Here is a 189,063-nt window from a genome sequence, read left to right on the forward strand (position 1 = left end):
CACGTCGTAGGGCGTGATGCCGCAGACGTAGATCCGCGCCCGGTCCAGCAACGCCAGTCGCGAGCCGGCCAGCTCGATCCAGGCGCTCTCCGTCGTCACGGGCCGTGGCATCGTCCGCCTCCTCGCTCGACAACTCTTCGATACCTGCCCACCGGGTTATCGAACGTCCTGCGGGCCGACGCGGCAAGGGAGCAAAGTCCCGGTGACGCGGGAACATCGGCCGTGTCCACGTGCCCCGGCAGCACGCGCATCGTGGCGGACGCGAGCGAGAAGAGTGTGTCGACCGAGGCGCCGTTCCCGACCGGACGGCGCCCCCGCTCCGCGCTGCCGATCCGCATCCCGTTCAGTTCCGCCACGGCCTCCTCGGGCGGGTACGACACGCCGGCGTCCTGCGGCCACCCCCGCCGTCGCCCGGATTGGCAAGATCGTGCGCGACGACCAGCGCCCGCCCACTCCGCCAGCCGACGCGCCCTGTCCAACGACACCTGGGACAAGCCCCACTCCGGTGACCTGCCAGCCAAGTTCGGCCAGCCACACCGCGTCGAGGCCCTCACCGCGGCCCGGTCCAGCGCACGATCGGCAGCCACGCCAGCCACCTCGGCCGCGACGAACCGGTTGGGCTTGGCCGTCCACACCAGTTCCGAGACCCCGCACCGCCGGTCCCACCACGTGCTCGACATCATCGTCCCCAGCAGCCCCGGTGTGGCGGTAATCCCTGTGGTTTCGCGCAAGTCGAGCGAACCGGCCGTCAGGTGTAGATGATCTGGCCGCCCGCGGCCAACTCGTAGAACTCGCCGACCGTGATGATGCCGTCGACCTGGTCGATGAAGTCGTCCTTGGTCAGGCCGAACAGGTCGACCGAGGCCTGACAGGCGTAGAGGCCGGCACCGGTGTCGGCGATCATCTCCACGAACTCGGGGATCGGCGGGATGTCCAGCTTCTCCATCTTCCCGGCCAGGTAGTGGGTCATCAGGTTCGACACACCGGGCAGCCCGCCGGCCCAGGTGGCGAGGTGGAGGCCGGGGTTGCCGACGGTGGCGAGCTTGATGTGCTCGTGCCGTCCCTTGCGGATCGCGTCCAACCCGAAGAAGGTGAAGAACAGGTTCGCCTCGATGCCCTCGGCGCGCGCGCCGTTGGCCATGATCAGCGCCGGGTAGACGCCCTCCAGCGAACCCTTGGAGACAATGATCGAGACCTTCTCGATGGTGTCGGCCATGTCGGCACTCCCTTCCTAGATGCAGCCGCGGGGCTTGGGGATACCGGCGATACGCGCGGCGAGTTTGGCCGGGCCCTTTGGGAACAGCTGGTACAGCTCCTTGACACCCACCCCCGACGTCTTGCCCAGCACGCGGACCGTGGCCCCGGTGCCCTTCTCGGCGTACTCCCTGCGCATGAACGTGATGACCTGCCAGTGCCGGTCGGTCAGCTCGTCGATGCCCGACTCGCGGGCGATCTCGAGCGCCATCTCCTCGCGCCACTGCTCGGGGTCGGTGAAGAAGCCGTCGTCGCCGACGGTGACCTCGGTCCCCGCGTACGTCTTCGTCGTCATCTCGCGCCCTCCTCAGTGGCAGGTGGTAGGTGTTTGCCTGCGGTGGGCATGCTCCCCGGGATGCCGGGGATGTCACGGCCAGGCAGCAGGCTGTGCCAGTACAGCCACGAGAACATCAGCTTGCCCAGGTGGTTGAGCCGCGACTCCTTCAGCAGCGGCAACCCCACCGCGCCGGGGAAGTGGCCGGGCAGCGGTTCGGTGTCGTAGTTGAAGTCGATGAGCAGCGCCTTGCCGAAGCCGCTCTCGATGAAGCAGTTGGTGTGCCCGTCGAAACCCTCGTCCAGCTCGTCGCCGGCCAGGAACCGCACGACGTTGCGGGTCAGCACCTCGCCCTCGAAGTGCGTGACCGAGCCCGCCTTGGAGGTCGGGACCGCGGCCGCGTCACCGATCGCGAAGATGTTCGGCCGCACCGTCGACTGGAGCGTGCGCGGGTTCGTCGGCACGAACCCCAACGCGTTCCCCAACTCCGGTGAACGCTCCACATAGGACTCGCCACCGTGCACCGGCACGACCACCACGAGGTCGAACGGCACCTCGCGCTCGTCGTAGGACACCAGCCGGCCGCCGGTGCCGTCGACACTGCCGGTGTTGAACTCGGTCACCAACTCGATGCCCTTCTCCTCGAGCAGCCCCGAGAGCGTGGCGGCGGCCACCGGCTTGGTGAACGCCGCGTCCAGCGGAGTCACGTAGGTCAGCTCCACCTGGTCGCGGACACCCCGTTCGCGGAGGTGCCAGTCCGCCAGGAAACAGAACTCCAGCGGCGCGACCGGGCACTTGATCGGCAGGTCCACCACGTTCACCACCAGCCGGCCACTCGTGAAGCGCCGCAACGCACCGGCCAGCGCGGTCGCCCCGGGCAGGTCGTAGAAGGTGAACACCCGCTCGCCCCAGCCCGGCCCGGTCAGGCCCTCGGTCTCCTCCGGCAGCAGCCGCGCCCCGGTCGCGACCACCAGCACGTCGTAGTCCAGGACGCCACCACCGATCAGATGCACGCGGTGGGCGTCCACATCGACCCGGTCCACCGCGACATCGGTGAAACCGACCCCGGCCCGCAGCTGACGGGCCCTCGACCGCACGAGGTCCGCGGCATCCGCGGTCCCGAACGGCACGAACAACAGACCCGGCTGGTACACGTGATCGTCGTCCCTATCCACGACCGTGATCTCGACATCGTCGCCGAGCATCCGCCGCAGGCGGTTCGCCGCGATCGTGCCGCCGGTACCGCCGCCGAGTACCACCACATTCCTTGTCACATTCCCAGGCTGCCCAGCCAGCAGTCGACTGCCCCAGAGGCGTTCGTCCCTGTGGGACACCTCCGAAAGTCCAGCCATGTCTGGATTCACGTCCAGTCCCGCCGGGCGGTGCCGATGTGAACGCCGACCGGTCCGTGAGCCCTTCTTAGCCCGGCCGGACACGGTTTCCTCGGCGACAACCGTGTCCGGCCGCCACATGGTGGGTCGTGGTCTCACATCGTGTGTCGCCTGGCTCGCCACAGCACCGGTTGTCCGGTGCCGTCGCTCGCGATGGCGTCGCCGATGATGTCGCCGCGGTCGTCGACGGCATGTGCCGAGCTCGCGACGAACCCGGGCGGCACTCCGAGGTCGGTGAACACGCCGTGCGCGTCCCAGAAGGCCGCGTGCGAGGTGTCGGTCGCCGCGTCGTGGACGGTACCCACTGCCTCGTCCCGGTCGTTGATGTCCGACACGGTGCCGCTGTCGACGCTCGGCGGAGTCGCGAAGAGGGTCACGTGCCCGACGCGGTCCCAGCGCAGCGCGACCGGGTACGCGGTGTAGGTGGTGTTGCCGATGGCCGTGCCCCGGTTGTTGATCCCGATCGCGGTCGCGCTCTCACCCGAGGGTGTCTCACACGTGATGGCCACGGCCCGGGCGTCCCAGCGCACCGCCTGCTGTGGCGGACGCAGGCCGCTGCCGGTCCAGCCGACCACGTCGCCGTTGTCGTTCACCGCCTCGATCACGGCGACGCCCAGGTCGGTCAGTTCGCCGTGCCGTGACCAGCGGATGCCGTTCTGCGGACCGTCGCCGCTCATCGTGCTGCCGACGATCACCCCGTGGTCGCTGACCCGCCACGCCCCGCTGTTGTCCGTCCCGGGGAGGGTGCCGAGGTCGACGACACTGCCGCCCGGCGTCCACCGCACAGCGTGGCCGTGGATGCCGTCCGCGGCGGTGGACGAGCCCACGACCGTGCCGTCGTCGGCGATCCCGTTGGCGAGGGCCGTCCCACCACCGGTCAGGGTCGGCAGCACCGTGAGGTGGCCGCGGGCGTCCCAGCGCACCGGACGTTCCGTGCCGCTGACCGGATCGGTGAAGCCGGACACCTCACCCCTGCTGTTGAGGTCGGTAGGCCAGGCGAACCGCGTGCCAGGCGGGGTCGGGTCGAGCGCGACGACGTGACCGTCGAGACCCCAGCGCACCACCCGCAGCGTCTCGGCTGTCGTGTTCGTGCCGATGATCACCCCGCGGTCGTCGATGAACGACGCGACGTTGATCGCGTCGGGCGACCACTGCTCCAGCATGACCACGTCCCACCGCGCCGCGGCGGGCTCGGCCGCCGCGGGCACCCATGTGCCGGCCGCCATGCCGGTTGTCATCACCAGTGCCGCCGTCACCGCCGCGGCGCGGCGGATCACGTCTGACCGACGTCTCATCGTGTTCACCTTCCCGTGGAGCAGGAACAGTTCCGACACTCACGCTGTGCCGAGCCCGCACACGGGGACCAGGGACCCACGTCCCCGCACGCGGTTTCCTTAGTCACCTGTCCAGGAGGACATCGGCGACGGCGCTGCGAGGCGTGTGGGCAGCGGTGCGGCGGCGTTCGGCGCCCACCCCAGTCGGGCGACGAGCCGCGGCACCGCCGTGGACGCCGTCCCTGCTCGGACAGCGGGCACGTCGCCAGGCCCAGCTCGGTGGCGCCCAGGAGGACAGCGCTCATCCCCTCACCCGCCCGCCTTCGGGCGATAATCCGTCGTCGCCTGGAGTGGCGATCGTGAGGTACTCCTGCTGTTGGGAGTAACGCCTGCCCGTCGCCGTGGGGGTGGTCGCGTCCAGCAGTAGGTGTGCCAGCTCGCCGACCGCACGGGCGGCAGCCAGCTCGTCCCGACCTCGGGGATGCCGGTTCCGGTCGGCGTCGGCGGGGCGACCCCGAAGCCGACCAGTGTCGCGAAAGGCCAGAGGCCCTTCCCGGAGTTCCCGACGGACCGTGTCATGAGAAGAACCAGGCCGAACCTGACCTGGACTCAGCGAACGTCCAAACGGAGCCGGTTGAAGACAATGATCTCTGACACTGCTGGCGAGGTCGGGATCGCCGCACCACGGGATGGGAAAGCACGTTCGAACCGCAGGTCGTGAAGAGGCTGCACGCCAGCCCACGGATGTGGATGAGATCGTGCTGTCGTTGAGTGTTCTTGGCTTCAAAAGGGTGTCACCGCACAAGCGCGACAGCACGTTCTTTTCGGATCCTCGCAGCTGGCGCTGCGGCCAGCCACACTCGTTCAGTCACGCAGCCCGCGAGGTACCGCTACCTGATCAGCGGCTTCGGCGCCATGCCAAGCTTACTTACAGTCACACTCCCAGTGCCCACGACGTAACTCGTTCGGCGTGAAGATCACGATCCGGCAGACTTGGCAGATCTCGAGGATGTTGCGTACTCCTCCTGTGTCTACGACCGCCAGCAGCCCTCCGTGCCGAACGGCGAGCACATCTGGTCTCACCGGGAGTTGACTATTTACTGAAAGACGGCCCGTGCCACGTTGGATGGCGGACCTGTTCTGAAGCGAGATGGGCGCGTGCAGCAGTACACCTTGCTACCAAGGCCTGGGTGCCGTGCTGCGAGGAGTGCAACCGCGCCGCGTTCATCTACCCTTCGTGAGTGGTCGAGCAAGTGGAGAAATGGCACCGCGCGTTCGGTCAGGTCCTGCATCGCGCGCATCTGGCCTCGGCTGGTGACCTCGCGGACATCGTGAACAACGCCGCTGCCCCGGTGGGGGTGTCGGTGCAGGTGTACCTCGCGGACATGAGCCAGGGTCGCTTGTGTCCGGTTCAGTCCGGTCCGGCGTTGCTCGTGGACTCCACCACGGCCGGCGAGGCGTTCCAGCGAACCGAGATCGTCCCCGTCGACGCCGTCGGTTCGACACCGCCGTACCTGTGGATACCGCTGCTGAACGGCACCGAGCGACTCGGCGTGGCCAGAGTGGACCTACCGCCCGATGCCGACCCGCACGACACGTGGCTTCGCGAGCAGTGCTGGGCGCTGGTCGGCCTGACCGCGCACCTGGTGATGAGCAAACAGCACTACAGCGACCTGTTCCACACCGTTCGCAGATCCGAGCCGTTGTCGGTGGCGTCGGAACTGCTGCGGCAGCTGCTGCCGCCGCAGACCTTCGCCTGCGACCAGCTGGTGGTCTCGGCCTTGATGGAGCCCTCCAGCCGGGTCGCCGGCGACGGTTACGACTACGCGATCGACGCGGGCCGCGCCTACCTGGGGATCTTCGACGCGATGGGCCACGACATGAACGCCGGCCTCATCACCTCGGTCGCCCTCGCCGCGACCCGCAACGCCCGCCGCAACGGCTTCTCCGCGAGCAAGGGCGTCGAACTGGCCGACGAGGCGATCCGCGAGGTAGTCGCACCGAAAGGATTCGTGCCGTTCGCCACGGCCCTGATCGCCGAGCTCGACCTGGACACCGGCGTGTTGCGGTACCTCAACGCGGGACACCCGCCCGCGGTGCTGCTGCGTGCGGGGAAGGTGGTCGGGCACCTGGACCGCCGCTGCGGCATGCCCCTGGGGCTCGGTCACCTCGGACACCCCCGCGGAGGCCCGGTGACCGTGCGGCTCCAACCCGGCGACAAGGTGCTCTTCTACACAGACGGCGTCACCGAAGCCCGCAGCACCGACGGCGAGATGTTCGGACTCGACCAGCTCATCCACCTCATCGAACTGCATGAAAGAGCCGGTCTCCCGACCCCTGAAACGCTGCGCCGCATCACCCGCGCGGTCATGCACCACCAGAACGGGCACCTCTCGGACGACGCCACCCTCCTTCTCGTCGAATGGGACGCCTCCGCTCCCAACGCTCTGCTACCGGAACTGTGAACCACGCCGCCCGCACACTCCGGCCAGGATCGAACTGCATACGAATGGGCATGCCATGTGAAAAAGTTAAGCGATGGTGCTAGGTTGGCCTCACTCACGTAAGCATCTGGTCCCGTGGAGGGCTGCATGACTAGCGAGGTCGGACCGTCGCGGTGGGCTGTCGAGCAGTTTGGCGACCATGCTGCGGAGGTGAGGCGGCATGTGATCGTCGGGCTCGCGCGTGGCCAGCGCGGGGCGCGTCTGGTGCAGACCGTGGCCGAGAGCGCGGGAGCGAAGGATAAGTTGCCTTACGGCAGCATGTGAGCCACCCGCTACCGCTTGGTGGTCGAACAGTTCGAGTTGGCCGCTTTGCCTGGGTATGAAGCTCACAAGCCCAAGGGTGCCTCGTACAGTCTGGCCGTGATCAACGGACGGGTACTCATCCCCTTTCGACACGCCACCTCGCTGAATGTGCCGATCTCCCGCGCGAAGCTGGATAACAAGATCCCCTTCAAGGTGTCTCGTGCCCACGGTGTAGAACCGGCTCCGACGCTGTTCGACACCCCCGGTGGCAGCGAAACGGCGTCGGATCCTTCGGTGGCCGAGGCTGACGCGGCGGCTCAGAGGGAGAAGCTCAAGGTGGTGTACGTCGCCTACGTGGCCAACGCAGATAGTGACGATGTGTTGGCCGCCTGGTGGGGCACACCGGACACGTTGGAGGAGGACGGCACCATGCTGTGGTCGCCAGAGCGGCTAGACATGAGTCTCGCCACGGCGCAGTCGGCCGATTCACCTCAAGGTGGTCTCCACTCCGTGGGTGCGGGCGCGGCTTCGCCGGGCTTCGCCGAGGGCGAGGTACCACCGTTGAAGATGAACGTGCACACCGAGACGGTCCAGCGCCCTTCCGCTGAGCCTGAACCGGCCACTTCCGAAGCAGCAGAAGACGGCGATGAGTGAGGATAGTCAGCCCCAACTCTTTCCGTCATCTGGCAAGCGCGGCACCAACAACAGGAGCCGATCCCGGACAGAGCGACTCTCCCCGGCAGCGGTGCATGAGGTGTTCGACCCGACGCGGCTAACTCAGGCGCGCAATCTTCTCGGGAAAACCAAAAGGTGGTTGGCCGACGAACTCGGAGTCACCCCGGCGGCGATCAGCCAGTACGAGATGGGCACCAACCGTCCACGCCCAGACTTGTTGCCACGGCTGGCCGAGGTCCTCAAGGTGCCGCTTTCCTTTTTTCTGGCGGGACGCCCTCATGCACGACTGGACGGCTCAGCCGCGCACTTCCGCAGCCTCCGCAGCACTCGCGCCTACCAACGCGCCAAGGCCATCGCGTACACCGAGCAGGCCTGGGAGCTGACCTACGCGCTGGAGAAACGTGTCCAACTCCCGCTGGTCGACCTTCCTGGCTTCGCGGGCGGGGAGGTTCATCCCGGCACCGATCTGCCGAGTGACCCGGTCGCAGCGGCCAGGGCCCTCCGCGTTGCCTGGGGACTAGGTACCGGACCGATCACTCACCTGATCCGGCGACTGGAATCACACGGGATCGTCGTGCTCACCCCACAACGCGACGACGACCTGCAGACCGTCGACGCCTTCTCCACCTCCCGGCTGCCTCGCCCCGTCGTCGTGCTGACGCCGAACCGGACTGACGACGTGTACCGGCATCGCTTCAGCGCAGCACACGAATTGGCTCACCTGATCTTGCATGGCGAAGTAAGTCCTGGTGACATCGCCCAAGAACGTGAAGCCGACGCCTTCGCCGCAGAGTTCCTGACCCCTCGGGAAACGATCCTGCCCGAACTACCTACCCGAGCAGATCTGCACAAACTCTCCCAACTGCGCAACTCCTGGGGAGTGTCAGTGCACTCCTTGCTCTACCGCTGCCGCGAACTCGGCCTGTTGTCAGACTCCTCCGCTAGCCGCGCCTACCAGCGTCTACATGACCTACAAGGCCAACCCGGCTTTGCCCCGCAGGCGCTAGCCGGCTACCCCGGCGAACAGTCCGCACTCCTGGTCGAGGCATTCAACCTCGCTTGCGAGCACGGCCTGACCATCGCAGACCTCGCCCACGAACTGGCCTGGACCGTTCCCCAAGTTCGGCAGATGCTCGGCGCAGGAGAACAACGACCAGTTCTTCTCTTGGTCGGTAGCGAGCCTCTGCGGCCAACGGCGACAGAAAACCACCGCTAAGACCGTCTGTCTCACCTGGATCTATGATCTTGTGGTCGTGAACTTGAGCGTGGCTGATCGGTTGTCGGCACGGTTGGTTCCGGTGTTTCGGGCTCGGCCGCAGTGGGGCGGGACGGCGGGGTTGCCAGCGCGGGCGGTGTTCACCGCGATCGTGTCCATGTGGGCCAGAGGGTGCTCGTGACGGGATCTGACGCGTCGTCCGGGCTGGGAAACGACGGACGTTCAGAATAGTGCCCGGTCGAAGACGGTGATCTCGGATGCCGCCGGCGAGGTCAAGCATCGACGTCCCTTGGGCAATAGATTCCGAGGGCCCACATCTGTCGTCACCTTCCGACGCACATTAGCGGGGCGCGCTGTCAAGCACGAACCGAGCGACGCGAGTGGCCATTGCCGAGCGGTAGCCCGAGAGCGGTCGTCCCCATCAGCGTGCATCGACAGTATTTGTGCTCGACTGTCTCGTATGACACTACATAGCGTCGGTTGGCGGTAGGATTGGCCGGGATTGGCTAGAGTGACAGGTCGCTCGTCCCTTGTGGTGAGCGGTGTTGGATGCCCGGCGGGCGAATTGCCGCGCTTCCCCTTGGGGAGGCGTTCGCCCGCCGGGCCCACGCATGTCAGGCGGCCTGGTGTTCGTCGGAGGCGGTGTGGCTGGGGATCGCTGTCACGCCGCTTGCTTCGAGGCGTTCGAGAATCTTGTCTGCCACGGTGAGGATCCGTTCAGCCGACTTGCGGACGGTGTCGCGGTCGTCTGCCCAGCTGGCTACGTAGGGGACGCTGTAGTCCAGAGCGTTCAGGCCACAGGCGGCGGTAACGATGCACGCGACCGATTCCGCCTCGACCTCCAAGAGGTCACGTGTGGCGGTCTTCCACCGCGTGTCGTGGTTGCACAGTATGTGGGCGAGTTCGTGGGTGAGCGTCTTGGCGGCCTGGCTGTCCGCGAGATTCGGACGTATCACCACGCGGCGCTGGTCGAAGTTCGTCACGCCGTACGCGGGGCTGCAGTCGGCTCGTTCGATGCGGTAGCCGAGCGTCGTGATCTGTTCTGCGATGCCGTCCCACAGTCCGGCTGGCGCGTCGCCCGACAGCTCTACCGGTGTGGGTCGGACGCCGTCGCTCTCTGCGGGTACGCCCTGTAGCTGGGAGCTGTCCACCACCGGTACGAGCATGAACCCTGACAGTTCCGGTGCGTTCGTGCCGATCAGGTTTCCGTTCGCGTCGCGAATCTCGGGGCCGGGCCTGTTCGTGTCCTCCGAGTCTGACTTCCGGAAGACCGGCTTCCAAATCTTGATCTTGTGGGTGCCTTTGCGCATCAGTGGGTAGCCTGCTTCGCGCCATTCGGACATCGGACGCACGTCCGTCGCGTGGGGACACTGCTGCAGGATCATCAGTACGTTGTTGAAGCTGTAGCGGCGTAGCCAGGGTCGGGACGTGACCAGCAGCTTCCAGCCCTCCGAGGTCATGAGCGCGTCGACTCCGTCGAGCAGTTGTTGCCTCGCGGCCTCGAGTCGTTCGGCGCGTTCCTCGGGTGTGAGGCGTGGGCGCGGCTTGCTGCGGTTGGTGGTTCGGGTCTTCCGCGTTGCTGTGGGCATGACGAGTACTCCCCTTGGGGTGTGATGTGGTGTCGGTCCTGGGTGACGCCGTGGGGTTGCCGTCCCCACGGCGTCACTAGCGATGGTCAGTGGACGGTGAAGCCGACGCGTCCGGTCTCGCACTCAGGGCAGGCGATCGTGTCGGCGTGGAAGTCGTCTGCGTCGTCGTAGACCCAGGAGCCGACATCGCACCCGTCTGGGTGGAATGTCCAGTCGCCGGACTCGGCGCGCCACTGGCTGCCACATGAGCTACAGCCGGCCAGGCATGTCGAGGCGCCGAAGCCCTCCAGTTCGAACAACCAGGCGACGACGTCGTCCGGTAGCTCGTTCATGCCGACCGCGCACGCGATCGCTTTGGTGTCGAAGTGTTCGCGTACCTCTCCGAGCAGGTACCAACCTGCAGGTACGGCGTCGGACTGATCGGTGGCGGTCCACCGTTCCGAGCTCGAGAACCCGTAGTCGACTGTGACCACGGTGAACGGCTTTACGACGTTGATGATCGTGACCGATCGTCCCTCGGACAGGTACGTGTCGCCGGTGAGTTCGACGAGCACGTTCTGCGCGGTGAGGAAACCCGCAGACTCGAGCGTCTTCACGATGCTCCATGGGGCAGGACAGCTCATGCACGTCAGGTCAGGCGAGTCACCCGGTCCCGGCCGGATGTCCTCGGACGTGACCACACGGTCCGCTACCGTGGCGTAGGTGACCTTCGCGGTCAGTGCCATGGCCAGGGCGTCGCGGAGCCGGTCTCCTGACTCGTTCTCCGCTACATCGGACAGTGACTCGAAGGTTTGAGTTGCGTCCACGGTCAGCGAATAGCGTGAGGCGGACACTTCTAGGGCACTCATGACAGATCTCTCCCCTGCTCGGATCTCGCGGTGTTGGATTTCGTCAGATGCGGGGTTGCCGACCCTCATCACTCCGACATGACCGACAATACACAAAATCACGAGCGACGCAATCGCTCGCCAGAAATTCTTCTCCCACCTCACGTGAGCCCATCAACAGCCTGTAAGAGCCGCAGATTCCTGACCGCTCACAGCGAATGGAGTCAAACTCCTCCGACAGCTTCACCTCTTTTGCAGCGCATAAAATTCCGCAAGTAAGGAGAATTGCTGATTTCCTGCCCTTTGGGTTATTGACGGGTGACCCTCTCGTCGATGCGAGTCGGGCCCGCCCAACTGTTCACCTGCCTGCCGGCACCGAAGTCGCGCCTCCGACAGGAAAGCCCTACAGGGCCCCTGAGCTGGGAGTACGACGTTTGGCCGACTTCTCCTCTAATGGGTAGTCAACAAGGTAGACCGACAGGAAGGCAGATCGGCAGCAGGACCGGCCGTCCCACCACGAGGAGAGCGGGTACGTTCGAGATAATGTTATCGATCAGAGGAGAGATGTCGTCTCGCTGGATGGACTCTCCCCTATTTCAGCGAGGGCAACCTTCAACAACGCGATCGTCCGGGCAACCGATTCTTCACGTCCAAGTTCGCGTTGAATCCGGATAATGTCTTGGTAGACACCTTCATTGTATGGGTCTATGCGGCGCATGTCCTCAAGGGTTGTCAGCCTGGTTTCCAGCGTGATGTCGCTGTTCTTCGCGGCGTTTTCCAAGCTGTCGAGTACGTCTCGACGGATGGTTTCTCGAGGAGTGATGAGCCATTCTGCACCGAGTTCTTCCGCTAGCTCGCCGCGGTAGAGGTCGGTGACGGACACGGCATCGGCGGATGGGTCCCGGAGTAAGCGGTGGAGACGCCACAGGTCGACGTCGACGATGTGTGGGTCGAGGGCGTAGTGGCTGTCGTGGGTGGTGGTGAGGGTCTCGACGGCGCCGTCGGTCGCCGTGCGGAGCGCTCGTCGGAGTTGGGAGAGAGTGGCGTGGAAGCTGTTCTGTGGCCGGTGACCGGGTGCGTCTGGCCAGATGTCCGCGACGATGGCGTCTCGCCGCACGCCGTCCGGGTGCAGCGCCAGGTGAACGATGATTTCTCGCTGTTTGGGAGCTACCGCGTTGGTGATGTCGACTCCGTTGCGGAGGAGTCGGATCCGGCCGAGCACATGGAGGTCGACCTGCGCGGCGGTCGCCTTGGGGGGTGGTTTGGCCGGCTGCCGGTCTGGATCGGGTCGTCGTTCTTCGACCGCGACGTCCTGCGGCGTTGGGGCGTCAGTGACGTGGCAGAGAAGTTCGACCAGATCCGCCGTGTCGTCGTCGGACAGCGAGTACAGCCTGGTGCCGATCACGTCCAAGGTCGGATTGGCTGCCTCCACGACTCCGCGGTCGCCGACGTGCAGTGAGTTTCCTCGGGACCACGGTCCGAGTAGGACGGCGGCGAGACCGTGCTCGGCGCCCGCGTTGAGCACCGCGTGCAACCGGTCGTCAACCTGCTGAGTTGGTCGGATGAACAGCGCGAGCGGGCCGGGGTGTTCGCCAGTGCGTATCCGGGTGGTGAGTGCTGTTTCCATGTGGTCGAGCGCGGTCGACGCGGAGTCGGTGAGCACGAGGTTTGACGGCGTTCGTGTGGTCGCGCGATTCGGCAGGAGCAAGCCGAGATCGGGCGCAGGTATGAGGACAGTCGCGGTGCCGTCTGGCCGCGGGACTGCGAGAAGGTGAAGCAGGAGGGCTCGTGCGGCGAAGTGGCTACCAGGTCCTGTCAGTCCCACTCCCCTATGCGAAGCCAGGTCGATGGCTAGTTGCCGGCCGTCACGTTCGCCCAGAGGGGTCGCGGTGCTCTGCGGTTGCGCTGCACGCGGAGGGACGGGCACGAGGAGGGCACGTACTACGGGGCCGAGGGGTTGACGGAGATCCTCGCGGACTCCACTTCCGACGCGGTAACGGTGGCGACGCCGTAGCCGCGAGATGGTCACGGCGGTGGTCGCCGCGGCGGCTAGTGCGAGGCTGATGAAGGCGCCGGTGGTCAGGTCGACGCTCGGTTCGTTCGCGGGTTCGGGCTGCGCCGGCGGATCAGCCGGCCGCGGTGATGTCGGCGAGGGCTGATCCTGGCTCGGTCGCGTCTCTGGGGTGGGAGCCGGAGCCGGTATTTGTGCGATGAGTTGCCAGCCTGGTCGTACGAGGTCGGGGGTGGTGAGTGCGTGACCGTCTGCCTGGATGATGCCGCGGTTCTGTGCGAACAGTTCGGGCCAGCGGGTGCCGTCGCCCCAGACTCGTTCGGCTACGTGCCACAGGCTGTCGTGGACGCCGTTCTCCGGCGGGCGCACGACCTCAGTGACCGTTGTCGTCGCTGGGCTGGCGACGGGTGGTGCGGTTGCGGCGGGGATGGTTGGTGCGGCGTGTGCCGGTGGATGAGGTGCCGCCGTGGCGGTTCGGCTGCCGAGGACGGCAAGCAGGATGGTGGCAACGAGAGTTCCAGCTACCCGGCGTGCGGGTCCACCCGTGCGCAGTTGCGGTCCGCGTACGCCTTGTCGAACGACGGCGAGCCCACAGCGGCCGACGTCGACTACGAACATTGCCCATGCGAGCCAGCAGAGGCACGCCAGGAGGTCGAGCAGCATGCTCGGCGAGAGCGGAGCTACTAAAACGGACTTAAGCTCGGCGATGCTGGGCACGTGATCGGCAAGCGGCCAGCCGACGAACCGGCACAGTGCCCACGGCAGCCCTGCGGTCAGTGTCAGCAGCGCCGCCGCCGCGAGCAGACCGGCGACGAGTCGGGCTGCTGTCGCCGCCCACACGGAGCGGCGAGGCATCGTCATGTCGTTTCTGGGGTGTCACGTCCCGGGGCAGTCGCACCGCCCGGACGCGGCACAGGCGAGGTGTGTCGCATCGGCACAGGTCCTGCCGGAGGCTCGCGGTTCGAGCCGTCGATCACGTCGGCGTTTGTTCGTTTGCGTCGGGTGCGCGGTGTCTTCCTGCTGGTCGACCAGCGGGTGAGGTCGGCAACCGGCACGTCGGTGAACCTCGCGAGTTCGTCGATCTCGATGACTCCTCTGGCGGTCTCGAGGATGTCGCCGAGTTGGCGTTCGATGTCGGCCAGTTGTTCGGCGATGGCGTTTCGCCGCTGCGCGAGATCTCCGATCTGCTGGGCTGCGGCGGATCGTTTGGCACTGCGGACGGTGTCTGCCTCCTCGACGCGACGCAGAATCTCGTGTGTGGTGGCCATGAGTGCTCCTCTTTAGTCCTGTTGTGGGCGTGCGCTGCCGTCGCCGTGGACGGTCAGGCTGGTGATGCCGATCAGGCCGAGCAGTTGGGTGGGTTGGCTGGCCGTGATGGTGACGGTGACTGAGTCGCCGGCGACAGCGACGGTCCCCATCGCCCCTTGAGCAGCCAGGTGCGCCTGGGCGTTGTGTACCGCCTGATCGGGTACCAAGGTGATGGCGCCGGTGGCGCGGTAGGCGGTCAGGTCGAGTGCCTGGGCTCCGGCGCGGGCGGCGGCTTCTGCTTGGCCGTCGGCGCGGATCTTCGTCGCGAGTGCGAGGCCGCTATCGAGGACGAGGCCAGTGAGGACGATGAGCGCGAGGAGGAGTGTGGCGACGAACGCGGTGACGGTTCCGCGGTCGGCTGTCCGCCAATGGCGTGCGCTCATCTCGGTGCCTCCCGCCACGTGTCGATGGGTTCGATGGCGGTGGATGAGAGCCATGTCGTCGAGAGTGCGGGCAACACCGCATCGGTGAGGTCAACCAAACAGGCGACTGTCACCGTGATGGTGCTGGTCGCTATCAGGTCGTTGATGGTGCTACGGACACGACGCGACTCGCAGACCACACCAGACTGAGCGAGCGCGGTATCTGCCGCGGACTGTGCGGCAGCGTCCGCTGCGCCGGCAGTGCGTTCCATGCTCGCGGCTCGTGCGGCCTGGTGAGCGACCGTGTCTAGCCGCAACCTGGCGGACACGCCTCGATGAACGACGACCGCCACGACGACGAGCAGCAGTACTAGAAGCGGTGTCAGCACGGTCATCTCGGCGGTCACCGATCCGCGGTCGGAACGCCACGTCATCACTGAACTCCATCCACGAATCGCTCCACCGGGCCGGTGGCCAGTGCGTGGACCGGAAGCTCGAGGAACGGGATGACGGTGGAGGTCACGCCATCGAGGTCCACGGAGGCAGTGGCTGCGGTGCGGGTGGTGGTGACGTGTGTGTCTCGCAGTGGTCCCTGGCCGAGGCGCGTGAGGGTGTCCTCGGCGGCGCGGGTCCCCTTGGCTGCGGTGCCGTCGTTGATGCGTGCGGCGGCGAGGCCGTGTGCCGCGGCGGCCTGGGCTATGTGGGTCGCGTGAGACCAGAGTCCGAACTGGATGATGAGCAGTACGAGGAAGAGGATCGCCGGTGTCGCGATCACGAACTCCGCGCTCGCCGATCCTCGATCGCCGGTCAGGTGTTGGCGGATGTGGGGGCGTTTCATGTCACAGGCCCAGGTCGATGCTCTCGGCCTTGTTCGCGACCTTGGCCGCGATGACCGCGAAGGTGGCGATGGCGATGAGAACCAGTAGCGCGATGCCGACTACTGCCTCGGTGGTGTAGCCGGCTTCTGGCTGCTCCTTCAACGATTCGATGCGCACGCGGACCAGGGTCCACAGCAGCGACAGGTACGTCCTCATGGTTCTCTCCGATCTGGTCATAGTCCGTTGAGGACCTGGTGTGCGGCTGGGTAGGCGATGAAGATGAGGAAGCCGAGGAACAGCAGCACTATCGGTAGGCTCATCCGTTCGGTGGCGGACGCGGCGCGGCTCTCGGCGTCGTTGAGTTGTCGCGTCCGCAGTGAGGTGGCCTTGGCGCTGAGTGATTGCCGTACTCGCGCACCTTCGGTGCCTGCGAGGGACAGCGACGCGGCGACTTCGGGCAGTTCGGGGATGGTGAGTTCGTCGCCGAGCCGCCGTAGGGCGGTCCAGGGGGTGTCTCGTGTGAATCGGGCGGCTGCCAGGGCGCGTTGGAGTTGGGTGAACGCCCAGCCGTGGCCGACCGCGACGGAGTCGTTCAGGGCGCTGTCGACGCCGGCGCCGCCGGCCAGTGAGATGACGACGAGGTCGATGTACGCGGACAGGGCGTGACGGAAGTCGGCCCGGCGTTGCCGTGCTGCTTGGCGAACACGAACATCTGGTAGCAAGAAGCCACCTGTAGCGCAGGCCAGCGCCAGCGCGGCCGGCACGTGTAGCCCTACGGCGATGCCAAGTACAGCGGCTGCGGTGACAGCCAGAATCGGTGCCGCTAGGCCGACCATCGCCAGCGCCAGTTTCTTGGCCAGGTGGTCGTCGACGCCGCGGCCGAGCACGGTTAGATCGCGGGTCAGTTTCGGCGAGGGCAGGCCAGCGGAGCGCAGCACCGCGACCGCGGAACCGATGACTCGCCGTTTAGCCGGCGTGTCGGGGGTGGGCATCGTTGTGCCGCGTGCGATCGCCGTGCGGAGCGCGGGCCTCGGCGGCACCAGCCACACCGTCAGCGCCCACAGTCCGAGCCCAAGGCTGGCACCGATCCCCACGATGACGGTCATAGCGAAATGTCCTTGTTATCGACTCGAGCGAGTACGCGGCCCGGCTCGGTCAGTGCGGCGATCCGGACCAGCCACGCGAACGCGCAGGCGAACAGAGTGCCGGTCGCGAGGAGCACCAGTTGGCCGATGGCTGTGTCGTACGCGGCGAGGTACTCGCGGTTCAGCACGGTCAGCACTGCGGCGAAGGCGAGGGTGGTTCCGACGACGATGCGCACGGTGGTGCGTGTGCGCGATCGGCTGGCCTCGACCCGCATCCGCATCGCGGCCTGGTTCCGGGCGGTGATCGCGAGGGAGCCGAGTAGCTCGCCGAGTTGGCGGGCCTGTTGGGTGGCCGCGAGCAGCAGGGAGGACACGACCAGGTCGGCGGTGGGATCGGCCAGGTCGTCGGCGAGGTACCGCAGGCTCGGCGCCAGCGCCTCGCCTCCTTCGAGCCGGTTGGCGAGAGCGGTGACCTCGTGGCTGATCGCCGTGGGAGCGATCGGTGCGCTGGCCAGAATGGCCTGCTCGAGTCCCGCGGCGGCGAGAGTGTCGCGGAGCATCTCGGTCCAGGTCGCGATCGCTTCGATGCGCGCGACGCGCGTGGCGTGTGCTGTGTCTCGGCCGAGTAGCCGGGGCAGCGACCACACTCCCGCGGCGATGAGTGGCACGCTGGCGACCCAGCCGGTCAGTACCCCGCCGGCGACGCCTGCTCCCGCCGCGATGGTGCCACGGATGACCAGTGGTTCACTCGGCCGCCACCACGTCGGACGCGGTCGTCGGTGCGTTGCAGTCCGCCATCCGGTGATGACGAGCCAGAGCCCGATGCCTACACCGGCACCCACCGCGACGAACACGGATGTCGTGGTGGTCATCGGCTCTCGCCCCGTCGCCAGTTCGAGTTCTCGAGCATGAGTGGGTCGAATCCCACGTCGCTGAGCAGTTCGGCGGTGTCCCTGCGCAGGGCTCCGGGGACTGGGGTCGCGCGCCTGTCCGGGCCGGGGCGGTAGACCTCGTTGGAGATCACCTGGATGCCCTCGGCGCCGACGACTTCGCGGACGGACGAGACGACCCGGGTGACGCCATCGGTGGCACGGACGATGTGGACGACGAAGTGCACCGCGCTGACGATCATCAAGTTGGTCGCCTCGTGCGGCAGTCGTTCAGGGCCTTGGGCGGCGTAGGACGCGAGCCGGTTGAACGCGATCTGGGAGGACGAGGCGTGCAGGGTGGCCATGCTGCCGTCGTTGCCCTGGCTCATGGCGTTGCACATCGGCACGACCTCAGGCCCGCGGATCTCCCCGACGATGACCCGGTCCGGGGTCATCCGCAGCGCCCACCGGACGAGCTCGGACTGGGTGACCTCGCCCTCGCCCTCAATGTTGGCCTCGCGGGCCTGCAGAGCGACGACGTCGGGGTGTGCGATGGGGTCGTGGCCGAGGTGGAGTTCGTGGACGTCCTCGATCGTAACGATGCGTTCCGCGGGCTCGAACTCGCTCGCCAGCGCACGCAGCAAGGTGGTCTTGCCGACGCCGGTCCCGCCGGTGATGAGGATGTTGCGGCGTGCCCGCACCAGCGCGGTGAGGAACACGCGTAGTCCGATGTCGACGGTGCCGGTCTCGACCAGGTCGGCGAGTGTGGCAGCGCGGAACCGGTGTCGGCGGATCGACAACGCTGGCCGCCCGGCCGCGGTCAGGGCCATGACCGCGAACAGGCGCTCGCCGGCCGGAAGTTGCACATTCACGGCCGGGCTGCCGCGGTCGAACCGTCGTTCTTCTGTGGACGCTCGGGCGGCGAGTGTGCGGACGAGGTCGACGAGCTCGGCGTCAGAGGTGGCGACTGGTGCGAGTTGTGCTCGGCGTCCGTTGTCGTACTGGACGAACACGCGGTCGTGACCGTTGATATTGATCGTTTCAATTGTTGGGTCGTCGAGAAGTGGTTGCAGGCCCGCGAGTCCGAAGACTTCGTTGAGGACCTCGATCACCGTGTGAGCTTCGGTGTTCGGGGACAGGAGCGAACGGTTGGCTCGCAGTTCTTCCTCGTTGTGTGAGGTGATCGCGGCGTCGATGATGCCGCTGGCGAGTTCGCGCCGCATCGACGGAGTGAGCGGGGGGCCGTCGCCACGATGCTCGTCGACGCGTCGGGGCAGTTCGACGGCGAGGACGTCGCGCAGCCGTGAACGGAGCCGGGTGACGGCACTGTCTGTTGCCGAACCGAGTTGGTCCGGCAGTGTCGCGGAATTCATCATGGCTGTCTCCTCACAGCTCCTGCCCGTTGCCGGGCGTCGGGTTGGTTGTGGCGGGGGAGATGAGCGGCGCCAGTCCAGGAAGGTCAGTCGGTGAGACCCGCCGTTCGACGGGCGTGGGCTGGGTACGAGGTCGGTCGGCTGGCGGTGTGAGCAGCACGTTGGCGACGGTGAGTGCGGCACGGCCGATCCGGGATCGATGTGGGCTGCGGCGACTGCCTTGATGTGGGTCCGCGTAGCCGGCCAGTGCGCGTGCGCCAGCCGGATCGTGCGGGACGCTGCCGGCGACCGGTATCCCCAGTTCATGGGTGATCTCGGTCGGCGAGTGCCCAGCGCCCGCCAGGAGTAGTCGAGGACGCAGAGACCAGAGGTCGACCATGGTGAGCGCGGCGGCGAGTTGGCCGAGGTCGTCCGCGCGCGGACGGGTCAGCAGCAGGACGTGGTCGGCCTCGCGGGCGATCGCCATGGCGGGCGAGTCGGGGGTGAGTCGACCGCAGTCGGCGATGACCGCGGTGTTCGGGAGGGCGGCGGCGCGGAGCGCTGACGTGGGGTGGCTTGCCAGCAGGGCGGCGAGTGCGGCGTGGGTGAACTGGGCGCCCTCGGGTGCGCACACGACCGGGAGTCCGTTGGGCAGTTGCTGGACGTGCGACCACAGCAGGTGCGGATGGCCGTCGCGGCGGGTAGCGGCGGTGAGGCTGGCCAGTCCAGGGGTTTGGGCAAGGCGGAATCGTGCCGCGATGCTGCCGCCGGACGGGTCGCATTCGACGAGGACCGACCGCATGGGGTGGGGCCAGCGTGCGGCGAGTGCCAGCGACCAGGTGGTCACTCCGGGCGCGTTCTTCAGCGAGCCGATCGCGATCAGCATCATCGACCGCCTTCGGCGACGAGCACGAGCGACAGCCGCCCGACTGGGGAGGCCGCGACCCGACGAGCGTCGTCCTCGGCCAGCAGCACGGACACCACGAGCGCCCGCTCCGTGGCCGGACGGGAAACCCCTGTCACCACCGCCGGCCATCCCGACTCGAGCGCCACGTCATCCGATGAGCCGGACTCGGTGTTGGGATCGGCGGACAACACGACCACCACGTGGGTCCCCTGGGTCACCTCTGGCGGCACCTGCCCGGGCTCGAGGGCAAGAGCGGCGATCGCGTCTCCGGGTTTGGGGATCATGCTGGTGCCGAGCGCGGCGCGTGGCAGGAGCACGCCGGCGGGCAGTGATGCCGCGGCAAGTTGGCCAACGACTGAGGCAGCGTCCGTCGCCGGGATGGCGTCGACGGCTCCATCGAGCGCGACGCTGACCTCACGTAGGTCAGCGCTCGCGATCGGCTGCCCGACGGTCACTGACCTGGTCAACGCCAGGACAAGGCTGCGTTCCCCGGTCGTGATGGACCAGAGCACAGCGCCCGCGATGGACGCGGTGACCAGCAGGACACCGAGCACGAGATGCGGCACCGACCGACGCGCGGCCCACACGTGTGACCGCTTGGTCTGAGGTCGTTCGGGTGGAGCGTGACCGGGAACGGGCGTGGTTGTCGACATGCGTGTTCTCCAGAAGTGGCGATAGGTGAACGAGGCCGAAGTCAGCGGGTCGGCGGTGCGATGTTCAGCGCTTGAGACTCGCGCACCCGGAAGGCCGTGGTGCCGGTCGTGGTCAACTCGGGCAGCGCGCCGGCCTGCCCGCCACCGGTCCAGGTGACGGCCCAGTGGATGGTGACGATGACTGGGAACGTCGAGTGCCCTGAGGAGCGGCGGTAAGTGTGTCCGCAGGTCGGGGATTCCGACCGCGGGTCAGTGTCGCGGTCGTAGGTACTGCCCGGGCCGGCGCACTCGACGGTGGTGTCGTCACCCACTACCCAGGTGACCGAGGTCGGTGATGCCGTCGCGGTCACCGTCACTCCGGGAACAGACGCGGAGGCGGACACGGGCCGCCATGCGCTGGTCAGATAGAGCCAGGTGGGCAAATTGACGAGCTGGTCCCCCGCCGGGTTCGCGGCCGGTCTCGGACGCGGTGGCCGGAGTTGGTTGCGGGCAAGCCGGGCCACCTCACCGGGCGTGAGCGCGGCAATGGGGGTCGGTGTGATGATCGCGCCGGTGAGCTCGCACAAGCCCTCGTACCAGAACGACGGTGGCCACGAGTCGGCGTTCGGGTGGCCCTGGAACGGGCTGGGCTGGTACACGCAGGTGGGTTGCGCGCTGTCCTGGCCAGGGCTGCCTGCTGGCGCGTCGGCTGGGGTCGGCACCGAGTTCGGTCGGCTGGCTGAGCCGACTTCGACGTCGCATTGGGGTGAGGGGAGCTGGTCGCACTCGACAGTGCCCCACCCGTCGTCGGCGGCCGCGGCGACGGTGCTGGCACAAAGGACGAGAACCACGAGGATCGACATCCTCGCCGGTCGGGTCAGCATGAGCCGAGCTCCTGCACCGCGAAATCGGACACCATCCAGGCGCCGTTGTCCTGTTTGTCGACCACGGCGGTGATCGCCCGTCGGCCGCCAGGATCGTCATCGACCAACTGCCCGGTGGTCGCGTCGTATTTGAGCCAACTGGTCGAGTCGCCGCAGTCCGTGATCCGCACGCGGGTCGGCTTGTCGGTTGGCTCGACGCCGGCCACGGAAGGCGAGAGGGCCGGGCGGCCTCGGCTGACCCAGCCGTTCGTGTGGTCGAGGTAGATGCCGCGCGAGATCGTGGAGAGCGCGGTGCCGGTCGCGTGCTGGCTCAGACGCGGCGACCGCCAGTCCGCGGTCTCCGCGACGTCCGCCATGGTCATCCACATCGCCGTGTACGACTCGACCGCCGTGCGACTGGCGAGTTCGGCTGCCGACACTCCCATCGGCGCCTTGGGCCGGAGTGTCGAGAGCGGCGTCGTGCTGGACGGCGCGACGATGGCGGGGTCCGAGGTGCAGGCGGTGATCGTCACGAGCGCGACTGCGACACAGCCGACGTGCATCCGGCGGATTCGCGGCCACGCTTGAGTGAATCTGGCGGTCATGGTGTCCCCTGTCGATGTGAACGTCGATGGACGAGTTCGGGACGGCGTCCTGGTCCGACATCTACCCGACGGTCTTCGGGAAACCGCAAGGTTGCGAGTCGCCCTACCTCGCGGTATGTCGCCCTCAGCTGGGGATTCACGTCGAAATTTCTCTTGTGAAACCTCTACACGAGACAGTGAGCAAGCGCGGGCTCATGATGAGCCGACGTTCCAAGGGGGACGCCACTGGCAACTCGTTGCCGAAGCAGCGATGCACGGTAGGTGACCTACTTCAGCCACAGGTAGCACGATCGGGTGGATATCGTCCCGCAAGTCCACAACGGAATGTGACTCACCACTACCGCGCCCAGTACACCAAGGCATGAGTAATTTTGCTCGTATCTAAACTTGAGTAACGATCGAATCCGTTCCGGATGGCTACTATCCGTTCACAGGTACAGACTCGACACCGGGTCGAATCGGGCGGCGAACCACTGCGTCGGGGGATGCATGAACGACCGAGCGAGCTTCCGTGACGTTGTAAAGGTCCGGGAATTCAGAGCGCTGTGGCTGGCTGAGTTGATCTCGGTATGCGGTGACCAACTGGCGCGCGTGGCGCTGGCTGTACTGGTCTACCAACGGACGTCCTCGGCGGCGCTGACCGGGCTCACGTATGCGTTGACGTTCGCGCCCGCGTTGCTGGGCGGTGCCCTGCTAGCTGGGCTGGCCGACCGGCTCCCACGCCGCGCGGTGTTGATCGCGGCCGACCTGACACGGGCGGCGCTGGCTGGTGTCCTCGCACTGCCGGGTGTCCCCCTTCTGGTGTTGTGGGCAGCGGTGTTCGCCCTCGCGCTGGCCGGGGCGCCATTCAAGGCCGCTCAACTCGCGCTGCTACCGGATGTGCTCGAAGGCGAGCGGTATCCCGTCGGACTCGCCCTGCGCACCGCGTCGACGCAGACGGTCCAGTTGATCAGCTTCGCCGTCGGCGGCGCAGCACTTCTCCTGGTCAGCCCGTACGTGGTGCTCGGCGGAAACGCGCTGACCTTCGTGCTGTCCGCGGCGATCATCCAAGCCGGCGTGCGCAACCGCCCGGTGGCGTGGCTCCGAGAGGATCAAGCGAACGACCGGCGACGGGCTTCGGCGATCAGGCTGTTGATCCAGGACCGACGATCGATGGCGTTGGTCGGGTTCATCGTCCTCGCCGGACTGACCGTGGCACCCGAAGGCGTGGCCGCGCCCTACGCGGCCGAGCTGAACGCCTCTGCAATGGCCGTGGGTCTGCTGCTGGCCGCCGACCCGCTCGGCAGCGTGCTCGGCGCCTGGTGGATCGGACGCTGGCGTTCACCCGACGCGAGGACCAAGGCCATGATTCCGCTGGCGATCCTCGCCGGGCTCGCCCTCGTCCCCTGCCATCTCCACCCCAACCTGGTGTCCTCCCTGCTCCTGTGGGCGCTGTCGGGGGCTTTCACCACCATGGTTCTCATCCAGGCACAGGCCTTGCTGACGCGCTCGATCCCAAACGAGCGGCGAGCGGCGACGATCGGACTGGCCAGCGCTGGTCTGCAGACCTCGCAGGGCCTGGTGATCCTGGCAGCGGGGGCGATGGGCGACCAGATCGGCGTCTATCGCGCCATCGGTCTGATTGGCCTCGTCACCGCACTGCTGGCCAGCACTTGTGGCGCAATGTGGCGTCGCGCCCGCCCCCGGAACTCGCAGAGCCCCGACGGCGGACACGACGTTGGTCACGGAACACCTGAGGAAACGACTACAGATCACGGTTACGCACTCCCGGCACCTCCTCCCCGGGATCCGGCCGCGCCACGCGAGACGAGGTCACGATGAGGGACCGGGCCGCGCAACACCCCCTCCGCACCAGTGCTGGGCATAGCACTAAGGAACGCTCGACGCGTGTCCGCCGCCGCGCGATCGATGGCTGGGAGTTCTGGTCCCTTCGCCGTCCCCTCCTCGTCTACGTCCTCACGGTGCAGCTTGCAGCACTTATAGTCACCATTCTGCTCACCGGTAGTCAACGCGTCGCCCTGGCCGACCTCAGCATGCTCGCCGGCATCACCGCGCTCGGTGTCGTCAAGGAAGAGTTGACCCGGCACGTGGAACGTATCCGCCGGCGCTTCGCGGACACCCCGTACCAGAACATGACCTCGGTGTGGACCCTCGCGGCCGCGCTCGTGCTCCCACCCGGCCTGTCCGCGGCGGTCGTGGTCTTTCTGTACGCCCACCTGTGGTTCCGCACCTGGCGCCGCGTGCACACCGCTCGGCCATGGAAGGTGCTGGTCAGCGTCTCTGCCGTGGTCTTGTCCTGCCACACGGCCAGCGGCGTCGCCCACCTGATCGGCCGACCCGCGCTGGCTGATGCCGCGGCTCCGCGCACAGTCGCACTACTGGTGCTCGCGGTCGTGTTGTACTCGGTGGTCAACCTGGGCCTGGTCGCCGGCGCCTACGCGCTCATGACCAGCGAGCGAACCGCGCGTCGCCTGCTCGGCACCCTGACCGACGCGATGCTCGAGTACGCCACGCTGGCCATGGGCGTGCTGGCCGCGATCCTGCTGCTGCGTTCGCCGCTGGCGGTCGTCTTTCTCATCCCCGTGCTGGTGGTCCTACACAACAGCGTGCTGATCCGCCAACTCGAGGAGGCCAGCTCGACCGACGCCAAGACCGGCATGCTCAACACCGCCGCGTGGCTCGCGGTGGCCGGGCGCGAGTTCGACCGCGCCCAACGCGACGGCACGTCTCTGGGCCTACTGCGACTCGACCTCGACCACTTCACCCACGTCAACGCCACCTACGGCGAACAGTTCGGGGACACGGTGCTGCACGCCGTCGCCGACGTGATCCAGCACGAGGTCCGCGACGTGGACCTCGTCGGGCGCCACGACGAGGAGTTCGTAGTGCTCTGCGCCGAGGTGACACCGGTGGAGCTGCTGGCGGTCGGTGAGCGCGTCCGCGCGGCCGTGGCAGAGCTGGAGCTATCGGCCGCTGAGGCCAGTGACGGGCGTACAGGCGCGGACGTCGCGACGGTCACGGTATCGATCGGCCTGGCCCATTACCCCCTGTCGGCCACCAGCCTCGAGGATCTTCTGGGAGCCGCGGGCATCGCACTGTTCGCTGCGAAGGACAACGGCCGCAATCGAGTAGCGATGCGACTCGATCACCGACACCAACCAGCTCAGGACCGTTCAGCAAGCTCCTCGTCCTCGTAACGTGCCCGAGCCGCCTCGACCTCGGCGCGGTTGCCTTGGGCCCACTTCGCCACCGGACGTAACGACATCAACAGCGTCTGCCCCAGGGGTGTCAGCTCGTACCACACCGGGTTGAACGACGCCTTCTCCTCGGACCGCGTAACCAGCCCGTCGCGCCGCATCCGCCGCAACGTCGCGCTGAGCACCTTCTGACTCACCGGCCGAGCGTGCGAAGACCATCCACGCCGCTCTTCCGCCAGGTTGATCTCCTCGCGCAGCTCCATGTACTTCAACGGCCGCGTCGCAAGAGAGGCCAGCACGGCCACCACCCACTCACCGTTGAGCAGGGCCATGGCCTCGTAGATGCCCTCCCGGTACGACATCGCCGAACCGCCGACCCCTGTACCGGCCTCTCCGCTCACGATCGGGGCGGCCGAACTCGTCAGAGCCATCACTCTCCCTCCCCCGAAGATCACCACGTTCTGCTTCCAAACGGTACCTACTCTGCGCGATCACGCATGTCCAAATGAGTGAGATCCGGCCTGAATGTTCGCCCAACCCTGAAGTTGGACGAGCCCCAACCTTGCCGTCGGACACCCGCCGTCCGCTACATCTCGACTGGTCACGGCACTACCTGAGGGGAAGGAGGCCACGATCCAGCGTCGCGGAGAAGTGCTTACCCCCTCGCCTTCTCCGCGACGCGTCCAACCAGAGCACCCATCAACCCAGAAGGACCCATGTCACTCAACGCAACTTTGACCATCAGCACCTGGGCGGCGGTCGGCGCCACGACAGCTGTCACGATGCGGTCGATCACCGCCGCGCACCTGAGGGGACCGGCCGCGTTCCGCTCGCACCACTCGATCGAACAAGTGACGGTCGCCCAGGCGCCACGACCACCACCGGACGACGGCCTCGCCATCGGGCAGGCGGCCATCACGGCAGTTCTGTTCGGCATGCTCGCGTGGCGATTCGGCGTGCGGATCGAACTGCTCGCCTTCAGCTGCCTGGCGGCGCTCGGAGTCCCACTGGCCGTGATCGACGCGGTGACGATGCGCCTCCCCAGACAGCTCGTCCACCCTCTGTATCCGATATGCGTATCACCGCTCGCGCTGGCGGCAGTCATCGAGGACGACGGACCGCGATTCGCTCGGGCCGCCGCTGGCATGTTCGTCCTGCTCGTGGCCTACCTCGTCACCGCTGTGCTGTCCCACGGCGGCCTGGGAGCGGGAGACGTCCGAGCCGCCGGACCGATCGGTCTCACGCTCGCATGGGCCGGCTGGTCTGCTCTGCTGGCGGGGACATTGTTCAGCCTCGTGATCTTCAGCGCGATGGCAACCCTTGCGAAGTGCGGCGTCAATTCACGCCTTCGACAGGAGTGGCCTTTCGGCCCGGCGATGTTCGGCGGAGCCTTTCTCGCGATATTGACCCGGTAAACAGTAAATCTCTCTGAAAGTGAGTTCAGCAAATGTCATTTCGATCGATCACCGCTACCGCACTCATGGTGGGTGCCGCTGCCTGCGGTGGCGCAGCGCTGGCCGCACCCGCATGGGCGGCCGACACAACAGCGTCCGGAACGAGTGCCGCCGTGTGCCGGATCACCGCCAACCCACCGAAGTCCAATGGCGCGCCGACGAAGCTTCGTGGCGAGGGCTCCCGCAGCGGCTGCTCGAGCACGGTCACGTATCTATGGGTGCGGGTATACAAGGACATCACGCTATGGCCGGACTCAGAAAGAGCGGTCAACGGCCAAAACTACGTGCAGAACGGAACGTTCGCCGCGACAGGCACCTGCGACGGCAGCGGCTCGTACTACACCCATACGTCCACCGCGACTGGAGCGAGCGGCGACAGCGTGGAATCGGGTCGAGTCGACCTGTGCTGATCAAGCCATTGAGCAGCTTCCGTGCTCTGATGTCCGGCGAGTGGCCACGCATGTCATCATGGTCCCTCGCCAGGCCATCAGTGACCGCGTCTGCGGTCGCCATAGTCGCCGTCGTGGTGACGATGACGTGGCCGAGACTGGACTGGCCATACCCGGTCTGGGAACAGACCTCCGCCCAGTTCCACCAACAATTCATGTGGACAGGACCGATCGCCGCCACCGCCGCCTGCTGGTGCAGCATCGCCCGGCACTCGAAGGGGCCCATCCCGGCAGTGACTCGCGACCTGGCGCAGTTGGTCGGGTGGTTCGCCGGCGCCTACCTACTCGCGTTGTCACCGCTCGCGGTGTCCACAGTCATCAACAACGGAATCGGGACACCAGACCCGCTGGCGATGCTCTCGGGTGTGCTCGCCATGTGCGCGGCCACCGCACTCGGGTACGCAGTGGGCGCCGTCGCTCGATCAATGGCGGCGGCGCCCACCGTGGCGGCCGGGTTCTGCACACTGCTCGTGCTCGCGAACGCAACGAGAGGAGGCTACGTAACGGCGATACCCGTACTACCTCTCGAGCCGTTGTTCGGACAGCAGGAGTCGCTGCCCTTAGTCGTGTTCCGTATCGCCTTGTTCATCATGATCACCATCACGGCCGCCGGGTTGGCAGCAAGATCCCGAAGCCACCGAGACATCGAACCGGGAAGATCGCGACGCGCGATCCGCGACATCGCGACCTACGCCACAGCGCCTGTCGTCATGGTGACCCTCTCGATGATCCACCAACCGGTCATGTTCAACGTCGACCAAAAGCCGCCCATGTCATGTATGGAACGACGCGACATCCGGTACTGCGTACACGCCGACAACCAATCCCGTCTCATCGACCTCGTCCACGCGGTGGACCCAATCATCGTTCGCTACGGCACCAAGCCCGTCTCCCTCAACCAGATCTGGGACCAGGCCCTGACCTTCCACCCAATCGACGCCGGCCTCGCCCGCGGCCTCGAAGTCGCATGGCTCAACCCGGACGGCACCATCCACACACAGGTCCCAGAGAACCTGGCAGGCGTCAACGCCTGCGACAACAGCCAACGGCGCGGAGAAGAGCTCAAGAAAATGAGCAACGTTGCAGCGGACTTCAGCGACTACCTGCTGACCGGGAGACTGTCCGGCACGCTCTCCGCGATGTCCAGCACCACCGTGCGGCAGTGGATCACCCAACACTACAAACAACTCAATACCTGCACCCTCACACTTGATCAGCTCCCGTAGCAGTGCGTCATCACCACCTTGAGTCCTGTGTGGACTTCTGCCTTCGACAGCGGCTCGTTGGTCATGGACTGCGGGAGTGACGAGCACTTGTGCCGCCGCCATCCTCGACGACGCCTCCACCATCGAAGTCGAGATCGCCGGCCCGTCCAACATCGGCAACTACGTCGCCGGACTCAGCATCCCTGCTATCAACGAACGCAGGATTGGGTGCTGTCGATGCGCCAGCCGCGCGGGCCATTAACAGCACCACGGCCTCTACTCCGGTGGCGAGGTTCTTCCACCAATACCCGACGTTCCCTCGTGTCAGGCCGGTGATCCCGGCGGACCGCACACAGTTAGGTGACAAACATGATCACGTTGATAGCGGCCCATCATACGTCACCGGTCCAGCAGCCGGTGATGACGTGCCTAGACACTCTGCAACCCTGTCCTCCCGACACCGAACACGGCGGCTGGCACTGTGTCGAGCAGGCTGATCACGTGCTGGACGAGCTTCCCCACCGTGCTGCGGACGGCACGACATGGTGACTTCAACCCAGCCCGCCGTACTGACCGAGACCCTGGCGGGTCCGCTAGTCCGGACGGTCACCTACACCGTGACGCCGCAGGACTCGGTCCGCAATATTCCGCTGAGCAGCGAGTTCGCCCTCAAGCCCCCTGTGATGGCCAGCGCTCGGCTGCTCGCGGTGTGCGAATGGCCGTGCATGGACCTCCTGCGCGAGCGTATTGCCGCGCACGAGTGCTCCTTGGGTGCCAGCCAATGTCTGGAGCACCTCGCGCCGGCCCGGATCGGTACGCAATTGGTCATCACTGCCCGAGCGGTCACCGTTGACGGGCACCACAGCTCCTGGTACGTCGAGGTCCACGACCAGCTCAGGGTGGGCGTTCTGGTCGCGCGCGCAACCCTGTCGTTCGCCGTGGTTGACCAAGGCGCATTCGAGCACCGACTACACACCATGCCCATGCCAGCGCGGACGTGCCGTCGCCGGCAGTGATCGCGTCAAGGTCAGGGAGCATGCCGGATTGGGGGTCTGCCGGACGGTCGTCGCACGAGTGTGCCCTGACCGGCAGTTCAGCACGGCCAGCGGAGTTCACCCGCTGATTGCCTGTCATGGGCCCTCATGTCTTCATCCAGGGACCGGCACACGACGTGGACTGTTGGGACGATCCACGCGGGCTCTCTCCGAGGCGCGTCGTGGTCACCGCTCGCGAAGCCTCGGGACGCTGCCGGGACGACGCGTTGCCGTCGGGCTACCGGTCAACCGCTGGGAGCCGGACTGAACTAAACACACACTCCACGCGGAGTACCGACCCCGGGAAGTGACACCCCGCAGCCCGGGTCTGCCAACACGAGCTCGTCGAACAGTCCCGATCTTCGAACAGTCCCGCAGAAGTCAGGACCGGGTTATCACGGTGAGGAAGGACCGGAACACGTCGCCGGTCAGAACGATTCGTTGATCGCTGGGGGTGCCGAACTCGGTCTTCGAGTCGCGTAGTTCGACCCAGCCGCTGCGCTGAGCGATTCCCACGCAGTCCTGATTGGGGTTGCTGAAGCTTGACTTGCGGAAGTCATACTCAGCGAATCGCGGTCGACAGGTGTACATGCAGACTCCTAGTGTGCGATGGGGTTACCTAGCCGAAGTCGCGTGCCACTTGGCGTAGGAACCTTCGAGACTCCTCGAAGCTCAACGCGGCGGTAGACAGTCGGGTCCAGGCTGAGTCATAGGCGTCGAGCGCCTTCTTGTCGTCCAGGTATCGGAACTCGCCCTCGCCCTCTGTGTAGGCGAGCTCAAGCGGACCAGCGGCTCCTGGAGAAGGTATTCGCAGCAGCGAGAACCGGTTGCTGATTGGAGTGCGGCGACCGACCGGTGCGTCGAACGGCAACACCTGAACCATCATAAACTCCCGCTGCGACAGCTTGACGAGATAGTCCAGTTGCTCCCGCATGACGTCGGCGTCACCCCAGACCCGCCGCAAGCACGACTCGGAGAGCACGAAGTGCACGCTCGGCGGTGCGTCCTTGTCGTAGATGTCCTGCCGGGCCACCCGCGCCAGGACATGATCCTCGAGCGACAGACCGTTGACATCAGGGTCAGGCAGACCGCTGTAGAGAGCGCGGACGTAGGACTCGCATTGAACCAGGCCGGGCATGACCTCAACCTCGAACGACCTGATGCGGTCCGAGTTCTTCTCGACGTCGACACGCAACCGCATCTCCTCGCTGTAGGCGCGGCGGTAGCCGGTGCTCCAGAACCCACGCTTCTGGTTGTTGCGCCACAGCGCTCGAAGCGCCTCCAGATACCCCTCGTCGGTGAACTCGAGGTAGGTGGCGAGTCGTTCCAGGTCGCCGAGGGAGATGTTGTGATGGCCGGCCAGTAGCCCGGTGACCCGTGACGGGCTGGTCTCCATGAACTTGGCGATCTCGGTCTGATTCTTGCCCGCTGTCTTGATCATGTGCTCGATCTCCCGACCGAGCACCATCTTCCGCGCCGTACGAACGGTGGCCATGCCGTAGTGCGCCCTCTCTCCAGATGACGGGGTTCGTACCTGCGATGCCATCACGCCAGTTCTGCCGCTACCGAGCGTATCGCGCGGAACCACCCGAACGGATGGTGCTCGCAAGGTAGAAATTCTACCTTGCGACCTTCAAACTATGAATGTCCACCTTGATCATTCGTACCGATGCTACAGCTACCTAGCTGCAGCTCAGGAAGGGAGGAGCGCGATGTTCTGGGACCTCGCAGGGCCGTGGATGGGCGTTCTTCTGGTCGCGATGCTGCTAGCGACCCTGGTTTGGATGGCGGGCCGAAGCCTTCGGGACAGGCCATGAACGCCCGACCGTTGCTCCCACGCCAGGTTGTCGCCCTGGCGACTAGATCCACGTTCTCGCTCGGCCGCTCGCGCTGCGGTCGAGTTTCCGATGGATGGCCGTCCTGCGCTTGTCCCGCCAGGCGCGGGACCACCATCCGTCCAGCGGTGGGGCCGGGGTATCCCCCGACCTCGGCTCCACCGCTGCGCCGCTCACGGGCCGTCCGATGAACGCCGACGGGTCCTGCCCACGGTGCCAGGGCCTTCGGCTGCTGGCCGAGATGCCGGGACCTGAATGGCGCCTCCCGCTGCAGCGCAGGAACGAGCTGTGCCTGGTGCGGGCATACGAGACCTATGTGGAGACTGTCGTGCTGGAGGACGACGGACTGGTCGCCATCAACCGACGACCCATCGTCGGGCGCTCCTCTCGCACGATAGCGATTGAGGACTTCGCAGGATCACTTACGGAGGCCACGACGCTCCTACGACAACCACCGCGCTGGGACACCGAAAGGGAGGGACCGTCCAACTATCAAGTCGGGTGGCCTGCAACTGAGTATCAAGACCAGCCCCTCGGAGGTCCAAGTTGATCAGATGGGACTGGTTGTCGTCGCTCAGGCACACATCAAGGTCGAGATACCAAAACGACCAGGAGACCGAAATGTGGGGAACGAGCCTTATCGTCAGCTCGTACGTGATCATCAGAGAAGGTTGTCCTATCGCGATGACCATCGACAACGCGGAGCAGGCACAGATCACCTGCGGGCGACCTCCGACAGAGTCGTTCGAGTTCGTCATCCACCGCGAGGCCATACGAGCCCTCGCCGAACTCTGTGACGACGCGCTGCAACAGATGGACCACCTGAACAATGCCGAAGCCGACCGAACGACTTGACTGACCATGATCACAGATGAACATCGCACCGCCGCAACAGGATCAGCGGATGCCATCTCGCGGGCGGTCGGTGAGGAGCTGCGCCGCCTGCGCGAGGCCAAGGGCCTGTCACGAGCCCAGCTCGTCGCCCGCCTACCGTCCGGCATCGGCGACAGAACCCTGCTCTCCTACGAACACGGCACCCGCCACCTCACCATCCTGCGCTTCATCGAGCTGTGCCACACCCTCGACACCCCAGCACCCTCACTCCTCAACCAGGCACTCCAACGAGCACGAATCCACCTGCAGAACCTCGTCCTGCACGTCGACCTCCTGGCCATGCTCCACGACCGCAGCGACAAGTTCCGCCCCATGCACCAATGGGCCCGCAACAAACTCAACGACTTCCCCGACGGCATCGTCGAACTACCACCAACATCCGTCCGCGAACTCGCCACCTTCGTCGGCTGCTCCTACCTCGAGCTCGCCAACTACCTCGCCAGGTTCATCCCAGGGAAAAACGTGGCATGGCATGATCCAAAGTAGACTGTCACTCGTTTGCTACGGAAACCTCAGGGGAGGATCTCACCGGTTACGTTCGACCGACTCGCGGCGCTACACCACGTGATCCACTTCCCATTCTGATGACCGGCCGGGGTCGAGGCAGAGGCGCACTCTTCGCCTCTCCCTCCGGCTATCCCGGCAGGGGCCGGCGTCCCCAGCGTCGCGCCTGCCCACCGTCTGCCGACCCCGGTGGGCGCGGTTGACCGCCTTGTAGTCCGTGGCCTCCGAACGCCAGTGGCCTCGTATCGGACAAGGGTTGTGGATCCTGCCGCGTGTCCGCCGGCCTCAACCTCGGCGGACGCAAGGCGGCTCCTCGGTCTGTCCTGCGCCCGCCGCGCAAACGTCCTGTGTCGCATGGCCCGGGTCTACCTGCACAAGAAGGCCCCCAGAAGACGCGCTGAAGATGCCATCATCGCCACCGGTCGCGTCGGCGCATCGTAGATGGCGAGTTGTTCGCGGTGGAGCTGCTGGGTGCGCCTCCGGACGTCGGGGCTGTAAGGGGATCGGGGTCACGGTCCACTCCGTAGCACGTGGCCGCCGATACGTCGTGCCCGTCATAGTCCCGCACCGAGGGCATCCAGCGCGTCAGCGCGGCCGGCAGTACGCAGGTATGGCGGGCGTTGGGAATGTCGTCGAATGGGTCGGTGGTCCCAGATCCGTGGTTCGCCGTTCCGGTCAGCGCTGTGTTTGAGCGTCGGCTCGTGGTGGGCCGGGGTCAGGCTGCGGTGAGTTCGGTTCTGATGCGGTGGGCGAGGTGGGTGACGTCTGGTTCGTGTTTCCAGGGGTGGAGGCGGCGGAGGAGGTTGTTGGCGTAGTCGGTGGCGCGGGCGGAGGAGACGTGGGTGAGGACGTCGATGGCTTGGTTGCCTTGGGTGAGGGCGGTGTCGAGGTCGGGGTGGGGTCCGAGGAGGCGGGTGCTGGCGAGTACGACGAGCCGGAGACCGTAGGAGCGGGCGAAGGTGTCGGTGGGCATGGCGGCTTCGCTGTTCCAGCGCAGGGCGGGTGTGGGTAGTCCGAGGTCGCGGTGGATTTCGACGGCGTCGGCGGCGAGGCGGGCGTGGGTGTAGAAGTCGATCCAGGTGGGGTCGTCGCCGTGGTGGTTGCCGGCTCGGTTGAGCAGGGTGTCTGAGGCGGCGAGTGCGCGTCCGGCTGCTGGGGCGTCGCTGGCGCGGGCGTGGGCTCGGGCTTCGATGAGGCGGTAGAAGGCGAGTACGCGTGGGGTGGCGGTGTGTTTGGCGCGTTCGTAGGCGCCTTGGCACATGTCGATGGCGTCGTCGTGGAAGCCGCGTAGTGAGGCTTGGAGTGCGGCGCAGACCAGGACGTAGCCGCCGAAGGGAACGTCGCCGGCGGCGCGGGCGAGACGCAGGGCCTGGATGTAGTGACGCTGGGCCGCGGCCTGGTGGCCTGAGTCGAACGCGGACCATCCGGCCAGGCGGGAGAGTTGGGCGGTCGCGGCGAACAGTTGCCGACCGGTGTGGTCGTTGTAGCGGCCGTGCAGAAGGGGTGCGGCTTGTTCACGCAGGCAGGCCAGCACGGCTGATGACCGCCAGCTTCCGCCACCGTATCGGGAGTCCCACCCGCGGGCGTCTTCAGCGGCGGTGAGAAGGCCGGCGACATCCGCCGCACCGACGTGGCGCTGGCTCACGAGGTGGGTGGCGTCGGAGTCGGCGGGGGTGGTCAGCCAGCGCCGGACGGGCGTGGCCCAGCCGGTCATGGCCAGGCTCGCGGCGGTGAGGAAGTCTCGACGGTCCACCAGGCTCCAGTAGTCGGTCGCGGCGAGGATCGCGTTCGGCAGTGTTCGGGGGAACTCGAGACCCGCGGTAGCGGGGTCACGATCATCCACCTGCATCCCGATCTCGGCCACGGTCACGGGTCGGCCGAGTCGTTCGGCTAGTGCGAGCGCGATCAGGGGTCGGATCTCACGGTCGGGCATCATGCCACGGCGGGTCCAGTTGGCCACGCTGGTGTGCGTGTAGGCGGTGTGCTTACCGTCGACGGCGGCGAGTTCGTTGATTCTCAGTGCGAGACTCTTCCGGCTGGCGCCAGACGCCATGATCAGCGCGTTCAATCTCGTGTTGATAGCGCATATTGGCTGCGTTTGTTCGGCCACGACGCCCTGCTTCCAGTTAGCCAGCCCACACCGGCTCGCTACCTACGGTAGTAGGTCATGTTCTGTTCGTGAACCCGGTGTGTGATCTGTGAGCCCTCGTCGTGAGCCTCCCACAGGCCTCGCGTATCGGCTTTGCTGATCGTGTCCATCATGAACGCGCCCCATGGTCGGGAGATGTCGATGATTCTGACGGGAAGTCGTATTGCCACCGAGGTAGAGGGTGGAGCGATCACGATTCAGCCGTATTCTGTTGAAAACCTCGAGCCCAACAGCTATCGCGTGACTCTCGGACCGAGGTTCCTTGACTGCACGACTGAATCGCTGGATGCACGATCCGAACCATTGATGTCGGTCAGCGCTTTAGAAGACGAGGGGCGCGTTCTTGAGCCGGGCCGGTTCTACCTTGGGGAGACCAGCGAGGTCCTGGGCTCGACGCGGTTCGCTGCGACGTTGTATGCCACGCGATCTCTCGCGTCGATGGGGATGTGGATTCATTTCAGCGCCCCGCTCGGTCACACGGGCGCGGTGATTCGCTGGACGCTGGAGATCCGTGTCGCGCACCGGCTTGTCGTGTACCCAGGGATGACGATTGCGAAGATCGCGTTCTGGCGCACCTACGGCACGATCGTCCCGTACGACGGCCGGTACCAGTCCTCGGCCACGGTACGCCCGTCGGCGATGCGCGCGGATCGACACTTCACACTGGGACGGACAGGGTGATCCTCACCGGCAAGCAGATCCTGTCTGAGGTCGCTCTCCGGCGGATCACCATCGATCCCTTCCTGCCCGAGAACGTCAACCCAAACAGCTACAACTTCCGAATCGGCCCCTCACTGCGTGTCTACCGAGACCGTATCATCGACCCGCGGACACGCCCTGCTACCGATCTCGTGGCGATGCCGGAATCGGGATTCGTACTGGAGGCGCATCGCCTTTATCTGGCGTCCACGGTAGAAGTCATGGGCAGCGACTATTACGCGCCGACCTTCGCGGCCCGATCATCGGTCGCACGACTGGGATTGTTCATCAACCTGTCGGCATCACTAGGCGATATCGGCTACCTCGGGCAGTGGACGCTCCAGCTGTTCCCCGCAACCAATCTCCGTATCTATCCGGGAATGGAGATCGGCCAGATCATGTGGTGGAAACCACTTGGCGAAGTCGATCTCTATCACGGCAAGTACCAGGGCAGTTCAGGACCATGTGCGACAAGGATTCATCATGACTTCACCATCGGTTGAACCACTCATAGTTCCGCAGCTCGACGCGCGGACAACTCGCCCCGGGACCGAGGTTGGGGGCAAGGCGGCGTTCCTGCTCGACATCTGCCACAGAGTGCGAGTGCCCGAGTTCGTGGTGATTCCGTCGAGCTGGTTCACCATCGCGGCCGGGCCGCAGTTGGCTGACATCGCCGACCGCTGGTGCCGGTGGGACACCGCCCATCAGAAGAGCGTTCAGAGCACTCGGCGTCTGGCGGCCGTCCATCTCACCACGGCAATGCGTCACACGTTGAGTACTCAGCTCGACGAGTTCATCCCTGACGTCGAGGTGTTCGCCGTGCGCTCGTCAGCCGCCGGTGAAGACGGTCCGGACCGCAGCTTCGCCGGTCTCTACGATTCGGTGCTCGACGTGCCGCGAGCCGACATTGAGCAGGCGATCGTCGCGGTGTGGCGCTCGTGGTTCTCGGTATCCGCGATCACCCACCGAAGCGCCGACACGTGGCGACCACCTGTCATGGCGGTGGTGGTTCAGCGCATGATCGACGCTGAGGAGGCGGGGGTCGCGGCGGCCTATCGGGAGGCGGTCGAGGTCGAGTGGGTCGCCGGCAGGGGTGATCGGCTGGTCGACGGCAGCGTCGAACCGGCTCGGCGTCTGGTCACCGCGCCGATGCGGGATCCACGCGGGCGCGTCGAACACGCCGCTGCTGCGGCGTGGGCACTGCGTGGCCAGCTTGGTGTGGGAGATCTCGACGTCGAATGGGCCGCTGACCAGGACCGGGTCTGGATCGTCCAGGCCCGACCATTGACCGCGCCACTCCCCTCGTCGGCCGGTGTGAGCTGGGTCAGCTCGAGCGAGCACCCCGTACTGAGAACTGCCGAGTTGTATGCGGACACCGCTCCTCACGACGTGCTCCCCCTCGGGCCTGTGGCGGAAGTGATCGGTCACTACCGCACGAAGCGCCGGCCCCTCTACGCCATCGGGTCCGAACACGACTGCGATCTGGGAACAGCCCTCATCTTGCACTTCAACACGCTAGGACTACACGGCCCGCGATGGAGTGACCTGGTCGGCCAGCTCGGCCCGCACGCTGTACTCGACCTGTCCGAACGTGAGCGTCAAGTCATCGTCGCCACCAGCGACCTGCGACAAGTCCTCGCGGCCCATTGCGGCGATGATCCCCAGCGGCTGCGCAGCGTAGTGATCCGCGAGTTCATCACCGGCGACTGCGGAGCGGTCAGCGCCGTCGACGGCGACGACGTCCGCGTGGAGGTCAGCCGGGACGGCTTGTTGCACCTCAACCGAGGTACCGCATCCACGGACGAGTTCATCATTCCCCTCGAGGGCAGCCGCGACCATGGGCTCACCACCGTGCCGCCGGAATGGTCCGACTCGACACTGGCGGTCATCGACCGCGTCACACGACACCTCGCGGATCGCCACGGTGACGCCGTAGTGGAATGGGTGCTCCGCGCCGGCCGCCCGGTCCTCGTCGACTATTCGCTCGTCGACACCGTCCCGACAGCCATGCTCCCCGCTAGCCAAGCAAGCGTGATCAGTAGCGGTGCATGTCGAGGCCCGGCCCTGGTGATCCCCGCCTCGGCCACCGAGATGTTGACCCGGGACAGCGTGGCACCGGTGGTCTCCGTGGGCGCCCGCCTGCCACACCCCGCGGACACCGCCGTGAACGACCTGTACGAGACCATCACTCAACTCGCCGAGCCGCCCGTCGTGGTCGTCGACCGCCCGTACGCGGTGCTGGCCACGCTGATCCCCTACGTCGCCGGGTTCGTGTTCACCCAGCCTGCCGCGCGCCTATGTCACCTGGCGATCCTGCTGCGGGAGAACCACACTCCAGCGGTCTGCGTCCCCGCCGACCAGGCGCCCCAAGACGGCGAGGCCGTCGCTGTCGGCACCGACGGTCAACTACACCGGGGACATACCTCATGAGCGCCCCGCACCCCGTCCGTGTCGCGCTGGTGGGGTTCACCGGCACCGGCAAGAGCACGATCGCCGCCGGGCTGATCGAGGAACTGCGCCGCCGCGGCCAGCAGGCACGACTGATCAAGCTCGCCGCGCCGCTGTATCGACTACAACAGGTCTACTACCGCGAGGCCGGCGTCGCCCTGGCTCCCGAACGCCAGGACCAGGAGCTAATGGCGGAGATCGCCACCCGGCTCCGCAGCATCTCGCCCGCCGCCCTGCTGGACCACTTCCTCGCCACCCTCGCGACCACCCCACCCGACACCGCGGTCGTCAACGACGATCTCCGCGTCCTCGAACCAGACGCGACGGGCATGGTTACGGCTGGTTTCCGCCTGATCCGCCTGATATGCCCCGACGACATCCGACGCGCTCGCCTCGCCGGCCGCGACGACCGTTCCACCCTGGACGAACCCGCGCTCTTCGGGCCTCTGATGAGCCGGATTCCCACCGAGCTCACCCTCACCACCCACACCGCGACCCCCACCGAGACCGTCCACCGCGTCCTCGACCACCTCCGTGACCGGCACACGACAGCCAGCGAGGTGAGCGGCCGTGCTTGACCATGACGGCTCCCAGATCCTGATCATCGGCCCAGCCATCTGGCGATTTAGCGACGCATGGAGTCCAGCGCAACCGATCCTGGCTGTCACTCTGGCTGGCGGCAACACCGTCCTGGACAACACCGTCCACCTGACATGGACTGACCTGATCGGGGCGCGAGCACGCCTCCTCACCCCCGAGCATGACGTGCCGGTGGCCCTCACCACAGCCTTGTTCAACCGATTGGAACCCGGCAACGTCCTGGAGAACCTGGCTCGTCAGCACTGGTCGGGGCTCGCCGCCGCACCGCTGCTCCTGCTCGGCCGATCCGCCGCCACCATCACCGCACACACCCTGGTGCGGCTCGGTGAACACGACGGCCTGTTCATCCGTGTCGGCGAACTCACCCACAACGGCGGCCTCGTCGACGTCGTGAAGATCCTTCCGACGGTTTTGACGATCACCAGCGAAGACCGCGAGTTCTTCAACAACCATCAATGCTGCTACCAAAAATGGTGGCCCGACGTGGAGTTCGAACACAAGATCACCATGCTCGGCCCGGTCGACCTCCACGCCGTGACCGTCGGCCTACGCAACCTCGTCGGCACCGAGCACCTCCCCGGCACGATCTGGGACTACCGCGACGACTACCAACTGTGGGACTTCAACAACCACCTCTTCGAAGTCACCAGCCCATCGCCAGAGGCCGGGTACATCTCGTTCATCCCGGACTCCGCCGGCACCGTGATCGTCAAGAGGAAGTGGTTTACCCGTGATTCCCTCCGCCGGCGAGAGAGCCGCTGGCGAGGAGTGCGGATCCCGCGCACCGTCGATAGCTTCGAGGACTATGCCCGGTCGCACGTGGACGGTGACATCCGGTTCCTCGGCTCGTTCCGACGCACACGATTCGACAGCACGTGTGAGTTCACCAAGACCGGCAACGTCTACGGCTTCATGGTCGACTGGTGCCGCCCTCTCGACCGCCCTGACGCACCACATCTCTACCAGGTCGAGGTCGAATACCTCCACAGCCGCACACGCGACGAAACCGCACGACACACGGTCGAAACCGAGCTCCTGACCATCAGGAACGCCGCCGCGGCATATCTCGACCGGGCCGGGATCGCCCACCGTCCCGGCGAATCGAAACTCACCTACCTGCGATCACTGACCGTCGCGGAGGAACAGTGACCCCGGACGTGACCGCAGCCGTTCGGATCGAAACACATAATCGTAAGGGCCTGATGGTCGTCGCCGTACGCGCACTCCGACCAGGTGAGCGGGTCGTCATCGGCCGCGCCGTCCAGGTCGTGCCGCATCGAACAAGCCATTCCTTCCAGATCGCCTGGGACACCCACGTTGACCTCGATGAACCCGCCCGCTACATCAACCACTCCTGCGACCCGAACACCGGAATCCAGGACAACAACCACAACGGCTTCGACTTCGTAGCCCTCCGCGACATCGCCCCGACCGAAGAGATCACCTGGGACTACGAGACAAGCGAATACGTCAGCATCGCCGTCGCGCACTGTCTATGCGGCGCGGCGACCTGCCGAACAACCATCCACGGCTTCCAACACCGCCGCCACGACCCGCACTGGCGACCCACCCACCTCGCCAACTACCTCCGCGACGACACCGCCGTCAACACACCCAACACGACTCCCCGGATGACCAGCACCAGCGTCGCCAACGGACCCGTCACCGGCCGGTGCCACGGCGCCGCCGACCGCCAATAGAAACGGATGGCACCGCGATGGTGATGATAGATCGACCGCAACGGTCGGCGCCGCGATGACCGACCCCCGACATGCACCACCGTCGCACCCGGTTCGAACACCGTTCGCCACCCTACCTGCCGCAACCGGAAACACAGATCCATGTCCTCGACATACATGAAATAGCGCTCGTCGAAGCCACCGACCTGCTCCCACGCGGCCCGCGGCAACAGCATGCAACACCCAGACACCCAATCCACCTCGCCGGTGACGTCACCGGCGAGGTGACCAGCGTGATAGCGCCTCGTCGCCGGATTCCCCGGCCACACCCGCCCCAACAACCCATGCACCAGAGCCGTGAAGACCCCCGGAAACGCACGGGCACTCGGATACACAGTGCCCTCCACATCCGTTGTCCTCGGACCAACACACCCCACCCGACCACCACGGCTCGTGGCATCCATCAACGCGCGCACACCACCCGGTGCGAGACGAGCGTCCGGGTTGAGAATCAACACCCAGGGTGACGCCCCGCCGCGAAGACCCTGATTCACCGCGGCAGCGAACCCCCGGTTGCTCGTGTTCGCCAGCACCCGTGCGCCGTGGGCCTGAGCCACAGCCACGCTGTCGTCGCTGGAGCAGTTGTCGACGACCGTCACAACGACCTCAACACCGGTCTGGTCAGCCAACGAGCGGAGACACAACGGCAGGTCATCGGCACTGTTGTACGAAACGACAACGCAGTCCACCGCAACCGGAACAGTCACCCGACCAAGGGTACGGACCGTCACCAAACGTGCACCCGCGGGTGCACGCGCCCGGTACGGTGCCCGAATGCCGCAAACGATCACCCCAACCAGCACCTCACCCGACCCCACCACGGTCAACTCGAGGTTCGTACGGTGACCGCGACAACCACCCACTCCCGGACCGAGGACGAGCCCCTTGACCAGCAATGCCCGTTCTGCATCGTGGCCACCGGCGGCGAGACACCCCACAACACCCAACACGACATCGTGCGGACCAACCGCCACGCGATCGCACTCATCTCCCCACGCTGGTGGCCGAACAACAAAGGCCACGTACTCATCGTGTCCAAACACCACTACGAGAATCTGTACGAACTACCACGCGAACACGGACACGCCGTACAAGACCTACTCCGCGAAATCGCCATCGCCATCCGCCACACCTACGACTGCCACGGCATATCAACACGACAACACAACGAACCAGCGGGAGATCAAGATGTATGGCACTTCCATGCACATGCATTCCCGCGATTCGCCGGCGACAACCTCTACACATCGGAACCGATACCAGAATTCGTCTCATTCCAGGAGCGCCAAGTCTACGCTGCGAAACTGAGAACATTCTTTCTGAGCTTACCGGCTCTGTAGAAAGACGACCGCGCGCTTCCGTGTCAGTCCACGCCAGGTACGACCGCCATCATCCACGGTCGTGGTGACCCGACCAGGCGCGACTCGGTCGCGCCGCAACCACCGCTCCTGGCTGCGTACACACGCCCCACCACAACCGGTGCACACCAACTCGCGAGCCGCCCAATGAGCCGGCTCAACCCGGGAATCGTGCGCAGGCACCACCCAGAAAGCGAAGCGAACACCCTGGTCAGCCTCGGCTACACCGACGACCACACACCCAAGCTATCAACAATTGCCACCACGCCCTCACCCTGTGCCGCGTCCACGGCAACACTTACTACTCCGCCAGCACCCTCGACCAGCTCATCCGCCTCGTCGAGCTTCATGAAAGAGCCCGTCTGCCGACCCCTGAAACGCTGCGCCGCGGGACTGTTCCAAGATCGGCACCCCTCTGTGTCAAGTCGCTGGAGACAGAGAGGAAACCGAGTCTCGGGTCATGGTGCGGTAGACGGTGTCGGCAAGGCTGCGTTTGAGGCAGCGCAGTGCTTCCTTGTGACTCTTCCCGGCTGCGCTTTTGCGCTGGTAGTAGGAATTTCAGTGCTGCCGACCTGGACCTGCCGACTCGGCCCGAACGGGTGCTGATGTCGCTCAACCCCGAGTACTACGAGTTGATCTGGCAGGGCCTGAAACGGCACGAGTTCCGACGCCGTTACGTCGCTGGCCGGGCTACGACCTGGTACGTCTATCTGACCGCGCCGGCCTCGAAGCTAGCCGCGGTGATCGACCTGGACGCGGCCATCATGGACACTCCCCGCCGCATCGCCGACATTTGCTGAACACGCACGTGAGGGCAACGGCACTCGGTGCACGACTACCTCCAGGACCTCGAACGCGGCTTCGCGATCCCGATCAAACGAGTGCGCGAATACCCAGGACTCACCGCCGACGAGCTCGCGGGAACTCTCGGGAAGTTCCACCCGCCACAGGGCTACACACTCATCGACCGCCATCCCCAGCTCAGCAGCGTCTGCGACTCACTCACCGCCGCCACCATGATGCGTGAACTGGTGGCACAGCATCCCGCCTCCGTATCCTGACGCTCACGGGGAGTGAAGGGGGCGAGAATGGTGATCGCCGGGCGACGACGAGACTCGAAGGCACCCAGCAGAGAGCACGTGCTCTCACCGTTGCGCATGGCGAGAGCATCAATTCCCGCGACGCTTCAACAGGTCTGCGAAGACCTCGACAAACTCTCCGTCGACGGCTCATCCGGAGTCACCCCGGGCATGCTCTCCGGCTGGGAACTCGGTCGACACATCACCAGCATCAAGTACCGCCGTGTCCTCGCCGAGTACTACAGCCGGCCTCCCGAGGAGCTGTTCGCGCACCAGGACCAACAGCTCACCGCCACCTCGGAGACTCCACAACTGCTCATCGGCCACCACATTCGACTCCGGTGTCCTGTTCGAAACCAGAGTGGCGGAACGGCTCATCGACCACACACGCCAGTGCTACGCCGCAGCCCGCAAGGTAGAGACTGAACAAACCCTGCGAAACCTGCCAACGCTACGAAGCTAAACCCCCACCACTGGTCGAGACCCGCGCAGAGGAGGTGCCCGTCGTGAGCCACAGCATCCACGACGTACACGCCGCGGCCACACAAGATCACGAATCGGTGATCGAGTTGACCCGCGACCTCGTCACCATCCCCAGCCGAGGCGGCATCGACCCATACGAACCGATACTCGACAGCACCAGCGACTGGCTCGCACAACACCACCTACCCACAGCGGTACTCAAAGACGACACCGGCGCAGCCGTCGGACTCACCTGCGAGATCAAAGGCGCGCACCCAGGCCCGAGATGGGTACTCGACGCCTGCCTCGACACCGCCCCCTTCGGTGACGAACACGCCTGGACCCACTCCCCCACCTCAGCGGCCATCGACGACGGCTGGCTGCACGGACGCGGCAGCGCCGACTCCAAATCCGGCGCCGCGATCTTCTGCCACATCGCCACCCGCGTCGCCGACACCGCCGACAATCTCGCCGGCACCCTCGTGCTCCTCTTCGACGTCGACGAACACACCGGCGGATTCGGCGGCGCCCGCCGCTACTTCCAAGGCCCCGACGCCCCCACCGACGTCGCCGGCGTCATCATCGGCTACCCCGGCATGGACAAACTCGTCGTCGGCGGCCGCGGCGTCCACCGCGCCCAACTCCACGTCCACGGCACCTCATCCCACTCCGGCGGCAGGAAAGCCACACCCAGCGCCATAGAGAAAGCCGCTCACCTCATCCACATCCTGTCCACAACAGACCCACCACACGGCGCCACCGACGCGTTCCCAATCAGCGGCAAGGTCACCGTCACCGCCATCACCGGCGGACAGGGCTACTCAGTCACCCCAGACCTCTGCACGCTCAACGTCGACATCCGCACCACACCCACGTTCGACGACCAAGCCGCCGCTGGTTTCCTAGAACAACTCGTCACCCAGGTGGACGACGCCTGGCCCGACACCCGACCCACCCACATCAGAGCCGACACGCGCTGGCCCGCCTACGCACTCGACCCCACCTCACCGCTACGCGCCGCCATCCTCAACGCCGCAAGCACCATTGGCGTCGAGGTCGAGGCCAAAATCGCCGGCCCGTCCAACATCGGCAACTACCTCGCCGGACTCGGCATACCCGCCACCGCCGGCTTCGGCGTCACCTACACGGGCCTACACGCCACCGACGAACGCATCCGCCTCGACACCATCCCCACGGTCCAAGCCACCTACCACGCCGCCGCACTCAGCCTCCTGAGCACGGATCATCAGGGATGACGCGGCGATACGTCGAGAAGGTCGGTCTCCAACGCGACCGCCCGACGATCTGGAGTCGCGCGATCCGTCCTCACGACACAGTGAGTGCACGCACGCGCCGCTGGATCAGATCGATGGTGTCCACCGGAGACAACGCTTGAGCCGCTGCCTGGTCGAACGTCGTGGTGAAACGTCCAACGTCTTCCGCGTTGTCGACCCAGGCCCCGCCAGCGGGATACTCAAGATAGACACCAGGCGTTATGTCGGGTTCCGGATAGTCGACGATGATAAAAGAGCCGTTCATGGTGCCATAGCCGCCGGCAGCGTAGGGGATCACTTGCAGCGTGATGTTCGGCCGCTCGACGAGAGCGACCAAGTGCACGAGCTGCTCGCGCAGTCGGCCCAGAGGATCTCACTCACATCCGGGTGGTCCTGGTGGACGGATCGCCCGACCTGCTGGTCCGCATAACGCACCTTGATGTCGTCGCCCACGGCGAAGTGCGACCGGAGGTCCCATCATGCTTCCGCTCGACCCACACGTTCACCGGCTGGCACCGGCAGGTCCTGTCTCATGACGGCCGGCGTACAGATCGAGAAGTCGATCTGCGCAGTCCGGGTCGGACCGTCAAGCGAAGAAGGCGGCCGTACATGTATCTGGCGTCGCGAAACGGGGGTTCCCCGCCTCCGCCACCGGTATCGCTCGTGATGGCACCTCCCGGCCGGATCCCCAAAGGCAGGACGGCTGGGACGAGCGCTTCTGAGAACTCCGGCCGAGGCCATCTGAGGGCGCTCCTCAGTGGCCGCTGCGGCAGGGCCAAGGAGAACAAGAACACCGACGCGTGCGTCATCATTATACAGGCGTTCGGCGTAGGCTGCCGTAGTTATGAATCTGGTGGAACAGGTGTTGCGGGCGATCCAGGGACATCCGGTCAACCCGGCGGAGTTTGAGCGATGCGCGTGTGCGTTGTTGCGTACGCGCTATCCCGGTGTGTCCGCTGTGGAGGGCGGCCATGACTTCGGACGTGACGCGGACATCTACTTCCCGTCGGACGATGGTGATCCCCAAAGGCTTGGCCGCCTTCTGGCCACGATCGGTGACCCCGTCGCCAACCTCCGTAATGGGTTGAAGCGGATGTCCCAGGAAGGGCTCCGCGTTGACCTGATCGTAATGGCGTGTCTGCAACCCGTGAACGCCACCAAGCTGGCGAAGCTCGACAAGTTGTGCCACAGCTACGGCTTGCCGGCGCCGCAGGTGTACTCGCGGGACTGGTTCGTGAACGAACTGGTGTCCGAACCAGAATGGCGGCAACGGCTCCTCGGCGTCGGCGGTCAACTGGAGCTCCTGCTCGAACGACCCCTAGACGTCCTTGAGCCCGCTGCTCCGGCTCTGACTCTGGTGGGGCGAGAGGTTGAACTGTCGACCTTGCGCAAGCTGGTCGATGATCGAACCGATGTGATGCTGGTGGGGGTACCTGGCGTCGGCAAGACCCGGTTAGCCACTGAACTCGGTGATGACGTCTTGTTCCTCCAGGGCGGCGAACCAGGCCAAGTCCTCGACGCCGTCGTGGGCACCCGACCGGCCGCAGTCGTTGTGGACGACGCTCATAGCCGTGCCCCGGACCTGCAGGTTCTCCGCCGGATCAGGGTTCAGGAGCAGACGACGTTCTCGATCATCGCGACTACCTGGCCCGACCAGGCCGAAGACGTGCGAACCGCGCTGCCCAGCGCCCAAGTTGTCGTGATTGACCTGCTCGAACGTAAGAACATGGACGTCCTGATTCGTGCGGCAGGAGTGACCGGGCATCGAGCGCGGGTCGTCGTGCTCGATCAAGCCGAAGGCAGGCCAGGCTGGGCGCTGGCCCTGTGCGAAGTGCTCGTCAACGGCGGCGGGCAAGACATCGTCACCGGGAGCGCTCATCGCGCCAACGTCGAGCGCTACCTGCGCCGGGTCACCGAGTCACCGACTGCGCTTGATGTCCTGGCCTGCCTGGCCGCACTCGGCACCCTATCCGGCGAGACCGCATATCAGCTCGCGCCACTGGTCGGTATCCCGCCAGCCGAATTGACCGGGCTCCTCGACCGACTCGCTCGACACGGCCTTCTCGATTCCACACCCTACGGCTGGTCGCTGCAGCCGTCCCTGCGGGCACCGCTCGTCGCCCGGTGGTTCTTCACCGAGCCCACACACCGACCCTGGGACAGCCTGGTCCAGACGTTCCCCGATCACCACCGCGCGTTGACGGCCGCCGCGATCGCCGCGGCTCGCACCGGGTCCGCTCTCGCCCACCAAGCGGTGCGAGCCATAGCCGCGTCGCTGCTGGCACCTGGCACAGGTGAGGAAGTCGACTTCGGGCTGCTGGCTCAGTACTCGACCATTGATGAACACACGGCGCGTCAGGCCGTGATCCAAGCCCTTGCCGCGCTCTCGACACCTCGCCCAACCCACCAGATCGGCGGTTTCCACTTCGATCCGATCGCCCGTTCTGCCACAACGCTGCTGATTCGCGCCGCCCGGCAGTGGCTCCTACCCGAGGCCGTATCAGCGCTGCTCGACTTGGCGATTGGCGACACTCGTGCACGGCACTCGACCCAGGAGCACCCGCTGCGGGTCCTCGGCGACCTGGCACGAATCATCGACCCCGACCACGGCACGTCCATACAAATCCGCGAACGAGTCCTGACCCTCACCCTAGGCTGGCTCACCGCCAACCCCGATCCAGCGCACTGGACAGTCGCCACAAAGATGTTGGCGACGCTGTTCTCCCCCGAAGTATCCGGAACCTGGTCTGATCCCGGTGATCTGAACACCTTCAGCTACTCCCAGGGCTACGACACCGCCACCAATCTCGAGCAGCTACTCGACCTATGGACCCAGGTAGACAACCTGCTCACCGTCCACCCGGACAAGGTCATGACGGTGTGCCCGCCGGAAGCGCTGTGCCCGCTGATCGACCTCGTCAGCGAGTGGTTCCGACTCGCCGCCGGCGTTCGGTTTGACGCGAGAGAGCTGCGTCCTGAGCAACGACAAGCCGCCCGGGCCGGCGCCCGCCGCATCCTTCGAACTCTGCGACCCGTTGTTAGAGCTGTGCCCGGTCTCGCTGTCCGCGCCCAGCGCGTCCTGGACAACCGGCCGACCGATGACCAAGACGACAACGCTCCCATCGCCGCGTTCCAACTCGACTCGGACCTTGTCGACCTTCTCGGCGGGACACGAGAACCCGACGAGGACACCGCGGGGTGGATCGAAGCCAGGCACCTGCGCCTCGACCAGCTCGCCCAGCGCATCACCTCGCTAGGCCCTGCTGCTGGAATCACCCGCTACACAGACCTCACCCACGCCGCTTGCCTCGCCACCCACAGCTTGGACGGCCACGCCACCCTTCTCGCCCTGCGCATCGCGCCCCACATGACCGACCCCGCCGCCTGGGTCCGCCTCGCCAACCAGCACCGTAACCCAGCGCTACTACACGCGGCGATCCAGCAAATCCTCAAGGCCGCACCGGAAGCCGTGCCCGTAGAGGAACTCATCACCCATATGAGTGATCCTGGCCTGCGCGCGGCGATCGTGTCCGTCGCAGTGGATCGATCCGACGTCGACGAGTTCACCGACCAGGTCATCAACGACCTCGGCACAGCCGACGCACCGCTGCTCGACCGTCACCTTCGGACCGACTCCCCCACCGACGTGCTGCACCGGCTACTGACCCACCCCAACCCAGCCATCGCCACCGCCGCGGCCCTGGAGTTCGCCGACGCCCAACCCTACGGCCCCACCTTGCCGGATGCGTGGAAAGACGACTGGCGGGCCGCGATCCAGGACATGAACGTCGAGGACATGGACCAACACGCCCGCTGGAAAGCGACACGAGTGCTCGAACACCTCGCTACAAACGACCCAGACCTGTTCGAGTATTGGTTCGCCCGCCAACTCGACTACCAGAAGACGAGAGAATATTTGCGGCCACCGGAACCTGATGGTTGCACAGAACTCCTCACCCACCTCCCCCGAGAGCACCGCGAACGCCTCACACGGCAGTACGCCCAACTGCTTCACCTGCCGCGCACTCACATCACCCTGCTCACCCACCTGGTTGGTCATGACCGGGACCTGGCCGAACGGCTCCTCGACGAGAAGGTCATCACCACGGAACACCTGCTTGACGCGGTCACCGGACAACGCGGCATCGTCCTCGAACAACTCGGACCGCTACTCCTCGACCGCGGTGCCGACCCAGACCACATCGCCGAGCACGCCGGCGTCCTCTTGGGCGCGAGGTTCGGCTCCGAATCCTTCCACCACAAGCACCTCCTGCACTTCTTTCAAATGCTTAGCGAAAAGGAGCCCGGCCTGCTCCCAGTAGCCGAAGCCGGTTGTATCCGACAGAAGACACTCCGAGACAAAGCGGAAGAACAAGAACGCCGAGGACGGGTACGGGGGGTTTGACTGTCGAACGTCGTCCTTCCCCGACAGACCTGACCTGTACTTCACCTCACCGCCGTCACTAACGTCGTTGACCGTCTGAGCTGGGCACGCCAAGTGCGCTGTGAGCCACGCGCAGGTATCGGTGGGCTTGCGGAGGCAGATCCCCCGGCTGCATCGCCAGCAGTGCTCCTTCATCTCCAATGACTAAGCGCTCGCCGCTGGTATGGACGGGTCGTCCGAGACTGACGTACGGAACCCGCTTCACAGCGCTGCGCCCCCACCACTCATCGAGATGGTATGCGGGTTGCCACCTTTGTCGGCAGATTAGGCGAGTGCCGAACTAATGGGGTCGGCTGATGTCGAGTAGGAATGACTGAATGACGACGTCATGTCCCGCAGACGCGGCCTGTTGGTCTAGCTGTCGCTGCACCTCAGAGCGGTCGCGCCGATCTCGCTGTATTCGCACTTCCGATCGTTGCTCTGGGGTGATCCAGTACACCAGGTAGATCCCGTACTGCACTCCGGACGGGATCAGGTAGAGCTGTACGAGTTGCGCGTGCATCGCGGTGAATAGCTTCGCGTGGTTGATGAGTTTGGCTTCGATGATGACTTGGGCGTGGGTTTGAGGTTGAGTGGCGGTCGCCAGGGCAATTTTTAGATCGATACGGGTGCCGCTTCCCTGTTTGTGGCGTCGGCGCACTTGGGGCTCGCGATCGATAATACTGTTCTTGCAGAGGAGTGTTCTGAGGTTGCGTTGTATCCAGTCGGAGATGTCGTCTTCGGACTTGGGTGTCGGCTCGTCACCGAGATTCCACAGGTCCCGCCAGGCGTTGCCGTGTGTGATCTCGTGTTGAAGATCGCGCAAGTTTTCGATCACGACCTGCAGTAGGTCCTCGTTGGTGCGGATCAGCCGGCTGTCGGCACGGCCCAGTAGAGTCAGCAGGCCGCGTGGGTCCAAGGGTTTGAAGGCGAGATTTGCTTCCTGTGCGCGGGCCCTGCGCAGATATACGGAAATCACGTATCGGTCGGCCTCGGGCCTACCGGCTCGCAGGTCTGTGAGCGCTTGTGTGAGGCCGCGTGCGGCGAGTTGCTCGAGGACTCGCCCTCGGGCATGTCGAACGCCGAACGGTGAGTAGTCGTTCGATCGCCAGTCCGGATCCTCCTCTATGGGCAGTTGATCGACAAGCAGCCGGCCGAGCCCGATAAGGTTGTGGTCATTTAGACTGGCGAGTTCGAGGCCCGGAACCACGTTGTCAAGTACGTCGAGCGTCGCACACTGGGTCACGAGTTCGGCGACAACACTGTCCGGGTCCAACACCGCTTGTCCGCGATGGGCGAGCGCGGCGAGTGTCGTGTCCCCGACCGTGCGAAGTTGCTGGCAGGTGGAGCGGGCGGTGGCCGGCGCATGGGCTATCAGGAGGTCGAGGAGGGTCGCGGCGAGGCCGCCGCTATAGGCACCTGTAATGAGGCGCTGTCCTACCGGTTGGGCCAGGTCCACGATCAGGCGCTCGTAGACGCAGTGGATGCTAATGGGTGCACGGCTCTGCGTCTGATACATCTCAAGTCTCTTGAGTGCCGCGTCGACCAGGCTTGCACGAGCCTGGTCGGGCGCGAAGTCGATCAGATCGCCACGTAGTTGGTCGTCGTCCTCGCTGCCAGCGCTCCAGGCCGAGACGATCGTCGACGCCCATTTCTGCCACACCGACACCTCTAGAGAACGGGCCAGGTGCGGTTGGTGCCGGACGAGTGTGGCGAGCAAGTACACGCCTGACCAGTCGGGCATCGTTTGCGTGACCGTGATCCGGTCGACTCCGATAGAAACACTCAGGGACGGTTGGTGCGCTCGGAGATAGCGGAGTCCGAGGTCCACGATGAGTTGTTGATCCTCGGGGCCAAGGAGTTCCCACCCGGCACGAGTGGTCAGGTCGTGATGGAAGTGCCGAGCTGCGCTCGAACTGCCGTCACAGGCAAGCGAGTAAACGATCTTCCACCAGTTGGAGAGATCGCTGGCGGTGGCGTGGAGCGATTCGGTGAGCTGTTGTCGCTGAGTATCGCGACGCTTTCTCCGCTCCAGTTCTACATCGCGTTCCGCCGTCCTTGCTCGACGTGATCGCTGTGCTTGTGACGAGTTTAATTTGATCGACTCCCGCAGGGGTCGGGTTGGTTCGTAGGCGGGATGATCGGTTGGAAGAGAGAGGATTAGATCTGCCGTGCAGCGGGTTGGCTGATCGAGCAGCGAGGGCACACAGTTGGCCAACACGGGACGCGCAGGCGAGGGTAGTTGGGGTAGCTCCCTGACGAGCGAGTCGCGATCGTCTACGGTCACCAGACCGAGGTCAAGCAGATCGGACCAGTGATGCTCGTCGAGGCGCTCAGCCACGACAATCGCCAGTTGTATACGTGAATCGCAGCCTGCGTCCGTCCACGGAGGTCCTTTACGACGGTCATGCCATGAGTGCCACCGAGTGGTCTGGATCAACGTCGCCACAAGAGCGGCGAGCGAGATACGGATCGGATGAAACTCTTGGTGGGCCCATCCCCTGCGCACGAGCTGGGGTATCAACCGCCCGTGGGCTTCCTCACCGTCACTGACGCGTTCCGCGGCCCAGTACAAGACTGTCGGAAGGTCGTCGACCGGGATCTGATCGCTGAGCTGGCCCAGAAGAACCAGGTATGCACCAACGAGGTCGGTGTTGCGGCGCGGCCGCAACACCTCCAACAGTTCAGGAGTACTCAGCAGCGTCGGATACAACGCCTCGATACCAGCGGCGAGTAATTCGTCATCAGGATCCTCATCTGGCTCAAGGGACAGCAGCGGCCGCATCCGGCTGGTCACCGCATCATTGCCGAAGGAAGCGGTGGCCGCAGCGGCCGGCCGGCGCGTCCAGGGTGCCCACGCCGGATCAAGGACCACGGTGAGAAGGTCCTCGCCAAGCTCGCCGCACCTGCCTGCTTCGGCAAGCCGGCCGATCCACCACACCTCCTCGGTATGCGTGAGGCCGTTGGCGAGGTGCTGCCGCAAGTCATCCGACAGGCCCGGATACGCCAGCGCCGTCAGGTCCAGGCCCCAGTCTGGATCCGTATCGCCTTCCGCGGCTTTGGTGAGCAATGCATGGACCACGGCGGCGCGGACGTCATCGGATGGGATCTCCACGCCGGTCTGGATGAGCGCTATCGCGTTCACCGCGATCAAGTCCTCGACGAGTCCGGGAGCGATCGCCGCAAGCCATGCGGTTATCCCCGCCAGAACGCCGGGGACCCTGCCGTCCTCTCGTGCTCCGAGAAGGCCACGCAGCTGAGCATGTGTCACCTTTCGTTCCACGACGTACCGCGCAGCTAGATACTCAGCGTACTGCTGGTGCCGGAACGCCAATGCCGCGTCGGGGGCGGCGTCGAACAACGTTGTTCCAATCACCTCGCTGACTTGAGCCGGCGTGATAGGGGTTCCGGGTTCGTCGGGTTCCGGTGTAGACGGCAGTCCGGCGATGTACTGTCGCCTGGGCGCGGCAGGCTCAACGGTTCGCCCGAAACGGTTGACGCGCCCGAACACCGAAATCGCTGCCAAACGCATCGCGATCCGACGGCGTCGATCCAACGGCACCAAGGGCTGCACATCGGCACCGGTCTCAACAAGGAACTGCTCCACTTCGTACTCAACCACAGCTAAGTGACTTGTCGGCAGCCTCCGAGTAGCCCGCCACTGCTTGGCCGCAGCTTCGAACTGCATCGCGGACGCGGCCAACCGCCCAAGCTTCGCCTCCGCTACCGCATCAAGGAAACCGTTCGGTACCGCAGCCCTCACCAGCAGCGCGGCCGCCGCAGCCCGGCTCAGCGGCAGTAGCTTTAGCTCCTCAAAGTCCGGCACCGTCCCCGCAAGAGCGGTGGCCAGAGACACGTCCCACGCCGCTGGCCGACACGCCAAACGCCACCGCACCCGCCGTCCCACTGGGCTCGTCATGTGGTGCTCGAGGATTCGAAACACCGACGACTCCTCACCAGCGACAACGTCGAGACCGTCGATATAGACCGGACCACCATCCTCAATCGCCGCCGCGAGTTCCCGGTGCATGCCGCTCTTGTCGAACAACCGAAGATCAACCACGACCCCGCTCGGCTCAAGCGTTCGCAAAGCGTCCAGCACCGTGGACTTCCCCACTCCACCCGGCGCGAGCAACACAAAGCTCAGCACACCACCGTCACCTAAGACCAGCTCCGTCACCGAAATCGGCCGCGCTCCGCTGCCGAACCATGACTCGCTATCCGGCTCAAGGTCGAGGAACCCGTGACGGTCGAGCACCACCTCGGTACCGACCGAGCCACCAGACCACGACGACCCTCGCCGAACCGGTAGCACATGACGATCCAGACCCCGCCGGAGTTCGCTACCGACCGTCACATCACACTCCTCGGAGATCCTCTATCGCGACGCCAGGCATCCCCCCACCGCCGTCGTTCATCCGCACTACCTGCGACGATAGGCCATATCTTCGCGCGTCGCAGGCAACATCTCTACGTAAGATGCGCGCATCTGGCTCTCTGGAGCCTGCGGTCGATGTCAGCCCGGGGATACACGGTGTCCAACCCGGATCGGCTCTCTGCGGCGCCACCCGTTGGTGACGAACCGCCGGGCGTGGACGTGCACCGACCGCACTTGACGGTCATCGGACTGGAGGAGGTACCTGCCCTGTAGGCCAATGCCGCGCCAAGCACGTCGAGACAGCCCTTAGCGACGGAACAGCCGCGAAGGCGCGTATATACCCGAGGTCGATATCGCTCTATGTCGGATATCCATGCTCACCGGACGACGGTCCTTCTTGGTGGGCCTGCGTGCGAGTACACGAGCCGATGTCTATGAGATTGGACGCTTGATTACGCGGTGTTGCTCCCTGATCGTTCCGTCGCCGGGGATGCGAATGCCGATCACCTCGTCGATGAACGCGGTACGACGCGGTACCTCGATTCCATCCAGCGGACGGTCGGCAGGGTGGTGAAAGATCGACCTGGAGGCCTCGCTCACAACGGCTAGATTGATCTGCCTGGCGCGCGTCGAGGCTGCCGGAAGGTCGACCACCCGCTCCGTGCCACGGTCCATGAGGGCGAGAGCGGTGCGGCGGTCCAACGGCATCACGATCATCGTCGCGTTGATGCCGTCAACGGCAGGTTGCTCGTCAGGTGACCGCGGCGACCAAGTGCCAACTGGGTTGTCGCTGGTCACGAGGCAGTCAGTGTCGAATCGGAACAGTCGCCAGGGCCGTTGTACTAGGTGTGGGTGGTAGGCGTCGATCGCCATACGAAGGGCCTGCTGGACGGCGAACGTCTGAGACATCCTGAGCTTGGGGAACCTCTCACTCAGGTTGTCCCGGACTGCTTGGACCGCGGCAACGTCGTGGGCTTCGCCGCGACTTTTCAACCACTGGGGAATTCGCTCTGGGTTGTTCGTCAACTCCATCTCGATGTACTGCTGGGCAGCCAAGGTCCCCACGGCCTCGGCGTCCTCGCGGAACCGCCGGGTCCTGGTCTTCTGCAACGCGATGAACTGGGTAAGCCGGTAGCGGTCCTCCACGGTCGGTGGAAACTGGCCGTCAAGCAGGTGCGTAAGAGCCTGAGCGGCCTTGTGCTCGATCTGCGAGAGCACCCGTTCGACCATCTCCGGATCGTGACCTACGCGGTGGCTCTCAGCGATCGTCTCGGTCGGCATCGCGTAGTAGCCCTCTTGGGCGCACACCCTCTTCACCGGCCGCATCCGAGACCGATGCGGCGGATCGCGGTCGACGACCACGAGGTTCTGCCTATCGTCAGCGAACCGACGGAGGTAGAACCTCGGTACGAGGTGATGCCTGGGCACTCTCGCAATGATATTCCGCCAGGTCAAGGCGTTTCCGGTGAGTCGATTCGGCTGCATCAACGACCAGTAGCGGGCGTATTTCGGTGCGCGGATCGCGACCCTGTGATGGACACTGTACGGAGAGAAGGCCGTGAAAGGAGACATTCGGTGTACCTGAAGTTCGACGGAGGTGTGGAGCTGCGGATCACTCCTGCCCCAGACCAGGAACCGGTGAGCCTTACCCCTGGCTTGGGAGCTCACCGAATGCGGGTACCACTTCTCGTCGAACCGATCGCGCTTCCCGCCGGGATCACGGTGCTTCAGCTCAGCGGCGAGCTGTACGCCGAGCATCCGGCGCCACAGTGGCTCGGGGATGTCGTCCCGGTCGCGGTCTCGTTGCTTGAGGGCAGGTCCCGCCCTGCCGACATCGCCTGCTCCTTGTCTGACCAGCAGATCCTCGCCCTGGAACAGACTCGCGGTGATCAGGAACTGCAAATCCGGATAAATCTGACGGGCGTCCTGCCCCAGGGACCCGGCGAGTTCCCGTTCGCTCACGACCAGGAGATCCTCCGCGTCCCGACGAGCCGATGGGGCCAGCAGCTCGAAAGTCTCGGCCGCGCCGTGTCCATCACCATCGCTGTACCGCTCCCACCGGACGGCGCCCACCTAGCCGACGCTGGCAACTACCTCCGCGAGGCAAAGCTGCTCATCACCGACGGCAAGTACGAACCTGCTGTCGTGAAGGTCCGCCATGCGCTGGAACGGATGCAGGAACTCAAACACTGGCCGACCAAACCGCCCAAGGACCAGCCCGACCCGACCAAGTGGTCCCAGGACGTACGGTGGGGTGTCATATTGAGGAGCTTGTGGGCGCAGGCGTGCGGTGCGGCGCACGCCGACGAAGTCACGAAGGACTTCGTCTACACCCGGTCCGACGCGATCTCCCTGCAGGTCGGCGCGGCCGGCATACTCAATCAGCTCACAGCCGTCCTCGCGCCCTAGCGGCTGCGGCGCTGTACTCGTACTGCGCAGCGCAGCAGATCGTCACCTCGACATCGTCATAGCGGAAATAGCTATCCTCGGGCTTAGAGACACCCTCCCATGGATACGGCGTACAGCCACGTCTGGTATCGCGATTAACGAGTATCGTGCCATCCTCGTGGCTTGTTCAGGATTCTATCGGCACGCGAACTGACCCTCCGCGCCGCAGCTCCATCTCATCGATTCCATCTAGGGATTCACGCTGGCCGACGAGTGCTGCTGTGTCTGCTTGAGCGGATTGACGGGATCAAATTCGACAATATCAGCGGGGCGACCTGGTTACAGCAGCACAACGCTCGACATCGGGAGGCCCTTCCTCTCCGAGGGTCTTCTCTGAAAGGCCTTTTCGACCTAATCCTCAACAGCAAACCAGTCCGATATCGAATTCACCGTTTCGAGCACCTCGATCCCGACATTCTCCTGTACGATCCGATCGCCCGCCCCGGCGACCTCAGCCGCGATCGTGGCTAGGGTGCCTTCCAGCCAGGTGTGGATCCAGCGGATCAGCTCCTGACTGGCGCGACCATTCCCGCGAACCCGTCGTTTCGAACCGTGGATGGTCGCGAGGCGATACAGCCCTCGCGCGGGGGCGATAGCATCGAAGCCGAGTTGTTCCGCACGGACGCAGGCATGGCGGGCAGCCCGGAAACCGCCAGCGTCGATGTCGCCGAAGTACCAGCATCGAACCGGGCGGTCTCCCTCCGCGGCCAGTGCCGACAATCGTGTGCCCACCTGGTTGCCGGATCCCCAGACGATGCGTCCTTCGAAACCACGTCGAGCAGCCACACGACAGATCGAGACGTACGTCGTGTAGTTCTCGATGATCAGCCAGTCAGCGTCGCCGAAGATCCGTTGCTCCACGGGAGGCCAGCAGGGCTCACATTCGAGGAGCTCGAAGCTGAGCCGGTCCGGATCGAACAATGGACCTAGAACCCAGCTCTCAAGTTCCTTCTCGTCGCCGAAGATCTCCAGCGACCGCTCGCGAAGTGGCACGCACACACCTCGCCGTCGCGGCAACCAGGTGTTCACCTTGCTGAGGAAACGCCGTGTAGCAGAGTTGAGACGCCCTTGATCCTCGGCCACCGCAACCCACGTCAGATCGGCATGCCATACGACGGAGGCCGTCTCGACCGGAGCCGACGTCGGGGCAGCAGGTCTTTGCAGGTAACTGGGCAACGGTGGCAACGCAGTCACGTCCGCACGAGTCTTGGGAAGCTCGACCTTGCCCTGCTCGGCGAGCGACGTGATCGCGGCCAGCACGCGCGAGCGCCAGTCCACCGATGCCACAGCGCTGCGATCCACTGACGCCGCCGCCGCGAGCACGTCCTTCAGCGGCACCCGGCGGATCGGATGGCCGGCGACGACGCTCGCGATCGCCTCGGCCAAAACCGGCTCACGGGTCATGCCGCACCGACGTGACGACGTCAACGACCTGATCACCGGTGAACGAACTGTTCGGATCGCTACGCACGTAGGCCCGGCCGGGACGCGTCGCCGAGGGTCTCTTGTGCATCGCCGCGATGCGCGGGAACGCGGTGGCCGCACCGAGATCGCCGATCCCGGTCCAGAAGACCAGCTGCACCCCGCTCGCATCCGCGACCCGCCGCTGCAGATCCAGGAACGGCAGGTAGTTCGCCTTGCCGAGCGGGTTGTCCAGCGGTACGACCCCACCCGCGTTTCCCGCTTTCGCCCCCGTGCGCTGCTCGGCACGCAGCCGAGCCATGACACAGAACAGCACGAGCGACGCCGTGAGGTTCTCACCACCCGACCACTTGCGCATGTCCTCGACCCTGGTACGGGCAGTCGGCTGGTCGGGTGCGGGCTTGAGAACCGTCGCCCGAAATCCTTCGACCACCGACGCCTCGGTCGCGCGCCAGAGCAGTTCGACAGCGTCGAGCTCGATCTTGCCGCCACTGACCATGCGGTCGACCAATTCGCCGACCCGGAGCGTGACCTGCTCCTTCGACGGACGTTGTTGTGCCTCGACCACCAGGAACCGCTGGTGCTCCCACGGCCCGATTCCGGCCGGCAGCTCCGAGAGCGTGGACGCGCGACGCAGCACGGTGAGCGCGTCGTCGACGAGTTCGGCCAGGCGTTGCACGACGTTCTTCTTGTGTGCCTCCACCTGCTCGAGCTGCTGGCCGATCGCCCGCCCGCGCACGGCCAGGTCCTCGGTGAGCTCCCCTGCCCGGCTGCCGACGCGGTCGATCACCTGGTCACCGCGAAACAGCTCCCGGAGCCGGCGGACGGCCTGTCCGTGTTCGTCCTCCGCCACGGCGGCAAACCGGTCGTCGTCGGCCCACGTCCGCAGTGCGTCGGCCCGCTGCGACCGGACCGACGCCGCGTTCTGGTATGCGGTTCTGACCTTGTCCAGCGCCTCGGCCAGGTCCCCAACGGCCGCGCGGATGTCCTCGTCGTCGTCCGGAACGGTGCCGGTGGGCGCCGGGGCCGGCTCGATGTCGCGTAGTCGATCGGCCTGGTCGCGGAGCATTCCGCCGCGAGTCCGGGCGCGTTCCGCCTCCCCCTTCGCCGCGTCCCGGTCGCGTTCCAGCTGTCCGACGCGCAGCTGGATCCGGGTGGCCTCTTCATTCGCCTCGGAGGCCAGCCGCTGTGCGTGCACCCGGTTGGCGACATCCATCACCTGCTCAGTGTGGCGCAGGCGGCCGCGCGGGGTCGCATTCCGCAGCTCGGTCTCGGCGGTCACGTGCTCGTTGGCAGCCGCACCAACCTTCTGGTTCGCGATGTCGAGGTCGGCTCGGACCCGTGCGGCCTCCTCCGTCCGGAGCTCCCGATCGCTCCCAACCGACCCGGCCGCAAGCTCAGACGCGCGGGCACGTACCGGCTGTGTGTGTCGGTTCCACGGGTCCGCCGCCCTCGTGACCTTGCCCTCTGCCTCGAGGAGTGCCCGGCGAAGCTCGCTCTCGGGGAAACGCTCACGCAGCTGGAACTCGGCCTCTCGTACGGCCGCCGACGCGGCCTCGACACTGAGCTCCGTGCCCGGTTCGGCTCGAGGGAGAACGGCACGGCTATTGCTCCACTCACGGCGCCGCGCCGACAGTTCACGAATCCGATCCTTCAATCCTTCGATGAGTTCATCCGCCTCGTGATACCGCGCCTTGGCGGCTGCCTCCTCCTCCCCTGCCGCCTGCAGCAGTCCAGGGATCGCCGCCAGGCGTGCGTTCGCGGGCTCGACCTCCTCGCGGTTCTCAGTGTCGAGGTGAGTCGTCCGCCTCAGTTGCTCGGTGAGGCGAGCCAGGGAGGTCTGCTCATCGGCCAGCCGTTCGCGGACTCCGGCCAGCCGCTCACGCAGTTCCTCCAGCCGCTCGTCAGCCTTCTGTTCGGCATCCTTCGCCTTCGCCACAGCATCAGCCGCGATGCCGACACGCCGCCGAAGTCCGACCAGGCCGCCTGTGGGGAGATCGGCGACCCATGCCTCGATCTGACCTGCGAGGCTTTCGTCGGACCGCCGCTGTGCCTCAAGCCGTACGAGGAGTTGGGACCGCCCGGCCAGTCGTTCCTGGCGGCGACCGAGCTCCGACTTGGCCTCCGCCGGATCGTGGCGAGCCGGAACCGGTCCGAGGACCACGCGTGGCTCGCGTCGGTTCCGGAAGACGGTGGCCGGCGAGAGTACGACGACATCATCCAGCTCGACCTCGATCCGGGCCGCCGCGTCGGCCGGGTCGCCGTACACGATAACGCCGTCGACCACCTCCGGCAGCTCGTCGATCAGGGCCCGGTGTTCCTCGATGGGCACGTTCTCCGCCAGGTAGCGCCAGCCGGAGTGGGCAGTGAAGCCGGCGGACGCGAGGGCGTCGACGACCTCCGAGACCTCGCGCCTCGGCGGCATCAGTCCGGTTGTCTCCAGGGCGAGCACTGCGCGGGTGTCATCGGCCTTGGCCGCACGCACGTCGACCATGGTCGAGTCGGTGGCGGCGATGGCCTGATGCAGCAGAGCGACCGCGTCGTCCCCACTCTCGGCCAGATCTATGGAATCGGCCTGCAACAGTATGCGGAGTCGAGCGTTGTCCCCGATCCTGGCGGCCCGGGTCTCGAGTGCGGCGAGCTCACCGGCGACCACGCGGTGACGATCAACCGCGCGACTGGTCACCGTGCGAGCAACCCGCTGCGCCCCCACCGCTTCCTCCACGGCGCCGACCAACGCTCGTTGTTCGCCGACCAGGCCATTGATGCTGGTGATGGCCGCCAACTCCGACCTGGTCAGCCTGGTCACCGCGGCATCGAGGCGTTCATGTTCGCCGAGCACGCCATCCGCGACCGCGGCGTTGGTGGCATCGGTGAATCGCAGGACAGTTCGGTTGTGCTCCCGTTGTTCACTGTCCAGCACGACCTGCTCCTCGTGGTGAGCCCGCCGCATCCGCTCGGCCGCCGACTTACCCGCATTGGCGCTGTCCAGACGCCGGTGGCACTCCGCGAGCGCCGTCTCGGCCTCCGCGATCGCGTTGTCGAGCGCCGTGGCGAGCACGGACTTGGCATGGTCGAGCGCCTCGACAAGAGGAAGAGCACCCTCTGCGGCAGCGGCGAGCGCGGCCTCGCGGATCTCAAGCTCCGCCTGCGCGATGGTCATCGACACCAGGTCCGCGACCGCGACCCACGCATCGACCTCGAGCCGGAGGCGGGTCACCTGTTCCCGCGTAGCCGACAAGGCCGTCTCGGCGGCTCGTACCCGGAACTCGGCCGCGAGCCGGAGGTACTCGTCACGACGGCGACGGGCGCTGTCACCGGTGTTGCGGACCTCCTTGTGTTCGGCCTCGATCGTCTCGTGCCTCGTGAGTGCGATCCGCCGCATGGCGTCCGCGGCCGTCGCGGCGTCGAGCAGCGCGCGCTTGTACCCGGCGGCGATCTCCCTTCGCGTCTCATGAGCGCTTGTCGCCGTCAGCACCTTCTCGTGCGCCTCGCCGAGCGCGCTCACCCTGGGCTGTGCTTGGACGCAGAAGTCCTGCTCGACCAGGTAGGTCGGCCGCTTCGCGATCTCCACCGCGGTCTCCGCCAGCAGGTCCCGAACCGGTTGCATCCGCTGCCGGTCACCGGTGAAGCGGAGCAGGTAGCGGACGAAGGCGCCTGGCGAGTCGATGGTGGAGAACAGGCCGTCGATGCCGCCCTCGGCGGCGTTGACTTCGGTGAAGTAGTGGAACAGTTCCGGGTCGAACCGGCGTTCGCGTAGTGCCCGGTGCCATTCGGCGATTGACTGGTCGGCCACCACCGCGTTCACGCCTTGGGCGGCGAGACCCCGAACGTGCGCACGGAAGCCGTCCCGGTTGACGTTTCCCTTGGAGCGCAGAGTGAATGGCAGGTCGTCCAGAGTCGACCCCTCGACCGTCGGATCCGGGCTCACGCACCACCAGGTCCGCCGCAGACGTTCCTTTCCGGCGGCGTTGTAGTCCCGCGGGCGGGTCCGGTTGTCCCATTCGTAGATCGCACCGGTGAGAAGGAGCTGTCCGATTGGATCGACCCACTCGGCGACCACATGGGATGTGTCCGGACCGAGGACGAGGTCCTCCAGGGTTCGCTTCTTCGTTCTGGTGGCGAGGAAGTCCCTGCGGTCGGGGAGGATCAGTGCGAGCAGCAGAGACAGCATCGTGGTCTTGCCGGCGCCGTTCCTCAGCCACACGATGGAGTCCGCTGGCTCCCCTGCCCGGTCGGTAAGGTCGACCGTCAGGTCGGAGAACCGGTTGTCTGCGACTCCGATCGAGTCGAGGTAGAAGCGGCGTAGCCGGAACATCTAGCTTTCCACCTCGTCGTCCACGTCCCGCGACGCGCGGGCGAGCACCTCGAAGACGACGGACTCCGTCACCTCGGAGATGCCCACCCGGAACCGGTCGTTGAGTGCGTACACGCTGCCGTGCTCGTCGTCGAGCGCCATCTCCCGCCGGGCCCGTCCCTGCACGACCAGGTAGTCGAGGGTCTTCTGGACGTAGTCGCGTCGGCAGTCCCGGCGTAGCCCTCCACGTTCGGAGGGGAGTACCTCGGGGAGGTCCAGCCACGTGCGTGCTGCCGCACCCAACTGCTGGTCGATCTCGTCGTCGCTCTCGTCCGCGGCCTCGATCGCCGTCGTGATGTGCCGTGTGAGAAAGCGCTCCAACTCGATGGCCCGCACTGTCGGGTTGGTCGTGTCGACGAGTGCCTCGCCGTTCGGGTAGGCATACGCGACGAGCGCGACCAGCAGTAGGCCGAAGCAGCGTCGGTCCTGCAGTTTGTGCTGTGTCCTCAGGGGCAGGCCGCTGTTGTCCAGTGTTACGGCGAAAGGCCCGTCGGCGTGCCCGGCGATCAGCAGGCCGAGCTGGGTTGGCATCCGCACGTCGAGGCCGAGCCCGTCCGCCACTCGGCCGACGATCTCAGCGAACTCCGTGTTTGTGCGGTAGCGGTCGAGCAGGACGCGGTACTGACCGTCGCCGGACGGCCGCTCCTTGGTGGCGAGTGCGTACCGGATCAGTCTCGCCGCGGCGGTCACATCCGTCAGGTTCATGCCGCTCCGATCGAGTTGTCGGTGTCCGCGTCCCTCTGGTCGAATGTCGCGGGAGTGGCGAGCAGCAGGTCAGGGCCGAGATACCGGGCGTCATCGAGCATGTGGCCGTAGTCGATCGCGACCAGTGCCGAAACCGCTGCGGCGAGGTCGGCACGCCGAGGTCGATCGTCGGCAGCCGCTTCGCCGCCCGCGACGAACACATAGAGGGCAGCTGCCCAGATGATGTCCAGCAACCTGAGCGGCTCGTCCACGTCGCCGGCCCGTTGCCGAGCGACGGCCAGCAGGTCCGACAGCCGCATCGGCTCCCGGGCGGCCATGGCCAAGATGTCGGTGGCGCAGGACGCCACGTCATCGGCGATGGAGTCACCGAGCGCTTCGCCCAGGTCGCCGGGCTCATCGATGTCGGGGTCCTGCTGCTCACGCGTCAGCGGTTCCCGGAGAAGTTGCCTGACCAACTCATCGACACCCCACTGCGGTTGCGTCCGCGGTGGAAAGCCGCCGGCGACGATCGTGTCCGCCACGTCCATGAGCAACCTGTCGTCGGCGAGCAGGGCAGGCCGGAGGAGATCGTCACCCAAGTCGATGGCCGCGGCGAGACCGCGTGGCTGGAACCGCTGTACCTCCTGTGCGGCAAGGAACACGGGGATAGCTCGCGCCACATGCCGTTCCAGGCGCAACCAGACATCCTCGCCCCGTCGAACCTCCCACACGATGTTCCGGCAGGCGTCCGTGGCTGTCGGGTCCTCACTCGACCGTTCCGCGAGGTCGCGCAGTTGTTTGTCCTTCTCGATCTGGTGCTCGATCTGTCCCATCACGTCATGCAGCCAGGACGGCATCTCTCCATGCCAGTCAACACTGCGGATGTCGCGCCGTGTGTCATCGAGCTTCTCGCGAAGACTGGCTGATAGTCCTTGGGCCGTGCGGGTGGCCTGCCGGGCCGTGGCCAAGGCCTTGTCGAACTCACCCGCCTTCATCTGGATCTCGACGAGCAGCTTGAGCGCGAGCGCACGGTTCGCCAGGTCCGAGTTCAGCGCCTGCAGGTAGAGCACTATCGCCGGATCTGTGGCAGTGATCGTGGTGCCTTCCTCACCCTCGCCCAAACGGAGCAGCCGGTACCGGTATGGACGAGCCTCACTACATGTTTCGTCGTCACCGGCCAGTTCACGCCAGGTCGCCTCGTGCGGGCGGCCGTCGTTGAGCAACGTCGTAAGCACGAGTTTCGCGATCTTGGTCCATGGCCGGGCCGGATCCTCCGGATTCATCCGGCGACTGACCTGTGCCAGGTGGTCGACGACACTCTCAGGACTTACCGATCCCTCGAGGCTCGCCTGGTTGAGGACCACGTAGTCGATCAGGCGTAGCGCAAGCTGCGCGAGGTCGTAGCTTCGATGATCGAAATCTGCACGCGGCCCCGCGCGGTTGACGAGCTCGAACACCGGCTGCAACAGCTGCAGTGCCTGCCATCGGCCATGCAGATCGACGCTGTGGCGCGCCTCGGAGCCGGTTAAACGCGACATGGCCCCCTCGACTTGCCCGCATGCTTACCCGCCAGTTCGGGAACTCCGTCGTTCGCCGCTCGCCAGACGTTACGCCGAGAATCTAGGCTTGTTCACCACCTCGAGAGGAGTCCCCCGGTTTGGTTGGCTCCTGATCTGTGAAGATGCGTTCCTCGCTGGAACAATGTCTGCCATGTCGAAAGCGTTCCCGCCGGAGTTCCGTCGTGACGCGTAGTGGCGGGTGGCATAGGTAACATTGATCCGGACTCGGTCTGCTGGGGGTGGCGGGAAGCCGCACTCCTCCAACCAGGTTCCGGCCCGGCCCGAGCGACCCATCGCGTTGACGACGATGTCCGCTTCGAGAGTCTCCGTACCACCGCCAGCCTTCCTGTCTATTCGAAACCCTGACACGCGGCGGTTAGCGCGGCATCATCTTTCCCACCGACCACGTGCTTCGGTACCGCAACGACCAACCATTCACCAGCAGACGCTACGACCACACCCCGGAAACACCTCGGCGACCAACTCCCCTGGGTCGCCAACCAAGGCACCTCCATTCATTGGCTACGACACTCCACCCTCAGGAGAACGCCGCCATCCAAGAAGTCCCTGGGGTCTCAACGCTGGCGGACTCGGTGGCGTCCGGGACGCCAAGGAAGCCCCGATGCTTGTCCCTACGTTCGAGTACATCGCGCGCGGCTCCCTTCTTGGCTGGTGGGACGAACCACCTCCGACACCACCCTCATCAGCCCTCCGCCTGCACCCGCGCCGCCCGATTGAGAGGACAGCCGCGCGTCACACCGGCTTGGGCGCGAGATCATCTCAGCGCTTGCGTACGTGTCCTGCGCCCGTGGGCTCCCAGCGGGTTTTCAACGCGCTGGTGACCAAGACCGACGCGGTCAACCGCCAGCGGTAAGCCGTGATCGGTTGGCATGGTCATCATCGTCCACCGGCGCGTCTTGGCGGCGTCCGTGGTGATCGACCGGCCCGTCGGCGGCGAAGGCGACCGCGACTAAGACCATGTGGCCGCCGTTTCTGGCGGCTGAGGTCGGTCGAAGCACGGGGAGTGGGTCGCGATTCATCCAGACCCGCAGGCAGTCCGAGATCCGCCCTGGCCGCATCAGCAAGGAGGGATTGCCGCCGGTCAAGCGGCACACCAATGGCCTTGAGGAAGACGTTCCAGCAGACGGCCCGGGCCAGCGGGCTCCGCAGCAGGACGATCACGCCGACCATGGCAACGACCGGCGCGGCGACCGGCAATGCCCGATGACTCAGCGCCTCAACGATCGAGACCACGCCGTCCATCGCTACTCCTCAGGGCAGAAAAAACACCTCTTGCCCTCTTTGAGCGGAATAGCGGAAGCGGCGCCAGATCGGCGCTGAGGTCAGAAGTAGACCACGAGACACCGGCTGTGTCAAACATGACTGGTGTCCGACAGGGACATCTCGACGTCGGTTGACCGAGCAGCAAGTCGCTGACCTGCGGAAACAGATCTTAATTTTGGATGACCCGTCAACCAAGATCGGCGTCATAGCACCCATGGCAATCCACTGATATCCCAAGTCATCAACACACCGATCATCCATACCCTATTGGTTCCGAGAATGTCCTTGACGATTCTCTGCGACAAGAAATGTTACTAGTTCATTTTTATTTCGTTGGCGGTGTTCTTTCTTGTAGTTGTCACCCGCTTGGCGCGATCGGTGTCAGGCTGCACCACCGACACCGCCACCGCCACCGACGCATGCGCGCTCACAAGGAACCGATGCGGCCACGATGCCGTCTCTGCTGGCCCTCACGCTCACTCGTCCCCACAACGGCCGACCCGGCTGCCTGATCGACTTGTGCGCCAGTGGCGACACGCAGCTTGTGCAGGGTGCTTGTGCAGAGTGATGGGTTCACCGTGGGAGATCACACGTCACTGCTGAGAGCCCAACCCCATCGCTCTCAGCAAGCGGGAGCGACCGACGGAGACAGCGGTCCCAGGGTGGAGGAGAACCGAATTCACCAGGGGTAAGGGCGAAAATCCTAGTCCTCGCAGTCGTCCTGGGTCGGGCGGGCCGTCAGATGCTGTGCGATGAGCGCGGCACCATCGGCGGGAACAAATCCTTCACTGGCGGGCAGGCGAAGAACAGCTGTGCAACCTCAAGTTGGAAAGCGGTGAGAGGGATCTCCTCGGAGCTGGTTGTCACTACGCAGGAACCAGCTCCGAGATCAGCGGATCCCAGGCCGCGCGAACGTCGCGAGGCAAGACCAGCTCTTCCCACAGGTCGACCAGCAGCACACCATCGATGTAGGTGAGCACTTCCTTCTCGTCGCCCTCTCGTAGCACCGCCTCGTACACACGGGCACGATCCGATCGGTCCCTGAGGTGGTACTGCCGGCCCGGCTGAGACCAGTTCAGCGACAGCGGCAACGCCACAGTCGCCAAGGCCTTGGGCAGCGGGAGCGATGGGAGCTGGTTCGGCACCTGGTAGACGTGACCCCGAGTACCTGGAACAGGGTGGAACGTGATGCGCGGACGCATGTCGAGTTCGAAGCCCGAGGCGCTCAACAAGCGCTCAGCAGTGTCCAGCGTCGACTTCTTCCGACCGTTCTCATACGCCGACACCGCCGTGCGCGACGTGTGCGCTTGCCGAGCGAGCTGATCCTGAGTCAGGCCGGCCTTATGCCGTGCCTCCTCCAACAATCCCGTAACAGACACCAGCCACCACCTCCCCAGGAACATAAACCAGGGTATCTACTTAGATACGAGACCTCCTCCTCTGACTGATCAGCAACCGAGCCGCTCTGACCTGCTGATACGTGCGGAGCACACAGCGTGACACCCCGGCTCGCTTCACCTGCGCGATCAGTGAGCCAGGCTGTCCCTGACCTGCGCTCCCCCGATACGCCCCCGAAGAGCGGCGACATCGCCTATCAGGGCAGGTCAGCGCTGGTTTGGCATCTGGGTTCAAAACCCGTCCAGTGTGCGTTCGAATCGCACCGGGGGCACCCTCACAAACCCACTCTGAACAGGCCCTTTGACCTGCGACGAAGCCTCCGAAGCTGATCATGAAACATCCGGCTCTACCCGGCTGGGACCGGCCAAATCCGGGTGATCGTCCCCCATACGCACCCCCGTTTTGGGTGCCGTCGACGCTGGGGCGGTGCTGACCAGACGGCGCCATGGTCTCTCAGTGAGGTGATCTCACCGACTTTCAGGTGAGTAGGCCATGTTCGAAATGGGTGAGGACAAGTGCGGCTTTGACGATGTCGCCGATCTTGCTGGGACTGGCAGTGGTGTGGTGGAGGGCGCGCCAGCGGCCGGTGAGGACGGCGAAGCCGCGTTCGCCGATGCAGCGTAGGCCGCGGAGCAGGGCGTTGTAGGTGCGGTTGTTCACGTGGAGTACCTGGTCACCGGGGGGGTTGTTTGATCGGAGTGTGTACGCCGATCCCGGCGCCTTCGTAGCCGCGGTCGGTCAGGGTGGGCAGGTCGAGGTGGGAGTAGGCCCAGTACAGGGCGCCGAGGACGTGTTCTCGGGCCACGGTGATGTCGTGCACCGAGCCGGGTTCGACGTCGGCCACCCATCGTGGGAACCCGTCCGGCCCGGAGAGTGCGTGGACGTTGCCGCCGTGCTCGTGGGCTTTCCCTGAGTACCAGAGGTCGATCGGTTTTCCTTTGACACTCATGGTTTGCTCGCTGCAGCGGTCCGCGGAGAAGATCTTCCCGTCCAGGATCACGTACGCCACCCCGTCGGCCTTGGCCTTCTCCAGGCCTTCATGCAGATCCGGCGCCTGGTCGGCGAGCACCTCGATGACCTCGTCGAGGTAGCGGTACCCGGTGGCGCGGGAGACTCCGTGATCCCGCGCCAACGCGGTGACCTCGACGTTCTGACGGAACCAGCGCAACCCCAGCACCGCTTGCCGAAAGCAGGTCAACGCCCTGCTGTTGCGGCGGGTGCCACGCCGACAGCGTTCAGCGTGGAGCGGTCGGCTGAGGTACTGGGCGAGTTCACGCGGCACGTCGAGCATGGCACGATAGGCAATCACGGGGAGCCCCTGACATCGGACTTGATCTTCGCAAATCCAGTCCTACCAGGAGCTCCCCGCCCACATCTCACCGGCTCCCACGATCCACCGAGCCGCACCAACGACACACGTTCACACCACGCCCACCAAACACGATCTAGCTGAGATCACCTCAGTGGGGTCTTCGGAGCGAGGAGGTCGTGAGAATGGCTGAGATACAGCGGGTTTCCATGCCAGGCCGACTGGTCGGAGTCGGGGCCGCAGCACCGGCCACTACCAGCGCGGCGCCTTGTCCTAGCTTGTTCATCCTCAGCTCCTTGCCTAGCGCTGATCCGGCGGGTCTGGGCCGAGACAACACTCCGTATTCGCAGCGGACACCGTTTCGGCTTGGTTGGGGGCGATCTTCGACGACATCCTTCGTGGCGTTTGGCATCGACACCCATGGGAAACCCGTGGAGAAGCGCCCCAGACCCAGGCGGAAGTCACATCCGCACGATGTCGGCGCCTCGCTCCGGGACGGCGTGCATGAGCCGACCACCTCCGGAGCGGTTACGGTTGCCTGATGCGGATACTGATCACGGGCGGAGCCGGGTTCATCGGTTCGCACATCGCGGACGCGTTGGTCGCTGCCGGTCATTCGGTGGTGTTGCTGGACGTGTTGTTGCCTCAGGCGCACGGCGGCGCCGAGGTTCCGTCCTGGTTGGACGGTCATGAGGTGGTGTTGGGTGATGTTCGGGACCGGGTGGTGCTGGACCGGGTGTTGCCTGGTGTCGACGCCGTGTGTCATCAGGCGGCGATGGTGGGGCACGGGTTGTACCCGTCGGACGGGCCCGACTACACGAGTGTGAACGACTACGGCACGGCGGTGTTGCTCGCGGCCATGCACGCGCACGGGGTGGGTCGGTTGGTGTTGGCCAGTTCCATGGTTGTCTACGGCGAGGGCAGGTACGTCTGCCCGACACATCACGGGGTGGCTGCCGCGCCGCGACTCGCTGACGACCTCGCCGCTGGCAGGTTCGATCCGCTCTGCCCTCTGTGTGGGAAGGCGTTGACACCTGGGCTGGTACCCGAGGACGCGGCGCTGGATCCGCGCAGTACCTACGCGGCCTCGAAAGTGGCGCAGGAGCATCTGGCGGGTGCGTGGGCACGACAGACGGGCGGTCGGGTGTGGGCGTTGCGCTACCACAATGTTTACGGTCCGAGAATGCCTCGGGACACCCCGTACGCCGGGGTCGCGTCGATCTTCCGCTCGGCGCTCGAGCGGGGTGAGGCACCCGAGGTGATGGAGGACGGGCGGCAGCGGCGCGACTTCGTGCATGTCTCGGACGTGGCGAGAGTCAACGTGCTGGCCCTGGAATCGTTGCTGTCCACGGAGGCGCCGTCGCCGGCGGCCGGTCTCCGCACAGCGATCAACGTGTGTTCCGGGCAGCCGCACACGGTCGGCGAACTGGCCGAGACGCTCGCGGCGGCGATGGACGGTCCGCCACCACGAGTCGTGGGCGGTGCCCGTCCGGGTGATGTCCGGCATATCGTCGCCGATCCGAGCCGGGCCACCGAGCTGTTGGGATTCCGGGCGGCCGTGTCGTTCGCCGACGGGATCGACGAGTTCGCGCGTGCCCCGTTGCGGGCCTCGGCTACCAGACCGTGAGCACGAGATGGTTGACCAGCAGCGCCAGAACGACCTGGGCGATCAGCCAGCCACGGTGCTGTGCCCTGGGCAGCGACCCGCACGCCACGACCATCCAGACCGCGAAGGGCAACCAGATCCGTTCGACCTCGGCCTTGCTCAGCCCGGAGACGTCGGCGGCCAGCACCGCGACCAACGCCGCGGCGACGAGCAACCCGGCTCCCCAGCCCAGTGCGCGCCGCGTGACGGCCAAGCGGCGCAGACCGGCGACTGTCGCCGGTCCGAGCGCGAACAGCAGTGCGGCGATGTTCGCCCACACGAAATAGGAATAGGGGCGAGTTCGGGCCACGCTGCCCGCGTAGAGGGTCTTGGTCAGCTCGAACCCGGTGAACCACCAGAAGCCCGCGGCGGTGAACGCCGCGACCACGAGGCCGGCGCCGAGGACGCCGAACAGTGTGGGCCACCACCGGCGGGTCGCCACGACCGCAGCGACGGCCAGAAGTCCGCCAAGGACAAGGCCGTAGGACAGGTAGAGGGTGTAGCCGAGCAGCATTCCGCCGCACAGGGCGGGCACCGCCGCCCACACGCCCCTGTTCGTGGCACCGACGACGAACAATGCCAGGCCCCAGGCCAGAACGGCCGCGAACAGTCCGTCAGCCGACACGCCGACCCACACCGCGCCGGGGAACAGCACCCCGAACGGCAGCACGGTCCTGGCAAGGGTCTCGCCGCTGAGCGCGCGGAGCGTCACCGCGACCGCGACGCAGGCGGACGCGCCGACCAGGACGCAGAACATGCCGGCGGCGGCGCCGCCGCTTAGCCCGATCCGGTCCAGTCCGAGGAACACGAGAAACGCGCCAGGTGGATGCGCTCCGACATGGACGGTCCAGTGTCGTGGCTGGTCCACGAGGATGTGGCCGGTGAAGTCACGCAGCATGGCCGAGATGTCGCCGACCAACGGCACGTCGTGCAGGTACTCCGGGTAGGTGGTCAACCGGCCGGCGATCCCGGTGTGGAATCCGTCGACGAGTGCGAGGGATGTCGTCCACGCGACCGACATACCCCAGGCGGCGGCCAGCAGGACGGGCCACCGCGCTCTCGTCGCGAACGTCGGTCCGTAGAGCACGCAGACCGCGGCGACGACCGGTGCGAACACGGTGCCAGGCCCCACGTGCGGCAGCCAGCTGGCGACCAGCGGAGGGAACGGGAGGAAGATGGCGACACTGTCGTGCTTCAGCTGCCACCCGACCACCATCGCGGCCGCGACCACGCACACGGCAAGCCCGACCGCGAGTAGGTCGAGGACCAGATTCCGACGACTGGTCTCGACTCTTCGGTCTGCGCCGGTTCGCTGTGTAGTCACTGCTCCGAACGATAACCCGTTCGCGGTCCCGGCGCGCGCCTGACCACCACGAACCGTAGCCGCATTATTCTGAACCGATTGGCAATCCTTTGCCGTTCGGGCTACGAATGCCAACTATGACCACAAACGTGGATGTCGTGTTGCCCTGCCTCGACGAGGCAGAAGCCCTGCCGGCAGTGTTGCGGGGCCTACCCACGGGTTTCACCGCACTGGTGGTCGACAACGGCTCCACGGACGACACAGCGGCGGTGGCCCGCGAGTGGGGAGCCCGCGTGGTCGCAGAGCCTCGCCGCGGCTACGGCGCCGCGGTCCACACCGGACTGGAGAGCGCGACGAGCGAGTTGGTCGCCGTGCTCGACGCCGACGGTTCACTGGATCCCGCGGTGTTGCCCACGCTGGTCAGCCTGGTTCTCGACGGTGACGCCGACGGCCGTGTCGACCTCGCGCTGGGCCGCAGGATCGCGGCGGGCAGGCACGTGCAGCCCTGGCACGCACGCGCCGGCAACGCGGCGTTGGCCGCGTTGCTGCGGCGTCGAGGCGTGCCGGTGCACGACATCGCGCCGATCCGTGTCGGCAGACGTGATCGGCTGTTGGGCCTCGGGGTGAGGGACCGGGCGTTGGGCTATCCGCTGGAACTGCTGCTGCGAGCGGCATCCGACGGCTGGTGCCTGCGTGAGGTGGACATCGAGTACCGCCCACGCGCGGGCGGAAGGTCCAAGGTGTCTGGTTCGGTGCGGGGAACACTGCGCGCGGTGCGGGACATGTCGATGGTGGCGATCCGCACATGAGCGGGGAGACGATCATGCTGGTGTTGGCCAAGGCGCCGCATCCCGGCCAGGTGAAGACCCGGCTCTGTCCACCTGCGACACCACACCAGGCGGCGGAGATCGCGGCCGCCGCACTGCTGGACACCCTTGCCACCGTGTGTGCCGCGCCGAACCTCGTGCCCGTGGTCGCCCTGGCCGGCGACCTCACCGGCGCCGTGCGGGGAAAGGAGATCCGCCGTGCGCTGCGGAGCCTGACCGTCGTCACGCAACGCGGCGAGTCGCTGGGGGAACGGATCGCCGCCGCACACGCCGACGCGGCCACGGCGGTGCCGGGACGACCGATCCTGCAGATCGGCATGGACACACCGCAGATCACCACGGAACTGCTCGAGTCCTGTCGAGTGACCCTGAACTGCGCGGGCACCGATGCGGTACTTGGCCTCGCCACCGACGGCGGCTGGTGGATCCTCGGACTTCGCGATCCGCTCGACGCACAGGCTGTCGCCGGCGTCCCGACCTCCCGAGCCGACACCGGGCACGGCACCGCTCTAGCACTGTGCCGCCGCGGCCTGCGCGTGGACACCGCGCCTGTGCTGTCCGATGTGGACGTCGTGGACGACGTGCGACGAGTGGCGACCGAGGCACCCGGCACCCGGTTCGCCTCCGCCGCCAGAGTGTTGTTGTGACACCCGGGGACGCGACCCCCGTCGTGGTCCGCGCGCCCGTGACCGGATACCGGGACGACACCTTCGACAGCGCGTTGACCGGCGGTGCGGGCGAACTGGAGCTCGCGGATGGTCGACGACTGCTCATGCACGCGGCGCGCTGGCAGCACGGCGACGCCGGCGACCAGGGTCTGCTGGAACGCTGCCGCGGCGCGACCATCGACCTCGGCTGTGGCCCCGGCCGTCTTGTCGAGGCGCTCCGCGCCCGTGGGGTGCCGGCGCTGGGGGTCGACCTGTCGCGACACGCCGTCGCCCGATGCCGCGGCCGAGGCGTGCCTGTCATCCAGCGGGACGTGTTCGCCGGGCTTCCGGGTGAGGGCCGCTGGCAGCACGTCCTTCTCGCCGACGGCAACATCGGTATCGGCGGCGATCCCGTGCGGTTGCTGCGCAGGGCGAACGCGCTGCTCGACACCGGCGGAAGCGTGGTCGTGGAGGCCGAGGGCCCGAGAACCGGCCTGTGGCGCGGCGGCGCCCGGCTCCGCGACGAGCAGCACGCGATCGGCCCGTGGTTCCCCTGGGCACTCGTCGGCATGGACGCCATCGCCGCAGTCGGGCGGCTCGCCGGACTGACCGTGGTGGGCACGGCTCGCCACCGGCTGGGACGCTACTTCGCCCACCTCGAACGCGGATAGAGGACCAGCCATGGCACGCACCGAACCGGACCACGTCGGATTCCCCGCCCGGTTGTGGCAGACGCTGGAACGCCACCGGCCCGGCGGCCCGTTCCGCCCACGGTCGTGGCGAAGCCCGCTGCGCGGCCCCTGGCTCACCTCGATGTTCGGACTGGTGCTGCTGATCGCCCTGCCCGTCGTCACCATCACCGGTCTGCTCTCCTACATCGCCTACGGCCCCCAGTTCGGACAGGCCATCCCCGGCGAGGTCGGATTGCTGCACCTGCCCTACTTCGACTGGCCGACCAGCCCGTCCTGGCTCTACCGCCTCAACCAGGGCCTGCACGTCGGCCTCGGGCTGGTCCTGATCCCGGTGGTGCTGGCAAAGCTGTGGTCGGTGGTACCGAAACTGTTCGCCTGGCCACCGGCCCGGTCCGCCGCACAGGTGCTCGAACGTCTGTCGCTGCTGTTGCTCGTCGGCTCGATCCTGTTCGAGATCGTCACCGGCGTCCTCAACATCCAGTACGACTACATCTTCGGCTTCAGCTTCTACACCGCCCACTACATCGGCGCCTGGGTGTTCATCGCCGCGTTCGTGACCCACGTCGCGCTCAAGTTGCCGCACATGGTCCGCGCCCTGCGCTCACGCTCACTGCGCGCCGAACTACGCACCCCGCTCGCCCGCACCACACCCGAACCAGCCGACCCGTACGGGCTCGTGCCCACCGACCCCACGAAACCCACCATCAGCCGACGCGGCGCACTCGGACTCGTCGCGGGCGGATCACTGCTGGTAGGTGTGCTCACCGCCGGACAGACCGTCGGCGGTGTCCTCCGGCCGCTCGCGCTGCTCCTGCCACGCGGCCGCACCCGAGGCGACGGACCCAACGACTTCCAGGTCAACCGCACCGCGGCCGCCGCACGCATCACAGCGTCGGACACCGGACCCGACTGGACACTCGAACTGCGCGGCGGCCGAACCACGGTGAGGCTGGACCGACGCCAGTTGGTCGCCATGCCCCAGCACACCGCGACACTGCCGATCGCCTGCGTCGAAGGCTGGTCCACCACCGAGAACTGGACCGGCGTCCGACTGCGCGACCTCGCCCGCCTCGCCGGCGTGCCGCAACCCGCCTCGGCACACGTGCGATCGCTGGAACGCAGGGGTGCGTTCGCCAAGGCGACGCTGCAGTCGAACCAGGTGCTGAACCCCTACTCGTTGCTCGCGCTCAGCGTCAACGGCGCCGATCTCAGCCCCGACCACGGCTACCCCGCCCGCATCATCGTCCCGGCCCTACCCGGCGTCCACAACACCAAATGGGTCCACTCGATCGAGTTCCGGAAGGACTGACATGCCCGCCAACCGCGGCCACTTCCGGACCTTCTACGGGGCCTACCCCATGCACCTGCTCATCCTGCTCGCGTCGTTCGCCCTCGCCGGGTACGCGGTGTTCCAGATCAGATCCGATCCAAAACTGCTCACCATGGCCCTCTGGTTCGCCGCCGCCGTCATCGGCCACGACCTGATCCTGTTCCCGCTCTACACCGCGGCCGACCACACACTCCACCACGTGCTGGGCGACGACACCCGACGGTCCAGGCGGGTCCCGCTCGTCAACCACGTCCGAATCCCCGCCCTGGCTTCCGGACTGCTCTTGTTGTTGTTCCTGCCCGGGATCATCCGGCAGGGCCAGAAAACCTACCTGGCCGCCACCGGACAAACCCAGGAACCCTTCCTCGTCCGCTGGCTCCTGCTCACCGCCCTCTTCTTCGCCACCAGCGCCATCGCCTACGGCATACGCACCGCCCGCGCCCGCCACCGATGAATCTGCCGGTTCCGCCGACGGCACGCTGCGCGACCAGTCAGTGTGCAGGAAACAATGTCACCGCGATCGGTCAGGCGGATGGCCAACCGTGCCGTTCGCGCACGTTTCGGTTTGCGATCCGCCGATGCTGGCGACGCCACAGCGCCAGCGGATGTTGCCGATGTCGGCGGCCCGTACCGCCATGCTCTTGAGCCCGACCTCACCTGATCGGTCGAGTCATACCCATACCACACGCTGCGAGCCGAGGGAGAGACCACCGTTATCCCTCCACCATGCGATCAGGTCAACCTTCCACTCCTCCGTTCTGACGGCTGGACCACGAACGAGCCAACGGAGACCGGGGTTCGGGCTCGGCCTGTCCATCGTGCGAGCCATCACCCACGCCCAGGGCGGCGAAGTGGCCGCCGTGGCCCGCGCGGACGGAGGACTGACCGTCACCGTCACCGTGCCCCACTGACTAGCGCCGATGAAAGATCGACGAACGGCTGGCCGGGCCTGATCTCGGCCGGCTCGCGACCGACGCCACCGGCGGGAACGCGGGGCCGGCCGTCATGCTCATCCCTCTTGTCTGACCGATCCCTGCTGCTCCGGCCCGTAACGGAGGGTGACCAGCGAGGAGTCCGAGGCGCACCTTAGCTCTACACTCTTCTCCATGGCAGAGGAGCATTTCAAGGACGGAACCCTGTCAGGCAAAGGCGACTTGCTGGACGGTAAGCGAAGTGGACCGTGGACGTTCTACTTCAAGAACGGCAAGGTGAAGGCGGAGGGCGCTTACAGGGCCGGCGAACTCGAAGGCGAGTGGGTCTGGTATCGCGAAGGCGGCGGCCTCCTGCAACAAGGCGCTCTCGTGGACGGCAAGCAACACGGCGAGTGGCGCCGTTGGCACAGCAACGGCAACCTGTTGGACGAAGGACAGTACAACGCAGGCAAGAAGACCGGTGAATGGGTCACCTATAACAAAGAAGGTAGCGAGTCAAAGCGAAAAGTCTTCCCTTGATGAGATCTTAGCTTCACCAGGACCCCGGTCGCCGAAATGGTGAGGCTCTCGTACCGAAGGCTGCCAATGGGTAGTCGCCTGGGCAAGTGCTTCTTCGGCCCCGTAAGTGTTGCTCGCGCCGCCGAAACCTGTAACGAGGAAGTCTGACCGCCAAGCCGCCGTCGGCGGTCCTGCCACACCCGGTCGTGCAGCTCGATGCCATCGATCCGGTCGCCGGTGAGGGCGATGACGAACAGGCCGGCCCCGTGGTGGGTCCCATCGGAGGCACGGACGTAGGCGCCGAACGCCGGCTGGCCGTTCGCGCGGGTCAGTACGAGACGGAACCTGCGGCCCGCGTCGAACAGACCCGCGCAGAAGCGGCCCACGAGGTCCCGGCCCTCGTACTCGAAGGGCAGCGGCGGCATGGAGATGAACACGTCGTCGGTCAGCAGGGCCACCACCGCGTCGATGTCGGTGGATTCGTACGCCCTGACGAACTTCGCGACGATCGCGTCCTCCGAGGACGATCCGGCGGCGGGAGGCGGCTCCCGGTCGGCGCCCGTCGACCGGCGTCGCCGCAGGCTCGCGCGCGCCCGTTTGAGGGTGCTCTTGACCGACTCGACGGTCGTGTCCAGCATGTCGGCCACCTCGCTCGCGTGGAACCCGAGGACGTCGCGCAGGATGAGGACGGCGAGCTGGCGCGGTGGCAGGACCTGGAGCGCGGTCACGAAGGCCAGCGAGATCGACTCGGTCTGTTCGAACCGGGCCTCCGGTCCGAGGGGCAGGTTGAGCGCGCCGTCGAGGAGCGCGTCGGGCAACGGCTCGAGCCACGGGACCTCGCCGAACCGTGTCGGCTCTGGCGGTTCGACCCCGGGGATGTCCCATTCCTTGACCGGGCGCCTGCTGGTCGACCGGAGCGTGGTCAGGCAACGGTTGGTGGCGATCCGGTAGAGCCAGGTGCGGAGCGAGGCGAGGCCGTCGAACCCGCCCAGACCCCGCCAGGCGGACAGCAACGTGTCCTGGAGGGCGTCCTCCGCGTCCTGGAACGACCCGAGCATCCGGTAGCAGTGCACCTGCAGCTCCCGACGGTGCGGTTCGGTCAGTGCACGGAACGCCTCACCGTCCCCGGCCCGCGCCCTGCTGATCAGGTCCACTCCGGCCACCTCTCCTCGTTGCCTCCATCCTGTATGGACGCCGGGCAGGGCGCGAAAGGGGCGGCCGAGCAGCGCCCCCTTTCCCGACGTTACGTCGTCCACCCCGGTGGCAGTCGATGACACCACCAAGGAGAACGACATGGGGAAGATCGTCATCAGCGAGAACATCTCGCTCGACGGAGTGATCCAGGACCCGACCGGCGAGGACGGCCACGAACGCGGCGGCTGGTTCACCCGAATGGGACGCACAGACCGCGAGGAGTGGGCGAAGGTCGAGCTGAACGAGGCGCTCGGCGCCGAAGCCCTGCTCATGGGGCGCCGCAGCTACATGTGGTTCGTCGCCCGCGGCTGGCCGGCCCGCACCGGCGCCTGGGCGGACAGGCTGCGGAGCCTGCCCAAGTACGTCGTCTCCTCCTCCGACCTCGACAACCCGGAGTGGACCAACTCGACCGCGCTCACGAGCGAGGCGGTGAAGGAGGTAGCCACGCTGAAAGAACAGGTGGACGGGGAGATCATCGTCTACGGCAGCGGTCAGCTGGCACACACGCTGATGGACCACGGCCTGGTCGACGAGCTGCGGCTGATGACCTGCCCCGTCCTGGTCGGCGCGGGCGAGCGACTCTTCGGCCCGACCCGCGCCGTCATGCCGATGCGTCTCGTCGACACCCACACCGTCGGAGACGGTCTCGCCCTCCTGACCCACCAGTACGCCCGAGACGCCTCGTAACCAGAACGACGACGGCGCCGCAGGTCTCCGCTACCCGCGGCGCCCGTCGCGCATCAGGCGCATCTTCACGTGGTTTTCATTTAGGCCATCGGCCAGATCATGACGATCATCGCCACGGCCATGATGGCGTGGGCCAGGTCGGAAATCCTGTCGGCAGCGGGCCGTGTCGTCCCACCGGAGCCGGAACGCAGGCCGCACCACACGAACCACACGCCGGCGGCCACCAGTACAACTAGGAGTGTCAACCTCAGTGGCGTTGACTCGATCACCCGTTCGCTCGGGTTCAGCAGTGGTGGGAGTTGTTCGCTTCGCTGCCGTAGGTGTCGTGGTAGGGCCATTGGTTGACGTAGCGTGGGCGGGGCATCGGGGTGAGGTCGAGGAGCTGGTAGGTGCTCATCATGAACTCGGTGCCGCGCCCGTAGGTCGTATAGGTGTGGAAGACGGATTCGTCGTCGCGGACGAAGACGCTGAGGGCCTGTCCGTCGCCGTTCGTCACGAACGCGGTCTTCGGGCTCCGCTCCAGGGTCGCCTTGTCCTTGTAGTTGAACTCGACGGGGGCGACGGACTCGTCGTTGGTGACGTGGAAGTCGTAGTTGAAGTCGCTGCCGGCCGACGAGTACCACGGGATCGTCCAGCCCATCCGCGCCTTGAAGGTCTCGATCTTGGCCAGCGGTGCCCGGGAGACGAGCACGAAGGTTGTGTCGCTGGCGTGGAGGTGGTCCAGGCGGCCCACGCTGTCGATGGTGAACGAGCAACTCGCGCAACCCTCGTCCATGCTCTGGTCGCCGCGGGCCCTGGCTGCCGAGTTGTGCCACATGAAGTGGTAGACGATGAGCTGGCGGCGGCCTTCGAACAGGTCGACGAGGCGCATCCGACCGGCCGGGCCTTCGAAGAGGTACTCCTTGTCCATTCTGACCATGGGTAGCTCTCGGCGCTGCGCGGTCACCGAATCCTGTGCCCGCATGGCCGCCTTCTCCTGGTCGAGCAGTGTCCGCCGGGCTGCCAGCCACTCGTTGCGGGACACGACCTCTGGAAGAGTCATCGTTTCTTCTCCGTATTCAGGCCAGTTTCTTGGATACTGGATTTCAGGTTGGCCAGGGCGGCGCGGTAGTAACGGGGGCCGTAGGACACTCGCGCCACACCCATCTCCGCGAGCGTGGCCAGGTCGAGGTCCTCACCGGTGTTGCCGTTGACCGGGCCGGGTAGTTCTGTGACGAGGGTGGCGATGTCGTGGCGATGGCGTACGCCGATCGGGTAGAGGCAGTCGACGCCGGCAGCCCAGTAGAGGCGGCCCCGGCGGATCGTCTCGGCGACCCGTTCCGGTTCGGGAATCCCGCTGGTGGGTAGAAAGGCGTCGATCCGGGCGTTGATGACGATCGGAACTTTGGCATCGGCCGCGGCGGACCGGACGGCAGCGAGCCATGCGGCGTGCACGCCGGCGTCGGTCAGGCCGCCCGCCCGGTGGTCGGTGTCCTCCAGGTTGCAGCCAACCGCGCCAGTCTCGAGCAGCTGGTCCACGAACTCGTGCGGCCGCATGCCGTATCCCGCCTCGGCGTCCACAGTGGTCGGGACGGGCACGGCCCTGGCGACCCGACCGGCCGCGGCGAACATCTCCTGCCAGGGCGCGGCTTCGCCGTCGGGATAACCGAGCATCGCCGAGATCGCGGCGCTGGCCGTGGCGACCGCGGGAAACCCCGCCTCCGCCACGATGGTCGCGCTGGCCGCGTCCCACACGTTGGGCAGCACCAGCATCGTCCCGTGGTGCAGCCCGCGCAGCCGTTCGGCACGAGCCGTCAACTCCGTCACGTCAGTGCCCACTGTCCACCTCGAAAGAGTCCCGTAGTGACCGTGGAAGTCCGAACATCGCCATGAGCGCGGTGTCGTGGAACCGCGTCAGCGCGTCGATCCGGTCACCGGACACGGTCAGCACGAGCAGGCCGTGCGCGTGCAGGATCGGCGACCGCGGATCACGCAGGTAGTAGCCGAACGCCGGTTGGCCGTTAGCCCGCGTCGGGACCAACACGTGCCGGCGACCGTCACACAGCACCACCGTCGCCAGGAAGTGCCGAATCGCGTCCAGGCCGTGGTACTCCAGCGGAAGCGGCGGCATGGTCAGCCATGCGTCGTCCGTCAGCAACGCGACGATCGCGTCGACGTCGCCCGCCTCGAACGCGCGGCTGAAGTCAGCCACGATCCGGCGTTCCCGCGGCGAGTTCGGCAATGGAGCGGCAACGCTCGGCAATTCATGTGTCAGCGCACCCCGTGCTCGTCTCAACGCACTGGTCACCGCGTTCGCCGTCGTGTCGAGCATGGTCGCCACCTCGCTCGCCCGGAACCCGAGCACGTCCCGCAACACCAGCACCGCTCGTTGCCTCGCCGGCAGCAGTTGCAGTGCCGCGAGGAACGCCAGCGACACCGACTCCCTGACCTCGTAACGCGCTTCCGGCCCAGGCTGGTGGTCGGCGATCTGGTCGAGCAGCACATCCGGGTAGGGCTCCAGCCAGCTCGGTTCCGACCGGCGGCGCGACGGCTCGGGCAACGGGACCTCCGGTTTCGGGGCCGCACGTTCACGCAGACGGCGGGAGTCGGCCCGCAGTGCGTTGAGGCAGCGGTTGGTCGCGATCCGGTAGAGCCATGTCCGTGTCGACGAGCGCTGCTCGTAGTCGCCGATCCCCCGCCACGCCGCCAGCAACGTCTCCTGCAACACGTCCTCGGCGTCGTGCACCGAGCCGAGGATCCGGTAGCAGTGCACCTGAAGCTCACGTCGGTACGGCTCGACGAGCGCACGGAACGCCTCACCGTCCCCGCCCCGCGCCAACGCCAGCAGATCCTCGGCCGAACGCCGCCCGTCGGCCTCGACACCGGTCCCCGACCTCGGTGTGTTCCCTGGCATGGTGGCTCCTCTCCGTGCGGTCCGTCTCGAAGGGATAGACACCGCCCACGCCGAAAAATGGTCGGTCCGCGGCCAGTTCTCCAGGCCCGCGGTGTCTACCTCCTCGTCAACTCGACACCGAGGAGGATGCATGACAGTCGCGGACAAGACGATCCTGGTGACCGGCGCCAACCGCGGTATCGGACAGGCGCTGGTCGAGGAAGCCCTGGGCAGGGGCGCGCGGCGGGTGTACGCCGGCACCCGCCAACCACTCACAAACCCGGACGACCGCGTCACCCCGCTCCCGCTGGACGTGACCTACACCGAGCAGATCCGGGCCGCGGTCGAGGCAGTCGGTTCTCTCGACATCCTCGTCAACAACGCTGGACTGTCGGCTTATGACGACCTGAACGACCGGGCCGCGCTCGAACAACTACTCGCTGTCAACCTCTTCGGCACCTACGGAATGACACAGGCGTTCCTACCACTGCTGACCCGGTCCCGGGGAGTCATCGTGAACGTACTTTCGGTCACCGCATGGGCTCCGATACCGGTCATCCCGTCCTACTCGATCTCCAAGGCGGCCGCCTTCTCCCTGTCGCAGTCGCGCGACCGACGAGAACGCCGCGGACAGCACGACCCCGGTCAGCACCAGTCGCAACGGCGTCAGGCCGCCCTGGGCGACCGACACGCCGAACACCCCCACCACGATGACCAGCGTCGCCCCGACACCCGCACCGGCGGAGACACCCAGCAGGTACGGGTCGGCCAGCGGGTTGCGGACCAGCGTCTGCATCACCGCGCCCGCCAGCGCCAGCCCCGCTCCCACCACGGCGGCCATCACCACCCGCGGGGCACGCAGGTCCCACACGATCGCGTCGTACACCGGGTCGGGACCCGTGGCACCGCTCAGCCGGGCCCCGACGGTCTCCCAGACCCCGCCCAGCCGCAACGGTTCGGACCCCAGGGCCAGCGCGACGACCATGCTGGCAACGAGACCGGCGAGCAGCAGCGGCACGACCGGCAGCCGGCGCGCGCTACCGGCCACGCCACGCCACGACCGCCATGCGGACCCGCCTTCGCCGGGGGCCAGATCGCGGAGCCCGGTTGGTCGACGAACGAACCAGCAGGTCTTCGGACTCGGGATCACCCCAACGGAACGCCTTCCCGGACCATCCGGTCCAGTGGCGCGTGTTCCGCCGGTCACCCTCACCGCTGCGCGACAGTTCCGGACTCACACCGGATTCCCTGGCCCACCTGGGCTTCACTGGCTCGACAGGACGGTAACACGACAGGCACGGCACCCCGTGCCCCGTCAGAGGAGTGCGGCGACGACGCGTTGCTGGAGGTCCTGCCAGACCACGCCCGTCTCGCCGAACCCGGCCTCGCGGAGGGCGGACTCGTGGAAGTGGTGCGTGGCGCCGGTCCAGTCCCGCGCGCCCTCGGGCCACAGCGTGGCGCGTTGGGCGCGCGCGCCGGCCAGCGCCGGTTCGGCCGCCACGGCCTCCCACCACGTCTCCCAGGACTCGGCACCGCCTGCGAGCGCGCCGTTGCGCCGCTCCAGCGCGATCGCGTCGCAGGCGGCGCGCAGCCTGCTCCCCTCGGGGTGCGGGAGGTAGTCGGCGTTGAGCAGGACCCCGCCGGGACGCAGGAGCCGGTACGCGCGGCGGTAGGTCGCGACGAGTGTCGCGGGGTCCAGCCAGTGCAGCGCCGTGCTGGACAGCACCGCGTCGAAGGTCCCGTCCGCACCGTCGGCGCCGAGCGCGTCCGTCCAGTCCTGGTCACGCAGGTCGGCCCGGACCCACCGGAGCCGGCCGGCCACGTCGCCCAGCGCGGCCTGTCCGATCGCCAGCAGCACCGGGTCGACGTCGACGGCCACCGACCTGGCCTTGGGCAGGCGCCGGAGCAGCCGGTCGCTGATCGCCCCCGGCCCGCAGGCCAGGTCCAGCGCCGCCAGGTCCTCGGCCGGGCACAGGTGGGTGAGCACCTCGAACATCACCTCGTACACCCGGTCGCGGTCCTGGATGTAGGCGGTCTGCTGGACGTCCCACCTGGCGAGCAGGTCAGGCGACGGGTTGGTCTGATTCGGGGCGGTCACGAACCTTCCTTCCTGGTTGATCGGTCAGCCGGGAGAACCCTAGATGTGCCTGGCCGGTGCCGGGGTCGACCCACCGGTGGCACCGGACGCCGAAGACCTCGGCCACCAGGTCCGGGGTGAGCACGTCGGCCGGTGGCCCGTCCGCGACGATCCGGCCGCCGTGCAGGACGTACACGCGGTCGCAGTGCCCGACCGCGAGGGTGAGGTCGTGCATGACGGTCAGTGTGGTCACGCCGAGCGTGCGGATCAGGTCGAGCAGGTCCAGCTGGTAGCGGATGTCGAGGTGGTTGGTCGGCTCGTCCAGCACCAGCAGTCGTGGCTGCTGTGCCAGGGCCCTGGCCAGCAGCACCCGCTGTTTCTCCCCGCCGGACAGCGTGTCGAAGTCGCGTGTCGCCAGCTCGGTGGTGCCGGTCCTGGCGAGCGCCTGCGCGCAGATGTCGCGGTCGTCGCGGTTGTCGCGGTCCAGCGGGCCCTTGTGCGGGTTGCGACCCATCGCGACCACGTCGGCGACCGTGAGGGAGAAGTCGCTCCCGCTCTCCTGGACGACCACGGCGGTCCGCTGCGCGGACTGGCGAGCGCTCAGGGACCACACGTCGGAGCCGTCGACCCGCACCGCACCGGCCGAGGGCCGCAGTGCGCGGTAGATGACCCGCAGCAGTGTGGACTTCCCGCTGCCGTTCGGTCCGACGACGCCGACCATCTCCCCCGCGCCGATCGTCAGCGTCGCCTCGGACACGATCGTGGAAGTGTCCAGCGTGACGGACACACCGTCGACGACGACCTGCGGTGCTGACCCGTTGTGCGACCTCACCCGAACCGCGCCTCCCGTCCTGCCTCACGCTGGCGCAGCAACCAGATGAAGAACGGCACCCCGAACACGGCGGTGACGATCGACAACGGCAGCTCGGTCGGCGCGAGGACAGTGCGGGCGGCGAGGTCCATCAGGACCAGGAACGCCGCGCCGGTCAGCGCCGCGACCGGCAGCAGCCGCCGGTGGTCGGCACCGACGACAAGCCGGCACAGGTGCGGGATGATCAACCCGACGAACGCGATCGCGCCGCTGACGGCGACCATCACCCCGACCATCAACGACGTCACCACGAGCATCCGCACCCGGAACCGGGCGACGTCCAGCCCGAGGGCGACCGCCGTCTCCTCACCTGCCAGCAGCGAGTTCAACGGCCTGGCCTGCGTGAGCAGGTACACCAGGCCCGCGACCACACCCGCGGCGGGAATGCCCACGTCACTCCAGGAGGTGGCGCCGAGGCTGCCGAACAGCCAGACCAGTACACCCTGCACGTCGTAAGGGCTGGCGTGCAACAGCAACAGCCCGTAGAGCGCCTGGAACAGGTACGCCAGCGACACCCCGGCCAGGATCAACCGGAACGGGGTCACCCGCCCCGCGCGCTGAGCCAGCAGGTACACCAGCAGCGTCGCGATCAGCGCACCCGCGAACGCGGACGACGACAGCCCGAGCCCCGCGGCGGCCGAGGAACCGATCACCAGCACCAGCACGGCACCGAACGAGGCTCCCGAGGAGACCCCGAGGAGATAGGGATCGGCCAGGGGGTTGCGCACCACCGCCTGCAGCACGACGCCCACCACGGCCAGGCCCGCGCCGACCACCGCGCCGAGCAACGCGCGCGGCAGCCGGAACTGCCACACGATCTGGGCGTACACGGGATCGGCCGGTTTGGCGAACCAGTCCGAGGAGATGTGATAGAGCACGGTCTGCATGGTGTCGCGCAACGGCACCATCACGGGACCGAGACAGGTCGCGAGCGCCACACTGGCCAGGACCGCGACCACCAGGCCCACCACCAGCAACGCGGGCCTGCCGCGCGCCTCGGCCGGCCGTTCGGTACCCGTGACGGACGAGGTCACCGCGTCCCCGATGACGTGGGCGGTGCGTCGGCGAACGCGTCCGGGTGCAGCGTCCTGGCGAGGTCCTCGATCACGTCGACGAACCGCCACCCCGGCGTGTTCGCGGTGTCGTAGGTCAGGACGACCTTCCGGTCCTTGCTGGCCTTCATGTCCGGGAACGTGCGGTACAGGTAGTCGGTGCCGGCCTTGACATCCGTGTCGTCGTTGGGGCTGGCGCCCACCAGGAAGACCGCGGGGTCGGTGGCGGCCACCTTCTCCAGCGAGACGTCCATGAACCCGCGGCGTCCGCCGCCGGTGTCGCCGAAGACGTTCTTCCCACCCGCCAGGGTGATCACCTCGTTGACGAAGGCGTCCTTGGACCCGGTCATGATCGGGCCTTCGCCGCCGTAGTAGTAGAAGACCGGGACCGGTTCCTTGCCCGCGACCCGCCGCTGGACGTCGGCGATGCGTGCCTTCATGTCGTCGACCACCGCCTTCGCCTTGTCCTCGATGTCGAAGATCTTGCCGAGGTCGGTGAGGGCGCGGTAGGTGAACGCGGTCTGGACCGGGTTCTCGTCGGGACACACCAGGGCGTACACCTGCGCCCCGATGCCCTGTAGGTCCTCGACCGTGGCCAGTCCCTGGGCCAGCTCGTCGGGTCCGCCGTACTCGGAGTTGACGTACGCGAAGAGCATGTCGGGACGCAGCGCGAACATCTGCTCCTTGCCGACCGGGACGTAGGCGTCGGGTGACTCGTCCGGCACGCGGTCGAAGTCGGCTTTCTGCGCTGGCAGCGGCGGGTCCATCGGCTTGATCTGGGCGATCGCCCGGTCACCGAGCCCGAGGGCGAAGAACAGCTCGGCCGCCGACTGGAACCCGAGGTAGACGCGACTGGGCGCCTTGTCGAAGGTCACCTGGCGACCACAGTTCTCGACGGTGACCGGGTAGTGGTCCGAAGCCGCCGCACCATCCGCGTTCGACGGGGTGTTGCTGTCGGCGCATCCGACGGTCAGCACGGGCACCAGGAACAATGCCGCCATCAGTGGCGCGGTACGGCGTCGGCCGGGTAGTCCCGCCGTGCGACCAGTCATCGACAACCTCCAGATCTCGTCACGGCCCCAGTACGCCACATGGTCGTTTGTGGAGCGCGGTAAGTTCCCGGCGTTTCACGTCCGGCCGCGTTGTCTGACAGTCAGGGCGGCGACTACCGACAGCGCGGTGAACACGCCGAAGACGGCGGCGGCGGCCAGGTAGCCCCCGGCCGCCAGACCGACGCCGCCGGCGGCCGCACCGAGGAACAGGCCCATGCTCATGCCGGAGGCGTTGACGGCCAGTGCCGTCCCCCGCAGGGTGCCGGCGCGGCGCACCAGCAAGGTCACGACGGCCGCGACGCCGACCGCGTGGCTTGCCGACAGGATCGCCGTGGCGGTCAGCGCCAACGGCAGAGTGGGTGCCAGGAACACGCCGAACAGCGAGACCAGGGCCACCGTGAGGAACACGTGCAGCGCGCGAACGGCCCGCCCGTCCGACTCGGTCGCGTTCACAACCCGCCCGGCGACCAGGTTGCCGAGGAAGAACGACCCTCCGCTCAGGGTCCAGACGAACGCGAACACGCTGGGCGACAGGCCGAACTCGTCGGCGTAGAACGCGGCCAGGTAAGCGAGGTACCCCTGGAAGGCCGCGGCCTGCCCGAACGACACCAGCAGCAGGGCCCGGGCCCCCGGTACCGCCGCCAACGCGCGGAACGCTCCGAAGTAGCCGTGGCGGGGTGCGGTCTCGTCGACGTGCCGTTCCCGCCCGTACCGAAGCAGGACCGGGGTCAGCACCACCGCCACCACCGCGATGGCGATCAGGTCCCCTCGCCAGCCCCACCAGAGCGCGGGCAGCGCGACGAGGGGCGCGACCAGGGTCGCCGCCAGCGTCTTCGTCGCCGTCACCAGTGTCGCGGCCCTTGTCGCGTTCGGCCCCGTCCCGAACCGGTCGGCCGCCGCAGTGGTCAACGCCGGGTAGAGCACCGCGTTCGACACACCCACCAGGAGACAGAACGCCGCCAGCGCGGGAAGCCAGGCGACCGTCCCGACCAGCGCTGCCGCAGCGAGCAGCACCAACCCCCACGCCGCGACCCGGCCCGGTGCCACCGCCCCGATCAGCGGCGCCACCGCCACGCCGACCACGACGGCGCCGATCCCGCCCAGGCCGCGCAACGCGCCGACGGCCGCGTCCCCGTCCCCCACTGCGTCGGCGATCGACACCAGGAACGTGCTGTACACGGTGAACGGCAACAGTCCCAGCACGGACGCGAACAAGGTCGGGAACACCGCGCCGGCGATGCGCCAGTCACTGCGCGGCTCGTCCGCAGGTGACGAGCCGGTTGGCTTCGTCGAGTCGGCACGGTCTGCTTGCTGGGTCACGTGGTCGGCCTCCCCATGTCGGCTCGGCGATCCCCGCGGGCTTTCCCGATCTCGTCGCAGATCATGGCGACATCCTCGCGGAAGTCACGCACCACGAACGCGTCCGACAGTGGACGGTCCGTGTGCGCACGGCCGGCGTCCTCGAGTGCGTGCTCGTATCGGGCGATGAGCGTGTCGATCGTCGGACACGCCACGCCCATGTGCCGCGCGACACCCTGGATCACCTTGGTCCGGTAGTAGTCCTCCTTCGGCATCCTCGGCACCTCCCACCGGCCCGCGCCGTCCACGAAGACCCGGCGGATGGGGATGGCCGAGAAGTCGAAGTACCTGCCGTCCGCGTCGGGTTCGGAGAACGGGTCGACCAGCAGCGACGCGTAGCGGACGTAGACCAGGTACTCCTGGTGGATCGACGGCAGCCGCTCGAACCGCTCGACGTCCCGGCGCGAGATACTCTCCTCGCGAACCGGATAGCTGTCGTCGACCATGAACCGCAGCAGGTTCACGCCCGGCACGCCCATCTGGCGACAGATCTCCGTCAGCTCCTTCCACTGGGCCACCATCTCGTGGACCAGCGACGGCGCGACCGGCCCCTCCGGCACCAGCTTGTACACGTACTTGACCGGCTCGGTCTCGAAGAAGACCGCGTTGAGCGCGATGTCGTTCATGAACAATGCCGGGTGGACGTACAGGGAGATGTTCCTGGTCTCCGCCTCCACCGGGTCGTCCACGACCTCCATGGCGACGCCCAGCCGATGGTGCATCTCGCACAGCAGGTCCAGGTTCGCCGACTGGCCCCGGCTCGAGCCGATGTACAGCCGCTTCTTGACCGCCGCGGTCAGGACACGGTCCGCGGGCACTCCTTCCGGCCACCGGGTGTCTCCGAGGTAGCTGGAGAAGCTGATCACCTCGGCATTCAGCCCTTGGCTCGTCAGGAAGTTCCGCACGAGGCTGTTGGACCCGAAGGTGGGAGACACCAGGACAACGCAACGGACACGCGCCAGGACCCGGTCATCGAGCTGACGCAGCACGTGTGTGTACGCGTCCGCGGTCACCGCCAGGACAAGCATGCGCCACTCACCCGCCACGGTCTCAAAACCCTGGAACAGTTCGTCGACCACACATTCACCCGCCGCGCCGCGGTTCTTGTCGTTCTGGACGTCCACCCTGACCTTGCGGTCGCTCTCCCGAAACGCCAAGAAGAACCCGTCCGAACGAACCGACTTCCGCCCCGCGATCGCGACCACGCTGCCCGGACGGTCCTTCACCATCACCGCCAGTTGCAGCGAGGTCGGTCCGGTACCCGCGATCAGAACCCGCTCGAAGTCGTTCATCCCCGCCCTGTCTTCCGGTACAACGCGATGTCGAAAATGTGCTTAGGCCGAAGCACGTTCTCGGCCAGCTGCCACTTGCGCGGGTCGACCTCCCGCATCGGGTAGTTGAACAGGGATTTCAGATGATCGCCGTACCGCATGGCCACGACCACGTCAGCACGGGTCGACGCGTGCATCTCGGCCAGCAGGTCGTATTTCACCGACACGGTCGAACTGAAGATCACGTGGGAGGCCTCCCCAGTGAACGGAAGATCTCGCACCGGCGTTTTCTCCAGCCTGATGTCCAGGTCTTTCCCCACCGTCGACACAACCTGCCGGCCGAGCTCCACGGCTTCGGCGTCGATGTCGACACCGACCACACTGGCGCCGGTGCGCCTGGCGATGAGCAGCGGAGACATCGGGAACGAGCCCGAACCGACGAGCAGGACCTTCGCCTCGGAGGTCAGCCGAAAGGTCCCGAACTCCTCCTCGATGCAGGCCTCGACATTGTCGAAGTACCCGGCGGACTCGGCACGGCCCCGCAGGAGGTGGAGCGCCCGGTACTTCTCCATGATCGCCGCACAACGCGCGGACCGCGTCCTCAGCTCGGTTACGAGACTCGCGAAATCATCGGCACCTTCACACACGAGCGCGTCCCACGCCTCATGATGGCGGAGGTCGGTGACGAACCGCGAATAGTCGCCCACCATCCGTTCCATCTCCGCACTGTGGCGCGTCGTCCCGTCGTACCGCGCGGCCGCATCCTGCAGTCTCGCCAAATACTCGTCCATCAACCGCCGCAGGTCAGTCGTGCACATTTCCCTCCCGCCCGCGCAATCGTCCGATCGGTATCAGTCGCCTGCAGGTAAGTACGCTTTTCCCTCAGCCACGATCCTGACCGAACCCTCGACCTCGATCCCGGTCACGCGACCGCGCTCGTAGTCCGCCCGCACCCGCATCGCGCCGCCAGGCTGGACGACATCCGCGACAACGGACGCGTTGTGCTTGCGGGCCAGGTACGCCCCCAGCGACGCGGCACCCGATCCACACCCCCGTTCCCAGACCATGCTGCCCAGGGACGGCACATGGACGAGCGGGGTCAACCGATTCGCGTCCGGCTCGTACAACATGACCCCGACAAGACACACATCCCGACTCCCGGCGAGCCGCCGCGCCAGGGCCTGCGCCCCCTTCCTGGCAGACCGATCGAGCCGCCTGGCCTCGATCACCACATGCAGCGAATCCCCATACGAGAAGAAGGCCGACACCTCACCGACACCGTCCGCCGGGGCACGGTCCTCCACCACGACCGGCACCGGCACGCCGAGCCGACAAACGTAGTCGTGGTACCGCCTCACGACATGGCACCTGACGACGTCCGCCACGCCACCCGCCTCCAGCACCACGTCCACCTCGCCGCCGGTTTCCACATTCCTCTCGAACGCGACCAGAACCGCCAACGCCATGCACGCGTTGCCGCAGAACTCACCACCGGCCATGCGCAGGCCGGAGTCCACGCTGGCCGACACCGGTTTCCGCACGAACCCGACCTGTTCGGCGTGCAGATGTTCGTAAGCCATGATCTTCCTGGCGATATCCTGGAACTCCCACTCCGGGTACTCGGTCCGCACCAGGACAGTCATGTTCTGTGTAGGACTCAACTTCACAAAGTCGACCTCCCGGTCGACTGACACCTGCTCCACAGGAAATGCCGGCGCCGGCAGACCGAGACCCGGCTTCGCAACGCGTGCCAGGCCGTGCCGGGTTCGCACATCGCCGGACGGGAACAGCCCGACACCACGAATGAGGTCGTCCACCACCGAGTCCTCCCAGAACCCGCAGTCATCTCCCGGCGGGACCAGTCCCCGGCGTGGCGCCCCCGAGAGCAGCACCCCGCCCGAATGCTCGATCCACCCGGCAAGACCACATTGCGAGATCAGCGGTCAATGACACGAGTCATGGTCGCTCAGAGCAGTGATCAAGTTCCCCAGAGTCGAAATTGTGATGCAAGCCACAAATCACTCCAGCGTGACTCGAAGTCGTCCGGGAGTGCCCTATATCGGCCAGACCCAGACCAAACCTTGAACCGCTCCGGGTTTGATGGAGGCTCACTCGTTGAGTGAGGATGTGGATCATGGCCGGGAACGGGAAGAGGTACTCGCGGGAGTTCCTTGAGCGTGTGGTGGGGTTGGCGTTTGAGCAGGTCAGTGAGCATGCTGGATCGTTCGCACGGTGTGCGGGCAGCATGCCGGAACGCGGAACGAGAAATCGCCACAAGACACCTTCCTCGGAGCGATCGGGAAGTGTCGGTCCGCCGCGCAGCCCCACGACGACGAGATCTCGTCGTCCGGGGCGGGTCGTCGGTTTCGTCCGATGAGCACGCCGCCTCGGCCTCGTCCCTGTGTTCAGGGGGTGGGCTGGTGCTGGATGGCCCAGTCGCAGATCGCGGCCAGTGGGGCCTGGAGGGTCTTGCCCAGTTCGGTCAGGGCGTACTCGACGTGCTGCGGTGCGGTGTCCTTGATGACACGGCGTTCGACCAGGCCGTCGGCGGTCATGCCGCGCAGGGTTTCCGTCAGCACCTTCTGCGTGATGTCCGGCAGGCGCTTGCGCAGTTCCGCGTGGCGTTGGGGACCGGCCAGCAGTGCGTAGACGAGCAGCACGCGCCACTTGGCGGCCAGGCGTTCCAGTGCCTGGCGCGTAGCACAGCTCTCCTCAAGCACGTCGGGGATCATCAGGGCCATCGGGGCACCTCCCGGGATGGGCACCGCGAAGTGCCTTCTGGTGGGCTGCCCCGGCACCGGCCTACTGTCGCCGCCGTGAACAACCTGACGGTGGAAACGTACACGGCTGGCGAGGCCGGGATCCTCGTGAACAGCCACATCGTGACGACCGGCGACGGCGTCGTGCTGATCGACGCCGGGCTGCTCGTGTCCGATGCCCGCGCCCTCGCCGACCGGATCACGGCGACCGGCCTGCCCGTGCTCGCCGCGTTCGTGACCCACCCGCATCCCGACCACTTCAACGGCCTGCCCTACGTGGTGAGCGAGGACGTGCCCGTGTACTCGACGGCCGCCGTGGCGCAGGTCGTCAAGGAGAGCGCCGACGACAAACGCGCCCAGTGGCAGCCGACCTACGGCGACGAGTGGCCCGACCGCCACCGTGTGCCCGATCCCGCACCAGCCGAGGGCGTCGCGTTCGGCGACCTGCGCGTGTCCCTGCACGACGTCGGCCCCGCCGAGAGCCACGCCGACTCGTACCTGATCGTCGAGTCCGGCGGGGAGCGGCTCGCGTTCGTCGGCGACCTCGCCTTCGACGGCGTCCACTCCTACACCGCCGACGGCCACTCCGCGCGGTGGCTGACCACGCTCGACCGCCTGGTGACCGACCTGGCCGGGCTGCCGCTCTATCCCGGCCACGGCGCGCCGGGAGACGTCGGTTTGCTCGCCCGCCAACAGAAGTACCTCCGCGCCTACCGCGACCGCGTGCGCGAGCTGGCCGCGGGCGCCGACCGGCTGACCGACGCGCAGAAACAGGAGCTGACCGCCACCATGACCCACCTGCTGCCCGACGCGCCGCTCGCCTGGCTGGTCGCCCACGGCGCCGACGCGGTCGCCGAGGAGTTGGCCGCATGAGAGTCGCGTTCGACAGCGACGGCATCGAGCTGGTCGGCGACCTGCGCGTCCCCGACAGCGCGGGCCCGTTCGCCGCGGTCGCGTTGACCGGCCCGTTCACCGGCGTCAAGGAGCAGGTCGTCGCGACCTACGCCGAGCGGCTCACGGCGGCCGGGCTGGTCACGCTGGCGTTCGACCACCGCGGCTTCGGCGAGAGCGGCGGCCGCCGTCAGCACGAGGACAGCCAGGGCAAGCTCGCCGATCTCCGTGCCGCGGTCGGGTTCCTGGCCGCGCGGGCCGAGGTCGACCCGGCGCGCCTCGGCCTGGTCGGCGTGTGTCTCGGCGGCGGCTACGCGGTCAAGGCGGCGGCGGTCGACCCCCGGGTGCGGGCCGTCGCGGGGATCGCGGGCGCGTACAACAGCCCGGCGGCCTTCGCCGAGGGCATGGGAATCGAGACGTACCGGGCCGCGTTGCGCGGCATGCTCGACCGGTACGACGAGTTTCTGCCCGCGGTGGCGCTGTCCGGCGAGGCCGCCATGCCCGGCGACGAGCCGTACGCGTACTACGGCACGGACCGATCGGCGTCGCCGCACTGGCGCAACGAGGTGACCAGGGGGTCGCTGCACTCGCTGATGACGCTCGACGTGCTGGGCGCGGCGGACCTGCTGCGTGCCACACCGCTGCTTGTGGTGCACGGCGTCGAGGACGCGTTCTGCTCGCCGGACCTGGCCAAGGCGCTGTCCGAGCGTACCCCTGGCCCGGCGGAAATCCGTTGGCTGGACACGACAGTCCACATCGACCTGTACGACGTCGAGCCGTACGTCGGCCAGGCAGCCGAGGCCACGGTGGAGTTCCTCGGCAAGCATCTGTGACCTGCCTGCCATATTCCGCCGGTGCTTTCCCGGTCATGTCCACTGTGGAACACCAGAGCCAGCGCCGTAGAGGCTGCCCTTGCCGAGACCGGTCGCGCGTGCGAGTTCGTCCATGGTGGTCCGGCGTACCCGGTCGTCCAGAGCTGCTCCCGCACGGCCTACGGGAAAGGGCGTGATGCGTCGATCGTGTCCCGGGAGATAGCCCAGCACGGCTACCGTGCCGCGACCGCCGATCAGGTTGCGGCACGGCTCCAGGCCCGGCCCAAACCCACAGCGGTGGACAGCCGGATTCCTGCGGTCGCTGCAGTGAGGATCGTGCGGCAACACCTGCAACGGCATTGGGCCGGTTCACTATGGCCAGCTCCGACCACCCAGCACTGGCCGGAAAATGCTCACCTACCTGCGCTGGCGCAGTGCCAACAACCGCCACCCCGATGTCCTGGCCGTCCAACGTCGGCGTGTCGCCAAACCGGTGATCGTCGGTGGACAACGCACTGGCACCGCGTCTTCCTTGGGTCTGGAAGTACCGGAAGAACATCATGAGCGACACCGCGGCCGCGATCCGCTCCACCGTCGTCGCCTCGTATCCACGCTCGACGAACGGCCACAACGCGTGATCCTGCAAGTGTTGTCGGGTTTGGGTCTTCTGGCGTTCCCCGCCAATGCTGTTAGAGCCACCGACTTACTGGCGACTGACTTTCTTTCCAGCCAGTACACCGAACTCAGTACTTCCTCATGGGTTCCTCAGACTTCGCCCAAGCGTCGGCCCCGGACAGCCCCGACGATTGAACGGTCCCGGTCCACCACGGTCCGGGCGTCGAACGGGAGGACTGGATTGAGTATCCACACGGACACCGGTACGACGGCCGTCGGCGCCGAGAGAGCCGCTCTCGGACGTGGTCCGGTGGCCGGTCCGAAGCGGCCCAGGACGTTCTGCGAAGCGTTCCAGCGGGCCGCGGCCGTGGCGCCGGACGCGGTCGCACTGCGCACGGTCGGCGGCACGCGGACCCTGAGCTGGCGGGAGTACGCGGATGAGGTTCGAGGAGTGGCCGCGGGATTGAGCGCACTCGGTGTCGGCAGGGGAGACACCGTCGCGCTGATGATGGCCAACCGGATGGAGTTCTACCCCCTCGAAGTCGGGGCGCAGCATCTCGGTGCCGCGTCGTTCTCGGTGTACAACACGTCGTCCGCCGAGCAGTTGGCCCATGTGCTCACCAACGCCGGCGCGAAGGTCGTGGTGTGTGAGGCACAGTACGTCGACCGCGTCCGGAGGTCCGGGGCTCCGGTCGAGCACGTGGTGTGCGTCGACGGCGCGCCTGAGGGCACCATCACCGTCGAGGAGCTGGTCGGCCGCGGTTCGCCTGGCTTCGACTTCGACGCGGCCTGGCGGGCGGTCGAGCCGGACGACGTGTTGACGCTGATCTACACCTCGGGCACGACCGGTGAGCCCAAGGGCGTGGAGATGACGCACGAGAACCTGCTGTTCGAGGTGTTCGCGGTCACCGACGTGCTGCCGGTGGAGTTCGGCGACCGGATCACGTCATTCCTGCCGTCGGCACACATCGCGGACCGGGTGTTCTGTCTCTACCTCCATGAGGTGCTGGGCACGCAGATCACCGTGGTGCCCGACGCGCGGCAGATCGCCGCGGCTCTTGCCGACTGCCGGCCGACCATCTGGGGCGCGGTGCCCCGCGTGTGGGAGAAGCTCAGGGCGGGTGTCGAGGCCGCGGTGGCGGCCGAGCCGGACGAGGCCCGACGGCAGGGGCTGGCGTGGGCGCTGGGTGTCGCGGCCCGCAAGGCCGAGGCCGGGCTGACCGGGGTGGAGCTGTCCGCGGAACAGCGTGCCGAGTACGCGAAGGCGGACGAGCTGGTCCTGTCCGGGCTGCGCGCCAGGGTGGGGCTGGACCGGCTGCGGTGGGCGGTCTCCGGTGCGGCGCCGATCCCGAAGGAGGTGCTGGCCTTCTTCAGCGGGCTCGGCGTCCCGATCACGGAGCTGTGGGGCATGTCCGAGCTGAGCTGTGTGGCCAGCGTGGTGTCGCCTGCCGAGCACCGGCTGGGCACCGTGGGCCGGCTGGTGACCGGGATGGAGGGCAGGATCGCGCAGGACGGTGAGCTCCTCGTACGGGGACCACTGGTGATGAAGGGCTACCGCGGGGAGCCCGCGAAGACCGCCGAGGCGGTCGACGGCGACGGCTGGCTGCACACCGGCGACGTGGTGACCATGGACGACGATGGTTTCCTCACCATCGTCGACCGCAAGAAGGAGCTCATCATCAACGCCGCCGGAAAGAACATGTCACCGGCACACATCGAGAACGTCATGAAGGCCGCGTGTCCCCTGATCGGCGGCATCGCCACCATCGGCGACCGGCGGCCCTACAACACCGCGCTGGTCGTGCTCGACGCCGAGACCGCGGCCACCTACGCCGCCCGGCACGCGCTGCCGGACGCCTCGGCCGCCACACTCGCCGCAGAGGCGGACGTGATCCGCCGCATCAGGGCAGGAGTCGCCGAGGGCAACGACAGGCTGTCCCGAACCGAACAGGTCAAGCGCTTCCGGATCCTGCCGACCTTCTGGGAGCCGGGCGGCGACGAGCTCACCCCGACCTCGAAGCTGCGCCGCAAGCCGGTCGCGGAGAAGTACGCCGCCGAGATCGAGGCCCTGTACAGCGACGCACCCGGAGCGGGTACGTACGAACCCGAGGCGCCCCTCGCACCAGTTCCTGCCTCAGCCACTCGGTAGTCCGGATTCGAACCGGGAAGGCGGAGGGCATGCGTGAGGGCACGAGCGCGATAGTCATCGGCGCGGGTGTGGCCGGTCTACTGACCGCCCGGGTCCTGAGCGACCACGTCGACCGGGTACGGATCCTGGAGAGGGACCGCCTGGCCAGGGAAGCGGTCACGCGTCCGAGCGTTCCGCAGGGACGCCATGCCCACGTGCTGCTGGCCGCCGGTCATAGACTGCTGGATGGCTGGTTCCCGGGCCTCACCGACGAGTTGGTCGCGGCCGGCGCGGTCGCCCTGGACGCCGCCGAGTTGGTCTGGCACCAGGGCGGCGCCTACCGGATACCGACTGATCCCGGCTTCCTCACCGTGTCCGCGAGTCGGCCGCTGCTGGAGGGAACGATCCGCGAACGGTTGTCGCGGCAGCGACCCAACGTGTCGGTCGCCGACGAGACGGCGGTGGACGGCCTGCTGCTCGAGGACGGTCGGGTGACCGGCGTGCGGGTCGACGGCGTGGCTCACCGGGCCGACCTGGTCGTCGCCTGCTCCGGCCGCCACACCCGTTTCCTCGACCAGCTGGCCGAAACGGGGTTCCCGGCGCCGCGGGTGTCGGAAGTCCACATCGACGTGGCCTGCGGAACGTGCGTGGTACCACGGGGACCACACGGGCTCCCCCGCCGTCGTGGTCGACGACCCGGCGCCGCGCCACCGGATCGGCATCATGGTGCCGGTGGAGGGTGACCGGTGGATCGTCACCCTGGCCTCCTTCCACGATGACGGCCCCCCGACCGAGCCTGCCGCCTACGCGGACTTCGCCCGCTCCCTGCCGTCGCCACTGATCGCTGACGTCCTGGCGCAGGCCGAGGCGCCATCACCGGTCCTGACCCACCGCATGCCCACCAGCCTGCGCCGCCACGTGGAAGGCCTGAAGCAGACCCCGGCGGGGTTCCTCGTGCTCGGCGACGCCATCTGCAGCGTCAACCCCGTCCATGCGCACGGGATGTCGTCCGCGGCGCTACAGGCCAGTGCCCTTGACCGGGCCATCACACGACACGGCCCGACATCACCGGGACTGGTCCGCGCCTTCTACCGGCGAGCCGCCAGGGCGGTCGACGTGCCGTGGCGGCTCGCGGCCTGGGCCGACTTCGCCGATCCCCGCACCACCGGTCCCAGACCGGCTGCTACCGACCTCGTCAGCCGCTACCTCGACAAGGTGTTCCGGGCCTGCCACACCTCGGTCCCCGTGGCCCGCCAGACGTTGCGGGTGCAGAACCTGCTGGCCCGGCCCGAAACGCTGTTGACTCCCGCCATGATCCTCCGGGTCCTGCTGGCCCCCCGCCGCACGCCCGGCCTCGGCGAATAGGGAAACCGGCCCCCTGGCGCGAATGGCCGGGCTCAGCCGTGGCTGGGATCTTCCTCAGCCAGGAAGGCGTGCAGCTCGTCCAGGAACCGGGGCCATGCCGGTTCGTCCGCGGTCAGCAGGTGGTTGCGACCGTCGAGCACGACCAGCCTGCTGTCGGGGATGAGCTCGGCCAGTTCCTTCGCCTGCGAGATCGGCACGCGTGGATCGTCACGGGAATGCACGATCAGCGTCGGGCAGCGAACCTGCCGGGCCAGGTCCTTCACCACCTCGTCGTCCGGTCCGGACGTCTCGACCAGCAGGCCGCGCTGGAACGCCGCCGCCGCTACCCTTCCCGCGAGCCCTGGCTCGTCGAAGGACAGTCCTCGAGCGAGTCCGCGCCCCTTCGCCAGGCTGCCGGGCACGGCCGCGGCGAGGTCCTGGAGTACCCGCTCGACCTGTTCGCCCTTGACCAGAGTGCTCTTCTCCAGCCGGTCGTCGCTCCAGTACGCGCGCAGCGCGGCGGTCGCGGTGACGAACGCCGGGTTGTTGCCACGAAACGTGCCGTTGTGCTCTCCCGGCTCCCACACGTCCAGATCCGGGCGCACGAGCGTGAGTGCCATGGGCATCCCGTAGCCGCTGATCGACTTGGACAGGCAGACGATGTCCGGCACGATCGCCGCGTCCTCGAAGCTGAAGAACGGGCCGGTGCGCCCGCAGCCCATCTGGACGTCGTCCACGATCAGCAGGATCCCGTGTTCGCGGCAGAGCGTGGCGAGCGAGGTCAGCCATTCGGAACGAGCCACGTTGATCCCGCCCTCACCCTGGACTGTCTCGACGATCACCGCCGCGGGAGCGTTGAGCCCGCTACTCGCATCGTCCAGCAACCGTTCCAGGTACAGGAAGTCCGGATACTTGCCGTCGAAGTAGTTGTCGTAGGGCATCGGGGTGGCGTGGACCAGTGGTATGCCTGCACCCTGGCCGACCACGATTGTGGATCTACCGGGCCAACCCGGGCTCAGCGATCCGCGTCGACCTCGCCGGGCCCGGCTCGCCTGGTACGGCAGGGTACTCGACGAGATCCTCACGGCCATGCACGCCGACGGGATCGTGCTGGTGGGCAACTCACTGGGCGCTGCCGTGGCACTGGCCGCCGACTCACCCCGGATCAGGGCGCGGGCGCTGGTCTCGCCCGCCGGTTTCGTCCGCCTCACGGTGGACCCGACGCTGGCGCTGGCATCAGCCACGTGGTTGCTGCGTCCCACGCCCGAACACACCCGCCGCATGATCCGGTTGTTCGTCGCCCCCGGCACGGAACCGCCCGAGACCGAGGTGGAGTGGATGGCCCTCATGGCCACCTGTTGCCGTACGACCCTGGCCCCGCCACCACTACCCGCTCGACTACTGGCCCGTCGCACCGAAACGCCGTGTGTCATAGGAGTAGGAGAACACGACCGGTTCCTACCACCCCGCAGACTGGCACCGGCCGTGCACCGCACCATGGACCTCGACCTCCGGGTCTTCGCCGGCGTCGGCCACCTGACCACCCCAGCCGACCTCGCCGACGTGGTGTCCCTGATAGCCGAAGTCGCCGACGCACCCGCCAACTGAGCCCAGGTCGTCAACCACACGGTCCCAGCTCGGATCCGACAGCTCCAGGGGACCGATGAGGACGGACCCGAGGCAGGCCGCGCGAGCCCGTAGCCGGGCGACTCCCAGGTCCCGGTTTGCCCTCAGCCGATCTTTACGGCATCTTTGTGGACGGCGTGCCGGGAAGTCTGGTCGGCGAACCCGTCCCAACCCCTGGGACCGGGGTTCCGACCCGTTCCCCAAGGAGGGCCGCCTGGTGGCGTTGTTCCCCGTTCGACTCACCGGTGCCACCGGGTTGGCCTTCCGCTACGGCCATCACCGCGTCCCGATATCTCGCTCTCACGTCTCGACCGCCGGCACACGCGGTGTCACGGGCCGGTGGTCGGCGTGAGCACCGGTATCGCGGTCGTCGTGTTCGTGGTGGCGTACCTGTTCATCGCCACCGAGAAGATCCCGAAGACCGCCGCCGCTCTCGGCGGCGCCGCCCTGGTACTCGCCGCTGGCGTGGTCGGGTCGGAGGACGCGTTCTACTCCCACGAGACCGGCATCGACTGGGACGTCATCTTCCTGCTGCTCGGCATGATGATCATCGTCGGGATCCTCCGGCGCACCGGCGTGTTCGAGTACACCGCGATCTGGGCCGTCAAGCGCGCCAAGGGCTCGCCGCTGCGGGTCATGATCCTGCTGGTGCTCATCACGGCGATCGCCTCGGCATTCCTCGACAACGTGACGACCGTCCTGCTGGTCGCCCCGGTCACGCTGCTGGTGTGCGAACGGCTCGGAATCAACCCCGTACCGTTCCTGATCGCCGAGGTACTCGCCTCCAACATCGGCGGCGCCGCCACCCTGATCGGCGATCCACCGAACATCATCATCGCCAGCCGGGCCGGACTGACGTTCAACGACTTCCTCGTCCACATGGCACCGATCGTGGCCATCGAACTGCTCGTGTTCACCCTGGTCCTGCCCTGGGTATTCCGCGGCTCTTTCACCGTCGACCCCGAACGCGCGGCGAGCGTGATGGACCTGAACGAACGGGAGGCCATCCAGGACAGTCGCCTGCTGATCAAGTGCGGCGGGGTGCTCCTCGCGGTGTTCGCCGCGTTCGTCGGGCACTCCGTCCTCCACGTCGAGCCGTCGGTGGTGGCGCTGCTCGGCGCGGGTGTGCTCGTGCTGATCTCCGGGGCGAAGCCGAAGCAGTACCTGGCGAGCGTGGAGTGGGAGACGCTGCTGTTCTTTGCCGGCCTGTTCGTGATGGTCGGGGCACTGGTCAAGACCGGCGTCATCGGTCAACTGGCGGAGCTGGCTGCCGACGCGACCGGCGGCGACGCGCTCACCGCGGTCATGCTGATCCTCGTCGTGTCCGCGCTGCTGTCCGGGATCATCGACAACATCCCCTACGTGGCGACGATGAGCCCCATCGTGTTCGAACTGGCCAACGACATCCAGGACCCGGTGCACGCCGACGCGTTGTGGTGGTCGCTCGCGCTGGGCGCCGACTTCGGCGGCAACCTCACCGCGGTCGGCGCGAGCGCCAACGTCGTCGTCCTCGGCATCGCCATGCGCGCCGGCTCACCGATCTCCTTCTGGGAGTTCACCAGAAAGGGCGCCGTGATCACCCTGATCACCATCGCGCTCGCCGCGCCCTACCTGTGGCTGCGGTACTTCGTCCTCACCTGAGGGGACCGTCACCCGAAGCACCGGCGAGCGCGGCTTCCGATCGGTGAACAACACGGCGACACGGCCGGTCAGCCGATGAGGGATGCCGTGATGTCGTCGAGGTCCACGCCGACAACGGCGGGAGCGTCGGTCGAGGACAGCGGCACCCGCCCCTCCCGTGCCACGAACGCGGCCGAGAGCCCCGCGGCCGTCGCCCCCGCGACGTCCCAGTCATGGGCGGCGATCAGTACCGCGTCGGACGGTGAGGCCTGCCGTGCCTCGACGACGAACCGGTACGGCTCCGGCGCCGGCTTGAGCCTGCCGACCTGGTCCGCCGAGTAGACCGCGTCGAACAGGGGCGACAGTCCCGCGTTCCGCAACTGGTCCTCGGCGACATCGAGGACCGAGTTGGTCAACGCCACCACCGCGAACCCGGCGTCGCGCAGCCGAGTGACCGCCCCGGCGGCCTCCGGGTGTGCGGGCAGCCGCCGGAGCCGCTGCCCCAGCTCACGCTGTTGCTCCGGCGTCGCCGTACGGCCACGCGTCACCGCGACCGTCGGCAGGCACGCCGCCGCGATCTGCCCGAACGGCCGGTACCCACCCGTCGCGGTGATCACCAGGGCGTTGTGGATCATCAGGTCGAACCACTCCCGCCTGGCAGCGGGATCGCCAGTGACGTCAGCGAAGAACTCGTCGAGCGCGGCGAGGTCGAGCAGGGTCTCGTTGACGTCGAACACACACAGCACGGTCGCCTCCGAAAGGTACGATGACATTCGTACCACAAGGTACGATCTGATTCATACCTTGTCGAGGAGCGCCGATGACCATGCCGATGCCGCCGATGACGGCCGTCGACCTCGGCCAGGTGCTCCGCGCCCTGGCGGATCCACTGCGCCGCAAGGTGATCAGCGAGCTCGCGGCCGACCCGTCCGACATGGAGCGTGCCTGCTCGTCATTCCCCATGCCGGTGACGAAATCCACCAGGACCCATCACTGGCGAGCCCTGCGCGAAGCCGGCCTGATCGTCCAGCGCGACGCGGGCAACGGCACCTTCGTCCGGCTCCGCCGCACCGAGTTCGAGCAACGCTTCCCCGGTCTCCTGCACACACTCCGTGCCCTCAGCGAGGCCGATCCTCCACGACCGGACTGAACCTCGGCTCCCGGTCCTGGCCCCGTCCCAGATAGACCTCACGACCCGGCGCGCAGGGCTTCCGGCGGCGCCGGTCAGACGAGCACGAAGTACCGCAGCCACAGGTACGGCGCCGCGATCACGACAGTGATCACCGTGACCACGGCTCCCATGCGAATGAACTCCCAGAACGAGATCGGGGTGCCGTTGCGTTTGGCGATACCCAGGACGACCACGTTGGCGCTCGGGCCGATCGCGGTCATGTTGCCGCCGAAGTCGGCACCCAGCGCGAGCGACCACCACAACGCGTCGGCGTGGACCGGGTTCGCGATCCCCGCCGACAGGTCCGAGACGAGTGGGGCTCATGGTCGCCACGTACGGGATGTTGTCGATGACACCCGACAGCAGCGCAAACACGAACAGGACCAGCACGACCGCGGTGAGCGCGTCACCGCCGGTCGCTTCGGCGGCCATCCCGGCGAGATCACCGATCACCCCCGTCTTCACCAGTGCACCGATCATCACGAACAGCCCTGCGAAGAACAGCAGCGTCTCCCACTCCACGCTCGCCAGGAACTCGTTCGGCTTGCTCGACGAGATCAGCACCAGGATCCCGGCACCGAGCAACGCGACCACTGACGGCTCGACGTGGAACACCGAGTGCCCGATGAACCCGGCGAACACCGCGACCAGCACCACACCGCACTTGACCAGCGGCACCATGTCCTGGATGGCCTCCCGCTCGTTCAGTTCCATCACGCTCGCCGCGCGTTCGGGGTCGAAGGTGAAAGAGCCACGGAACAGCACCAGCAGGACCAGGGTGAACACGAGCAGTTCGATCACCACGATCGGTGCCATGTGGACGAGGAAGTCGTTGAACGTCAGTCCGGCCCGGCTACCGATGATGATGTTCGGCGGATCCCCGATCAACGTCGCCGCGCCACCGATGTTCGACGCCAGCACCCTGGCGATCAGGAACGGCACCGGATCGATGTCCAGCTGGTCACACACCAACAACGTGACCGACGCGACCAACAGAACAGTCGTCACGTTGTCGAGAAACGCCGACGCCGTCGCGGTGATCAGCACCAGCAGCACCATCACCCGCAACGGCGAGCCCTTGGCGCGCTTGGCCGCCCAGATCGCGGTGTACTCGAACACCCCGGTCCGTCGCAGCACTCCGACGATGATCATCATCATCCCGAGCAGCAGGAAGATGACGGTCCCAGTCGATGCCGGTCTCGTGGGAGTAGAACGCGTCCTCCGACCCGACCACACCAAGCCCCAGCACCAAGCCCGCACCCGCGAGCGCCACCGCCATCTTCGGCAGCCGCTCGGCCGCGATGAACACGTAGGCCACCACGAACACGGCCACCGCGACCCACATCACGCAGGCCATCCGCGGGTCACCGCAGCGCCAGCTCCAACAGCCGCGACGCGGTGATCACACCCACCAGGGTCTTGCCGTCCATGACCGCGGCCAGCGGGCACTGCAACCGCGCCATCACCGCCGCCACCTCGACGATCGTGTCGTCGTGTTTCACCACCGCCAGCTCCGGCGGCTCCTCCGGCACCCTGGCAATGGCCGTAGAAGCTATACGGGGATCTCTCGAAGCTCGTGGACCCATTCGGAGAAGAAGGCACGTAGGGCCGCTACATCTACAACGCCCAGGCTCAGGTCCAGGTCGGTGTAGCGCGGGAGCGTGTCCAGGGCTTCAACGAAGTAGCGCAGGTCGAAGCCTGGGTTGAGATCGCTGGCCCAGGCCAGGAGTTCCTCTTTGCGATACGTGTGGATCAGCGCGAAGACGTCCACGAAATCGCGGGCCGCGAACCTATCGAACAGGGCGATCACCTTGCGGGCCGCCAGCTCCCGCGGGGCGTACGTCGGGCCGGCCACGCTCATCGTCGGTGGCTGTTCTGGCCGCGCGTCCAGGGCGATGTCCACGAGGAGGTCTTCTGGGCCGGCCAGTTGCAAGCGGCTGAAGGTCTCTTCATCTTGAATGGTGTGGACGGTCCATCCGTGTTCGTGCGCTGCTGCGATCAGTTCGTCGCGCGCCGCAACGACGTCAGTCTGCTGCGCGGTGAAGAAGTCCAGGTCCTGGGTCGGGCGAGACGTCAGATGCTGTGCGATGAGCGCGGCGCCACCGGCGAGAACAAATCCTTCACTGGCGGGCAGGCTGAAGAACAGCTGCGCGACCTCAAGTTGGAAAGCGGTGAGAGGGATCTCCTCGGAGCTGGTTGTCACTACGCAGGAACCAACTCCGCGATCAGCGGATCCCACGCCGCGCGAACGTCGCGAGGCAGGACCAGCTCGTCCCACAGGTCGACCAGCAACACGCCATCGATGTAGGTGAGCACTTCCTTCTCGTCGCCCTCACGTAGCACCGCCTCGTACACACGGGCACGATCCGACCGATCCCTGAGGTGGTACTGCCGGCCGGGCTGAGACCAGTTCAGCGACAGCGGCAACACCACAGTCGCCAAGGCCTTGGGCAGCGGGAGCGATGGGAGCTGGTCTGGCACCTGGTAGACGCGACCCCGAGCGCCTGGGACAGGGTGGAACGTGATGCGCGGGCGCATGTCGAGTTCGAAACCGGAGGCGCTCAACAAGCGCTCAGCGGTGTCCAGCGTTGGCTTCTTCCGACCGTTCTCATACGCCGACACCGCCGTGCGCGACGTGTGCGCCTGCTGAGCGAGCTGATCCTGAGTCAGACCGGCCTTGTGCCGCGCCTCCTCCAACAACCCTGCAACTGACACCTGCCACCGCCTCCCCACGAACTCGAGCCAGGTATCTACTTAGATACGTTACCTCCTGCTCTGGCTGATCAGCAACCGAGATCTCCTCCGACCTGCTGATTCGTGCGGAGCACGAAGCGTGCCCCCCGGGCTCGATCCACCTGCGCGATCAGTGAGCCAGGCTGTCCTGATCCGTGCTCCCCCGATGCGCCCCCGAGGACCCGGGTTCAAACCCGTACAGTGTGCGTTCGAATCGCACCGGGGGCACCCTCGCAAACGCACTCTGACCAGGCCCTACGACCTGCGATTTTGCCTTCAAAGTTGATCATGAAGGACCCGGCTCTGTCCGGCTGGGACCGGCCAAATCCGGGTGATCGTCCCCCATGCCTACCCCCGTTTCTGGTGCGATCGGGCCTGGCGGTCCTGCGTGGCCGGCGCTTCGTTCTCGGTACCGAAGTCGTGACCGCGGCCCACGGCGCGTCCAGCCCGACCGCCCATCGGCGCTGGCCTGACCCCTCTGTAGCGATTGACAGAAGGAGTGCGATGACCTGGTTTGGGACCGGCCGAGCAAGGAGACTGTGTGACTAGGCGTAGGCGTCACGCGTGGTGGGTGGCCTGTGCAGCATTGACCGGCGGCCTGGTGGTGTGGGCGGCGTTGCGGTTCGGAGTGCTGGCGTGGTTGGGGGATGAGAAGCATCCGGCGCGTCCCGTGATGGAAGCGTTGAGCTGGATCGCGGGGATCATCGGGCTGGCCTTTGCGGTGGCCGCTTTGGTGGTTGCAATACGTCAGGAGCGCCGCTCCGCAGATGCGGATACAAGCTCTGAACCAGAGACCACCAAGACCGGTAGGTACCTGGTGGAGCTGCGCGACGGCAAAGGCGTGCAAGTGGGTGACCACAACACGCAGACCAATGACTTCGGCGCTTAGATCCTCATGACGTCTCAAGGCTCTGACGAGCGCAATACTCCAAAAAGCGGCGCGTCGGCTGACTACATTGATGTGCACGGCCGCAAAGGCGTGCAGATCGGCGACCGCAACACGCACACAAACACCCTTAGCCTGCGAACCGACCGAGTCGACCAAATCAACTTAGTCCTTTCTCATGGTGCGAATTCTTCGACAGTCACCGACAATGCGGAGGCAGTCGCCGCCACGGTCACCCGGCATCGACGCAGAAATCAGTTGACCCGTCCTCCGATCATGGCTGCACATCCGAGCGCGGCACTGCTGGTGAACCGATTGCGCTCTCCTGACGGGCGCGATGTCGATGTGGTACACGGGCGTGCAGGTTCAGGAAAGAGCACGGTAGTGACCAATGCCGTACAGCCCCCCGTTGCGCCCGGTCCTCGCGGCCGCCCGGCCCGCCGAGCAGCCGACCTGCGGCAGCGGCGCGTCGGACAGCCGTCGACCGCGACAGCCGACAAGTCCGCGGCGCGCCTGTCCGCCACCCCGGCACGCGTCCGCAGCAACGTGAGCTGCTCCAACTCTCGCTGGTAGTCGTCGATCCCCTTGGCCAGACGACGGAGCACGTCCGAACCGAAGTACGCCTGGCCGGATCCGTCGGCCGTCAGGCGCAGGAGCCCGTGACCGAGGCTGGGCGCCGTGGTGTGGGCGATGCTGGTCCTCCTCCGGGCCGCGCCGCCGCCGACGGGCGACTCGATCAACCCGGGCATACTGACTGGCCCGACCACGCCGACGCGCGGCCGGGCCACCGCAGGGGTTACGCGGGTCGGCCCAGAGTGGCCCAGCCGCTCCACGAACCGGCCTGCGATTGCTGCCAGTTGTGCCAGATCGCGCCGTCCGTGCCGGTGCCGAAGAGCTCCACGCGGCCATCCGTGTTGCTGATCGCGGTGATTCCGGTCATCTTCCCGGACATGCTCGCCCAGCCGCTCCAGCCGCCGGTGCCCAGCTGCCAGCTGTGCGCCGACATGCCATCCGACGCCGTCCCGAAGACCTCCAGGCGACCATCGGTGTTCCGGGCCACCGCCAAGCCACTCACCTTGCCACCCAGGCTCGCCCAGCCACTCCACTGACCGGGGCCGAGCTGCCAGTCGTGTGACGGCGTGCCGTCGGTTCCGACACCGAAGATCTCCAGACGGCCGTCGGTGTTGGTGCCGACAGTGATCCCGCTGATCTTCGTGCCCAGACTCGCCCAGCCGCTCCAACCGCCGCTACCCAGCTGCCAGCTGTGCGCCGACATGCCATCCGACGCCGTCCCGAAGACCTCCAGGCGACCGTCCGAATTCCGGCCCACCGCCAGACCGCTGACCTTGCCACCGAGACTCGCCCAACCGCTCCAGCCGCTGGCGAGCTGCCAGTTGTGCGACGGCGTCCCGTCCGTTCCGACACCGAAGATCTCCAGACGGCCGTCGGTGTTCGTGCCGACAGTGATCCCGCTGATCTTCGTGCCCAGACTCGCCCAGCCGCTCCAACCGCCGCTACCCAGCTGCCAGCTGTGCGCCGACATGCCATCCGACGCCGTCCCGAACACTTCCAGGCGACCATCGGAGTTCCGGCCCACCGCCAGACCGCTGACCTTGCCGCCCATGCTCGACCAGTCGCTCCACCCGGACGAGATCTGGTGCCGCACATACGGAACACCGTCCGCACCGGTCATGAACATCTGCACCTGACCGCCTGCGTCCACGGCGACCGCGGCCCGTTTGACCCCGGCGGGGTTCCACAGGTAGTCGACCATGATCCGCGCGTCGCTGACCTGCTCCGCGTACCGGTCGGGGTAGGCGGACACCTGAACCCGCTGGCACACCGCGCCGATCTCGGCGTCCGAGTCCGCGTCCAGCCAGCTGTTGTTCGGGTACTTCGACAGCATCGAGCTGAGGAACGCGTTGGTCGCCCAGATCGGGTCGAGACGCTGGGACGCACTCCCCCACGACGCGCGTTGCTGGAACAGACCGAGGCTGTCGTGGTCGACCTCCTCGCTGATGTTCTGCAGATGGGTCTCCACGATGGTCGTGCTGAGCGCGATCACGGCCGCCTTGCGGTCGAGGCCCCGCTCGCGGACCGCCTGGACGACCCGCCGCGCACAGGAGGCCCGGTAGGCACTCATGTAGCCGCGCATGTCCTTGGTCAGCACGGGGTTCAGCGCGTTCGCCATGTCGGTGTCACCGGAGTTGGTGCCGGCCGGGTCGCACGCGGCGACCGCGGCCAGTGCGGACATGGTGGTCGCCGCGGGCAGCGGCTCGTGCGGCGGCGCGGGTTCGGCGGGCGCGGGCGTGGCGAGGCCGAGCATCGCCACGCCCGACACGGCCAGTCCCACGATCAGGTTCAAAGCGGGTCTCTTTCCGGACATAGCTTTTCCCATCGCTAGAACGACTTGTGACGCGAATTCCGCAGTGGTGGTCACGCGGGCCTGCCGAGCGTCGCCCAGCCGCTCCACTGACCGGGGCCGAGCTGCCAGTTGTGCCAGATCGCGCCGTCGGTTCCGGTGCCGAAGATCTCCAGGCGGCCGTCCGTGTTGCTGATCGCGGTGATTCCGGTGAACTTGCCGGTCATGCTCGCCCAGCCGCTCCACCCGCTGGTGCCGAGCTGCCAGTTGTGCGTCGACGTGCCGTCCGATGTGGTGCCGAACGCTTCCAGGCGACCATCGGAATTGCGCCCGACCGCGAGTCCGCTGACCCTGCCACCCATGCCGGCCCAGCCGCTCCAGCCGCCCGCACCGAGTTGCCAGTTGTGCGACGGCGTGCCGTCCGGCGCGGTGCCGAACAGTTCGAGGCGGCCGTCGGTGTTGGTGGCTGTGGTGATCCCGCTGATCTTCGCGCCGAGACTCGCCCACCCACTCCAGCCACTGGCTGTCTGCCAGTTGTGCGAGGACGTGCCGTCCGGCGCGGTACCGAAGATCTCGAGGTGGCCGTCGGCGTTACTGGCCGCGGTGATCCCGCTGACCTTGCCGCCCATGCTCGCCCAGCCACTCCACCCGCCGGTGCCGAGCTGCCAGTTGTGCGTCGACGTCCCGTCGGCCGCCGTGCCGAACAACTCCAGGCGACCATCGGGGTTCCGCCCGACCGCGAGTCCGCTGACCTTGCCGCCCAGGCTGGCCCAGCCGCTCCAGCCCCCGGTGCCGAGCTGCCAGTTGTGCGACGGCGTGCCGTCGGTGCCCGTGCCGAAGATCTCGAGACGACCATCCGGGTTCTGCGCCACCGTCAGACCGCTGACCCGGCCGCCCATGCTCGCCCAGTCGCTCCAACCGGACGAAATCTGGTGCCGCACATAGGGAACACCGTCCGCACCCGTTGCGAACATCTGCAGCTGGCCGTCGGCGCCCACCGCGACCGCGGACCGCTTGCCCCGCCACTGCGCGACAGTCTCCCCTCGCAGGACGCTGAGGGCGGCGAGCTTGTTGTCCAGGCTGGTGACCTTGTCGCGGTCCTCGCTCAGGTGGATGTGCCACAGGTGGGACGGCTTCGACGTGGCGTCCTTGTCGCGGCGGAAGTCCCACCCTTCGACGTGACTGTCGTTGTTGGTCTGTCCGAAGAACTCCTTCCAGCCGTCCATGCGCGGGTCGTTCGGGTCCTGCCCGGATGCCAGCAGACGCTGTGCGTACATGGCGATCGTGGCGTAGTTCCCGCTCTGCGCGTCGGGAAAGGTCCAGTCGTAGGCCGCAGCCTTGTCGGACGGGCCGCCCTGGTCCTCCGGGTCGCGGATGGAGTAGTCGTCCGCGGCGTTCGCGTCCCTGGTGTTGTGGTAGCCGGGCTTGTTGTCGTAGATACCGCCGTTCTGGCTGCCGGGCTGGAGTGCGAGCAGCTGTTGCATCAGCCACCACGACTCGTCGGTGATCCGGGCGGGGTTCGGGTTGGTGTCGGCCGACGCGGCGGACATCTGGTTGGTGTAACCGGCGTCGGTGAGGTGGTCGGTGGGGTCGGCGGTCGCGACGGAGCCGTCGACTGTCGAGACGAGCGCCAGTGATATCCCGGCGAGCAGGGACAACGAGCCCTTCACAGGAAAACCCTCTTGTCATGCGGTTCGGGGAGTCCGGTGGCCGGCGAACCGGCCACGTCGGCCAGCGGGCTGTCGGTCACCCGCCTGGGGGCAACCGTCCCGAACCGAGGGCCGGGGCGGAGGAATCCCGACCGAATCCGAACGTCCGCCCGACGATCGGTGCCGCCGTTCGGCCTACTCGAGGTTCGTGAGCCGCTCGCGGACCTGAACGGCCTCGGGCAGGTCCAGTTCGCTGTAGAGGGTCAGTGCGTCGCGGTAGTGCTGCCGGGCCGTGATCAGGTCGCCGAGGGCGTGGTGGGCATCACCTAGACCACGTTCTGCCGCGGCCTGGAAGCCGCGCGACCCGGCCTCGATCGCGACGGTGCGCGCGGTGGCGTGATGCGACACGGCATCCGCCGGACGGCCGTCGGCGAGGGCGGCCTCGCCGAGGCCGTTGAGGGCCAAGGCTTCGTTCTCCCGGTCACCGGTTTCGCGGACGTACGCCAGGCCCCGCCGATGGAGGTCCGCCGCATCCGCGGGGTGGCCGAGACGCGTGTGGACGGTACCGAGCAGGATCAACGTCGAGGCTTCGCCGTTGCGGTTGCCGCTCCGCCGGAACAGGTCCAGGGCCTGCCGCACGTGCTCACGAGCCGGTTCGTACCGTTCCCGCCGGATCTCGATGTCACCGAGACAGGTCAGTGCCCATGCCTCGCCTTCCCGGTCGCCGACCTGGCGGTGGAGGGGCAGCGCCTCGGCGTAGTAGTCGACGGCCATCCCGTGGCGGCCGCGCAAGCGCTCGACGTTGCCGAGGTCGGCCAGCGCGCGGGCCTCGCCGATGCGGTCACCGGCCTGTCGGTACATGGTCAGCGCTTCGGCGTAGTGGTCGCTGGCCGCCCCGTAGCGGTTCGACAGGTTCGCCACGCCACCGAGGTTGCCGAGCGCGCGGGCCTGACCGAGCGCGTCTCCGGCCTGCCGGAACAGGTCCAGGGCCCGTTCCAGACACTCGACGGCCTGTTCGGTTCGGCTCAGCCGCCGGTACGCGAGACCGAGGTCGGTCAGGGCGTGTGCCTCCGCGATCGGGTCATCGCTGTCGTGGGCCGCGCGGTGGGCGTGTTCGTGCACGGTCACCGCGTCGGTGAAGTGACCGCCGTCGAAGTGGCGGAACAGGGCGCGGGACAGGCGGACGGTGTGCGTCGGCCACCCTCGGGTGGCCGTGTGCGCGACGACCGCGATCAGGGTGGTTCGTTCGACGTCGAGCCACGTGCGGGCGTCCGACGGGTCGGTCAGGTCCGGCGTTGGGGTCGCGGCGGGCGGAGTTCCCTGCCGGTGGCGGGTCTCGGCCGGGTGCACGGAGCTGACGGCGTTCGCGGTGGTGACGAGGTAGTGGTCGAACAGTCGGGTCAGCGCGGCGCGGCGGTCGGGTTGGCGGTCCTCGTCGAGAGAATGGGTGCCGGCGTAGGCACGGACCAGGTCGTGGAAGGTGAACCGGCCGTGGCGCTCCTGCTGGAGCAGGTGGTCGTCGCGCAGGTGGTGCAGGTGAGCGCGGGCGGTGTCGAGGTCGGTGCCCACCAGGGCGGCGGTGGCGTAGGCGTCCAGGTCGTGACCGGGATGCAGGGCCAGCAGCCGCAGCACACGCTGCCGCTGCGCGGACAGGTTCTGGTAGGACAGGTCGAGGGCGAGTTCGATCCCGGTGTCCAGCCTGCGGTCGCGGTGGCGTTCGTCGAGCCAGTCGGCGTGGTCGGTCATGGTCCAGCCAGGTTTGGCCCGCATGTGCCCGACGACCAGCCCGAGAGCCAACGGCAGGTGGCCGCAACACCGGGCGATCCGCGCACCGGCCTCGGGGTCCTCGCCGACCGGGACCGCCGGCGCGGCCCGGGTCAGGAACCGCTGGGCGTCGTCGGTGGAGAACATGTCGAGGACGAGGTGGTCGGCGCCGGGCAGGTCGGCGAGGTTGCGCCTGCTGGTGATCAGCGTGACGCAGCCGGGGGTGTCCGGGAGCAACGGCCGGACCTGGTCCACGTCGACGGCGTTGTCGAGCACGACCAGCGCGCGGGTGTCGGCGAGCAGACGGCGGTAGAGCGTGCTGCGAGCGTCCAGTTCGTGGGGAATCTTCCGCCCGGAAACCCCGAGCAGGCGCAGGAACCCGTCCAGCACGGCGGTCGGGTCGGCCGGCGGCTGGGCGGTGTCGGGGTGGAACCCCCGCAGGTTGACGAACAGAATCCGGTCACACCGCCGTTGCTGGACGAGGACGTGCCCGGCGCGCACGGCGAGCTGGGTCTTGCCGACCCCGGCCATGCCCTCGATCACGGACACCGTCGCGGCGCCTCGGCGAAACCGGTCCAGCTCGGCGGCACGGCCGGTGAACCCGGCGACGTCCTGTGGCAGCGTGTCCTGGACCCGAACTTGAGACGCCGCAACACTTTCCCCGCAGACGACCCGCAGCGCCTGCCGCCACTGCGCCACGTAACCCGCGTCCGGATGCAGTGCCTGGACCACCGCCACGACCAGATCGGTGTTCAACCGCCGCCGACCAAGCCGAAAACAGTCGACGATGGTGGTCTTGCCCGCCAACTCGCCGGCAGGCCGCCCCATGTTCGCCCACGCCGCGTTGACACGGTTCTTGATCGTCTCGTAGGGCGGCCCACCAGCCCAGACACGCAACAGCCGCAGCCGCTCGACCAACTCGTCGAGAGTGGTCACCTGCCCAGGATCAGGCAACCCGGCGAACGAGACCCCCACGACCCCTCCACCCCACGACTGGAGATCACACGCGACGAGGCGATCGTAGGTTCCCCGAGGTCAGGGCACTGTGAACCGCCTGTCCGACGCGCTCCTCCTCGTCGGAGCAAACAAGTTTATTCGTGAACAATTGCGCAGCCGGACTGGCATGACAGGCGTTGTCCGACTTCGTCGCAGGGGTCCCGGTCACGTTCGTCGTGAGCGACGCGGTCAGCGGCCCGGGGGTCCTCGCCGCAGTGCCGGATCCTCCGAAGGAGAAACCTCCCGACGTTGTCCTGGCCGCCGGCCTGCCGTACCTCTGGTGCTGACGGGGGCCGCATCATCGGCGATGAACGACTCCGGTTCCTTGGGCAGGCCAGCGAGGACGCGATTTCCTTCAAGGCCGACACAGTGGCGCGATCCCGGATCGCGGCGGCGGGCTCGGCCTACCAGACCAACGAACACGTCAAGCTCCACGAAGCATCGAGATTCTCGTCGAGAACGACGTTCAGTACTTCTCGGCTGTTCCGGACGTGCCAGGCACCTGGCACGGATCGGTGCTTGCCTCCCCAACGACTGGGGCGGTGCTCTCGGAGCCGCAGTCGCAAGCCACACCGGGGTCGCCACACCACCGACCCGTAACGCCTCCGAACCAGAGACCACTGGAGACGTCCGCAAGGAGGTGGGCTCTGTAACAGCGCGTCTACACTCGGTTCGTCGTGCTGGGCTCTGGTCGGTGTTCACCGCTGTTTGTCGGGGTCTTGCTTTCGAGGTTTCGGATGGCGGGTACCAGTAGCAGGAGTACGCACGCTACGACTCCGGCGCCCGTCGCGATGAACAGCATGGGTGTGACGCCGAGTACGAGCGAGGCAGGACCGGACACGGCCTGGCCGACGGGTTTCATGACCATCGAACCCGCCGCGTCGAAGGCGTGTACCCGGCCCAGCACCTCCAGTGGGACGTGTGTCTGGACGCTGGTGTGGAACATGACGCCCCAGAAGGCCATGCCCGCGCCGCCGGCGAGGCAGAACACGGCAAGGATTGCGGCCGGTTCCCCAAGCCCTGTGCCGAGAGGCAGCAGCAGGAACATGGCGAGGCCGAAGGCGCCCGTGCGCAACGGATGCCCTGGCCGGAACCGGATCGCGACGAACCCACCGAGGACGTTGCCGACGCCGAACGCGGAGATGATCAGCCCGAAGACCGCGTCTCCGTGCCGAAGCGCGATCGTGCTGTATGCGACGGTCAGGGTCGGGCCCGCGGCGCTCACCTGCCAGAACATGAACACGACGATGACGGCCCACAGCCACGTGCGGGAGCGGAACTCCCGCCAGCCCGTGACCAGGTCATCGTGGAACGAGGTCCTGGCGCCGCGCGCCACCGTGGGGTTCGTGCGGATGAGGTAGAGGCAGACACTGCTGACCGCGTAGGTGACGGCGTCGACGACCATGATCGCCGCCGGCGACAGGAACACCAGCAGCAGGCCGGCCATCGACGGTCCGATGACGACGGTCGCGGACTCGGCGACGCGCAGCACCGCGTTGGCACGCTGAACGTCCTTCGCCAGTCGGGGGATCATGCTGGCCACGCCGGGCTGGAACGTCGCACCACCGGCCCCGAGCAGGGCGAGCAGGACCAGCATCTGCCACAGCCGCGGTTCGCCGATCATGAGCAGCACGGCGAGCACCGCCTGGAACACCAGCCGCGCCGCGTCCGAGATGATCATCAACCTACGTGCGCCGAAGCGGTCGGACAGTACGCCGCCGAAGATCAACAGAACCGCGAACGGCGCGATGTGTGCGGCCAGGGCATAGCCGACGCCGCTCGTGCCGTATCGCGTGTTGACCAGGGCGACGGTGATCGCGATCGGGAGCATCTGGTCGCCGAGCTGCGACGTGGTGCGTGCGATGAAGAACCGGCGGAAGTCCGGGTTCCACAGTCGCGCGTCGACTACCCCGCCGACGGGAGGAGGTTCACGCAACGCCGGGACCGGGCCCTTCAGTCGACGAGCGTTCGGCACCCGGACGCTCTTCGTGTCACTGCGCAGCGCCTACCGTACGGACCGTACTTGCCCGTGGCTACTAGATTATGGCCTGACGCCCGCGCCGGACCGCCTACGGGCACTGGAAATGGCATGCCCACGATCGGGGTTCTACGACCACTGCCGCGGTTCAGCGGAAGTCGGAGCCGTCCGGACAGTTGTGCGAACGCGCGCCATCATGGCCGTGGTGTCGATCGTGATCGCTGGTCGTCGGCATGCTGCCGGCAGAGCCATGGCGGTGACGGTGTTCGCTGGCGGCGGCTCGGCGACGGTGGTGGTTCAGCCGATGCCCTCGCGGCGGGTGCCTTCCGCGGCGAGCAGGTCCTCGCGGGCTCTGGCTACGCGGGACCGGATGGTGCCGATCGGCGCCTGGCAGATCTCGGCGACCTCGGCGTAGGAGAAGCCCAGCATCTGGGTCAGTACCAGCGCCTCCCTTCGCGCCGGTTCGAGACCTCGCAGCAGCAGGTTCAGCTCGACCAGGTCCTCGAAACCTGCGGCCACGCCGTGGTTCGCGGCCTGTTGCCAGTCGGCGGCGTCGGTCAGCTCCACCGAGCGGGTGGTGCGGGGGCGGGTGGTGACCGTGCGGATGTGGTCGACGACGGCGCGGCGGGCGATCGAGATCAGCCAGGTGCGCGCGGAGGAGCGTCCGGCAAACCTGGGCAGGCTCGGCAGTGCGCGTAGGTACGTTTCCTGGGTCAGGTCGTCGGCCAGGTCGATCCCGGCCAGGTGTGCGACCAGCCGCCAGACGTCACGCTGGGTGGCACGGACGAACCGTTCCAGGGCGGATCGGTCACCCCGTCCGGCCGACAGGGCGAGCTCGGTCAGCTCGTCGCCGTCGCGGGGAGTCGGAGTCACGGAGCCGGAGCGTAACGGATCTCGACTCGTCGGCAACTAATCCGTCCTTCTCTGCGACTGTTCGGACCGTGGACTGCTCTCTCTGTCGGGAGGCGCTGTCGGCCAGGGTCGACGGTGCGGCCGTACCCGTACGTACCGTGATGGTCGACGAGCACGTCCGGTCGTGTGCGGGCCGCCGGACGTGGCACGACGACGTGGTTGCCTTCTCCAGATCCCTGCGGGTTCGGGCCGCGGTCGCGCAGCTCGCCCTCGGGCAGCTCTTCGGTGTGGGCGAGCACCTACACGGCACCCCTCCGGTGGCGAGCCATCTGTTCAACGAGGGCACCGCGTGGAACCTGGCGCTGGGTATCGGGTTGTTCTGGCCGCGTTCCGGCCTCGCACTGCGTCCGGGCTGATCCCGGTGCTCACCGCGTTCCTGGCGCTGCTCCTGGCCTACTCGACCCACAACCTGATCACCGGTACCGCACCCGTGCCTCGCGTCCTGGGTCTGGTCCTGGTCCACCGGTCGGCAGGTGGGGCGCGCCCCGGACACGCCCTCGACTTAAGGAGCGGCGACGAGGTGGGCACGACCGCGGCCACCGAGGCGGCCCGGGACCGTGGCGGGAACGCCGCGCGGCCACCCCTGCGCCCGGTCGGCCACCACCGCGCAGCCTGACCCGCGTCACACCGCCGCGGGGGTGCGGACGCGACGCAGGCACAGCAGCGCGGTCACCACCGCGAGCGCGATCAGCAAGCCGATCGCGGCCGAGTATGCCCGTACGTGCCCGTCGAGTCCGGTGGGCGCGTCCGGCGCACCGGGGGTGCCGCCGAGCACGAGCCGGTACCAGCTGCCGACGGCGGCGAAGCCGAGTGCGAGGCCGAACTGGGGAACTATTGCCGACCGCTGTCCGACTGTTGGGCCATGTCGTCATCACCCCGCGCCCGGGCCGGGCGCGTCGCCACGGCCACGTTGGTGTCAATGCTGGCCGTGGGCTGCTCCGCGCAGAAATCCCCCGCCGACGCCGACGGCGAGCCGACCGCGCCACCCACGTCGGCCACGGCACAGGCCACGAAGTACCCGCTGACCATCGACAACTGCGGCCGCGAGGTCACGTTCGACAAGGCACCGAGCCGGGTCGTGCTGCTCAACGGCACCTCCGTCGCGGAGGTCGAGAGCTTCGTCACCCTGGGCATCCAGGACCGGATCCTCGCCAACAGCCAGTCCTACGGCGTCTCGGACGAGCCGGGAATGGTCGAGAAGGTGGCGGCCGTACCGACGAACGGGTTGTCGCTCAACGAGAACTTCGAGGTCCCGCGCGAGCAGGTGCTGGCGCTGAAGCCGGATCTCGTGATCTCCACGTGGGCAGGCGGGTTCGACGAGAAGATCGGCTCGATCAGTCGCGACCAGCTCGACCAGGCCGGCATCGACAGCTTCGTCACCCCGGTCAACTGCGCGTACGGCGCCCCCGACGCACGCCAGGAGGACCAGGAGAAGTACGACCACCAGTCCGTCGAGTCCTCCTTCGACCTCCTGCTCGCACTCGGCGAGATCTTCGACGTACAAAAGAAGGCCGCGGACTATGTCAACGAGGCCCGCACGACGCTGGCCGACATCTCCTCGGAGGTGAAGGGCGCGGAACCCAAGAGCGTGCTGGTCGCCTACCCGGGCATGGCGATGATGAACAACAACGGGCTGCCCGCGGTGTTCGGCGGAGGCATCTACGACGACATCATCGACCGCGCAGGCGGCGTGAACGCCTTCGCAGGCAAGGACACCACCGAACTCGCGGAGATCAACGCCGAAGCACTCGCCTCCGCCAAGGTCGACGTGCTGGTGATCGGGCTCTTCCAACCGAACGAGGACGGCAAGCTGCTCGCGGAGGACCTGTTCCGGAAGTTCCCGGGCTGGGCGGCCTCGAAGACCAAGACGTACACCACTGTGTCCGACGGGTTCTACCTCGGGCCGTTCAACACCGTCGCGGTGCGGAAGATCGCGGATGCCGCGCACGCGAAGTCGTGACCGCGTGGAGCGCAGCCCGCACCTGGTCTCCGGCGGCTCGTACGCGTTCCTGGTCGCCGGGCTCGGTGTGGCGCTCGTCGCCGCCACCGCGTTCGCGATCGGCGTCGGCACCGTCGCCGTGCCGGTGGACCAGGTGCTCGCGGTGATCTCCGGGCACCTGTCCGGTGACACCGGCGGGCTCGACCCGTTGGTCGACCAGATCGTGTGGGACTTCCGCACGCCCCGGGTCCTGCTCGCGGCGGTCGCGGGTGCCGGGTTGAGCCTCGCGGGCCTGTGCCTGCAGACCCTGGTTCGCAACCCGCTCGCCGACCCGTACGTGTTCGGCGTGTCCGCGGGTGCGTCGCTCGGCGCGGTGATCGCGTTGACCGCGGGTGCCGGTGCCGTGGCGGCGGTCGGTGTCGCCGGGTCGGCGTTCGTCGGCTCGCTGCTGAGCCTGCTGCTGGTGTTCGCCATGGCCCAGCGCGGCGGGCGGTTGCTCGGCTCCAGCCTCGTGCTCGCGGGGGTGGCCCTCGCCTACCTCGGCAACGCGTTGACCGGGTACATCCAGCTGCAGGCCGATCCGTCCGAGCTGCGGGGCGTGATGTTCTGGCTGCTCGGCTCGGTCGCGGGCGCGTCGTGGTCGTCGCTGACCGTGCCGTTCGCGGCCACCGCGGTCACGGCGGCCGTCCTGGCGACCCGACTCCGGCCGATGAACGCACTCGCCACCGGCGACGACACGGCGGCCGGCCTCGGGGTGGACGTGAACCGACTGCGGGTCCTGCTGCTGGTGGCGTCGTCGCTGCTGACCGCCGCGGTGGTCAGCTCCGCGGGTGGTATCGGGTTCGTCGGCCTGATCGTGCCGCACGCCGTGCGGCTGGTGGTCGGGCCGGACCACCGCAGGGTGCTACCGGTGTCCCTGCTGTCCGGGGCGGTGTTCCTGGTGCTGGTCGACCTGGTCACCCGCACCGTCGAACGGCCGAACGAGATGCCGGTCGGCATCGTGACCGCCGTCCTCGGCGCGCCGTTCTTCCTGGTCCTGCTGCGGGGGCGAAAGCGGGTGCCGAGGTGAGCGAACAGACGATGATGAGGGTCGACGTCCGCGGCGTGTCGGTGACCATCGACGACAACGACATCCTCGGTGACGCGCACCTGTCGGTCGAACCCGGCAGCGTCACCGGGCTCGTCGGCCCGAACGGGTCGGGCAAGAGCACGTTGCTGCGCTGTGTGTACCGCGCGCTGCGTCCGGTGGCCGGCACCGTCCACATCGGAGCGGAGGACGTGTGGCGCGGCACCGCCCGACAGGCCGGCCGCCGCACCGCGGTGGTGACCCAGGACCACGACCTGGACAACGACTTCTCCGTGCTGGAGACCGTCGCGATGGGCCGCCTGCCGCACAAGGGACTCCTCGAACGCGACACCGGGACCGATCGCGAGATCATCCACACCGCACTGTCCAGAGTGGACATGAACTGGGCCGCGAACCGGGTGTTCGCCCGGCTCTCCGGCGGCGAGCGGCAGCGGGTCCTCGTCGCGAGAGCCCTCGCCCAGCAGTCTCCCGTGCTGCTGCTGGACGAGCCGACCAACCACCTCGACGTCGGCGCACAGCTCGATCTGCTCGACCTCGTCCGCGAGCTCGAGCTCACCACCATCGCCGCACTGCACGACCTCGACCACGCCACCGCCTACTGCGACAGGCTCGTGCTCCTCCACAACGGCCGGGTCCTCACCACCGGTACTCCGGAGCAGGTCCTGACCGCCGACCGGGTCGCGGACGTGTTCGGCGTGCGCAGCGCCATCGTCACCCACCCGCTCACCGGCCGCCCGCACTTCGTCACCGCACCGGCCAACGACCCGCTGTCACGCGGAGTCGATCAGCAGCAGCCCTGACACGACCCGGCTGTGGTGGACCGGGCGACGGCGGTCACGCCGGTCCGTTCGGTACTGGTCCGGCGTGACCGCGGTATGTCGGCGTCAGCCGGTCTCGTCGCGGCGCTGGTCGCCGTTCCGCACGAGGTCGAGGTCGTCGCGGGCGCGGGCGACGCGAGAGCGAACGGTGCCGACCGGGCAACGGCAGACGGCCGCCGCCTCCGCATAGGACAGGCCGAGGACCTGCGTCAGCACGAGTGCCTCCCGGCGTTCCGGGTCGAGCGCATCGAGCAGGACCGTGAGCTCGACGATGTCCTCGAAGCCGGCGACGTTCCGGTGCGCGGCCGCCTGTCGCAGGTCGGCGACCTGCGTCCAGTCGGCCGAACCGGCGGTACGCGGCCGGCATCGCAGGGCCCGGAGGTGGTCGACCACGACGTGCCGGGCGATGGACAGCAGCCAGGTCCGTGCGGAGGCCCGGCCCGCGAACCGGGTGAGGCTCGGGATCGCACGGAGGTAGGTTTCCTGCGTGAGGTCGTCGGCGAGATCGACACGGGTGAGGTGGGCCATCAGGCGCCACACGTCGCGTTGAGTGGCGCGGACGAACCTCTCCAGAGCGGCACGGTCGCCGGATCGGGCGGCGAGCGCCAATCCGGTCAACTCGTCACCATCCGTAGGAACCCGCACAACGGAATGATAACGACAAGCCAGTGATCTGGGGAATATCCATGGGAACCAATCCCGGTATGTGAGCGACCATGACTGACGTGGACTGCATGACGTGCCGTGAAGCCCTGTCGGCCCGCCTCGACGGCGAGGCCGAACCGGTGCCTGCCGAGCAGACCGACGAGCACCTGGCCTCGTGCTCGGCGTGCCGGTCCTGGCAGACGCGGGCCGGCGAGACGTCGCGGCTGCTTCGGGTCCGTCCGGCGGCCGAGGTGCCCGACCTGAGCGCCGCCATCCTGGACCTGGCGGCGCCCCCGTCCGGCGTCCGCGGCTGGTGGGCGCGGATCGCCCTCGTCGCCGTCGCGGCGGCGCAGATCAGCCTCGCGCTGTCCCAGATGCTGGGGATCGGCGTCCCGCACGCGGTCGCACACGGCGAGGTGCCGGTGGCCGGGCACCTGTTCAACGAGAGCACCGCGTGGAACCTGGCGCTGGGGATGGGCCTGCTGTGGGCCGCTTTCCGTTCGCGCGCCACCTCCGGGCTCATCCCGGTGCTGGGTGGGTTCGTCGTGCTCCTCGGGATCTACTCCGCCCACGACCTCGCCACCGGTGTGGCGCCCGCGTCCCGCGTGATCGGGCACGGCCTGCTGTTGCTCGGGTTCGGGCTTCTGGTCGTGATCAACCGCCGGTACAACGAGCCGACGCCCCAGCCCGGTCAGTCCCTCGACGAGGCCCGTGATGATCTGCCCCCGGAGCCCGGAACCGTCGAAGCCGGTCCGGCGGCCCAGGACAAGCCCGGCGGGAGCACGCGCCGCGAGCGGCACCTGCGCCCTGCCGGGCGGCACCGCGCGGCCTGACCCGCCCGCACCCGGCGACGGGGATGCGACGGCGTGGAAGTTCCCGACGACACCCCGGGAACTTCCACGTGGCACGAAACGACTATTGGGGTCATGTCCGTCAACGAGGCGGTCCGGCGCGCCGGACCGCGTGGAGCCAGTACCGGTCCGGCGCATCGGCGGTGTCCGGCAGCCGGCAACAGTCGTCCGCACACGCGCGTGGGTTCCCGGCGTCCGCGACTGGTCGTCGCTCGCCCGGCTGACGTGGCGGGGCGTTCATGATCGCGGTCGTCGCGGGTGTGCTCGCGCTGGTACTCGTCGCCGGTTGCGGCGTGGTGATCGGTAGGGGTGGTGTCGGCGATCTGGTGGCGCGGTTGAACCCGATGGCCAAGCTGGCCGTGTTCGGCGTCGTGCTGGTGTTGGTGGCGGCCACGGGATGGACGCTCGGGTCGGTGGTTGGACCAGTCGGCGACCAGCCGGTCCCATCCGCGCCTTCCGGGACGGGCCACGGCGACAGCGGACATGGTGGATGACGATGACGGTGGCGCCGGAGCACGCAGAGCTCGAGCTGACGATCGGGGGCATGACCTGCGCCGCGTGCGCGATGCGGGTCGAGAAGAAGCTGAACAGGCTCGACGGTGTGACCGCCACGGTCAACTACGCCACCGAGAAGGCGACCGTGCGGTTCCCCTCGGGAGTCGAACCACGCGAGCTCGTCGCACAGGTCGAGGCCGCGGGCTACTCGGCACACCTACCCGAACCGGCGGCAACCGCCGAGTCCGAACAGGACGGTGCACTGCGTTCGTCGCGCCGACGACTTGTCGGTGCGATCCTCCTGTCCACACCGGTGATCTTGCTGGCGATGGCCCCGGCGCTGCAGTTCCCGTACTGGCAGTGGCTCTCGCTCGCGTTGGCCGCGCCGGTGGTGTCGTGGGCGGCCTGGCCCTTCCACCGCGCTACCTGGCTGAACCTGCGCCACGGTGCGGCGAGCATGGACACGCTGATCTCGATCGGCACCCTGGCCGCCTTCGGCTGGTCGCTGTACGCCCTGGTCTTCGGCACCGCGGGCACCCCGGGCATGAAGCATCCGTTCACGCTGACTCTCCAGGCCACGGGCGGCAGCGGCAGTATCTATCTCGAGGTGGCCGCCGGGGTCACCGCGTTCATCCTGGCCGGCCGGCACTTCGAGGCGCGGGCCAAGCGGCGTTCGGGGGCGGCGTTGCGGGCTCTGCTCGAACTGGGCGCCAAGGACGTCGCCGTGCTGCGGGACGGAGCCGAGTGGCGGATCCCGGTCCGCGCGCTCGCGGTGGGCGACCGGTTCGTGGTGCGGCCCGGCGAGAAGATCGCCACCGACGGCGTGGTCGAGGAGGGCAGCTCCGCGGTCGACGCGAGCATGCTGACCGGCGAGTCCGTCCCGGTGGAGGTGTCCACACAGGACGCGGTGGTCGGTGGGACGGTCAACGCGGGCGGCCGGTTGGTCGTGCGTGCCACCCGGATCGGCGCCGACACCCAGCTGGCGCGGATGACGAGACTGGTGGTGGACGCCCAGGCCGGCAAGGCACGCGTGCAGCGGTTGGCCGACCGGGTGGCGGCGGTCTTCGTGCCGATCGTGATCGGGCTGTCGGTTGGCACCCTCACGTTCTGGCTCGGTGTCGGTGAGCCCGCGACGGTCGCGTTCACGGCCGCGGTCGCGGTGCTGATCATCGCCTGTCCGTGCGCGCTCGGTCTGGCGACCCCGACCGCGTTGCTGGTCGGCACCGGTCGGGGTGCCCAGCTGGGTGTCCTGATCAGGGGGCCGGAAGTCCTCGAGTCCACTCGCCGGGTGGACACCGTCGTCCTGGACAAGACCGGCACCGTCACCACCGGCCGGATGTCCCTTGTGGACGTGCACACGGCCGGCGGCGTCGATCCGGTCGACGCGCTGCGGCTGGCCGGCGCGGTGGAGAACGCCTCGGAGCACCCGATCGCCCGTGCCGTCGCCGACGCCGCCCGGGACAAGGTGGGTGAGCTGCCCGACGTCGAGACGTTCTCGAGCCAGGCCGGCCTCGGCGTGCGGGGAGTCGTGGACGGACACACGGTGGTCGTCGGCCGACCGGCTCTGGTGGCGCGGCACGGCGTGCCGCCCGAACTGGCGGCTGCCCAGGCTGACGCGGAGGAACGGGGTCACACGGCGGTCCTCGCCGCGTGGGACGGACGGGTTCGCGCGGTTCTGGTGGTCGCGGACACGGTCAGGTCCACCTCGGCCGACGCGGTCGCCCGGCTGCGGCGGCTCGGCCTGACCCCCGTGCTGCTGACCGGGGACAACGCGACCGTGGCCCGCTCGGTGGCGCACGAGGTCGGCATCGAGCAGGTGATCGCCGAGGCGCTGCCCGAGGACAAGCTCGCCGCGGTCACGCGTCTTCAGGCCGACGGCAAGGTCGTGGCGATGGTCGGCGACGGTGTCAACGACGCGGCCGCGCTCGCGCGGGCCGACCTCGGACTGGCCATGGGCACCGGCACCGACGCCGCCATCGAGGCCGCCGACCTCACCCTGGTCCGCGGCGACCTCGGCGCGGCGGCCGACGCCATCCGGTTGTCCCGCCGCACCCTGGCGACGATCAAGGGCAACCTGTTCTGGGCGTTCGCCTACAACGCCGCCGCCGTGCCGCTCGCCGCCGCCGGCCTGCTCAACCCGATGATCGCAGGCGCCGCCATGGCGTTCAGCTCGGCGTTCGTCGTCTCCAACAGCTTGCGGCTACGGCGTTTCCGCTAGAGCGAGCCGTGGCCGCCGACCGAAAGGACCTCACACGGACATGACCGAATCGATCTACATCGTCAACGGCATGAGCTGCGGGCACTGCGCCGCCTCGGTGACCGAGGAGGTCGGCGGGCTCGACGGCGTGCGCGGGGTCCAGGTCGACGTCGACACCGGCCGGGTGGTCGTCACCAGCGAGGCGCCGCTGCCTGTCGAGCAGGTCGTCCACGCGGTGCGGGAGGCCGGTTTCGAGGTCGCCGGCTGAGTCCGGGCGGGCCCGCCGCGGCATCGCCACGAAGTTTTTCGAACTGCCGGGAACTTCCACCCGGTCGTGGACGACTTGTGGGCACCGAGTGTGGTGAGTGTGAGGAGATGTCGTGTTTGCCTCGACCGCGCTGTCTTTCGTGTTCACTGTGGTGTTCGCCGTGACCGGGATCTACTCGTTGGCTCGACTGGCCGCGGTGCTGGCCGGTGAGGGCACGCCGGAGGACCGGCTCGTCGAGCTGTTCCACCTGGTGATGAGCCTCGCGATGGTAGGGATGGCGTGGGCGTTCGTCGGCGGCCCGGAGACCACGGGCGGCCGAGCGCAGATCGTCTTCTTCGGCGCGTTCACGATCTGGTTCGTCTACCGCGCCGCGACGCACAGCCGTCTCACGAACGGCTACCACTTCGTGATGGCCGCGGCGATGACCTGGATGGTCGCCGCCATGCCGCTGATGATGGGGACCTCCGGCGGCTCCTCCGGTGGGGGCGGTCACCACGGCTCCGCCGCGCCGTCGGAGATGCCCGGCATGGACGGCCCCGCGACGGTGACCCCCACGCCCGGCTGGGTGACCGCGGTGACCATCGGGTTCGCCGTCCTGCTGCCGGCTGCCGCCGGTTGGTGGGCGCTTCGCGTCCTCCGCACCGACGAGGAGGCTCGCCCGGCGTCGAGCGGCGGCGTCGCGACTCTCGCCCCGGCCGTCCCGCGAGTCCGGATCGACGTGGGCTGTCACGTACTGATGAGTCTCGGCATGGCCGGGATGCTCGTCGCGATGCTCTGAAACCCCTGCACACGGAGAGGACATCCCCATGTCCGAACAGGTCGATTCGCGGGTTGACCAGGAACCGCCGGAGCCCGACGAGCTGCCCGTGCCGTCCCAGCGCGGCCGGAACTTCTCCTGGTGGTCGGACCTGCGTCCGCTGGTCCTGCGCCTGCACTTCTACGTCGGTGTCCTCGTCGGCCCGTTCATCCTCGTCGCCGCGATAACCGGGCTGCTGTACACCATCACCCCGCAGCTCGACCAGATCATGTACGACGACGCACTGCACGTGCCCGTCGGGACGAACCAGCTCGACCTGCGTGACCAGGTCGAGGCCGCGTCGGCCGCGGTTCCGAACGGGACGGTCACCGAGATCCGCCCGCCGATCGCCCCGGACTCGACCACCCGGGTCACGTTCGCCGCGCCGGGCGTGGCCGAGGACTACGCGCGGACCGCGTTCGTCGACCCCTACACCGGCAAGGTCACCGCCGTCCTCGACACCTTCGGCGAATGGCTCCCGGCGCGGGCGTGGATCGACACGCTCCACCGCACCCTGCACCTCGGGCAGGTCGGCCGGATGTACACGGAGCTGGCCGCAAGCTGGCTCTGGGTGCTGGCGCTCTCGGGCATCGCCATCTGGACCGTCCGACGGCGCCGCACCGCCAAGGTCCGGCGCACCCTGCTCCCGGAACGCTCCGCCCGCGGCCGCGCACGGCTGCGGTCCTGGCACGGCTCCGTCGGGCTCTGGATCGCCATCGGCATGCTGGTGCTCTCCGTGACCGGGCTGACGTGGTCGACCTTCGCGGGCGCCAACGTGAGCGCACTGCGAGCCGATCTCGACTGGACGACACCGCAGGTGTCCCAGGAGCTGCCCACGGGATCGGGCACGGCCGCGGCCACCGACCCCGACGAGCTCGGCGAGACCGCCGACCGGGTGCTGGCCGCCGCACACGAGGCAGGCATGACCGACCCGGTGGCGATCACCCCGGCCGCGGAAGCCGGTCAGGCCTGGCGGGTGGCACAGGTCAAGCGCTCACTGCCACTGCGCCAGGACGCGATGGCGATCGACCCGTCGACCGGACAGGTGCTCGACACGGTCCGGTTCGCCGACTGGCCCCTCATGGCACAGGCCGCCACCGCGGGCATCTCCCTGCACATGGGCATCCTGTTCGGGATCACCAACCAGCTCCTGCTGGTCGTCCTGGCCGTGGGCATCATCTTCGTCGTCCTCTGGGGCTACCGCATGTGGTGGCTCCGCCGCCCGACCCGCCCGGGCGCGACCGCCCCCGGCGGAAAGCTGAAGCCCAGCGCCGCGTCAGTCGGCGTGGCCGCCGCGGTGGCCATCGCACTGGGCGTCTTCTTCCCGGTCTTCGGCGTCTCGCTGCTGGCCTTCCTCGTCGGCGACGCCCTGTGGCAACACCTGCGACCGCCCCGCCCCGGTGTCCCGGAGGATGCCGACGACACTGCCGACGCCCCGGGTGCTCAGCTCCGGTAGGACTCGGGGAGGTAGGCCGTCTCGCCGGGTGTGACCGCCGTTTCCTGCAGGCGCAACGCGGCGGTGAGGATGCGCTGCTGCTGGGCGGTGTCCTTCGGCGCGCCGAGAGCGGCACCCATCGGGGTGTCGGCCGTCGCGATGCGGGGCGCGCCCAGCTGCGCGGCGACCGTGGGCAGGGACGCGATGATCACGGTGGGCATGCCTGCCTGCTCGATCAGCCGTTGCAGCACCACGGCGGCGCGGTGGCAGCGCAGGCATCGCCGACCGGGTCGCCGCGACCACCTCGGCGGCCCTGCTGTCCGTGATCGCCGAGGGCGGCGCGGACCGAATGCGCGTGTGCGACGCCGAGGGCTGCCAGAACGCCTTCGTGGACCTCTCCCGCAACGGGTCACGCCGCTTCTGCAGCTCCCGTGCCTGCGGGAACCGCACGCACGCCGCCGCCTACCGGGCCCGCCGACGCGAGTAGCAGCGGTCGACGACGTGTGGTGCGCGCGAGAGCCCTGTCCACACACTCGACGAAGCCGGCGGATGGCTGCTTTTGGCATTCCGTTCCACGCCTGGCCGTCGGAGGTGGGGCCCGTGGAAATAATTCCGCTCCGCGATCGTTCTCACAGTCCAAGGTCGCGTACGGACGAGTGGAGCGGTGAGTGTCGGAACCACGTGTGGCAGCCGCGCCGGCTGAGCGGGTGCGAACGCTGGAGTTGTTCTTCGACCTGGTCTTCGTGTTCACGATCACCCAGGTCGCGGCGGTGCTCACCGCGGCGCCGGACGGGACGGGGCTGTTCAGGACGGTCGTGCTGCTCGGGCTCGTCTGGTGGATGTACGGCGGGTACGCGTGGCTCACCAACTCGCTCGACCTCGAGCGGACCGGGCCGCGGCTACTGCTGCTCACCGGCATGGCCGCGTACTTCGTCATGTCGCTCGCGGTGCCCAGGTTCTTCGACGACGGGCCGTTCGGGCTCGTCATGGGCCTGGCCTACCTGGTCGTCGTGGTGGTGCACGCGGTGGGCTTCCTCGGCACGTCGGGCCGCGCCGGCATCGCGCGGATCGGGCCGGTGAACGTGCTCGGCGCGCTGCTCGTCGTGACCGCGGGGATCGTGCCACCGGACGCGCGTGTGTGGGTGCTGCTCGGGGCGGTCGCGGTGGCGTGGTCATCGCCTGCCCTGGTGGGAATCGGCGGGTTCGCCGTCGGTGCGGGGCACTTCGTCGAGCGTCACGGGCTCGCCCTGATCATCCTGCTCGGCGAGTCGATCATCGCGGTCGGGACCGCGGCGTCCCACGACGGGCACGTGCTGACCATGATCGCGGGTCCGCTGCTCGCGCTCGCGGTCAGCGCGAGCCTGTGGTGGCTGTACTTCGACCGCGAGGAACGGGACAGCGAGGCGCTGCTCGACGAGATGCCGCCCGACCGGCGTGGCCGCGCCGCGCTGGCGTCGTTCGGCCACTCGTACCTGGTGATCATCGCCGGGGTGACGGTGGCCGCGGTCGGCATGAAGAAGGCGGTCACCTACCTCGACGAGCCGCTGCACGGCCTTGCGCTGTGGCTGATGCCGCTCGGCGTGGCCGGCTGTCTGGTCGGCCTCGCGCTCTTCCACCGCGCCCTCACCCCGAGCTGGCCATGGCGCAGGCTCGTCGCGGCGGCCGCGGTGCTGCTGTGCGTGCCCGCCGGGCTCGTCGGCGGTTGGCTCATGCTCGCCGTCGCCGTGGTCGTGCTCGGCGCGCTGATCGGCGGCGAGCGCGGCCGGGGGTAGCGGGCGGCGCACTCGCCGTCGCTGGTCCGCCGGCGTGGCTCAGAGGCGTTCTATCCAGATGTTGCGGAACCGGGGGTTGGCGCCGGGATCGCCGTGGTCCTGGAGCTTGACGTGGCCGGGCGCGGGCGTTTCCGGTCTGCCCGCGCCGGTGGGGCCGTCGACGGGGACGTCGTCGTGCACCAGCATTCCGTTCCACCGGACGGTGATCCGCGCGTTCTCGACCTTGGTGCCGCTGCTGTCGAAGCGGGCCGCGTGGAACTCGAGGTCGTAGGTCTGCCAGGTGCCCGGCGGAGTGGCCGCGTTCACGTCCGGCGCCTTCTTCCGGTAGATCGCGCCTGCCGAGTCGAACACCGGTGGCAGGCCGTAGGACTCCAGCACCTGCAGCTCGTAGCTCTCCTGGATGTACACGCCACTGTTGCCGCGTGCCTGGCCCGTGACCTCCGGCGGGTAGTCCGGCTCAAGCCACTCGACGTGCATCCGGAAGTCGCCGTAGGTGTCCTTCGTGCGGATGTCGCCGCCGCTCGACTCCACCGAGCCGTCCGCGACGGGCCACGTCGCCGGGCCGCCTGCCGTCGACTCCCAGGCGTCCAGGTTGTCGCCGTCGAACAGGGTCTCCCGGGTCGACGGGGTGACGGTGAGCTTGTCCAGGTTCACGTGTCCGGTGTCGGTCGGGTCGTACGCGTAGGTGATGGTGTTCGCGCCCGGGTTGAGCGTCACCGTCTCCACGTGGGTCGCCCACGTGTCCCAGCCGACCGTGCTGGCCAGCCAGATCTGCTTCTGCTTCACGCCGTTGACGTACAGGCTCATCGACCTGGGGAGGGGGTTCGGGTCGGAGTTCTGTCCGTTCGCGTACCGCAGTGCGAGGTCGTACGTGCCTGCGCTGCCCGCGCGCACCGAGAACCTGGTGCTGGTGCCCGGAGCCCAGTTGTGGTCGACGAAACCGGCGCCGGAGTAGCCGGTGTGGTTGGTGTTCCACGCGGTACCGCCTGCCAGTGCGGCGGACTCGGCCTCGTACTCCGGGGGCGCCGTGGTGCCGTCGGGCAGCCGGTTGAGCGTGTACCACGCCTCGGTGCTCCACAGCTCCTCGCCGGATGCCGAGTCGAACGGCCGAGGTGAGTGCACGTACACCACGCGGCCCGGCTTCAGCCCTGCCACCCGCAGTGTCACCTTCCTGTGGTCCGGCGACAGCGTCGCCGAGGTGACGCCGAGGGTCTCCTGGTCGACCTTCGGGCCGCCGTACTGCGGGGTGGGTACGTACCGCCACTGTTCGGCCTCGTACTTCGCGACGAGGTCCCGCGCGGTCTCGTCGGACAGCGGCTGGGTGTACTCGAGTTCGAAGCCGCCGTCGACCGCGCGCATGGCGTGGATGTCGAACGCGTTGGTGCCGTTGAGGGTCAGCTTCTGCAGGCCGTATTTGAGCTTGCCGGTCTGGCCCCAGTTGCCGTCCGCGCCGATGCCGCCCGTGTAGATCGCGCCGTCCGGACCGAGGCTGATCCGGCTGACCCCGGACTCCAGTCCCTGCGTCATGCGGAACACCGCGCCCTGGTACTCGCCGCCGACCTTCTCCAGGTACGCGCGTTGCAGGCCGCCGTAGGTGACGTCGCCGAAGACCATCTGGCCCCTGAACACGCCGTCGGGCAACACGATCGGATTGCTCGGCGAGTTGGAGATCTCGCCGTGCGGCAGCCAGAGCACGGGTTCGGTCACCGGCTCGCTGTCGTACGGGCCGTCCGGGTTCATGTGGTGGTTGTAGAAGGCGCCCTGCCTGATGCGCACCAACTTCGACGCGGGCACGTACATGCCCTGGTTGTCGGTGACGAAGACGTCGCCTTCCGGACCCCAGCCGATGCCGTGCGGTGTGCGCAGCCCACCGGCCACGACGGACACCTCGCCGGTGTCCTTGTCGACCCTGAGGCTGGTGCCGCGGTTGGGCGCGGGCTGCGGGTCGGCGGTCGTGCCGCCGTGGTTCATGGCGATGCCGAGGTTGACGTAGAAGTACCCGTCCTCGTAGAGCATGCCGAACGCGAACTCGTGGTAGTTGCCGCTGAACGGCCAGGTCGCGACCCTGCGGTACTCGTCGGTGACCTCGTCGCCGTCGTTGTCCACGAGCGCGGTCAGGCCGGGTTTCTCGGACACGTAGATGGTGCCGTCGACGTACTTGAGCCCCATCGGCTCCTGGAGGTCGGTCGCGATCCGTTTCGTGGTCACCCTGGACGGGTCGGTGTTCCCGGTGACGCCGTCGACCAGGTACACCTCGCCGATCACGGACTCCTGGGCGCCGCCCCAGGTGGCGATGGCCAGGCGGCCGTCCGGCAGCCAGTCCATGCCGGTCACCTGCGGCTCGAAACCGGCGGGCCGCAGGTTCGTCAGCGTGTAGTCCGGGTGCACGCCGGTCAGCGGCAGGCCGTCGCCCGGGGAGTCGGTGACGCCCTCGCACTCCTTGCGGCCGGGCGAGGTGACGCGGGTGACGCCCGCGTCGGTGCTCAGCACGCCGTTCGGCACGACGACGAACCCGGCCGCACCCGGCGGTCGCCACTCCAGCTTCAGCGCCTGGTCGAAGTCGCCGTCGAAGTGGTCGATCCGCAGCGCGTGGTAGCCCGTGGCCAGCTCGGCGGAACCGTCCTTCGGCGTTGCGCCGTGCCTGCCGGGGTGGTCGACCACGGTCGCGCCGTCGAGGAACAGCCTGGCGCCGTCGTCGCTGGTGAGCCGGAAGTCGTGGGTGCCGGCTGTGGTGATGTCGAGGTAGCCGGTGACCTCGGTGACGAACCTGTCCGTGAGGCCGAAGTCCTCGGCGGTGGACCAGTCGACCGTCGGCATCAGCTTGTCGATGTTGGGTGTCTGGCCGGGTTTGAGGGTGCAGTAGTCGTCCAGCGGCACCTGCACGTCGAACACCCGCAGGGTCACGCCCGGTTCCTGGGGCGGGAGGTCGGGTTGCGCGGAGGCCTGAACGGGGACGACCAGGAACGTGACGACCGCGGCGAGCAGGGCGACGGGCAGCCGCATGGGCCCTCTCCTCGGAGACCGGAACGCGCCCCACGCTCCGATGCGCGACGACTGCGTTACTCACAGCAAACGGCAACTTTCGTCGGAGGTCAACCAAAGGCCGCGTGGAAAAGGGCCGCCCGTCCGGCCCACTGTGGACGTATCGTCTACACGTCCGCACGTCGGTGAGGGTCGAGGGAGATGACATGGGACGCGTCAGGCCGTTGATCCTCTGCTGTGCGCTGGCCGTCGGTCTGGTCGCCGCGGCGAACCCCGCGGCGTACGCGACGCCGGGACGGACGCGGTTCACCCCGGGTGCGCCGGGCGCGGGAGACCCGTACTTCCCCGACATGGGCAACGGCGGCTACGACGTCAGCCACTACGACATCCGGCTCGCGTTCGACCCCGCGACCAAGGCGATCGCCGCGACCACCACGGTCGTCGCCAGGGCCACGCAGGATCTCTCCCGCTTCGACCTGGACTTCCAGGGGCCGCTGACGATCAGCAGGCTCTCGGTCGACGGGCGCGGCGCCGCCTTCACCCGCAGTGGCGCGCAGGAGCTGGTGATCACCCCGCCTGGCGGACTGCGGAAGGGGCGAACGTTCACCGTCTCGGTGAGCTACGCCGGTGTCCCGCAGAACATCGACGACCCGGCGCTGGGCGTGTCCGGCTGGGTGGCCACGGCCGACGGGGCGGTGGCGCTCAACCAGCCGATCGGCGCGGCCACCTACTACCCGGTGAACGACACCCCCAACGACAAGGCGACCTACACCCAGACCGTCACCGTGCCACGCGGCCTCACCGTGCTGGCCAACGGGGAACCCGGACCGACCACCACGCACGCCGGTCAGACCACCTACCGCTGGACCATGAACCGGCCGATGGCCAGCGAACTGAGCATGATCGCCATCGGCAACTACGACGTCACCCGTGGCGTGACGGCCGATGGACTCCCGAACATCACGGCGATCGGCACGTCGATCGACACCAAACCCGGTCAGGGCAAGGTGTTCAACCAGACCACGGCACAGGTCGTCCACTGGGAGTCCTCGCTGTACGGGCGGTATCCCTTCGACTCGACCGGTGGGATCATCGGTGACGTGGGCGTCCACTACGCCCTCGAGACGCAGGGCCGACCCTTCTACGACCAGACCGACAGCGACGTCGACGGCGACCTGCTCGCCCACGAGCTGGGCCACCAGTGGTTCGGCGACAGCCTCAGTCCGGTGCGCTGGTCGGACATCTGGCTCAACGAGGGGTTCGCCACCTACTCGGAGTGGCTCTACCAGGAGAAGTTCGACGGTGTCCCCGTACAACAGTCCTTCGCGAAGGCCTACGCCGACGAGGACGACTGGAGCGGCAAGGTCGCCGACCCCGGACGCGACCACATCTTCGACGACCTCGTCTACACCCGCGGCGCCCTGACCCTGCACGCCCTCCGCATGACGATCGGCGACAACGCCTTCATGCGGCTGCTCAACCAGTGGCCGACCACCTACCGGTACGGCAACGTCTCCACGCGGACGTTCATCCAGTTCGTCGAACGACTGACCCACCGCGACCTCGGCGCGTTCTTCCGCACCTGGCTCTACCAACCCGGCCAGCCCAGACTCTGACCGCCGCACGCCTCCTCACCACTGCCGACCCGACACGCACGGTAGCCGTTCACGAGAGGGTTCACCCGCTCGACGGTCAGGGTTGGATGGCTCTGGTCAGCGGCCTCGTCACCGCCTCTTCGTGGCGGGCTCGGGGCTTGCCGTTGAGTGCTACCAGCCAGATCGCCAGGATGACCGCGCCGATGGAGCCTGTCCACGTGCATGCCCCGGTGGCACCGGTCACGCCCAGCACCAGCGTGGCACCCAGTAGTGAGCTTGCGGCGACGCCCAGAAACACGACGATGAGTGCTCCTGTGCTGATGTGTGCTCGCATGGCGCCCCCTCCCTCAGGTGTGGCTCCGTCCAACCCGGGATGCCCCGGCGCGACGGGTTCAACCGCCCGCGGACGAATCGGCTTCGCGCGGGCGCAGCAGTCCGTGCGGCGCGGTCGGTGGCAGGTGGGTCCCGGTGGGGACCTCGGCGTCCGCGGCGATCCTGCGGTGGGCGCCGATCAGCACGGGGTTCGTGGCGCGTGGTGACCCGACGTGCGCACCCCGGCCCACCGTCACTCCTTCGCTGAGTACCGACTTGGCGACGGAGGCCCCCGACCGCACGGTGACGTCGCCCATGAGCACGCTGTGACGCACCTCGGCGCCGCGTTCGACGACGGCCCCGGGGCCGATGACGCTGTTGACCACCGTGCCCGCCACCCGCGAACCGGGCGAGAGCCAGGCGCGGTCCAGCTTCGCTTGTCCGTTCACCCTGGCGGGCGCGCGTGACGGCATCGACGTCAACATCGCCCACGACGGATCGTCCATCCGCATCTTCGGGCGGTCCGCGAGCAGGTCGAGGTTCCCCGCGAGGTAGGCGGCCGGGGTGCCCAGGTCACGCCAGTAGCCGTCGTGGTCGACCGAGGACACGCTGCCGGCCTCGATCATCCTCGGCAGGAGGCGTTCGCCGTAGTCACCCAGATTCTCGCCGGACCTGGACAGCTCGCGCAGGTGGTTGCCCAGTGCCTTCGGCTGGTAGAGGAAGACCTCGGTGCTCACCTGCCTGCCGTCCGGGGAGTCCGGTTTGTAGGCCACGTCGCGCACCCGGTCGCCGTCGGTGTGCACGAGCATGTACCTGGACGCGTCCTCGCCGGGCGGCAGCGTGGTCGTGACCAGGGTGGCGTCCACCCCGCCGTCCACATGAGCCTCGACGGCCCCGCGGTAGTCGAACCTGAACAGGTGATCGGCACTGCAGACCAGGACCACATCGGGCTCGGCGGCCTCGATGATCGACCAGTTCTCGGCCAGGGCGTCGGCATTCCCACCCGCGAAGCCGTCCTGGCCCTCACCCTGGAACGGCGGCAGGATCCGGAAGCCGCCCCTGGTCCGGTCGAGGTCCCACGGTCGCCCGTTGGCCAGGTGCTCGTTGAGCAGGTGCGGCTCGTACTGCTGCAACACCCACACCTCGGTCAGTCCACTGTGGGCAGCGTTGGACAGGGAGATGTCGATCAACCGGTAGTGGCCGCCGACCGGAAGGGACGGCTTGGCGCGCCCCTCGGTCAACGGCCCGAGCCGAGAGCCCTTCCCGCCGGCGAGCACGATGCACAGGACCCGCGGCGGACGCGTCATCGACACCATCTCCACACTCTGCACGACGGTGTCGTGATCCGCTCATCGGGCAGGAGCGGGTGCGGTGTCGGCGTCGGTACTACGAGGTGATCGGCCCGAGCAGGTAGTTGCCCGGGGCGTCGGGGTCCTCGCTGAGGTAGAAGTCGGAGACGGCCTGGCGGAACTCGGGGTGGCTGATCACGCCGTCGCCGTCGAGGTCCAGCCTCCTGAACGCCTCGCGGGAGTGGTCCGGGGAGACTCCGAGTGCCTCGTACATGCGCACGTACTCGTCGAAGTCGAGAATGCCGTCCTTGTTGGTGTCCAGGGCCCTCATCACCGCGTCGGCGATGGCCATGATCGCGTCCTCGAAGTACTCGGGGGTGGTGACGTTGACCCGCATGACGGTGACGAACTCGTCGCGGGAGATCCTGCCGTCGCCGCCGGTGTCGCCGTGCTCGAGCAGCAGTTGCCACAGCAGGCCGAACGCGTCGTGGATGGCGGTGATGGCGACCTGGTCGTCGGCCCGGGCCACCTGCGCGAAGACGTGGGCCGTTGCCTCGAGGTCGTCCTGCGTGAGGCTGCCGTCCTCGTCCAGGTCGAACCAGTCGAAGACGATGCTGAACTTCTGGTGCTTCAACGCACTGGTCATTCGTGGGTCCCCTGGGTTCGCGCGACGCGCCCACCACGGCGATCGGCGCTACACCGACGGACTCTACGACCGCCCGCGCCCCGTTGACTGTCCACATCGGATCGTTTCACCACACCGGGTGAATTCCGGGGCTGCCGCCGCGCACACCGCGGTTCGCCTTCTGTCCGACGGCCCGCCCGGCCCGACCAGACCGGTGACTTCGCCGCCCTGTGGTGCAGCCACGCCACCAGGGCGGTCGTTCTGGTCACCGACGCGCTTCCCGGTGGTTTCGACGACCTGCTGTCACGACGCTTCGCAACTGCCGCAAAGGTGCAGCGCGTTCCGCTGGGGGTCCCGGGCGGGGTCGATCCATGGAGGTGGGATGCCGTCGATCATGCGTGCCGTCCACTCACCCTGGTGGACCAGCGTGTGGTGGTAGCCGCACAGCAGCGCGGTGTTGTCGATCGACGTCGCCCCGCCGTCGGACCAGTGCACGAGATGGTGGGCGTCGCACCACTCGGGTGGGCGGTCGCAGCCCGGCGCGACGCAGCCCCGGTCGCGCGCGATCAACGCCCGTCGCAGCGGGCCGACGGCCAGCCGCGAGTATCGCAGCCGGCCGACCGCGTTGGAGAACCATGGAGAGGTGCCGTCGCAAACCGACCGGCTATGTTCTGTAGAGCATGGACACGGCACCGTGGTGGGGTTCAGGCCTGTTCACCCTTGGAGGTGGCCTGCTCGCGACGACAGCCACGGTCACCCTCGGCATCCTGAACAGGCGAACCGAACGGCGGCGGCTCGCGAGGACCGAGAAGATTGCCGCTTATCCGGAACTGCTCGGGGCCGCCACCAGGCTCGCCGAGTTGGCTGTCTGGCCGGACACCGCGGATCCACGTGACCGCGTCGCCGAGATCGAACGGCTCGTCGACCGCATTGCCTTCTTCGCGCCTTCGAGTGTCAGTACCACGCTAGGGCCGGTGCTGGCCTCCGCTCACGAACTCGCGGGCCTCGTGACGCGGATCCGTGCGGACAGCAGCCCCGGACACGGCGATCGAATCGACCGACGCCTCGCCCCGCATCACCGGGACGCCGTCGACCGGCTGCGGGAGGCAGTGGCGGCATTCACCAACGCCGCTCGTGCGGACCTCGAGATCCGCACTCCCTACACGCCTATCGACACCCAGGGTGACGCCGCCGGTACAATAAGCGAAAGAGCCGGGAGCCGGGAGCCGGGAGCCGGGAGCCGGGAGCCGGGAGCCGGGAGCCGGGAGCTAGGTAGGGCACTGGGGCTGTGTCATGCTGCCTGACCAGGCAGGAACGTCCGTTTGGGACACCTTCCCGGTTTCGCGCGTCGTGCTCATGGTCTGTCGCACCCTCACGTCCACGATCAGGCTGCTCGAAACGCACCAGCTCTTCCGTGACGACGTCCGTCTGCGGTTTCTCTTCGCGGTCGACGAAGGCTCTCGGTTCGGGGCCACCGCCGAGCGGCTGCTGCGGCTGGCCGGAGCCCCGGACATCGTCGGGTGGGGTGACGTGCGGGGTTTGCGGCCCGACCTGACGCTCGCGGCCAGTGAGAACGTCGACATGGCCGCACTCGGAGGCGACGTGATCGTGCTGCCGCACGGTGTCGGGTTCAACAAGTTCGTCCCCACCCGCGACGGGGCCGGTGTGCGGGTCGCCGGTGTGCCCGACGCGGCCTCGTTGCGCACCGGTCGGCTCCGGCTGACGCTCGCCCATCCCTCGCAGGACACACAGTTGCGTGCCCTGTGCGCCGACGTCGTCGGGCACACCGTCGTCACCGGTGATCCCACGCTCGACCAGCTCGCCGCGAGTCTGCCGCTGCGTGACCGCTACCGCGAGCTGCTCCACGCCGGCACCGCGCGGACCGTGCTCGTCAGTTCCACCTGGGGCAGCGAGTCCTCGGTCGGCCGTTGGTGGACGTTGCCGACGGACCTGCTCGCCGCCCTGCCCTCGGACGAGTACCGCGTCTGCCTCGCCCTCCATCCCAACGTCTGGGCCAGATACGGCTCCCTCGGCGTCGAGAACTACCTCGCCGGGGCCCTCGACGCCGGCCTGGTGCTCCTCCCACCCGAGGCAGGCTGGCACGCCGCCCTCGTCGCCAGCCACGTCGTGATCGCCGACCACGGCTCGCTCGCGCTCTACGCCGCCGCGCTCGGCAAGCCCCTGCTGGTCACCGGCAACGCCACCGAGGTCGTGCCCGGCACCCCGGTGGCCGACCTCGTCGCCACCGCCCGGCACCTCGACCGCCACGCCCCACTCGCGCCACAGGTCGAGCGTGCGCGGACCGACGAGTCGCTGCGACTCGTCGCCGATCGTGCCTTCGCACACCGCGGTGAGGCCGTCTCCCGGCTCCAGCGGGAGCTTTACCGGGCGCTCGATCTCGAACCGCACTCGGACCACGGTCTCCACCGCGTGGCCGATCCCGTCGTCACCCGCCGGGGGCCCTGGTCGTTCCGGACCGCAGCCTCGACGGACGGTGACACCACCGTGCTCGTCCGGTATCCCGCCGCCGCGAAGCCCCGCTCCGCCGGGCACCTCGTGGTCACCGACGACGAGACGGATCTTCGGCTGCACGAGCGTGCCGCCGTCGTCTGCCGGGACCGGGTCATCGACCGCGACCTCGCTCGCGGCTGGGCACACAATGCCCTGGACACCCATCCCGGCGCCCGGCTCGCCGTCGTGGCCGTACCCGGTGGTTGCCTCGTCGCGGTGCGCGGCGGCACCGAGTTCCTCGTCGACGCCGGCGGGGCCGTCGACGTCCCCGCACTCGGGTCGTTCTGTTACGAGCGTCTGCTCGCGGGAGAGCTCGGTCCTGGCGAGCGGACACTTTCCGTTGGCGGCAGGCGTTTCGCCGTGCGTGTCACGCCGGTCCGAGGTCGGTGAGCCGACGCTCCAGTTCGTCGACCGCGCCGCTGCCCAGTCCCAGGTGCAGATCTCTTGCCCTGACCAGACATTCTCGTGCGCCTCGCACGTCACCGTCGTCCGCGAGCAGGTCGGCCAGCAGTTGCTGTGCGTGCGCCTCGTGGACGGCGTCGCCGCTGTCGCGTAACACGGTGATCGCCCGTTCGAACCAGGATCGTGCCGCCGGGACGTCGGTCGTCGCGAGGTGCGCGCGTGCCAGGCCGGTCATCGCCCGGCCCACCATGCGTGGGTCGCCGACCCGTTCGACCAGTCCCAGGGTGCTGTTCAACGTCGCCACGGCCGCACTCGGCTCGCCCGCGCCGAGCTGGGCGTTGCCGACGAACACGCCGACGAAGGCCTCGCCTCGGAGGTCGCCCTCCGTGCGGAACAACTCGAGTGCCCGCCCGAACGCGACCACCGCCGAGGCCGGATCGCCCTCCGCGTCACGCAGACGACCGTCCATCTCGTGGATCGACGCCATCAACCGGGGGTCCGACAGCCTGTCGGCCAGCGCGAACGCGGCGTCCACCTCGCGGCGGGCGCGAGGAAGATCGCCGAGGTCGGTCCACGGGCGGGACACGAAGCTCCGCAACCGTGCCTCGGCCGCGGCGTGTCCGGCGAGGGCCGCCGCGCGGGCGCCACGGTCGCTGGTCTCGGTCCAGTCGAGCAGGTAGCGCCGGGTCACGTACAGGGCGGTGGCGGCCTCGGCCAGCTGCCAGGTCAGCTCGTGCCACTCGTGTTCCGCGCACAGGCGGACCCCGGCTCCGAGCAGCCCGCGCTCGGCCTCCAGCCAGCGCAGCGCCTGGCGCCGTCCCTGCGGGCCGGGGAAGGGATCCTGCCTGCCGGCGAGCAGTCGGGCGTGCGGCGTGCACCGGTACCGGCCCTCTCCGAGGACCGCGCGGTCCGCGAACGCGGCCAGCACCAGCAGCTCCGCCATCGTCCGGTGCACGGCGGCGGTCCGCTCGTCGGCCGTGTCCTCGGCGAACGCCCGCTCCTCGGCGTGTCGGCGCACCACGCCGGGCAACGCGAAGCGTCCGCCGTCCCGTTCCTGGACCAGTCCGGCCTCGACGAGGTCCTCCAGCAGCCGGGCGGCGACCCGCTCGGTGACGCCACCCGCGACCGCGGCCAGCCCCAACGCCACGTCCGGTCCTGGGAGCACGCCGAGCACGCGGTACATCGCCGCCACGTCGCCCGGCAGCTGCCGGTAGATCAGCGAGAACACCGCGGTCTCCTTCGCCGAGCTGCCCTCGCGACGCTCGTCCTCGATGTCGGCGACCAGTTCGGTGACGGTCAGGCCGCCGCGCCGGATGAGCCGCCCGGCCGCCGCACGCAGCGACACCGGCAGCCCGTCACACAACGCCACCAGCTGCCGGGCCGCCACCGGTTCCTCATCCAGCCGCTCACCGCACAGCTCCCGCAGCAGCGCGACGCCCGCGGCCTCGTCGAGTGGCGCCACGTCCACCACCTCCGCGCCGTCCAGCCGCAGCTCGGTCAGGCGTGCGGTGCTCGTCACCAACACGACGCTGCCCGGCGCACTCGGGACCAGCGGGGTCACCTCCGACGGCTCGGCGACGTCGTCGAGCACCATCAGCACCGGCCGTGATGCCGTCCTCGTGCGGAACAGCCGGACACGGTCGTGTTCGGCAGCCGGCAGCACCGACGCCGACACCCCGAGCGCGAACAGACACGACGCCAACGCGTCGCTCACCGAGACGCCACCGTCCTCCGTACGGGCGAACTCGACGAGCAGCTCACCCCCGGGGAAGGCGTCACGATGCCGTTCCACCGCCTTGCGCACCAGCACCGTCTTGCCCACGCCGGGGAGGCCGGTGAACACCGCGATCCGCGTACCTGACCGGCCTTCGCCCGCCACCAGCCCGGAAACGACCGCCAGCTCCCGTTCCCGGTTCACGAACCGGCCGGGCCACGGCGCCAGCTGATGCGGAACCTCGTCCACCCCATCGCTGCGCACACCAGCCTCCCCAGTACGAACCCGCGAACCGACGGTGACCGCAACCATACGGGAGACCACCGACAGTGATGTCTCGGCAGGCGAGCCCGGTCCTCCGCCCATCCGTCAGGTTTTGTGGCTGCCTTCGTGGTGGTGTGTGATCGCGAGCATGGCGATCGTGTTGCATACGCCGGAGGTCGACGGCTTGGGCGCGGCTGTGAAGGCGTTGCGGGAGTGGCAGAGCGACGACGCGCCGACGCAGTTGCACCCCGGGGACGTGGGCTGGTTCTGGCGGTTCGGGGCGGCGGCGACGGCCGCGGCGCTCCGCACCTGGAGCCGGGACGGGCGGGTTCTCGCCGTCGGGTTGCTCGACGGGCCCGCGCTCCTGCGGCTGACGGTCGCGCCGGACGCCCGGCTCGACGAGGAACTGGCGTGGCGGCTGGTTCAGGACCTGAAGGGCGGTGTCCTGCCCGCGGGGAAGGTGTTCGTCGAGGTGCCGCCCGGGGTGTTGGTTCGTGAGCTGCTGTTCCAGGACGGCTGGCACGACGACGAGCCCTGGACTCCGCTGCGGCTCGACCTCGCCACGCCGGTCCGTGACCCCGGCGTGCGGATCGAAGTGGTCGGGCCCGGGCAGGCGCACCTGTGGTCCCTCGTCCTGCGGGCGTCCTTCGACAGGTCGACGTTCACCGACGAGCGCTGGCAGGCAATGGCTACCGGGTCGCCCTTCGCGGACGCGCGGTGTCTTGTCGCCTTCGACGAGCAGGGCGACGCGGTGGCGGTGGCGACGGTGTGGTCGGCCGGCACGGGGAAACCCGGGGTGCTCGAGCCGGTGGGTGTGCACCGGGACCAGCGGGGGCGTGGGTACGGCAGGGGCATCACCCTCGCCGCGGCGGCCGCCCTACGGGACCTTGGCTCGTCCAGTGCGGTCGTCTGCACTCCCAGCGCCAACGTCGGTGCCGTCGCGACCTACGCCTCCGCCGGCTTCGAGCGGCTTCCCGAGCGGCTGGACCTCTCCCGGGGCCTCTGGGGACCCACGGCCTCGTAGAGGGGGAGTCGCACTGCCCGCGCGACGGCCGCACGGCCATCAGCGCCTTCCAGGACTTCGGCGGCGCACACCGCACTGTGGACCTTCACCACCCCGTCGCACGGCGTGTTCACCCGCGCCACGAACATGCGGGAGTCCCCACCGGCCCGTGGGACCAGCCCCGCACGGAACTGTCCTGACGGACCAGGCCTCGTGCGTTGTACCAGCGGGCGACCGGGACAGGAAGGGTTTTCGCCAGCACCGAAACGCTTCCCGGGCCGACAGCGCGTCCATAGGCTGCGGCGGTTCCGAAGGGAGAACCCCAATGGTCCCGCCATCACTGAGAATGCGCGCCATCGCCGTCGCAGCCCTGCTGGTCGGGGGTGTGCTCACCGCGTCGGCGTCCGCCGCCGCCGCGCCCGCGCCCCGAACCGTTACCTACCACGGGTACCAAGTGGACGTTCCCGCCGGCTGGCGGGTGGTCGACCTGGCGAAGCAACCCGAGACCTGTGTCCGCTTCGACGTCGAGACCGTCTACCTGGGACGGCCCGGCGCGCAGAACGACTGCCCGACTCGTCTCGTCGGCCGCACGGCCTCGCTGGTGGTCGAACCACTGGCCGGGCTGCCGCCCGAGCAGGTGCCCGAGGGGGTGGTGACCGCGCCGGAGGGCTCGGCCAAGCCGCCGAAGGACGCCACCTCCCACGACGGCGCGATCCGGCTCGCCGTCGAGGACGCCGGGGTGCTGGTCACCGCCGCGCACAACGAGACCACCGAGTCGGCGGTGCGCGAGTTGCTGGACACGGCACGGCTCGTGCCAGGTGGGACGCCCGCGGCGTTGCCCGCCACCCCGCTGGTGGCCGCCGCGTCGATCGTGGCGCCGGGCACCTTCGAGGGCAAGGGTTTCGACGCCTGCACGGCACCCCCGCAGGCCAGCATGAACGCGTGGCTGGCCTCGCCCTACCGGTCGATCGGCATCTACATCAGCGGCAGCTTCCGCGGCTGCTCGCAACCCAACCTGACCGCGAGCTGGGTCGCCACCCAGTACTCGAAGGGCTGGCAGTTCGTCCTCACCGACGTCGGCAGGCAGGCGCCGTGCACCTCCTTCAGCCTGAAGATGTCCACGGACCCGGCCACCGCGAAGTCCCAGGGCGTCACGGCCGCCGACGCCGCGGTCACGGCCGCCACCGCACTCGGGTTCGGCAGCGGCAGCGCGATCTACAGCGATATCGAGAACTACACGTCGACCGCGTCGTGCAAGGCGAGCGTGCTGTCCTACGTCAGCGGCTGGACCGAGCGGCTCCACGCCAAGGGCTGGCTGTCCGGTGTGTACTCCAGCGCGTCGTCGGGCATCAAGGACCTGTCGAGCGCCTACAGCAGCACGGCCTACACCCGGCCGGACCACATCTTCTTCGCCTGGTGGAACAGTGCGGCGGACACCGACACGGGTTCGTACGTGCCGGCCGGCCAGTGGGCGAGCCACCAGCGCATCCACCAGTACGTCGGCGAGAACCAGGAGACCTACGGCGGCGTCCGCATCAACATCGACCGCGACTACCTCGACGTCGGCACGGGCAACCCGGTGCCGTGTGACTCGGTGAGCCTGGACTTCAGCGCCTACCCGTCGCTGTCGTCGGGGACGACCGGCAACGCGGTCAAGGCGGCCCAGTGCCTGCTGGCGACCTCCGGGCAGCTGCCCGCGGCCACCAACCCGAGCGGGAGCATGGACGCGGCGACCGTCGCGGCGGTCAAGGCGTTCCAGCAGTCGCGGAGTCTTCTTGCCGACGGGATCGTCGGTGCCCACACGTGGACCGCGCTGCTGTCCACAGGGGACACACCGGCGCTGAGCCAGGGCTCGACGGGCACCGCGGTGCGCAGGCTCCAGCGCTCGCTCACCGCGGCCCTCGGCACGACGGTCGGCATCGACGGCGACTTCGGCCCGGCCACGGAGACCGCGGTGCGTTCGTACCAGAGCTCCCGGGGCCTCGGCGTGGACGGTCAGGTCGGACCGGCCACCTGGGGTGCGCTCAAGGCCGGGAAGTGAGGCTGGGGCGCGGGCCTCGGATCATTGTGCGAAGCCCGCGCCCCACCAACAGATACCCCGGGGGAACATGACGGCGCCCGGCCACAGTCCACCCCGGCAGCCCGACCTTCGCCGGGACGCAACCCGCACGTGAGAATGCGGGGAGGCGGACTAGTTCTCGCAGAGCAGGGCTCTTCCCAGTGGGGTGAGGGAGTGCAGCACCGACTGGCCGTTCTGCCGGGTGTCGACGAGGCCCGCCGCCCTCAGGGTGGTCGCCTGTTGGCTGGCGGCCGAGATGCTGGTGCCGGTGCGGGAGGCGACGTCGCTCGTGGTGCCGGGGTACTCGCCGAGGACCTCGAGCACCCGCGCACGGGTGCGGCCGAGCAGCGCCGCGAGCGATTTGCGGTCGTCGTCGGGTTCCGACCAGCCCACCGCGTGCTCGATCGGGTACACGAGCGTCGGCTCGAACTCGACGTCGCGGAAGGTCGTCGGCAGGCCCCAGCAGAAGAACGACGGCACCAGGTGCAGGCCACGCCCGCCGAGGTACAGGTCGTGTTCCACCGGATAACCCACCTCCAGCACCGGGTAGTGCCAGCGGGCCGTGGGGTGGAGGCCGCTCAGTGCCGCCTCCCAGCCGCCGTCGGCCAGGGCCGCGCTCAGCCGGGCCCGTTCCTGGTTGACGCCGGCCCGCACCCGCGCCCAGTAGGGCGCCAGGCACGCCGCGAAGTACCGTTCTGCGGCCTCGACGAGCGTGTTCAGGGTTTCGGGGCGACCGTCGGCCAGTTCCGCGGTCCACGCCGGGAGCTTGCGGCTGCCCGCGAGGATGGCCAGGTCGGTGCGCAGCCTGCCCCGGGGCGTACGCCGCAGGGTCTCCAGCGCCTCGTCCAGTGACGGTGCCTCCGTCATCGGGGTGAGGAAGTCGGCGAAGTAGCCCGTGACCGGGACCAGGTCGGTCAGCAGCCGGGTGGTCGCCGGCGTGCGGGCGGCCACCGACCGGCGCCACGCACCGAAGACGATGTCGCCCTCCCGACCACGCAGGCGGTTGGTGCTGAGCAGGAGCTCCCACATCGGCTGGGGCCCGGTGCTGATCCGGGTCCTGGCCAGGTCCTCCGGGGTGAAGTGGACGCGCAACATCACGTCTCCCTTTTCGGCGCGCACGCGCCAGGGCCAGAGCACGCCCCGACGCGTAAACTCATGCATCCGCTGCGTGATCATAGGCGACGCGCCGGTCCCTCAGAACATTTCGAGACAGGCCGGTTCGTCGTCGTGCAGGAAGGCCAGCGACGCACGCGCCAGCGCCCCGGGCGTGCTCTCACGGACCCGACCCGCGGCGGCCAGCGTGGTCAGCCGGGTGCCGCCGAGGAACGCGGTGCCCAGTGCCGACACGTCCAGCGCCAGATCGGCGGGGGCGTCAGTGCGGGTGACCACGGCCCGGCCGTCCGGTCCGACCACCAGCTGCCACCGGCCCGCGTTCCACGGGCACAGTTCGTCGTCCACTTCGAGCACGACGTCGAGTGGCACGAGGAACCGCCTGGCCGTCAGGGCCTTGTCAGGGCCAGGCACAGAAGTGCGGGCCGTGTGGGGCGATCGTCTCACGTTTCGACCAGATGAGCCAAACGTCGGCACACCCGGTCACGTCCGGTCGAGCATCGTGAGGTAGGCGTCGAGCTGGGCGGCACCCGCGAGGAGGCTGCGGCTCCGGTTCGCCAGCCTGGCCTGCCAGGAGCCGAGGAAGGCGCTCAACGCGTCCGCGCCGCCGGCCTCGCGCAGCGACTCGACGAACCGTGCGACCTGGCGGAGTGGGTAGCCGCCCCGGCGCAGCTGGCGTGCGATCTCGGCGTCGCGCACGCAGTCCGGTGCGTACACGCGGTAGCCCGTCGGCCGGTCGCGTTCCGGGTTCAGGATGCCCTCGGTCTCCCAGGAGCGCAGGGTCGCCGGGTGCACGCCGAGCCTGCGTGCCAGCTCGCCGACGGTCAGGGGCCGGCCGTCTGCTGGGGCGGGTGTCGTGGTGGACAGGGTGTCGAGGGCCGTCGCGACCTCGGTCCGCGTGTCGCGTTCGGCGTGGAGGGCGAGGTGGGTGGCGTCGACGAGCCGGTAGGCGGACTCGGTGTCGCCCCGGTTGGTCGCGCGCATGATCTCGGTCGCGTGAGCGTGGCCGTGGCCGGCACGCAGGGCGAGGAAGGTGCGCAGGGCCTGTGCGTGCAGGGGGGTGTAGTGCCGGTAGCCGGTGTCGCCGCGTTCGGCGGGCGGGAGCACGCCCGCGTCCTCGTAGTTGCGGACCGCCTGTGCGGACATGGCGTGTTCCCTGGCGAGGTCGACGGGTCGCAGGGTGTACCTCCGTTTGAGGCTTCTCGCTCTCATGTCCAGTTATTCGTGGAAAAACCTTCAACCGATTCTCCAACGATAGCGTCGAGGGTACAACTTCTTCGAAAGGGGACTGCCATGTCCGTTGCCGCCTCGGTGCGTGGGATCGGCCGCCAGCTCGACGACGCGTCGGCATTCGGCCGTGCCGTCGACGAGCTGCTCGACGCGCGGGCAGAGCCGCCTGTCCTGCTCGGCCTCGGCGAGCCGACACACGGGATCGCGGCGTTCACGTCGCTGCGCAACGAGCTGCTCGGCCACCTCGTCGGGCGCGGGTACCGGTCGGTCGTGCTGGAGGTCGACATGTTCGCCGCGGCCGTCGTCGACGAGTACGTGTGCGGGGGGCAGGCGGAGGTCGACGAGGTGCTGGCGACGGGGTTGAGCCACGGGTTCGGCAACGTGCCGGGCAACCGGGAGCTGGTGGAGTGGCTTCGCGACCACAACGCCGGCCGGGCGCCGCGGGACCGGGTTCGCTTCCACGGCTTCGACGCGCCGCTGGAGAACTTCACGGCGCCGAGCCCTCGGCGGGCGCTGTCGTCGGCCTACGGCTACCTGCCGCAGGCGTTGCGGCCCGGGTCGGCACGCGACCTCGAGACGCTGCTCGGCGAGGATGCCGACTGGACGAACCCCGCGGCCATTCGCGATCCGGCGGCGTCGGTTGGCGACTCCGATCGGGCGCGTGCTCTGCGCATCGTGGCCGACGACCTCGTCAGTGCGTACCGTCGCGCGGCGGCCGGTCTGCGTGCCGCCGACCCGGCGGGGTATGCCGACGCGGTCGCGCACCTGCGTACTGCCCGGGGACTGCTGCGCTATCACGCGGCGGCGGCCAGTTCCGCACCCGATCGCGTCGGGGCCCTGTTCAGCCTGCGCACGGAGATGATGGCCGACAACCTGCTCGCGATCGTCGAGCGGGAGCGTCGGCGTGGGCCGAGTCTGGTGTTCGCGCACAACGTGCACCTTCTGCGGCAGCTGCCGGTGGGGAGGGAGGAGGTGAGCTGGTCGAGTGCGGGCGCGCTCGTGGAGCTGACCCTCGGCGACCGGTACGTGTTCGTGGCGACCGACGCGAACCCTCGCAGTGCGCCCGGCACTGTGCAGGGGGTGCTGGCCGAGGCGACCGACCGCCGCGCCCTGTTCTCCGCGCCGGCGCTGCGGGCCGCCCTCCCGCCGTCGATCGACGCGGGCGAACCGATCGTGCGCGGCCACTTCCCGCTGAAGCCCGCCGAGTTGGCGGCCGCCGACGCGGTCATCTTCATCACCGACACGGACGGAAAGCAGCACCAGTACTGGTGATGGGAGCGGATTCCCGGAATTCCACACGACGAGGCGGAAACGGGTTTCGGTCCGAGTCGTTGTGGTTACTGCTCTTTCGACACCGTCCACCGGCAGGTTGTGAGGTGCAGGCCATGCGCGCGGAGTGGAACCCCCTACGGTCACTGGCCGGTGTCGCTCGTTTTGTCACCTGGGTTTTCGGGCTCGCCGCCCTGGCGATCGTCATCGCCAATGTTGCCGCGCTCGGGTGGTTGCCCGGTTCGGGGGCGAACCCGACCTGTGTCGACGTCGGTGGTGATGTCGGGCCGCTCAGGGAGGACGCTCGGGTGGCCGCGGGTGGTGGGAGCGTCTGCGTGGACAACCCCACCGGCACGCAACGGATCGCCGACATCGGTGACCAGGTTCCCCAGGCGTTGTTCGCCCTCGGTGCCCTGTGGCTGCTCCTTCGGTTCCTCCGCACGGCATCCGACGCGGGTCCCTACGAGGCGAGCGTGCCCGGGCGGTTGGCGGCGCTCGGCTGGTTCGTGCTCGTCGGCGGGCCGGTCAGCGAGCTGCTGTTCGCGCTGTCCGTGCATTCACTGCGTACCAGCATGATCTCCGGGGTGCCGTCAACGGACTGGGTGGCACAGTGGCGTGCGGAGTTCCCCTGGTGGGCGCTCGCGGCCGGGCTCGCGGCGCTCGTCTTCGCCCACATCCTGCGGATCGGGGTGCGCATGCCTGAAGCCCCCGCACGCTCAGGTGACTAGGCGTTTCTGCCACGCCCAGATCGCGATCTCCGTGCGGTTGCGGGCACCCAGCTTGCCCTGCACGCTCGCCAGGTGGGACTTCACCGTGGACAGCGAGATCCGCAGCGTCGCGGCGATCTCGGAGTTCGTTCGCCCGCGTGCCACCGCCAGCACGACGTCCAGCTCACGCGCGGTCAGCGGCACGTCGACCGCGGTGGGGGCCGCGTTGCCGGTGAAGTTCGCGAGCAGCCGCACCGTCACCGACGGCGACACCATCGCCTCGCCCTTCGCCGCCGCGTGGACGGCTTCCACCAGCAGTCTGGGGCGGATGTCCTTGAGCAGGAAGCCGCACGCGCCGGCCAGGAGCGCCGCGTAGACGTTCTCGTCCAGGTCGTAGGTCGTCACCACCAGCACCCGCAGTGGGTCCACCACGCCCGGGCCCGCCAGGAGTTCCGTCGCACGCAGGCCGTCCAGCCTGGGCATGCGGAGGTCCATCAGCGTGACGTCGGGGCGTAGCTGACGCGCGAGGCGTACCGCGGCCTCGCCGTCCGCCGCCTCGCTGATCACCTCTATGTCGGGGTCGGCACCCAGGATCAGGCGGAAGCCGGTGCGCACCAGGGTCTGGTCGTCGGCGACCAGCACGCGGATCGGCATCAGATCCCCTTCGGCAGGTGCGCGAACGGCTCGTCCTCGTCACCCAGCGGCACTCGCGCGGTGACCTGCCACCGGCTGCCCGGCCGCGGGCCGGCCTCCAGTGTGCCGCCCAGCGCACCCGCCCGCTCGGTCATCCCCACTATTCCGTAGCCGGTGCCGCCTCCCGGGGTGTCCGGAAGAACTCCGTCGTTGTCGATGTCCAGTACGACGTTGCCCTCGTCACGGCGCACGGACACGCGGACGTCTGTCGCGTGTGGAGCGTGGCGGTGCACGTTCGTCAGCGCCTCCAACACGATTCGGTGCACGGCGGCCGTGACCTGGGACGGTGCGGGCAGTTCGTCGACCGAGTCGGCCACCGCCACGGCCACGTCCAGGCCGGTGCTGCCTCCTGCCGCGGCTCGCACCACGTCACCCAGGTTCGCGTCGGGCAGGGGCAGCGGCTGGTCGGTGCTGCGCAGCATCCCGACCAGCTGGCGCATGGCCACCAGTGCCTCCGCCGCCGCCTCCTCGATCTCGCCGTAGACCTCCGCCGGGTCCTGGGGTGGCACTGCCGGGTTGCCCGCGAGTGCCTGCGCGGCACGGACCCGCACCACGATGCCGCTCACGTGGTGTGCCACCAGGTCGTGCAGGTCCCTCGCCACCTGGAGGCGGTCGTCCGTTCTCGCCCTGATCAGCCCGGCGCGCTGCCGGGCGTCGGCGTCGCGGAGGATCAGGCCGATGGCGAGTGCCACACCCCACATCAGTCCCGCGGGCGCGGCGAGCAACGCCATCGGCGAGTCCGTGCCGTAGCGCAGGATCGGCGCGGCGACCACCGCGATCCCCGCAAGGACCGCGATTCCCGCCGCCATGACCGGGGCCAGGCGCCTGCACGCCGCGCCGACCAACAGCACCGCGGCGACGGTCTCCGTGCTCGTCGGGTGCACCTGCGCCCGGTCGGTCAGGACGCTCACCGCCGTGCTGAGCACGGAAAGCGCGACGACGGACGCCGCGAGCAGGTCCGTGCGTGCGGCGAAACGGCGGCGCAGCACGGCGAGAACGGCCGCCGCGGACCCGGAGTAGGGCACGAGCGTGTTGAGCACGCTCGTGCTCAGCCCGCCTGGCTGGGCTGTTCGCACCGCCAGCACGGTGTCGACGACGGAGGTCGCCACCAGCAGGGCGATCTCGGCCACGAACACACCCCGACGAGTTCGTGGCCCGGCTGCGGTCATGCGGTGATTCTCCGGTCAGGACGCGTGCTTGCGCTCGGCGATGTAGACGTTCGACGGCGGCAGGTAGCTCGCCACCAGTGCCAGCACCGCGATGGCGCAGCCCGCGTAGCCGGTCGTGGTGTCGCCCTCGGTCGCGAACAGGGACGCCACCTGCAGCAGTGTGAAGACGGTCAGCATGACACGTGCCCAGTTGCGGCCCGCCTTCAGCTTGAACGACAGCCACAGGTAGACCAGCCCGACGAGCAGGACGACCCCGATCGCGAAGCCCTGCGCGAGCGTGACCGCCCGGTCCAGCTCCTGCTGGGTGAGATTCGGCTTGCGCAGCACGGCGGCCAGCTCGTCGCGGGCGCCGAGCAGGAACCCCGCGGTCACCAGTGCCGCGACCGTGGACACCAGAAAACCGAAGAACGCGACGATGATCGTGCCGGGCGGCGTCAGCCGTGTCGTGTCAGTAGTCATGATCACGACCGTATGGCGCGGTCGAAGTCATTGCACGCCAACGGAAGCCGCCCTAGTACTTTCGGCCGGTGCGCGGGGGCGGAATTCGTCCGCGCGGCCGTGGTCCACCGGTGCCCGCCGGTCCGACCATGGCTCCCTACCGAAATCCCACGTTGGAAGGGAGCGCCGTGCGCCGCCGTGCCGGAACCGTCGCGATGTTGACCGTGGCCCTGGTGCTCGGCGGGACGCCCTCGGGCGCACACGCCGAGGACGACCCGTTCGACCGCTACAACCAGCAACAGCTCACCTGGGGGCCCTGCCCGTTCACGCCGGAGGAGGGTGCCCTGCCCTCGGAGTGCGCACTCGTCACGGTGCCCCGTGACTGGGCCGCGCCGGACTCCGGTGTCGACCTCCAGGTGGCGATCAGCAGAGTGCGGGCCGCGGGTGAGCGGCTCGGCGTCGTCCTGTTCAACCCCGGCGGACCCGGTGGGCAGGGCACGTCGCTGCCCGGTGCCATCGGCGCGCTGCAGCCCGCGCTGTCCGAGCGGTACGACCTGATCGGGATGGATCCCCGTGGCACGGGCCAGGAAGGCGGCACGGCGCCGTTCGACTGCGCGGTGCCGACCGACCGGCTGTCCCAGCGCACCGACCTCGACGCGCGGGACCGGTCGGCCGACAGCATCGCCGAGCACCTCAAGTACCCGAGGGCCGTCGCGGAGGCCTGTCAGAGCGACGCGCTCACCCCGTACATCACCACCTGGCAGACCGCCTACGACATGGAGCTGATCCGGCAGCTCCTCGCCGAACCCGCGCTGAACTACGTCGGCTACTCCTACGGCACCTGGCTGGGGGCGAAGTACGCGTCGCTGTTCCCCGCGAGTGCCGGCAAGATCGTGCTCGACTCGAGCGTGAACTGGCAGGGCAGGCTGCAGGCGGACTTCGAGGCGTGGCCGCCGATCAACCAGCGCATGTTCGACGACTCGTTCCTGCCGTGGACGAGCAGGCAGTTCCCCGACCTCGTCGGCACGATACCGGCCGACGCCGGGAAGATGTGGGAGCGGGTGCGGACCTTCTTCGCGGAACAGGGCATTCTCGCCCCGGACACCTACGACGCCGTGTTCGTCGGCATGGGCAGTGAGCTGCGGTGGGTCGTCGGCGCGCTGATCCTCACCCTCGGCGCCGCCGAGCTGCAGGGCACCGAACCCACCCCGCCCGCCGGGCTGCGGACGCTGTTCGACGAGCAGTCGACGGCCGCGTTCGGTGTGCCGGTCGCGGGTCTGACCACCGACATCGTGGCCGCGGCACTGCGTGCCGACGACTACACCCACGTGTCCGGCACGCGTTACGCCGTGGCCTGCGGTGACCAGCCGACGAAGTCCGCGCGGTGGTACCAGCGGCTGAGCGACCGGCAGGGGCCGGAGTACCCGTTGTACGGCTGGGCGTACGGGCTGTCCGAGCCGTGCGGCTTCTGGTCCGACGCGCCGAAGCAGGAGCTGCCGTCGCTTCCCGCCGAGGTCGCGGGCCGGGTGCTCGTCGTGCAGGGTGAGCTGGACCCGCAGACCGGCTACGAGGAGGCGCGGGCAGCGGTGCGGGCGGCGCCGGGCGTCACGATGGTCGCCGTCGACGACTCGCCGTTCCACGGTCAGTACACCATCAGCGGAAACCCGTGCGTCGACGGGATGGTGAACGTGTTCCTGCTGCGGAACTCCAGGCCGGGCAACAGTGTCTGCCCCGGTGTGCCGCTGCTCGGGGAGACGGAGGTGTTCCCGGTCGCCGGCCCCGTCACGACCCGTGCCGGCGCACAACTGCTTGCCGCACAGGCACTACCCGAGCTGCGTGAGTCCGTGGCGGACCGGATCGCCGCCGCGAACGGCGACCTCCGCTGACTGCCGGCGCGGGCTCTCGTCGACACCGTCCCTGACGACGAGGGTCCGCGCCACCATGTCACCCAGCCGCTGGTGCCTGGGGGTCACCAGGATGAGCACGGCACCGACCAGCCCGAGGAACATCCCGTCCACGACCATCAGCAGCCAGCGCAGGAAGTAGTCCCGGAACTTCGGCACGCCGCCGTTCAGCGTGACGATCCTCAGTCGCAGCAACCTCATCGCGGGGGTCGTGCCACCGCGCCGGTACGGGAACCAGAGGTCGACGTACAGCTCGCCCACGACCAGCGTCCCGATCCAGACCCACAGCGGCAGGTACACCAGCCAGATCTCCCGCAGGCCGAGGAGGAACGCCAGCACCGCGAACCCGACGAACGCCAGCAACACCACCACGGACAGCACCACCATGAACAGCGTGTCGAGCGCCCACTGCAAACCTCGGCGCAGCAACATGTTGGCTCGCGTCCTCACCCCAGAAGCCATGACATACATCATGTCAACGACCAGGGGGTGCCGCTCGACACCAGTTGATCACCGCCCAGGGCCGGGCCCGGCCGCTCCTCAGTGGACGACGCCACCGGGGCCGGCACCGAGGAAAGTTCACGTTCTCATCTGTTTGTATGAGGACCCCGCACTCCCCCTCGGGCACAGTGCTCGGGGTGGGAGCAGGGTACGCGGGTCGCGGCGGTGATCTGCCGTGATCGTCGCCGGTCTGGTGGCCGTCGTGGTCGCCGTCGTGGTGTTCGGCGTGGGGCTGGTCGTCCGCGGTCTGGTGGCGCCGCTGCGACGCACCGGCGCCAGGGCCGGTGACGCGCCCGCCGGTGACGTGGCGATCCTGCTCGTGGCACGCGACCGTGCCGACCGGATCGGTGGCGCGGTGGCCTCGGCAGCCGAGACCGGGGTGCCGGTGTTCGTGGTGTCCGACGGCTCGACCGACCCGACCGCGGAGCGCGCCTTCGAACACGGCGCCGAGGTCGTGGAGACCCTTCGCCCGCTCGGTCCCGGCGGGTCCGTGCTGGCGGGGGTGCAGTCCTTCCGGCTCGCGGAGCGGTACGCGTTCGTGCTGGTGCTGGACGTCGACGTCCGCCTCGACCCGTCCTACCTCACGGCGACGCTGCCCCTGTTCGGCGACGCGGGGGTGGCGGCGGTCGAGGCACGGGTCACCGGCCCCGGCCTGCTCGGCCGCTACCTCGCCAGGACCTACGCGCTGTCCCGGCTGGGCGGACGCGGCCGGACGGTGGCGCCCTCGTCGGTGACCCACGCCGCGCCCGGTGTCGCGCGGCTGTACCGGACGGAGGTGCTCGAACGGCTGGAGCTGGACCTGCCGCCTCCCTCGGTCCCGAACTTCGACGCGATGCTGCAGATCTACCGCGACCACCTCGGCCGCGTCGTGCTCTCCCCCGGTCCGCCCGCGGTGCTGCTGCCACCCGCGCCGGCCGGGGGTCGTGCGCTGTCCGCACTCGCCCGCTACCGCGAGGCCCGGCGGGCGATGCTCGTCGGGGCGGACGCGGCCGTCCGCCGACGGCCGCCGCGCTGGGACCGGCAGGGGCTCGGGCTGCGGGCGCGGCTCGGCGAGCGGCTCGGCACGGCGCTGTTCGTCGTCGCGGTGCTGGTCGCGGCCGTCGCGGGTGCGGGGCTCGCCGTCGCGGGCAGGCCGGTGACGGTGCTCGACCCGCGCTACCTCCTCGGCGGTTTCCTCGTCGGCGACTACCTGCGCACGATCGCCGTCACGCGCAGGCTGCCGCTCGCCGCGCTGGCGTTCCCCCTGCTGCGTGTCGTCGACGCGGTCGACGTGCTCCGGGTGACCGTGCGGCCGAGGGTGCTCGCGTGGGCCGCGCCGGTGGTGGTCGGGGTCGCCGTGGTGGTCAGGGTCGCCGTCGCCACCGCGACGCTGCCCGCCTCCGCCGCGGAGCGGGCCCTCGCCGACGCCGGGTACCGGATGGTCACCGGGCTCGCGGGCACGTCACTGCCCGCGCCGCTCACCGTCACCAAGGCCCATCTCAACGTCTACGCCGTCATCACCGACCCCTTCGGCAGGCACCTCGACGTCCTGACCGGCGCCAGGGAGCTGTCCGTCCTCGCCGCCGCGGTCGTGGTCGGCGGGCTGATCGCGATCTGCGCCGCCCTGCGGGTCCACCCGCTGCTCACGGCCGCGGTCCTGGTCGCGTTCGCCGCGCCCGGGCCGGTGGTCGCCGTGTTCGGTGCCGTGGGTCCCGGCGTCGTCGCGGCGGGCTGGCTCGCGGTGGCGCTGGCGGTCGCGGTCCACGTAGCCAGGGAACGCCACGAGGGCTGGCACCCGGCCTTCGGCGTGTCCGGTGTGTTCGGCCTCGTCGCCCTCCTCGTGGCGCTCGCCACCGTGCCGCTCCTGGTCGCGCCGCTCGCCGTCGGCGTCGCCGTGTGGCTCTGGTTCCTCGACTTCGAACGCCACGACCCCCACACCACCTGGCGTCGTCCGGCCATCGGTGTCGTGGTCCTCGGCGCGTGCGTCGTCGGCGCGCTGTGGCCGACGGGCCTGTTGCTCACGCCGACGGGCCCGGTCGCCGACCACCGCACCTCGCTGCTCGTGGCCCTCACGGCCGTCGCGGTCATCGGGGTCGCCGTGCCCAAGACGTGGCCCGCCGTGGCCGCCACGCTCACCGGGCTCGGCCTCGCCATCGGGTTCGGGCCCGACGCCGACGCCCTCCTGCCCGCCACCGTCGTCGGCGCCGCGATCACCGGCGTGCTCGTGCTGGACGCGGTCCTGGCCTGGCGGCCCTCGGTCGCGACGGGGCTCACGACCGCGGTCGCGGCGGCGGCGGTCGCGGGCCTGCTGGTCGTCCCGCCGGTCGCGCCGAGACCCGACCACACCGCGCTCGCCGCCTGGGTCACCCGTGAGCTGGACGACGGCGCCACCATCACCGCGTCGAACGCCGTGTGGGCCGACCTGCACCGCGACTTCGTGCGGCTCGGCAGGCCCAACGCGGTCCGCGAAGGCGCCGGCCCGCTGGTCGTCACCACCGGACGCGGCCGAGGGTTCGTCCTCGGCCGGTTCGGCACGCTCACGCTGCTCGCCGCCGACATCGACCGGACCTACCTCGACCCGACCGAGCGCGCGACCGCGGGCCGCCAGCTCGCGACGAACATCCGGCTGCACGCGAGCGGGCCGGTGCGGGCCGCGCTGCGGGCCGGGCACGTGGACCTGCGGGTCATGGCCGTGCTCGCCGCACTGTGCGCCGAGCACGAGATCACGCTGGTGACCACCGAGAACTCGCCGGTCGAACGCGGCAACGGGCTGCCGGAACGCACGGTCGTCGTGACGGCGGTGGACGGCAGGTCGGTCACCGACCAGCGCACCGCCCAACCGCTGCTGGACTGGCTACGAACCCAGCGCGAGCCCTTCGCACCGGCCGACACGCGGTCCACCCCACGCGGCCTCGTCCTGCGGTGGCGGCTGCCCGACATCTTCGAGAACACCACACGATGAAAGGTGGCACCCGATGCGCAACGTCATGGTGAAACTCGGCGTACTCGCGTGCGCGCTGGCGGCGTTCGCCGTCGTGCCCGTGCCCGCGTCCGCCCAGACCGGCGCGTACCTGCGGCTCGCGCACCTGTCCCCGGACACGCCGTCGGTCGACGTCACGGTCAGCGCGTTCAGCTCCCCCGACGGGTCTCAGCTCGTGAAGGGCGTCAGCTACGGCGACGTGTCCGCCTACCAGCAGATCGCGCCGGGCACGTACACGATCGCGATGCGCCCGGCGGGTGCCGACCCGAAGTCCGACCCGGTGATCTCGGCGACGCTCGACGCCGTCGCGGGCCGCGCGTACACCGTCGCCGGGCTCGGCAAGTTCTCCGACCTCGCGCTGCGGGTGCTCGACGACGACATCAGCCTGCCGGTCGCGGGACAGGCCAGGATGCGGGTGGTGAACGCGGCGCCGCTCACCGGGATGCTGAGCGTGCGCAGGGACGCGACGCCGGTCATCGAGAACGCCGCGTTCGGTGACGCCAGCAAGTACACGATGGTGCCGTCGGGTGCCGCGACGCTCACGGTCGCGCCCGCCGACGCCGCCGCGACGACGCTGCCGGTGACACTCGAGGCGGGCGGGGTCTACACGGTGCTGGTGCTGCAGCGGAACGGCGTGCTCTCGGCGGCGGTACGGCTCGACGCACGCGGTACCGCGGTCGTGCCGAACGGCGGGGTGGAGACCGGGTTCGGCGGGACCGCCGGGCCGGACCTCGGGGTCGGGGCGCTGCTGCTGGGCATCGCGGCTGCGGCGGGCGGTGTGCTCGTGCTGGCGACGCGTCGCCGTCGCGCCGCGTGAGGCGTGTCGGGCTGGGCATCCTGCTCGGCGTGGTGCTCCTCCTCAGCGGTCTCGTGATCGCGGGCCGTCTGGTGTTCGGCACCGACAGCCCGTCCACGGCCGCCGAGGCACCGCCACCCACGCCGAGCTGGACGGTGGAACCGACGCCGACCCAGGACGCCGTCGCACCACCCGCACGGGTGAGAATTCCCGCGATCGGGGTGGACAGCTCGATCGTCGACATCGGGGTGGACGCCACCGGCGTGCTGGTGCCGCCGCCGACCACCGACGTGACCGGGTGGTTCGCGGCCGGGCCCGCGCCCGGCGCGGTCGGGCCCGCGCTGCTGGCCGCGCACGTCGACTCGGTCGCGGGCCCCGGGGTCTTCTTCCGGCTCGTCGACCTGCGGCCTGGCGACGAGGTGACGGTGGTGCGCACGGACGGGACGTCGGTCGTGTTCACGGTGACGGGCACGACCCGCGTCGCCAAGACCGCGTTCCCCACCGACCTCGTGTACTCGCCGCTGCCCGTCCCCGCCCTGCGGCTGGTCACCTGTGGCGGCTCGTTCGACCACTCGGCGCGCAGCTACCGCGACAACCTGATCGTCGACGCCGCCCTGAAGTGACTGAAACAGGGCCGCCACCAGCGACGATGAAGGTGTCGTGCGGCGGGCGGCCCGGTAACCGGCGTGGCGGATCGGCCCGGGTCGTCGCCAGGTTGGGTGGTCGGGATGAGTCAGTTCACGGATCGGCGGAGGAACCAGGGACGGCGCGCTGGTGACCTCAGGAACACGCAGCTGCTGCGGGCGGTCGGCGCCGACCTCACACATCTGCGGCGGGAGGTCGAGTCGGCCCGCACCGACCGTGACGTCCCCGCGACCCTTCGGCGCCGGCTGGAGCTGATCGACCGGGAGCTGTCGCGGCTGGCCAGGATGACCGACGCCGCGACCGAGCCACCCGAGCCCACCGAGACCCACCGGCTCGCCGCGGGGCTCACCCAGCGCGAGTGGCAGTGCCTCGGGCTGATGGTGCACGGCCTGAACACCCGGGCGATGGCCGAACGCCTGACCGTGTCGGACGCGACCGTGCGCACCCACGTCCAGTCGGTGCTCGCGAAGCTGGGCGTGAACTCCCGGCTGGAGGCGGTCGCGCTCACCGTGCGGGACGGGCTCGTGCCCCCGAGCCCGCCCGAGCTAGGGCTGCCAGCGTGACGGTGGCACGCCCAGCTCGGCCCGGAACGCCGCGCTGAACGCGCTCGGCGTGGTGTAGCCGACCCGCTGCGCGATGTCGGCGACCGGCAGGCCGCCAGCGAGGTGTGCCACCGCGTCGAGCATCCGCCTGCGGCGGCGCCACTGCCCGACGCTCATGCCGGTCTCGGCGAGGAACAGCCGCTCCAGGGTGCGCCTGCCGACACCGACCCGCCGACACAGTGCCGCGACGTCCAGGTCCGTGACCAGCTCCGACGCGGCCACGGCCCTCGGGTCGACGGGTGTCGGCAGGAGCAGTGCCGCGTCGGCGGGCAGGTCGGCGAGCAGGTCCCGCAGCACCGCGACCAGCCTGGCGTGCCGGGGGTCGGCCAGGTGCAGCGGCGCGTGTTCCACCAGGTGCACGACCAGCTCACGCAGCAACGGCGACACGTCCAGCACCCGGCACCCGTCCGGCAGGAGCTGGGCCCGCTCGCCCGTGTAGAGGATGCGCAGCGCACTGCGGTGGATCACCCGCAGCGTGTGCACGATGCCTGCCGACACCCACAGCGCGCGGTGCCGTGGCAGTGTCCAGCGGCCCTCGGGGGTGTCCACGACCAGCACCCCGGACGTCGCGTAGATCAGCTGGTGCCACTCCGCCGCCTGGGGTGGGGTCAGCGGCCCCGGCGGGTGGGTGACCGCGTAGCCCCGCAGGTCCGGCTCGGCGTGACGCATACGCGACAGAATCGGCCGCGTCCGCGACTGCGCGCAACCCGCGCCTGCTTCTACCGTGCTGGCATGAACGAACTCTCGCACTTCGCGATCAACGTCGAGGACGTGCCGGTGGCCCGGCGGTTCTACCGGGACACCTTCGGCTGGGACTTCGCCCCGTGGGGTCCGCCCGGCTTCTACCGGATCGAGGCGGGGGCGCCGGGCGGCCCCGGGGTCACCGCGGCACTGCAACAGCGCCGGGACCTGCTGCCGGGCAGGCCGACCACCGGGTTCGAGTGCACCATCGCGGTGGCCGACGTGGCCGCCACCAGGGCCTCGGCGCTCGCGGCGGGCGGGCAGGTGCTCATGGAGACCACCACGATCGCCGGTGTCGGGCACCTCGTCTGGCTCGCCGACCCGTCGGGCAACGTCGTGGGCGCCATGACCTACGACCCCGGCGCCCAGTGATCCCGAACTCGATGTGACAGCGGTCGTCCGGCTGTAAGGTCGCGCCGTGCTCAAGCCCGCGGTGATCCTGCTCTGTGCCGGACTGGTGCTGGCCGGCTGCTCGAACGACGACGCCGGTGACGAGAGTGGCCTGCTCAGTGCCCTCGGGCAGGTGCGCGCCACCCCGGAGACGCGCAAGGCCGTCGAGTACGGCGAGCCCGCCGCGGTCAGGGCGCTCCTGGCCGAGGACAGGGACCGCTACCAGCTCCTTCAGGGGTTCGGCTACGGCACGATCGCGAGTTACGCCATCGTCGTCGGGGAGACGCTGAGCCTGCACCTCGACGAGTTCGACAGCGCGATCTCCGTCGGACAGCCCCCGAAGCAGGCGACCGTGTTGTGGGGCAAGTACGACGTGGCCGCCGTGGACGGGAAGCTGCGTGGGCTCGGCATCGACGGCAGGGCGGCTGACGACGCCACCCGCTGGCGCGCGGCCGACGACTACGAGATCGACCTCGCGAACGGGCCGTTCGCCGACCTGGCGCCGACGCCACAGCTCAACGACATCCTGACTCGCGACTGGTCGTTCGCGTTCGCGCCCGCGGCGGCGGGCATCGACTGGGTGACCGACGCGGGCGACGAGACGCTCGCAGGCGACGACGTGCTCGCCTCGCTCGCGAGGTGTCTCGGTGACGTCGTCGCCGCCCAGCTCCAGGCCACCAGGCAGGCAGTGGGAGTACGCGAGGACGGCACCCAGCTGATCTGCCTCGACGGCGACCGGGCGCGGGTGTCCGACGCGCTCGACGGGGACATGCCCTCCACCGCCCGCCCCTGGCACGACGTCCTGCCCGGCGCGGAGGTCACCGAGGACGGGGACCTCGTGCGGGTCACCGTGCCACCGCCGCCTGACGACACCCCGGTCGGGCAGGTCATGCGTGTCATGCAGAACGGCGACCTCGACGGCCTTCGGTGACCGGGGGTCAGGAGAAGGCGACGACTGCCCGGTAGCGCGCCTGGCCGCCGCGGACGAGGTCGACCGCCTTGTTGATCTCCGCCACCGGGAAGGTCTCCACCTGGGGGCCGATGCCGTGGCGGGCGGCGAAGTCGAGCATGAGGCGGGTCTCCGTCGGGGACGCGGGCACGCCGCCGGAGATCGTCTTCTCGGCGGGGAGCAGGTGCATGGGCCGGACCGAGATCGCCTCGGGCGGTACGCCGACGATGCTGAGCCTGCCCTGCGGGACGAGCAGGTCGAGGTAGTCGTCCCACGGCAGGTTCGCGGAGACCGTGGACAGGACGAAGTCGAAGGACCCCGCCGCGGCGGCGAGTGCGCCCTCCTCGCGGGTGGCGACGAACGACGTGGCACCGAAGCGGCGTGCGTCGTCCTCCTTGGACCGTGACGTCGAGATCGCGGTGACGTCGCAGCCCCACCCGGCGAGGAACCGCAGCGCCAGGTGGCCGAGCCCACCGATGCCGACGACCGCGACCCGGTCGACGGGACGGACTCCGTGCCTGATCAGCGGGGCGAAGACGGTGACACCGGCGCACATCATCGGCGCCGCCTGCTCGGAGGGGATGGCGTCGGGGATCGGGTAGGCCGTGCGCCAGTCCGAGACACGCAGCAGTTCGGTGAAGGCGCCCCGGTCGCCACGCATCACGGTGTCGTCGCGGTTCGGGCAGAGGTTGTGGCGGCCGCTCAGGCACTGCGGGCAGCGGAAGCAGGCGCCCGCGATGGCGCCGACCCCCACGCGTGTGCCGATCGGCAGGAGGTCGGTGTCCACGGCGTCGCCGACCGCCTCGATCACGCCGACGGCCTCGTGCCCGGCGACGCAGGGGTAGCGGGTGATGCCGAACTCGTTGTCGATCTGCCCGATGTCGCTGTGGCAGACCCCGCAGTGCGTCACGCGGACATCCGCTTCCAGCGGGCCGAGGGGGTCCGACTCGCGTTCGTGGCGTTCGAGGGCGGCGCCCGCGGAGCGGGCCGCGTAGGAGGTGACGGGCATGGGTGTCCCTTCCCGGTGATCCGTTCGTGGGCTTTCACCAACCCTACAGTACGAAACCGTACCGTACTGTTTAAAGCTGTGAACTGCGAAAACAATGCGCATGGGGGAGTCAACGTCGAGGAACCCTATGCTCGTGCGATGAGTGGCCGCCGCCCGTTGGATCCCACCCGGGACGCCCGGATCCTCGACGCGGTGCTGGAGTTGCTGGCCGAGTCGGGCTACGTGTCGATGACGATGGACGCCGTGGCGGCGCGGGCCGGGGTGTCGAAGGCGACCATCTACCGGCGGTGGCGCAACAAGCGTGAGATCGCGCTCGCCGCCATGACCCGCTACCACGGCGCGCAGACGGCGTGGTCGGTCGACACCGGGACGTTCCGCGGCGACCTGCTCGCACACGTCCACCGCTTCGCCGAGGTGCTCGGCGGCTTCGGCGGACGGCTCGCGGTCGGCCTGGTGCAGGCACGCGCGTCGGACCCGGACCTGCTCGACGAGCTGGACGCGCGGTTCTCCAGCGGCGCGCGACTCGCTCCCGAGGTGGTCGAACGGGCCGTGGCGCGTGGCGAGGTGACCGCTCCCGTCGACCACCGCCTCTTCGAGGAGGTCGTCGCGTCGGTGATGTTCATGCGCTGGCTGTGGCGGCTGCCGCTGGACGCGGCGTTCCTGGCGCACGTGGTCGACGACCTGGCCATGCCCGTGCTCCACGCACGGGGGAAGGGCGCTAGTTGAGCCAGAGCAGGACGCTGTCGGAGGCCGCCGCGGCGTCGTGGAAGAAGGTGACGAGCGCGGTGTGGACACCGCCGAGGTACTCCAGCGCCCAGTCCTCGTCCCACATCATCGGGTAGACCTCGGCCGCCGTCAGCTCCGCCGGGTCGTACAGCTCCGCCAGCCGCGCGAACGGTGTCCCGTCGAGGAACCGGGACGCCTCGGCGACCTCGTCGGGGCCGAGCAGGCGGGGCGAGTCGTACCCCCACTCGTCGTCGGTCACGGCCGTGCCGCCGCTGATCACGTTCACCGGAGGCCCGAGCTTGGCCAGGAGGAACTCGAGGCCCGCCCACGCCTTGTCGGTGTCCATCCCACGCGCCTGGTCCTCGTCCCGGTCGACGAACTCGTAGGCCTCGTCCGGGGCCTCCGCGAGCAGCCGCCGCAACTGGTCGGCTTCGGCGGGGGTGAGCCGGAGGTACTGGGTGATCATGCTCATGCCCGGCGATTCTGGTGGAGCCGCCTCCCGTCGCACGAGCCGGGCTTGACAGCCGATGGGGGCTAACCGTTAGATATGCCGAGGCTAACGGTTAGAGGGGGTGCAGTGCAGCAGGAAGTAGTGCTGGCGATGCTGGCCAAGGAGCCGTCGCACGGCTACGAGCTGCGTGCCCGGTTGCGGGACGCGCTCGGCCCGTTGGGCGAGGGGATGAACGCGGGGCAGGTCTACGTCACGTTGACCCGGCTGGAGAAGGCCGGGCTGCTGACGGCCGGGAGGGCCGAGGCGGGCGACCGGTCGGACCGCAAGGTGTACGCGCTCACAGCCGACGGCCAGCAGCGCGTCGCCGAGTGGATCGCCGAGGTGAGCTGGCCGAGGCCCGACCTCGCGGAGTTCCACCTCAAGCTGATCGCCGCCGCGTCGGCCGGATTGGCCGACCCGATCACGATCATCGACACCCAGCGCCGCGAGCTGCTGCGCAGGCTGCGTGACGCACAGCGCGCCGCGATGGCCGAGCCTGCCGGCTCGAACGCGGCGCTGTTGCTCGAGGGGATCGTGCTCCGGCTGCAGGCGGACCTGCGCTGGCTCGAGGCGTGCGAGAAGAGCTGGACCGACAGGAGGAGTGGATCGTGACCGCCATCGACGAGTTCGTGCTTCGCGCCAGAGGGCTGCGCAAGGAGTACGGCACGGGGGAAGGGCTGGTGCGTGCCGTCGACGGGGTCGACCTCGACGTCCGCGCCGGTGAGACGGTGGCGGTGATGGGGCCGAGCGGCTGCGGGAAGTCCACGCTGCTGCACCTGCTCGGCGGACTTGACCGGTCGACCGGCGGCGAGGTGTCGCTGGACGGCAGGCGTGTCGACCTCATGAGCGAGCGGGCGCTGGCACGGCTCCGGCGGGCCGACGTCGGGTTCGTCTTCCAGTCCTTCCACCTGATGGAGGAGCTGACGGCCATCGAGAACGTCGAGCTGTCGGCGCTGCTGGCCGGACGCTCCCCCAGGGCGGCGCGACGGCGTGCCGAGGAGCTGCTGGCGCGGGTCGGGCTCACCGAACGGGCGCGGTTCCTGCCCTCCGCGCTGTCCGGCGGCCAACGGCAGCGGGTCGCCGTCGCCAGGGCGCTCTGCAACGAACCCCGGGTCGTGCTGGCCGACGAACCGACGGGAAACCTCGACAGCGCGGCCACTCTGGACGTCCTGCGGCTCTTCGAGAGCCTGCACGACACGGGCCAGACGCTGGTCATCGTCACGCACGACGCGCGGATCGCGGCCACGGCGGACCGGCTGATCACCATGCGGGACGGCGCGTTCGTGGACGAGACCAGGCTGACCGGCGGCAGCACCGGACGGCTCGGCGCCCTCGTCGGACTGGAGGACTGAGGACGATGGGCCGCATCCTGCTCGTCGCCCGGCTCGCCGGGCGTGACCTCCGGCGCCGCCGCGTCGAGGCCGCGCTCCTGCTGCTCGCCATCATGGCCGCCACCACGACGTTGACGCTCGGGCTCGTCCTGCGCGACGCGGCGAGCGACCCCTACCAGAGCACCAGGTCGGCGACCGGGGGACCGGACATCGTCGCCGGTACCCTCCGGGCCGACACGCTCCCCGACCTCGAGGCGTTGACAGGCGCCGAGGGCGTGACCGACCACAGCGGACCGTTTCCGGTCGCCCCCGCCAAGCTCGACGCCGAGGGCCGGACGGCCGACGTGCAGGCCGTGGGGCGCGACACCGCGTCCGCGTCGGTCGACCGGCCCCTGCTGACGCAGGGCAGCTGGGTCGGTGACGGCGGCGTGGTGGTCGAAGCCGCCTTCGCCAGTGCGCTCGACCTGTACGTCGGCGATCCGCTCACCCTGAACGGCCGGTCGTTCACGGTCGCGGGCACGGCCGTCACCGCGGCCATGGCGCCCTATCCGGGGTCGACCTGCCTCGTCGCCGTCGGCTGTGTGCGGGGCTCGCCGCCCGAGGGCACCAACCTGCCTCCCGAGATGTTGCGCACGCCCGGTCTGGTCTGGCTCACCCAGGCAGACGTCCGGAGCCTCGGCACCCCCCTGACCTACACAGTGAACCTGCGGCTGGCCCACCCCGACGCGGCACAGGCGTTCGTCGAGGCGACCATCCGGCAGTCGTCGTTCGATCCCACGACGGGCCCGTTCCCCCTGGGCCTGATGCCCTGGCAGGACATCCTCGCGGACGCCACCGAGCTGGCGGGCGACTCCCAGATCCTCCTGATGATCGGCGCCTGGCTGCTCGGCCTGCTCGCCGTCGCCAGTGTGTCGGTGCTGGTCGGCGGCCGGATGGCCGACCAGACCAGGCGCGTCGGGCTCCTCAAGGCCGCGGGCGGCACCCCGGGCCTGGTCGCCGCCGTGCTGCTGGCGGAGTACGTCGTCGTCGCCATCGCCGCGGCAGCCGCCGGGCTGACGACCGGCGCGCTGACCGCGCCGCTGCTCACCGAGTCCACCGCGGGCCTCATCGGCAGCGCGGGCACGCCGTCGGTCACCCTGTCCACGGTCGTTCTCGTGACCGGCGTCGCGCTCGGCGTCGCGGTCCTCGCCACCACCGTCCCGGCGTTGCGTGCCGGCCGGTCGAGCACAGTGCGGGCACTGGCCGACTCCGCCCGGCCGCCGCGACGCACCGGCTGGCTGATCGCGGCCTCGGCACGGCTGCCCGTGCCGCTGCTGCTCGCCCTGCGGGTCGCGGCCCGCAGGCCACGGCGGATGGTGCTGAACGTGGTGAGCATCGCGGTCACCGTGAGCGGGATCTTCGTCGTGCTGGTGCTCGACGACTTCCTGGCCTCGGCACCGTCCGTGGGCGGGTACAGCGGTGCTCAGGTGGACCTGCTGCGTGAGGTGCTCGGGGTCTGGACGGTCGTGCTCCTGTGCCTGGCCGCGGTCAACGCCGTCGTCATCACCTGGGCGACGGTGCTCGACAACCGGCACGCCTCGGCACTGGCCCGAGCACTCGGCGCGACCCCGCGCGACATGGGCACGGCGCTGGCGGGAGCGCAGGTGCTCCCCGCGCTCGCGGGCGCCGTCCTCGGGGTGTTCCCGGGAGGCTTCGCACTGTTCGCCCTCGTCATGGGCATCACGGGCGGCGACGGCGACAGGGCGACGCTCCCCTCGTTCTGGCAGCTGCTCGCCGTGATCGTGACGACCGCGGTCGTGGTGAGCGCGCTCACCGCCGTTCCCGCCCGCCTCGGCACACGCCGTCCCGTGATCGAGAGCCTGTGAGCCGGCGCGGTCACAACCACGCCACAACCGCCCCTGGGTAGACCTTCCGCCATGAGTTCCAACGTGAGGGGAGGGCGGATGCGCGCCAGGGTGTTGGCGGTGGTCACCGCCGCGGTGGGGAGCGTCGTGGCAGGCGGCGGCGTCGCGACCGCGGCGCCCGCGGTGTGTGCGCCGCCGGAGGTGTCGATCGCCGGGGTGCGGCACTACGAGGGGTCGGAGGGGGGCACGAAGTCGTTCGCGTTCACGGTGACGATGGCGCCACCAGAGGCGGGGTGCCCGACGACGGGCTCGGTGCGCTACCGGACGGTCGACGGCTCCGCCGACGCCGGGCAGGACTACGTGGCCGCGACGTCGACGCTGAGCTGGACCACGCCCGGTCCCCGGGTGGTCGCGGTGCAGGTGGCGCGGGACGACGCCTACGAGCCGGACGAGACGTTCACCGTCGAGCTGTTCGGGGCGCGCGGGGTGACGATCGCGGCCGACACGGCGACCGCGACGGTCCTCAACGACGACGCGAGCGCGCTCGGCATCGGGGTCGTCGTGGCGGTCCCCGCAGGCGGGATCTGCTGGTGGCCGTCGGACCACTGCACGATCCCGGTGCACCTCAACACGATCGCGCGGGCGCCCGTCACGCTCAGCCTGCGCACGGTCGACGGGACCGCGGTGGGAGGCAAGGACTACGTCCCGATCAAGAAGCAGGTCGTGACCATCCCCACCGGCGCCGACCACGTCGACGTGCCCGTCGAGCTGCTGTCGGGGGCCGCGCCTGGCCAGTACTTCGGCGTCGAGATCACGGACGTCAACGCGGGCACCATCGGGGTGGCGCGAGGTCGGGTCACCCTCCGGGAGGGATGAGTGCCTCGGCCTCGGCCGTCGCGTTGACGCCGAGATAGAGGTCCACGGCGCGACCGCGGTGGCTGGCCGCGGTCGCGTCGTCACCGCGTGCGGCGGCCAGCGCCGCGAGGTCGCGGTGCAGGTGTGCCTCCTCGTAGCCGTCGGGCACCTGGGCGCGGACCGCGAGGGCCAGCGCCAGGTGCTCGGCGGCCTCGGCCGTCCGGCCGGCACACAGGTGCACGTGGCCGATCAGCTGCAGCGCGATCGCCTCGCCGTTGCGGTCGTGCACGGCACGGGTGACCGAAAGCGACTGTCCGAAGTAGTCGAGTGCCGCGGCCGGGTCGCCCGCCGCGAGGTGGGTGATCCCGCAGGAACGCAGCAGCTCCCACTCCAGCCACCGGTCGCCGATCTCCCGGCTGATCGCCAGTGCCTCCGCGAAGTCACGCAGCGCCCCGGCGTGGCTGCCCAGCTCACGGCGTGCCTCGCCCAGCGTGTCCAGTGTCCCGGCGCGGAGCCGGACGTTGCCGATGCCGTCGAAGATCGCGAGCGCGGCGGCCAGGGGCGCGAGGCTCTCCCGGGCCCGGCCCATCCGCACGAGCGCGTAGCCGAGGTTGCGCTGGGCCAGCCCGACGCCGAGCCGGTTGCCCGCCGCGGTGGCGCGCTTGGCCGCCACCCGGAACGCGGGCTCCGCCTCGTCGAACCGGCGCAGGTCGGCGTAGGCGTTGGCGAGGTTGTTGAGCACGTGTCCCTCACCCGCGAGGTCACCGAGGTCGCGGACCACGTCCAGCGCGGTCAGGTTCGTCTCCACCGCCTCGGTGAGCCGCCTCGTCATGTAGAAGGCGACGCCCAGCGCACGCAGCATCTCCGCCTCGCCCGCCCGGTCCCCCGCGTCGCGGGCGGCGGCGAGTCCCGCGCGGCACAGCTCGACCCGCTCGGTCCAGTGGCCGCTCACCTCGTAGAAGCTGGCGAGCAGGTACACGAGGTGCCAGGCCGCGGTGGGCATCCCCTGTTCACGCGCGTACTGGACCACCGGGAGGAAACCGTCCCGTTCGGACTCCAGGAACGCCGTCGCCTCGTGCCGACCCGCCGCGAAGGGGAGTGGCGGCAGGGGAAACCGGAACACCGGCTTCACCGCGTCGCGGTCGGGGTTGACCAGCCGGTTGGCCTCGTCGGCGACGAGCAGGTACCAGTCGAGCAGCAGCGCCGCCACCACGTCCGGCTCCGGCTCCTCGGCGGCGGCGCGGTCGCGGGCGAACTCGCGGATCAGGTCGTGGAGCCGGTAGCGGTCCTCCCCCGCCCCGATCACCAGGTGTGCACCGGACAGCTCGCCGAGGACCACGTGGGCGGTCGCGACCGGCACGTCGGCGATTGCCGCGCCGAGGTGGCCGCTCTGCGTCGGCGTCGGCACCGTGGCGAGGAGCCGCAGCAGCCGCGCGGCACCCGGCGAGAGCGGCCGGTAGGCGCTGGCGAGCACCGCGGTGACCGTGCGGAGGTCACCCTCGAGCGCCAGCCCCTCGAGCCGGGCACCGGACAGCTCGGCGACGAGCTCGGCGACCGACCGGGTGGGCACGCCGACGAGCCGCGCGGCCGCGATCCGCAAGGCGAGCGGCATTCCCGCGCAGACCTTCGCCAGCCGCGCGGTGGCCTCCGGCTCACGGGCGACCCGTGTCCTGCCGAGCACCTTCTCCAGCAGTGCCACCGAACTGGCGTCGTCGAGCGCGTCGAGCACGATGTGGCGCACGGCGTGGCGGGCGACGAGGCCGGCGAGCGAGCGCCTGCTCGTCACGACGAGCACGCTGGTGTCCGAGCCCGGCACGAGCGGCAGCACGTGGTCCACGGCGCCCGCGTCGTCGGCCAGCACCACGCACCGCCTGGTGTGCAACAGGGTCCGGTACAGCGCCGAGCGCGCCGACACGCCCGCGGGGATGCGGTCCTCCGGCACGTCGAGCCCACGCAGCAGGTGTGCGAGCGCCTGCTCGGCGGTGACGGCGTGGTCGGGGTCATGGCCACGCAGGTCGAGGAACAGGTGGCCGTCGGGGAACCGGTCGGCGATGCGGGCCGCCCACTGCACGGCCAGTGACGTCTTCCCCATGCCTGCCGGGCCGGAGATCACCACGATCGGCGGGTCGTCGCCACCGAGCGCGTCGTCCAGATCGGACAGTTCCCCGGTGCGGCCGGTGAAGTGGCCCGCCCGCGCGGGGAGCTGGGCGGGCACCTGGCTCGGGGCGGGTGGCACGGGCGGGGCGGCGAGGGCGGCGTCGCGGCGCAGGATCGCGGTGTGCAGCTCGGACAGCTCCGGGCCGGGGTCGGCACCCAGCTCGTCGGCGAGGCGGTGGCGCAGCCGCTCGTAGGCGTTGAGGGCCTCGGCATGCCTGCCACAGCGGTGCAGCGCCAGCATCAGCAGCCCGGTCAGCCGCTCCCGCAACGGCTCCGCCGCAACGAGCCGGGGTAACTCCAGCGCCGCCGCCGGGGCCCCGCCGGTGGCGATCTCGGCGTCCCAGCGGTCCTCTGTGGCCGACAGCCGAAGCTCGCGTAATCGGTCGAGCTCGTGGTGTCCCCACTCGCCGAGGTCGATGCCGGAGAACGGCTCGCCGCGCCACAGCCCGTCCGCCGTGCGCAGGGTCTCGACCGCGGCACGCGTGTCACCCCGGGCCAGGTCGGCGCGGGCGGCGTGCACGAGCAGCTCGAACCGGTGCGCGTCGACCCGCTCCGGCGCGAGGTCGAGGACGTAGCCGGGGTCGCGGGTGGTGATGACCGGACCCACGCCCGCCGAGGTGAACGCCTGGCGGATCCGCGCCACGTGGCTGTGCAGCGTCTTGAACGCGGTGCGTGGCGGCGACTCTCCCCAGAGGACGTCGACCAGCTCGGTGTAGGGCACGACCTGCCCGGCACGCACGGCCAGCACCCCGAGGATGACGCGTCTCGTGCTGGTCAGGGCGATCGTCCCGGCCGGGCCGGTTGCCTCCACGACACCGAGTACGCGGACCTCGAGACCGGTCACCAGTCGCTCCTTCCAGTGGCGCAGCCGCCGGACAGCCGCACCACAGCCACCCCGCAACTGCTCGTCGGTAGACCTCCTACCAGGACGGACACGGGGCACCTGCCCATGTCATGGAAGGAAAATACCCATGCGTTCACATTTTAGGTCTCGTGCGGGAGGTCCACGACGCTACGGCCTGCCGCTGATCGCGGTCGTGGCGGTCGCGGCGACGCTGGTCCCCGCCCAGGCGGCACAGGCGGCGGCTCCCACCCCGCAGGTGTCGGCCGAGGACCCGGAGTACCCGGCACCGCCCACACCCGGCGACCTCAGGGACGACCCGGAGATCGCGTCGGTGATGCAGGAGGCCGACTACGCGCTGAAGTACTCGATGGCCGTGGTCGCCGCCGACCCGTCGAAGGAGTTCGCCAAGGGCAGCATCGAGGAGGACCTGCGCACGGGCATCCTCACGATGCCCGCCGAGCGGCAGAAGTCCGCCGCCGAGGCCGCGCGGGCGATGATCGCCGACCCGGCGGTCCGCAAGCGCGAGTTCGGCCGGTTCGGCGGCATCGAGCCGGAGAAGTACGCCCAGCTGGGCTTCCACGGCGTGTTCACCACGGAGAACGTGCCCGTGGATGCGGCGGCGCTCAAGCGGCGGCTCACGGCGAGGGCGACCCAGATCGAGGCGGCCCACAAGCTCGAGGAGGCCAACGCCCTGGAGATGGCCGCGAAGTACAACATCCCGCTGAAGCTGCAGATCCCCACGCTCACGAGCCTGGACTACCGGATCGAGCGGGTGAAGTGCGCCGACGAGACCAACCCGGAGTGGCCGGGCGACGACGAGATCGCGATGGGCGGCGTCGCCGTCAACCACGTGGGCAGCACGGCGAAGGTCAACCAGTTCATGGTCGCCGACGACTTCGACGACAACGAGGTCAAGGTCTACGCCGACCCCGGCAAGCTCTTCCACCGGTTCGACCTCACCAACGCCGGCACCTTCCCCCGCACCTACAGCACGGTCGTCATGCTCGCGGAGAAGGACGGCTCCGGCTTCGCGGACGCGATCAACACCGTGTGGTCGAAGGTCAAGGACGACGTGCAGAACGTGATCGAGAAGGCCGTCGCGGGCCTGCTCACCGGCTACCTCGGCGCCGCGCTGGCCGAGGCCATCGGCAAGGCGGTCGCCTGGCTCGTCACCACGTTCTTCAGCTGGCTGTTCGAGCTTTTCCAGGACGACCTGTTCTCCCCGGGCACGCACTACGTGTACCTGCCGAACCGGTACGAGTGGATGTACAAGAACGCGGGCGACTACGGCTGGACGAACTTCCGCGCGCCGACCGGGACGTTCACCTTCAACGGGCACGGCGGCAGCTACAAGGTTAACGTGCACTGGCAGGTCAACCCCTGACCTGTCGTCGGACCAGCGCCGAGGCGTCCGGACAACCGTCCGGGCGCCTCGGCGTCGTCACGCGTGGTTCAGTGAGCGAAATGTCGGGTATGTACGAGTCGTGAACGACAGCATCATCGACCCCGACGGCTGGATGGCCGAGGGCCTCACGGCCGAGTTCCCGGACGCCGACGAGCCCGTCCTGCGCCGCGCCGACGGCTCCGAGGTGGACACCTGGCGGGAGAACCACCCGTACGACGAACGGATGTCCCGCCCGGAGTACGAACGGCGCAAACGGTTGCTGCAGATCGAGCTGCTGAAGCTGCAGTACTGGGTGACCGGCACGGGACAGCGGCTGGTGATCCTCTTCGAGGGCCGCGACGCGGCGGGCAAGGGCGGCACGATCAAGCGGTTCACCGAGCACCTCGACCCACGCGGCGCACGCTCGGTGGCACTGGGCAAGCCCAGCGAACGCGAGCGCGGCGAGTGGTACTTCCAGCGCTACGTCCGACACCTGCCGACCAACGGCGAGATCGTGCTGTTCGACCGCTCCTGGTACAACCGCGCGGGTGTCGAGCGCGTGATGGGTTACTGCACCGACCCGGAGTACGAGCGCTTCATGCGCCAGGCGCCGGAGTTCGAGCGGATGCTCGTCGACGACGGCGTGCTGCTCGTGAAGCTCTGGTTCTCGGTGTCCAGGGGCGAACAGCGGACCAGGTTCGTGATCCGGCAGATCGATCCGGTGCGGCAGTGGAAGCTCAGCGAGAACGACATCAAGTCGCTTGACCGCTGGGACGACTACACGACCGCGAAGGTCGCCATGTTCCGCGCCACCGACACGGAGGTCGCGCCGTGGACGGTGGTGAAGAGCAACGACAAGAAACGCGCGCGCGTCGAGGCGATGCGCAGTGTGCTCGCGCGTTTCCCCTACGCGGACAGGGACTCCGAGGTCGTCGGCACACCGGACCCGCTGATCGTCGGTGCCGCGGAGACCCTGCTGGAGGAGGGCGAGGACGACTCGGCACTGAGCCCGACGCGGATCGCGCAGGAGGCCACGCCCGAGCCGGGGCCCGGCCTGCATCCCTGACTCCGGGGCGCGCCACGGGTTTTGGTGGGCGGCGTGGGGGGCATGTCTGATGTGTCCGCATCGACAACCGAAGGGCCTACTCCATGCCGGTCGTAGGGTGGCACGCCTCGCACGAACAGATCCCGCCGAGCCGGTTGCTCACCGACCTCCGACACGCCGAGTCGGCGGGGTTCGAGGCGGCCTGGTCCTCCGACCACTTCTCCCCGTGGAGCGAACGGCAGGGAGAGTCCGGCTTCGCGCTCTCCTGGCTCGGCGCGGCACTGGCCACGACCTCGCTGCCCATCGGCTTCGTCAACGCGCCCGGCCAGCGCTACCACCCGGCGATCGTCGCGCAGGGCCTCGGCACGCTCGCCGAGATGTTCCCCGGCAGGCTGTCGGTCGCGCTCGGCACCGGCGAGTTCTCCAACGAGCACATCACCGGTGACGGCTGGCCGGACAAGCCGACGCGCAACGCGAGGCTGCGCGAGTGCGTCGACGTGATCAGGGCGCTGCTCGCGGGCGAGGAGGTCACCCACCACGGCCTGGTCCGCGTCGACCGCGCCCGGCTCTGGACGTTGCCCGCCGAGCCGCCCCGCCTGCTGGCGACGGCGGTGTGCGCGGACACCGCACGCAGGGCGGGTGAGTGGGCGGAGGGGCTGATCACCATCTGGCAGCCCGCCGACCGGCTGCGGGAGGTGGTGGACGCGTTCCGCGAGGGCGGCGGTGACGGCAGACCACTCGCGTTACAGGTGCACGTGAGCTGGGCGCCCGACGAGGACGAGGCGCTCAAGATCGCGCACGACCAGTGGCGCACCAACGTCTTCGAGGCGCCGCTGTGCTGGGACATCGCCACGGCCGAGGAGTTCGACCTGGCCGCGAAGCACGTCCGGCCGGAGGACATGCGCGGCAACGTGCTGATCGGCTCCGAACCTGCCAGGTTCGTCGAGTGGCTCGGCGAGGCCGCCGACCTCGGGTTCGGCGAGATCTACGTGCACCACGTCGGCAAGGAGCAGCGCCCGTTCCTCGACTGCTTCGGCGAGCACGTCCTGCCGGAGCTGCGCTCATGACCGGCAAGCGCACCGCGACCAGCGACCTGTGGTGGAAGAACGCGGTCATCTACTGCCTGGACGTCCAGACGTTCTTCGACACCGACGGCGACGGGTGCGGTGACCTCGTCGGCCTGACCGAGAAGATCGACTACCTCGCGGGCCTCGGCGTCACCTGCCTGTGGCTGATGCCCTGCTACCCGTCGCCCGAGCGCGACGACGGCTACGACATCAGCGACTTCTACGCAGTGGACGAGAAGCTGGGCAACCTCGGCGACTTCGCCGAGATGCTGCGCACCGCGCACGACCGGGGCATCCGGGTGATCATCGACCTGGTCGTGAACCACACCTCCCACCTCCACAAGTGGTTCCAGTCGGCACGCAAGGGACGCGACGCGCCCTACCACGACTACTACGTGTGGGCCGACGAGAAACCGGAGAACGAGGCGAAGCTCGTCTTCCCCGGCGAGGAGACGTCGAACTGGGCGTGGGACGACCAGGCGGAGCGGTGGTACTTCCACCGCTTCTACTCCGAGCAGCCGGACCTCAACACCGCCAACCCCGCGGTACGCGACGAGATCGCGAAGATCGGCGCGTTCTGGCTCGCGCTCGGCGTGACCGGCTACCGGATCGACGCGGTGCCGTTCCTGCTCGAGGAGGTGAGCGGGGTCGCCGCCGACGGCAAGGACCCGCACGCCCTGCTGCGTGAGCTCGGCACCTACCTCACCCGCCGGCGAGGCGACGCGGTGCTGCTCGGCGAGGTGAACCTCCCCTACGACAAGGGGATCGAGTTCTTCGGCGAGTACGGCGACGAGCTCAACATGATGTTCGACTTCCGGCTCAACCAGTCCATGTTCCTCGCCCTCGCGCGCCGCGACGTCGCGCCGCTGGTGAAGACGCTCAAGGAGCTGCCGGAGATCGCGCCGGAGTGCCAGTGGACCAACTTCGTGCGCAACCACGACGAGCTGACCCTCGACCAGCTCGGCGACGCCGAGCGGGAGGAGGTCTTCGCCGCGTTCGGGCCGGAGGAGGACATGCAGGTCTACGGTCGCGGCCTGCGTCGCCGGTTACCGTCCATGCTGGACGGCGACGACAGGCGCGTCCGTCTCGTGTACTCCCTGATGTTCTCGCTGCCCGGCACCCCCGCGCTGTTCTACGGCGAGGAGATCGGCATGGTCGAGAACCTCGACGTCGAGGGCAGGCTCAGCTCCCGCACCCCGATGCAGTGGTCGGACGGTCCCCATGCCGGCTTCTCGAGCGCACCGGAGGGCGCCAGGCTGTGCAGGCCGTTGCCCGAGGACCACGCGGCGAACGTCGCGGACCAGCGGCGCGACCCGCACTCGTTGCTGAACTGGATGGAACGCCTCATCCGACAACGCAAGGAGTGCCCCGAGTTCGGCTGGGGCAAGCTGGAACTACTGCACACCAAGGGAGCGGTGCTGGTCCACCGCTGCGTGTGGGACGGCACCGCCGTCGTGGCCGTGCACAACCTCGGCGACGAACCGGCGACCGTGACCCTGCCGAAGGACTGCACCGAATTTCGGGACCTGTTCGGTGACGACGACGCCGAGCCCGGCGAGAAGATCACCGTGGAGGCGTACGGCTTCCGCTGGTTCCGCGCAGGCGGACACCACTGAGCCGGGGCCTCACGCGGTACGGCGGACCGCCACCAGCGCGATGTCGTCGGTGGGGGGCCGCGTGCCGACCATGGTCGCCATGACACGGGCGCAGACCGCCTCCGCGGCGGCGGTCTGCACGGTCGCGCGCAGTTGTTCCATGCGCTCGTCGATGTCCGTGTCGCGCCGTTCCACCAACCCGTCGGTGTAGAAGACGAGCAGCGCACCGGGCGGCACGTCGACGGTGGCGTTGTGGCGCCCGGTGACCGCGAGGTTGTAGCCGATGGGCGGGCCGAGCGGCACCTCCACGAAGGTGCCCTCGCGGTCCGCCAGGGTCATGATCGGCGGCAGGTGACCGGCGAGCGCGAGCTGCACGCGGTCGGCGGCGGTGTCGATGACCGCGTAGGCGACCGTGGCCATGGTCGTCTGTTCGAAGTGGCTCGCCTTGCGGTCGAGCTTGCCGAGCACCTCGGCCGGGTCGTCGTACTCCAGCGCGTAGGCGCGCAGCGCGCTGCGCAGGCGGCCCATCACGACGGCGGCGGGCAGGCCCTTGCCGACCACGTCGCCGATCACGACACCAAGACGCTCGCCCGGCAGCGGGAACACGTCGTACCAGTCACCACCGACCCCCGTGTCGGCGCCCGCGACGTAGCGGGCAGCGAACTCCCAGCTGTCGGTGGCCGGTAACTTCGCGGGCAGCAGGCTTTCCACCAGGGCCGCCGCCGCGGTCTGCTCCGCGCGGGACCGGTACAGGTGCGCCGCCATCGCGATCCGGTCGGCCACCAGCGGCAGCAGCTCGATCTCCTCGTCGGTGAAGTCGCGGGGCGTCGTGCTGCCGATGTGCATCACGCCGACCAGCTCCCCCTGCGCCACGATCGGCACCCCGAGCAGGGCCCGCAGACCGTGCTCCCACAACAGCGGGTTGACGACCGTCGACTCGTCGACCCGCTCGATGTGCACGGGTTGCCTCAGCTGGGCGACCCGCCCGGCGAAGCCGCTGCCGACTGGCACGCGCACGCCCTGGAAGACCTCCTCGTCGAGACCGACCGAGGCCCTGGCGACCAGGTACTCACCACTCGGGTCGACGAGGAGGACGGTGGCGGTGTCGACATCGAACAGCTCGCGCACCCGCTGCAGCGACACGTTGAGGAGCTTCTCGAAGTCCAACTCCATGAGGGCGCGGTCGGTGACGAACTCCAACACCTGGAGCCGCCCGCCCCGACCGAACTCGCCCATTCACCACTCCGTGTGTCCTCGGTGTGTGCTCAAGATAGAGCCCCACGACCGGGAACACCATGTGAGCAGGATGACCGCTCCTCCGCGGCTAGCGCCTCCGGCGGAGGCGCTGCGCGGCCTGGCGCGCACGCTCGCGGTTGCGCGGGTCCTTCGCCATCTCACGCGCCTTGTTCGTCATCTGCCGCCCCTTCGGGCTGCGCATGAAGTCCTTGATCCGGTTCAGCAGGCCGGCCATCGTGTTCTCCTTCGTTCGTTCGCAATTCAGGAATACCCGGCATCGCCACCCCCAACCCCGGCGACAGGAAACCCGTTCGCCGGGGCACCTTCTGCGAGACGGGCGTTTTCGCTCTTTCGGGATCGATGCGGTAACTCATTCCGAAATTCGACGCAGTGGTGTACGCGACGGACTCGGTGGGCCTGCGGCTGGAGGACCTCGCGACGACGGCGGGAGTCGGTCCGTGCTTCGACGCGTTCACCTTCCGGCATCCCCTGCTGGTGCCCGGCGGAACAGTCCCGCTGGCCGGGGCTTGCCTCGGAGGCCCTCGAAGCGAGGATCAACGCGCTGTTCGCCGGCCGGCTGCGACTCGAAGACGGAGAGTGACCAGAATGGCCTCTGGGAGCGTACCCGGATCGGGCGGCGGTGCTGATCAGGTGCGGGAGCACCTGATCGCGCAGACCTTCGTCGAGGTGGCCGACACGCTGGTCGCCGACTTCCTGAACATGCTGGTCGAGCACTGCGCCGACATCGCCGCGGACGCGCAGCGGTGGCCACGGTACGTGGTCGCCGCGGACACCTGTGGGTTCAGGGCGGTACACGTGCTGCCGATGCGGCTGCGCCAGGAGGTCATCGGCGAGCTCTCGCTGCTCAGCACGCGCACATCCTCGACCACCTGCCGTGACACGTCGTGAGGACCGGGCGTGGTCGCCCGGTCCTCACGGCAGGTCACCTCGTCGAAGCGTGGCAGGTTACTTCTTGAAGGCGTCCTTGAGCTTCTCGACGCCCTGCTTCAGGTTGCCCTTCATCTGGTCGCCCTTGCCCTCGGCCTCGAGGTCCTGGTCGTCGGTGGCGTGCCCGACCGTCTCCTTGACGTGGCCCTTGAGCTCGTCGGCCTTGCCCTGCATCTTGTCTTCGGTGCTCATCTTGCTTCCTTCCGTGTGACACTCAGGCATCGAGGCCGTCATGGGACTCGACGAAGTCTTTTCCGCAGCGCGCGAAAGCCGGACCGGCAGAAAATTTCCGCTCAATTCGGTCGCTGTTCTCACCGTACTCGCGAACAGGAATTCCCGCCGGATACGCGGCTAAACGAGGTGATGGACACTGTCACCACGCGTCGTCGCCTGCGAGGGAGGTCGTGCCGGAGCGCCACGCGGTGAGCAGGTGGTCGCTCAGGCGTGACTCGAGCAGTTCGGTGGCCTGCACCCCGAAGACGATGTCGCCCGCCAGTCCCGGCTCCCTCGCGAGCAGGTCACCGACCACGTCGCGACGCATGACCTGCTCGTGGACGGCGTCCGCCTCGATGTGTTCGGCGTAGAACCGGACGCAGTCCGGCGCGGCGTCGTGCCGCTCGAGCGCCTGGACCATCCGGTGGGCACTGGGCGAGGTCGTGATCTCCGCCGCGGTGAGCTGCCCGACGAGCGCACCCCGCAGCGCGCGGTGCAGGCCGAGCATCGACATCAGGTTCACGGTGGCGATGGCCGGGGCGGGCACCCGGTCCTGGTAGCGCAGGTAGCGCGGGTCGAGGCCGGCACCGGTCATCAGGTTGGCGAACAGGCGGGCGTGGGCGTCGTCGGCGCGGCCGCCGCCGTACTCGTCGAACTCGACGGCCACCACGGAAGCCTTTGCCTGGCCCCGTAACCGGGGGATGATCCAGGCATGCGGGTCCGCCTCCTTGAGGTGGTAGATCGAGCGGTGCACGAAGAACTCCCGCAGCTGCGACCACGACCCGCTGTCGCGCAGGTAGTGCGAGACCCCGTTGCCGTGCACCGGTTCCACGAGCAGACCGGCCAGTGCCGCAGGCACGTCGTCCCCACCATCCACATCGGACCGAAGGGTGTCCAGGAACGACCGCTCCATGCAGGCCCGCAGGCGCAACAGGTCCGGCTGCCACTCCCACTCCGGGTCGACCGAGTCGAAGCCGCGGTAGTGCAGCTCGTAACAGACGTGCAGGGCCAGGGTGAGGTCCTCGCCGTAGGGGTCGGCGTGGTCGACCGGCGCGAGGTCGAGCCGGGCCGGGCGACGAGCACCCCGCAGCAGGTCGACAACCATCGCCGACAGCGGCCCTCGGGGAAGCGGGAGGGCCGGGTCGGTGGTGTCGTCTTCGGTGGGGACGGGGGCGAGCGTGGTCACGGTACTCCGATGTGGTCGGCGAGCTGGGTGCGTTGGGCGAGCAGGTGCACGACGGCCAGCGGTCCGTCCCGCGCCGCACGGCGTTGGTGGTCGGTACCCGTGCCGCCGGTGACCACCTCGGTGACCGCGTCGCGGACGTCGACCAGGTCGCCGCTGTCCTCGAGCGCGGGGGTGACCCACGCGAGCAGCTCGTCGAGCAGGCTGGTCGCGGGAACCGGACGTTCGCGTACGGGGTGGACACCAGGGCCGCCGATGCCGTAGCGGGCCGCGTTCCACACGCCCGCGGCCAGGATCTGGTCGTCGAGCGCCGGTGCCTCCCGTCCGGCGGCCAACTCGGCAAGAGCCGTACGCACGAGCGCACGGGACAGGGCCGCCTGCAGGACCGCGTCCGTGACCGTGCCGACGGCGTCGGCAGCACGCAGCTCCACGGTCGGCAGATGCGCCGACGGGCGTGCCATCCAGAACGTCATCCGCTCGTCGACGAGCACGCCGCAGTCGACCAGACGCGCGACGAGGCTGCCGTACGCCTCGGCCGACCGGCAGTGCGGTGGCACGCCGCCACCGGGAAACCGTTGCTGGACGATGGTTCGCCAGCTCGCGTAGCCGGTGTCGCGACCACGCTCGAACGGCGAGTTCGCCGACAGCGCGAGCAGGGTCGGCAGCCACCGGCGCAGGTGGTTCACCACGGCGACCGCGGTGTCCCGGTCGGGCACTCCCACGTGGACGTGGCATCCGCAGGCCTGGTAGTCGGCGACGATCCCCGCGTAGGTCCGCGCGATCAGCGCGAACCTCTCCCCCTGGGCCGTCGCCTGCGGGTGGTCGCCGAGGACCGGAGCACCGCAGGAGACCAGCAGCGCCCCCTCGGCCCGCGCGGCCCCGGCCAGCCGACGGCGACCGTCGAGCAGCTGGGTGCGCAGGTCGGCGAGGGACGTACACCTGCCGGTCGCCGCCTCCACCTGGGTGCCGAGCAGCTCGGCGTGCAGCGTCGCGTCCGGCGCGTGCGCGGCCACCGAGGATGCCCGGTCCAGCACCGCGGCGGCACGGGCGACAGGCAGCCCGGAGTCGGGCGCCAGCAACAGGAACTCTTCCTCGACACCCATGGCCGCCCCCCGCGCCGTGGCTTCGTCCACGTGCGGAGGCACACTGAGCATCACCATGGAGCAACCTCACAAACGGCGTGTTCCGCCGTGATCCGGGAGGCTGCTTGCTCAACCTGCTGCGGGAATCGGCTCGGAAGTGATCAACCCCGGGAGGATGCCACGGGCGCGGCAACCCAAACTCACCGGTTCACACTTTCGAGTCCTTTTTGGTGACAGAAGGCGACACTCGCACACGCTCGCGGTGGCTGGTGTCGCAGAAGGGAAAGCGTTTGCTGCGGCGGCAGGCGCACACCGCGACCACGAACCGTTCCGACCGGACGGTGGTGCCGTCGTCGAGCGCCAGCTCCACCGGTCCCTCGACGAGCAGGGGACCGCCGGGCACGACAGTGACCCGGCGGTACTCGGGCTCACCGGACACTGTGGACCGGTCGGTCATCGGCGGCGGAGGGACTTGCGCCGGACCGCGCCGATCGCGACCGTCCCGAGGAAGAGGACGATGCCGATGACGCCGAGCCACAGCAGGCCCTTGATGGCGAACCCGATCACCGAGACGATGATCCAGGCCACGATCAGGACGATGACGAGAACGAGCATGTCTACCTCCGGTGGTGAGACTCCGATGTCGCGCCGTCCACAGCCGGCACTCACGCGTCGACGGTGGCCGTCTTCAGTTTGCGGGCGAAACGTTCCGGCTTCGGCCAACGGACGTTGCTGACCCACCCGAGCTTCTCGAGGACCCAGATAAGCCGGGCGGAGATGTCGAGCTGTCCACGGCGGACACCGTGGCGGGCGCAGGTCGGGTCGGCGTGGTGGGAGTTGTGCCATGACTCGCCCATGGAGGCGATGGCCAGCGGCCAGAAGTTCGCCGACTTGTCCCGTGCCTCGTAGGGACGTTCCCCGATCATATGGCAGATCGAGTTGACCGACCACGTGACGTGGTGGAGCAGGGCGACACGGACGAGGCTCGCCCAGAAGAACGCGGTGACCGCGCCCCACCACGACATCGTGATCAACCCGCCCAGCACGGCGGGCGCGAGCATGGTGACGATCGTGAGCACTGGGAACAGGCGGTCGACGCGCTGGATGTCGCGGTCCGCGAGGAGGTCCGGCGCGAACCGCTGGGCGTTGGTCTGCTCCCGCTCGAACATCCAACCCATGTGCGCGTACCAGAAACCCTTCACCAGCGCGGCAGGCGTGGTGCCGAAGCGCCACGGCGAGTGCGGGTCGCCCTCGCGGTCGGCGTAGGCGTGGTGGCGGCGGTGGTCGGCCACCCACCCGACGACCGGGCCCTGCATCGCCATGCTGCCGACGGAGGCGAGCGCGATGCGCAGGCCCCGCCTCGCCTTGAACGCGCCGTGGGTGAAGTACCGGTGGAAGCCGACGGTCACCCCGAGGCAGGTGAGGGTGTAGAAGAACGCCGCGAGGCCGATGTCGACCCAGCCGAGCCCCCATCCCCAGGCGAACGGCACGGCCGCCACGAGGGCGAGCAGGGGCACGATCGCGAACAGCTTGACCAGGTTGAGCTGGGTCCGGGACTTCTCGCCGGACAGCATCGGTTCCGGTCCGTCACGCCGGCCCGCCGCGGGCCGTTCGAGCGTGGATGTCATGCCTTGTTACCTTCCGGCGACTGTGTGTCGAAACGTCACCGGGTCTGGGGCGACTGCAGGTGGGATGCCCTTCCCGCACGACACCAAACCTTCCTCGGGTCTGACCGAATGGTGGTCGTCCACGGGTGTGGAGAGGCGGGGACGGGGTAGCTCAGTGACGTGCACCGAGACACCAGACCCCCACCCGGCGGTGGCGACGGTGAGAGGTGGCGGGAGCACCGGATCGCGCGGGCGTTCGTCAGCCTCGCGGACACGATGGTCGACGAGTTCGACCTCGCCGAGTTCCTGCACATGCTCGTCGACCACTGCGTGGACCTGCTCGGCGTCGAGGCGGCGGGCGTGCTGCTCGCCGACCAGCGCGGCGGGGTCCGCACGGCGGCCGCGTCGTCGGAGCGGGCCGAGCTGCTCGAGGTGTTCGCCGCGGACACCGACGGCGGTCCGTGCGTCGAGTGTGTGCGTACCGGTGTTCCCGTGGTCAGCACCGACCTCGCCGCCGAGGCCCACCGCTGGCCGCGTTACGCCGCCGCCGCGGCGCTCTGCGGTTACCGGGCCGTGCACGCCCTGCCGATGCGGCTGCGCCGGGAGGTGATCGGGGCGCTGTCACTGCTCGGCACCGAGACTGACGGCGTGGACCCGACGTCCATCCGGCTCGGCCAGGCCCTCGCCGACGTCGCCACCATCGGCATCCTGCAGCAACGCGACATCGAGCGCGCCGACCTCGTCACCGAGCAGCTGCGGACCGCGCTCGACAGCCGGGTCGTCATCGAGCAGGCCAAGGGCATGCTCGCCGCGCACAGCGACCTGACCCCCGAGAAGGCGTTCACCGCGCTTCGCGCCTACGCGAGAACCCACCACCACCGGCTGTCCGACCTGGCGCGCCAGGTCGTGGACGGCACCACCCGCACCAGCACGATCATCACCCGCCCGCCGACCCACCATGACCGAGAAAGGAGCCGAGTGAGCAGCGAAAGCACGGGAGCGGAGCGCCTGACCAACGCTCTGCACCACAGGGCCCACCTCTCCGTCGGGTCGCTGGCGTACGTCCGCAGGCTGCTGACCCGGTGGGCCACCAGCGTGGGCCTGGACTCCGACACGACCCACGCCGTCGTCCTGAGCGGCTACGAGGCGCTCGCCAACGCCGTCGAGCACGCCTACCTCGGTCAGGACGGCGGCGAGGTCGAGCTGCACGCGACCCGGGAGGGCGGCGAGGTGACGGTCGTGGTGGTGGACCACGGCCGGTGGCAGATCCCCTCCCCCCGCCCGGTCCGGCGGGGACGCGGGCTCGTGCTCATCCGTGGCCTCAGTGCGAGGGCCGACGTGTCGAGCACCGCCCACGGCACCACGGTGACGATGACCTGGCTGCTCGACCCGAACTAGACGGGCGCGGTCGAGGCTCGCACCACCAGTTCGGTGGCCAGCTCGATGTGGTGGGACTCGACCTTCTCCCCGTCGGCGAGGCGGATCGCGGTACGCAGGGCCACGCCACCCATCTCACGCAGTGGCTGGCGGACCGTGGTCAGCGGCGGGGAGGCCGTCCTGGCGAGGATGGTGTCGTCGAAGCCGACCACGCTCAGGTCCTCCGGCGTACGCAGGCCCCGGCCCCTGGCGGTCTCGATGACGCCGAGCGCGATGTCGTCGTTGCCCGCGAACACCGCGGTCGGCGGTTCCGCGAGGTCCAGCAACGCCGCGGCCCCGGCGAGACCGTTCTGGAAGCTGAACTCCCCCGGCCGGACGTAGCCGCGGGGCACCGGCGCCCGCGCCGCCTCCATCGCGGCCCGGTAGCCGTGCACACGGGCCTGGTCGCAGGCGGCGATGGCCGGGCCGCCGAGGTAGGCGATGCGCCGGTGACCCAGGGACAGCAGGTGCTGGGTCGCCGCGAAGCCGCCTGCGAAGTTGGTGGAGCCGACGCTGTTGACCTCGCTGTGCGGCAGGTGCAGCGGGTCGAGCACGACCAGCGGTAGTCCCGCCCTGGTCAGCGCGTTCAGGAACTCGGCGGTGTACACGCTGGTGACCGCGATGAGCGCCCGCCGCCCGGCCGAGACGAGGTCCCTCGCCCAGTTCGGGTCGCGGTCGGGCTTGCTGACCGTCACCGAGACCGACAGCTCGGCCGCCGCGTCGACGATGCCCTCCAGCGCCTCGGCCACGTACGGGTTGAGCACCCCGCCGAACTGCACCTCGATGGTCGCGCGGTTCGCCGCCTCGACGTGCCGGGGTGCCGGTGCCACGTAGTCGTGCTGTCGCAGCAGCTCCTGCACCCGGGAGCGCGTCTGGGGCGCCACGTCACTGCGTCCGTTGACCACTTTGGACACTGTCGCGACGGAGACGCCGGCCAGCCGCGCGACGGCAGCCAACGTGGTGCGTCCTGGGCTCGCCGGGCCCGTCTCCGACGGCCGGTCGGCCGACGTCATCGCGCCCTCCTCCACTCCGGGTCTCGACTTTCGAAATATTTCGGAGCGCGATACAAGGGTACGTAGATAAGGTTTTTCGGGCAACAGAACAAGTAAACCTTGACACTCGAAGAACATGAAACCTAGTCTGGTCGAACTCGATATTTCGAAAGTTTTCGGAGACGACCTCAAAGAAGTCGGCGGCTCTCGGGAACGGAGAACTCCCCGTGGCAACCCCCATCTCTCGACGCACCATGCTCGGCCTCGCGGCCGGCGTGCCTCTCTCTATGGCACTGGCATCCTGCGGCTCGTCCGGTCCGGGCACCAGCGGCGCTGACGCGACGTACTGGTTCCTGAGCGGCCCGCCCCAGGAAGGCATTCGGCAGGGTGCGGTCGACCGGTTCAACCAGGCGAACCCCGATTCGAAGATCAATACCACGACGTTCCAGAACGACCCCTACAAAACAAAGATCAAGACCGCCATCGGCGCCGGCAAGGCGCCGACGATCATCTGGGGCTGGGGCGGCGGCACCCTGCGCACCTACGTCAAGGCGGGCCAGGTCGAGGACCTCACCTCGTGGTTCGACCAGAACGCGAAGGTCAAGGACAAGCTGATCCAGACGTCCTTCGCCCCGGCCACCGTCGACGGGAAGATCTACGCGATGCCGTGCGAGACGGTGGAGCCGATCGTCCTGTACTACAACAAGAGGGTCTTCGACGACGTCGGTGTCGAGCCGCCGCAGTCGTGGGACGACATCATGGCGCTGGTGCCGAAGTTCAACGCCAAGAACATCGCGCCGTTCTCCCTCGCGGGACAGTCGCGGTGGACGAACATGATGTGGCTGGAGTTCCTCTTCGACCGCATCGGCGGCTCCGAGGTGTTCCAGGCCGCCTTCGAGGGCGAGAAGGACGCGTGGTCCAACCCGGCGTCCATCACCGCGCTGACGAAGGTGCAGGACCTGGTCCGGGCCAAGGGTTTCGTCGACGGCTTCTCCTCGATCACCGCGGACTCGAACGCCGACCAGGCACTGCTCTACACCGGCAAGGCCGCGATGATGCTGCACGGCTCGTGGTCCTACGGCATCCAGCAGGCCCAGGGCGGGGACTTCGTGCCGAGCGACGGGCTCGGCTACATGAACTTCCCGCCGGTCGAGGGCGGCAAGGGCGACGTGAGCGACGCGGTCGGCAACCCCGGCCAGTACCTGTCCATCTCCGCGAAGGCCAGCGCCGAGCAGAAGGAGACGGCCAAGAAGTTCTTCACCGACGGTGTCCTGGACGACCAGGAGGTGAAGGACTGGATCGACTCCGGTGGGGTCCCGATCCTGCAGGGCGAACAGGACAAGCTCAAGGCCAACAAGAACGCCGACTTCGTCTCGTTCGTCTACGACATCGCCACCAACGCCAAGGTCTTCGCCCAGTCCTGGGACCAGGCCCTCCAGCCGACCGCGGCCGAGACACTGCTCGACAACATCGTCAAGCTCTTCCAGCTGTCCATCTCGCCCCAGCAGTTCGCCGACAACCTCAACGCGGTCACCTCGTCGTGAGCACGAGTACCGGGCACCAACGGCGGCGCGACCGGCACGGCATCCTGCCGTGGCTGGTCGCGCCGGCGTTGTTCTTCTTCGTCGGCTTCGCCGTCATCCCGGTCGTCGGTGTCGTCGCGCTGAGCTTCACCACGTGGGACGGGATCGGCGCCATCCACCCGTCCGGCCTGACCACCTGGCGCACCGTGCTCAGCGACCCGGGGCTGCCGCACGCGGTCTGGGTGACGTTCCTCGTGATGGTCGCGTCCTGGGCGGTCCAGACACCGCTGAGCATCCTGCTCGGCGTGTTCCTGGCGGGCCACCAGCGCTACCGGGGCGTGCTGGCCGTCGTGTACTTCATCCCCCTGCTGTTCAGCTCCGCGGCGATCGCGATCGCGTACAAGGCGTTGCTGGACCCGAACTTCGGCCTCGGCGCGGGGCTGGGGTTCGACTTCCTCAGCCAGGACTGGCTCGGCAGGCCGGGGCTCGCGTTCAGCCTCGTGATCTTCGTCGTCTCCTGGCAGTTCATCCCGTTCCACTCACTGATCTACCAGGGCAGCGTCCGGCAGATCCCGCAGTCCATGTACGAGGCGGCGCAGATGGACGGCGCGGGGCGGGTGCGGCAGTTCTTCAGCATCACCCTGCCCCAGCTGAAGTACACGATCATCACGTCGTCGACGCTCATGGTGGTCGGTTCGCTGACCTTCTTCGACCTCATCTTCGTGCTGACCGAGGGCGGGCCTGCGGACGCGACCCGGGTGCTCGCGCTGGACATGTACAAACGGGGCTTCCAGGCCGGCCTGATGGGCCCGGCGGCCGCCATCGCGGTCATCCTCGTGCTCGTCGGGCTCGCCCTGGCGTTGGTGTTGCGCAGGCTCGGCGGCGACGACGCGAGCCAGAGCCAGTTCGAGGGGGCCTGACATGAGCGCCACACTGACGAAACCACGGCACCGGGCCGCGCCCCAGCGCGTACGCCGGCGCCCCGACGGGCGGGCCCGACGGCCCAACTGGCTGGGTGGTCTGGCCTCGCTGGTGTGGCTCGCGATCGTCGTCATCCCCATCTACTGGACGGTCATCACCAGCTTCAAGGAGCAGAACAGCTACTACTCGAGCAACCCGCTGGTACCGCCGGGCGACCCGACGTTCGACAACTACCTGATGGTCATCCGGTCGGACTTCGTCAACTACTTCGTCAACAGCGTCGTGGTCACCGCGGGGGCGGTGGTACCGGCCGTCACGTTCTCCTTCATGGCCGCCTACGCCATCGTGCGTGGCTGGCAACGCAGGTTCCTGCGCCTGGTGAACGGGCTGTTCCTCATGGGCCTGGCGATCCCGCTGCAGGCGACGGTCATCCCCATCTACCTGATCATCATCAGGCTGCACCTGTACGACAGCCTGCTGGGAATGATCCTGCCGTCGATCGCGTTCTCCATCCCGCTGTCGGTGCTGGTGCTCGCGAACTTCATCCGGGACGTGCCCAAGGAGCTGTTCGAGTCGATGCGCGTCGACGGCGCCACCGAGTGGACCACGCTGTGGCGGCTGGCGGCACCGCTCACCCGCCCGGCCATCGTCACCGTGACCATCTACAGCGCACTGAACATCTGGAACGGGTTCCTGCTGCCGCTGATCCTCACCCAGACCCCCGGCCAGCGGACGCTGCCGCTCGCGCTGTGGACCTTCCAGGGCCAGTACATCGTGAACGTGCCCGCCGTGGTGGCCGCGGTCGTCCTCACCACGCTGCCGATCCTCGTCCTGTACGCGTTCGGCCGCCGCCAGCTGCTCAGCGGCCTGGCCGCCGGGTTCAGCCGGTGACGGCTCCGTGACCTCCCGTAGGTCCGGACGCGTGAGTCGGTGGGACCGCTGCCGGCCGCCGCGCGTGCCCACTATGATTGCCCGGGATCTCCTCGGGCGGGGGCCCGGGACGGCACGACTACGGGGGACGGAACGATCGCGGGACAGTACGGTGGCTCCTCGGGCCAGAAGCAGCAGTACTTCGGCAAGGTAGACCCGTTCTGCCTGTTCGCCGTAGTACCGCTGCTGATTGCGGGCGTCTTCGTCATGTGGAGCGGCATCGCGAGCCTCGGGTTGGTCCTGATCATCCTCGCGCTGCTGGTCGTGGGCGTGGACTCCTGGGCCAACAGGCCTCCGAAGAAGTCCGAGCCCCGCTACCGCGACAACCGCTGACCCCGTCCGCTCAGTGCGTCGTGGCGGGTTTCGTCGTGCAGACGCAGCCCCGGTCGTGACGGCCGACCATCCGGGTCAACGGCCGCGCCGCCTGCCGGCGCGCGTGCCCGCCGAGAACGCGGCGGCACCGCCGGTCTTCACCGCCACGGGCTGCTGGGTGGCCGACGCCGCGGGCCGCCCCCTGGTCCTGACGGCCTTGGCGGGCCTCGGTGTGGTCTCGGCCGTCCGGCGGCCCCTGGCCGGGCGGGCCGCGGGTGCCGTGGCAGGCGGCGCCACGAACGTGCGCTTGCCCGGTGCCAGCTCGGCGAGCAGCGGGTGGCCGGGACCAACCCGCGTGATGGTGGCGGTGATGCCTGCCTTGCGGGTGATGTCGCGGACGTCGCCGACCTGCTCGTCGGTCATCAGGGTGATCACGGTGCCGGACGCCCCGGCCCGCGCCGTGCGGCCCGAGCGGTGCAGGTACGCCTTGTGCTCGGTCGGCGGGTCGGCGTGGACCACCAGCGCCACGTCGTCGACGTGGATGCCCCTGGCGGCGACGTCGGTGGCCACCAGGGTCGCCGCGCTGCCCCTCGCGAAGGCGAGCAGGTTGCGGGTGCGTGCCGACTGCCCGAGGTTGCCGTGCAGCTCGACGGCGGGCACGCCTTCGGCGACCAGTTGGCGGGTCAGCCTCGTCGCGCCGCGCTTGGTCCTGGTGAACACCAGCGTGCGGCCCGGCGCCGAGGCCAGGTCGACCAGCACCGCGAGGCGGGTGGCGGGCGCCACGTGCAGCACGTGGTGCGCCATGGTCGTGACCGAGGAGGACGGTGGGTCGACGCTGTGGGTGACCGGGTCGTGCAGGAACCGGCGGACCAGCACGTTGACGCCCCCGTCGAGGGTCGCGGAGAAGAGCAGCCGCTGGCCGTCGCGCGGGGTCTGGTCGAGCAGCCTGGTCACCGCGGGCAGGAAGCCGAGGTCCGCCATGTGGTCGGCCTCGTCGAGCACGGTGACCGACACGGCGTCGAGCCGCGCGTGGCCTGCGGCGATGTGGTCGGCGAGCCTGCCGGGGCAGGCGATGAGGACGTCGACACCGGCACGCAGGCCCGCGATCTGCGGCTGGGGGCCGACGCCGCCGTAGACCGTCATGGCACGCAGCGACATGGCCCTGGCGAGCGGCGCCATCGCGGTGGCGATCTGCTCGGCCAGCTCACGCGTGGGGACGAGGATCAGCGCGCGTGGCCTGCCCGGCCTCGGCGGTGCCGGGTCGGCGGCGAGCCTGGCGAGCGCGGGCAGGACGAACGCGTAGGTCTTGCCGGACCCGGTCTGTCCCCTGCCGAGCACGTCGCGGCCCGCGAGCGAGTCGGGCAACGTGGCGGCCTGGATGGGGAACGGCGTGACGACACCGTGGTCGGCGAGTGCGGCCACCAACCGGGCGGGCACCCCGAGTCGGTCGAACGTCACGGCTTGCGCCACCGGGCTGTCTGATGTGGATGAACGAGTTCCTCGGGGGCGGCGAGCCGCCATGTGATGCTCCAGACGTTCGAGGGGTGGCCCAGTCGGCGAAGTGCGGCGTGGACGGTGGCCGGGAGGTCGAGCGCGCGAGCGGAACGTGATGGCGTCGAAACGCGCTCCTCCGGCTGGTCCGACAGTGGACCGACGCCGCGTGGCACTCCCGTCCCCGGTCTGAACCGGACCGGACTGGGTGGTCGACGACGGTGCTGACTCGACCGCCAACTCGGGAAGCCATCGACGGGCGCAGTCTACCATCGCGGCACCTCGCACCCCGCGTCACCGCTGGTGGCGGCGCACCACGCACGCCGGTCGGGGCCGCACACCGGACCCCGGCACGCGACCCCGACTCATGGTCCACTGTGGACCGGCGGCTCACCGGAGCCGGTCGGCCAGCCAGCGCGCGACACCGGTGAGCAGCTCGGCGTCGACCGGTTCACGCAGCAGACGGCGGTAGGACAACACGGTTCCCGCGCCGTCGGTGCGCCGGAGCACGTGGGTCAGGCCGGGAACCCGCTGGGTCTCGGCCCCGCCGGGCACCAGGCGCGCGATGGTGTCCAGGTCGCCGGGGTCGACCTGTGCGTCCTTGTCGCCGGTGACCGCGAGGACCGGGACCCGGATGCCGGCGAGGTCCTGGCGCGGGTCGTGTGCCAGCTGTTCGCGCCACCACCTGGCGTTGACCCGAATGCCGCCGATGCGGGCGGCGTCCGCCGTGGTGGCGGCCACCCTGGCCAGCTGCCTGCTCGCGACACGCCGCAGCAGGGGCAGCAGCGGCCGGAGCGGACGCGGCAGCGAGTCGGCGAGCCGGGCACCCTGCCAGCGCACGGCCTGCTCACCGGGACGCGCGTAGCCGGCGAGCAGGACCGCCGCGGCCGCCTGGGCGTGGGCCGCCAGCCACATCGCGTGCACGGCGCCCTCGCTGTGCCCGAGCACGCCGACGGCCCCCGGCCGCACCTCGGGCCGGTCGCGCAGCGCCCGCAGCGCCGCGGCGGCGTCGGCCCTGTTGTCCAGGAAGCCGACGGTGTGCCAGTCACCCGGGGTGTCGCCCGCGCCTCGGCGGTCGTAGCGCAGCGAGGCGATGCCGTGCCGGGCCAGCACGACGGCCAGCGGGCGGCCGAGGTCCATGCGCACGCGCCCCGCGTTGGAGTCGCGGTCGACCTTTCCCGAGCCGGGCAGGCACAGCACGGTCGGGTGCGGCCCCGGTCCGGCGGGCAGCGTGAGCGTGCCCGCGAGCGCCACGCCGTCGGCGGCCGTGGCGGCCATCCGGACCTCTCGCGTGACGTCCGCACCCACGGTCGCACCGGACTCGGTCATCAGTACCTCCATGTCGCCAACCCCCATCGTTATCAATTTTGATAAAAGTACCAGAGGTTGGAATGATGCGTCCATGGCTACGCTCGACCTCCTGTTGCACCCCGTCCGGCTGCGCATCCTGCGGACGTTCCTCGACGGCCGTCCCGCCACGACCGCACAGCTGCGCGAACGGCTGCCCGACATCCCGCCCGCGACCATGTACCGGCACGTCGCGACCCTGGCGGGCGCGGGCGTCCTCGAGGTGCTGGACGAGAAGCGGGTGCGGGGCACGGTCGAGCGCACCTACCGGGTGTGCTGGGACCGTGCGGCGCTCGGCCCCGCCGACCGGGCCGCCATGACCACCGACGACCACCGACGCGCGTTCACCGCGTTCGTCGGCGGGCTGCTGGCCGACTTCGACCAGTACCTCGACGGCGAGGCCGTCGCCCCCGACACCGACGGCGTGACTTACCAACAGGCCGCACTGTGGCTGACCGACGAGGAGACGGCCGAACTGCTGACCGAGATACGCGCGGCGGTCACCTCCAGAACAGGACGCGAACCCGGCCAGGGACGCACCCGACGCATGGTCAGCCTCGTGGCCGTGCCCGCGCGGGAGTGACGGGTAAAGAAATCCCGTTCCCCGGCCACGCACGACCAGGTGAACCGATATGAAGTACGTCTCGTGAATACCGGGACCGGGCCGCCGGGGCGCGGGATTGCCCGGATACAGCCAAAACGGACGCGCCCGTGGATAAACGGGCCGCACCCTACGCTATCGATCGGTCAACGTCGCCAAACCATTACGCAATCTTTGCGGCAGGCCCGCTTCGGCGGGATTATGGTGGTGGTACCAGGAAGGAGTTCTGGTATGTCCGATTCCATCACCGCGAATACCGGCAAGGCAGAACGACACGGGATTCTTGCCGGGTTCGACGGTTCCGATGTGGCTCGCGACGCGGCTTTCTGGGCCGCTGCCGAGGCCGACACGCTCGGTTGTCCACTGGTTCTGGCGCGCTCCTACGAGCGGCCCATCAAGGTCGGTGAGCTGACGTTCACCCCCGTCGGCCTGCCGCCGGACGACGCCCGCGCGTGGTGGTGCCGACACTCCCTCCAGCTGCTCGCCGAGCGGTGCCGACTCGACCACCCCGGCCTCGAGGTGCGGACCGCCATTCGGGCAGGCCATCCCGGGCAGGTGCTCAACACCCTCGCCACCGAGCTGAGGGCCGACAGCGTCGTGCTCGGCACCCGTGGGCACGGGCCCATCGCACGGCTCGTGCTCGGGTCGACCGCCGCCGACCTCGTGCACCTGCTCGACCGGCCGGTGGTCGTCGTGCGTGGCACCACCTCCCCGGGGCCCGTCGTGCTGGGGCTCGCAGGCACCGAGACCGACGGGCAGGCCATCGACTTCGCGTTCGACTTCGCGGCACGGCACCGCTCGCCGCTGCTCGCCGTGCACGGGCACCACCACGCCCGCGGGCAGGACGCACTCGACCGGGTGCTCTCGTCGTGGCGGGTGCGCTACCCGGCCGTCGAGGTGCGCACCGAGCTCGTCGGCGGCAGGCCCGCCGACGCACTGGTCGAGCGGTCGGTGGGCGCGCGGTTGGTCGTCGTCGGGAGCCACCACCACAACGCGGCACGCCGGGCGTTGCGGGGCTCCATCAGCCACTCGATGCTCTACCACGCCTGCTGCCCGGTCGCGGTCGTGCCCGCCGGTCAGCACCGCGCGTCGCGGCGGGCGGTCCACGCCGTGGCTACCGGCTCGCCGGCAGGCGCAGGATCGGCGCCGCGCCCTTGAGGGTGCGGATCACCGGGTCGGTCTCGATGCCCCGGATCGCGGTCAGCGTGCCGAGCCGCCCGGTCAGGTAGTCGTGCAGCTCGTACACGTCGCGGCACACCACCGCCGCCGCGAGGTTCGTCGGACCGGTCGTGGCGGCGGCGAACGCGACCTCCGGGTGGTCGGCCAGCGCCTGGCCGCGTACTGGTGCTGGCCGGAGCCCGCACCCGGACGACGACGGCACCCGTGAGCGGGTCCTAGCCGCAATGCCACTGATTTAGATCGTCTTGGCTGATCGCTTGCGGCGTGTGGGCCTGGACGGTGGCGTGATCGTGACTGCTGTCTGGGATGGGCGGCTG

174 protein-coding genes, 5 pseudogenes and 1 riboswitch (1 of these 180 running past the window's edge) are annotated in these 189,063 nt (G+C 68.6%); of the genes and pseudogenes, 85 read left to right on the forward strand and 94 right to left on the reverse strand.

Annotation, left to right across the window (positions count from 1 at the left end; all coding sequences use genetic code 11):
• The 5 genes and pseudogenes from CLV71_RS31940 to CLV71_RS31960 form a co-directional block, all read right to left on the reverse strand.
• Positions 1 to 111: pseudogene (locus CLV71_RS31940) on the reverse strand (cysteine--tRNA ligase) (it extends 1,020 nt beyond the left edge of the window).
• 637 nt (positions 112 to 748) lie between these two features.
• Positions 749 to 1,216 (reverse strand): DsrE/DsrF/DrsH-like family protein, encoded by a 468-nt coding sequence (locus tag CLV71_RS31945; RefSeq protein ID WP_133906613.1) that lies wholly within the window; start codon positions 1,214 to 1,216, stop codon positions 749 to 751.
• A 15-nt stretch (positions 1,217 to 1,231) separates the two neighbouring features.
• The gene (locus CLV71_RS31950; protein ID WP_133906614.1) at positions 1,232 to 1,549 is read right to left on the reverse strand and encodes a TusE/DsrC/DsvC family sulfur relay protein; all 318 of its coding nucleotides are present in this window, start codon (positions 1,547 to 1,549) and stop codon (positions 1,232 to 1,234) included.
• Positions 1,546 to 2,802 carry a type III sulfide quinone reductase, selenoprotein subtype gene (gene sqr, locus CLV71_RS31955; RefSeq protein WP_133906615.1) on the reverse strand — a complete coding sequence of 419 codons (1,257 nt, stop codon included), beginning with the start codon at positions 2,800 to 2,802 and terminating at the stop codon, positions 1,546 to 1,548. Before sqr ends, CLV71_RS31950 begins: the two co-directional genes overlap by 4 nt.
• Positions 2,803 to 3,014: 212 nt before the next feature.
• Positions 3,015 to 4,214: a hypothetical protein gene (locus CLV71_RS31960; RefSeq protein ID WP_133906616.1), complete on the reverse strand. Its 1,200-nt coding sequence runs from the start codon at positions 4,212 to 4,214 to the stop codon at positions 3,015 to 3,017.
• A 1,220-nt stretch (positions 4,215 to 5,434) separates the two neighbouring features.
• Here CLV71_RS31960 and CLV71_RS31965 point away from each other — a divergent pair.
• The 4 genes from CLV71_RS31965 to CLV71_RS31975 all read left to right on the forward strand — a co-directional run bounded on the left by CLV71_RS31965 (position 5,435) and on the right by CLV71_RS31975 (position 8,831).
• A complete protein-coding gene (locus CLV71_RS31965; RefSeq protein ID WP_243866837.1) occupies positions 5,435 to 6,658 on the forward strand; it encodes a PP2C family protein-serine/threonine phosphatase in 1,224 nt (407 codons plus the stop codon).
• A 126-nt stretch (positions 6,659 to 6,784) separates the two neighbouring features.
• Complete coding sequence (locus CLV71_RS48790; RefSeq protein ID WP_208297844.1) at positions 6,785 to 6,961, forward strand: hypothetical protein; 177 nt, start codon at positions 6,785 to 6,787, stop codon at positions 6,959 to 6,961.
• A 96-nt stretch (positions 6,962 to 7,057) separates the two neighbouring features.
• Positions 7,058 to 7,594 carry a hypothetical protein gene (locus CLV71_RS31970; protein ID WP_208297845.1) on the forward strand — a complete coding sequence of 179 codons (537 nt, stop codon included), beginning with the start codon at positions 7,058 to 7,060 and terminating at the stop codon, positions 7,592 to 7,594.
• A gap of 100 nt (positions 7,595 to 7,694) precedes the next feature.
• Positions 7,695 to 8,831 carry a helix-turn-helix domain-containing protein gene (locus CLV71_RS31975; RefSeq protein ID WP_243866838.1) on the forward strand — a complete coding sequence of 379 codons (1,137 nt, stop codon included), beginning with the start codon at positions 7,695 to 7,697 and terminating at the stop codon, positions 8,829 to 8,831.
• A gap of 614 nt (positions 8,832 to 9,445) precedes the next feature.
• Here CLV71_RS31975 and CLV71_RS31980 read toward each other — a convergent pair.
• The 15 genes from CLV71_RS31980 to CLV71_RS32050 form a co-directional block, all read right to left on the reverse strand.
• Positions 9,446 to 10,420: a M78 family metallopeptidase domain-containing protein gene (locus CLV71_RS31980; protein WP_208297846.1), complete on the reverse strand. Its 975-nt coding sequence runs from the start codon at positions 10,418 to 10,420 to the stop codon at positions 9,446 to 9,448.
• 86 nt (positions 10,421 to 10,506) lie between these two features.
• The gene (locus CLV71_RS31985) at positions 10,507 to 11,412 is read right to left on the reverse strand and encodes a hypothetical protein (RefSeq protein WP_133906618.1); all 906 of its coding nucleotides are present in this window, start codon (positions 11,410 to 11,412) and stop codon (positions 10,507 to 10,509) included.
• A 388-nt stretch (positions 11,413 to 11,800) separates the two neighbouring features.
• Entirely contained in the window at positions 11,801 to 12,910 is a 1,110-nt protein-coding gene (locus CLV71_RS31990) for an AfsR/SARP family transcriptional regulator (protein WP_133906619.1), read from the reverse strand.
• Between the two features lie 1,205 nt (positions 12,911 to 14,115).
• Positions 14,116 to 14,526: a hypothetical protein gene (locus tag CLV71_RS31995; RefSeq protein ID WP_243866839.1), complete on the reverse strand. Its 411-nt coding sequence runs from the start codon at positions 14,524 to 14,526 to the stop codon at positions 14,116 to 14,118.
• Between the two features lie 12 nt (positions 14,527 to 14,538).
• Positions 14,539 to 14,949: a pilus assembly protein TadG-related protein gene (locus tag CLV71_RS32000; RefSeq protein WP_133906620.1), complete on the reverse strand. Its 411-nt coding sequence runs from the start codon at positions 14,947 to 14,949 to the stop codon at positions 14,539 to 14,541.
• Positions 14,946 to 15,362, reverse strand: coding sequence for a TadE/TadG family type IV pilus assembly protein (locus CLV71_RS32005; protein ID WP_133906621.1), 417 nt, complete (start codon positions 15,360 to 15,362; stop codon positions 14,946 to 14,948). Before CLV71_RS32005 ends, CLV71_RS32000 begins: the two co-directional genes overlap by 4 nt.
• Positions 15,362 to 15,766, reverse strand: coding sequence for a TadE family protein (locus CLV71_RS32010; RefSeq protein ID WP_133906622.1), 405 nt, complete (start codon positions 15,764 to 15,766; stop codon positions 15,362 to 15,364). The genes CLV71_RS32005 and CLV71_RS32010 overlap by 1 nt, the downstream gene beginning before the upstream one ends.
• Before the next feature lies 1 nt (position 15,767).
• Positions 15,768 to 15,962: a hypothetical protein gene (locus CLV71_RS32015; RefSeq protein ID WP_133906623.1), complete on the reverse strand. Its 195-nt coding sequence runs from the start codon at positions 15,960 to 15,962 to the stop codon at positions 15,768 to 15,770.
• A gap of 17 nt (positions 15,963 to 15,979) precedes the next feature.
• Complete coding sequence (locus CLV71_RS32020; RefSeq protein WP_133906624.1) at positions 15,980 to 16,852, reverse strand: type II secretion system F family protein; 873 nt, start codon at positions 16,850 to 16,852, stop codon at positions 15,980 to 15,982.
• Complete coding sequence (locus tag CLV71_RS32025) at positions 16,849 to 17,703, reverse strand: type II secretion system F family protein (protein ID WP_133906625.1); 855 nt, start codon at positions 17,701 to 17,703, stop codon at positions 16,849 to 16,851. The genes CLV71_RS32020 and CLV71_RS32025 overlap by 4 nt, the downstream gene beginning before the upstream one ends.
• The gene (locus CLV71_RS32030; RefSeq protein ID WP_133906626.1) at positions 17,700 to 19,076 is read right to left on the reverse strand and encodes a TadA family conjugal transfer-associated ATPase; all 1,377 of its coding nucleotides are present in this window, start codon (positions 19,074 to 19,076) and stop codon (positions 17,700 to 17,702) included. Before CLV71_RS32030 ends, CLV71_RS32025 begins: the two co-directional genes overlap by 4 nt.
• Positions 19,077 to 19,086: 10 nt before the next feature.
• Positions 19,087 to 19,941, reverse strand: coding sequence for a CpaE-like family protein (locus CLV71_RS32035; RefSeq protein ID WP_133906627.1), 855 nt, complete (start codon positions 19,939 to 19,941; stop codon positions 19,087 to 19,089).
• Positions 19,938 to 20,525, reverse strand: a complete 588-nt coding sequence (locus tag CLV71_RS32040) for an SAF domain-containing protein (RefSeq protein WP_133906628.1) — start codon at positions 20,523 to 20,525, stop codon at positions 19,938 to 19,940. Before CLV71_RS32040 ends, CLV71_RS32035 begins: the two co-directional genes overlap by 4 nt.
• Before the next feature lie 128 nt (positions 20,526 to 20,653).
• A complete protein-coding gene (locus CLV71_RS32045; protein WP_166664333.1) occupies positions 20,654 to 21,475 on the reverse strand; it encodes a hypothetical protein in 822 nt (273 codons plus the stop codon).
• Positions 21,469 to 21,987, reverse strand: coding sequence for a hypothetical protein (locus CLV71_RS32050; RefSeq protein ID WP_243866840.1), 519 nt, complete (start codon positions 21,985 to 21,987; stop codon positions 21,469 to 21,471). The genes CLV71_RS32045 and CLV71_RS32050 overlap by 7 nt, the downstream gene beginning before the upstream one ends.
• Positions 21,988 to 22,548: 561 nt before the next feature.
• On the opposite strand from CLV71_RS32050, the gene CLV71_RS32055 reads away from it, so the two are divergent.
• Positions 22,549 to 23,880 (forward strand): MFS transporter, encoded by a 1,332-nt coding sequence (locus CLV71_RS32055; protein ID WP_133906630.1) that lies wholly within the window; start codon positions 22,549 to 22,551, stop codon positions 23,878 to 23,880.
• Entirely contained in the window at positions 23,877 to 25,256 is a 1,380-nt protein-coding gene (locus tag CLV71_RS32060; protein WP_133906631.1) for a GGDEF domain-containing protein, read from the forward strand. Before CLV71_RS32055 ends, CLV71_RS32060 begins: the two co-directional genes overlap by 4 nt.
• On the opposite strand, the gene CLV71_RS32065 is transcribed toward CLV71_RS32060, so the two are convergent.
• Positions 25,223 to 25,687: a winged helix-turn-helix transcriptional regulator gene (locus tag CLV71_RS32065; protein WP_243866884.1), complete on the reverse strand. Its 465-nt coding sequence runs from the start codon at positions 25,685 to 25,687 to the stop codon at positions 25,223 to 25,225. The genes CLV71_RS32060 and CLV71_RS32065 overlap by 34 nt on opposite strands.
• 285 nt (positions 25,688 to 25,972) lie before the next feature.
• Between CLV71_RS32065 and CLV71_RS32070 the strand changes: the two genes are divergently transcribed.
• Positions 25,973 to 26,671 carry a prepilin peptidase gene (locus tag CLV71_RS32070; RefSeq protein ID WP_133906633.1) on the forward strand — a complete coding sequence of 233 codons (699 nt, stop codon included), beginning with the start codon at positions 25,973 to 25,975 and terminating at the stop codon, positions 26,669 to 26,671.
• A gap of 25 nt (positions 26,672 to 26,696) precedes the next feature.
• Here the strand turns inward: CLV71_RS32070 and CLV71_RS32075 are convergent, their stop codons facing one another.
• Positions 26,697 to 26,918: a hypothetical protein gene (locus tag CLV71_RS32075; protein ID WP_133906634.1), complete on the reverse strand. Its 222-nt coding sequence runs from the start codon at positions 26,916 to 26,918 to the stop codon at positions 26,697 to 26,699.
• Between the two features lie 315 nt (positions 26,919 to 27,233).
• On the opposite strand from CLV71_RS32075, the gene CLV71_RS32080 reads away from it, so the two are divergent.
• Both CLV71_RS32080 and CLV71_RS32085 read left to right on the forward strand, forming a co-directional pair.
• Positions 27,234 to 28,385 carry a hypothetical protein gene (locus tag CLV71_RS32080; RefSeq protein ID WP_133906635.1) on the forward strand — a complete coding sequence of 384 codons (1,152 nt, stop codon included), beginning with the start codon at positions 27,234 to 27,236 and terminating at the stop codon, positions 28,383 to 28,385.
• 521 nt (positions 28,386 to 28,906) lie between these two features.
• The gene (locus tag CLV71_RS32085; RefSeq protein WP_133906636.1) at positions 28,907 to 29,380 is read left to right on the forward strand and encodes a thioesterase family protein; all 474 of its coding nucleotides are present in this window, start codon (positions 28,907 to 28,909) and stop codon (positions 29,378 to 29,380) included.
• A gap of 399 nt (positions 29,381 to 29,779) precedes the next feature.
• Here CLV71_RS32085 and CLV71_RS32090 read toward each other — a convergent pair whose 3' ends face one another.
• Both CLV71_RS32090 and CLV71_RS32095 read right to left on the reverse strand, forming a co-directional pair.
• On the reverse strand, positions 29,780 to 29,989 hold the full coding sequence (locus CLV71_RS32090) for a DUF397 domain-containing protein (RefSeq protein WP_133906637.1): 210 nt from the start codon (positions 29,987 to 29,989) through the stop codon (positions 29,780 to 29,782).
• A gap of 28 nt (positions 29,990 to 30,017) precedes the next feature.
• Positions 30,018 to 30,893, reverse strand: a complete 876-nt coding sequence (locus CLV71_RS32095; protein WP_133906751.1) for a helix-turn-helix domain-containing protein — start codon at positions 30,891 to 30,893, stop codon at positions 30,018 to 30,020.
• Positions 30,894 to 31,917: 1,024 nt separating this feature from the next.
• On the opposite strand from CLV71_RS32095, the gene CLV71_RS48025 reads away from it, so the two are divergent.
• Both CLV71_RS48025 and CLV71_RS32100 read left to right on the forward strand, forming a co-directional pair.
• Positions 31,918 to 32,088, forward strand: a complete 171-nt coding sequence (locus tag CLV71_RS48025; protein WP_166664334.1) for a hypothetical protein — start codon at positions 31,918 to 31,920, stop codon at positions 32,086 to 32,088.
• Positions 32,089 to 32,094: 6 nt separating this feature from the next.
• Positions 32,095 to 32,613, forward strand: coding sequence for a helix-turn-helix domain-containing protein (locus CLV71_RS32100; protein ID WP_133906638.1), 519 nt, complete (start codon positions 32,095 to 32,097; stop codon positions 32,611 to 32,613).
• A gap of 733 nt (positions 32,614 to 33,346) precedes the next feature.
• Here CLV71_RS32100 and CLV71_RS32105 read toward each other — a convergent pair.
• Positions 33,347 to 34,741, reverse strand: a complete 1,395-nt coding sequence (locus tag CLV71_RS32105; protein ID WP_243866841.1) for an NsdA family TPR-like regulatory protein — start codon at positions 34,739 to 34,741, stop codon at positions 33,347 to 33,349.
• A gap of 141 nt (positions 34,742 to 34,882) precedes the next feature.
• Here CLV71_RS32105 and CLV71_RS32110 point away from each other — a divergent pair, with 141 nt between their 5' ends.
• Genes CLV71_RS32110 through CLV71_RS32135 form a run of 6 tightly spaced genes read left to right on the forward strand, consistent with a single transcriptional unit; the run spans position 34,883 to position 40,227 of the window.
• A complete protein-coding gene (locus tag CLV71_RS32110) occupies positions 34,883 to 35,461 on the forward strand; it encodes a dCTP deaminase (protein WP_424923926.1) in 579 nt (192 codons plus the stop codon).
• Entirely contained in the window at positions 35,458 to 35,982 is a 525-nt protein-coding gene (locus CLV71_RS32115; protein WP_133906640.1) for a dCTP deaminase, read from the forward strand. The genes CLV71_RS32110 and CLV71_RS32115 overlap by 4 nt, the downstream gene beginning before the upstream one ends.
• A complete protein-coding gene (locus CLV71_RS32120; protein WP_133906641.1) occupies positions 35,963 to 37,909 on the forward strand; it encodes a PEP/pyruvate-binding domain-containing protein in 1,947 nt (648 codons plus the stop codon). Before CLV71_RS32115 ends, CLV71_RS32120 begins: the two co-directional genes overlap by 20 nt.
• Positions 37,906 to 38,505, forward strand: a complete 600-nt coding sequence (locus CLV71_RS32125; RefSeq protein WP_133906642.1) for a DEAD/DEAH box helicase family protein — start codon at positions 37,906 to 37,908, stop codon at positions 38,503 to 38,505. Before CLV71_RS32120 ends, CLV71_RS32125 begins: the two co-directional genes overlap by 4 nt.
• A complete protein-coding gene (locus tag CLV71_RS32130; RefSeq protein ID WP_133906643.1) occupies positions 38,498 to 39,676 on the forward strand; it encodes a hypothetical protein in 1,179 nt (392 codons plus the stop codon). Before CLV71_RS32125 ends, CLV71_RS32130 begins: the two co-directional genes overlap by 8 nt.
• Positions 39,673 to 40,227 carry an SET domain-containing protein gene (locus CLV71_RS32135; RefSeq protein ID WP_208297847.1) on the forward strand — a complete coding sequence of 185 codons (555 nt, stop codon included), beginning with the start codon at positions 39,673 to 39,675 and terminating at the stop codon, positions 40,225 to 40,227. Before CLV71_RS32130 ends, CLV71_RS32135 begins: the two co-directional genes overlap by 4 nt.
• Here CLV71_RS32135 and CLV71_RS50725 read toward each other — a convergent pair.
• On the reverse strand, positions 40,110 to 41,216 hold the full coding sequence (locus CLV71_RS50725) for a glycosyltransferase family 2 protein (RefSeq protein WP_424923925.1): 1,107 nt from the start codon (positions 41,214 to 41,216) through the stop codon (positions 40,110 to 40,112). The genes CLV71_RS32135 and CLV71_RS50725 overlap by 118 nt on opposite strands.
• On the opposite strand from CLV71_RS50725, the gene CLV71_RS32145 reads away from it, so the two are divergent.
• From CLV71_RS32145 to CLV71_RS32160, 4 genes are all read left to right on the forward strand, one after another.
• On the forward strand, positions 41,109 to 41,606 hold the full coding sequence (locus tag CLV71_RS32145) for an HIT family protein (protein WP_133906645.1): 498 nt from the start codon (positions 41,109 to 41,111) through the stop codon (positions 41,604 to 41,606). The genes CLV71_RS50725 and CLV71_RS32145 overlap by 108 nt on opposite strands.
• Before the next feature lie 623 nt (positions 41,607 to 42,229).
• A complete protein-coding gene (locus tag CLV71_RS49565) occupies positions 42,230 to 42,424 on the forward strand; it encodes a hypothetical protein (RefSeq protein WP_243866843.1) in 195 nt (64 codons plus the stop codon).
• Between the two features lie 27 nt (positions 42,425 to 42,451).
• The gene (locus CLV71_RS49570) at positions 42,452 to 42,685 is read left to right on the forward strand and encodes a hypothetical protein (protein ID WP_243866844.1); all 234 of its coding nucleotides are present in this window, start codon (positions 42,452 to 42,454) and stop codon (positions 42,683 to 42,685) included.
• A gap of 524 nt (positions 42,686 to 43,209) precedes the next feature.
• Positions 43,210 to 44,421, forward strand: a complete 1,212-nt coding sequence (locus tag CLV71_RS32160; RefSeq protein WP_243866845.1) for a M20 family metallopeptidase — start codon at positions 43,210 to 43,212, stop codon at positions 44,419 to 44,421.
• 70 nt (positions 44,422 to 44,491) lie between these two features.
• On the opposite strand, the gene CLV71_RS32165 is transcribed toward CLV71_RS32160, so the two are convergent.
• Entirely contained in the window at positions 44,492 to 44,806 is a 315-nt protein-coding gene (locus CLV71_RS32165) for a Scr1 family TA system antitoxin-like transcriptional regulator (RefSeq protein ID WP_341771688.1), read from the reverse strand.
• A gap of 477 nt (positions 44,807 to 45,283) precedes the next feature.
• On the opposite strand from CLV71_RS32165, the gene CLV71_RS32170 reads away from it, so the two are divergent.
• Positions 45,284 to 48,844, forward strand: a complete 3,561-nt coding sequence (locus CLV71_RS32170) for an ATP-binding protein (RefSeq protein ID WP_133906649.1) — start codon at positions 45,284 to 45,286, stop codon at positions 48,842 to 48,844.
• A gap of 319 nt (positions 48,845 to 49,163) precedes the next feature.
• Here the strand turns inward: CLV71_RS32170 and CLV71_RS32175 are convergent, their stop codons facing one another.
• Together CLV71_RS32175 and CLV71_RS32180 are read right to left on the reverse strand one after the other, a co-directional pair.
• Positions 49,164 to 53,219: a hypothetical protein gene (locus CLV71_RS32175; protein ID WP_133906650.1), complete on the reverse strand. Its 4,056-nt coding sequence runs from the start codon at positions 53,217 to 53,219 to the stop codon at positions 49,164 to 49,166.
• Positions 53,220 to 53,672: 453 nt separating this feature from the next.
• Complete coding sequence (locus CLV71_RS32180; protein ID WP_166664337.1) at positions 53,673 to 54,668, reverse strand: DUF4238 domain-containing protein; 996 nt, start codon at positions 54,666 to 54,668, stop codon at positions 53,673 to 53,675.
• A 147-nt stretch (positions 54,669 to 54,815) separates the two neighbouring features.
• Between CLV71_RS32180 and CLV71_RS32185 the strand changes: the two genes are divergently transcribed.
• Positions 54,816 to 55,649 carry a hypothetical protein gene (locus CLV71_RS32185; RefSeq protein WP_166664338.1) on the forward strand — a complete coding sequence of 278 codons (834 nt, stop codon included), beginning with the start codon at positions 54,816 to 54,818 and terminating at the stop codon, positions 55,647 to 55,649.
• Between the two features lie 390 nt (positions 55,650 to 56,039).
• On the opposite strand, the gene CLV71_RS32190 is transcribed toward CLV71_RS32185, so the two are convergent.
• From CLV71_RS32190 to CLV71_RS32215, 6 genes and pseudogenes are all read right to left on the reverse strand, one after another.
• On the reverse strand, positions 56,040 to 57,092 hold the full coding sequence (locus CLV71_RS32190) for a Wadjet anti-phage system protein JetD domain-containing protein (protein WP_166664339.1): 1,053 nt from the start codon (positions 57,090 to 57,092) through the stop codon (positions 56,040 to 56,042).
• On the reverse strand, positions 57,082 to 61,428 hold the full coding sequence (locus CLV71_RS48030; RefSeq protein WP_166664340.1) for a hypothetical protein: 4,347 nt from the start codon (positions 61,426 to 61,428) through the stop codon (positions 57,082 to 57,084). Before CLV71_RS48030 ends, CLV71_RS32190 begins: the two co-directional genes overlap by 11 nt.
• Complete coding sequence (locus CLV71_RS32195) at positions 61,429 to 62,172, reverse strand: hypothetical protein (protein ID WP_133906654.1); 744 nt, start codon at positions 62,170 to 62,172, stop codon at positions 61,429 to 61,431.
• The gene (locus CLV71_RS32200) at positions 62,169 to 63,689 is read right to left on the reverse strand and encodes a hypothetical protein (protein ID WP_133906655.1); all 1,521 of its coding nucleotides are present in this window, start codon (positions 63,687 to 63,689) and stop codon (positions 62,169 to 62,171) included. Before CLV71_RS32200 ends, CLV71_RS32195 begins: the two co-directional genes overlap by 4 nt.
• Before the next feature lie 2,171 nt (positions 63,690 to 65,860).
• The gene (locus CLV71_RS32210; protein WP_208297848.1) at positions 65,861 to 66,373 is read right to left on the reverse strand and encodes a helix-turn-helix transcriptional regulator; all 513 of its coding nucleotides are present in this window, start codon (positions 66,371 to 66,373) and stop codon (positions 65,861 to 65,863) included.
• A 496-nt stretch (positions 66,374 to 66,869) separates the two neighbouring features.
• Positions 66,870 to 67,701, reverse strand: a pseudogene (locus tag CLV71_RS32215) (transposase family protein).
• A 541-nt stretch (positions 67,702 to 68,242) separates the two neighbouring features.
• Here CLV71_RS32215 and CLV71_RS32220 point away from each other — a divergent pair.
• Positions 68,243 to 69,328 (forward strand): NAD-dependent epimerase/dehydratase family protein, encoded by a 1,086-nt coding sequence (locus tag CLV71_RS32220; protein ID WP_133906658.1) that lies wholly within the window; start codon positions 68,243 to 68,245, stop codon positions 69,326 to 69,328.
• Here CLV71_RS32220 and CLV71_RS32225 read toward each other — a convergent pair.
• On the reverse strand, positions 69,315 to 70,670 hold the full coding sequence (locus CLV71_RS32225; protein WP_341771685.1) for a hypothetical protein: 1,356 nt from the start codon (positions 70,668 to 70,670) through the stop codon (positions 69,315 to 69,317). The two genes, CLV71_RS32220 and CLV71_RS32225, sit on opposite strands and share 14 nt — an antisense overlap.
• A gap of 116 nt (positions 70,671 to 70,786) precedes the next feature.
• Between CLV71_RS32225 and CLV71_RS32230 the strand changes: the two genes are divergently transcribed.
• From CLV71_RS32230 to CLV71_RS32260, 6 genes are all read left to right on the forward strand, one after another.
• A complete protein-coding gene (locus CLV71_RS32230) occupies positions 70,787 to 71,458 on the forward strand; it encodes a glycosyltransferase family 2 protein (RefSeq protein ID WP_133906659.1) in 672 nt (223 codons plus the stop codon).
• On the forward strand, positions 71,455 to 72,123 hold the full coding sequence (locus CLV71_RS32235; protein ID WP_133906660.1) for a TIGR04282 family arsenosugar biosynthesis glycosyltransferase: 669 nt from the start codon (positions 71,455 to 71,457) through the stop codon (positions 72,121 to 72,123). The genes CLV71_RS32230 and CLV71_RS32235 overlap by 4 nt, the downstream gene beginning before the upstream one ends.
• On the forward strand, positions 72,120 to 72,794 hold the full coding sequence (locus CLV71_RS32240; RefSeq protein WP_243866846.1) for a methionine biosynthesis protein MetW: 675 nt from the start codon (positions 72,120 to 72,122) through the stop codon (positions 72,792 to 72,794). The genes CLV71_RS32235 and CLV71_RS32240 overlap by 4 nt, the downstream gene beginning before the upstream one ends.
• A gap of 10 nt (positions 72,795 to 72,804) precedes the next feature.
• On the forward strand, positions 72,805 to 74,124 hold the full coding sequence (locus tag CLV71_RS32245) for a molybdopterin-dependent oxidoreductase (protein WP_133906661.1): 1,320 nt from the start codon (positions 72,805 to 72,807) through the stop codon (positions 74,122 to 74,124).
• A gap of 1 nt (position 74,125) precedes the next feature.
• The gene (locus CLV71_RS32250) at positions 74,126 to 74,599 is read left to right on the forward strand and encodes a hypothetical protein (RefSeq protein WP_133906662.1); all 474 of its coding nucleotides are present in this window, start codon (positions 74,126 to 74,128) and stop codon (positions 74,597 to 74,599) included.
• 652 nt (positions 74,600 to 75,251) lie between these two features.
• Complete coding sequence (locus CLV71_RS32260) at positions 75,252 to 75,596, forward strand: toxin-antitoxin system YwqK family antitoxin (protein WP_133906663.1); 345 nt, start codon at positions 75,252 to 75,254, stop codon at positions 75,594 to 75,596.
• Here CLV71_RS32260 and CLV71_RS32265 read toward each other — a convergent pair.
• Entirely contained in the window at positions 75,551 to 76,738 is a 1,188-nt protein-coding gene (locus tag CLV71_RS32265) for an RNA polymerase subunit sigma-70 (protein ID WP_133906664.1), read from the reverse strand. The genes CLV71_RS32260 and CLV71_RS32265 overlap by 46 nt on opposite strands.
• A 130-nt stretch (positions 76,739 to 76,868) precedes the next feature.
• On the opposite strand from CLV71_RS32265, the gene CLV71_RS32270 reads away from it, so the two are divergent.
• Positions 76,869 to 77,456, forward strand: a complete 588-nt coding sequence (locus tag CLV71_RS32270) for a dihydrofolate reductase family protein (protein WP_133906665.1) — start codon at positions 76,869 to 76,871, stop codon at positions 77,454 to 77,456.
• 80 nt (positions 77,457 to 77,536) lie between these two features.
• Here CLV71_RS32270 and CLV71_RS48035 read toward each other — a convergent pair whose 3' ends face one another.
• The 4 genes from CLV71_RS48035 to CLV71_RS32285 are packed head-to-tail and all read right to left on the reverse strand — an operon-like array spanning position 77,537 to position 80,349.
• Positions 77,537 to 77,680 carry a hypothetical protein gene (locus CLV71_RS48035; protein ID WP_166664341.1) on the reverse strand — a complete coding sequence of 48 codons (144 nt, stop codon included), beginning with the start codon at positions 77,678 to 77,680 and terminating at the stop codon, positions 77,537 to 77,539.
• Positions 77,681 to 77,739: 59 nt separating this feature from the next.
• The gene (locus CLV71_RS32275; protein WP_133906666.1) at positions 77,740 to 78,498 is read right to left on the reverse strand and encodes a DUF899 domain-containing protein; all 759 of its coding nucleotides are present in this window, start codon (positions 78,496 to 78,498) and stop codon (positions 77,740 to 77,742) included.
• Positions 78,495 to 79,262: an isocitrate lyase/PEP mutase family protein gene (locus tag CLV71_RS32280; RefSeq protein WP_133906756.1), complete on the reverse strand. Its 768-nt coding sequence runs from the start codon at positions 79,260 to 79,262 to the stop codon at positions 78,495 to 78,497. The genes CLV71_RS32275 and CLV71_RS32280 overlap by 4 nt, the downstream gene beginning before the upstream one ends.
• A gap of 1 nt (position 79,263) precedes the next feature.
• A complete protein-coding gene (locus CLV71_RS32285; protein WP_133906667.1) occupies positions 79,264 to 80,349 on the reverse strand; it encodes an RNA polymerase subunit sigma-70 in 1,086 nt (361 codons plus the stop codon).
• A 130-nt stretch (positions 80,350 to 80,479) separates the two neighbouring features.
• Here CLV71_RS32285 and CLV71_RS50730 point away from each other — a divergent pair.
• Positions 80,480 to 80,875 (forward strand): annotated as a pseudogene (locus CLV71_RS50730) (SDR family NAD(P)-dependent oxidoreductase); the annotation flags it as partial.
• Here CLV71_RS50730 and CLV71_RS32295 read toward each other — a convergent pair.
• From CLV71_RS32295 to CLV71_RS32340, 10 genes are all read right to left on the reverse strand, one after another.
• A complete protein-coding gene (locus tag CLV71_RS32295) occupies positions 80,810 to 81,313 on the reverse strand; it encodes a FecCD family ABC transporter permease (RefSeq protein ID WP_424923927.1) in 504 nt (167 codons plus the stop codon). The pseudogene CLV71_RS50730 and the gene CLV71_RS32295 overlap by 66 nt on opposite strands.
• A 123-nt stretch (positions 81,314 to 81,436) precedes the next feature.
• Positions 81,437 to 81,615, reverse strand: a riboswitch (cobalamin riboswitch).
• A 28-nt stretch (positions 81,616 to 81,643) separates the two neighbouring features.
• The gene (locus CLV71_RS32300) at positions 81,644 to 82,426 is read right to left on the reverse strand and encodes a class I SAM-dependent methyltransferase (RefSeq protein ID WP_133906668.1); all 783 of its coding nucleotides are present in this window, start codon (positions 82,424 to 82,426) and stop codon (positions 81,644 to 81,646) included.
• Complete coding sequence (locus CLV71_RS32305) at positions 82,392 to 83,237, reverse strand: ABC transporter ATP-binding protein (RefSeq protein ID WP_133906669.1); 846 nt, start codon at positions 83,235 to 83,237, stop codon at positions 82,392 to 82,394. The genes CLV71_RS32300 and CLV71_RS32305 overlap by 35 nt, the downstream gene beginning before the upstream one ends.
• Positions 83,234 to 84,310 carry a FecCD family ABC transporter permease gene (locus CLV71_RS32310; protein ID WP_133906670.1) on the reverse strand — a complete coding sequence of 359 codons (1,077 nt, stop codon included), beginning with the start codon at positions 84,308 to 84,310 and terminating at the stop codon, positions 83,234 to 83,236. Before CLV71_RS32310 ends, CLV71_RS32305 begins: the two co-directional genes overlap by 4 nt.
• The gene (locus CLV71_RS32315; RefSeq protein ID WP_133906671.1) at positions 84,307 to 85,380 is read right to left on the reverse strand and encodes an ABC transporter substrate-binding protein; all 1,074 of its coding nucleotides are present in this window, start codon (positions 85,378 to 85,380) and stop codon (positions 84,307 to 84,309) included. The genes CLV71_RS32310 and CLV71_RS32315 overlap by 4 nt, the downstream gene beginning before the upstream one ends.
• Before the next feature lie 75 nt (positions 85,381 to 85,455).
• Entirely contained in the window at positions 85,456 to 86,700 is a 1,245-nt protein-coding gene (locus tag CLV71_RS32320) for an MFS transporter (RefSeq protein WP_133906672.1), read from the reverse strand.
• Positions 86,697 to 88,031: an opine metallophore biosynthesis dehydrogenase gene (locus tag CLV71_RS32325; protein WP_133906673.1), complete on the reverse strand. Its 1,335-nt coding sequence runs from the start codon at positions 88,029 to 88,031 to the stop codon at positions 86,697 to 86,699. Before CLV71_RS32325 ends, CLV71_RS32320 begins: the two co-directional genes overlap by 4 nt.
• Positions 88,028 to 88,729: a methyltransferase domain-containing protein gene (locus CLV71_RS32330; protein WP_243866850.1), complete on the reverse strand. Its 702-nt coding sequence runs from the start codon at positions 88,727 to 88,729 to the stop codon at positions 88,028 to 88,030. The genes CLV71_RS32325 and CLV71_RS32330 overlap by 4 nt, the downstream gene beginning before the upstream one ends.
• A 132-nt stretch (positions 88,730 to 88,861) precedes the next feature.
• A complete protein-coding gene (locus CLV71_RS32335) occupies positions 88,862 to 89,830 on the reverse strand; it encodes a histidine racemase CntK family protein (protein WP_133906675.1) in 969 nt (322 codons plus the stop codon).
• Positions 89,831 to 90,415: 585 nt separating this feature from the next.
• On the reverse strand, positions 90,416 to 90,751 hold the full coding sequence (locus tag CLV71_RS32340) for a winged helix-turn-helix transcriptional regulator (protein WP_133906676.1): 336 nt from the start codon (positions 90,749 to 90,751) through the stop codon (positions 90,416 to 90,418).
• A 75-nt stretch (positions 90,752 to 90,826) separates the two neighbouring features.
• On the opposite strand from CLV71_RS32340, the gene CLV71_RS32345 reads away from it, so the two are divergent.
• The 6 genes from CLV71_RS32345 to CLV71_RS32370 all read left to right on the forward strand — a co-directional run bounded on the left by CLV71_RS32345 (position 90,827) and on the right by CLV71_RS32370 (position 96,580).
• The gene (locus CLV71_RS32345) at positions 90,827 to 91,642 is read left to right on the forward strand and encodes an MBL fold metallo-hydrolase (protein ID WP_166664342.1); all 816 of its coding nucleotides are present in this window, start codon (positions 90,827 to 90,829) and stop codon (positions 91,640 to 91,642) included.
• Positions 91,639 to 92,493: an alpha/beta hydrolase gene (locus CLV71_RS32350; protein WP_133906678.1), complete on the forward strand. Its 855-nt coding sequence runs from the start codon at positions 91,639 to 91,641 to the stop codon at positions 92,491 to 92,493. Before CLV71_RS32345 ends, CLV71_RS32350 begins: the two co-directional genes overlap by 4 nt.
• A 482-nt stretch (positions 92,494 to 92,975) precedes the next feature.
• Positions 92,976 to 93,110 carry a hypothetical protein gene (locus CLV71_RS50205; RefSeq protein ID WP_279588769.1) on the forward strand — a complete coding sequence of 45 codons (135 nt, stop codon included), beginning with the start codon at positions 92,976 to 92,978 and terminating at the stop codon, positions 93,108 to 93,110.
• Positions 93,111 to 93,397: 287 nt separating this feature from the next.
• Complete coding sequence (gene fadD11, locus CLV71_RS32360) at positions 93,398 to 95,236, forward strand: fatty acid--CoA ligase FadD11 (RefSeq protein WP_133906679.1); 1,839 nt, start codon at positions 93,398 to 93,400, stop codon at positions 95,234 to 95,236.
• A 29-nt stretch (positions 95,237 to 95,265) separates the two neighbouring features.
• A complete protein-coding gene (locus CLV71_RS32365; RefSeq protein ID WP_133906680.1) occupies positions 95,266 to 95,958 on the forward strand; it encodes an FAD-dependent oxidoreductase in 693 nt (230 codons plus the stop codon).
• Positions 95,948 to 96,580, forward strand: a complete 633-nt coding sequence (locus tag CLV71_RS32370; protein ID WP_133906681.1) for a hypothetical protein — start codon at positions 95,948 to 95,950, stop codon at positions 96,578 to 96,580. Before CLV71_RS32365 ends, CLV71_RS32370 begins: the two co-directional genes overlap by 11 nt.
• Positions 96,581 to 96,837: 257 nt before the next feature.
• On the opposite strand, the pseudogene CLV71_RS32375 reads toward CLV71_RS32370, so the two are convergent.
• Positions 96,838 to 97,533: pseudogene (locus tag CLV71_RS32375) on the reverse strand (aminotransferase class III-fold pyridoxal phosphate-dependent enzyme); the annotation flags it as partial.
• Here CLV71_RS32375 and CLV71_RS49580 point away from each other — a divergent pair.
• Both CLV71_RS49580 and CLV71_RS32380 read left to right on the forward strand, forming a co-directional pair.
• On the forward strand, positions 97,523 to 98,167 hold the full coding sequence (locus tag CLV71_RS49580; RefSeq protein ID WP_243866853.1) for an alpha/beta hydrolase: 645 nt from the start codon (positions 97,523 to 97,525) through the stop codon (positions 98,165 to 98,167). The pseudogene CLV71_RS32375 and the gene CLV71_RS49580 overlap by 11 nt on opposite strands.
• 366 nt (positions 98,168 to 98,533) lie before the next feature.
• Positions 98,534 to 99,826 (forward strand): ArsB/NhaD family transporter, encoded by a 1,293-nt coding sequence (locus CLV71_RS32380; protein ID WP_133906683.1) that lies wholly within the window; start codon positions 98,534 to 98,536, stop codon positions 99,824 to 99,826.
• Between the two features lie 68 nt (positions 99,827 to 99,894).
• On the opposite strand, the gene CLV71_RS32385 is transcribed toward CLV71_RS32380, so the two are convergent.
• Positions 99,895 to 100,578 carry a haloacid dehalogenase type II gene (locus tag CLV71_RS32385; RefSeq protein ID WP_243866855.1) on the reverse strand — a complete coding sequence of 228 codons (684 nt, stop codon included), beginning with the start codon at positions 100,576 to 100,578 and terminating at the stop codon, positions 99,895 to 99,897.
• Positions 100,579 to 100,625: 47 nt separating this feature from the next.
• Here CLV71_RS32385 and CLV71_RS32390 point away from each other — a divergent pair, with 47 nt between their 5' ends.
• Positions 100,626 to 100,955, forward strand: a complete 330-nt coding sequence (locus CLV71_RS32390) for an ArsR/SmtB family transcription factor (RefSeq protein ID WP_133906684.1) — start codon at positions 100,626 to 100,628, stop codon at positions 100,953 to 100,955.
• A 74-nt stretch (positions 100,956 to 101,029) separates the two neighbouring features.
• On the opposite strand, the pseudogene CLV71_RS50485 reads toward CLV71_RS32390, so the two are convergent.
• The 4 genes and pseudogenes from CLV71_RS50485 to CLV71_RS32405 all read right to left on the reverse strand — a co-directional run bounded on the left by CLV71_RS50485 (position 101,030) and on the right by CLV71_RS32405 (position 103,691).
• Positions 101,030 to 102,321 (reverse strand): annotated as a pseudogene (locus CLV71_RS50485) (ArsB/NhaD family transporter).
• 19 nt (positions 102,322 to 102,340) lie between these two features.
• On the reverse strand, positions 102,341 to 102,508 hold the full coding sequence (locus CLV71_RS48040) for a CBS domain-containing protein (protein WP_243866856.1): 168 nt from the start codon (positions 102,506 to 102,508) through the stop codon (positions 102,341 to 102,343).
• Positions 102,509 to 102,528: 20 nt separating this feature from the next.
• Positions 102,529 to 103,179, reverse strand: coding sequence for a nucleotidyl transferase AbiEii/AbiGii toxin family protein (locus CLV71_RS32400; protein ID WP_208297849.1), 651 nt, complete (start codon positions 103,177 to 103,179; stop codon positions 102,529 to 102,531).
• A complete protein-coding gene (locus CLV71_RS32405) occupies positions 103,179 to 103,691 on the reverse strand; it encodes a helix-turn-helix transcriptional regulator (RefSeq protein WP_133906685.1) in 513 nt (170 codons plus the stop codon). The genes CLV71_RS32400 and CLV71_RS32405 overlap by 1 nt, the downstream gene beginning before the upstream one ends.
• Positions 103,692 to 104,295: 604 nt before the next feature.
• Here CLV71_RS32405 and CLV71_RS32410 point away from each other — a divergent pair.
• Entirely contained in the window at positions 104,296 to 104,598 is a 303-nt protein-coding gene (locus CLV71_RS32410; protein WP_133906686.1) for an RIP homotypic interaction motif-containing protein, read from the forward strand.
• A 793-nt stretch (positions 104,599 to 105,391) separates the two neighbouring features.
• Here the strand turns inward: CLV71_RS32410 and CLV71_RS48795 are convergent.
• From CLV71_RS48795 to CLV71_RS32435, 5 genes are all read right to left on the reverse strand, one after another.
• On the reverse strand, positions 105,392 to 106,960 hold the full coding sequence (locus tag CLV71_RS48795; protein WP_208297850.1) for a PLL family lectin: 1,569 nt from the start codon (positions 106,958 to 106,960) through the stop codon (positions 105,392 to 105,394).
• A gap of 71 nt (positions 106,961 to 107,031) precedes the next feature.
• Entirely contained in the window at positions 107,032 to 108,627 is a 1,596-nt protein-coding gene (locus CLV71_RS48800) for a PLL family lectin (RefSeq protein WP_208297851.1), read from the reverse strand.
• A 174-nt stretch (positions 108,628 to 108,801) separates the two neighbouring features.
• Entirely contained in the window at positions 108,802 to 111,306 is a 2,505-nt protein-coding gene (locus CLV71_RS32425; protein ID WP_243866858.1) for a tetratricopeptide repeat protein, read from the reverse strand.
• 721 nt (positions 111,307 to 112,027) lie between these two features.
• Positions 112,028 to 113,341, reverse strand: coding sequence for an MFS transporter (locus CLV71_RS32430; protein WP_208297852.1), 1,314 nt, complete (start codon positions 113,339 to 113,341; stop codon positions 112,028 to 112,030).
• A 300-nt stretch (positions 113,342 to 113,641) separates the two neighbouring features.
• A complete protein-coding gene (locus CLV71_RS32435; RefSeq protein WP_243866860.1) occupies positions 113,642 to 114,217 on the reverse strand; it encodes a sigma-70 family RNA polymerase sigma factor in 576 nt (191 codons plus the stop codon).
• 68 nt (positions 114,218 to 114,285) lie between these two features.
• Here CLV71_RS32435 and CLV71_RS32440 point away from each other — a divergent pair, with 68 nt between their 5' ends.
• The gene (locus CLV71_RS32440) at positions 114,286 to 114,612 is read left to right on the forward strand and encodes a zf-HC2 domain-containing protein (protein WP_133906688.1); all 327 of its coding nucleotides are present in this window, start codon (positions 114,286 to 114,288) and stop codon (positions 114,610 to 114,612) included.
• Between the two features lie 266 nt (positions 114,613 to 114,878).
• Here the strand turns inward: CLV71_RS32440 and CLV71_RS48045 are convergent, their stop codons facing one another.
• Positions 114,879 to 115,031 (reverse strand): hypothetical protein, encoded by a 153-nt coding sequence (locus CLV71_RS48045; protein WP_166664343.1) that lies wholly within the window; start codon positions 115,029 to 115,031, stop codon positions 114,879 to 114,881.
• An 87-nt stretch (positions 115,032 to 115,118) separates the two neighbouring features.
• Here CLV71_RS48045 and CLV71_RS32445 point away from each other — a divergent pair, with 87 nt between their 5' ends.
• The 3 genes from CLV71_RS32445 to CLV71_RS32455 are packed head-to-tail and all read left to right on the forward strand — an operon-like array spanning position 115,119 to position 118,082.
• The gene (locus CLV71_RS32445) at positions 115,119 to 116,216 is read left to right on the forward strand and encodes an ABC transporter substrate-binding protein (RefSeq protein WP_133906689.1); all 1,098 of its coding nucleotides are present in this window, start codon (positions 115,119 to 115,121) and stop codon (positions 116,214 to 116,216) included.
• A gap of 4 nt (positions 116,217 to 116,220) precedes the next feature.
• Complete coding sequence (locus tag CLV71_RS32450) at positions 116,221 to 117,264, forward strand: FecCD family ABC transporter permease (RefSeq protein ID WP_243866863.1); 1,044 nt, start codon at positions 116,221 to 116,223, stop codon at positions 117,262 to 117,264.
• A complete protein-coding gene (locus CLV71_RS32455; protein ID WP_341771687.1) occupies positions 117,261 to 118,082 on the forward strand; it encodes an ABC transporter ATP-binding protein in 822 nt (273 codons plus the stop codon). The genes CLV71_RS32450 and CLV71_RS32455 overlap by 4 nt, the downstream gene beginning before the upstream one ends.
• Positions 118,083 to 118,166: 84 nt before the next feature.
• On the opposite strand, the gene CLV71_RS32460 is transcribed toward CLV71_RS32455, so the two are convergent.
• Positions 118,167 to 118,718 carry a sigma-70 family RNA polymerase sigma factor gene (locus tag CLV71_RS32460; RefSeq protein ID WP_208297853.1) on the reverse strand — a complete coding sequence of 184 codons (552 nt, stop codon included), beginning with the start codon at positions 118,716 to 118,718 and terminating at the stop codon, positions 118,167 to 118,169.
• A 116-nt stretch (positions 118,719 to 118,834) separates the two neighbouring features.
• Here CLV71_RS32460 and CLV71_RS32465 point away from each other — a divergent pair, with 116 nt between their 5' ends.
• The 6 genes from CLV71_RS32465 to CLV71_RS32490 all read left to right on the forward strand — a co-directional run bounded on the left by CLV71_RS32465 (position 118,835) and on the right by CLV71_RS32490 (position 124,808).
• Positions 118,835 to 119,578, forward strand: a complete 744-nt coding sequence (locus CLV71_RS32465) for a zf-HC2 domain-containing protein (protein WP_166664344.1) — start codon at positions 118,835 to 118,837, stop codon at positions 119,576 to 119,578.
• Positions 119,579 to 119,835: 257 nt separating this feature from the next.
• Complete coding sequence (locus CLV71_RS32470; RefSeq protein ID WP_133906693.1) at positions 119,836 to 120,090, forward strand: hypothetical protein; 255 nt, start codon at positions 119,836 to 119,838, stop codon at positions 120,088 to 120,090.
• A gap of 2 nt (positions 120,091 to 120,092) precedes the next feature.
• Positions 120,093 to 122,309: a heavy metal translocating P-type ATPase gene (locus tag CLV71_RS32475; protein ID WP_133906694.1), complete on the forward strand. Its 2,217-nt coding sequence runs from the start codon at positions 120,093 to 120,095 to the stop codon at positions 122,307 to 122,309.
• A gap of 40 nt (positions 122,310 to 122,349) precedes the next feature.
• Positions 122,350 to 122,556, forward strand: coding sequence for a heavy-metal-associated domain-containing protein (locus CLV71_RS32480; protein ID WP_133906695.1), 207 nt, complete (start codon positions 122,350 to 122,352; stop codon positions 122,554 to 122,556).
• Positions 122,557 to 122,668: 112 nt separating this feature from the next.
• Entirely contained in the window at positions 122,669 to 123,334 is a 666-nt protein-coding gene (locus tag CLV71_RS32485; RefSeq protein ID WP_133906696.1) for a DUF5134 domain-containing protein, read from the forward strand.
• 28 nt (positions 123,335 to 123,362) lie between these two features.
• Positions 123,363 to 124,808: a PepSY-associated TM helix domain-containing protein gene (locus tag CLV71_RS32490; protein WP_208297854.1), complete on the forward strand. Its 1,446-nt coding sequence runs from the start codon at positions 123,363 to 123,365 to the stop codon at positions 124,806 to 124,808.
• Here CLV71_RS32490 and CLV71_RS50735 read toward each other — a convergent pair.
• Entirely contained in the window at positions 124,796 to 125,041 is a 246-nt protein-coding gene (locus tag CLV71_RS50735; protein WP_133906697.1) for a hypothetical protein, read from the reverse strand. The genes CLV71_RS32490 and CLV71_RS50735 overlap by 13 nt on opposite strands.
• 68 nt (positions 125,042 to 125,109) lie before the next feature.
• Between CLV71_RS50735 and CLV71_RS49590 the strand changes: the two genes are divergently transcribed.
• Both CLV71_RS49590 and CLV71_RS32505 read left to right on the forward strand, forming a co-directional pair.
• Positions 125,110 to 125,274, forward strand: coding sequence for a CGNR zinc finger domain-containing protein (locus CLV71_RS49590; protein WP_243866864.1), 165 nt, complete (start codon positions 125,110 to 125,112; stop codon positions 125,272 to 125,274).
• A 181-nt stretch (positions 125,275 to 125,455) separates the two neighbouring features.
• Positions 125,456 to 126,559: a low temperature requirement protein A gene (locus CLV71_RS32505; protein ID WP_133906698.1), complete on the forward strand. Its 1,104-nt coding sequence runs from the start codon at positions 125,456 to 125,458 to the stop codon at positions 126,557 to 126,559.
• Positions 126,560 to 126,598: 39 nt separating this feature from the next.
• Here CLV71_RS32505 and CLV71_RS32510 read toward each other — a convergent pair whose 3' ends face one another.
• Positions 126,599 to 129,562: a 3-keto-alpha-glucoside-1,2-lyase-like domain-containing protein gene (locus CLV71_RS32510; RefSeq protein ID WP_133906699.1), complete on the reverse strand. Its 2,964-nt coding sequence runs from the start codon at positions 129,560 to 129,562 to the stop codon at positions 126,599 to 126,601.
• A 185-nt stretch (positions 129,563 to 129,747) separates the two neighbouring features.
• Here CLV71_RS32510 and CLV71_RS32515 point away from each other — a divergent pair, with 185 nt between their 5' ends.
• Positions 129,748 to 131,157, forward strand: a complete 1,410-nt coding sequence (locus CLV71_RS32515; RefSeq protein ID WP_243866866.1) for a M1 family metallopeptidase — start codon at positions 129,748 to 129,750, stop codon at positions 131,155 to 131,157.
• 76 nt (positions 131,158 to 131,233) lie between these two features.
• Here CLV71_RS32515 and CLV71_RS32520 read toward each other — a convergent pair whose 3' ends face one another.
• The 4 genes from CLV71_RS32520 to CLV71_RS32535 all read right to left on the reverse strand — a co-directional run bounded on the left by CLV71_RS32520 (position 131,234) and on the right by CLV71_RS32535 (position 133,932).
• Complete coding sequence (locus CLV71_RS32520) at positions 131,234 to 131,470, reverse strand: hypothetical protein (protein WP_133906700.1); 237 nt, start codon at positions 131,468 to 131,470, stop codon at positions 131,234 to 131,236.
• Positions 131,471 to 131,528: 58 nt separating this feature from the next.
• A complete protein-coding gene (locus CLV71_RS32525; protein WP_133906701.1) occupies positions 131,529 to 132,755 on the reverse strand; it encodes a glucose-1-phosphate adenylyltransferase family protein in 1,227 nt (408 codons plus the stop codon).
• A 79-nt stretch (positions 132,756 to 132,834) separates the two neighbouring features.
• The gene (locus tag CLV71_RS32530) at positions 132,835 to 133,383 is read right to left on the reverse strand and encodes an EF-hand domain-containing protein (protein WP_133906702.1); all 549 of its coding nucleotides are present in this window, start codon (positions 133,381 to 133,383) and stop codon (positions 132,835 to 132,837) included.
• A 282-nt stretch (positions 133,384 to 133,665) separates the two neighbouring features.
• Positions 133,666 to 133,932, reverse strand: a complete 267-nt coding sequence (locus tag CLV71_RS32535; protein ID WP_243866868.1) for an HNH endonuclease signature motif containing protein — start codon at positions 133,930 to 133,932, stop codon at positions 133,666 to 133,668.
• A gap of 110 nt (positions 133,933 to 134,042) precedes the next feature.
• Here CLV71_RS32535 and CLV71_RS32540 point away from each other — a divergent pair, with 110 nt between their 5' ends.
• Together CLV71_RS32540 and CLV71_RS32545 are read left to right on the forward strand one after the other, a co-directional pair.
• Positions 134,043 to 134,666 carry a hypothetical protein gene (locus tag CLV71_RS32540; protein ID WP_133906704.1) on the forward strand — a complete coding sequence of 208 codons (624 nt, stop codon included), beginning with the start codon at positions 134,043 to 134,045 and terminating at the stop codon, positions 134,664 to 134,666.
• 52 nt (positions 134,667 to 134,718) lie between these two features.
• Positions 134,719 to 136,263 (forward strand): hypothetical protein, encoded by a 1,545-nt coding sequence (locus CLV71_RS32545; RefSeq protein ID WP_133906705.1) that lies wholly within the window; start codon positions 134,719 to 134,721, stop codon positions 136,261 to 136,263.
• Here CLV71_RS32545 and CLV71_RS32550 read toward each other — a convergent pair.
• The gene (locus tag CLV71_RS32550) at positions 136,241 to 138,253 is read right to left on the reverse strand and encodes a P-loop NTPase family protein (protein WP_166664345.1); all 2,013 of its coding nucleotides are present in this window, start codon (positions 138,251 to 138,253) and stop codon (positions 136,241 to 136,243) included. The genes CLV71_RS32545 and CLV71_RS32550 overlap by 23 nt on opposite strands.
• Positions 138,254 to 138,401: 148 nt before the next feature.
• Between CLV71_RS32550 and CLV71_RS32555 the strand changes: the two genes are divergently transcribed.
• Positions 138,402 to 139,277, forward strand: a complete 876-nt coding sequence (locus CLV71_RS32555; RefSeq protein WP_133906707.1) for a GNAT family N-acetyltransferase — start codon at positions 138,402 to 138,404, stop codon at positions 139,275 to 139,277.
• 304 nt (positions 139,278 to 139,581) lie between these two features.
• Positions 139,582 to 141,297: a glycoside hydrolase domain-containing protein gene (locus CLV71_RS32560; RefSeq protein WP_133906708.1), complete on the forward strand. Its 1,716-nt coding sequence runs from the start codon at positions 139,582 to 139,584 to the stop codon at positions 141,295 to 141,297.
• 150 nt (positions 141,298 to 141,447) lie between these two features.
• Here the strand turns inward: CLV71_RS32560 and CLV71_RS32565 are convergent, their stop codons facing one another.
• From CLV71_RS32565 to CLV71_RS32575, 3 genes are all read right to left on the reverse strand, one after another.
• Positions 141,448 to 142,410 (reverse strand): MarR family transcriptional regulator, encoded by a 963-nt coding sequence (locus CLV71_RS32565; RefSeq protein WP_133906709.1) that lies wholly within the window; start codon positions 142,408 to 142,410, stop codon positions 141,448 to 141,450.
• Between the two features lie 99 nt (positions 142,411 to 142,509).
• A complete protein-coding gene (locus CLV71_RS32570; protein WP_208297855.1) occupies positions 142,510 to 142,839 on the reverse strand; it encodes a sterol carrier protein domain-containing protein in 330 nt (109 codons plus the stop codon).
• Between the two features lie 69 nt (positions 142,840 to 142,908).
• Positions 142,909 to 143,637, reverse strand: coding sequence for a MerR family transcriptional regulator (locus tag CLV71_RS32575; RefSeq protein WP_208297856.1), 729 nt, complete (start codon positions 143,635 to 143,637; stop codon positions 142,909 to 142,911).
• 81 nt (positions 143,638 to 143,718) lie between these two features.
• On the opposite strand from CLV71_RS32575, the gene CLV71_RS32580 reads away from it, so the two are divergent.
• On the forward strand, positions 143,719 to 144,927 hold the full coding sequence (locus CLV71_RS32580; protein ID WP_133906711.1) for an erythromycin esterase family protein: 1,209 nt from the start codon (positions 143,719 to 143,721) through the stop codon (positions 144,925 to 144,927).
• A gap of 113 nt (positions 144,928 to 145,040) precedes the next feature.
• A complete protein-coding gene (locus tag CLV71_RS32585; RefSeq protein WP_133906712.1) occupies positions 145,041 to 145,652 on the forward strand; it encodes a hypothetical protein in 612 nt (203 codons plus the stop codon).
• On the opposite strand, the gene CLV71_RS32590 is transcribed toward CLV71_RS32585, so the two are convergent.
• Genes CLV71_RS32590 through CLV71_RS32600 form a run of 3 tightly spaced genes read right to left on the reverse strand, consistent with a single transcriptional unit; the run spans position 145,641 to position 147,952 of the window.
• Positions 145,641 to 146,285 (reverse strand): response regulator, encoded by a 645-nt coding sequence (locus CLV71_RS32590; protein WP_133906713.1) that lies wholly within the window; start codon positions 146,283 to 146,285, stop codon positions 145,641 to 145,643. The genes CLV71_RS32585 and CLV71_RS32590 overlap by 12 nt on opposite strands.
• Positions 146,285 to 147,454 (reverse strand): sensor histidine kinase, encoded by a 1,170-nt coding sequence (locus CLV71_RS32595; protein ID WP_243866869.1) that lies wholly within the window; start codon positions 147,452 to 147,454, stop codon positions 146,285 to 146,287. Before CLV71_RS32595 ends, CLV71_RS32590 begins: the two co-directional genes overlap by 1 nt.
• A 54-nt stretch (positions 147,455 to 147,508) precedes the next feature.
• Positions 147,509 to 147,952 (reverse strand): hypothetical protein, encoded by a 444-nt coding sequence (locus CLV71_RS32600; protein WP_133906714.1) that lies wholly within the window; start codon positions 147,950 to 147,952, stop codon positions 147,509 to 147,511.
• Between the two features lie 167 nt (positions 147,953 to 148,119).
• Between CLV71_RS32600 and CLV71_RS32605 the strand changes: the two genes are divergently transcribed.
• Entirely contained in the window at positions 148,120 to 149,817 is a 1,698-nt protein-coding gene (locus tag CLV71_RS32605) for an alpha/beta fold hydrolase (protein ID WP_243866871.1), read from the forward strand.
• Here CLV71_RS32605 and CLV71_RS32610 read toward each other — a convergent pair.
• On the reverse strand, positions 149,755 to 150,297 hold the full coding sequence (locus CLV71_RS32610) for an RDD family protein (RefSeq protein ID WP_166664346.1): 543 nt from the start codon (positions 150,295 to 150,297) through the stop codon (positions 149,755 to 149,757). The two genes, CLV71_RS32605 and CLV71_RS32610, sit on opposite strands and share 63 nt — an antisense overlap.
• A gap of 214 nt (positions 150,298 to 150,511) precedes the next feature.
• On the opposite strand from CLV71_RS32610, the gene CLV71_RS32615 reads away from it, so the two are divergent.
• The 4 genes from CLV71_RS32615 to CLV71_RS32630 all read left to right on the forward strand — a co-directional run bounded on the left by CLV71_RS32615 (position 150,512) and on the right by CLV71_RS32630 (position 155,299).
• The gene (locus CLV71_RS32615; RefSeq protein ID WP_133906716.1) at positions 150,512 to 153,277 is read left to right on the forward strand and encodes a glycosyltransferase family 2 protein; all 2,766 of its coding nucleotides are present in this window, start codon (positions 150,512 to 150,514) and stop codon (positions 153,275 to 153,277) included.
• 13 nt (positions 153,278 to 153,290) lie between these two features.
• On the forward strand, positions 153,291 to 154,112 hold the full coding sequence (locus CLV71_RS32620) for a DUF4397 domain-containing protein (protein ID WP_133906717.1): 822 nt from the start codon (positions 153,291 to 153,293) through the stop codon (positions 154,110 to 154,112).
• The gene (locus CLV71_RS32625; RefSeq protein WP_133906718.1) at positions 154,109 to 154,714 is read left to right on the forward strand and encodes a class F sortase; all 606 of its coding nucleotides are present in this window, start codon (positions 154,109 to 154,111) and stop codon (positions 154,712 to 154,714) included. Before CLV71_RS32620 ends, CLV71_RS32625 begins: the two co-directional genes overlap by 4 nt.
• A 105-nt stretch (positions 154,715 to 154,819) precedes the next feature.
• On the forward strand, positions 154,820 to 155,299 hold the full coding sequence (locus CLV71_RS32630; RefSeq protein ID WP_133906719.1) for a helix-turn-helix transcriptional regulator: 480 nt from the start codon (positions 154,820 to 154,822) through the stop codon (positions 155,297 to 155,299).
• On the opposite strand, the gene CLV71_RS32635 is transcribed toward CLV71_RS32630, so the two are convergent.
• Positions 155,282 to 156,007 carry a helix-turn-helix domain-containing protein gene (locus CLV71_RS32635; RefSeq protein WP_133906720.1) on the reverse strand — a complete coding sequence of 242 codons (726 nt, stop codon included), beginning with the start codon at positions 156,005 to 156,007 and terminating at the stop codon, positions 155,282 to 155,284. The genes CLV71_RS32630 and CLV71_RS32635 overlap by 18 nt on opposite strands.
• Positions 156,008 to 156,070: 63 nt before the next feature.
• Here CLV71_RS32635 and CLV71_RS32640 point away from each other — a divergent pair, with 63 nt between their 5' ends.
• Together CLV71_RS32640 and CLV71_RS32645 are read left to right on the forward strand one after the other, a co-directional pair.
• Complete coding sequence (locus CLV71_RS32640; RefSeq protein WP_133906721.1) at positions 156,071 to 156,451, forward strand: VOC family protein; 381 nt, start codon at positions 156,071 to 156,073, stop codon at positions 156,449 to 156,451.
• A 46-nt stretch (positions 156,452 to 156,497) separates the two neighbouring features.
• Complete coding sequence (locus tag CLV71_RS32645) at positions 156,498 to 157,400, forward strand: hypothetical protein (RefSeq protein WP_133906722.1); 903 nt, start codon at positions 156,498 to 156,500, stop codon at positions 157,398 to 157,400.
• A gap of 7 nt (positions 157,401 to 157,407) precedes the next feature.
• Here the strand turns inward: CLV71_RS32645 and CLV71_RS32650 are convergent, their stop codons facing one another.
• The gene (locus CLV71_RS32650) at positions 157,408 to 158,427 is read right to left on the reverse strand and encodes an NAD(P)-dependent alcohol dehydrogenase (RefSeq protein WP_133906723.1); all 1,020 of its coding nucleotides are present in this window, start codon (positions 158,425 to 158,427) and stop codon (positions 157,408 to 157,410) included.
• 138 nt (positions 158,428 to 158,565) lie between these two features.
• Here CLV71_RS32650 and CLV71_RS32655 point away from each other — a divergent pair, with 138 nt between their 5' ends.
• On the forward strand, positions 158,566 to 159,153 hold the full coding sequence (locus tag CLV71_RS32655) for a TetR/AcrR family transcriptional regulator (protein ID WP_133906724.1): 588 nt from the start codon (positions 158,566 to 158,568) through the stop codon (positions 159,151 to 159,153).
• Here the strand turns inward: CLV71_RS32655 and CLV71_RS32660 are convergent.
• Positions 159,146 to 159,625: a YfbM family protein gene (locus tag CLV71_RS32660; protein WP_133906725.1), complete on the reverse strand. Its 480-nt coding sequence runs from the start codon at positions 159,623 to 159,625 to the stop codon at positions 159,146 to 159,148. The genes CLV71_RS32655 and CLV71_RS32660 overlap by 8 nt on opposite strands.
• A 105-nt stretch (positions 159,626 to 159,730) precedes the next feature.
• On the opposite strand from CLV71_RS32660, the gene CLV71_RS32665 reads away from it, so the two are divergent.
• The 4 genes from CLV71_RS32665 to CLV71_RS32680 all read left to right on the forward strand — a co-directional run bounded on the left by CLV71_RS32665 (position 159,731) and on the right by CLV71_RS32680 (position 163,694).
• Positions 159,731 to 160,255 (forward strand): PadR family transcriptional regulator, encoded by a 525-nt coding sequence (locus tag CLV71_RS32665; RefSeq protein ID WP_208297857.1) that lies wholly within the window; start codon positions 159,731 to 159,733, stop codon positions 160,253 to 160,255.
• Entirely contained in the window at positions 160,252 to 160,995 is a 744-nt protein-coding gene (locus CLV71_RS32670; RefSeq protein ID WP_243866873.1) for an ABC transporter ATP-binding protein, read from the forward strand. The genes CLV71_RS32665 and CLV71_RS32670 overlap by 4 nt, the downstream gene beginning before the upstream one ends.
• A gap of 5 nt (positions 160,996 to 161,000) precedes the next feature.
• The gene (locus CLV71_RS32675; RefSeq protein ID WP_133906728.1) at positions 161,001 to 162,839 is read left to right on the forward strand and encodes an FtsX-like permease family protein; all 1,839 of its coding nucleotides are present in this window, start codon (positions 161,001 to 161,003) and stop codon (positions 162,837 to 162,839) included.
• A gap of 78 nt (positions 162,840 to 162,917) precedes the next feature.
• Positions 162,918 to 163,694, forward strand: a complete 777-nt coding sequence (locus CLV71_RS32680) for a Calx-beta domain-containing protein (RefSeq protein ID WP_166664347.1) — start codon at positions 162,918 to 162,920, stop codon at positions 163,692 to 163,694.
• Here the strand turns inward: CLV71_RS32680 and CLV71_RS32685 are convergent.
• On the reverse strand, positions 163,675 to 166,674 hold the full coding sequence (locus tag CLV71_RS32685) for an AfsR/SARP family transcriptional regulator (RefSeq protein ID WP_133906730.1): 3,000 nt from the start codon (positions 166,672 to 166,674) through the stop codon (positions 163,675 to 163,677). The genes CLV71_RS32680 and CLV71_RS32685 overlap by 20 nt on opposite strands.
• Positions 166,675 to 166,801: 127 nt before the next feature.
• Here CLV71_RS32685 and CLV71_RS32690 point away from each other — a divergent pair, with 127 nt between their 5' ends.
• From CLV71_RS32690 to CLV71_RS32705, 4 genes are all read left to right on the forward strand, one after another.
• Positions 166,802 to 168,058, forward strand: coding sequence for a hypothetical protein (locus CLV71_RS32690; RefSeq protein ID WP_133906731.1), 1,257 nt, complete (start codon positions 166,802 to 166,804; stop codon positions 168,056 to 168,058).
• Positions 168,059 to 168,191: 133 nt separating this feature from the next.
• A complete protein-coding gene (gene ppk2 / locus CLV71_RS32695) occupies positions 168,192 to 169,124 on the forward strand; it encodes a polyphosphate kinase 2 (protein WP_133906768.1) in 933 nt (310 codons plus the stop codon).
• Between the two features lie 83 nt (positions 169,125 to 169,207).
• Positions 169,208 to 170,170, forward strand: a complete 963-nt coding sequence (locus CLV71_RS32700; RefSeq protein ID WP_133906732.1) for a TIGR03885 family FMN-dependent LLM class oxidoreductase — start codon at positions 169,208 to 169,210, stop codon at positions 170,168 to 170,170.
• Entirely contained in the window at positions 170,167 to 171,786 is a 1,620-nt protein-coding gene (locus CLV71_RS32705) for an alpha-amylase family protein (protein ID WP_133906733.1), read from the forward strand. Before CLV71_RS32700 ends, CLV71_RS32705 begins: the two co-directional genes overlap by 4 nt.
• A 9-nt stretch (positions 171,787 to 171,795) precedes the next feature.
• Here CLV71_RS32705 and CLV71_RS32710 read toward each other — a convergent pair whose 3' ends face one another.
• Positions 171,796 to 173,001, reverse strand: a complete 1,206-nt coding sequence (locus tag CLV71_RS32710) for a PP2C family protein-serine/threonine phosphatase (protein ID WP_133906734.1) — start codon at positions 172,999 to 173,001, stop codon at positions 171,796 to 171,798.
• An 88-nt stretch (positions 173,002 to 173,089) separates the two neighbouring features.
• Positions 173,090 to 173,236, reverse strand: a complete 147-nt coding sequence (locus tag CLV71_RS48055; RefSeq protein WP_166664348.1) for a hypothetical protein — start codon at positions 173,234 to 173,236, stop codon at positions 173,090 to 173,092.
• Positions 173,237 to 173,652: 416 nt separating this feature from the next.
• Between CLV71_RS48055 and CLV71_RS32715 the strand changes: the two genes are divergently transcribed.
• A complete protein-coding gene (locus tag CLV71_RS32715; protein ID WP_133906735.1) occupies positions 173,653 to 173,910 on the forward strand; it encodes a hypothetical protein in 258 nt (85 codons plus the stop codon).
• Positions 173,911 to 173,967: 57 nt separating this feature from the next.
• Here the strand turns inward: CLV71_RS32715 and CLV71_RS32720 are convergent, their stop codons facing one another.
• The 6 genes from CLV71_RS32720 to CLV71_RS32740 form a co-directional block, all read right to left on the reverse strand.
• The gene (locus tag CLV71_RS32720) at positions 173,968 to 174,141 is read right to left on the reverse strand and encodes a CsbD family protein (RefSeq protein WP_133906736.1); all 174 of its coding nucleotides are present in this window, start codon (positions 174,139 to 174,141) and stop codon (positions 173,968 to 173,970) included.
• A 181-nt stretch (positions 174,142 to 174,322) separates the two neighbouring features.
• Positions 174,323 to 175,267 carry an iron-containing redox enzyme family protein gene (locus CLV71_RS32725; protein WP_133906769.1) on the reverse strand — a complete coding sequence of 315 codons (945 nt, stop codon included), beginning with the start codon at positions 175,265 to 175,267 and terminating at the stop codon, positions 174,323 to 174,325.
• 77 nt (positions 175,268 to 175,344) lie between these two features.
• The gene (locus CLV71_RS32730; protein ID WP_243866874.1) at positions 175,345 to 176,505 is read right to left on the reverse strand and encodes a carboxylate-amine ligase; all 1,161 of its coding nucleotides are present in this window, start codon (positions 176,503 to 176,505) and stop codon (positions 175,345 to 175,347) included.
• A 130-nt stretch (positions 176,506 to 176,635) separates the two neighbouring features.
• Positions 176,636 to 176,884: a CDGSH iron-sulfur domain-containing protein gene (locus CLV71_RS32735; RefSeq protein ID WP_133906737.1), complete on the reverse strand. Its 249-nt coding sequence runs from the start codon at positions 176,882 to 176,884 to the stop codon at positions 176,636 to 176,638.
• On the reverse strand, positions 176,881 to 177,042 hold the full coding sequence (locus CLV71_RS48060) for a hypothetical protein (protein WP_166664349.1): 162 nt from the start codon (positions 177,040 to 177,042) through the stop codon (positions 176,881 to 176,883). The genes CLV71_RS32735 and CLV71_RS48060 overlap by 4 nt, the downstream gene beginning before the upstream one ends.
• A 50-nt stretch (positions 177,043 to 177,092) precedes the next feature.
• Positions 177,093 to 178,055, reverse strand: a complete 963-nt coding sequence (locus CLV71_RS32740; protein WP_208297858.1) for an acyl-CoA desaturase — start codon at positions 178,053 to 178,055, stop codon at positions 177,093 to 177,095.
• 159 nt (positions 178,056 to 178,214) lie between these two features.
• On the opposite strand from CLV71_RS32740, the gene CLV71_RS48065 reads away from it, so the two are divergent.
• The gene (locus CLV71_RS48065; protein ID WP_166664350.1) at positions 178,215 to 179,432 is read left to right on the forward strand and encodes an ATP-binding protein; all 1,218 of its coding nucleotides are present in this window, start codon (positions 178,215 to 178,217) and stop codon (positions 179,430 to 179,432) included.
• Here CLV71_RS48065 and CLV71_RS32750 read toward each other — a convergent pair.
• Positions 179,429 to 180,463 (reverse strand): LacI family DNA-binding transcriptional regulator, encoded by a 1,035-nt coding sequence (locus CLV71_RS32750; RefSeq protein WP_133906738.1) that lies wholly within the window; start codon positions 180,461 to 180,463, stop codon positions 179,429 to 179,431. The two genes, CLV71_RS48065 and CLV71_RS32750, sit on opposite strands and share 4 nt — an antisense overlap.
• Positions 180,464 to 180,729: 266 nt before the next feature.
• Between CLV71_RS32750 and CLV71_RS32755 the strand changes: the two genes are divergently transcribed.
• Genes CLV71_RS32755 through CLV71_RS32770 form a run of 4 tightly spaced genes read left to right on the forward strand, consistent with a single transcriptional unit; the run spans position 180,730 to position 184,149 of the window.
• Positions 180,730 to 181,986 carry an extracellular solute-binding protein gene (locus CLV71_RS32755; RefSeq protein WP_208297859.1) on the forward strand — a complete coding sequence of 419 codons (1,257 nt, stop codon included), beginning with the start codon at positions 180,730 to 180,732 and terminating at the stop codon, positions 181,984 to 181,986.
• Positions 181,983 to 182,885, forward strand: coding sequence for a carbohydrate ABC transporter permease (locus CLV71_RS32760; protein WP_133906739.1), 903 nt, complete (start codon positions 181,983 to 181,985; stop codon positions 182,883 to 182,885). Before CLV71_RS32755 ends, CLV71_RS32760 begins: the two co-directional genes overlap by 4 nt.
• Position 182,886: 1 nt before the next feature.
• Positions 182,887 to 183,777, forward strand: a complete 891-nt coding sequence (locus tag CLV71_RS32765) for a carbohydrate ABC transporter permease (RefSeq protein ID WP_133906740.1) — start codon at positions 182,887 to 182,889, stop codon at positions 183,775 to 183,777.
• A 39-nt stretch (positions 183,778 to 183,816) separates the two neighbouring features.
• Positions 183,817 to 184,149, forward strand: coding sequence for a hypothetical protein (locus tag CLV71_RS32770; RefSeq protein WP_133906741.1), 333 nt, complete (start codon positions 183,817 to 183,819; stop codon positions 184,147 to 184,149).
• A gap of 75 nt (positions 184,150 to 184,224) precedes the next feature.
• On the opposite strand, the gene CLV71_RS32775 is transcribed toward CLV71_RS32770, so the two are convergent.
• Entirely contained in the window at positions 184,225 to 185,649 is a 1,425-nt protein-coding gene (locus CLV71_RS32775) for a DEAD/DEAH box helicase (RefSeq protein WP_133906742.1), read from the reverse strand.
• A gap of 360 nt (positions 185,650 to 186,009) precedes the next feature.
• Positions 186,010 to 186,948, reverse strand: coding sequence for an alpha/beta hydrolase (locus CLV71_RS32780; protein ID WP_243866876.1), 939 nt, complete (start codon positions 186,946 to 186,948; stop codon positions 186,010 to 186,012).
• Positions 186,949 to 187,021: 73 nt separating this feature from the next.
• On the opposite strand from CLV71_RS32780, the gene CLV71_RS32785 reads away from it, so the two are divergent.
• The gene (locus CLV71_RS32785; RefSeq protein WP_133906743.1) at positions 187,022 to 187,549 is read left to right on the forward strand and encodes a helix-turn-helix domain-containing protein; all 528 of its coding nucleotides are present in this window, start codon (positions 187,022 to 187,024) and stop codon (positions 187,547 to 187,549) included.
• Positions 187,550 to 187,798: 249 nt separating this feature from the next.
• Positions 187,799 to 188,725, forward strand: coding sequence for a universal stress protein (locus CLV71_RS32790; protein WP_166664351.1), 927 nt, complete (start codon positions 187,799 to 187,801; stop codon positions 188,723 to 188,725).
• Here the strand turns inward: CLV71_RS32790 and CLV71_RS32795 are convergent.
• Complete coding sequence (locus CLV71_RS32795; RefSeq protein ID WP_243866879.1) at positions 188,682 to 188,948, reverse strand: Lrp/AsnC ligand binding domain-containing protein; 267 nt, start codon at positions 188,946 to 188,948, stop codon at positions 188,682 to 188,684. The genes CLV71_RS32790 and CLV71_RS32795 overlap by 44 nt on opposite strands.
• Between the last annotated feature and the right edge of the window lie 115 nt (positions 188,949 to 189,063).

This window comes from Actinophytocola oryzae (assembly GCF_004364325.1).
GTDB classification, from domain to species: domain Bacteria; phylum Actinomycetota; class Actinomycetes; order Mycobacteriales; family Pseudonocardiaceae; genus Actinophytocola; species Actinophytocola oryzae.

What these genes read in the sequence shown, in the direction of transcription:
- CLV71_RS31945 (WP_133906613.1), bottom strand. Translation starts at nt 1,216, where the DNA reads ATGGCCGACACCATCGAGAAGGTCTCGATCATTGTCTCCAAGGGTTCG.
- CLV71_RS31950 (WP_133906614.1), bottom strand. Translation starts at nt 1,549, where the DNA reads ATGACGACGAAGACGTACGCGGGGACCGAGGTCACCGTCGGCGACGAC.
- CLV71_RS31960 (WP_133906616.1), bottom strand. Translation starts at nt 4,214, where the DNA reads ATGAGACGTCGGTCAGACGTGATCCGCCGCGCCGCGGCGGTGACGGCG.
- CLV71_RS48790 (WP_208297844.1), top strand. Translation starts at nt 6,785, where the DNA reads ATGACTAGCGAGGTCGGACCGTCGCGGTGGGCTGTCGAGCAGTTTGGC.
- CLV71_RS31980 (WP_208297846.1), bottom strand. Translation starts at nt 10,420, where the DNA reads ATGCCCACAGCAACGCGGAAGACCCGAACCACCAACCGCAGCAAGCCG.
- CLV71_RS31995 (WP_243866839.1), bottom strand. Translation starts at nt 14,526, where the DNA reads ATGGCCACCACACACGAGATTCTGCGTCGCGTCGAGGAGGCAGACACC.
- CLV71_RS32000 (WP_133906620.1), bottom strand. Translation starts at nt 14,949, where the DNA reads ATGAGCGCACGCCATTGGCGGACAGCCGACCGCGGAACCGTCACCGCG.
- CLV71_RS32005 (WP_133906621.1), bottom strand. Translation starts at nt 15,362, where the DNA reads ATGACGTGGCGTTCCGACCGCGGATCGGTGACCGCCGAGATGACCGTG.
- CLV71_RS32010 (WP_133906622.1), bottom strand. Translation starts at nt 15,766, where the DNA reads ATGAAACGCCCCCACATCCGCCAACACCTGACCGGCGATCGAGGATCG.
- CLV71_RS32015 (WP_133906623.1), bottom strand. Translation starts at nt 15,962, where the DNA reads ATGAGGACGTACCTGTCGCTGCTGTGGACCCTGGTCCGCGTGCGCATC.
- CLV71_RS32020 (WP_133906624.1), bottom strand. Translation starts at nt 16,852, where the DNA reads ATGACCGTCATCGTGGGGATCGGTGCCAGCCTTGGGCTCGGACTGTGG.
- CLV71_RS32025 (WP_133906625.1), bottom strand. Translation starts at nt 17,703, where the DNA reads ATGACCACCACGACATCCGTGTTCGTCGCGGTGGGTGCCGGTGTAGGC.
- CLV71_RS32030 (WP_133906626.1), bottom strand. Translation starts at nt 19,076, where the DNA reads ATGATGAATTCCGCGACACTGCCGGACCAACTCGGTTCGGCAACAGAC.
- CLV71_RS32035 (WP_133906627.1), bottom strand. Translation starts at nt 19,941, where the DNA reads ATGATGCTGATCGCGATCGGCTCGCTGAAGAACGCGCCCGGAGTGACC.
- CLV71_RS32045 (WP_166664333.1), bottom strand. Translation starts at nt 21,475, where the DNA reads ATGCTGACCCGACCGGCGAGGATGTCGATCCTCGTGGTTCTCGTCCTT.
- CLV71_RS32055 (WP_133906630.1), top strand. Translation starts at nt 22,549, where the DNA reads ATGAACGACCGAGCGAGCTTCCGTGACGTTGTAAAGGTCCGGGAATTC.
- CLV71_RS32060 (WP_133906631.1), top strand. Translation starts at nt 23,877, where the DNA reads ATGAGGGACCGGGCCGCGCAACACCCCCTCCGCACCAGTGCTGGGCAT.
- CLV71_RS32065 (WP_243866884.1), bottom strand. Translation starts at nt 25,687, where the DNA reads ATGGCTCTGACGAGTTCGGCCGCCCCGATCGTGAGCGGAGAGGCCGGT.
- CLV71_RS32070 (WP_133906633.1), top strand. Translation starts at nt 25,973, where the DNA reads ATGTCACTCAACGCAACTTTGACCATCAGCACCTGGGCGGCGGTCGGC.
- CLV71_RS32085 (WP_133906636.1), top strand. Translation starts at nt 28,907, where the DNA reads ATGGTGACTTCAACCCAGCCCGCCGTACTGACCGAGACCCTGGCGGGT.
- CLV71_RS32090 (WP_133906637.1), bottom strand. Translation starts at nt 29,989, where the DNA reads ATGTACACCTGTCGACCGCGATTCGCTGAGTATGACTTCCGCAAGTCA.
- CLV71_RS32095 (WP_133906751.1), bottom strand. Translation starts at nt 30,893, where the DNA reads ATGGCCACCGTTCGTACGGCGCGGAAGATGGTGCTCGGTCGGGAGATC.
- CLV71_RS48025 (WP_166664334.1), top strand. Translation starts at nt 31,918, where the DNA reads ATGACCATCGACAACGCGGAGCAGGCACAGATCACCTGCGGGCGACCT.
- CLV71_RS32100 (WP_133906638.1), top strand. Translation starts at nt 32,095, where the DNA reads ATGATCACAGATGAACATCGCACCGCCGCAACAGGATCAGCGGATGCC.
- CLV71_RS32120 (WP_133906641.1), top strand. Translation starts at nt 35,963, where the DNA reads ATGACTTCACCATCGGTTGAACCACTCATAGTTCCGCAGCTCGACGCG.
- CLV71_RS32125 (WP_133906642.1), top strand. Translation starts at nt 37,906, where the DNA reads ATGAGCGCCCCGCACCCCGTCCGTGTCGCGCTGGTGGGGTTCACCGGC.
- CLV71_RS49565 (WP_243866843.1), top strand. Translation starts at nt 42,230, where the DNA reads ATGTCGCTCAACCCCGAGTACTACGAGTTGATCTGGCAGGGCCTGAAA.
- CLV71_RS32170 (WP_133906649.1), top strand. Translation starts at nt 45,284, where the DNA reads ATGAATCTGGTGGAACAGGTGTTGCGGGCGATCCAGGGACATCCGGTC.
- CLV71_RS32190 (WP_166664339.1), bottom strand. Translation starts at nt 57,092, where the DNA reads ATGACCCGTGAGCCGGTTTTGGCCGAGGCGATCGCGAGCGTCGTCGCC.
- CLV71_RS48030 (WP_166664340.1), bottom strand. Translation starts at nt 61,428, where the DNA reads ATGTTCCGGCTACGCCGCTTCTACCTCGACTCGATCGGAGTCGCAGAC.
- CLV71_RS32195 (WP_133906654.1), bottom strand. Translation starts at nt 62,172, where the DNA reads ATGAACCTGACGGATGTGACCGCCGCGGCGAGACTGATCCGGTACGCA.
- CLV71_RS32200 (WP_133906655.1), bottom strand. Translation starts at nt 63,689, where the DNA reads ATGTCGCGTTTAACCGGCTCCGAGGCGCGCCACAGCGTCGATCTGCAT.
- CLV71_RS32220 (WP_133906658.1), top strand. Translation starts at nt 68,243, where the DNA reads ATGCGGATACTGATCACGGGCGGAGCCGGGTTCATCGGTTCGCACATC.
- CLV71_RS32230 (WP_133906659.1), top strand. Translation starts at nt 70,787, where the DNA reads ATGACCACAAACGTGGATGTCGTGTTGCCCTGCCTCGACGAGGCAGAA.
- CLV71_RS32235 (WP_133906660.1), top strand. Translation starts at nt 71,455, where the DNA reads ATGAGCGGGGAGACGATCATGCTGGTGTTGGCCAAGGCGCCGCATCCC.
- CLV71_RS32245 (WP_133906661.1), top strand. Translation starts at nt 72,805, where the DNA reads ATGGCACGCACCGAACCGGACCACGTCGGATTCCCCGCCCGGTTGTGG.
- CLV71_RS32250 (WP_133906662.1), top strand. Translation starts at nt 74,126, where the DNA reads ATGCCCGCCAACCGCGGCCACTTCCGGACCTTCTACGGGGCCTACCCC.
- CLV71_RS32260 (WP_133906663.1), top strand. Translation starts at nt 75,252, where the DNA reads ATGGCAGAGGAGCATTTCAAGGACGGAACCCTGTCAGGCAAAGGCGAC.
- CLV71_RS32270 (WP_133906665.1), top strand. Translation starts at nt 76,869, where the DNA reads ATGGGGAAGATCGTCATCAGCGAGAACATCTCGCTCGACGGAGTGATC.
- CLV71_RS32275 (WP_133906666.1), bottom strand. Translation starts at nt 78,498, where the DNA reads ATGACTCTTCCAGAGGTCGTGTCCCGCAACGAGTGGCTGGCAGCCCGG.
- CLV71_RS32285 (WP_133906667.1), bottom strand. Translation starts at nt 80,349, where the DNA reads ATGCCAGGGAACACACCGAGGTCGGGGACCGGTGTCGAGGCCGACGGG.
- CLV71_RS32295 (WP_424923927.1), bottom strand. Translation starts at nt 81,313, where the DNA reads ATGGTCGTCGCGCTGGCCCTGGGGTCCGAACCGTTGCGGCTGGGCGGG.
- CLV71_RS32315 (WP_133906671.1), bottom strand. Translation starts at nt 85,380, where the DNA reads ATGACTGGTCGCACGGCGGGACTACCCGGCCGACGCCGTACCGCGCCA.
- CLV71_RS32325 (WP_133906673.1), bottom strand. Translation starts at nt 88,031, where the DNA reads ATGAACGACTTCGAGCGGGTTCTGATCGCGGGTACCGGACCGACCTCG.
- CLV71_RS32330 (WP_243866850.1), bottom strand. Translation starts at nt 88,729, where the DNA reads ATGGAACGGATGGTGGGCGACTATTCGCGGTTCGTCACCGACCTCCGC.
- CLV71_RS32340 (WP_133906676.1), bottom strand. Translation starts at nt 90,751, where the DNA reads ATGGCCCTGATGATCCCCGACGTGCTTGAGGAGAGCTGTGCTACGCGC.
- CLV71_RS32350 (WP_133906678.1), top strand. Translation starts at nt 91,639, where the DNA reads ATGAGAGTCGCGTTCGACAGCGACGGCATCGAGCTGGTCGGCGACCTG.
- CLV71_RS32365 (WP_133906680.1), top strand. Translation starts at nt 95,266, where the DNA reads ATGCGTGAGGGCACGAGCGCGATAGTCATCGGCGCGGGTGTGGCCGGT.
- CLV71_RS49580 (WP_243866853.1), top strand. Translation starts at nt 97,523, where the DNA reads ATGCCTGCACCCTGGCCGACCACGATTGTGGATCTACCGGGCCAACCC.
- CLV71_RS32385 (WP_243866855.1), bottom strand. Translation starts at nt 100,578, where the DNA reads ATGTCATCGTACCTTTCGGAGGCGACCGTGCTGTGTGTGTTCGACGTC.
- CLV71_RS32390 (WP_133906684.1), top strand. Translation starts at nt 100,626, where the DNA reads ATGACCATGCCGATGCCGCCGATGACGGCCGTCGACCTCGGCCAGGTG.
- CLV71_RS32445 (WP_133906689.1), top strand. Translation starts at nt 115,119, where the DNA reads ATGTCGTCATCACCCCGCGCCCGGGCCGGGCGCGTCGCCACGGCCACG.
- CLV71_RS32465 (WP_166664344.1), top strand. Translation starts at nt 118,835, where the DNA reads ATGACGTGCCGTGAAGCCCTGTCGGCCCGCCTCGACGGCGAGGCCGAA.
- CLV71_RS32470 (WP_133906693.1), top strand. Translation starts at nt 119,836, where the DNA reads ATGATCGCGGTCGTCGCGGGTGTGCTCGCGCTGGTACTCGTCGCCGGT.
- CLV71_RS32475 (WP_133906694.1), top strand. Translation starts at nt 120,093, where the DNA reads ATGACGGTGGCGCCGGAGCACGCAGAGCTCGAGCTGACGATCGGGGGC.
- CLV71_RS32480 (WP_133906695.1), top strand. Translation starts at nt 122,350, where the DNA reads ATGACCGAATCGATCTACATCGTCAACGGCATGAGCTGCGGGCACTGC.
- CLV71_RS32490 (WP_208297854.1), top strand. Translation starts at nt 123,363, where the DNA reads ATGTCCGAACAGGTCGATTCGCGGGTTGACCAGGAACCGCCGGAGCCC.
- CLV71_RS32510 (WP_133906699.1), bottom strand. Translation starts at nt 129,562, where the DNA reads ATGCGGCTGCCCGTCGCCCTGCTCGCCGCGGTCGTCACGTTCCTGGTC.
- CLV71_RS32515 (WP_243866866.1), top strand. Translation starts at nt 129,748, where the DNA reads ATGGGACGCGTCAGGCCGTTGATCCTCTGCTGTGCGCTGGCCGTCGGT.
- CLV71_RS32520 (WP_133906700.1), bottom strand. Translation starts at nt 131,470, where the DNA reads ATGCGAGCACACATCAGCACAGGAGCACTCATCGTCGTGTTTCTGGGC.
- CLV71_RS32525 (WP_133906701.1), bottom strand. Translation starts at nt 132,755, where the DNA reads ATGACGCGTCCGCCGCGGGTCCTGTGCATCGTGCTCGCCGGCGGGAAG.
- CLV71_RS32530 (WP_133906702.1), bottom strand. Translation starts at nt 133,383, where the DNA reads ATGACCAGTGCGTTGAAGCACCAGAAGTTCAGCATCGTCTTCGACTGG.
- CLV71_RS32540 (WP_133906704.1), top strand. Translation starts at nt 134,043, where the DNA reads ATGGACACGGCACCGTGGTGGGGTTCAGGCCTGTTCACCCTTGGAGGT.
- CLV71_RS32545 (WP_133906705.1), top strand. Translation starts at nt 134,719, where the DNA reads ATGGTCTGTCGCACCCTCACGTCCACGATCAGGCTGCTCGAAACGCAC.
- CLV71_RS32555 (WP_133906707.1), top strand. Translation starts at nt 138,402, where the DNA reads ATGGCGATCGTGTTGCATACGCCGGAGGTCGACGGCTTGGGCGCGGCT.
- CLV71_RS32560 (WP_133906708.1), top strand. Translation starts at nt 139,582, where the DNA reads ATGGTCCCGCCATCACTGAGAATGCGCGCCATCGCCGTCGCAGCCCTG.
- CLV71_RS32565 (WP_133906709.1), bottom strand. Translation starts at nt 142,410, where the DNA reads ATGTTGCGCGTCCACTTCACCCCGGAGGACCTGGCCAGGACCCGGATC.
- CLV71_RS32575 (WP_208297856.1), bottom strand. Translation starts at nt 143,637, where the DNA reads ATGAGAGCGAGAAGCCTCAAACGGAGGTACACCCTGCGACCCGTCGAC.
- CLV71_RS32580 (WP_133906711.1), top strand. Translation starts at nt 143,719, where the DNA reads ATGTCCGTTGCCGCCTCGGTGCGTGGGATCGGCCGCCAGCTCGACGAC.
- CLV71_RS32585 (WP_133906712.1), top strand. Translation starts at nt 145,041, where the DNA reads ATGCGCGCGGAGTGGAACCCCCTACGGTCACTGGCCGGTGTCGCTCGT.
- CLV71_RS32590 (WP_133906713.1), bottom strand. Translation starts at nt 146,285, where the DNA reads ATGCCGATCCGCGTGCTGGTCGCCGACGACCAGACCCTGGTGCGCACC.
- CLV71_RS32600 (WP_133906714.1), bottom strand. Translation starts at nt 147,952, where the DNA reads ATGACTACTGACACGACACGGCTGACGCCGCCCGGCACGATCATCGTC.
- CLV71_RS32610 (WP_166664346.1), bottom strand. Translation starts at nt 150,297, where the DNA reads ATGGCTTCTGGGGTGAGGACGCGAGCCAACATGTTGCTGCGCCGAGGT.
- CLV71_RS32620 (WP_133906717.1), top strand. Translation starts at nt 153,291, where the DNA reads ATGCGCAACGTCATGGTGAAACTCGGCGTACTCGCGTGCGCGCTGGCG.
- CLV71_RS32630 (WP_133906719.1), top strand. Translation starts at nt 154,820, where the DNA reads ATGAGTCAGTTCACGGATCGGCGGAGGAACCAGGGACGGCGCGCTGGT.
- CLV71_RS32635 (WP_133906720.1), bottom strand. Translation starts at nt 156,007, where the DNA reads ATGCGTCACGCCGAGCCGGACCTGCGGGGCTACGCGGTCACCCACCCG.
- CLV71_RS32640 (WP_133906721.1), top strand. Translation starts at nt 156,071, where the DNA reads ATGAACGAACTCTCGCACTTCGCGATCAACGTCGAGGACGTGCCGGTG.
- CLV71_RS32650 (WP_133906723.1), bottom strand. Translation starts at nt 158,427, where the DNA reads ATGCCCGTCACCTCCTACGCGGCCCGCTCCGCGGGCGCCGCCCTCGAA.
- CLV71_RS32655 (WP_133906724.1), top strand. Translation starts at nt 158,566, where the DNA reads ATGAGTGGCCGCCGCCCGTTGGATCCCACCCGGGACGCCCGGATCCTC.
- CLV71_RS32660 (WP_133906725.1), bottom strand. Translation starts at nt 159,625, where the DNA reads ATGAGCATGATCACCCAGTACCTCCGGCTCACCCCCGCCGAAGCCGAC.
- CLV71_RS32675 (WP_133906728.1), top strand. Translation starts at nt 161,001, where the DNA reads ATGGGCCGCATCCTGCTCGTCGCCCGGCTCGCCGGGCGTGACCTCCGG.
- CLV71_RS32680 (WP_166664347.1), top strand. Translation starts at nt 162,918, where the DNA reads ATGCGCGCCAGGGTGTTGGCGGTGGTCACCGCCGCGGTGGGGAGCGTC.
- CLV71_RS32690 (WP_133906731.1), top strand. Translation starts at nt 166,802, where the DNA reads ATGCGTTCACATTTTAGGTCTCGTGCGGGAGGTCCACGACGCTACGGC.
- ppk2 (WP_133906768.1), top strand. Translation starts at nt 168,192, where the DNA reads ATGGCCGAGGGCCTCACGGCCGAGTTCCCGGACGCCGACGAGCCCGTC.
- CLV71_RS32700 (WP_133906732.1), top strand. Translation starts at nt 169,208, where the DNA reads ATGCCGGTCGTAGGGTGGCACGCCTCGCACGAACAGATCCCGCCGAGC.
- CLV71_RS32705 (WP_133906733.1), top strand. Translation starts at nt 170,167, where the DNA reads ATGACCGGCAAGCGCACCGCGACCAGCGACCTGTGGTGGAAGAACGCG.
- CLV71_RS32710 (WP_133906734.1), bottom strand. Translation starts at nt 173,001, where the DNA reads ATGGGCGAGTTCGGTCGGGGCGGGCGGCTCCAGGTGTTGGAGTTCGTC.
- CLV71_RS48055 (WP_166664348.1), bottom strand. Translation starts at nt 173,236, where the DNA reads ATGGCCGGCCTGCTGAACCGGATCAAGGACTTCATGCGCAGCCCGAAG.
- CLV71_RS32720 (WP_133906736.1), bottom strand. Translation starts at nt 174,141, where the DNA reads ATGAGCACCGAAGACAAGATGCAGGGCAAGGCCGACGAGCTCAAGGGC.
- CLV71_RS32725 (WP_133906769.1), bottom strand. Translation starts at nt 175,267, where the DNA reads ATGGTTGTCGACCTGCTGCGGGGTGCTCGTCGCCCGGCCCGGCTCGAC.
- CLV71_RS32730 (WP_243866874.1), bottom strand. Translation starts at nt 176,505, where the DNA reads ATGGTGATGCTCAGTGTGCCTCCGCACGTGGACGAAGCCACGGCGCGG.
- CLV71_RS32735 (WP_133906737.1), bottom strand. Translation starts at nt 176,884, where the DNA reads ATGACCGACCGGTCCACAGTGTCCGGTGAGCCCGAGTACCGCCGGGTC.
- CLV71_RS48060 (WP_166664349.1), bottom strand. Translation starts at nt 177,042, where the DNA reads ATGCTCGTTCTCGTCATCGTCCTGATCGTGGCCTGGATCATCGTCTCG.
- CLV71_RS32740 (WP_208297858.1), bottom strand. Translation starts at nt 178,055, where the DNA reads ATGACATCCACGCTCGAACGGCCCGCGGCGGGCCGGCGTGACGGACCG.
- CLV71_RS32750 (WP_133906738.1), bottom strand. Translation starts at nt 180,463, where the DNA reads ATGACGTCGGCCGACCGGCCGTCGGAGACGGGCCCGGCGAGCCCAGGA.
- CLV71_RS32755 (WP_208297859.1), top strand. Translation starts at nt 180,730, where the DNA reads ATGGCACTGGCATCCTGCGGCTCGTCCGGTCCGGGCACCAGCGGCGCT.
- CLV71_RS32765 (WP_133906740.1), top strand. Translation starts at nt 182,887, where the DNA reads ATGAGCGCCACACTGACGAAACCACGGCACCGGGCCGCGCCCCAGCGC.
- CLV71_RS32775 (WP_133906742.1), bottom strand. Translation starts at nt 185,649, where the DNA reads ATGGCGGCTCGCCGCCCCCGAGGAACTCGTTCATCCACATCAGACAGC.
- CLV71_RS32780 (WP_243866876.1), bottom strand. Translation starts at nt 186,948, where the DNA reads ATGACCGAGTCCGGTGCGACCGTGGGTGCGGACGTCACGCGAGAGGTC.
- CLV71_RS32785 (WP_133906743.1), top strand. Translation starts at nt 187,022, where the DNA reads ATGGCTACGCTCGACCTCCTGTTGCACCCCGTCCGGCTGCGCATCCTG.
- CLV71_RS32790 (WP_166664351.1), top strand. Translation starts at nt 187,799, where the DNA reads ATGTCCGATTCCATCACCGCGAATACCGGCAAGGCAGAACGACACGGG.